At 70.9% G+C, this 230,686-nt stretch carries 197 protein-coding genes, 1 tRNA gene, 2 pseudogenes and 1 riboswitch (1 of these 201 running past the window's edge); of the genes and pseudogenes, 101 read left to right on the top strand and 99 right to left on the bottom strand.

Annotated features, from left to right (window positions below; all coding sequences use genetic code 11):
* Positions 1-297, top strand: partial view of a TIM barrel protein gene (locus ABZ855_RS07660; RefSeq protein WP_360802526.1) — the final stretch only. It extends 1,566 nt beyond the left edge of the window; the window shows 297 of its 1,863 coding nt (coding positions 1,567-1,863); its start codon lies beyond the left edge, outside the window; its stop codon occupies positions 295-297.
* Positions 298-319: 22 nt separating this feature from the next.
* Here the strand turns inward: ABZ855_RS07660 and ABZ855_RS07655 are convergent, their stop codons facing one another.
* The 8 genes from ABZ855_RS07655 to tkt all read right to left on the bottom strand — a co-directional run bounded on the left by ABZ855_RS07655 (position 320) and on the right by tkt (position 10,819).
* Positions 320-1,786, bottom strand: coding sequence for a membrane-associated oxidoreductase (locus tag ABZ855_RS07655; protein WP_360802523.1), 1,467 nt, complete (start codon positions 1,784-1,786; stop codon positions 320-322).
* Between the two features lie 116 nt (positions 1,787-1,902).
* On the bottom strand, positions 1,903-2,487 hold the full coding sequence (locus tag ABZ855_RS07650; RefSeq protein ID WP_360802520.1) for a histidine phosphatase family protein: 585 nt from the start codon (positions 2,485-2,487) through the stop codon (positions 1,903-1,905).
* Positions 2,488-2,493: 6 nt separating this feature from the next.
* Positions 2,494-3,372 carry a phosphogluconate dehydrogenase (NAD(+)-dependent, decarboxylating) gene (gene gnd, locus ABZ855_RS07645; protein ID WP_360802517.1) on the bottom strand — a complete coding sequence of 293 codons (879 nt, stop codon included), beginning with the start codon at positions 3,370-3,372 and terminating at the stop codon, positions 2,494-2,496.
* A gap of 1 nt (position 3,373) precedes the next feature.
* On the bottom strand, positions 3,374-5,035 hold the full coding sequence (gene pgi, locus ABZ855_RS07640; RefSeq protein WP_360802514.1) for a glucose-6-phosphate isomerase: 1,662 nt from the start codon (positions 5,033-5,035) through the stop codon (positions 3,374-3,376).
* Entirely contained in the window at positions 5,028-5,963 is a 936-nt protein-coding gene (gene opcA, locus ABZ855_RS07635; RefSeq protein WP_360802511.1) for a glucose-6-phosphate dehydrogenase assembly protein OpcA, read from the bottom strand. The genes pgi and opcA overlap by 8 nt, the downstream gene beginning before the upstream one ends.
* Positions 5,960-7,504, bottom strand: coding sequence for a glucose-6-phosphate dehydrogenase (zwf, locus tag ABZ855_RS07630; protein WP_360802644.1), 1,545 nt, complete (start codon positions 7,502-7,504; stop codon positions 5,960-5,962). Before zwf ends, opcA begins: the two co-directional genes overlap by 4 nt.
* 71 nt (positions 7,505-7,575) lie before the next feature.
* Positions 7,576-8,724: a transaldolase gene (gene tal / locus ABZ855_RS07625; RefSeq protein ID WP_360802508.1), complete on the bottom strand. Its 1,149-nt coding sequence runs from the start codon at positions 8,722-8,724 to the stop codon at positions 7,576-7,578.
* Positions 8,725-8,743: 19 nt separating this feature from the next.
* Complete coding sequence (gene tkt, locus ABZ855_RS07620) at positions 8,744-10,819, bottom strand: transketolase (protein WP_360802505.1); 2,076 nt, start codon at positions 10,817-10,819, stop codon at positions 8,744-8,746.
* Positions 10,820-10,965: 146 nt separating this feature from the next.
* Between tkt and ABZ855_RS07615 the strand changes: the two genes are divergently transcribed.
* Positions 10,966-11,964, top strand: coding sequence for an AraC family transcriptional regulator (locus ABZ855_RS07615; RefSeq protein ID WP_360802502.1), 999 nt, complete (start codon positions 10,966-10,968; stop codon positions 11,962-11,964).
* On the opposite strand, the gene ABZ855_RS07610 is transcribed toward ABZ855_RS07615, so the two are convergent.
* The 7 genes and pseudogenes from ABZ855_RS07610 to ABZ855_RS07580 all read right to left on the bottom strand — a co-directional run bounded on the left by ABZ855_RS07610 (position 11,948) and on the right by ABZ855_RS07580 (position 19,803).
* Positions 11,948-13,357, bottom strand: a complete 1,410-nt coding sequence (locus ABZ855_RS07610; RefSeq protein WP_360802500.1) for a glycoside hydrolase family 16 protein — start codon at positions 13,355-13,357, stop codon at positions 11,948-11,950. The two genes, ABZ855_RS07615 and ABZ855_RS07610, sit on opposite strands and share 17 nt — an antisense overlap.
* A 182-nt stretch (positions 13,358-13,539) precedes the next feature.
* Positions 13,540-13,902, bottom strand: a pseudogene (locus ABZ855_RS07605) (L,D-transpeptidase); the annotation flags it as partial.
* A gap of 256 nt (positions 13,903-14,158) precedes the next feature.
* Positions 14,159-15,409, bottom strand: a complete 1,251-nt coding sequence (locus ABZ855_RS07600; RefSeq protein ID WP_360802497.1) for a transposase — start codon at positions 15,407-15,409, stop codon at positions 14,159-14,161.
* A gap of 345 nt (positions 15,410-15,754) precedes the next feature.
* Positions 15,755-16,504, bottom strand: a complete 750-nt coding sequence (locus ABZ855_RS07595) for an IclR family transcriptional regulator (RefSeq protein ID WP_360802494.1) — start codon at positions 16,502-16,504, stop codon at positions 15,755-15,757.
* Positions 16,501-17,898, bottom strand: coding sequence for a prolyl oligopeptidase family serine peptidase (locus ABZ855_RS07590; RefSeq protein ID WP_360802491.1), 1,398 nt, complete (start codon positions 17,896-17,898; stop codon positions 16,501-16,503). Before ABZ855_RS07590 ends, ABZ855_RS07595 begins: the two co-directional genes overlap by 4 nt.
* Positions 17,895-19,265, bottom strand: a complete 1,371-nt coding sequence (locus tag ABZ855_RS07585; protein ID WP_360802488.1) for an MFS transporter — start codon at positions 19,263-19,265, stop codon at positions 17,895-17,897. Before ABZ855_RS07585 ends, ABZ855_RS07590 begins: the two co-directional genes overlap by 4 nt.
* 112 nt (positions 19,266-19,377) lie before the next feature.
* Complete coding sequence (locus ABZ855_RS07580; protein WP_319202259.1) at positions 19,378-19,803, bottom strand: MarR family transcriptional regulator; 426 nt, start codon at positions 19,801-19,803, stop codon at positions 19,378-19,380.
* Positions 19,804-20,013: 210 nt separating this feature from the next.
* On the opposite strand from ABZ855_RS07580, the gene ABZ855_RS07575 reads away from it, so the two are divergent.
* From ABZ855_RS07575 to ABZ855_RS07560, 4 genes are all read left to right on the top strand, one after another.
* Positions 20,014-20,931 (top strand): SDR family oxidoreductase, encoded by a 918-nt coding sequence (locus ABZ855_RS07575; RefSeq protein ID WP_319201125.1) that lies wholly within the window; start codon positions 20,014-20,016, stop codon positions 20,929-20,931.
* Positions 20,932-20,933: 2 nt separating this feature from the next.
* Positions 20,934-21,818 (top strand): amidohydrolase family protein, encoded by an 885-nt coding sequence (locus ABZ855_RS07570; protein ID WP_319201127.1) that lies wholly within the window; start codon positions 20,934-20,936, stop codon positions 21,816-21,818.
* 40 nt (positions 21,819-21,858) lie between these two features.
* On the top strand, positions 21,859-23,364 hold the full coding sequence (gene menE / locus ABZ855_RS07565) for an o-succinylbenzoate--CoA ligase (protein WP_360802483.1): 1,506 nt from the start codon (positions 21,859-21,861) through the stop codon (positions 23,362-23,364).
* A gap of 96 nt (positions 23,365-23,460) precedes the next feature.
* Complete coding sequence (locus tag ABZ855_RS07560; protein ID WP_360802480.1) at positions 23,461-23,916, top strand: MaoC family dehydratase; 456 nt, start codon at positions 23,461-23,463, stop codon at positions 23,914-23,916.
* Here ABZ855_RS07560 and ABZ855_RS07555 read toward each other — a convergent pair.
* From ABZ855_RS07555 to ABZ855_RS07520, 8 genes are all read right to left on the bottom strand, one after another.
* Positions 23,907-24,788, bottom strand: a complete 882-nt coding sequence (locus tag ABZ855_RS07555; protein ID WP_360802477.1) for a PaaX family transcriptional regulator C-terminal domain-containing protein — start codon at positions 24,786-24,788, stop codon at positions 23,907-23,909. The two genes, ABZ855_RS07560 and ABZ855_RS07555, sit on opposite strands and share 10 nt — an antisense overlap.
* Before the next feature lie 104 nt (positions 24,789-24,892).
* Entirely contained in the window at positions 24,893-26,566 is a 1,674-nt protein-coding gene (locus ABZ855_RS07550; protein ID WP_360802474.1) for a PHP domain-containing protein, read from the bottom strand.
* A gap of 93 nt (positions 26,567-26,659) precedes the next feature.
* Positions 26,660-28,519, bottom strand: coding sequence for a LamG-like jellyroll fold domain-containing protein (locus ABZ855_RS07545; RefSeq protein ID WP_360802471.1), 1,860 nt, complete (start codon positions 28,517-28,519; stop codon positions 26,660-26,662).
* A 56-nt stretch (positions 28,520-28,575) separates the two neighbouring features.
* On the bottom strand, positions 28,576-31,503 hold the full coding sequence (locus ABZ855_RS07540) for a glycoside hydrolase family 2 TIM barrel-domain containing protein (RefSeq protein WP_360802468.1): 2,928 nt from the start codon (positions 31,501-31,503) through the stop codon (positions 28,576-28,578).
* The gene (locus ABZ855_RS07535) at positions 31,500-32,339 is read right to left on the bottom strand and encodes a carbohydrate ABC transporter permease (RefSeq protein ID WP_360802465.1); all 840 of its coding nucleotides are present in this window, start codon (positions 32,337-32,339) and stop codon (positions 31,500-31,502) included. Before ABZ855_RS07535 ends, ABZ855_RS07540 begins: the two co-directional genes overlap by 4 nt.
* Before the next feature lie 14 nt (positions 32,340-32,353).
* Positions 32,354-33,307, bottom strand: coding sequence for a sugar ABC transporter permease (locus ABZ855_RS07530; RefSeq protein ID WP_360802462.1), 954 nt, complete (start codon positions 33,305-33,307; stop codon positions 32,354-32,356).
* On the bottom strand, positions 33,307-34,593 hold the full coding sequence (locus tag ABZ855_RS07525) for an extracellular solute-binding protein (RefSeq protein WP_360802459.1): 1,287 nt from the start codon (positions 34,591-34,593) through the stop codon (positions 33,307-33,309). Before ABZ855_RS07525 ends, ABZ855_RS07530 begins: the two co-directional genes overlap by 1 nt.
* A gap of 92 nt (positions 34,594-34,685) precedes the next feature.
* Entirely contained in the window at positions 34,686-35,690 is a 1,005-nt protein-coding gene (locus ABZ855_RS07520; RefSeq protein WP_360802456.1) for a carbohydrate kinase family protein, read from the bottom strand.
* A 127-nt stretch (positions 35,691-35,817) separates the two neighbouring features.
* Here ABZ855_RS07520 and ABZ855_RS07515 point away from each other — a divergent pair, with 127 nt between their 5' ends.
* From ABZ855_RS07515 to ABZ855_RS07505, 3 genes are all read left to right on the top strand, one after another.
* Entirely contained in the window at positions 35,818-36,582 is a 765-nt protein-coding gene (locus ABZ855_RS07515) for a DeoR/GlpR family DNA-binding transcription regulator (RefSeq protein ID WP_319202261.1), read from the top strand.
* Positions 36,579-37,916 carry a 6-phospho-beta-glucosidase gene (locus ABZ855_RS07510; protein ID WP_360802452.1) on the top strand — a complete coding sequence of 446 codons (1,338 nt, stop codon included), beginning with the start codon at positions 36,579-36,581 and terminating at the stop codon, positions 37,914-37,916. Before ABZ855_RS07515 ends, ABZ855_RS07510 begins: the two co-directional genes overlap by 4 nt.
* Before the next feature lie 66 nt (positions 37,917-37,982).
* Entirely contained in the window at positions 37,983-41,036 is a 3,054-nt protein-coding gene (locus ABZ855_RS07505; protein ID WP_360802449.1) for a glycoside hydrolase family 38 C-terminal domain-containing protein, read from the top strand.
* 105 nt (positions 41,037-41,141) lie between these two features.
* On the opposite strand, the gene ABZ855_RS07500 is transcribed toward ABZ855_RS07505, so the two are convergent.
* Both ABZ855_RS07500 and ABZ855_RS07495 read right to left on the bottom strand, forming a co-directional pair.
* Entirely contained in the window at positions 41,142-41,876 is a 735-nt protein-coding gene (locus ABZ855_RS07500; RefSeq protein ID WP_360802446.1) for a hypothetical protein, read from the bottom strand.
* Between the two features lie 164 nt (positions 41,877-42,040).
* Positions 42,041-43,198, bottom strand: a complete 1,158-nt coding sequence (locus ABZ855_RS07495; protein ID WP_360802443.1) for an ATP-grasp domain-containing protein — start codon at positions 43,196-43,198, stop codon at positions 42,041-42,043.
* Between the two features lie 365 nt (positions 43,199-43,563).
* On the opposite strand from ABZ855_RS07495, the gene ABZ855_RS07490 reads away from it, so the two are divergent.
* Both ABZ855_RS07490 and ABZ855_RS07485 read left to right on the top strand, forming a co-directional pair.
* A complete protein-coding gene (locus ABZ855_RS07490) occupies positions 43,564-44,472 on the top strand; it encodes a metallophosphoesterase (RefSeq protein WP_360802440.1) in 909 nt (302 codons plus the stop codon).
* Positions 44,420-45,163, top strand: coding sequence for a 4'-phosphopantetheinyl transferase superfamily protein (locus ABZ855_RS07485; protein WP_360802437.1), 744 nt, complete (start codon positions 44,420-44,422; stop codon positions 45,161-45,163). The genes ABZ855_RS07490 and ABZ855_RS07485 overlap by 53 nt, the downstream gene beginning before the upstream one ends.
* Here ABZ855_RS07485 and ABZ855_RS07480 read toward each other — a convergent pair.
* Positions 45,138-45,365: a hypothetical protein gene (locus tag ABZ855_RS07480; RefSeq protein ID WP_360802434.1), complete on the bottom strand. Its 228-nt coding sequence runs from the start codon at positions 45,363-45,365 to the stop codon at positions 45,138-45,140. The genes ABZ855_RS07485 and ABZ855_RS07480 overlap by 26 nt on opposite strands.
* A gap of 224 nt (positions 45,366-45,589) precedes the next feature.
* On the opposite strand from ABZ855_RS07480, the gene ABZ855_RS07475 reads away from it, so the two are divergent.
* Complete coding sequence (locus ABZ855_RS07475; protein ID WP_360802431.1) at positions 45,590-46,600, top strand: alpha/beta hydrolase; 1,011 nt, start codon at positions 45,590-45,592, stop codon at positions 46,598-46,600.
* 158 nt (positions 46,601-46,758) lie between these two features.
* Here ABZ855_RS07475 and ABZ855_RS07470 read toward each other — a convergent pair whose 3' ends face one another.
* The 3 genes from ABZ855_RS07470 to ABZ855_RS07460 are packed head-to-tail and all read right to left on the bottom strand — an operon-like array spanning position 46,759 to position 49,167.
* Positions 46,759-47,937, bottom strand: a complete 1,179-nt coding sequence (locus ABZ855_RS07470) for an MAB_1171c family putative transporter (RefSeq protein WP_360802428.1) — start codon at positions 47,935-47,937, stop codon at positions 46,759-46,761.
* Positions 47,938-47,950: 13 nt separating this feature from the next.
* Positions 47,951-48,478, bottom strand: coding sequence for a toxin-antitoxin system, toxin component (locus ABZ855_RS07465; protein WP_360802640.1), 528 nt, complete (start codon positions 48,476-48,478; stop codon positions 47,951-47,953).
* 32 nt (positions 48,479-48,510) lie between these two features.
* On the bottom strand, positions 48,511-49,167 hold the full coding sequence (locus tag ABZ855_RS07460; protein WP_360802425.1) for a helix-turn-helix transcriptional regulator: 657 nt from the start codon (positions 49,165-49,167) through the stop codon (positions 48,511-48,513).
* A 224-nt stretch (positions 49,168-49,391) separates the two neighbouring features.
* On the opposite strand from ABZ855_RS07460, the gene ABZ855_RS07455 reads away from it, so the two are divergent.
* The gene (locus tag ABZ855_RS07455) at positions 49,392-50,063 is read left to right on the top strand and encodes a hypothetical protein (RefSeq protein ID WP_360802422.1); all 672 of its coding nucleotides are present in this window, start codon (positions 49,392-49,394) and stop codon (positions 50,061-50,063) included.
* Between the two features lie 93 nt (positions 50,064-50,156).
* On the opposite strand, the gene ABZ855_RS07450 is transcribed toward ABZ855_RS07455, so the two are convergent.
* The 8 genes from ABZ855_RS07450 to ABZ855_RS07415 form a co-directional block, all read right to left on the bottom strand.
* The gene (locus ABZ855_RS07450) at positions 50,157-51,092 is read right to left on the bottom strand and encodes a PDR/VanB family oxidoreductase (protein ID WP_360802419.1); all 936 of its coding nucleotides are present in this window, start codon (positions 51,090-51,092) and stop codon (positions 50,157-50,159) included.
* Positions 51,089-51,277: a hypothetical protein gene (locus tag ABZ855_RS07445; protein WP_360802416.1), complete on the bottom strand. Its 189-nt coding sequence runs from the start codon at positions 51,275-51,277 to the stop codon at positions 51,089-51,091. The genes ABZ855_RS07450 and ABZ855_RS07445 overlap by 4 nt, the downstream gene beginning before the upstream one ends.
* Entirely contained in the window at positions 51,274-52,338 is a 1,065-nt protein-coding gene (locus ABZ855_RS07440; RefSeq protein ID WP_360802413.1) for an aromatic ring-hydroxylating dioxygenase subunit alpha, read from the bottom strand. The genes ABZ855_RS07445 and ABZ855_RS07440 overlap by 4 nt, the downstream gene beginning before the upstream one ends.
* A 403-nt stretch (positions 52,339-52,741) precedes the next feature.
* Positions 52,742-53,455 carry a hypothetical protein gene (locus ABZ855_RS07435; RefSeq protein WP_360802410.1) on the bottom strand — a complete coding sequence of 238 codons (714 nt, stop codon included), beginning with the start codon at positions 53,453-53,455 and terminating at the stop codon, positions 52,742-52,744.
* Between the two features lie 135 nt (positions 53,456-53,590).
* A complete protein-coding gene (locus ABZ855_RS07430) occupies positions 53,591-54,265 on the bottom strand; it encodes a hypothetical protein (RefSeq protein WP_360802407.1) in 675 nt (224 codons plus the stop codon).
* Positions 54,266-54,487: 222 nt separating this feature from the next.
* Positions 54,488-55,084, bottom strand: coding sequence for a YwqG family protein (locus ABZ855_RS07425; protein ID WP_360802405.1), 597 nt, complete (start codon positions 55,082-55,084; stop codon positions 54,488-54,490).
* Positions 55,085-55,102: 18 nt separating this feature from the next.
* On the bottom strand, positions 55,103-56,656 hold the full coding sequence (paaZ, locus tag ABZ855_RS07420) for a phenylacetic acid degradation bifunctional protein PaaZ (RefSeq protein ID WP_360802402.1): 1,554 nt from the start codon (positions 56,654-56,656) through the stop codon (positions 55,103-55,105).
* 44 nt (positions 56,657-56,700) lie between these two features.
* Positions 56,701-57,561, bottom strand: a complete 861-nt coding sequence (locus ABZ855_RS07415) for a VOC family protein (protein WP_360802399.1) — start codon at positions 57,559-57,561, stop codon at positions 56,701-56,703.
* Positions 57,562-57,642: 81 nt separating this feature from the next.
* Between ABZ855_RS07415 and ABZ855_RS07410 the strand changes: the two genes are divergently transcribed.
* From ABZ855_RS07410 to ABZ855_RS07360, 11 genes are all read left to right on the top strand, one after another.
* Positions 57,643-58,224 carry a carboxymuconolactone decarboxylase family protein gene (locus ABZ855_RS07410; RefSeq protein ID WP_360802396.1) on the top strand — a complete coding sequence of 194 codons (582 nt, stop codon included), beginning with the start codon at positions 57,643-57,645 and terminating at the stop codon, positions 58,222-58,224.
* Positions 58,221-59,069 carry a fumarylacetoacetate hydrolase family protein gene (locus tag ABZ855_RS07405; protein ID WP_360802393.1) on the top strand — a complete coding sequence of 283 codons (849 nt, stop codon included), beginning with the start codon at positions 58,221-58,223 and terminating at the stop codon, positions 59,067-59,069. Before ABZ855_RS07410 ends, ABZ855_RS07405 begins: the two co-directional genes overlap by 4 nt.
* 20 nt (positions 59,070-59,089) lie before the next feature.
* Positions 59,090-59,632: a MarR family transcriptional regulator gene (locus tag ABZ855_RS07400; RefSeq protein WP_360802390.1), complete on the top strand. Its 543-nt coding sequence runs from the start codon at positions 59,090-59,092 to the stop codon at positions 59,630-59,632.
* An 80-nt stretch (positions 59,633-59,712) separates the two neighbouring features.
* Positions 59,713-60,243: a cupin domain-containing protein gene (locus ABZ855_RS07395; RefSeq protein WP_360802387.1), complete on the top strand. Its 531-nt coding sequence runs from the start codon at positions 59,713-59,715 to the stop codon at positions 60,241-60,243.
* The gene (locus ABZ855_RS07390; protein WP_360802384.1) at positions 60,240-61,439 is read left to right on the top strand and encodes a cytochrome P450; all 1,200 of its coding nucleotides are present in this window, start codon (positions 60,240-60,242) and stop codon (positions 61,437-61,439) included. The genes ABZ855_RS07395 and ABZ855_RS07390 overlap by 4 nt, the downstream gene beginning before the upstream one ends.
* Before the next feature lie 23 nt (positions 61,440-61,462).
* Positions 61,463-61,786: a 2Fe-2S iron-sulfur cluster-binding protein gene (locus tag ABZ855_RS07385; RefSeq protein WP_360802381.1), complete on the top strand. Its 324-nt coding sequence runs from the start codon at positions 61,463-61,465 to the stop codon at positions 61,784-61,786.
* Positions 61,783-63,036, top strand: a complete 1,254-nt coding sequence (locus ABZ855_RS07380; protein ID WP_360802378.1) for an FAD-dependent oxidoreductase — start codon at positions 61,783-61,785, stop codon at positions 63,034-63,036. Before ABZ855_RS07385 ends, ABZ855_RS07380 begins: the two co-directional genes overlap by 4 nt.
* The gene (locus ABZ855_RS07375) at positions 63,033-64,484 is read left to right on the top strand and encodes an AMP-binding protein (protein WP_360802375.1); all 1,452 of its coding nucleotides are present in this window, start codon (positions 63,033-63,035) and stop codon (positions 64,482-64,484) included. The genes ABZ855_RS07380 and ABZ855_RS07375 overlap by 4 nt, the downstream gene beginning before the upstream one ends.
* An 82-nt stretch (positions 64,485-64,566) precedes the next feature.
* On the top strand, positions 64,567-65,685 hold the full coding sequence (locus ABZ855_RS07370) for an alcohol dehydrogenase catalytic domain-containing protein (RefSeq protein WP_360802372.1): 1,119 nt from the start codon (positions 64,567-64,569) through the stop codon (positions 65,683-65,685).
* Between the two features lie 91 nt (positions 65,686-65,776).
* Entirely contained in the window at positions 65,777-66,967 is a 1,191-nt protein-coding gene (locus tag ABZ855_RS07365; RefSeq protein WP_360802369.1) for an acyl-CoA dehydrogenase family protein, read from the top strand.
* Positions 66,964-68,592, top strand: coding sequence for a bifunctional 3-(3-hydroxy-phenyl)propionate/3-hydroxycinnamic acid hydroxylase (locus tag ABZ855_RS07360; protein WP_360802366.1), 1,629 nt, complete (start codon positions 66,964-66,966; stop codon positions 68,590-68,592). Before ABZ855_RS07365 ends, ABZ855_RS07360 begins: the two co-directional genes overlap by 4 nt.
* Positions 68,593-68,674: 82 nt before the next feature.
* Here ABZ855_RS07360 and ABZ855_RS07355 read toward each other — a convergent pair whose 3' ends face one another.
* The gene (locus ABZ855_RS07355) at positions 68,675-70,162 is read right to left on the bottom strand and encodes an APC family permease (RefSeq protein ID WP_360802363.1); all 1,488 of its coding nucleotides are present in this window, start codon (positions 70,160-70,162) and stop codon (positions 68,675-68,677) included.
* 82 nt (positions 70,163-70,244) lie between these two features.
* On the bottom strand, positions 70,245-71,900 hold the full coding sequence (locus ABZ855_RS07350) for an amidohydrolase (protein WP_360802360.1): 1,656 nt from the start codon (positions 71,898-71,900) through the stop codon (positions 70,245-70,247).
* A gap of 161 nt (positions 71,901-72,061) precedes the next feature.
* Between ABZ855_RS07350 and ABZ855_RS07345 the strand changes: the two genes are divergently transcribed.
* On the top strand, positions 72,062-72,673 hold the full coding sequence (locus ABZ855_RS07345; RefSeq protein ID WP_360802357.1) for a TetR/AcrR family transcriptional regulator: 612 nt from the start codon (positions 72,062-72,064) through the stop codon (positions 72,671-72,673).
* A gap of 55 nt (positions 72,674-72,728) precedes the next feature.
* Here ABZ855_RS07345 and ABZ855_RS07340 read toward each other — a convergent pair whose 3' ends face one another.
* The gene (locus ABZ855_RS07340; RefSeq protein WP_360802354.1) at positions 72,729-73,187 is read right to left on the bottom strand and encodes a hypothetical protein; all 459 of its coding nucleotides are present in this window, start codon (positions 73,185-73,187) and stop codon (positions 72,729-72,731) included.
* A gap of 82 nt (positions 73,188-73,269) precedes the next feature.
* Positions 73,270-74,160 (bottom strand): hypothetical protein, encoded by an 891-nt coding sequence (locus ABZ855_RS07335; protein WP_360802351.1) that lies wholly within the window; start codon positions 74,158-74,160, stop codon positions 73,270-73,272.
* 364 nt (positions 74,161-74,524) lie between these two features.
* Between ABZ855_RS07335 and ABZ855_RS07330 the strand changes: the two genes are divergently transcribed.
* The gene (locus ABZ855_RS07330; protein WP_360802349.1) at positions 74,525-75,661 is read left to right on the top strand and encodes a C40 family peptidase; all 1,137 of its coding nucleotides are present in this window, start codon (positions 74,525-74,527) and stop codon (positions 75,659-75,661) included.
* Positions 75,662-75,977: 316 nt separating this feature from the next.
* Here the strand turns inward: ABZ855_RS07330 and ABZ855_RS07325 are convergent, their stop codons facing one another.
* From ABZ855_RS07325 to modA, 4 genes are all read right to left on the bottom strand, one after another.
* On the bottom strand, positions 75,978-76,397 hold the full coding sequence (locus ABZ855_RS07325) for a TOBE domain-containing protein (protein WP_360802346.1): 420 nt from the start codon (positions 76,395-76,397) through the stop codon (positions 75,978-75,980).
* A gap of 91 nt (positions 76,398-76,488) precedes the next feature.
* The gene (locus ABZ855_RS07320) at positions 76,489-77,577 is read right to left on the bottom strand and encodes an ABC transporter ATP-binding protein (RefSeq protein WP_360802637.1); all 1,089 of its coding nucleotides are present in this window, start codon (positions 77,575-77,577) and stop codon (positions 76,489-76,491) included.
* 5 nt (positions 77,578-77,582) lie between these two features.
* Positions 77,583-78,503 carry a molybdate ABC transporter permease subunit gene (gene modB, locus ABZ855_RS07315; protein ID WP_360802343.1) on the bottom strand — a complete coding sequence of 307 codons (921 nt, stop codon included), beginning with the start codon at positions 78,501-78,503 and terminating at the stop codon, positions 77,583-77,585.
* Positions 78,500-79,318, bottom strand: a complete 819-nt coding sequence (modA, locus tag ABZ855_RS07310) for a molybdate ABC transporter substrate-binding protein (RefSeq protein WP_360802340.1) — start codon at positions 79,316-79,318, stop codon at positions 78,500-78,502. The genes modB and modA overlap by 4 nt, the downstream gene beginning before the upstream one ends.
* Positions 79,319-79,621: 303 nt before the next feature.
* Between modA and ABZ855_RS07305 the strand changes: the two genes are divergently transcribed.
* Positions 79,622-81,676, top strand: coding sequence for a phosphocholine-specific phospholipase C (locus ABZ855_RS07305; protein WP_360802337.1), 2,055 nt, complete (start codon positions 79,622-79,624; stop codon positions 81,674-81,676).
* A gap of 87 nt (positions 81,677-81,763) precedes the next feature.
* Positions 81,764-82,669, top strand: coding sequence for a phospholipid scramblase-related protein (locus ABZ855_RS07300; protein ID WP_360802334.1), 906 nt, complete (start codon positions 81,764-81,766; stop codon positions 82,667-82,669).
* 82 nt (positions 82,670-82,751) lie between these two features.
* Here ABZ855_RS07300 and ABZ855_RS07295 read toward each other — a convergent pair whose 3' ends face one another.
* Together ABZ855_RS07295 and ABZ855_RS07290 are read right to left on the bottom strand one after the other, a co-directional pair.
* Positions 82,752-83,786 carry a hypothetical protein gene (locus ABZ855_RS07295; RefSeq protein WP_360802331.1) on the bottom strand — a complete coding sequence of 345 codons (1,035 nt, stop codon included), beginning with the start codon at positions 83,784-83,786 and terminating at the stop codon, positions 82,752-82,754.
* Entirely contained in the window at positions 83,783-84,580 is a 798-nt protein-coding gene (locus ABZ855_RS07290; RefSeq protein WP_360802328.1) for a phosphatase PAP2 family protein, read from the bottom strand. Before ABZ855_RS07290 ends, ABZ855_RS07295 begins: the two co-directional genes overlap by 4 nt.
* Positions 84,581-84,794: 214 nt before the next feature.
* Between ABZ855_RS07290 and ABZ855_RS07285 the strand changes: the two genes are divergently transcribed.
* Positions 84,795-85,412 carry a TetR/AcrR family transcriptional regulator gene (locus tag ABZ855_RS07285; protein WP_360802325.1) on the top strand — a complete coding sequence of 206 codons (618 nt, stop codon included), beginning with the start codon at positions 84,795-84,797 and terminating at the stop codon, positions 85,410-85,412.
* 156 nt (positions 85,413-85,568) lie between these two features.
* Here the strand turns inward: ABZ855_RS07285 and ABZ855_RS07280 are convergent, their stop codons facing one another.
* Positions 85,569-86,561 (bottom strand): DUF2510 domain-containing protein, encoded by a 993-nt coding sequence (locus tag ABZ855_RS07280; protein ID WP_360802322.1) that lies wholly within the window; start codon positions 86,559-86,561, stop codon positions 85,569-85,571.
* A gap of 296 nt (positions 86,562-86,857) precedes the next feature.
* Between ABZ855_RS07280 and ABZ855_RS07275 the strand changes: the two genes are divergently transcribed.
* Positions 86,858-89,539 carry an AAA family ATPase gene (locus ABZ855_RS07275; protein ID WP_360802319.1) on the top strand — a complete coding sequence of 894 codons (2,682 nt, stop codon included), beginning with the start codon at positions 86,858-86,860 and terminating at the stop codon, positions 89,537-89,539.
* 70 nt (positions 89,540-89,609) lie between these two features.
* Here ABZ855_RS07275 and pcaD read toward each other — a convergent pair whose 3' ends face one another.
* Genes pcaD through ABZ855_RS07240 form a run of 7 tightly spaced genes read right to left on the bottom strand, consistent with a single transcriptional unit; the run spans position 89,610 to position 96,104 of the window.
* Positions 89,610-90,737 carry a 3-oxoadipate enol-lactonase gene (gene pcaD, locus ABZ855_RS07270; protein ID WP_360802316.1) on the bottom strand — a complete coding sequence of 376 codons (1,128 nt, stop codon included), beginning with the start codon at positions 90,735-90,737 and terminating at the stop codon, positions 89,610-89,612.
* The gene (gene pcaB / locus ABZ855_RS07265; RefSeq protein ID WP_360802313.1) at positions 90,734-92,107 is read right to left on the bottom strand and encodes a 3-carboxy-cis,cis-muconate cycloisomerase; all 1,374 of its coding nucleotides are present in this window, start codon (positions 92,105-92,107) and stop codon (positions 90,734-90,736) included. The genes pcaD and pcaB overlap by 4 nt, the downstream gene beginning before the upstream one ends.
* Before the next feature lie 10 nt (positions 92,108-92,117).
* Positions 92,118-92,708: a protocatechuate 3,4-dioxygenase subunit alpha gene (gene pcaG / locus ABZ855_RS07260; RefSeq protein ID WP_360802310.1), complete on the bottom strand. Its 591-nt coding sequence runs from the start codon at positions 92,706-92,708 to the stop codon at positions 92,118-92,120.
* Entirely contained in the window at positions 92,708-93,481 is a 774-nt protein-coding gene (pcaH, locus tag ABZ855_RS07255) for a protocatechuate 3,4-dioxygenase subunit beta (protein WP_360802307.1), read from the bottom strand. The genes pcaG and pcaH overlap by 1 nt, the downstream gene beginning before the upstream one ends.
* Positions 93,482-93,490: 9 nt before the next feature.
* Positions 93,491-94,693 (bottom strand): thiolase family protein, encoded by a 1,203-nt coding sequence (locus ABZ855_RS07250; protein ID WP_360802634.1) that lies wholly within the window; start codon positions 94,691-94,693, stop codon positions 93,491-93,493.
* An 8-nt stretch (positions 94,694-94,701) separates the two neighbouring features.
* Positions 94,702-95,349 (bottom strand): CoA transferase subunit B, encoded by a 648-nt coding sequence (locus ABZ855_RS07245; RefSeq protein ID WP_360802305.1) that lies wholly within the window; start codon positions 95,347-95,349, stop codon positions 94,702-94,704.
* A complete protein-coding gene (locus ABZ855_RS07240; RefSeq protein WP_360802302.1) occupies positions 95,349-96,104 on the bottom strand; it encodes a CoA transferase subunit A in 756 nt (251 codons plus the stop codon). Before ABZ855_RS07240 ends, ABZ855_RS07245 begins: the two co-directional genes overlap by 1 nt.
* A gap of 225 nt (positions 96,105-96,329) precedes the next feature.
* Between ABZ855_RS07240 and ABZ855_RS07235 the strand changes: the two genes are divergently transcribed.
* Positions 96,330-96,794: a MarR family transcriptional regulator gene (locus tag ABZ855_RS07235; RefSeq protein WP_360802298.1), complete on the top strand. Its 465-nt coding sequence runs from the start codon at positions 96,330-96,332 to the stop codon at positions 96,792-96,794.
* Positions 96,795-96,904: 110 nt separating this feature from the next.
* Positions 96,905-97,690, top strand: a complete 786-nt coding sequence (locus ABZ855_RS07230; RefSeq protein WP_360802295.1) for an IclR family transcriptional regulator — start codon at positions 96,905-96,907, stop codon at positions 97,688-97,690.
* A 324-nt stretch (positions 97,691-98,014) separates the two neighbouring features.
* Here ABZ855_RS07230 and ABZ855_RS07225 read toward each other — a convergent pair whose 3' ends face one another.
* Together ABZ855_RS07225 and ABZ855_RS07220 are read right to left on the bottom strand one after the other, a co-directional pair.
* The gene (locus ABZ855_RS07225) at positions 98,015-99,049 is read right to left on the bottom strand and encodes a DUF3048 domain-containing protein (protein WP_360802292.1); all 1,035 of its coding nucleotides are present in this window, start codon (positions 99,047-99,049) and stop codon (positions 98,015-98,017) included.
* A gap of 147 nt (positions 99,050-99,196) precedes the next feature.
* Positions 99,197-100,264: an ATP-dependent DNA ligase gene (locus ABZ855_RS07220; RefSeq protein WP_360802289.1), complete on the bottom strand. Its 1,068-nt coding sequence runs from the start codon at positions 100,262-100,264 to the stop codon at positions 99,197-99,199.
* A gap of 74 nt (positions 100,265-100,338) precedes the next feature.
* Between ABZ855_RS07220 and ligD the strand changes: the two genes are divergently transcribed.
* Positions 100,339-101,349: a non-homologous end-joining DNA ligase gene (ligD, locus tag ABZ855_RS07215; protein ID WP_360802286.1), complete on the top strand. Its 1,011-nt coding sequence runs from the start codon at positions 100,339-100,341 to the stop codon at positions 101,347-101,349.
* Between the two features lie 170 nt (positions 101,350-101,519).
* Here ligD and ABZ855_RS07210 read toward each other — a convergent pair whose 3' ends face one another.
* Both ABZ855_RS07210 and ABZ855_RS07205 read right to left on the bottom strand, forming a co-directional pair.
* A complete protein-coding gene (locus tag ABZ855_RS07210; protein ID WP_360802631.1) occupies positions 101,520-103,691 on the bottom strand; it encodes a family 16 glycoside hydrolase in 2,172 nt (723 codons plus the stop codon).
* A gap of 50 nt (positions 103,692-103,741) precedes the next feature.
* Positions 103,742-106,171 (bottom strand): ThuA domain-containing protein, encoded by a 2,430-nt coding sequence (locus ABZ855_RS07205; RefSeq protein WP_360802283.1) that lies wholly within the window; start codon positions 106,169-106,171, stop codon positions 103,742-103,744.
* A gap of 320 nt (positions 106,172-106,491) precedes the next feature.
* Here ABZ855_RS07205 and ABZ855_RS07200 point away from each other — a divergent pair, with 320 nt between their 5' ends.
* Together ABZ855_RS07200 and ABZ855_RS07195 are read left to right on the top strand one after the other, a co-directional pair.
* Positions 106,492-107,529, top strand: coding sequence for a multicopper oxidase domain-containing protein (locus tag ABZ855_RS07200; RefSeq protein WP_360802280.1), 1,038 nt, complete (start codon positions 106,492-106,494; stop codon positions 107,527-107,529).
* Positions 107,530-107,604: 75 nt separating this feature from the next.
* Positions 107,605-108,636 (top strand): LacI family DNA-binding transcriptional regulator, encoded by a 1,032-nt coding sequence (locus ABZ855_RS07195; protein ID WP_360802277.1) that lies wholly within the window; start codon positions 107,605-107,607, stop codon positions 108,634-108,636.
* 176 nt (positions 108,637-108,812) lie between these two features.
* Here ABZ855_RS07195 and ABZ855_RS07190 read toward each other — a convergent pair whose 3' ends face one another.
* Positions 108,813-109,607, bottom strand: coding sequence for a VOC family protein (locus ABZ855_RS07190; RefSeq protein ID WP_360802628.1), 795 nt, complete (start codon positions 109,605-109,607; stop codon positions 108,813-108,815).
* A gap of 246 nt (positions 109,608-109,853) precedes the next feature.
* On the opposite strand from ABZ855_RS07190, the gene ABZ855_RS07185 reads away from it, so the two are divergent.
* Entirely contained in the window at positions 109,854-110,108 is a 255-nt protein-coding gene (locus ABZ855_RS07185) for a WhiB family transcriptional regulator (protein ID WP_319201271.1), read from the top strand.
* A gap of 116 nt (positions 110,109-110,224) precedes the next feature.
* Here ABZ855_RS07185 and ABZ855_RS07180 read toward each other — a convergent pair whose 3' ends face one another.
* The 4 genes from ABZ855_RS07180 to ABZ855_RS07165 all read right to left on the bottom strand — a co-directional run bounded on the left by ABZ855_RS07180 (position 110,225) and on the right by ABZ855_RS07165 (position 114,621).
* A complete protein-coding gene (locus ABZ855_RS07180) occupies positions 110,225-111,202 on the bottom strand; it encodes an acyl-ACP desaturase (protein WP_360802273.1) in 978 nt (325 codons plus the stop codon).
* Between the two features lie 225 nt (positions 111,203-111,427).
* Positions 111,428-112,204, bottom strand: coding sequence for a dimethylargininase (gene ddaH / locus ABZ855_RS07175; protein ID WP_360802270.1), 777 nt, complete (start codon positions 112,202-112,204; stop codon positions 111,428-111,430).
* Between the two features lie 104 nt (positions 112,205-112,308).
* A complete protein-coding gene (locus tag ABZ855_RS07170; protein ID WP_360802267.1) occupies positions 112,309-113,925 on the bottom strand; it encodes an ABC-F family ATP-binding cassette domain-containing protein in 1,617 nt (538 codons plus the stop codon).
* 279 nt (positions 113,926-114,204) lie between these two features.
* Entirely contained in the window at positions 114,205-114,621 is a 417-nt protein-coding gene (locus ABZ855_RS07165; protein ID WP_319201279.1) for an SsgA family sporulation/cell division regulator, read from the bottom strand.
* Positions 114,622-114,779: 158 nt separating this feature from the next.
* Here ABZ855_RS07165 and ABZ855_RS07160 point away from each other — a divergent pair, with 158 nt between their 5' ends.
* The 4 genes from ABZ855_RS07160 (at position 114,780) to ABZ855_RS07145 (ending at position 117,291) form a co-directional block, all read left to right on the top strand.
* Positions 114,780-115,904: an oxidoreductase gene (locus tag ABZ855_RS07160; protein WP_360802263.1), complete on the top strand. Its 1,125-nt coding sequence runs from the start codon at positions 114,780-114,782 to the stop codon at positions 115,902-115,904.
* Between the two features lie 65 nt (positions 115,905-115,969).
* The gene (locus ABZ855_RS07155; RefSeq protein ID WP_360802260.1) at positions 115,970-116,296 is read left to right on the top strand and encodes a plasmid stabilization protein; all 327 of its coding nucleotides are present in this window, start codon (positions 115,970-115,972) and stop codon (positions 116,294-116,296) included.
* A gap of 46 nt (positions 116,297-116,342) precedes the next feature.
* On the top strand, positions 116,343-117,044 hold the full coding sequence (locus tag ABZ855_RS07150) for an endonuclease V (RefSeq protein ID WP_360802257.1): 702 nt from the start codon (positions 116,343-116,345) through the stop codon (positions 117,042-117,044).
* 100 nt (positions 117,045-117,144) lie between these two features.
* Complete coding sequence (locus tag ABZ855_RS07145; RefSeq protein WP_203690270.1) at positions 117,145-117,291, top strand: hypothetical protein; 147 nt, start codon at positions 117,145-117,147, stop codon at positions 117,289-117,291.
* Between the two features lie 22 nt (positions 117,292-117,313).
* Here the strand turns inward: ABZ855_RS07145 and ABZ855_RS07140 are convergent, their stop codons facing one another.
* Positions 117,314-118,501: a saccharopine dehydrogenase NADP-binding domain-containing protein gene (locus tag ABZ855_RS07140; RefSeq protein ID WP_360802253.1), complete on the bottom strand. Its 1,188-nt coding sequence runs from the start codon at positions 118,499-118,501 to the stop codon at positions 117,314-117,316.
* Between the two features lie 207 nt (positions 118,502-118,708).
* Here ABZ855_RS07140 and ABZ855_RS07135 point away from each other — a divergent pair, with 207 nt between their 5' ends.
* The 4 genes from ABZ855_RS07135 (at position 118,709) to ABZ855_RS07120 (ending at position 125,503) form a co-directional block, all read left to right on the top strand.
* Positions 118,709-119,848 carry a CaiB/BaiF CoA-transferase family protein gene (locus ABZ855_RS07135; protein WP_360802250.1) on the top strand — a complete coding sequence of 380 codons (1,140 nt, stop codon included), beginning with the start codon at positions 118,709-118,711 and terminating at the stop codon, positions 119,846-119,848.
* A 45-nt stretch (positions 119,849-119,893) separates the two neighbouring features.
* Positions 119,894-121,108, top strand: coding sequence for an acetyl-CoA C-acetyltransferase (locus tag ABZ855_RS07130; protein ID WP_360802247.1), 1,215 nt, complete (start codon positions 119,894-119,896; stop codon positions 121,106-121,108).
* A 76-nt stretch (positions 121,109-121,184) separates the two neighbouring features.
* A complete protein-coding gene (locus tag ABZ855_RS07125; RefSeq protein WP_360802244.1) occupies positions 121,185-123,368 on the top strand; it encodes a 3-hydroxyacyl-CoA dehydrogenase NAD-binding domain-containing protein in 2,184 nt (727 codons plus the stop codon).
* A 176-nt stretch (positions 123,369-123,544) separates the two neighbouring features.
* Positions 123,545-125,503 carry a Xaa-Pro dipeptidyl-peptidase gene (locus tag ABZ855_RS07120; RefSeq protein WP_360802241.1) on the top strand — a complete coding sequence of 653 codons (1,959 nt, stop codon included), beginning with the start codon at positions 123,545-123,547 and terminating at the stop codon, positions 125,501-125,503.
* 148 nt (positions 125,504-125,651) lie between these two features.
* Here the strand turns inward: ABZ855_RS07120 and ABZ855_RS07115 are convergent, their stop codons facing one another.
* Positions 125,652-126,572 carry an FAD-dependent oxidoreductase gene (locus ABZ855_RS07115; RefSeq protein ID WP_360802625.1) on the bottom strand — a complete coding sequence of 307 codons (921 nt, stop codon included), beginning with the start codon at positions 126,570-126,572 and terminating at the stop codon, positions 125,652-125,654.
* A gap of 90 nt (positions 126,573-126,662) precedes the next feature.
* Here ABZ855_RS07115 and ABZ855_RS07110 point away from each other — a divergent pair, with 90 nt between their 5' ends.
* Both ABZ855_RS07110 and ABZ855_RS07105 read left to right on the top strand, forming a co-directional pair.
* Positions 126,663-127,715, top strand: a complete 1,053-nt coding sequence (locus ABZ855_RS07110) for an oxidoreductase (RefSeq protein WP_360802238.1) — start codon at positions 126,663-126,665, stop codon at positions 127,713-127,715.
* A 48-nt stretch (positions 127,716-127,763) separates the two neighbouring features.
* Positions 127,764-129,407, top strand: a complete 1,644-nt coding sequence (locus ABZ855_RS07105) for an ABC-F family ATP-binding cassette domain-containing protein (protein ID WP_360802235.1) — start codon at positions 127,764-127,766, stop codon at positions 129,405-129,407.
* A 300-nt stretch (positions 129,408-129,707) separates the two neighbouring features.
* Here the strand turns inward: ABZ855_RS07105 and ABZ855_RS07100 are convergent, their stop codons facing one another.
* Positions 129,708-132,074, bottom strand: coding sequence for a Tex family protein (locus ABZ855_RS07100; protein WP_360802232.1), 2,367 nt, complete (start codon positions 132,072-132,074; stop codon positions 129,708-129,710).
* Positions 132,075-132,267: 193 nt separating this feature from the next.
* Here ABZ855_RS07100 and ABZ855_RS07095 point away from each other — a divergent pair, with 193 nt between their 5' ends.
* Positions 132,268-133,230, top strand: a complete 963-nt coding sequence (locus ABZ855_RS07095; protein WP_360802229.1) for a DJ-1/PfpI family protein — start codon at positions 132,268-132,270, stop codon at positions 133,228-133,230.
* 10 nt (positions 133,231-133,240) lie between these two features.
* Positions 133,241-133,876 carry a DJ-1/PfpI family protein gene (locus ABZ855_RS07090; RefSeq protein WP_360802226.1) on the top strand — a complete coding sequence of 212 codons (636 nt, stop codon included), beginning with the start codon at positions 133,241-133,243 and terminating at the stop codon, positions 133,874-133,876.
* Here ABZ855_RS07090 and ABZ855_RS07085 read toward each other — a convergent pair.
* A complete protein-coding gene (locus tag ABZ855_RS07085) occupies positions 133,863-134,639 on the bottom strand; it encodes an enoyl-CoA hydratase/isomerase family protein (protein WP_360802223.1) in 777 nt (258 codons plus the stop codon). The two genes, ABZ855_RS07090 and ABZ855_RS07085, sit on opposite strands and share 14 nt — an antisense overlap.
* 244 nt (positions 134,640-134,883) lie before the next feature.
* Here ABZ855_RS07085 and ABZ855_RS07080 point away from each other — a divergent pair, with 244 nt between their 5' ends.
* The gene (locus ABZ855_RS07080; protein WP_360802622.1) at positions 134,884-135,402 is read left to right on the top strand and encodes an ATP-binding protein; all 519 of its coding nucleotides are present in this window, start codon (positions 134,884-134,886) and stop codon (positions 135,400-135,402) included.
* A gap of 6 nt (positions 135,403-135,408) precedes the next feature.
* On the opposite strand, the gene idi is transcribed toward ABZ855_RS07080, so the two are convergent.
* Together idi and ABZ855_RS07070 are read right to left on the bottom strand one after the other, a co-directional pair.
* The gene (gene idi / locus ABZ855_RS07075; RefSeq protein WP_360802220.1) at positions 135,409-136,005 is read right to left on the bottom strand and encodes an isopentenyl-diphosphate Delta-isomerase; all 597 of its coding nucleotides are present in this window, start codon (positions 136,003-136,005) and stop codon (positions 135,409-135,411) included.
* A gap of 232 nt (positions 136,006-136,237) precedes the next feature.
* On the bottom strand, positions 136,238-137,176 hold the full coding sequence (locus ABZ855_RS07070) for a cation diffusion facilitator family transporter (RefSeq protein WP_360802217.1): 939 nt from the start codon (positions 137,174-137,176) through the stop codon (positions 136,238-136,240).
* A 400-nt stretch (positions 137,177-137,576) separates the two neighbouring features.
* On the opposite strand from ABZ855_RS07070, the gene ABZ855_RS07065 reads away from it, so the two are divergent.
* The 20 genes from ABZ855_RS07065 (at position 137,577) to ABZ855_RS06970 (ending at position 158,684) form a co-directional block, all read left to right on the top strand.
* Positions 137,577-139,412, top strand: a complete 1,836-nt coding sequence (locus ABZ855_RS07065; protein ID WP_360802214.1) for a DUF5941 domain-containing protein — start codon at positions 137,577-137,579, stop codon at positions 139,410-139,412.
* Complete coding sequence (locus tag ABZ855_RS07060) at positions 139,409-140,161, top strand: phosphocholine cytidylyltransferase family protein (RefSeq protein WP_360802211.1); 753 nt, start codon at positions 139,409-139,411, stop codon at positions 140,159-140,161. The genes ABZ855_RS07065 and ABZ855_RS07060 overlap by 4 nt, the downstream gene beginning before the upstream one ends.
* Positions 140,149-141,210 carry an iron-containing alcohol dehydrogenase family protein gene (locus tag ABZ855_RS07055; protein WP_360802208.1) on the top strand — a complete coding sequence of 354 codons (1,062 nt, stop codon included), beginning with the start codon at positions 140,149-140,151 and terminating at the stop codon, positions 141,208-141,210. Before ABZ855_RS07060 ends, ABZ855_RS07055 begins: the two co-directional genes overlap by 13 nt.
* A complete protein-coding gene (locus ABZ855_RS07050; protein ID WP_319201321.1) occupies positions 141,188-141,970 on the top strand; it encodes a CDP-alcohol phosphatidyltransferase family protein in 783 nt (260 codons plus the stop codon). Before ABZ855_RS07055 ends, ABZ855_RS07050 begins: the two co-directional genes overlap by 23 nt.
* Complete coding sequence (locus ABZ855_RS07045) at positions 141,967-142,851, top strand: glycosyltransferase (RefSeq protein ID WP_360802203.1); 885 nt, start codon at positions 141,967-141,969, stop codon at positions 142,849-142,851. Before ABZ855_RS07050 ends, ABZ855_RS07045 begins: the two co-directional genes overlap by 4 nt.
* Before the next feature lie 101 nt (positions 142,852-142,952).
* Positions 142,953-143,882: an ABC transporter permease gene (locus tag ABZ855_RS07040; protein WP_360802200.1), complete on the top strand. Its 930-nt coding sequence runs from the start codon at positions 142,953-142,955 to the stop codon at positions 143,880-143,882.
* Entirely contained in the window at positions 143,875-144,654 is a 780-nt protein-coding gene (locus ABZ855_RS07035; protein ID WP_360802197.1) for an ABC transporter ATP-binding protein, read from the top strand. The genes ABZ855_RS07040 and ABZ855_RS07035 overlap by 8 nt, the downstream gene beginning before the upstream one ends.
* A gap of 383 nt (positions 144,655-145,037) precedes the next feature.
* Positions 145,038-145,940 (top strand): squalene synthase HpnC, encoded by a 903-nt coding sequence (gene hpnC, locus ABZ855_RS07030; protein ID WP_360802194.1) that lies wholly within the window; start codon positions 145,038-145,040, stop codon positions 145,938-145,940.
* A complete protein-coding gene (gene hpnD, locus ABZ855_RS07025; RefSeq protein ID WP_360802191.1) occupies positions 145,937-146,887 on the top strand; it encodes a presqualene diphosphate synthase HpnD in 951 nt (316 codons plus the stop codon). Before hpnC ends, hpnD begins: the two co-directional genes overlap by 4 nt.
* A complete protein-coding gene (locus tag ABZ855_RS07020; protein ID WP_360802188.1) occupies positions 146,887-147,027 on the top strand; it encodes a DUF6380 family protein in 141 nt (46 codons plus the stop codon). Before hpnD ends, ABZ855_RS07020 begins: the two co-directional genes overlap by 1 nt.
* Positions 147,003-148,442, top strand: a complete 1,440-nt coding sequence (hpnE, locus tag ABZ855_RS07015; RefSeq protein ID WP_360802185.1) for a hydroxysqualene dehydroxylase HpnE — start codon at positions 147,003-147,005, stop codon at positions 148,440-148,442. Before ABZ855_RS07020 ends, hpnE begins: the two co-directional genes overlap by 25 nt.
* Before the next feature lie 62 nt (positions 148,443-148,504).
* A complete protein-coding gene (locus ABZ855_RS07010) occupies positions 148,505-149,572 on the top strand; it encodes a polyprenyl synthetase family protein (protein WP_360802182.1) in 1,068 nt (355 codons plus the stop codon).
* A gap of 114 nt (positions 149,573-149,686) precedes the next feature.
* Entirely contained in the window at positions 149,687-151,684 is a 1,998-nt protein-coding gene (shc, locus tag ABZ855_RS07005) for a squalene--hopene cyclase (RefSeq protein ID WP_360802179.1), read from the top strand.
* Positions 151,684-152,319: a 1-hydroxy-2-methyl-2-butenyl 4-diphosphate reductase gene (locus tag ABZ855_RS07000; protein ID WP_360802176.1), complete on the top strand. Its 636-nt coding sequence runs from the start codon at positions 151,684-151,686 to the stop codon at positions 152,317-152,319. Before shc ends, ABZ855_RS07000 begins: the two co-directional genes overlap by 1 nt.
* Before the next feature lie 4 nt (positions 152,320-152,323).
* Positions 152,324-153,346 carry an adenosyl-hopene transferase HpnH gene (gene hpnH / locus ABZ855_RS06995; RefSeq protein WP_360802173.1) on the top strand — a complete coding sequence of 341 codons (1,023 nt, stop codon included), beginning with the start codon at positions 152,324-152,326 and terminating at the stop codon, positions 153,344-153,346.
* A 4-nt stretch (positions 153,347-153,350) separates the two neighbouring features.
* On the top strand, positions 153,351-154,508 hold the full coding sequence (ispG, locus tag ABZ855_RS06990; protein ID WP_360802171.1) for a flavodoxin-dependent (E)-4-hydroxy-3-methylbut-2-enyl-diphosphate synthase: 1,158 nt from the start codon (positions 153,351-153,353) through the stop codon (positions 154,506-154,508).
* Between the two features lie 42 nt (positions 154,509-154,550).
* The gene (gene dxs, locus ABZ855_RS06985) at positions 154,551-156,473 is read left to right on the top strand and encodes a 1-deoxy-D-xylulose-5-phosphate synthase (protein ID WP_360802169.1); all 1,923 of its coding nucleotides are present in this window, start codon (positions 154,551-154,553) and stop codon (positions 156,471-156,473) included.
* Positions 156,470-157,879, top strand: a complete 1,410-nt coding sequence (locus ABZ855_RS06980) for an aspartate aminotransferase family protein (RefSeq protein ID WP_360802166.1) — start codon at positions 156,470-156,472, stop codon at positions 157,877-157,879. The genes dxs and ABZ855_RS06980 overlap by 4 nt, the downstream gene beginning before the upstream one ends.
* A 71-nt stretch (positions 157,880-157,950) precedes the next feature.
* Positions 157,951-158,565: an XRE family transcriptional regulator gene (locus tag ABZ855_RS06975; RefSeq protein ID WP_360802163.1), complete on the top strand. Its 615-nt coding sequence runs from the start codon at positions 157,951-157,953 to the stop codon at positions 158,563-158,565.
* Entirely contained in the window at positions 158,562-158,684 is a 123-nt protein-coding gene (locus ABZ855_RS06970) for a DUF6126 family protein (RefSeq protein ID WP_360802160.1), read from the top strand. Before ABZ855_RS06975 ends, ABZ855_RS06970 begins: the two co-directional genes overlap by 4 nt.
* A 22-nt stretch (positions 158,685-158,706) precedes the next feature.
* Here the strand turns inward: ABZ855_RS06970 and ABZ855_RS06965 are convergent, their stop codons facing one another.
* Positions 158,707-159,504 (bottom strand): tyrosine-protein phosphatase, encoded by a 798-nt coding sequence (locus ABZ855_RS06965; RefSeq protein WP_360802157.1) that lies wholly within the window; start codon positions 159,502-159,504, stop codon positions 158,707-158,709.
* A gap of 170 nt (positions 159,505-159,674) precedes the next feature.
* Here ABZ855_RS06965 and ABZ855_RS06960 point away from each other — a divergent pair, with 170 nt between their 5' ends.
* From ABZ855_RS06960 to ABZ855_RS06945, 4 genes are all read left to right on the top strand, one after another.
* Positions 159,675-161,774 (top strand): alpha-galactosidase, encoded by a 2,100-nt coding sequence (locus tag ABZ855_RS06960; protein WP_360802619.1) that lies wholly within the window; start codon positions 159,675-159,677, stop codon positions 161,772-161,774.
* A gap of 303 nt (positions 161,775-162,077) precedes the next feature.
* Positions 162,078-162,237, top strand: a riboswitch (cyclic di-AMP (ydaO/yuaA leader).
* Between the two features lie 3 nt (positions 162,238-162,240).
* Positions 162,241-163,203, top strand: coding sequence for a peptidoglycan DD-metalloendopeptidase family protein (locus tag ABZ855_RS06955; RefSeq protein WP_360802154.1), 963 nt, complete (start codon positions 162,241-162,243; stop codon positions 163,201-163,203).
* Between the two features lie 141 nt (positions 163,204-163,344).
* Positions 163,345-164,064, top strand: coding sequence for a DUF6250 domain-containing protein (locus ABZ855_RS06950; protein WP_360802151.1), 720 nt, complete (start codon positions 163,345-163,347; stop codon positions 164,062-164,064).
* Positions 164,065-164,186: 122 nt separating this feature from the next.
* Entirely contained in the window at positions 164,187-164,972 is a 786-nt protein-coding gene (locus tag ABZ855_RS06945) for an SGNH/GDSL hydrolase family protein (RefSeq protein ID WP_360802616.1), read from the top strand.
* 153 nt (positions 164,973-165,125) lie between these two features.
* Here the strand turns inward: ABZ855_RS06945 and ABZ855_RS06940 are convergent, their stop codons facing one another.
* Positions 165,126-165,740 carry a TetR/AcrR family transcriptional regulator gene (locus ABZ855_RS06940; RefSeq protein ID WP_360802148.1) on the bottom strand — a complete coding sequence of 205 codons (615 nt, stop codon included), beginning with the start codon at positions 165,738-165,740 and terminating at the stop codon, positions 165,126-165,128.
* Between the two features lie 119 nt (positions 165,741-165,859).
* The gene (locus tag ABZ855_RS06935) at positions 165,860-167,050 is read right to left on the bottom strand and encodes a Glu/Leu/Phe/Val dehydrogenase dimerization domain-containing protein (RefSeq protein WP_360802145.1); all 1,191 of its coding nucleotides are present in this window, start codon (positions 167,048-167,050) and stop codon (positions 165,860-165,862) included.
* Positions 167,051-167,272: 222 nt separating this feature from the next.
* Here ABZ855_RS06935 and ABZ855_RS06930 point away from each other — a divergent pair, with 222 nt between their 5' ends.
* The 5 genes from ABZ855_RS06930 (at position 167,273) to ABZ855_RS06910 (ending at position 172,592) form a co-directional block, all read left to right on the top strand.
* Entirely contained in the window at positions 167,273-168,460 is a 1,188-nt protein-coding gene (locus ABZ855_RS06930) for an MBL fold metallo-hydrolase (RefSeq protein ID WP_360802142.1), read from the top strand.
* Positions 168,461-168,623: 163 nt separating this feature from the next.
* Positions 168,624-168,845 carry a hypothetical protein gene (locus ABZ855_RS06925; protein WP_360802139.1) on the top strand — a complete coding sequence of 74 codons (222 nt, stop codon included), beginning with the start codon at positions 168,624-168,626 and terminating at the stop codon, positions 168,843-168,845.
* Positions 168,846-168,920: 75 nt separating this feature from the next.
* Complete coding sequence (locus ABZ855_RS06920) at positions 168,921-170,564, top strand: NAD-dependent malic enzyme (RefSeq protein ID WP_360802136.1); 1,644 nt, start codon at positions 168,921-168,923, stop codon at positions 170,562-170,564.
* Between the two features lie 116 nt (positions 170,565-170,680).
* A complete protein-coding gene (locus ABZ855_RS06915) occupies positions 170,681-171,391 on the top strand; it encodes a GntR family transcriptional regulator (RefSeq protein ID WP_360802133.1) in 711 nt (236 codons plus the stop codon).
* A 34-nt stretch (positions 171,392-171,425) separates the two neighbouring features.
* On the top strand, positions 171,426-172,592 hold the full coding sequence (locus ABZ855_RS06910) for an FAD-binding oxidoreductase (RefSeq protein ID WP_360802130.1): 1,167 nt from the start codon (positions 171,426-171,428) through the stop codon (positions 172,590-172,592).
* Positions 172,593-172,603: 11 nt separating this feature from the next.
* Here the strand turns inward: ABZ855_RS06910 and ABZ855_RS06905 are convergent, their stop codons facing one another.
* On the bottom strand, positions 172,604-173,467 hold the full coding sequence (locus tag ABZ855_RS06905) for a leishmanolysin-related zinc metalloendopeptidase (protein WP_360802127.1): 864 nt from the start codon (positions 173,465-173,467) through the stop codon (positions 172,604-172,606).
* A gap of 245 nt (positions 173,468-173,712) precedes the next feature.
* Between ABZ855_RS06905 and ABZ855_RS06900 the strand changes: the two genes are divergently transcribed.
* Positions 173,713-174,570, top strand: coding sequence for a caspase family protein (locus ABZ855_RS06900; protein ID WP_360802124.1), 858 nt, complete (start codon positions 173,713-173,715; stop codon positions 174,568-174,570).
* A 122-nt stretch (positions 174,571-174,692) separates the two neighbouring features.
* Here ABZ855_RS06900 and ABZ855_RS06895 read toward each other — a convergent pair whose 3' ends face one another.
* The 11 genes from ABZ855_RS06895 to ABZ855_RS06845 all read right to left on the bottom strand — a co-directional run bounded on the left by ABZ855_RS06895 (position 174,693) and on the right by ABZ855_RS06845 (position 187,254).
* The gene (locus ABZ855_RS06895; protein WP_360802121.1) at positions 174,693-175,379 is read right to left on the bottom strand and encodes a 2OG-Fe(II) oxygenase; all 687 of its coding nucleotides are present in this window, start codon (positions 175,377-175,379) and stop codon (positions 174,693-174,695) included.
* A gap of 163 nt (positions 175,380-175,542) precedes the next feature.
* The gene (locus tag ABZ855_RS06890) at positions 175,543-176,091 is read right to left on the bottom strand and encodes a methylated-DNA--[protein]-cysteine S-methyltransferase (protein ID WP_360802118.1); all 549 of its coding nucleotides are present in this window, start codon (positions 176,089-176,091) and stop codon (positions 175,543-175,545) included.
* A 60-nt stretch (positions 176,092-176,151) separates the two neighbouring features.
* Positions 176,152-176,955 (bottom strand): MGMT family protein, encoded by an 804-nt coding sequence (locus ABZ855_RS06885; protein WP_360802115.1) that lies wholly within the window; start codon positions 176,953-176,955, stop codon positions 176,152-176,154.
* Entirely contained in the window at positions 176,949-177,539 is a 591-nt protein-coding gene (locus ABZ855_RS06880; protein WP_360802111.1) for an RNA polymerase sigma factor, read from the bottom strand. The genes ABZ855_RS06885 and ABZ855_RS06880 overlap by 7 nt, the downstream gene beginning before the upstream one ends.
* A gap of 52 nt (positions 177,540-177,591) precedes the next feature.
* Positions 177,592-178,368 carry an AfsR/SARP family transcriptional regulator gene (locus ABZ855_RS06875; protein WP_360802108.1) on the bottom strand — a complete coding sequence of 259 codons (777 nt, stop codon included), beginning with the start codon at positions 178,366-178,368 and terminating at the stop codon, positions 177,592-177,594.
* A 236-nt stretch (positions 178,369-178,604) separates the two neighbouring features.
* Entirely contained in the window at positions 178,605-179,573 is a 969-nt protein-coding gene (locus ABZ855_RS06870; protein WP_360802105.1) for a PfkB family carbohydrate kinase, read from the bottom strand.
* A 267-nt stretch (positions 179,574-179,840) separates the two neighbouring features.
* On the bottom strand, positions 179,841-181,061 hold the full coding sequence (gene metK / locus ABZ855_RS06865; protein WP_360802102.1) for a methionine adenosyltransferase: 1,221 nt from the start codon (positions 181,059-181,061) through the stop codon (positions 179,841-179,843).
* A gap of 34 nt (positions 181,062-181,095) precedes the next feature.
* On the bottom strand, positions 181,096-182,505 hold the full coding sequence (locus ABZ855_RS06860) for a lyase family protein (protein ID WP_360802099.1): 1,410 nt from the start codon (positions 182,503-182,505) through the stop codon (positions 181,096-181,098).
* On the bottom strand, positions 182,502-184,472 hold the full coding sequence (locus ABZ855_RS06855; protein WP_360802097.1) for an FAD/NAD(P)-binding protein: 1,971 nt from the start codon (positions 184,470-184,472) through the stop codon (positions 182,502-182,504). Before ABZ855_RS06855 ends, ABZ855_RS06860 begins: the two co-directional genes overlap by 4 nt.
* Positions 184,473-184,489: 17 nt before the next feature.
* Positions 184,490-185,533 (bottom strand): methyltransferase, encoded by a 1,044-nt coding sequence (locus ABZ855_RS06850; protein WP_360802094.1) that lies wholly within the window; start codon positions 185,531-185,533, stop codon positions 184,490-184,492.
* Between the two features lie 2 nt (positions 185,534-185,535).
* Positions 185,536-187,254 carry a class I adenylate-forming enzyme family protein gene (locus tag ABZ855_RS06845; RefSeq protein WP_360802091.1) on the bottom strand — a complete coding sequence of 573 codons (1,719 nt, stop codon included), beginning with the start codon at positions 187,252-187,254 and terminating at the stop codon, positions 185,536-185,538.
* A 226-nt stretch (positions 187,255-187,480) separates the two neighbouring features.
* Between ABZ855_RS06845 and ABZ855_RS06840 the strand changes: the two genes are divergently transcribed.
* Positions 187,481-189,190 carry an FAD-dependent monooxygenase gene (locus tag ABZ855_RS06840; protein WP_360802088.1) on the top strand — a complete coding sequence of 570 codons (1,710 nt, stop codon included), beginning with the start codon at positions 187,481-187,483 and terminating at the stop codon, positions 189,188-189,190.
* A gap of 142 nt (positions 189,191-189,332) precedes the next feature.
* Positions 189,333-190,205 (top strand): AfsR/SARP family transcriptional regulator, encoded by an 873-nt coding sequence (locus ABZ855_RS06835; RefSeq protein WP_360802085.1) that lies wholly within the window; start codon positions 189,333-189,335, stop codon positions 190,203-190,205.
* Positions 190,206-190,385: 180 nt separating this feature from the next.
* Here the strand turns inward: ABZ855_RS06835 and ABZ855_RS06830 are convergent.
* The 3 genes and pseudogenes from ABZ855_RS06830 to ABZ855_RS06820 form a co-directional block, all read right to left on the bottom strand.
* Positions 190,386-191,627, bottom strand: a pseudogene (locus ABZ855_RS06830) (MFS transporter); the annotation flags it as partial.
* 779 nt (positions 191,628-192,406) lie between these two features.
* Positions 192,407-193,213, bottom strand: a complete 807-nt coding sequence (locus ABZ855_RS06825; RefSeq protein WP_319201405.1) for an SDR family oxidoreductase — start codon at positions 193,211-193,213, stop codon at positions 192,407-192,409.
* Between the two features lie 126 nt (positions 193,214-193,339).
* Positions 193,340-193,966, bottom strand: a complete 627-nt coding sequence (locus ABZ855_RS06820; protein ID WP_360802080.1) for a cupin domain-containing protein — start codon at positions 193,964-193,966, stop codon at positions 193,340-193,342.
* 225 nt (positions 193,967-194,191) lie between these two features.
* On the opposite strand from ABZ855_RS06820, the gene ABZ855_RS06815 reads away from it, so the two are divergent.
* The gene (locus ABZ855_RS06815; RefSeq protein ID WP_360802077.1) at positions 194,192-195,865 is read left to right on the top strand and encodes an FAD-binding oxidoreductase; all 1,674 of its coding nucleotides are present in this window, start codon (positions 194,192-194,194) and stop codon (positions 195,863-195,865) included.
* An 86-nt stretch (positions 195,866-195,951) separates the two neighbouring features.
* On the opposite strand, the gene ABZ855_RS06810 is transcribed toward ABZ855_RS06815, so the two are convergent.
* Positions 195,952-196,614, bottom strand: coding sequence for a class I SAM-dependent methyltransferase (locus ABZ855_RS06810; protein ID WP_360802074.1), 663 nt, complete (start codon positions 196,612-196,614; stop codon positions 195,952-195,954).
* A 200-nt stretch (positions 196,615-196,814) separates the two neighbouring features.
* Here ABZ855_RS06810 and ABZ855_RS06805 point away from each other — a divergent pair, with 200 nt between their 5' ends.
* The 3 genes from ABZ855_RS06805 to ABZ855_RS06795 are packed head-to-tail and all read left to right on the top strand — an operon-like array spanning position 196,815 to position 200,213.
* On the top strand, positions 196,815-197,384 hold the full coding sequence (locus tag ABZ855_RS06805; RefSeq protein ID WP_360802071.1) for a flavin reductase family protein: 570 nt from the start codon (positions 196,815-196,817) through the stop codon (positions 197,382-197,384).
* Positions 197,385-197,410: 26 nt separating this feature from the next.
* Positions 197,411-198,991 (top strand): 4-hydroxyphenylacetate 3-hydroxylase N-terminal domain-containing protein, encoded by a 1,581-nt coding sequence (locus tag ABZ855_RS06800; protein ID WP_360802068.1) that lies wholly within the window; start codon positions 197,411-197,413, stop codon positions 198,989-198,991.
* Between the two features lies 1 nt (position 198,992).
* Entirely contained in the window at positions 198,993-200,213 is a 1,221-nt protein-coding gene (locus ABZ855_RS06795; RefSeq protein WP_360802065.1) for an MFS transporter, read from the top strand.
* 298 nt (positions 200,214-200,511) lie between these two features.
* On the opposite strand, the gene ABZ855_RS06790 is transcribed toward ABZ855_RS06795, so the two are convergent.
* The 4 genes from ABZ855_RS06790 to ABZ855_RS06775 all read right to left on the bottom strand — a co-directional run bounded on the left by ABZ855_RS06790 (position 200,512) and on the right by ABZ855_RS06775 (position 204,857).
* Positions 200,512-201,441 carry an Ada metal-binding domain-containing protein gene (locus ABZ855_RS06790; RefSeq protein WP_360802062.1) on the bottom strand — a complete coding sequence of 310 codons (930 nt, stop codon included), beginning with the start codon at positions 201,439-201,441 and terminating at the stop codon, positions 200,512-200,514.
* 44 nt (positions 201,442-201,485) lie between these two features.
* Positions 201,486-202,874 (bottom strand): AMP-binding protein, encoded by a 1,389-nt coding sequence (locus ABZ855_RS06785; protein ID WP_360802059.1) that lies wholly within the window; start codon positions 202,872-202,874, stop codon positions 201,486-201,488.
* A 70-nt stretch (positions 202,875-202,944) separates the two neighbouring features.
* On the bottom strand, positions 202,945-204,054 hold the full coding sequence (locus ABZ855_RS06780; RefSeq protein ID WP_360802056.1) for a 3-dehydroquinate synthase II: 1,110 nt from the start codon (positions 204,052-204,054) through the stop codon (positions 202,945-202,947).
* Positions 204,051-204,857 (bottom strand): 2-amino-3,7-dideoxy-D-threo-hept-6-ulosonate synthase, encoded by an 807-nt coding sequence (locus tag ABZ855_RS06775; RefSeq protein ID WP_360802613.1) that lies wholly within the window; start codon positions 204,855-204,857, stop codon positions 204,051-204,053. Before ABZ855_RS06775 ends, ABZ855_RS06780 begins: the two co-directional genes overlap by 4 nt.
* 217 nt (positions 204,858-205,074) lie before the next feature.
* On the opposite strand from ABZ855_RS06775, the gene ABZ855_RS06770 reads away from it, so the two are divergent.
* Positions 205,075-206,727, top strand: coding sequence for an FAD-binding oxidoreductase (locus tag ABZ855_RS06770; protein WP_360802053.1), 1,653 nt, complete (start codon positions 205,075-205,077; stop codon positions 206,725-206,727).
* A gap of 105 nt (positions 206,728-206,832) precedes the next feature.
* Complete coding sequence (locus ABZ855_RS06765) at positions 206,833-208,341, top strand: FAD-dependent monooxygenase (RefSeq protein WP_360802050.1); 1,509 nt, start codon at positions 206,833-206,835, stop codon at positions 208,339-208,341.
* A 60-nt stretch (positions 208,342-208,401) separates the two neighbouring features.
* Here ABZ855_RS06765 and metF read toward each other — a convergent pair whose 3' ends face one another.
* Positions 208,402-209,301: a methylenetetrahydrofolate reductase [NAD(P)H] gene (gene metF / locus ABZ855_RS06760; protein ID WP_360802047.1), complete on the bottom strand. Its 900-nt coding sequence runs from the start codon at positions 209,299-209,301 to the stop codon at positions 208,402-208,404.
* Positions 209,298-210,281 carry a carbohydrate kinase family protein gene (locus ABZ855_RS06755; RefSeq protein ID WP_360802044.1) on the bottom strand — a complete coding sequence of 328 codons (984 nt, stop codon included), beginning with the start codon at positions 210,279-210,281 and terminating at the stop codon, positions 209,298-209,300. Before ABZ855_RS06755 ends, metF begins: the two co-directional genes overlap by 4 nt.
* Before the next feature lie 219 nt (positions 210,282-210,500).
* On the opposite strand from ABZ855_RS06755, the gene ABZ855_RS06750 reads away from it, so the two are divergent.
* From ABZ855_RS06750 to ABZ855_RS06720, 7 genes are all read left to right on the top strand, one after another.
* The gene (locus ABZ855_RS06750) at positions 210,501-210,803 is read left to right on the top strand and encodes an Ada metal-binding domain-containing protein (RefSeq protein ID WP_360802041.1); all 303 of its coding nucleotides are present in this window, start codon (positions 210,501-210,503) and stop codon (positions 210,801-210,803) included.
* Complete coding sequence (locus ABZ855_RS06745) at positions 210,800-211,330, top strand: hypothetical protein (protein ID WP_360802038.1); 531 nt, start codon at positions 210,800-210,802, stop codon at positions 211,328-211,330. The genes ABZ855_RS06750 and ABZ855_RS06745 overlap by 4 nt, the downstream gene beginning before the upstream one ends.
* A 504-nt stretch (positions 211,331-211,834) precedes the next feature.
* Positions 211,835-214,153: an ATP-binding protein gene (locus tag ABZ855_RS06740; protein WP_360802035.1), complete on the top strand. Its 2,319-nt coding sequence runs from the start codon at positions 211,835-211,837 to the stop codon at positions 214,151-214,153.
* Positions 214,154-214,245: 92 nt separating this feature from the next.
* Positions 214,246-214,680 carry a roadblock/LC7 domain-containing protein gene (locus ABZ855_RS06735; RefSeq protein ID WP_319201439.1) on the top strand — a complete coding sequence of 145 codons (435 nt, stop codon included), beginning with the start codon at positions 214,246-214,248 and terminating at the stop codon, positions 214,678-214,680.
* A gap of 2 nt (positions 214,681-214,682) precedes the next feature.
* The gene (locus ABZ855_RS06730) at positions 214,683-215,054 is read left to right on the top strand and encodes a DUF742 domain-containing protein (protein ID WP_319201441.1); all 372 of its coding nucleotides are present in this window, start codon (positions 214,683-214,685) and stop codon (positions 215,052-215,054) included.
* Positions 215,032-215,640: an ATP/GTP-binding protein gene (locus ABZ855_RS06725; RefSeq protein ID WP_360802030.1), complete on the top strand. Its 609-nt coding sequence runs from the start codon at positions 215,032-215,034 to the stop codon at positions 215,638-215,640. The genes ABZ855_RS06730 and ABZ855_RS06725 overlap by 23 nt, the downstream gene beginning before the upstream one ends.
* Positions 215,637-216,215, top strand: a complete 579-nt coding sequence (locus tag ABZ855_RS06720; RefSeq protein ID WP_360802027.1) for a GAF domain-containing protein — start codon at positions 215,637-215,639, stop codon at positions 216,213-216,215. The genes ABZ855_RS06725 and ABZ855_RS06720 overlap by 4 nt, the downstream gene beginning before the upstream one ends.
* Positions 216,216-216,224: 9 nt before the next feature.
* On the opposite strand, the gene ABZ855_RS06715 is transcribed toward ABZ855_RS06720, so the two are convergent.
* Complete coding sequence (locus ABZ855_RS06715; RefSeq protein ID WP_360802024.1) at positions 216,225-218,111, bottom strand: DUF2264 domain-containing protein; 1,887 nt, start codon at positions 218,109-218,111, stop codon at positions 216,225-216,227.
* Between the two features lie 221 nt (positions 218,112-218,332).
* Here ABZ855_RS06715 and tdh point away from each other — a divergent pair, with 221 nt between their 5' ends.
* From tdh to ABZ855_RS06695, 4 genes are all read left to right on the top strand, one after another.
* On the top strand, positions 218,333-219,361 hold the full coding sequence (gene tdh, locus ABZ855_RS06710; protein WP_360802021.1) for an L-threonine 3-dehydrogenase: 1,029 nt from the start codon (positions 218,333-218,335) through the stop codon (positions 219,359-219,361).
* A gap of 35 nt (positions 219,362-219,396) precedes the next feature.
* Complete coding sequence (locus tag ABZ855_RS06705; protein ID WP_360802018.1) at positions 219,397-220,635, top strand: glycine C-acetyltransferase; 1,239 nt, start codon at positions 219,397-219,399, stop codon at positions 220,633-220,635.
* A gap of 8 nt (positions 220,636-220,643) precedes the next feature.
* Positions 220,644-221,546 carry a LysR family transcriptional regulator gene (locus tag ABZ855_RS06700; protein ID WP_360802015.1) on the top strand — a complete coding sequence of 301 codons (903 nt, stop codon included), beginning with the start codon at positions 220,644-220,646 and terminating at the stop codon, positions 221,544-221,546.
* Between the two features lie 91 nt (positions 221,547-221,637).
* The gene (locus tag ABZ855_RS06695; RefSeq protein ID WP_360802012.1) at positions 221,638-221,997 is read left to right on the top strand and encodes an MmcQ/YjbR family DNA-binding protein; all 360 of its coding nucleotides are present in this window, start codon (positions 221,638-221,640) and stop codon (positions 221,995-221,997) included.
* 27 nt (positions 221,998-222,024) lie between these two features.
* On the opposite strand, the gene ABZ855_RS06690 is transcribed toward ABZ855_RS06695, so the two are convergent.
* Positions 222,025-222,921: a transketolase gene (locus tag ABZ855_RS06690; RefSeq protein ID WP_360802009.1), complete on the bottom strand. Its 897-nt coding sequence runs from the start codon at positions 222,919-222,921 to the stop codon at positions 222,025-222,027.
* Positions 222,922-223,015: 94 nt separating this feature from the next.
* A complete protein-coding gene (locus ABZ855_RS06685) occupies positions 223,016-223,747 on the bottom strand; it encodes a transketolase (RefSeq protein ID WP_360802006.1) in 732 nt (243 codons plus the stop codon).
* Positions 223,748-223,884: 137 nt separating this feature from the next.
* On the opposite strand from ABZ855_RS06685, the gene ABZ855_RS06680 reads away from it, so the two are divergent.
* Positions 223,885-223,958 (top strand) — tRNA-Pro (locus tag ABZ855_RS06680).
* A gap of 95 nt (positions 223,959-224,053) precedes the next feature.
* Here ABZ855_RS06680 and ABZ855_RS06675 read toward each other — a convergent pair.
* Positions 224,054-225,055, bottom strand: a complete 1,002-nt coding sequence (locus ABZ855_RS06675; protein WP_360802610.1) for a glycoside hydrolase family 43 protein — start codon at positions 225,053-225,055, stop codon at positions 224,054-224,056.
* Positions 225,056-225,236: 181 nt separating this feature from the next.
* Here ABZ855_RS06675 and ABZ855_RS06670 point away from each other — a divergent pair, with 181 nt between their 5' ends.
* Together ABZ855_RS06670 and ABZ855_RS06665 are read left to right on the top strand one after the other, a co-directional pair.
* A complete protein-coding gene (locus ABZ855_RS06670) occupies positions 225,237-227,135 on the top strand; it encodes an ABC transporter ATP-binding protein (protein WP_360802003.1) in 1,899 nt (632 codons plus the stop codon).
* A 99-nt stretch (positions 227,136-227,234) separates the two neighbouring features.
* Positions 227,235-230,609, top strand: a complete 3,375-nt coding sequence (locus ABZ855_RS06665; RefSeq protein WP_360802607.1) for a pyruvate carboxylase — start codon at positions 227,235-227,237, stop codon at positions 230,607-230,609.
* Positions 230,610-230,686 lie beyond the last annotated feature (77 nt).

Below are 230,686 nucleotides of genomic sequence, written 5' to 3'. Positions count from 1 at the left end.
GTGGCCGCCGCGCGGCGCTTCCGGGAGGTTGGTGGCAGGCTGTTGCCGATCCCGGCGAACTACTACGACGACCTGGCGGCCCGATTCGAGCTCGACGAGGGCGAGTTGGCGACCTATCGCGAGCTCGGCATCCTCTACGACCGTGACGCGCAGGGCGAGTTCAGGCACTGCTACACGCGTACCGTGGGTCGCGTCTTCTTCGAACTGGTCCAGCGCGACGGCGGCTACCAGGGCTACGGCGCCCAGAACGCCCCGGTACGGCTCGCCGCCCAGCACGCCCAACGCCCGCTTCGGTAAAGGGAGTGGCCGCCTCGCACAGTTACTGCCGGGCGACGCTCCTGCTCACCCCGGCGATGACGGTCGTCGCCAGGATCCAGCCGGTCAGGATGAGGGCGTACGAGAGGTACTGGTAGCCGTTCTCCGGTGCGAAAGACCCTTCCTGGCCGAAGGAGATCACCGGGAGGAGCAGGTCGAGGGTGTAGAAGACCGGGTTGAACTCCGGGGCCTCGTCCGCCTTGAGCGGGCTCGGGTGGTGCAGCGCGAACGCGATCGAGCCCGCCGCCAGCAGCGACAGCAGCCAGACGGCGGCACGCAGCGGGCGGAAACCGTAACCGACGGTGGTGTCCTGGAGGTGGCCCCAGGTCCGGCCGAGCCAGGGCAGGGTGGCCCGGTGCCGGCGCAGCTTGGCGAGCTGGACGCGGCGGGCCGCCCCCTCGTCGCCGGCGTGCCGGTAGGCGGCGGCCAACTGCTCGTAGGCGTAGGGGACATAGCCGTCGCCGTCGCGCTCCAGCAGGGGCAGGCGGTGGTGGGTCGGCTCATGCGGATTGAGGGCCGTGTAGGTGAGGTTGTTGAAGAGCACCTCGCCCGGCGCGACCTCCGACTCGAAGCCCAGTACGTCGATCCGGGAGCGCCGCAGATGCAGCCTGCCCTCGATGGGCGCGCACCGGTACAGCCACAACTCGCCGATGGTGCAACTGCTGGCCCGCAGAGCCGTACCGCCGGGGTTGGACAGCCGCGCCCGTGTGAAGTCGAGGGAGCCCGCGATACGCGAGCCGCGCAGGTCGATGCCCCCCTGGGTCCGCAGGTTCCGCGCCCGTACGTCGGCCCGCACCTCGATGGAGCGCGCGCACAGGGCATGTCCGCCGGGATTGCCCAGATCGGCGTCGTCGAGGGTGATCGACCCGCCCACCGAGGCACCGTCGAGCCGCATCTCGCCCCGCACCCGCAGCCCCGGTGCCGCGAACCCGTCGCCGAGGACGGCCTGATGGAGCTGGAGCACCGGCACGGACGGGTCGGACGTGGTGAGTTCGGCCCCGTCCAGGAACAGCGCGCCCGCTATCTCGGACCCGGCCAGCTTCACCGGCCCGCGCACCCGGCAGCCCGACATCCGCAGGGGCCCGTCGATCCGCGTACTGGCGAGACTGAGGGACGGGAGCACCGAGCCGCGCAGATTCAGCTGGCGCAGCCGGGAGCCGTAGAAGTCGGGAGACTCGTCGAAGTGGCAGTAGCGCAGATGGAGTGCGTGGTCCACCCCCGCGTACATGAGGTTCAGCTGACCGGTGACGCGGGCGCCCGACAACCTGAGCCTGGGGATCTCGCCGTCCTGCGGAGCCCTGAGCAGCAGAGCCCTGAGCACCGAGGCGCGTACGGTCCGCTCCGGACCCCAGTCTGCGCCGGTGGCCGGGTTGTCGGCCCCGGCCTCACCCTCGCGGAAGTCCACGGGCTCCCCCTTGGGGAAGGCCCGGCACACCCGTTCCTCGGCCGCCGTCAGATCGTTGATCTCCATCGGGGCGACTCTGACGCGCCTTCGCCGCACATGTCAATCGGGTCCGGGGACAACTCCCCGGACCCGATCACCACTTCAGTCGCCCGACCCCGGCATTGGACCCAACTCACAGCCCGCTAGCGGGAGTTCCACTCCGCCACCACCGGACGGTCGTGCTCCGTGGAGAGCGTGCTGACCGTGCCCGTGGCGAGCTGGAACAGCCGTCCTTCGACGGCCGGCAGCCCGAGGTAACGGGCCGTCAGCACGCGCAGGAAGTGCCCGTGAGCGACGAGGATGACGTCGCCTTCGTCGAGCGCGTCCCTGACGTGGGCCAGCACGCGGTCCGCGCGCCGGCCCACCTCCTCGGGCTGCTCGCCCGGGTGCCCGTCCGGACCGGGCGGCACCCCGTCCGTGAACAGGAACCAGTCGGGCCGGGTGCGCTGAATCTCGTGGGTCGTCACGCCCTCGTACCCGCCGTAGTCCCACTCGTGCAGGTCCGGGTCGGTCGACGCCCCGGACAGGCCCGCGAGTTCGGCGGTGCGGACCGCGCGGGTGAGCGGACTGGTCAGGACGCGTGCGAAGGTCCGTCCGGCGAGGAGCGGGACGAGGGACTTGGCCTGTTCCTCGCCGTGCGGGGTGAGGGGCAGGTCGGTCCAGCTGGTGTGCTGGCCCGACGCGCTCCACTCGGTCTCGCCGTGGCGGACCAGGAGAAGGTCACCCACGGCCTGCTACTCCTTGGACTCGACGGCGTGGCCGCCGAACTGATTGCGCAGCGCCGCGATCATCTTCATCTGCGGGGAGTCGTCCTGCCGGGACGCGAACCGCGCGAAGAGGGAGGCGGTGATCGCGGGCAGCGGCACCGAGTTGTCGACGGCCGCCTCGACCGTCCAGCGGCCCTCCCCGGAGTCCTGCGCGAACCCGCGCAGCCGCTCCAGGTGCTCGTCCTCGTCGAGGGCGTTGACCGCCAGGTCGAGGAGCCAGGAGCGGATGACCGTCCCGTCCTGCCAGGAGCGGAAGACCTCGCGCACGTCCGTGACGGAGTCGACCTTCTCCAGCAGCTCCCAGCCCTCGGCGTAGGCCTGCATCATGGCGTACTCGATGCCGTTGTGGACCATCTTCGAGAAGTGCCCGGCGCCCACCTTGCCCGCGTGGACATAGCCGTACGGGCCCTCCGGCTTCAGCGCCTCGAAGATGGGGTGGAGCCGCTCGACGTGCTCCTTGTCGCCGCCGACCATCAGGGCGTAGCCGTTCTGCAGCCCCCACACACCGCCGGAGACACCGGCGTCGACGAAGCCGATGCCCTTCGTGCCCAGTTCCTCGGCGTGCTTCTCGTCGTCCGTCCAGCGGGAGTTGCCGCCGTCGACGACGGTGTCACCCGACTCCAGGAGGCCGCCGAGCTCGTCGACGACGGACTGGGTGGCCGCGCCGGCCGGGACCATCACCCACACCACACGCGGCGCCTCGAGCTGCTCGACCAGCTCGGCGAGGCTGCCCACGTCGGAGACGTCGGGGTTGCGGTCGTAGCCGATGACGGTGTGGCCCGCGCGGCGGATGCGCTCGCGCATGTTGCCGCCCATCTTGCCGAGACCGATCAGACCAAGCTGCATGTCACTTCACTTCCTGAGCGTCACGAAGAGTGCGGTACGTGGCCACGAGGGCGGCGGTGGAAGAGTCGAGGCCGGGGACGTCCACGCCCGCGGTGAGCGCGGGTTCGACGCGCTTGGCGAGGACCTTGCCCAGCTCGACGCCCCACTGGTCGAACGAGTCGATGTTCCAGACGGCGCCCTGGACGAACACCTTGTGCTCGTACAGCGCGATCAACTGGCCGAGCACGGAGGGCGTCAGCTCGCGCGCGAGGACGGTGGTCGTCGGGTGGTTGCCCTGGAAGGTCTTGTGGGCGACGAGTTCCTCCGGCACGCCCTCCGCGCGCACCTCCTCCGGCGTCTTGCCGAAGGCCAGCGCCTGGGTCTGCGCGAAGAAGTTGGCCATCAACAGGTCGTGCTGGCCCTTGAGTTCGTCGCTCAGCTCGGCGACCGGTTCGGCGAAGCCGATGAAGTCCGCCGGGATGAGCTTGGTGCCCTGGTGGATCAACTGGTAGTAGGCGTGCTGCCCGTTGGTGCCGGGCGTGCCCCACACCACCGGCCCGGTCTCCCACTCGACCCGGTTGCCGTCACGGTCGACCGACTTGCCGTTGGACTCCATGTCCAGCTGCTGCAAGTAGGCGGTGAACTTGGAGAGGTAGTGGCTGTAGGGCAGTACGGCGTGCGACTGGGCGTCGAAGAAGTTCCCGTACCAGATGCCCAACAGGCCGAGCAGCAAAGGCGCGTTGGCCTCCGCCGGAGCCGTGCGGAAGTGCTCGTCGACCAGCGCGAACCCGTCCAGCATCTCCCGGAACCGCTCGGGGCCGATCGCGATCATCAGGGAGAGCCCGATCGCCGAGTCGTAGGAGTAGCGGCCACCGACCCAGTCCCAGAACTCGAACATGTTGTCCGTGTCGATGCCGAAGTCCGAAACCTTCCCGGAGTTCGTCGACAGTGCCACGAAGTGCTTGGCGACCGCCTTGTCGTCGCCGCCCAGCCCCGCCAGCAGCCACGACCGGGCCGAGGTCGCGTTGGTGATCGTCTCGATGGTGGTGAACGTCTTCGACGCGACGATGAACAGCGTCTCCGCCGGATCCAGGCCCCGCACGGCCTCGTGCAGGTCCGCACCGTCGACGTTCGACACGAACCGGAACGTCAACTCCCGTGCCGTGAAAGCCCGCAGAGCCTCGTACGCCATCGCGGGACCGAGGTCCGAGCCCCCGATGCCGATGTTGACGACGTTTTTGATGCGCCGCCCGGTGTGCCCGGTCCACTCGCCCGAGCGCACCTTGTCGGCGAAGGCCGCCATCCGGTCGAGGACCGCGTGCACGGCCGGTACGACGTTCTCGCCGTCGACCTCGATCACCGCGTCGCGAGGTGCCCGCAGCGCGGTGTGCAGCACCGCGCGGTCCTCGGTGATGTTGATCTTCTCGCCGCTGAACATGGCGTCCCGCAGCCCGAACACATCGGTGGCGGTGGCGAGTTCCTGGAGGAGGGCGAGCGTCTCGTCCGTGACCAGGTGCTTGGAGTAGTCGATGTGCAGGTCGCCGACCTTGACGACGTACCGCTCGGCGCGCCCGGGATCGGCGGCGAACAGCTCACGCAGGCTCGGCTCGAAGAGCGCGCCGGCGCGGTGGTCCTCCAGGGCGGTCCACTCGGGACGCAGAGTGAGCTTGGGGGAGTCAGACATGGCGGGGGGTCTCCTTGGTGCCGTCGCCGCGCAGGGCGACCGCGTACATCTCATCGGCGTCGAGGCGGCGCAGCTCCTCGGCGATCAGTTCGGAGGTGGCACGCACCTTCAGCGCGAGGGTGCGCGAGGGCTGGCCGGGCAGGCTGAGCGTGGCGAGCGGGCCCTCGGGGCGGTCGATGACGATCTCGCCCTTGTCGGTGCCGAGGCGGACGGCCGTGACGACCGGCCCCGCGGTGACGACCCGGTCCACCTTCACCGACAGCCGGGCGCCGAGCCAGCGGGCCAGCAGTTCGGCGCTCGGGTTCTCGGCCTCGCTCTCGACGGCCGCCGAGATGATCTTCGTACGGGCCTGGTCGAGGGCGGCTGCCAGCATCGAGCGCCACGGGGTGAGCCGCGTCCACGCCAGGTCGGTGTCGCCGGGCGCGTACGAGCGCACCCGGGCCTCCAGGGCGACGAGCGGCTTCTCGACCGCGTACATGTCGGTGATCCTGCGCTGTGCCAGCGCGCCCAGCGGGTCCTTGACGGGCACCTCGGGGGCGTCCACCGGCCACCACACGACGACCGGCGCGTCCGGCAGCAGCAGCGGCAGGACGACCGAGTCGGCGTGGTCGGACACCTCGCCGTACGTCCGCAGGATGACCGTCTCACCGGTCCCCGCGTCCGCGCCCACCCGTACCTCGGCGTCGAGGTGGGACTTGGTGCGGTCGCGCGGGCTGCGCGCGTGCCGCTTGATGACGACCAGGGTGCGCGCGGGGTGCTCGTGCGAGGCGTCCTCGGCCGCCTTGATCGAGTCGTAGGCGTTCTCCTCGTCCGTGACGATCACCATCGTCAGGACCATGCCCACGGCAGGGGTGCCGATGGCGCGCCGCCCCTGCACCAGCGCCTTGTTGATCTTGCTTGCCGTGGTGTCGGTGAGGTCGATTTTCATGGCCTGCGCCAGCTCCGTCCGTCTCGTGCGAGCATCTCGTCGGCTTCCTTGGGGCCCCAACTGCCCGAGGAGTACTGCGCGGGCCTGCCGTGCGTGCCCCAGTACTCCTCGATCGGGTCGAGGATCTTCCAGGACTCTTCCACTTCCTGGTGACGGGGGAACAGATTGGCGTCGCCGAGCAGGACGTCCAGGATGAGCCGTTCGTACGCCTCCGGGCTGGACTCCGTGAAGGACTCGCCGTAGGCGAAGTCCATCGTGACGTCCCTGATCTCCATCGAGGTACCCGGGACCTTGGAACCGAAGCGCACGGTCATGCCCTCGTCGGGCTGGACGCGGATGACGATCGCGTTCGCACCGAGTTCCTCGGTGGCCGTGGAGTCGAACGGGGAGTGCGGGGCGCGCTGGAAGACGACCGCGATCTCCGTGACGCGCCGCCCCAGCCGCTTGCCGGTCCGCAGATAGAAGGGGACGCCCGCCCAGCGGCGGTTGTCGACCTCCAGCCTGACGGCCGCGTACGTGTCGGTGCTGGACTGCGGGTCGATGCCCTCCTCCTCGAGGTAGCCGGGCACCTCCTCGCCGCCCTGCCAGCCCGCCGCGTACTGCCCGCGCACGGTGTGCTCGCCCAGGTCGTCGGGCAGCTTCACGGACTTGAGGACCTTCAGCTTCTCGGTCAGCAGCGACTCGGCGTCGAACGCGATCGGCTCCTCCATGGCCGTCAGGGCCATCAGCTGGAGAAGGTGGTTCTGGATCACGTCGCGCGCCGACCCGATGCCGTCGTAGTAGCCGGCCCGGCCGCCGATACCGATGTCCTCGGCCATCGTGATCTGGACGTGGTCGACATACGACCGGTTCCAGATGGGCTCGTACATCTGGTTGGCGAAGCGGAGCGCCAGGATGTTCTGGACGGTCTCCTTGCCGAGATAGTGGTCGATCCGGAAGACCTGCTCGGGGTCGAACACGTCGTGCAGCACCCGGTTCAGCTCACGCGCGCTCTTCAGGTTGTGCCCGAACGGCTTTTCGATGACCCCGCGTCGCCAGGACCCCTCCGGCGCGTTCGCCAGCCCGTGCTTCTTCAGCTGCTGGACGACCTTGGGGAAGAACTTCGGCGGTACGGAGAGGTAGAACGCGTAGTTGCCGCTCGTGCCCCGGGACGCGTCCAGCTCCTCGACGGCCGCGCGCAGCTGCTTGAACGCCGCGTCGTCGTCGAAGTCGCCGGGGATGAACCGCATGCCCTCGGCGAGCTGCTGCCAGACCTCTTCACGGAACTCCGTACGGGCGTGGTCGCGCACCGAGTCGTGGACGATCTGCGCGAAGTCCTCGTCCTCCCAGTCCCGGCGGGCGAACCCGACGAGCGAGAACCCCGGCGGGAGCAGACCCCGGTTGGCGAGGTCGTAGACGGCCGGCATCAGCTTCTTGCGGGACAGGTCCCCGGTCACCCCGAAGATGACCAGCCCGGACGGGCCCGCGATCAGCGGCAGACGCCGGTCGCCGGGATCGCGCAGCGGGTTGTCCCAGTCCGCGTCGGACACGGCGGTTTCCATTTCCCCCTCCGTCTCCGTCTCCGTCGCCGCCTCTGTCTGTGTCTCGGCCGGCGCGGTGGTGGTCTCCTCGCTCATTCCCCGTCAACTCCCTTGCTGTTCAGCGACTTGGTGACGGCGTCCAGCAGGTCGTTCCAGGCGGTCGCGAACTTGGTGACGCCCTCGTCCTCCAACAGGGTCACGACCTCGTCGTACGAGATCCCGAGCCGCTCGACGGCCGCGAGATCGGCGCGGGCCTGGGCGTAACCGCCGCTCACCGCGTCGCCGTGGATGTCGCCGTGGTCGGCGGTCGCGTTGAGAGTGGCCTCAGGCATCGTGTTGACGGTGCCGGGCGCGACCAGCTCGTCCACGTACAGGGTGTCCTTGTACGCGGGGTCCTTGACGCCGGTCGAGGCCCACAGCGGACGCTGCTTGTTGGCGTGGGCGCCGCCCAGGGCCGTCCAGCGCGCCCCACCGAAGACCTCTTCGTACGCCTCGTAGGCGAGCCGCGCGTTGGCCAGTGCCGCCCTGCCCTTGAGGGCGAGGGCCTCGTCCGTGCCGAGCACGGTCAGGCGCTTGTCGATCTCGGAGTCGACGCGGGAGACGAAGAAGGAGGCGACGGAGTGGATCGAGGCCAGGTCGATGCCCGCGGCCTGCGCCTTCTCCAGGCCGGCCAGATAGGCGGCCATGACCTCGCGGTAGCGCTCCAGCGAGAAGATCAGCGTGACGTTGACGCTGATCCCGAGGCCGATGACCTCGGTGATGGCGGGCAGGCCCGCCTTCGTCGCCGGGATCTTGATCATCACGTTGGGCCGGTCCACCAGCCAGGCGAGCTGCTTGGCCTCGGCGATCGTTGCGGCCGTCTCATGGGCGAGACGCGGGTCGACCTCGATCGACACCCGCCCGTCCCGGCCCGCCGTGGCGTCGTACACCGGGCGCAGGATGTCGGCGGCGGCCCGGACGTCGGCGGTGGTCATCATCCGTACGGCCTCGTCGACCGTGACGCCGCGCACGGCCAGGTCGGCGAGCTGCTCCTCGTAGCCCTCGCCGGAGCCGATGGCGGCCTGGAAGATCGACGGGTTGGTGGTCACGCCGACCACATGGTGTGTGTCGATGAGTTCGGCGAGGTTGCCGGAGGTGATCCGCCTCCGTGAAAGGTCGTCCAGCCAGATCGAGACGCCCTCGTCGGACAGGCGCTTGAGCGGTCCCGCGGTGATGGTCGTTTCGGTGGTCACTGTGATCATCTTCTTTCTGGCGTTCGGATCAACCGCGGGCTGCCGCGAGGGATTCCTTGGCGGCCGCGGCCACGTTCTCGGCGGTGAAGCCGTACTCGGCGAACAGGGTCTTGGCGTCGGCGGAGGCGCCGAAGTGCTCGAGGGAGACGATGCGTCCTGCGTCACCGACGTAGCGGTACCAGGTCAGACCGATGCCCGCCTCCACCGCCACGCGCGCCTTCACTGACGGCGGAAGGACGCTCGCCCGGTACTCGGCCGGCTGCTCCTCGAACCACTCCACGGACGGCATCGACACCACCCGCGTACCCACGCCCTCGGCCTCCAGCGCCTCGCGGGCGGCGACGGCGAGCTGGACCTCGGAGCCGGTGGCGATCAGGACGACGTCCGGGGTGCCGGTGGAGGCCTCCCGCAGGACGTAACCGCCCTTCGCGGCATCCTCGTTGCGGGCGTACGTCGGCACACCCTGCCGGGTGAGCGCCAGACCGTGCGGGGCCGGGTTCGTGGCGTGCCGCCTGAGGATCTCGGCCCAGGCGACGGCCGTCTCGTTGGCGTCGGCCGGGCGGACGATGTTCAGGCCCGGGATGGCGCGCAGGGAGGCCAGGTGTTCGACCGGCTGGTGCGTCGGGCCGTCCTCGCCGAGGCCGATGGAGTCGTGCGTCCAGACATAGGTCACCGGCAGCTGCATCAGCGCCGACAGCCGTACGGCGTTGCGCATGTAATCGGAGAACACCAGGAAGGTGCCGCCGTAGACACGGGTGTTGCCGTGCAGGGCGATGCCGTTCATCTCGGCGGCCATCGAGTGCTCGCGGATCCCGAAGTGGATCGTGCGGCCGTAAGGGTCGGCCTCAGGCAGCGGGTTGCCCTTCGGGAGGAAGGACGAGGTCTTGTCGATGGTCGTGTTGTTCGAGCCGGCCAGGTCGGCCGAGCCGCCCCACAGCTCGGGCAGGACCGGGCCCAGGGCCTGGAGCACCTTGCCGGACGCGGCACGCGTGGCGACTGACGTGCCCTCCTCGAACACCGGCAGCGCGTCCTCCCAGCCGTCGGGCAGCTGACCTGCCACGACCCGGTCGAACAGCTTGGCCCGCTCCGGCTGCGCGGTACGCCACTCGGCGAGCCGCTTGTCCCAGGCCGCGTGCGCCTCGGCGCCCCGGTCGAGGGCCTGGCGGGCGTGGGCGAGTACCTCGTCGGCGACCTCGAAGGTCTGCTCCGGGTCGAAGCCGAGGACGCGCTTGGTGGCCGCGATCTCGTCGGCGCCGAGGGCCGAGCCATGGGCCGCCTCGGTGTTCTGGGCGTTCGGCGCGGGCCAGGCGATGATCGTGCGCATCGCGATGATCGAGGGGCGCGTGGTCTCGGCCCGCGCCTGTTCGAGCGCCGTGTACAGCGCGCGAACGTCGATGTCGCCGCCGAGTTCGGGCTCGATCCGCTGTACGTGCCAGCCGTACGCCTCGTACCGCTTCAGCACGTCCTCGGAGAACGCCGTCGCCGTGTCGCCCTCGATGGAGATGTGGTTGTCGTCGTAGACGAAGACGAGGTTGCCGAGCTTCTGGTGGCCGGCCAGCGAGGACGCCTCGGCCGAGATGCCCTCCTCCAGGTCGCCGTCGGAGACGATCGCCCAGACCATGTGGTCGAAGGGTGAGGTGCCCTCGGGGGCCTCCGGGTCGAAGAGGCCGCGCTCGTAGCGGGCGGCCATCGCCATGCCGACCGCGTTGGCGACACCCTGGCCGAGCGGACCGGTGGTGGTCTCGACGCCGGCCGTGTGGCCGTACTCCGGATGGCCGGGCGTCTTCGAACCGTGGGTGCGGAACGCCTTGAGGTCGTCGAGCTCCAGCTCGTACCCGGACAGGAACAGCTGGGTGTAGAGCGTCAGAGAGGTGTGGCCGGGGGAGAGGACGAATCGGTCACGGCCCGTCCACTCGGGATCCGCGGGGTCGTGTCGCATCACCTTCTGAAAGATCGTGTACGCGGCCGGGGCCAGGCTCATCGCGGTGCCGGGGTGGCCGTTGCCGACCTTCTGTACGGCATCGGCCGCGAGTACGCGAGCCGTGTCGACGGCGCGCTGGTCGAGATCGGTCCACTGGAGGCTGTCGGATGTCTGCGTACTCATCTTCAAGAAGTCCTCGGTCGAGGTGGATGAACTGCTCGGACGCGTTCAAACTTAAAAGTCTGACTTTTACGGGGCCAGGTGCCTGTGTGTCACCCTGTGGTGAATGTGGGACACGGCGGCTCGGGTCGACGCGGCAAGAGAAGGACATGACGGACAGAACATCCCAAGGCGGCGTCCCGGGCGCGGGCCAAGACGGTGACGGCATCAGGACGTTTCCCTTCCCTGTCGATCTGAGCGTCCTCGGTGTGGGCATGCGGGTCGGCGCGATGTCACCCGACCGCACCTGGCACGAGGACGCCCCGCTGGAGCGCGTCCACCGCATCGACTTCCACATCGTGATGCTGTTCGACGACGGCCCGGTGACCCACATGGTCGACTTCGCCGAACACGAGGCGACAGCGGGCGACCTGCTGTGGATCCGCCCGGGTCAGGTCCATCGCTTCTCCCGCACCAGCGGGTACCACGGCACCGTCCTCACCATGCAACCCGGTTTCCTGCCCCGGGCCACGGTCGAGGAGACCGGTCTCTACCGCTACGACCTGCCCCCGCTGCTGCGCCCCGACGAACCCCAACTCGCGGGCCTGCGGGCGGCTCTGGCCCAGCTGGGCCGTGAGTACGAGGACACGGCCACGCTCCCGATCGGCCTGCACACCTCGGTACTGCGCCACTCGCTCACCGCGTTCCTGCTGCGGCTCTCCCATCTCGCCGCGAGTTCCGGGCGGGCGCCACGCGGACCGGCCGACACCACGTTCACCCTGTTCCGGGACGCGGTGGAGAAGGGCTTCGCCACCAACCACAGCGTCAGCGCGTACGCCGACGCCCTGGGTTACTCCCGCCGCACCCTCGTTCGCGCGGTGCGCGCGGCGACCGGTGAGACGCCCAAGGGCTTCATCGACAAGCGGGTGACCCTGGAGGCCAAGCGTCTGCTGGCGCACACGTCCCTGCCGATCGGGCGCGTGGGCGCGGCCGTCGGCTTTCCCGACGCGGCGAACTTCTCCAAGTTCTTCCAACTGCACACCGGGACCACGCCGGTGGCGTTCCGCGCCGAGCTGCGCGGAGAGCGCGGAGAACGCGGGGAGGGGCGGACCGGCCGGCCCGCCCCTCCCTCAATGCCCTACAACACCCCGGTCAGTGACCGAAGTTGAACCAGTTCACGTTCACGAAGTCCTGCGGCTGACCGCTGGTGAAGGTCAGATAGACGTCATGGGTGCCGGTGACGGAGCTGATGTTCGCCGGCACCGTCCGCCAGCTCTGCCAGCCACCGGTGTTGCCGATGGAGAAGCTGCCGATCGGGGTGGCCGTACGGCTGTCGAGGCGTACCTCGACCAGTCCGCTCACGCCCGACCCGGCACCGCTCGCGACCCTGCCGACGAACTGGGTCGCGGCCGACGAACCGAAGTTGACGTTCTGGTAGAGCGCCCAGTCGCCGTTCGCGAGCGAACCGATGTTCTGCCCGCCGCCGGTGTCGGTGGTGGTCTCCGTGCTGGTGCCCGACTGGCTGTTGTACGACTCGGCCTGCACGGCGCTGTACGCGTCCCGGGTGCCGGTCGGCGGAGGTGTGGTCGTGCCGCCGCCGGTGGTCGACTGGAGCACCTGCACATAGTCGACGACCATCGGACGCCCGGACACCGTGTTCGCGTCAGGACCGCCGCCGAACGCGTTGGGGAACGCGCCGCCCATCGCCACGTTCAGGATGATGAAGAAGCCGTGGTTCGTGGCGTTCGCCCAGGTCGTCGCGTCGACCTGGTTCGCGGTCACCGTGTGGTAGTTGGTGCCGTCGACGTAGAAGCGGATCGCCTCCGGGCTCACCGAACGGTCCCACTCCATACGGTAGGTGTGGAAACCGGCCTGGCAGGTCGTGCCGGCGCAGCTGGTGGTGCCGCCGATGCCGGTCGTCTCGTTGCAGGGGCCGCCCGGGCTCGAACCGCAGTGCATGGTGCCCCAGATGGTGTTGAGCCCCTGGGTGTTCTCCATGATGTCCAGCTCGCCGACGCTCGGCCAGTTCTGGTAGTTGCCCCGGTAGGGCGCCCCGAGCATCCAGAACGCGGGCCAGTAGCCGAGAGCGCCCGCGCCGGTGACGTTCGGCACCTGGAGGCGGGCCTCGACGCGCAGCTTGCCGCCGGCCGGGGGCTGGAAGTCGGTGCGGTTGGTCTCGATGCGGCCCGAGGTCCAGTTACCGGCGGAGTTGCGCACCGGGGTGATCCTGAGGTTGCCGCTGCCGTCGAGCGAGACGTTGCTCGTGCTGTTCGTCATCGTCTCGATCTCGCCGGTGCCCCAGTTGGCGGGGCCGCCGGGATACGAAGTCCCGGTCGCGTACTGCCAGTTGGTGGTGTTGACGCCGGTCCCGGCGGCGCCGTTGAAGTCGTCGAGGAAGACCTGCGTCCAGCCGGTGGGCGGCGTCGGCGCGTCCGCCTGGGCCACCGACACGGCGGCTGCCGCGAGGCTGAGGACGGCGCCGACGGCGACGAGCACGCGCCGGAGCGGGCCGCGACCGACGGGTGGGCCTGAAGTGAGCGAAGTGCCTGAAGTGTCCCTCATGGGTGCCTCTTCGGGTACGGAGTGGGGGTGCGCGGGTGCCTTCGAGAAAGCTTGAGAGCGCTCTCAAAGTGGGCCCAATGTGCTCCCGGTGACTCCGGCCGTCAAGAGGTGAAACCCGGAAATTCCTTCCGCCACAGGTGAGTTCACCCGATGAAGACATGAATGTGCTGACGGGACACGCCTCAGATCGCGCTGCCCGCCTTCCAGTCGGACCAGGACATGTTCCAGCCGTTGAGCCCGTTGGCCGGGTCGACCGTCACCTCGCCCGAGTTCTCGACGACGACCACGTCACCGATCATGGAGCCGTCGTAGAACTCGTAACCCGGCACGGTGGAGTCGTTCGCGCCCTTCGCGTCGTGCAGGCCGACACAGCCGTGGCTGGTGTTGCTGCTGCCGAACACCGAGGTCGGGGCCCAGTAGTTGCCGTGCACGAAGGTGCCGGAGGTGGTGAGACGCTGGGCGTGCGGGACGTCCGGGATGTCGTACTCGTCGCCGAGCCCGACCGTCGAGGACTCCATGAGTGCCGCCGGCGACCGTGACCTCGACGGGGGCGGTGAAGTCGGCGTGCCGCGTACCGTCGGCGGGGGTGACGGTGACGACGGCCTTCCTGGCCGCCTTCGTCGACGCGCTCGCGCCGGATGCCGTCTCCGAGGCGTTCGGGGAACCGCTGCAGCCGGTCAGCGCGGCGGCCGGGACGGCTCCGAGCGCGGTGAGGATCCGGCGTCGCGACCAGTTCGGCGACGGCCGACCGCCCTGTTCGGACGGGTCGGATATGTGCGCAACACCCACAGCACGCCTTTATCAACGACCCGGGACTAAACCCGGGCTTGCACAGCGGGCGCCACTGGTTGTGGTGCTGCGCTTGCGTCCGGTCCCGCCCTCGGGTGTCGGGGGTGGGTCTGGGGCGGTTGACGGCGCCCCGCGTCGCCACAACTCTTCCGCGCGTGCGCGGATGTTGCGGGAGCCGTTGCGGTCTGCGTGATCAACGAATCCGCAGGACCGGCACGCGAACCAGGCCTGGGAGACCCGGTTCGCTCTGTCGATGTGGCCGCACTCGGCGCAGGTGCGGGAGGTGTACGCCGGATCGACATACACCACCGGCACCCCGGCCCTCTTGGCCTTGTACGCGATGAACGACCCCAGCTGGGCGAAGGCCCAGGAGGAGTGGGTGGCCCGTTGGGGCTTGCGAAGCCGTACCCGTTCGTGGATGCCCGTCAGTTCTTCCAGGGCGATTCCGCGACCGGTGCGTTCTGCCTCGGCCACCACATGTTTCGCGATCTTGTGGTTGATGTCCTTCGTCCGCCGGGCCTCCTTGCGCCTGCGCTTCTTCAGGCGACGCTTGGCGGAGGGGGTGTTCTTCTTCTGCAGTTTGGTGCGCAGGGTGCGTTCGCGCAGCCGTCCCCGGTTGAGGGAACGTCCGGCAATGATCTGGCCGTCGGAGGTGGTGGCGATGTTCACGATTCCCAGGTCGATGCCGAGGAATCCGTCGGGATCGGTGTTCAGGGCCGCTTCGGGGATCTCGCAGGTGGCCTGCAGGAACCACATGCCGTCCCGCGCGACGAGGTCGGACTCGCCCTTGCGGTACAGGGTCAGGCGGGCCAGCTGTTCCGGGGAGGCGGTGAACGCCACCTGCTTCATCCGCCCGGACAGGGTCCAGAGGGAAACGGTCCGGGCGGTGAGCTGCCAGGACAGCATCCTGTCGTCATAGGGCTGCGCGCCCTCCGGGCGGAACGTGATCGGTTTCCCGGTGGCTCGCCGGTACCGCTTCGACCACGGCCTGCCCAGGTTCCCGGCCTTCAGGTTCGCCGCCAGCGTCCGGTAGGCGTCACACGTCTTCTTGATCACGTGCTGGGCCGCCTGAGAGCCGAGCCCCCACCTCTGCCTGACCTCGGCGTAGGTGTGCTCGCGCAGCGCGAAGTTCCGCTTCACATCCTTGACGAAGGCTACCTCCGACGCCCAGGACGCGGCCTCGTTGCAGGCGTGCAGGGTCGCCTCAAGCGCCGCCGCCTGTACGGGCGTCGGCAACAGCTTGACCTGCACCACCAGCTTCATGACACCCGAACCTACACACCCGCCCACACACACGGACGGCTCCGTACACCCGTCCCACCATTCAGTGACACACCGGCCGTACGTTCGATATCGCCCGGCTCCGCCGGACAGCCCTGCGGGCGCTCCGTGCCCGACCTCCCAGACACCGCGACGCTCCGCGTCGCCACCACACGATGCGATTCCTCCCAGGAGTAAACGCCTGGGGTTCCTCGCAAGAATGTCGCTGAACGACCAGGAAGTGATCGACGATGAGCGTGCATCGTGCATCTTCTGTATGGGTTTGGTCTTTGAAAAGGGCGCCCGCCGTCTGAGATTCCGGTAAGGACGCGCGACGCGGACTCAGTGCTACTGCTCCGGCTGCCACCCCAGCGCCCTGGAGATGCCCCGCGCCGCCAGCCGTACCGCCGGCACCAGCACCGGGACCTGGGCGTCGACGTACGGCACCACGACCGACACCGCGGCGGTCACCGTGCCGCCAGGACCGCGTACCGGGGCCGCCACCGAGAGGGCGTCGTCGGTGACCTGACGGCTGCTCACCGCGACGCCGGTGCGCCGGACTTCGGCCAGGACGCGGCGCAACTTGGCCGGGTCGGTGATCGTGTGCGGGGTGAAGGAGACCAACTGGCCCTCGCAGTAGTGGTTCTGGAGCTCCGGATCGCCGTGGGCGAGGAGGGCCAGGCCGACGCCGGTGGCGTGCAGGGGCCAGCGGGCGCCGACCCGGATGTGCACCCCGACCGCCGAACGGCCCGACAGCCACTCGATGTAGACGACCTCGCCGCCGTCCCGCACCGCCAACTGCACGTTCTCGTGCGTCGCTTCGTACAGGTCCTCCAGATACGGCAGCGCGATCTGCCGCAGTGCCAGCCCGCGCGGAGCGAGCGCCGCGACCTCCCACAGCCTGAGGCCGACGTGGTAGACGCCGGCCTCGTCCCGCTCCAGGGCGCCCCAGTCGGCGAGGGCGCCCACGAGACGGTGGGTGGTGGTGAGGGTCAGCCCGGCCCGCCGGCTGATGTCCGTGAGGGAGAGTGCCGGGTGCTCGTGGTCGAAGGCACTGAGCACGGACAGCAGCCGGTCGGGCGCGGAGCGGACGGTCATGGGCGGGCAGCTCCCGGAGGGGTCGAGGCGTGGTTGCGCGCCAGGTCGTAGGGGCGCGGGTACTGCGTCGGCCGGTAGGTCACGTAGCGGGACGGGGTCGCTGAATCCGCTTGCGCCGCGCGGGAGTTGAGGACGCTCGCGGAGGTGTCCCAGCGTCCCGTGTCCAGGCGGTGCTCCAAGGTGTGCAGGGCGGCGATCGTCTCCGGGGTGTTGAACGTGCAGTGGCCGGGGGCGTCGACATAGGCCTGGCTCAGCAGCTTGCCCGCGCCGGCCGCGTTGGCCGCCCGCCGGTAGGCGCTCTCCACCTGTACGGGGACCAGTCCGTCGCCGGTGGTGTGGATGTTCAGCTGGGGATCGGTGAGGCGGCCGGTGAACGAGCTGGTCCGGCTCATCCACTTCACGGCGGCGGGGTCGGCGCTGATCCGGGGGGCTTTGTTCAGCGTCTTCAGGTCGTCGCGCAAGGACAGTCCCGCCTTCTTGTACAGCTCGGTGACCTCCTTGTATACCGAGGACTCGCGCAGCATCCGGGTGTAGTCGACGCCCGTGTTCCAGGAGAAGTTGCCGCCGGCCCGGGATTCCGCCTCCTGGCGCCGGACGGAGGCGGGACTGAGGATCAGGCCGGTGACCGCCGCGTACTGGTTGGCCTGCTGGGTGTCCCAGTCGGTGGGCCCGGGGACGGGCTGTGCGGCGTCGCTGTAGCCGGGGATGTTGTGCAGCGCGGCGGCGAGCGCGATCCGGGCCCGGCCCTCCGGCGTCCGCTGGGCGTCGGTGACCTTCGCGGAGAGGGCGCTCGCGGCCGACTTGGCGGCGGCCTGGTCGGCGAATCCGGTGAGCTGGATGCCCGAGTCCGGGGCGAGGAGCGTACGCAGGGCGAAGACGGGGTCGAGAGTGCTGTTCCAGTTGGCCACCCCGCCCTGCACCAGACCGCACATCGACAGCGAGCCGTCGAAGCGGTCGGCGTGGCGTTCGGCCAGGGCTGTCGTCACGAGGCCACCGTAGGACCGGCCCCAGGCGATCGTGCGCCGGGCCTCGCCGAACCGCCGGGTGAACACGTCGAGCGTGGCCAGCTGGTCCGGTACGGCGTCGGTGACGGCCCATCCACTGGACGCGTACGACGATCCGATGAGCGCGTAACCGGCGTCGACGAGCCGCTGCTGGACGTCCGGAGTCGGCGCGTTCTGGGCCGGGTTGGGGTCCCCGACGGTGCGGTAGCCGTGGCTGAACAGCAGCACCGTCCCGTTCCAGTCGGCCGGCATGTCCATCAGATAGGTCGCGCCGGAGGGGAGGGTGCCCTCCACGCGCTCGGCGGGCGCGGCGGCCTGGGCGGACGGCGAGAGCGTGGTGAGGGTGGTGACTAAGGCCGCGGCGAGGAGGACGAGAGTGCGGGAGTTCACGGGCGGATCCCTTCGGGAGCGGGCTGCTGTTGCGGGAGGGGGACGGGGGTGTCGAGCGTGTCGGTGTGGGTCTCGGGCATCCGCCACACGGTGACCGCCGTGATCAGCGCGCCGCCGCACAGCAGCAGCGACACCGGCGTACTGCCGCCGCCGTTCGAGGCGAGCAGGCTGGTCGCGATCAGCGGCGAGAACCCGGCGCCGACCAGGGTCGCCGCCTGGTAGCCGAGCGAGGCGCCCGTGTAGCGCACCTTCGTGCCGAACATCTCGGAGAACAGGGCGCCCAGCGGCCCGTACATCGTGGACTGGGCGATGCCGTGACCGAGGACAAGGGCGAGGATCAGCAGTCCGGGCGAGCCGGAGTCGACCAGCCACAGCACGGGGAAGGCGAGCGCGGCCGAGGCGAGGGCACCGGCGAGGACCACCGGGCGGCGGCCGACGCGGTCGGTGAGCGCGGAGGCGGTGGGCAGGACGACCAGCGCCACGCAGGAGGCGATGGTCACGGCGGTGAGGACCTGCGAGCGGCTGTGACCGTTCTCGGTGGCGTAGGAGATCATGAAGCCGGTCAGCAGTGACTGGGCGGTGAAGGCGCCGATGCCCACACAGCAGGCGAGCAGCACCGGCTTCGGGCGGCGCAGCACCTCGAGCACCGGCGGCCTGGCGGAGGTCTCCCGCCTGCCCTCGGCGAACAGGGGGCTCTCCGCGACCCGCAGCCGGACGAACAGGCCGACGCCGAGCAGGACGAAGCTGAGCAGGAACGGTATGCGCCAGCCCCAGGAGCGGAACTGCTCGTCGGGCAGGGTGGAGACGAGGGTGACCACACCGGCGGAGAGCACGGAGCCGAGCGGGGCACCGAGCTGGGTGGCACTGGACCACAGGCCGCGCCGGGAACTCTGGGTACGTTCGGCGTGTTCGACGACCATGAGGGTCGCGCCGCCCCACTCGCCGCCGATCGCGAGGCCCTGGACGACCCGGAGGGCGACCAGCAGGACGGGGGCCCAGACGCCGATCGCGTCGTAGGTCGGCAGCAGCCCGATGAGGAAGCTGCCGCAGCCCATCAGGACCATCGTCAGCAGCATCATCGACTTGCGGCCGAGCCGGTCGCCGAAGTGGCCGAAGACGATGCCGCCGAGCGGCCGGGCGACATAGCCCGCGGCGAAGGTGCCGAAGGCGGCGATGGTGCCGACCGCGGGGTCCGCCTGGGGGAAGAACAGATCGCCGAAGACGAGCGCGGCGACCGTGCCGTACACGAGGAAGTCGTAGAACTCGACGGTGGTGCCGAGCAGTCCGGACAGGGCGACGCGGCGCAACTCCCTTGTGTCCGGGGGGAGTTGAGAGGTGGGGGTGGAGGGCGAGCGGGACGGCTGCACGGGAAGCTCCCTGATGCCGATGTCGTGGGGGACGTCACCGGCGGGGGAAACCGAACCGGTGCCCAGGTGAAGTTAGGCACCAATCAAGCGGCAGTCAAGATTCTGCCCAACATTAGTTGAGGCCGTCCTCCGTGAGTCGCTGGAGCAGGGTGTGCAGGGTTTCGCGTTCCGCCTGGTCGAGCGGGTCGAGGAGTTCGTTGGTCACGCGTCGGCCGGCCTCGTCGGTGTCGCGGAGGAAGGCGCGGCCGGCCGCCGTCACGACGACGATCCGGCTGCGGCGGTCGTCGGGGGAGGGGCGGCGTTCGACGAAGCCCAGCTTCTCCAGGTCGTCCACCAGGCCGACGATCGCGCTCGGGTCGTAGCCGAGCGAGGTGCTCAGTTCGCGCTGGAGCACGCCCGTGGAGGTGGCCAGGAAGCGGACTACGGCGTAGTGGCGCAGCCGGAGCCCCGACTCCTGCAGGAACGTGTTGAACAACTGGCCCGAGCGCAGGCCCAGCCGGTACAGCAGGTAGCCGGTGTCCGAGTGCAGGCCGCGCATCCAGGGCTCGTGGGCGTCGATCGGGGCGGGGTTGTGGACGTCCTGCTGGCGGGCGATGGCGGGCTCCCTCGTCGAGGCCCCGGGGCGGGGCCGTTCCATGTGCTGATTCCAGCATGACCCACGTGTCTGATGGCAACAACTATTGACGTCAACAATTATTGCTCTTAGCTTCGATCCAGCAGCGGATTCGTCTTGTGAAGGGACCCCCTCGTGTCCAGCATCGATCTGACCGGCAAGGTCGCCGTCGTCACCGGCAGTGGCCGTGGCCTCGGCCTCGCCTACGCGCACGCTCTCGCCGCCGCCGGCGCCTCCGTGGTCGTCAACGACGTCGACGAGAACGTGGCCGAGCAGGCCGTGAAGTCGATCACCGCGGCCGGCGGCACCGCCGTCGCCGAAGTGGTCCCGGTCGGTACGACCGAGGCCGCCGAGCGGCTCGTGAACCGCGCGGTGGAGGAGTTCGGCCGGCTCGACATCCTGGTCACCAACGCGGGCATCCTGCGCGACAAGGTGCTGTGGAAGATGTCCGACGACGACTTCGACGCGGTGATCACCACCCACCTCAAGGGCACCTTCACCTGCGCCCGCGCCGCCGCCGTACGCATGCGCGAGCAGGGCGAGGGCGGGACGCTGATCCTCGTCGGCTCGCCGGCCGGCCAGCGCGGCAACTTCGGCCAGACGAACTACTCCGCCGCCAAGGCCGGCATCGCCGCCTTCGCCCGCACCTGGTCGATGGAGCTGGGCCGCGCGAACATCACCGTCAACGCGATCGTGCCGGTGGCCGCCACCGCCATGACCGAGACGATCCCGGCCTTCGCCCCCTACGTCGAGGCGCTGAAGAACGGCGAGCCGTTCCCGGCGTTCCTGCGCAAGGGCGAGGGCTTCGGCACCCCCGAGGACTGCGCCGCCCTCGTCCCCTTCCTCGCCTCCGAGGCCGCCCGGGGCATCACCGGCCAGGCCATCGGCATCGGCGGCGACAAGGTGGCACTCTGGTCGCATCCGCAGGAGATAAAGGCCGCGTACGCCGACGGCGGCTGGACCCCCGAGACCCTGGCCGACGTCTGGCACACCTCGGTCGGCGCCGAGCTCCAGTCGGTGGGCGTCCCCGCCCCCAAGTTCCCGGAGGCGTAACCATGGCGAACCTCAATGTCGAGGAACTCGTCGCGATCGACGTCCACACCCACGCGGAGATCTCCTCCAAGGGCACCTCGTCCCTGGACGACGACCTCCACGACGCCTCGTCGGCCTACTTCAAGGTCGAGGGCAAGCGGAAGCCGACCCTGGAGGAGACCGCCGCGTACTACCGCGAGCGGAAGATGGCCGCCGTCATCTTCACGGTCGACGCCGAGTCCGCGACCGGCACCGAGCCCGTCCCGAACGAGGAGGTCGCCGAGGCCGCCGCGGCCAACCCGGACGTCCTGATCCCCTTCGCCTCCATCGACCCCTTCCGGGGCCGGGCGGGCGTCAAGCAGGCCCGTCGGCTGGTCGAGGAGTACGGGGTCAGGGGCTTCAAGTTCCACCCCAGCATCCAGGGCTTCTTCCCCAACGACCGCTCGGTGGCCTACGAGCTGTACGAGGTGATCGAGGAGACCGGCACGATCGCGCTCTTCCACACCGGCCAGACCGGCATCGGCGCCGGGGTCCCCGGCGGCGGCGGGATCAGGCTCAAGTACTCGAACCCGCTGCACATCGACGACGTGTCCGCGGACTTCCCGCATATGAAGATCATCCTGGCGCACCCCTCCTTCCCCTGGCAGGACGAGGCCCTCGCCGTCGCCACCCACAAGCCGGGCGTGCACATCGACCTGTCCGGCTGGTCGCCGAAGTACTTCCCGCCGCAGCTGGTGCAGTACGCCAACACGCTGCTCAAGGACAAGGTCCTCTTCGGCTCGGACTACCCGGTGCTCACCCCCGACCGCTGGCTCGCCGACTTCGAGAAGCTGCCGATCAAGGACGAGGTCCGGCCGAAGATCCTCAAGGAGAACGCGGCCCGGCTGCTCGGGCTCACCAAGCCCTGACTCCCCACTCATGTCTCGTAACTCGTAGAGGGGCGCAACGATGCGCAACGAGGGACTGGGGTCTTGGCCCGCCCGCCGGGCCCGCAAGACCCCCCAACGCACCGCCCTGATCCACGGCGACACCACCATCAGCTACGCACAGCTGTACGAGCGCACCATCCGTCTCGCCCACGCCCTGCGCGAGAGGGGTGTGCGCCGTGGCGACCGGATCGCCTATCTGGGCCCGAACCACCCCACCTACCTGGAGACACTGTTCGCGGCGGGCACGCTCGGCGCGGTCTTCGTACCGCTCAACACCCGCCTGGCCGGCCCGGAGATCGCCTACCAGCTCGCCGACTCCGGCACCAAGGCCCTCGTCTACAACCCCTCGCACGCCGGCCTGGTCGCCGGACTGCCGGGCAACACGGACGTACGCGCGTACGTCGAGGTCGGCACCGAGTACGAGGAGGCGCTCGCCGGTGCCTCCGCCGAGGCGATCGACGCGCCGGTGACCGCCGACGACACCTGCATCATCATGTACACCTCGGGCACCACGGGCCGCCCCAAGGGCGCCATGCTCACGCACGGCAACCTCACCTGGAACGCGCTCAACGTGCTCGTCGACCAGGACGTCATCACCGACGAACGCGCCCTGGTCTCCGCCCCGTTGTTCCACACGGCCGGGCTGAACATGCTCACCCTGCCGGTGCTGCTCAAGGGCGGTACCTGTGTCCTGGTCGAGGCCTTCACGCCGGACGACACCTTCGACCTGATCGAACGGCACGGGATCACCTTCATGTTCGGGGTGCCCACCATGTTCGACCAGGTGGCGAGACATCCGCGCTGGGCCGACGCCGACCTGTCCTCGCTGCGCATGCTCTCCTGCGGCGGCTCACCCGTGCCGACCCCGCTCATCGCCAGGTTCCAGGAGCGGGGACTCACCTTCCTCCAGGGCTACGGCATGACCGAGGCCTCGCCCGGCACCCTCTTCCTGGACGCCGAACACGCCATCAGCAAGGCCGGTTCGGCGGGTGTACCGCACTTCTTCAGCGATGTGCGGGTGGTACGGCCGGACCTGACACCGGTCGAGGTCGACGAACCCGGCGAGATCGTGGTCCGCGGACCGCACGTCATGCCGGGCTACTGGGGCCTGCCGGAGGAGACGGCCGCATCCTTCACGGACGGCTGGTTCCGCAGCGGGGACGCGGCCAGGGTCGACGAGGACGGCTATGTCTTCGTCGTCGACCGCATCAAGGACATGATCATCTCCGGTGGGGAGAACATCTACCCCGCCGAGATCGAGGACCTGCTCCTGGCCCACCCCGACATCGTCGAGTGCGCGGTCATCGGCGTCGCCGACGAGAAGTGGGGCGAGGTGCCGCGCGCGGTCGTCGTCCCCCGCGAGGGCGCGGCCCTGGACGCGGACGAGGTACTGGCCTCACTGTCCGGCCGCCTCGCCAAGTACAAGATCCCGAAGTCGGTCGTCGTAGCGGAAGAACTCCCCCGCACAGCCTCCGGCAAGCTCCTGAAGGCCCGAGTCCGCAAGGCCTTCGGCGCGGGGGCGTAGCCCGCGCCCCCATAGGGGCGCGGGGAACTGCGCGACAAGCCCCCACCGGCCCGCGGGCAAAAACACGTCAGCTCAACTCCCCTCTAAGGAAACGACATGAGCATCACCGTCAACGGCATCGACGAACTCAAGAAGCTCACCGGCAGCGACCTCGGCACCAGCGAGTGGATCGAGGTCACCCAGGAACGCATCAACACCTTCGCCGACGCCACCGGCGACCACCAGTGGATCCACGTCGACCCGGAGAAGGCCGCCGAGGGCCCCTTCGGCGCCCCCATCGCCCACGGCTACCTCACACTCTCCCTCTTCATCCCGCTCTTCACCGAGCTGCTGGACGTCCAGGGCGTCACCACGAAGGTCAACTACGGCCTGAACAAGGTGCGTTTCCCCTCGCCCGTGAAGGTCGGCTCGAAGATCCGCCTGGTCGGCAAGCTGGCCGACGTCGAGGACGTACCGGGCGGCGTGCAGATCACCGTGGACGGCACGATCGAGATCGAGGGCGCCCCGAAGCCCGCGGCGGTGCTGCAGAGCCTGTCGCGCTTCTACGCCTGATCCCTGTCCTCCGAGTCCCCGGCCCCGGCCCCGTCACTGTCCCCGTCCCCGCCGTTGCGGACGGGCACGAGGTCGAGAAGGCGTTCCGAGGCATCCTGGGCGAGCGGTGTGAGCCGCTCGTACACCGTCCGGAACGTCTTCTCGGCCTGTTCGGCGGGCCAGTCGTCGGGGAGGTGCTTGACCGGGAGACGCGGATCGCCGCGGATGATCCCCAGCCACTCGGCCTGGACCAGCAACCGCAGGGACAGGGACATGTCCGCCGCCGGCAGGTCGGTCTCCCAGGGCTGCCACCTCCGCGTGAACGCCTCGTAGCGCGCGGCCAGTTCGGTCAGTTCCCAGGTCTCCTCGATCATCGCGCCGAGGTCCATGCCCGCGTCGGCGTGCGCCCGGAACACCTTCACATGGGCGGACAGGCCGAGTTCGGTGACCAGAGCGGACACGTCGACCTCGCCCGGCGCGATCCACACGCCGTTGAACAGCGGCCCGAAACCGCTCCACGTCAACTGCGAGCGCAGGTCGTGCCGTTGGCGCTGCCAGGACTCGGGCAGCGAGAACCCGAGCAGGGTCCAGCTGCCGTCCCAGTGCCGGTTGACCGCGCCGGTGTGCCAGACGCGCCGCTCACCGTCCGCCAGTACGGCCGCCGACCGCTCGGTCAGCCCGAAGTACATCCGCCGGCCCTCGCGCTGGCGGCGCAGCAGACCCCGGGACACCATCCGGGTCAGTGTCGATCGGGTCGCGTGCTCGCCGACTCCGGCTCGCGCGAACACGTCGATGACACTGCCCGAGTACACACAGACGTCACGCCCGAGCACCTGGTCACCCAGGAACGTCAGCATCAGGGACTGCGGCCGCAGCGACTCCTCGGTGGTCACACGGCCACGGTACGCCCCGGGCGATCAGTACGTCAGCCCCTGCGCGAGCGTCCCCCCGGCAGGTCCAATGACCCGCCGGGGATACAGAGTTGACGCTTCGTCAGTCAGTGGCCCACGACATCGACGAACACCGGGTTCGAATAGAACCAGGTGTCGGCCCACGGGTCACCGTCGCCGGGCGCGTGCGGGATCGGACCGTGCGGGTCGACGGCGGCACCCAGGTAACCGGCGCCGTGCCGGTTGCCGTCGCTGCCGCGCAGACGGACGTAGAACGACTCGTCGCCCGCCGTCAGCGGCACCCGCAGGGTGTACGTCCCCGTGCGCCCCGTCACGTCCTTCGACTTCACGACCTTCGTGTCCGGCGCCTTCCAGGTGTCCCGGTCGGCGACCGGACCGCGCACCGCGCCCCGGATCACGTCGACGTGCGCCAACTCGGGCAGAATTCCCTGCGGGTTGAGACGCGAGGCGGTCGTCACGGTGATGTTCAGCGTGAGCTTCTCGCCCCTGCGGACCCGGAGCCGCCCGCCCAGCGTGACACCCCGGCCGAAGTCGCAGTCACGCGTCAGCCGCACGTCGAGCCCGTCCAGCAGATGGCCGTGGTCCAGCCAGACCCGGCCCGCGCGCATGCCCGCCATCACCGCGCGGTAGCCGTAACCCGTGACGCCCACGTGCGTGCGGCTGAACTGGCCGGGCCAGAAGTCGCTGCCGGGCTGCGGGGTGTCGGTGTTCACCGGGTCGGGCAGCTTGCCGGTGTTGTCGAAGTTCTGCCCGGCCGGCCAGTCGCCGTTCTTCCAGGTGTCGAAGACGATCCGGTGCGCGTCGGAGTTCGTGGTGATCGAGAACAGGCTGCCTTCTGCCAGCATCGAGTCCCACAGACCGCCGACCGTCGCGGTCGCCCAGTCGAAGCCGCCGTACGTCAGATACCCGTCCGCCGGATAGCCCTGCCAGGACTGCGCCGTCGGCTTGTTCTCGTACTCGCCGCGGATCGATGTGGCCCCGCGCCAGCCGGGGATGGCCGCGCCCTGGGCGCCGGGCGCGCCCTCCATGCCGATCATGATCTCGGGGGCCGCGTCCCGCCAGCCCCGCATCTCGTGCGGGGAGTCGATGCCCAGCCGCATCGGGTGGTTGGCGAGGACCAGCACGTCGTCGACGTACCCGGTGCGGCGCTGCTCGGCCAGCCACTTGATCGCCTTGACGGCGTGCGCCTCGTTTCGGGCGGTGTCCGCGGCACCCGCCGAACCCTCGGTGTAGCCGAGGAGCTTGCCGTCGTAGGCGCTCTCGAACCGCGTGAGCAGGTCCACCTCGTGCAGGCCGGGCGGCGAGAAGACCGTGCAGTGCTCGGCGCCCGGGATGTACCACTCCAGGCCCTGGAAGATCAGCTGACGCGGGTTCTCCGCCCGCGCCTTGAGGATCTCGGCGTGCTCCAGCGGGGCGCCGAACTGGGCGTGACCGAAGTTGGAGTGCTCGGTGAACACCATCCAGTCGAGGCCGAACTTCTCGCCTGCGGTGGCCAGTTGGGAGAACGTGTACTTGGCGTCGTGGCTGTACACGGTGTGGATGTGATGGTCGCCGACGAGGTAGGCGAGGCGCGGGTCGCTGCCGCCGAGCGGGCGCGGCCCGGAGGAGGCGGCGGCGGGCGTCGCCAGTGAACCGGCGGCGAAGGCGGCGCCGAACAGGCCCGCCCGGTGCAGGAGTTGACGGCGGGAGACGCCCTGGGCGTCGAGACCGGCGGGGGAGACATCGGGGTCGGCCCAGGCAGGCAGCTGTTGCTCTGACATGGTCTGTGGGTCCCTTGGGATCGGGTGGAAGCTGGAGAACTGTGCAGTTCAGGAGGCTTGGCGGAGCCCGACGGGGTGTGTCAGCGGTGTGTGTCAGTGGTTCATGAACGAGCTGACGGGCAGCGCCCGTTCGACGATCCGTACGTCGCCGAGGCGGCCGTGCAGGATCTGGTCGATCTTCCCGGCGTACTCGTAGCCGCCGAGCAGCCAGGGCAGGCCGACCGAGGTGATGCCGGTCGAGGTGGCCGTCGGGTTGCGGACGACCGGGCAGCCCTGGACGTACAGCGTGGTGTGCCTGCCGTCGTTGACGACGGCGAGGTGCCACCAGGTCTCCAGCGGTGTCTCCTGGCCCCAGTTGGTGGCGATGCCCTGCTGGTTGAGGGGCCGCATGGCCCACTGGGGCTCGCGGTCGTTGGAGAGGGAGAGGGTGGCGAGCGGCTCGTCCGGGTCGTCGCCCGTCTTGCCCGCGGCGCCGCCGGTGCCGGTACGGCTGACCACTCCGGCCCAGGCGTGGTGGTCGGGGTCCCAGTCGGCGGGCAGCCGGTAGAACGCCTCGATGGTGTAACCGGCCCTGAAAGTAGCCGAGTTGAGAGGCGCACCGTCGACCGTGCGCAGATAGGCGCCCTTCAGCGGCGACTTGAAGCCGTTGAAGTCGAGGCTGCCGTGGCCGGGCTGGTCCGGGTGGTGGTCGCCGGACCAGTTCAGCGTGCCGCCGCCGACCGACACCAGGGTGAGGTCGTTGCCGTGGCCCGACCGGTCGCGGACCGTGCCGGTGAGCGCGGCCCCGTCCTGCTGCCCGTCGAAGCGCCAGTAGGCCACCGTGCCCGGGATCACCATCTTCGACGCCGGGCGGGCGGGACGTGCGGGCACCGGGGCGAAGCCGGCGAAGCGCTCCGCGAAGTCGATGTCGACGGAGAACCGGTCGGCGTCACCGCTGAGTTCGATCTCCTGCCGCTCCAGCTCGTTGAGCCCCTTCGCGGCCCGGCCGAGGATCCACGGGGAGACCGTCTCCACGTCGATGGTGTTGCGGTCGAGGTCGAAACGGTAGAGGCGGATCATCGCCGCGCCGCCGAAGTACCGGTTCTGATAGTTCGTCAGATGCAGTTCGACGTCATGTCCCGCCGCGTTCTTGCGCGTCGCGCGCCCGGCGGGCCAGTAGTGCCCGTTGAGGGTGAGGAAGATCTGGTCGTGGTCGGCTATCAGCCGGTCCCACAGCTGCTGCCCGTAGTCCGACAGGGAGTCGTCCTCGACGACCAGTTCGTGCGTGGTGAGGATCACCGGCAGGGTCGGGTGCTTCGCCAGGACGTCCTTCGCCCACGCGTACCCCTGGTCGGACAGCCGCCAGTCCAGCGCGAGGACCAGCCACTCCCGGCCGCCGGCCTTGAACACGTGGAAGGTGTTGTAGCCGTCCGTGGAGGCCCCGCCGAAGGTCTTCTTCCCCTTGAACCGCTCCGGCCCGAACACGTCGAGGTACGGGGAGGCTCCGCGCTGGTCGGTGGTGGAGGACTTCACGTCGTGGTTGCCGGCGAGGACGCTGTAGCCGACGCCCCGCCGGTCGAGGAGCCGGAACGCCTCACCGATCGCGGCGATCTCCGGCGCGGCGCCGTTCTGGGTGAGGTCGCCCAGGTGGGACAGGAACACGATGTTCTCGTCCCGCCCGTGCTCCAGCAGATAGCGCAGGGACGCCTCGACGGGCGCCCTGTCGATGCTCGGCCCATCGAAGAGGTACTGGGTGTCCGGCATCACCGCGAGCGTGAACCGGCGGCTCTCGGTGTCGGGCCGCCACGACGATCGGGCCTTGTCCGTCAGGGCCTCGGCGGCCGTCGGCAGGGCGACGGTGGTGGTCGCCGCCGCCCCGATCAGCGCGGTCGCCCGCAGAAAACTACGCCGTCCGGCGCCCGCCTGGGGCGCTTCCAGGGCAGGCCCGTGCCCGGACCCGTGCGAGGTGCACACAACTGACTCCGTAAGAGGTTCTGTGAGGTGAGAGGGGCGATGGGGGTGTGGGGGAGTTACAGCGTGCGGAGAGTCCAGGCCCAGCGGTGGGTGCCCGGCTGCGGGAGGTAGGAGGGGAAGGTGTCGGGGCCGCACGACGCCGTGCCGAGCCCCCGGTGTGCCGCGTCGATGTGCACCACACAGCCGGGCCGTGGCGTCAGCTGGTCGTGATGCGTGGCGGCGGTCAGGTCCTCGGCACGGAACCGGGTCACGGAGACCTGGCGCGGCCGGTCCAGCACGACCGCGAGCCCGGTGGCGTCCGGCGCCGACAGCCTGAACTGTCGTACACCGTGCCGTCCGCCGCTCTCCTGCGGTCGCAGATAGGGGGTGAACAGGGAGTCCACGGGGGCCGAGTGATGCCCGACGGGCGCACCGGCGGCGCGGTCCGGATAGGACTCCCAGGGGCCCTGCCCGAACCACTCCAGCAGATCCAGCCCCGACACCGTCTCGAACACGGAACCGACGCGCGCCACATCGGCGTACGCGTCCGGCAGTTCGGCGCTCTCCTCGACGCGGATGCCGCCCCGGACCGGGGTGAAGACCTGCTCGTGGCGGATGACGCCCGCGTTCCCGGCGTACTCGGCGAGCACGGTCACGCTCCCGCCGTCGCGCCGCACGTCAACCGGCTTTCGTACGAGGGTGTCGAGGCCAATGGCCCGCCAGCGGGCCGCCATGCCGCCCAGCTCGTCGTTGTCGGTCGGGGCACGCCACAGGGAAAGCGTGGGCGCGGACGTCAGCAGCGGGTGGATCAGCAGTCCGTCCGCGTCGACCGTGACGCGCGGTCCCGCGACCGCCGCCTCCGAGGCGTCCGGCGCGGCCCGCAGCAGCAGTTGGGGCACGCACACCTCGGTGCCGCGCGGGGCCCACGGCTGGTCGTCGGCCGTCGTCACCCGCAGGGTCAGCCAGGCCTCGCCGCCGTCCTCCGGCAGCTCGATGGGCAGTGGCACGGCCGCCGTCTCACCAGGCCGCAGGTCGGGCAGTTCGGCGGGCACGGTGAGGGTACGGCCGTCCGCGAGCGTCAGTTCCCAGTTGGCCGCGAGCCAGTCCAGGCCCCGGAAGGACTGGTGGTTGGAGATCACCACGGGCCCCTCGTGCCGCAAGGCGTCGAGGCGCACCGGAGCCGCGATCTCCCGGTGCTCGTACATGACCGGCTTGGGCGTGCGGTCCGGGAAGACGACACCGTCGGCGATGAAGGCGCCGTCGTGGATCGTCTCGCCGAAGTCGCCGCCGTACGCCCAGCGCATGCCGGGGGCGGCGACACCGTTGTCATAGAGCCCGGCGCCCTCGCGCCCGACCGGTCTGCCGCTGTTCACGGACTGAAGGATTCCGTGGTCCCAGAACTCCCAGATGAACCCGCCCTGAAGTCCCGGCGTTGACTCGATGGCGGCCCAGTGGTCCGCGAGGGTGCCGTTGCTGTTGCCCATGGCGTGCGAGTACTCGCACTGGATCAGCGGCTTGGTCTGCTCGCCGGACAGGGCGTGCGCGACACAGTCCTCCAGCGCCGCGTACATCGGACACGCGATGTCGGAGGCGACCGCCGGATCGGCCCAGCCCAGCTTGGCCGCGCCCTCGTACTGCAGTGGCCGGGTCGGGTCGTGCCGGCGCAGCCAGCCCGCCGCCGCGTCGTGGTTCGCCCCGTAGTCGGACTCGTTGCCCAGCGACCAGATGATGACCGACGGGTGGTTCTTGTCCCGCAGGACCATCCGCGAGACCCGGTCCACGAAGGCGTTCAGATAGCGCGGGTCGTCCGCGATCTCGTGCGCGTGGTCGTGCGACTCGATGTCCGCCTCGTCGACCACGTAGAAACCGAGCTCGTCCGCGAGGTCGTACAGCGTCGGGTCGTTCGGATAGTGCGCGGTGCGGATCGCGTTGAACCCGAACCGCTTCAGCAGCTCCAGATCGGCGCGCATGTCGTCGTACGACACGGTCCGCCCGGTCAGCGGATGGAAGTCGTGCCGGTTGACGCCCCGGACGTAGATCCGCTCCCCGTTGACGAGGAGGTCCCGGCCGACGATCTCGACGTCCCGGAAACCGACGCGGTGCCGCGAGGTGTCGGCGACCGTTCCGTCGGCGCGGTGCAGCCGGACGGTCAGGTCGTACAGCTCGGGCGTCTCCGCGGTCCAGGTGCGTACGTCGGACAGCTGCGCGCCCAGCCGCGGTTCGCCGAGGAAGTCGGAGACGCGGTCGTCCTCGGCGTTGAGGCGGTCGAACTCGGCGTCCTGGACGAGGAGTTGACCGTCGATCTCACCGGTGACGTACCAGCCCCCGGGCAGCGCGCCGCACGCCTCCCGCACCCGGCAGTCGACCCGCAGCTCACCGGAGGCCGGCGCCCGCACGGTGACGTCCGCGAGGTGCAGTGAATCCGTCGCGTACAGGAGCACCGAGCGGGTGATGCCGCCGTGCCACCACTGGTCCTGGTCCTCGATGTGGGTGGCGTCGGACCACTTGACGACGGTCAGCCGCACGGTCGCCGAGGCGCCCGGCCACACGAGGTCGGAGAGGTCGAACTCCGCCGCCAGATGGGAGTCCTTGGAGATGCCCACCGGCCGCCCGTCGACATGCACGAGCAGCACGCTCTCGGCGGCACCGACCTGGAGCACGATCCGCCGGCCCGCCCACTCGGCCGGAACATCGAACTCGCGCTCGTACACGCCCGTCGGATTGGCGGCCGGTGAGGCGGGCGGGACGTCGGGCCACGGCATCCGCACGTTGGTGTACCAGGGCAGGTCGTCGGTGTCCTGGAGGGTCCAGGCCCCTGGGATCCGGGCCGTGGACCAGTCGTCGGCCACCTCGGCCGTGGGCCCCGGGAGCAGCTGGAAGCGCCAGTCGCCGTCCAGGGAGATCGCCCCGCCGCGCCGGTCGACGGCGTTCATGGGCAGCCGCCCCCAGGACGTCACCTCGGGGGACTCCCAGGGGCGCAGCGCCACCAGCGGATCGCTTGTCATCCGCGGACAGCCCCCTTCGCGAGGTCGCCGATGATCTGCTTGGCGCCGATCGCGAACACGATCAGCAGGGGGACGAGGGCGAGCAGCGCGCCGGTCATCACGATGCCGTAGTCGGTGGTGCCGTGGGTGCCGTTGAGCTGGGACAGCGCGACCTGGAGGGTCACGTTGTCGGGGTTGGTGAGGGAGATGAGGGGCCAGGCGAAGTCGTTCCACTGGCCCATGAAGGTGAAGATGCCGAGGAAGGCGAGACCGGGGCGGACCACCGGCAGCGCCACGTGCCAGTACTGGCGCAGGAAGTGCGCGCCGTCGAGCTTGGCGGCGTCGAGCAGCTCGTCGTGGATGGCCGTCTTCATGTACTGGCGCATCCAGAAGATGCCGAAGGCGTTGGCGGCGGCCGGCACGATCAGCGCGGTCATCGAGCCGATCCAGCCGATCTTCGCCATCACGACGAACTGCGGGATGACCGACAGCTGCGCCGGGACCATGAAGATCACCATGAGCAGCCCGAACAGCACCCCCTTGCCGGGGAACTCGAACTTGGCGAAGACGAAGGCGGCCAGCGAGTCGAAGAGCAGGACCAGGAAGGTCACCGAGGTCGCGACCAGCAGCGAGTTCCACATCGACCCGAAGAAGTCGATGGCGTCGAACAGATTGCGGACGTTCTCCAGGAAGTGCGTGCCGGGCAGCAGCTTCGGCGGGTACGAGAAGATCTCCGACGAACTGTGCGTCGACATGATCACGGCCCAGTAGAACGGGAAGGCCGAGATCAGCGTGCCGATGACGAGCGGCAGGTGCAGCGCGAGCCCTCTGCGGCGGGAGCCCTTGATGGATGCCATGATGCGCGCCCTTCCTAGTCGCCCCGGCGCTGCACGAGGCGCCAGTTGATGATCGAGAAGAGAACGACGACGAGGAAGATGCCCCACGCCACCGCGGCCCCGTACCCGAAGTCGTTGTTGTCGAAGGTCTGCTGGAAGAAGTAGAGGACCATCGTCTGGCCGGAGTGGCCAGGACCGCCCGCGAACGTCGAGTCGTTGGACGAGGTCTGGAGCAGGACCTGTGGTTCGGAGAAGCTCTGCAGACCCGTGACCGTCGAGACGACGAGCACGAACAGCAGGGTGGGCCGCAGCAGCGGGAGTGTGATCCGGAAGAACGTCTGGACCGGCCCGGCGCCGTCCATGCGCGCCGCCTCGTACAGCTCCCCCGGGATGGTCTGGAGCCCGGCGAGGAAGATGATCGCGTTGTAGCCGGTCCACTGCCAGGTCATCAGCGCCGCGATGGTGACCTTGATGCCCCACGGCGTGTTCAGCCAGGCCACCTGGTCGATGCCCACACCGTGCAGGACGGCGTTCACCACACCGTTGTTGGTGGAGAAGATCGAGCCGAAGACGATCGCGATGGCGACGACGGAGGTGACGTTCGGCAGGAAGTACGCGACGCGGTACCAGCTCTTGAAGCGGACCGCGGAGTTGAGCATCACGGCCGTGACCATCGCCAGCAGGATCATCGGGAAGGTGGCCAGCGCCCAGATGATGATCGTGTTGCCGATCGAGTTCCAGAAGTCGCTGTCGCTCAGCAGGTACTGGTACTGCGAGAGCCCGGCCCACTCCATCGAGCCCAGACCGTCCCAGCGGTGGAAGGACAGATAGAGCGAGAAGCCGACCGGGAACAGACCGAAGCCGAGGAAGATCAGATAGAAGGGGGAGATCGCCGCGTAGAGGTGCCAGTACTTGCGCCAGCCCTTCTTCGGGCCGGCGGGCGAGGGCCGCTGAGCGACAACGGGCGGGGTGCGCTCGATGACCGCCATCAGTAGCTCACCCCCAGGTGCTTCGCGATCCGACGGCACTTGCTCATGGCGTCACTCCAGGCCTTCTTCGGGTCCTTGCCGAGGACACCTACGTTCTTGATCTCGTCCTTGATGGGCGTCCCGAGCGCGATGTCGTACGGGCTGTTGTAGGCGACTACGATCTTCTGCGCCGCCGGACCGAAGACGTCGGTGGTGACCTGGCCGCCGAAGAAGGGATCGGCCTCCCGCAGCTGCTTGAGTTCGTACGAGGCCGGCGTGGAGGGGAAGAGGCCGGCGTCGACATAACCCTGGGCCTGGTTGGCCGCGTCGAGGATCCAGGTGATGATGCGGAACGCCTGCTCGGGCTCCCGGCACGCCTTGGTGATCGACAGGAACGAGCCGCCGTTGTTCGCAGGCCGCACCGGCATGTCGGCGATCCGCCACCTGCCCTTGGTCTTCGGCACACCGTTCTTGAGGTCGAAGGTCGCCCAGGAGGCGCCCAGCTGGCTGGGCAGCTTGCCGTCCTGCACGGCCGACAACTGGTCCGGGGTGCCGTTTACCAGGTCTGAGACGATCTTCCGCTGCTTGGCCTCCACGGCGAGCGCCCAGGCCCGGCGCACATGCTCCTGGTCGCCGATGAAGTGGCGGTCCTTGTCGACGTACCGCTTCGCGCCCTGCTGTACGACGTTCTCGAACACGGAGTTGACGTCGGTGAGCAACTGGGTGCCCGGCAGGCGCTTCTTGAGCTGCTCTCCCGCGTCGAAGAACGCCTCCCAGGTGGAGAGCTGCTTCGACACGTCGTCGGGCTCGTACGGCAGGCCTGCCTTGCGGAACACGTCGTACTGGTAGAAGTGCGCGACCGGCCCGCAGTCGATCGGGAAGCCGACCATCGTGCCGTCGTCGGCGATGCCCTGGTCCCATTTCCAGGGCAGGTACTGGCTCTTGTACTTATCCGCGCCCAGCGTCCGCAGATCGATGAACTGGTCCGCGTTCGGGAGGTAGGCGGCCATGTCCTCGCCCTTGAGCCCCGCGATGTCGGGGATGTGGGCCTGGCCGGTGATGGTGGTGATCAGCTTGGAGCGGTACTGGCCGCCGATCTGGATGGCCCGCAGGTCCACCGAGCTGTCGAAGCGGGCCTTGGCGTTCTTGACGACGGTGTCGCTCAGACCGCCGCTCCAGTACCAGAGGACCATCTCGCGCCCGGTGGAGCCGGTCGGAACGGCGCAGCCGCTCGCCAGGCCGCCGAGCGCGGTGGCGGCCGTACCGGCCAGTCCCGCGCGCAGCAGGCCTCTTCGTGAGAGCTGCACAGCTCCCACCGCCTTTCGGATCTGTTCGGTGCGTAAGTACGTAAAGTGCGTATATGTGTATGTCGGTAAGGGGTCGGGAAATGGGGGAAAGGTCAGGGTGTGACGGGTGCGAACCGCACCGGCGGCCCCGGATCGGCCGGCAGCCGGTCGGCCAGGAAGCCGTAGGCGCGCCGCAGTTCGGGGTCGTCGAGCGTGTGCCACCAGCGGTGGACGTGGTACCAGCCGGGCGCGGCCAGTGCCCCGCCGCGCTCCCGCACGGACAGGGAGGCGGCCAGTACGGCGAACCGCAGCCGTTCCTCCAGCGGCCAGCCGCCGAGGGAGGCCGCGACGAAGCTCGCGCCGAACACGTCACCGGCGCCCGTCGAGTCCACGACGTCCACGGGCAGGGCCGGTACCTCGGCGTACTCGCCCGTCGTCTGGTCGACGGCGACGGCGCCGTCACCGCCGCGGGTGACGACGGCCACCGGCACCAGCTCGCTGAGCGTGCCCAGCGCGGCGACCGCGGTGTCCGTACGCGTGTACGCCATCGCCTCGGTCTCATTGGGGAGGAAGGCGTGGCACAGGGCGAGCTGGTCGAGGAGGTCGGAGGACCACCGCTGGGTGGGGTCCCAGCCGACGTCCGCGTAGATCTGCGTGCCGTTCGCCGCCGCCTTGGCCAGCCATCGGTGGGGTTCGGCCTCGATGTGCACCAGGGCGGTGCGGGCGTCGGGCGGGTCGCCCAGCAGGGCGTCCTGGGAGTACGGGGGCGGCTGCCCGTGGGTGATCAGGGCGCGGTCGCCGTCGTAGGCGAGCGAGACGGTGACGGGGGTGTGCCAGCCGTCCGCGGTGCGCGAGAGCGAGAGGTCGACGCCCTCCTGGTCGGCGAGGACGGTCCGGCAGTGGGCGCTGTAGGCGTCGTCGCCGAAGACCGTGGCCAGCGAGGTCCGCAGACCGTACCGGGCTGCGGCCACCGCGAGGTTCGCGATCCCGCCCGGGCTGGTGCCCATCCCCGAGGTCCAGATCTCCTCGCCGGGCGTCGGGGGCTTGCCCAGACCGGTGAGGACGAGGTCGAAGAAGAGCAGCCCGGTCAGCAGCACATCGGGCCGATCGTCGTCCACGCGTGCATCCTCTCGTCAAAACTCGTCAATTTGATGACGGGAATCGTGCGCGCCTTCGGAAGATTTGGCAAGAGTCGAGCAGAAGCAAGCATAGAAATGATTGAAGATGACGAGTACTGTTCAGCACGTGCTGGCAGAAAGACGACATCAACTCATCCTGCGGGCCCTGCGCTCGGGCGGCCCCGCGGCCGTGACCGATCTCTCCGAGCAACTGGGCGTGAGCCCCGCCACCATCCGGCGTGACCTGGTCCGACTGGAGGAGGAGGGCCTGCTCACACGTGTACACGGCGGCGCCGTGGTCGAGGAGGGCGACCAGCCCTTCGCCGAGGTCGCCGAGGTGCGCGTCGCCGAGAAGGACGCGATAGCCGCCCGTGCCGCCTCCCTCGTCGAGGACGGCCAGTCCGTGCTGCTCGACATCGGCACCACCGCCTACCGGCTGGCCCGCCAGCTGCACGGCCGCCGGCTCACCGTGATCACCAGCAACCTGGTGGTCTTCGAGGAGCTGGTGGACGACGAGGGCATCGAACTGGTGCTGCTCGGCGGCATGGTCAGGCGCGAGTACCGCTCCCTGGTCGGCTTCCTCACCGAGGACAACCTGCGCCAGCTGCACGCCGACTGGCTCTTCCTCGGCACCAGCGGCATCCGGCCCGGCGGCCAGGTGATGGACACCACGGTCGTCGAGGTACCGGTCAAGCGCGCCATGATCAAGTCCGCCGACCGGGTCGTCCTGCTCGCCGACCGTGCCAAGTTCCCCGGCACGGGCATGGCGAGGGTCTGCGGCCCCGGGGAGCTGGACATGGTGGTGACGAACGCGCCGGTGGACCCGGCGACGCAGTCCTCCCTTCAGGAGGCCGGGGTGCAGGTCATCACGGCAGGAAAGGTGCAACCTTGAAGCTGACGATTCTGGGCGGCGGCGGATTCCGCGTGCCGCTCGTGTACGGGGCGCTCCTGGGCGACCACGCCGAGGGCCGGGTGACCCATGTCGTCCTGCACGACCTGGACGCGGGCCGCCTCTCGGCGGTCACCCGGGTCCTGGCCGAGCAGGCGGCCGGGGTGCCCGACGCCCCCGAGGTGAGCGCCACGACCGACCTCGACGAGGCGCTCACCGGCGCCGACTTCATCTTCTCCGCGATCCGCGTCGGCGGCCTCGAGGGCAGGGCGAACGACGAGCGGGTGGCGCTGGCCGAGGGCGTCCTCGGCCAGGAGACGGTCGGCGCGGGCGGTATCGCGTACGGTCTGCGCACGGTCCCGGTGGCCGAGGACATCGCGCGGCGCGTCGCACGGGTCGCCCCCGACGCCTGGGTCATCAACTTCACCAACCCGGCCGGTCTGGTCACCGAGGCCATGTCCCGCCACCTCGGCGACCGCGTCATCGGCATCTGCGACTCCCCGGTGGGCCTCGGCCGCCGCATCGCCCGGGTGCTCGGCGCGAACCCCGGCGAGGCGTGGATCGACTACGTCGGCCTCAACCACCTCGGCTGGGTACGCGGCCTGAGGATCAACGGCCGCGACGAACTCCCGCGGCTGCTCGCCGACCCCGACCTCCTCGGCTCCTTCGAGGAGGGCAAGCTCTTCGGCACCGACTGGCTGCAGTCCCTGGGCGCGGTCCCGAACGAGTATCTGCACTACTACTACTTCAACCGCGAGGCCGTACGGGCGTACAGCGCGGCCGAGAAGACCCGCGGCGCCTTCCTGCGCGACCAGCAGGCCGGCTTCTACGACGAGATGAAGAAGCCTGACGCCGCCGCCCTCACCGCCTGGGACCGCACCCGCGCCGAGCGCGAGGCGACCTACATGGCCGAGGCCCGCGAGACGGCGGGCGCGGGCGAACGCGACGCCGACGACCTGTCCGGGGGCTACGAGAAGGTCGCCCTCGCCCTGATGCGGGCCATCGCCCGCGACGAGCGCACCACGCTGATCCTCAACGTCCGCAACCGCAGGACGCTCTCGGTGCTCGACGCCGAGGCGGTCATCGAGGTGCCCTGCCTGGTCGACGCCAACGGCGCCCACCCCGTCACCGTCGACCCGCTGCCCGACCACGCCTCCGGCCTGGTCTGCTCGGTCAAGGCGGTCGAACGCGAGGTGCTCGCCGCCGCCGCGTCCGGCTCCCGTGCGACGGCGGTCAAGGCGTTCGCCCTGCACCCGCTCGTCGACTCCGTGAACGTGGCCCGCAGACTGGTGGACGGATACACCGCGGTCCACCCTGGCCTCGCGTACCTTAAGTAAGCGCTTTCCCGCTCGTATCGGATCTGTTCGTATCGGGTCTGCTCGTATCTGGTCTGGAGACTTCTCATGCACGACGAACGCCGGCGGATCGAGGAGCGCGTCCAGCGACTCCACGATCAGCGGATCAAGGCGGCGATCTACGCGGCCACGGTTCCCTTCGAGATCGAGGCCTGGCAGGCGCCGGGCGAGCCGGTCTCCTTCGAGGAGGCGGCGGCCGCGTCCTACGCGCCCTTCGCCATGGACACCCCCTGGGGCCCGCCCTGGGGCACCACCTGGTTCCGGATGCGCGGGCAGGTGCCCGCAGAGTGGGCCGGCCGGCGCGTCGAGGCGGTCATCGACCTCGGCTTCGTCGGCGACTGGCCCGGCAACCAGGCCGAGGCCCTGGTCCACCTCACCGACGGCACCCCGCTGAAGGCGGTCAACCCGCTCAACCAGTACGTGCCGATCGCCAACCCGGCCACGGGCGGCGAGGAGATCGACTACCTCGTCGAGGCGGCCTCCAACCCGGACATCCTCGCCGAGAACTTCTCCAGGATCACCCCCATGGGTGACGTCCTCACCGCCGGCGACAAGCCGATCTACACCTTCCGGCGCGCCGACCTCGCCGTCCTCGACGAGGAGGTCTTCCACCTCGACCTCGACGTCCAGGTACTGCGCGAACTGATGCTGGAGCTGGAGGACCACGACCCGCGCCGCCACGAGATCGCGCACGCCCTGGACCGCGCGCTCGACCTCCTCGACCTGGACGACGTGGCCGGATCGGCGGCGGCGGTACGAGCGGCCCTGGCGCCCGCGCTGGCCAAGCCGGCCAACGCCAGCGCCCACAAGGTCTCCGGTGTCGGTCACGCGCACATCGACTCGGCGTGGCTGTGGCCGATCCGCGAGACCAAGCGCAAGACGTCCCGCACGTTCTCCAACGTCACCTCGCTGGCCGACGAGTACGAGGACTTCATCTTCGCCTGCTCGCAGGCCCAGCAGTACGAGTGGGTGCGCGACAACTACCCCAAGGTGTGGGCCCGCATCCAGGAGTCGGTGAAGAAGGGCCAGTGGGCGCCGGTCGGCGGCATGTGGGTCGAGGCCGACGGCAACCTGCCCGGCGGTGAGGCGATGGCCCGCCAGCTCATCCACGGCAAGCGGTTCTTCATCGAGCACTTCGGCGTCGAGACCAAGGGCGTGTGGCTGCCGGACTCCTTCGGCTACACCGCGGCCTACCCGCAGCTCGCCAAGCTCGCCGGCAACGAGTGGTTCCTCACCCAGAAGATCTCCTGGAACCAGACCAACAAGTTCCCCCACCACACCTTCTGGTGGGAGGGCATCGACGGCACCCGGATCTTCACGCACTTCCCGCCCGTCGACACCTACAACGCCCGCTTCAGCGGCGAGGAGATGGCCCGCGCGTCCCGCAACTACCAGGAGAAGGGCGCCGCGACGCGTTCGCTGGCCCCCTTCGGCTGGGGCGACGGCGGCGGCGGCCCCACCCGCGAGATCATGGAACGGGCGCGCAGGCTGGCCGACCTGGAAGGTTCTGCGACGGTCGAGGTCGAGCACCCCGACGACTTCTTCGCCAAGGCCCGCGAGGAGTACCCGGACGCCCCGGTCTGGGTCGGCGAGCTGTACCTGGAGCTGCACCGGGCCACGTACACCTCCCAGGCCCGCACCAAGCAGGGCAACCGGCGCAGCGAACACCGGCTGCGCGAGGCCGAGTTGTGGGCGACCACGGCCGCGCTGCACGCGCCGGGCTACGTGTACCCGTACGAGCACCTGGACCGGCTCTGGAAGACGGTCCTGCTCCACCAGTTCCACGACATCCTGCCGGGCTCGTCCATCGCCTGGGTGCACCGCGAGGCCGAGGCCGAATACGCGCGTGTGGCCGAGGAGTTGGAGGCGCTCACCGCCGAGGCGGTCGCCGCGCTCGGCGGCGGCGAGTCCCGCGCGTTCAACACCAGCCCCTACGACCGGGCCGAGGTGGTCCGTACCTCGACGGGCGTCCCCATGTACGTGGAGGTCCCGGCGAGCGGCAGCGCCCCGCTGTCCGTCGCCGAGCCCCCGCAGCCGGTGACCATCGCCGCCGGACGGATCCTCGACAACGGGCTCGTACGGGTGGAGGTCGCCGAGGACGGCACGCTCGCCTCGGTCCGCGACCTGAGGGCGAACCGCGAGGTCCTCGCCGACAAGGGCAACCTGCTGCGTCTGCACACCGACCTCCCGAACTACTGGGACGCCTGGGACATCGACAAGCACTACCAGAACCGCTACACGGACCTGCTGGAGACGTCCTCCGTCACGGTGACCGAAGAGGACCCGCTCCTCGGCGCCATCCGCGTGGAGCGTGCCTTCGGCAAGGGGTCGAGGATCGTCCAGACGATCACCGTCCGGGCCGGCAGCCCCAGGATCGACTTCGAGACGGAGATCGACTGGCACGAGGCCGAGAAGATCCTCAAGGCGGCCTTCCCGGTGGACATCCGTGCGGCACACTCCAGTGCGGAGATCCAGTTCGGCCACGTCCAGCGGCCCACGCACACCAACACCAGCTGGGAGTCGGCCCGCTTCGAGGTCTCCGGCCACCGCTGGGTGCACCTCGCCGAGCCCGGCTACGGTGTCGCGGTCCTCAACGACTCGACGTACGGCCACGACGTCTCCCGCACGGTCCGCGAGGACGGCGGTACGACGACCACGGTCCGTCTGTCGCTGGTGCGCGCCCCGCGCATCCCCGACCCGGGCGCCGACCAGGGCAAGCACCGGTTCACGTACTCGCTGCTGCCCGGCGCGAGCATCGAGGACGCGGTGGCCGAGGGCTACTCCCTCAACCTGCCGCTGCGTGTCGCGGACGCGGCGGGTGCGCCGGAGCCGGTGGTGTGGGCGGACGGTGACGGGGTGACCATCGAGGCGGTGAAGCTGGCGGATGACGCGTCCGGCGATGTCGTCGTGCGGTTGTACGAGTCGCGCGGTGGCCGGGCCGAGGGTGTGGTGTGCACCGGGTTCCCGTTGGCGGGGGCGCAGATCACCGACCTGCTGGAGCGGCCGCTCTCCGAGGTGGCGGTGGAGGGTGATTCCGTCGCGGTGGCGTTGAGGCCGTTCGAGGTGTTGACGTTGCGGCTGGCCAGGGGCTCCGCCGGGTAGGCGGTTTTTTGGCTGCGGGGCGGTGGGGGCTGGTCGCGCAGTTCCCCGCGCCCCTATAGGGGCGCGTTTGGGGCGGGCCGTGTTTTTTGCGGCCCGCCCGTTTCGTTACCGGTAACCGTCCCTGTGATAGTCGTGGGTTCGTTCCTGCCGGGCGCTTCTGCGGGTCTGTACGAAGGTGGTGATCGGGGCTCGGAAGGCCAGGAGGGCCGTCAGGGCGATGGCGGCTCCGCCCCAGGTGACGATCGTGCTCAGCATGGCGTCTAGGCGGTGGTTCCAGGTTTCGCCGACGTGGAGGCGGACGGTGATCGGTGGGGTCAGGGTGGCCAGGGCGCGGTCCGAGTCGCCCTGGTAGGTGGTGACGGACAGGAGGAGTTCGTAGTCGCCCGGTTCGTTCGAGGACACGCTCCACCACCACTCGACGGCGTCCCCCGGCCTGACGATGACCTGTCGCGCCTCGACGTCGGTGAGAAGGGCGACCCGCACATCGGGGTCCGTGGCCGTCAGGGCGGCCCCTTCCACCCCGCCCACCGGGAACGAGCGGGTCTCGGTGAGCGTTTCGTCCAGCGTGCTCCGGCTCGCCGCTTCGTCGCTCAGAGCGGTGAGGTTGATCCGGAAGGTACGGGGTTCGCCCACCCCGGTCGAGAGCCGGGAACGGTACTCGAGGCGGCCCGCGAAGAGCTGGCCGCGGTCACTCGCCACGTCGGCCTGGAACGCGGCCTGGGTCCGGGAGGCGGGTGAGTCGCAGGCGCTGAGCGCGCCGACGGCCACGACGAGGAAGAGGCCGAGGGCGAGCAGCGGGCGTATGCCGCCACCGCCCCTAGCTCTGCCCGTGTCCCCCATGACTGTCTCCCGAAGACTCGGGCGGCCCCCGCGACCGCGCGCCGATGATTCTTCCCGATGCGGGGGCCTGGCGACGGCTCTTTTCCGGCCCCGGCGAGCGGGACCTCGGTCACCGGAGTGACGGGCCCCGCGCCGCCGGGAAAGCGGTCCGGCCGGCAGGGGTGTTACGCGGTGGCCGTCGCCGGCGCTCCCGTGGCGGCCTCCGCCGTCGCTCCCGTGACCGGCTCCTCGACGACCGCCGGTGCGGGTACGGCGGGCAGCGTGGACGTGGGCGTCGGGACCTCGTCCGCGGGCGCCGACACCGTACGCACCGGGCGCGGCGCGGAGATCACCGCGTAGTCCTGGCCGAGGAACGGCGGGACCAGGTCGCCCGGGTCCTCGCCGAGCGCCAACTGCACTGCCGCCCAAGGGGCGTTGATGCCGCACAGCGAGAGCTGGTGCAGACCGCCGGCCGGACGCGTGTTGACGTCCATCAGCACCGGCCGGTCCTCGTACATCCGGAACTGGATGTTGCTCAGGTGGTGCAGCCCGAAGCCCTCGGCGATGAGCCGCGCGGGCTCCAGCCAGGCCTCGTCGAGGGTGAAGCCACGGCGCCGGCCGTTCTTGGTGCGGCCGATCGCCATCCGGATGCGCGAGTCGGGGCCGGTGAGGCAGTCGACGGACACCTCCGGCTGCTCCAGACGGGGCATCACCAGCCAGTCGACGTCCTCGTCCGTGTTCCGCAGTACGTCGAGCACCATGTCCAACTGGACGTAGGGGGTGGGGAACCCGTTGAGGTGCGACATCGAGAAGGGGGCGCGCGTGATCACGCGGAAGCCCACCCCGCCCGCGCCCGCCGCCGGCTTGAAGCACGCCTTGTGCCCGGCGGCCTCCAACTGCTCGACGGCGACGAGGAGTTCGTCGGCGTTGCGCACCCGCCACCACGGTGGCACCGGAACCCCGACCGCCTCGACGGCCTGGTACGCGGTCGCCTTGTCCTGGAAGACGGCCACCGCCTCCGGCGTGGGCGCGAGCAGCTTGGTGCCGACGGCCTCGAAGTCCGCGCGGTGCTGGACGATCGCGTCCTGGTGCAGACGCGGCACGAACACGTCGATCTCACGGCGGTCGCACTGGTCGAGCGCGTACTCCACGTACGCGGCCGGGGACAGGCCCTCGGGCTCCATGGCGGCGGTGTCGGCGGCGGCCAGCACGGGGGAGTCGGCGTCGGCGTGGGTGGCGTGGATCTCCACCGCGCGGTCGCTGGGATTTCTCCGCAGCTGTTCCACGAAGAACACGTTCTCCGCGTACGTGCGGTTGAGCCAGACGCGTACGCGAGAGACCATGCAGGGCCACCTTTCAGGGTTCACGGGCGCGGCGAAGCAAGGCCGAGCCCGGCCAGGGGAGAGTTGGGAACACGACAAGCCGCCGGGTGCGAACCGGGTTTTTGGCGGAAGTGTTGAGGCGATCATAAGGCTCCGCGGACCCTGTTCCTGCTACGCGCGTGTTACGGAATTGACAGCAGTACCCCGTGTGTTGCCTTGTGCACCAACCGTGGTCCCCTGTAATGATCTTCGACCCGCCCGGTGAGCTGCGCCGAGCGGGTGAACGGAGGGCCGGAAGCCGTACTTGTCCGGCCGTCGGCGATGTGTTCTTGTGGGTCCGAACGGGCGCCCGCACGGGCGGAGTTCGGGATGCGGAAGGGGCTGGGGTGGAGACGACGGCCGACGGCGTCGGACAGCTGCTGGCGATCAGTGATCTGCACATCGGCTACCCGGAGAACCGCGCCCTGGTCGAACGAATGCGCCCGGAAACCGAGGACGACTGGCTCGTGGTCGCCGGCGACGTGTCGGAGAACGTGGCGGACATCCGCTGGGTCCTCGAGACCCTCGCCGGCCGGTTCCGCAAGGTGATCTGGGCGCCCGGCAACCACGAGCTGTGGACCCACCCCAAGGACCCGGTCACCCTGCGCGGCGTCGCCCGCTACGAGCACCTGGTCGGCCTGTGCCGTGAGCTGGGTGTGACGTCGCCCGAGGACCCGTACCCGGTGTGGGAGGGCCCCGGCGGCCCCGTGGTCGTCGCGCCGCTGTTCCTCCTCTACGACTACTCGTTCCTGCCGCGGGGCTGCGCCACCAAGGCGGAGGGGCTGGCGTACGCGCAGGGCACCGGCATCGTCTGCACCGACGAGTACCTGCTGCACCCCGACCCCTATCCCACCCGCGAGGCCTGGTGCCGGGCCCGGGTCGCCCACACCGAGCGGCGGCTCGCCGAACTGCCCGAGGACCTGCCGACGGTGCTCGTCAACCACTATCCGCTGGACCGGCACCCCATGGACGTGCTGTGGCACCCCGAGTTCGCCATGTGGTGCGGCACCACACTGACCGCCGACTGGCACCGCCGGTTCCGCGTCGCGACCATGGTCTACGGTCATCTGCACATCCCTCGGACCACCTGGCACGAGGGTGTTCGCTTCGAAGAAGTGTCGGTGGGCTACCCCCGCGAATGGCAGAAGCGACCGGGAGACCCGGGAAAGCTGCGCCGCATACTGCCGATGGAGGTCGGATCCGATGATCGAGGAGTTGCTTCCGGCCACGGTCGTGACCGTGGAAGCACACGGTGACGAGACGGCCGTAGGCGCGTACGGGGCGGGCCAGCCCGGGGGCGTGACGCTGTACCCCGAGGAGCAGGAGATCGTGGCCCGGGCGGTGCCCAAGCGCGTCCACGAGTTCACTCTCGTCCGCGCGTGTGCCCGCCGGGCCATGGAGAAGCTCGGCGTGCCGCCGCAGCCCGTGCTGCCCGGCGAACGGGGCGCCCCGCAGTGGCCGGCCGGCCTGGTCGGCAGCATGACCCACTGCGAGGACTACTGCGCCGCCGCACTGGTCCCGGCCACCGACCTGGCCTCGATCGGCATCGACGCCGAACCCCACGAGCCGCTGCCCGCGGGAGTCCTCAACTCCGTGTCCCTGCCCAGGGAACGGGCACACCTGCTCGCACTGGCGACGGACGGCGCGGGCGCGCCCGGGGGCCCCGCGCGAGGGGAACCCGTGTACTGGGACCGGCTGCTGTTCAGCGCCAAGGAGTCGGTCTACAAGGCGTGGTTCCCGCTGACCGGCGAGTGGCTGGACTTCACCGAGGCCGAGATCGACTTCACGGCCGCCTCCGGTCCCCATCCGCACGGCACCTTCCGGGCCCGTCTGCTGGTGCCCGGGCCGGTCCTCGACGGCCGGCGACTCGGCGGCTTCGACGGGCGCTGGACCGTACGGGGCGGCCTGCTGGCCACGGCGGTCAGTGTGCCGCACCAGCCTGTCTGAGCAACTCGAAGAACCTCTCCTCGTTGCCCGTCAGACCCGCCTGCGCCAGGGCCGCCTCCGCCTCCGCGAGCACGGCGGGCGGCACGACGGGTGGTCGGCGGCCGTCCGGTGATACGTCGAAGGCTGCGCGGACGGTGTGCAGCAGCCGCAAGTAGGCCTGGACGGCGGTGCGCTCACGGTCTGTCAGTACGGCGGTCGGCATCGGACGGCTCTCCCCATGTCGGCGTCATCTCGGTTCGGCTCTGCTCATCCCTGCGTCTCCAAGCTTGCCGCCCGCCACTGACAATCGCGGTTCCTCACACGTCGGTTCGCTCGCTTAGCGGAGGCGAAACCTCCTCGAAACGCCCTGTGGGAATGGGGTTCTACGCTCAGGGAAAGGGTTTTCGGCAACCCGGTCAGGGCACGGGGAGCGGGGAGGTGAGCGGTGTGACGGACATTCCACGTCACGGACCGGCGCGCGCCGTACGGCTGCGGTCGGTGGGCGACGGTGAGCTGGAGCTGCGGTACCGCGTCGTGCACGGATACCGCCGGGCCTTCCGGATGGCCGGTGAGGGCCCCGCGCTCGTCCTCATCCACGGCATCGGCGACTCCTCGGCGACCTGGGCCGAGCTGATCCCCGACCTCGCCCGCAGCCACACCGTGATCGCCCCCGACCTGCTCGGCCACGGCGCGTCCGACAAGCCGCGCGCCGACTACTCGGTGGCCGCCTACGCCAACGGGGTGCGCGACCTGCTCACCACGCTCGGCATCGAGTCCGCGACGCTCGTCGGACACTCGCTCGGCGGTGGGGTGGCGATGCAGTTCGCCTACCAGTTCCCCGAGCGCACCGAGCGGCTCATCCTGGTCAGCGCGGGCGGTGTGGGCCGCGAGGTCAATCCCGTGCTGCGGGCGGTCTCGCTGCCGGGCGCCCATCTCGCGCTGTCCGCGCTGCGGTTGCCCGGGATGCGGCTTCAAGTGGGCGTGGGGGTGCGGCTGATGAAGCTGCTGGGCACCGGTCTGGGGCAGGACGCCACCGAGTTGCTCACCCTCGTCGACGCACTGCCCGACGAGACCTCGCGCAACGCCTTCATCCGTACGCTGCGGGCGGTGGTCGACTGGCGGGGGCAGGTGGTGACGATGCTCGACCGGTGCTATCTCACTGAGGGCATGCCGACGATGTTGCTGTGGGGGGACCGGGACAGCGTGGTGCCTGTGCGGCACGCGTACCGCGCGCACGAGGCGATGCCGGGCAGTCGTCTGGAGGTGTTCGAGGGGGCGGGGCATTTTCCGTTCCACAGTGATCCGGCGCGGTTCGTGGCGCTGGTGGAGGAGTTCACCGGGGGGAGTTCGCCGGCGGCGTGGAGTCGGGAGCACTGGCGGGAGTTGCTGGTGGAGGGGTGTGCCGGGCGGGCGGCGGAGCAGGGGTTGCGTGAGGTGAGTGAGCGTAGTGCGACGTAGGTGGGTTCGGTTGTCGGGTGGGGTGCGGGTGCGTTGTGGCTTGTCGCGCAGTTCCCCGCGCCCCTGAAGGCGGTTGGGTCGCGCGCCTCTGAAAGCAGTTCCCGGCGCCCCTGAAGGCGGTTGGGCCGCGCGTCCCTGGAAGCAGTTGGCCGCGCCCCTTATGGGGTGCTTCTCTGCCGTATCTCGGCCACTACTGGGGATCTGCGTAGGGCGCGGGACATGGCGACCAGGTCTCGGGGGGCGCCGGCTGTTGGGGGTGGGGGGCTGGTCTCTGTTGTTGCCGCGGTGATGACCCTGCCCTCCGGGTCCGCCGCTCTGGCCCGTAACGCCGCTGTCACCATGGCCGCGTCCGCCTCGGCGCGGGCGCCGTCGGGGGAGGAGCCCGCGGCGCGGGCCGCGTCGTAGGCCCGGGTCCGCACGGCCTGGTCGAAGTACGGGTACAGGCTGAGCATGCCGTCGTGGATGTCGGACTCCCGCTGGGTGACCTGGAGTTCGGCCGGTGACCACCAGGCGATACGGACCGTCCGGTCGCCGTGCTCCGACAACGGGGCGAGCTCCCGCCACAGCGGGCTGAGGCGGCGGTACGTCGACCAGGCGCTCCACACGTCCCCGACGCGCTGGAAGGCCAGCGGGATGCAGAAGCCGGCCGCGGTGACGACCTCCGCGGCGGCGGCCATCGCGGGGGCGACATAGGTGCTCAGATAATCGAGGTCGACGCCGTTCCAGCGGGCGATGACAGCCGTCAGCTTGGTCGCCGCGAAGGCGATGTTGCAGAAGAAGCCGGCCACGATGACGAGCAGCCCCACCCGCAGCCAGCCGTGCACCTGCAGCGCCCACGGCCAGCACACCATGTTCATCGCGATGTTCGCGACGGTGAGCGCGACGAGGTACAGCACGATCATCTCGCGGATGAACGGCGTGTTGGCGTAGTGCGTGTCGAAGTCGCGCAGCCGCTGCTCGGGCGCGTCACCGAGGGCGAACAGCGCCGCCGTCGCCACGATCACCACCGCGTACCCGGCGATCCAGCGGCGCGAGGCACGCCGGGTGGCCTCGGGCGGGCCCCCGCGCCAGTTGATGATCAGCACCAGACACGAGGCGCTGAAGGCGCTCAGCAGGCAGTACACGAGCGGCGCCGAGATGTTCGGGACGGCGGTGACTCGGTTGACCCAGGAGATGGTCGGCGGGGCCGCGAAGAGGAACACCAGCACGGACAGCAGGAGCAGCGTGTACACCGACCGCAGCAACGGGTCGCGCCAGGCACGCAGTACCGCCCGGCCCTTGAGGAGCAGGACGATCACCATCGCGGCGGACGGAACGTAGTAGCTGGAGTCGTTCACGCCGGGCGCTCCCTCAGCTCTGCGGCCAGCGATAGCCCAGGGAGGCCTCGATGCGGCCCGCGAGCTGGTCCCGCCGTACCGGCCGGTGCGCCGAACCGGCGAGCCACGTACGGCACTTGCTGGCCAGCAGCAGGCCGAAGCTCTCGGCGTCCTGCTCGTCCGCGAGGTGGGAGCGGGTGCGGGCGGCGACCTTGCGGACCGTGGCCTGGAGGTCCGCGGAGTCACTGAGCAGCCGGGCGGCGACGGCGGCGCCCTCGACATGGTGGCCGCAGTGCCCGGCCTGCATGTGCCACAGCTCGTGGCCCAGGATCACCAACTGGTGGTCGGGCGCGGTGCGTTCCTCGACCACGATGAGGTCCTGGTCGGCCATGTCCAGCCACAGCCCGCTGGCCGTGCCGGGCGGGAAGGGTGCCGCGCGGAACAGGACGGGACGGCCGCGCCGCCTGCTCATGGCCGCGCACAGGGCGGCGTAGAGGTCGGCGGGTTCCGCGGGTGCCGGAAGCTGCAGCTCGGTCACCAACTCGCCGCACAGGCGGCGCATCTGCTTGCCGATGTTCACAGTCATCCCTCGGATCACGACTCCGGCCGCTTGACGCTCTCCAGAAGCATGTCCAGCCATTCGGCGACCTTGTCGCGATGCTGGTCGGAGGGCAGCTGCGCGGCCCGCCAGGCGATTCCTCGGACACCGTGGTCCTGCAACAGCCGCTCCAGCGGGTCGTCGACGGTCCTCGCCGCCTCGCGCTCACGGTCCGCGAGCTGCTGGAGGAGCTCCTGCTCGGAGGCTCTCAGGGCGCCCGCGAGTGCTTCGGGGTCCTCGGCGGTGAGGAATCCGGCGTGCACTCGGAAGAAGCGCTGGATGGCGTCGCAGTGCTCCATGGTGGGACGCCGGTCGCCGTTGATGAGGGCGCCCGCCTGCTGGCGGGACATTCCGGCGCCGTCGGCGATCTCCTGCTGGGTGTACTTACGGCCGTTCGGTTTGAGCCGGGTACGGCGCAGCAGGCCCAGCCGCTGAAGGAACCGGGCCTGGAGATCGGGTTCGCCGGCGCTCTGCCCGCTCAGCAGGGCCTTGACGACGCTCTCCGGGACACCGGAGGCGACGGAGAGCCGCCCGGTGTGGAAGACCTCGGCATGCGGTACGCCGAGCCGGTCCGCGAGGGCGGTGACACGGACCACGACCGCGGACAGCAGCACCGTCGCCGTGGCGCCCGGAACCTCGTAGCCATCCGTCACCGACAGGTCTCCTACGTCTTCTGCGTGTACGTCGTAGCTGTTGCTGTGAACTGCCCGGAGAGAGTAGCGGGTTGTTCGAACTCACATCCAGCTCTCGCCACATCTGTGGCCAGAATCAGCCGTCAACGGGCATGAAATGCCACGATAGTTGACACGAGTTATTGCGGGGCAGCAGGATCAGGGCGCCGCGTGAAGGCCGCATGAGCAAGAGGGGTGACCTCCCGATGGCATTTCAGGCAGGTGGGCAGCGGCCTGCGCCGCGACCCGTCCCCGAGAGTCCCGAGGCCCAGGCGTATCTGCTGGACTACGCCACACTTCTGGAGGCCGTGCCCTTTCCGTCGGTCGTCCTCGACCACCGGTGGGACGTGGTCCTCTGCAACGCCGCGTTCGAGACACTTTTCCGCGCGGTCGGACCGCATCCCACGGCCATGCCGGGCGACAATTTTCTCCGTTTCGTCCTCTTCCATCCCGACGCGGGCACGGTCCTCGGCGAGCACGAGTCGAGCTGGTGCCTGCCGATGCTCGCCCAGTTCGCCGCCGCCCTGGAACGACACGCCCAGGACCGCGGTCTCCAGTCCATCCGCCGGGACATCGCCCAGGACCCGCTCATGGAGGCGGCCTACCGGCAGGGCCTGCCGCACTGGATCCGCGCGGTCGGCGACGAGGCCGTCCAACACGACGGCGCCGTACGCCCGTTGCTGCACCCCGACCCGCGCTGGGGCGCCACCGCGTGCCGCATCGTGTGCGAGACCCCCGGCGTCCTCGAGAACGCGGGGTATACGAGGCTGACGCTGGTGCTCCGCGAGACGCGGCGCCCGGCGGACGTCCCCCGCGGAACACGCCGCCCACGGCGCTCGGCGAGCCACCTGAGCGTGGTGCCGGCCCCGGAGGCGTGAGCCGGACCTGGCCCCGGAACCGCCGGCGTTCAGGTCGCCGACGGCACCGGGGCCACCGCCACGTCAGTGTTGTGAGCCTGGAGGTCTGTATGCCTAGAGGTCGAGGACCAGCCGGGGGCCTCGGCACCGGGACACGCAGATGAGCATCGTCTCGCCCGCCTCCCGCTCCTCGTCCGAGAGCACCGAGTCCCGGTGGTCCGGGGTGCCTTCCAGGACGTCCGTCTCGCAGGTCCCGCAGGTGCCCTCGGTGCACGAGTAGAGGACCTCGACCCCGGCGGCGCGCACGGTGTCCAGCACGGACACGTCGACGGGCACGGTCAGGGTACGACCGCTGCGCTGCAGGACCACCTCGAACTCGCTGTCCTCACCGCCCTGTTGGGCCTTGGGCGTGAACCGCTCGACATGCAGCGCGCCGGCCGGGCAGACCGACTCCACGGCGTCGAGAAGGGCGCCCGGACCGCAGCAGTAGACGAGGGTGCCGTCCGTCAGCTGCCCGACCTCCGAGTCGAGGTCCAGGAGTCCCGTCTCGTCCTGCGGAGCGAACGTGACCTTGTCCCCGTAACGCCCCAACTCCTCGGTGAACGCCATGGAGTTGCGGGTGCGGCCGCCGTACAGCAGCGTCCACTCGGCGCCCGCTGCCTCGGCGGCGGCGAGCATCGGGAGGATCGGGGTGATGCCGATGCCCCCGGCGACGAAGCGGTAGCGGGGCGCCGGCTTGAGGGCGAAGTGGTTCCGTGGCCCCCGTACCCGTACCTTGTCGCCCAGCCCCAACTGCCCGTGCACATACGCCGATCCACCGCGTCCGTCCGGCTCACGGAGCACCGCGATGCGCCACTCCGACGAGTCGGCCGGGTCGCCGCACAGCGAGTACTGCCGCTCGAGGCCGGGCCCGAGCAGGACGTCGACATGGGCGCCCGGCTCCCAGCCCGGCAGCTCCTCGCCCAGCGGGTGCCGCAGGGTGAGCGCGAGCACCCCGTCCGCGGCGGACTCCCGCCGCTCGACGACGAGTTCGGCTTCGTACACGTTCATGAGCTGGTTCCCTGTGGCTGGTGTCCCTGTGGCTGGTGTCCCTGTGGGTGGGCGAGCATCCACTCCCACATCTCGATGGGGTCCTGCGAGCTGTGTTCCCGGCCGCAGTGACAGGTTCCGTGCAGGATGTCCGTGCCCGGCAGCCAGTCGATGCGATAGACCTCGCCTGTCGGGCTGCCGCTCACAGGACCTTCTCCACCGGCTTGTCGCCCTCCTCGACCAGCCGGGCGAGGATACGGCGGGCGGCGAGACCGCCGGTGTCGATGTTGATGCTCAGCTCCTGGTAGCCGGACCGCTCCGAACCCAGCGTCCGCTGCAGGAGGTTGAGCGCGTCGACGTCCTGCATGACCACGGTGTGGTTGTTGCCCCGCAGGAACTCGGTGACCTCGTCGTCGTCCGTGGCCCAGTCGCGCGAGACCATCCAGAAGTCGTACACCTTCCCGTCCGCCGACGGGGTGATGGCGTAGGTGATCTCGGTGTGGAAGCCGTTCGGGTCGCTGCCGTCGGCCTCGGGCAGGACACCCACGGGCGCGATCCGGCTGTGCAGCAGATACAGGCACGGCGCGTGGTACTCGATGTCCTGCCAGCGCGTGATCCGCCCGCTGATGCCGGTCGACTTGGCGTAGAACGGCGGGCACTCGGCGTCGTCCATGTGCCGGCTCACCCGTACGATGCCCGCGCCCTCGTCGACCTCCGTGGTGATCGGCGTCTCGGCGACCTCGGGGGTGCCGATGTAGCCGCCGTGGAGGTAGGTCTCGTGGGAGAGGTCGAGGAGGTTGTCGACGAGGAGTCCGTAGTCGGCGTCGATCGGCTCCATGCCCTTGACGGTGACCCAGCCGGGGGAGTCGAGGTGCCGGGCCCGCGGAATGGTGTCGGCGTCGGCGAGGGCCGGGTCGCCGATCCACACCCAGATCAGGGCGTCCTGCTCGACCACCGGGTAGGAGGCGACACGGGCGGTACGCGGGACGCGCTTCTGTCCGGGCACGTACACACACGTACCGGTCGTGTCGTAGGTGAAGCCGTGGTAGCCGCACACGATCCGGTCGCCGTCGAGACCGCTCTCGGACAAGGGGTAACGCCGGTGCACACAGCGGTCGGCGAGCGCGATGGGCGTTCCCTCGCCCTCGGTGCGGTAGAAGACGAGGGGCTCCCCGAGGATGGTCCGACCGAGCAGCTCCCGCCCCACCTCGTGGCTGTAGGCGGCGACGTACCACTGGTTCCGGGCGAAGGCGGTGGTGTGAGGCATGGGGGTTCCGTCCCTGTCGGCGGGGTGTCGTCGCCCCGCGTGCCGTGGTTGGGAACAGGTTCCTGATGGCTGCGGTGGCTGCGCAAGACGGCTTCCGTCAGGCGGAAGTGTCTCTACGAAAGAGCTGGTCAGGGCAGGCTGAGCCCGCTCTGGCGCAGAGACAGCGATGACGGCGCCGCTGCCCCGGGCAGCGGACCGGGTGACGGGCTTCGGTCCAGGACCGCACGCACCCTTCACGACCGGGCGGAGACGGTCGCCCTGTTCGAGCATCTGGCCCGGGGTCCTCCCGCGCAGGATCCGCAGGCCACCCGCGGTGAGTCGACTTGCTGGCCGCACGCACGATCCGCCGCTTCGGCGAACCGGCACCTGGACCACCACTCCGGTGCCGCGTGACCCGGCTCGATCAGCCCCCAGGGCGCCGCCGTGTCCGCACGCCGAACTCGGGCAGGACCGACCGTCCCACCCGCAGCGGCAGAGGATTGTGCAGCCTGGCCACATACCGCCGGTATGCCCGCGCCTCGGCCGAGGTGCCCTCGACGACGTCATGACGGTCGGGGAACATCGCACTTCCCGCGGTCAGTACCGCGTTCGCCCCGAACCTGTTGCCCTGCAGGCGGCCGGTCAGCAGCCGGCCCCGGGCCCAGGGAATCGGTTTGTTCCGGCCGGTTGTCACCGGGCCGCGGTTGACCTGGAACCAGACCTCACGGCGGTTGCCGAACAGCACGACACTCTCGCGGAGATCGCGCACGTCCGTGTACACGTCGAAGTCCCAGTCACCCGGAGCGCCCGCCAAGGCGTAGTGCGTACGGAAGTGGTGCAGGAACCGGGGCAGGTCGACGGCGGCGCCGAACGGAATCACCGCGTCGGCATAGGGCTCACCGGCGATGAAACAGATTCTGAACTCCAAGCCGTACAGCCGTCCGTGGACCTTCTTCCTGACGCGCAGCGAGAACGTGTCAGCGTCGTCGTACTTCCAGTGGTCCGCGGCGCGGACTCGCTGACTCAGGTGCCTGAACGACAGTGCCTCCCGGTCGACCAACAGGCCAGGGATCCGTTCGACCGAGCCATGCAGCAGGTAGAGGCACATCAGGTCCACCGGATGCGTGTCGTGCGCCATCCGCGTAAAAAGCTCCTCCACAAGACCATCCTCCTCAGCTCATGCCCGAACAGATGAACCGGCCGAGGTAGTGCAGAGCACCCATGTCCTGAGACGAGGAGAATCGGCCGCGCGAGAGGAAAACGTGCACGAGGTTCACTGGTCTGCCATGGGGGGTGAGGGCCGGCCGGGGCTCTCGGCGTGGAGCGCGGGGTCGAGCAGGTCGGGGGAGGGCTGGGCTGGGGTTTCGTCGTCGCTGTGGGCGGTCGCGGTGAGGAAGTCCGTCTCGAGGGGGGTCAGGTTCGCGATCAGGGTGTCGAGCGGGTGAGTGCCGACGAAGCGGGCTCGGGTGTGGGTGACGAGCATGATCGCCAGGGGCTCGTCGCGGGGCATCGGGAGGCCGGGGTCGATGTCGCCGCCCCAGTACATGACCGGCGCCTCGGTGCAGGGGTGCGCGAAGCGGCCCGCGCCGGCCAGCATCAGCAGGTGGGTCTGCGCGCTGGTGGCCTCGCCGTAGTAGTCGTACAGATAGGCCTCCAGTGCCTCGTCGCGGTGGCGGAGCAGGTCGCAGCCCTGGGCGGCGCGGGGGGTGAGCAGGTGCAGGGGGGTCTTGTCCCGGTCGGCGCGGATCCCGGCCACCGCCTGCGGGTAGTGGGCGGCGGTATCGGTCAGGTCCCAGTCAGGGGCGGCGCCGTCCATGGCCCAGCCCGCGTACATCGCGGACGGGTTCTCGATGATGTCGAGGCCCGGCAAGGGCGTGTGCAGCCACTCGTCGAAGCCGTCGCGTGACATCGGTATCCGTGTCGCCAGCATGAATGAACGAGCGCCCATGAAGTGCCTCCTCGGGACAACAGCGGCGGACCTGACCCCGGAATCCGCCGGCCAACCGGCCCGGAAAGCATCGGGTGCCTCGCACGATAGCCCCGCCCACCGACACCGTTTCGGGCCTGCACGCTTCCACGGCGAAACTCAGTATCAAGTGCCGTGGTTTCACGTAGCGGCCGCCGGCGGGAGGGACGCGGAACACCGCATGCGACCTTCCCGGTCCCGGCGTCAGCCCTGCACGGTGAGCCTGGCCTGGTCGAAGCGGAGGGCGGCGAGGTCCTCGGGGCGAATGAGCCAGTAGAGAGTGCCCTCGTCGCCCCACGCCGTCTTCGCGTCTCCGTCACTGTCGAACTGGGCGAGCAGGACCCAGCGTTCAGCTTCCTGGTCCAGGGTCCGGTCACCCCACGTGTGCGTGCCGCCGGGCGCCGCGTTCGCGATGTCGTACTCCACCGGACCCTGGACAGGCACGGCGTGGCCGCCGACCTGGTGACCGATCCGGGTGCGCAGGCGGGCGAAGGCACGGAGGAACGACTTGAGTTCAGCAGGCGTTTGGCGGGGGTGAGGCCAGGGCCGGGTGTCGCCGAGCAGGGCTTGCCGGGCCTGGGGCAGCCCCAGTTCGGGGGCGCTCTGCTCCGTGTCCGCGGTCAACTCCACCCGCGGGAACGCCGCCAACTCCGGGGGCGTGTCTCTCGGGAGGACGGGGGTGTTCTCGGGGACGTACAACACCCGGGCCCCGGCCCAGGTCTCGGGATCGTCAGCCGAGACGAAGACGTCTTCGTCGGCCTGACCGTCGAAAAGGAAGAAGAGCAGGGTCCCCTCCTGCAAGGGCCCGGCCGGGACGGACTACTGATCCTGGAACGCGGCGATCGTCCGGCGGGACGCCTGCAGCCCGGTGCGCTGCATCAGTTCCAGCGCGCCCCTGATGCCGGCCAGCTCCGAGCCGCCGCCGGCCCGTCCGGGCCCGCCGTGTCTGAGGGCGGGCAGCGGCGATCCGTGGCCGGTGGTCTGGTCCATGTTGGTCGAGTCGAGCAGGTGCAGTCGGCCGTGCCAGGGGGCCGCTTCGAGGGCGAAGGCGGTCGTCCAGGCGAGGTCGTCGCCGACCAGTGAGGCGACGAGGCTGCCCCGGCCGCGCGCCAGCAGGTCGCCGGCGTGAGCGGTGTCGCGGTACGCGAGGACGGTGGCGGCGGGGCCGAAGGGCTCGACCTCGTGGGGCGCGGCGGCGTCCGGGTCGGCGGAGATCAGCAGGGTGTCCAGGAAGGCGCCGCGCTCCGGGTCGGCGTCCACCACGCGCACCTTCTCCGGGTCGCCGTGGACGAAGCGCCCGGACGCCGCGATGGCCCGCACCGCCCGTCGTACGTCCTCGCGCTGGGCGAGGCTGACGACCGGGCCCATCCGTACGCCCTCCGACGCGGGGTTGCCGATGCTCACCCCGGCGAGCCGGGACGCGATCGCGTCGAGCGCGGCGCTCTCGTGCTCGCGGGGCACGAGGACCCGGCGGACGGCGGTGCACTTCTGGCCCGCCTTGACCGTCATCTCGGTGACGACCTCCCGTACGAACGCCTCGAACAGCGGTGAGGCCGGCGTGACGTCGGGGGCCAGCACGACGGCGTTGACGGAGTCGGCCTCGGCGTTGAAGCGGACGGAGCGGGCGACCAGGCCGGAGTGGGTGCGCAGGGTCTCGGCGGTGGCGGCGGAGCCGGTGAAGGAGAGGACGTCCTGCTCGCCGAGCAGGTCGAGCGCGGGGCGTACCGAGCCGGCGACCAGTTGCAGGGCCCCCGGTGGCAGGGCCTCGGAGTCGGTGATGATCCGGACCAGGCGTTCGGTGAGGTACGCGGTCGGGGTGGCCGGCTTCACCACGCTCGGCATGCCCGCCAGCACGGCCTGGGCCAGCTTCTCCAGGGGTGCCCAGACGGGGAAGTTGAAGGCGTTCACCTGGAGCATCAGCCCGGGGGAGGGGGTGACGAGGTGGACGCCCAGGAAGTCCTCGCCGCGGGCCAGGCGCTCGGGGGGACCTTCGACGAGGCAGGGGGCGTCCGGGAGTTCGGCGCGGGCCCGCGCCGCGTAGTCGCGCAGGACGCGGATGCCGCCGTCGACGTCGTAGCGGGCGTCGTTCAGGGTGGCTCCGGCGCGGGTGGAGAGGGCGTAGAGCTCCTCGCGGCGCGCGCGGACGGCGGCGGCGAGGGCCTCCAGGAGGTCGGCCCGCTGGTGGAAGGTGAGCGCGCGCAGCGCGGGCCCGCCGACTTCGCGGGCGTGGACGAAGGCACTGTCGAGGTCGAGGCCCCGGGCGGAGACGCGGCAGACGGTCTCGCCGGTGACGGCGTCGTGGACGTCGACCGCCGCCGGGTCATGGGCCGTAGGGGCGACCCAGGTGTCCTGCAGATGGCTTTCGAGAAGCATGGGATACGGCCGCTTTCGTCGAAGAGGGAAGAACTGAAGCCGCGTCACGGGACCGGGTGGTGGCCCCAGACGTCGGCCGTGTACGTACGGCTCACCCAGGTGTCCTCGTCGACCTGGACACCGCCCGCGCCGATCTCGATGCCGAACCCGGCGGGCGAGGTCATGTAGAACGAGAACATCCCGTCGTTGGCGTGCTTGCCGAGCGTGGCCATGAGCTTGACGTCGTGCTCGCGCGTGCGGTCGAGGGCCCGGCCGACCTCCTCCGGGCTGGTCACCTCGCACAGGATGTGATGGGTGCCCTCGTTCCGGTACGAGCGGACGAAGGCGACGCTGTGATGGCGGGGGTTGCAGCCCAGGAAGTAGAAGGTGCCCCAGGGGTAGTCGGCGGTGTCGCTGAGGCGGAAGCCGAGGACGTCGCGGTAGAAGTCCACCGCCTCCTGGACGTGCGGTGTCTTCATCACCACGTGTCCGAGCCCCTGGTCGCCGGTCACGAAGTCGACGCCGAGCGGTGAGACGAACTGGCTGGGAGCCAGTCGGCGCCCGCAGAACAGCTCGGTGCGGATCGCCGCCGGGCCGGTGAAGTGCACCATCCGGGTGACCTGGCGCTCCCGGCACTCCTCCTCGGTGCCCGCCGTCACATCGACGTCGGCCTCCTTCAGCCGCACGGTCAACTCGTCGATGGCGGCCGCGTCGCGGACCTCCCAGCCGATGACGGTGACACCGCCCACCGGCGCCTCCGTCAGCCACATACGGAACGGATGCTGGTCCATCCGCAGCCGGTGGCGTACGGGGTCGTCGGGCTCGCCGTTCTCGACGGCGAGCCCGATCACGTTGCGGGCGTACTCCGCCCACGCTGTCGGATCGGGCGTGCCGATCCCCACATACCCGAGGCTCTGGATCGTCATGATGAAGACCGTATTTGTTAGACCCTTGACGGTCAAGGTCCTGACGAATAAGTTGCCGTCATCGAGCCGAGGAGGACTCCGATGTCGGAGAAGCCCCGCCTGCTCCCCGTCGACGAGGCGGATCTGCAGGAGAAGACACTGGCGTCGCTGGCGCCCTACCGCGACCAGGACGGCCGGATCTACACGATCTGGGCGACCCTGGCCCACCACGAGGACGCGCTGCGCCGCTTCCTCGTCTTCGGCAACCACGTGCTGGGCAAGAACACCCTGCCGCTGAGGTCGCGGGAGCTGATGATCCTGCGGATCGCCGCCCGGGCCCAGGCGGCCTACGAGTGGGACCAGCACGTAAGGATCGCCCGCCGTGCGGGTCTCGCCGACGAGACGATCCTCGCCGCCGCCACCGGCGCCCGGGACGGCCTCGACGAGCTGGACCGGGTCCTGCTGGACGCCACCGACTCGCTCGTCGACCGCCAGGGTGTCGACGACGGGCTGTGGGACCGGCTGATCGCCCACCTGAGCACCGAACAGGTCATCGACGTCCTCTACACCGTCGGCCAGTACCTGACCGTCGCCACCGTCATCAACACCCTCGGCGTACGGGTGGAGGGCGAGCCCGCCCTGCCCCTGCCCGGACCCGCCGACCTGAAGGAAGTGCCCGTATGAAGCTCGCCAACCTCGCCGGCCGTCCCGTCGTCGTACGCGGGGACCGTGCCCTCGACATCGCCACCGCGAGCAAGGGTGCGATCGAGGCGCGACTGGAGGTGCTCGGCGACCTCTCCCTCCACGACGAGCTGCGCACCCTCGCCGAGCGCGCCGCGGAGACGGACTGGAAGGAGTTCGACCCGCGTGACCTCGGCCGGGTCGCCAAGCCGTACAAGGCGATCGGGGTGGCCCTCAACTACCGCGCGCACGCCGAGGAGTCGGGCCTCCCGGTCCCGGACGAGCCGTCGGTGTTCGCCAAGTTCGCCTCGTCGGTGGTCGGCCCGTACGACGCGATCGTGGTGGAGCCGCAGTACGACAAGGTCGACTTCGAGGCCGAACTGGTCGTCGTGATGGGCCGCACCGGCAAGAACATCCCGGAGGCCGAGGCCTGGTCGTACGTGGCCGGTGTCACCGCGGGCCAGGACATCAGCGACCGCAAGGAGCAGTGGCGCAAGCCGATCAACCAGTTCACGCTGCCCAAGTCGTACGACACCTTCAGCCCGATCGGCCCCTTCCTGGTGACCGTCGACGAGTTCGAGGACCCGGACGACATCGAGGTGGCCGGCTGGGTCGACGACCTGGAGGTGCAGCGGGGCCGCACCTCGGACCTGATCTTCCCGGTGCCCGCGCTGATCGCCTGGCTGTCGAAGCGGGTGACGTTCGAGCCCGGCGACCTGATCTTCACCGGGACCCCGGCCGGCTGCGGCGTGCGCCGCACTCCTCGGCTGTACCTGACCGAGGGCAAGGTGGTGCGGACCGAGGTCACGGGCGTGGGCACTATGGTCAATCCGGTCGTGGCGGGCTAGTCAGAGGGAGGGCGGAGATCGTGACCGACACCGTGGGTGAGACGGGGGCCGCCGGCGCGAGCCGGACCCGGGAGTTCTCGGAGCTGCTGCGCCACCACCATCGTGAGCTGGGCACGACCGATCCCCGGGACCTCGACGCGATCGAGATGGTCACCGATCTCACCCGCCTCGAGGCCCGGCTCACCAAGGACTTCGAGAAGCACGTCCACCGGCCGCTCGGCCTGACCTGGGCGGGCTTCCGGATCCTCAACGCCCTGTGGGTCTACGGCCCGCTCGGCCAGCAGGACATCGGCCGGTTCTCCGGGTCCAGCAGGGCCAGCATCTCCAGCGCCCTGGCGACGCTGGAGAGCCGGGGCCTGGTCAGCCGGGAGCGCGTCGAGTCCGACCGGCGCCAGCTGTTCGTGGAGCTCACCGAAGAGGGCCGCGAGACGCTGCGCAAGGCGATCGAGACCCAGACGAAGCGGGAGCGGGCGTGGACCTCCGTACTGCGCGACGACCAGCTCAGTGAACTGGTCCACCTGCTGCGCACGCTGGTCAACCAGGAGACTCCGACCGCGGAGTGACAGGGCCGCGGCGCCGAAAACCGTCAGGCCTTTTACCGTCAAGCATCTAACAATTGCTTGGTTTCTCAAGGGAGAGAATCATGGTCCGTCGTGTCGTCACCGGTGTCGATCCCAGTGGCAAGCCCGTGATCGCGAGCGACGGAGAGCCGCCCGTCACCCGCCAGTACGTCCACACCCCCGGCTTCGCCCGTTCCCTGGTGTGGAACACGACGGCTCCCGCCACCCCGTCGGCCGACCCGACGGAGTCCCTGAAGTCCTACATACCGGCACCCGGCGAGACCATCGCCCTGACCGTCACCTTCCCTCCCGCCAGTGTCTACGCCGACCCCGGCTGGGACCCCGCGGCGGCCGGCGCCGAACAGCTGGAGGGGACGCCGGGCCTGGCCGAGCTGTTCGAGATCGACAACCCGGGCATGCACACCACGCCCACCGTCGATTACGGCGTCGTCCTCAGCGGCGAGATCGTCCTCGACCTCGACGGCGGTGAGACCGCGGTGCTGAAGCCCGGCGACCTGGTCGTGCAGAACGGCACCCGGCACGCCTGGCGCAACCTCGGCACCGAGCCCGCCACGCTCTTCTTCGTCCTGATCGGCGCGGGCGGGAGGCCATGAGCGCCCCGGCGACGCCGGCGCCCGGCGCACCCGTCGTCGAACTCGACCTCGCCGAGCTGCGCCGCGACCCCTACCCGGCCTACGCCGAACTGCGCCGCACCGCGCCGCTGGCCTGGGTTCCCTCGGTCGGCCGCCATCTGCTGACCCGCTACGAGGACATCGTCCGCGCCGAGAAACTGCCCGAGGTCTTCAGCTCCCGCGAGGAGGGCTCGCTGCTGCTGCGCACCGTCGGGCCCAACCTGCTCCGTGAGGACGACCCCGTCCACCGGCGGCTGCGGGCCGCCGCCGAGCCGCCCACCCGCCCCCGCCAGGTCCGCGACCTGTGGGCGGCCTCCTTCGAGCGCACCGCGCACGAACTGCTCGACCGGCTCGAGGGCCGCGGCGAGGCCGATCTGATCGCCGACTTCGCCGAACCGCTCGCCGCCGCCAACCTGGCCCTGGTCCTGGGCCTGCGCACCGCGAGCGCCCATGACATCGCCGACTGGTCACGGGCGATGATGGCCGCCAACGGCAACTACGCCGACGAGCCCGGCATCTGGCTGCGCGCCGAGCGGGCGACCCGGGCCATCGAGGACGCGGTGGCCGAGGCGGTCGACGCCGTCAGGGACACTCCAGACGGCTCGGTGATCTCCTCCATGGTCCACGCCGCCGACCCGGTGTCGCGGGCCGAGATCCAGAACAACGTCAAGGTCGTCATCGGCGGAGGCGTCAACGAGCCGCGGGACGTCTTCGGCGTCGGGGCCTGGGCGCTGCTGCGACGACCCGAGGTGCTGGAGCGGGTGCTCAAGGACCCGGCGGTCTGGAAGCGGGTCTTCGAGGAGACGGCGCGGTGGATCTCACCGATCGGCATGTATCCGCGTCAGCTCGCCCAGGATTATGAGATCGCCGGTGTGAACCTGCCGGCCGGCAGCCGCGTGGCCCTCGTCATCGCCTCCGGCAACCGGGACGAGTCGGTCTTCGAGCGGGCCGACGAGTTCGACCCGGACCGTCCGCACCGCCCGCACCTCGCCTTCGGCGGCGGACCGCACTTCTGCATGGGCGCGTGGGTCGCGCGCCACGAGGTCAGCGCCATCGCCTGGCCCCTCGTCTTCAGCCGCCTCAAAGGACTCCGCCTCGCCGAGAACACCCCGGACCGTCTGGACGGCTGGGTGTTCCGCGGGCTCACCTCGCTGAACGTCACCTGGCAAACCCCCTGAGCCGTCCCCATCGGGAGGACCTCATGCCCACCGTCATCTTCCAGTTGCCCGACAGGACCGAACACAAGGTCACCGCGGAGTCCGGGACCGTGCTCATGCAGGCGGCGGTCGCGAACGGCGTTCAGGGCATCGTCGCCGAATGCGGCGGCAACGCCTCCTGCGCCACCTGTCACGTCTACGTCGCCACCGCCCAGTCCGAACTCGTCGGACCGCCGAACGAGGTCGAGGACGAGATGCTGGACTTCACCGCCGCCGAACGCCGGCCCACCAGCCGGCTCAGCTGCCAGATCCAGCTCACCGACACGCTCGACGGACTGGTCGTCGTCGTGCCGGAGGAGCAGGTATGACGAGCGCAGCGGCGGGTGTGGTGATCGTCGGCGGCGGCCAGGCCGGTTTCAGCGTCGCCTCGACACTGCGCGCCTCCGGTTACGACGCCCCGGTCACCGTTCTCGCCGCCGAGCCCCATCCGCCGTACCAGCGGCCGCCGTTGTCGAAGAAGGCCCACACCGAACCCCAGGACCTCCGGGTCGAGCTGGTACCCGAGTCCTTCTACCGGGACCGTGACATCGACCTGCGGCTCGGGGACGAGGCGGTCGCCCTCGACCTCGCCGCCCGCACCGCCCTCACCAGGACCGGCACGGCCGTCCCCTACGACCAGCTGGTGCTGGCGACGGGCGCACGCAACCGCCCGCTGCCCGTCCCCGGCGCCGATCTGCCCGGCGTGCACGCGCTGCGCTCCCTCGACGAGGCGCTGGAGATCGGCCGGGCGCTGACGACGGCCCGTGACGTCGTGGTCGTCGGCGGCGGTTTCATCGGTCTCGAACTGGCCCGGGTCGCCCTGTCCCGCGGTGCCCGCGTGACCGTGGTGGAACTGGCCCAACGGCTGCTCGGCCGAGCCGTGTCGGCGGAACTCGAACCGTGGCTGCGGCAACGGCACGAACGCGCCGGCCTCCGGATCCTCACCGGCACGGCCGTCCGGGCCCTGGAGGGCGCGGGACGGGTCGAGCAGGTCGTCACCGACCACGAGGTCCTGCCCGCCGACCTCGTCGTGTACGGCATCGGCGCGGTACCCCGCGACGAACTCGCCGGGCGGGCCGGACTGGCCGTGCGTGACGGGGTGCTGGTCGACGGGCAACTGCGCTCGGTGACAGACCCCCGTGTCTCCGCCGTCGGCGACTGCGCCCGGTGTCCGCATCCACAGGCGGACGGCCCGGTGCGGCTCGAGTCGGTGCAGAACGCCGTCGACCAGGGCGCGCTGGTCGCGCGCCGCATCGCGGGGTCCGCCGATACCGCCGGCCCGTACCGGAGCCTGCCGTGGTTCTGGAGCGACCAGGGGGACGTCAAGCTGCAGATCGCCGGGCTGCGTTCGAACGGTGACGAGGTGCGGGTGGTGCCCCGCGACACGGCCGAGCGGCTGGCCGCGTACGCCTTCCGCGACGGCCTGCTGGTGGCCGTGGAGACGCTGAACTGGCCCGCCGAGCATCTGGCCGCCCGCCGGATGCTGGAGCGGGGGACGCCGGTCTCGGCCGCCGACCTCGCGGAGACCACCCTCGGCGCCCTCGCCCGCGCCGGACGAACCGCGGAGGTGCGCAGATGACCGGCACATTCGGCGACCACCTCGTCACCGGCGCCGCCGACGCCGGTTCCCGCACCGCACTGGTCTTCGAGGACCGGACCTGGACCTACGCCGAACTCGACCTCGCCGTACGGCGCGTGATCGCCCGGCTCGACAAGTCCGGGGTGCGCAGGGGCGACCGGGTGGTGATGCAGGGGGCCGCGCGGCCCGAGGCGCTGATCACGCTGTTCGCGGTGACGCGGATGGGCGCGGTGCTCGTGCCGCTGCACCCGCAGGTGACCGGCGGTGAACTCGGGGTGGTGTGCGAGGAGACCGCACCGGCGGCGGTGGTCGCCGACGAGGGGTTCCCCGCGGGCCCGGGACTGCGACTGACCTGGCAGGAGCTGCACCCCGAGGACGCCGGACCCGAGGCCGTCCCCCAGGATCTCCCGTCCGGGTCCGACATCGCCGTCATCGCGTTCACCTCCGGCACCTCGGGCCGCCCCAAGGGCGTCGCACTGACCCACGACAACCTGCGCTGGAGCATGGCCGGCGGTCTGGCCCGGATGCCCTTCGGGGACAACGACACCGCGCTGATCTCCACCCCGCTGGCCCATGTCGCCGTACTGGGCGGACTTCCGCAGTGCGTCTGGGCACGGCGCGGCACGGTGATCCTGGCCCCCCGCTTCGAACCCGGTCTGTTCATCGACCTGGTCCGCGACCACCGCGTCACGTGCGCGTTCGCCGTACCGGCCATGTCCGCGCTGCTCGCCCGCCATCCCCGTTTCCGCGGCGGCGACCTGGACACCCTGCGCTGGATCCTGTCCGGAGGCTCACCGGCGCAGACCGCCACCCGCGAGCAGTTCCGGGCCCGCGGGATCGGTGTGGTCGACTCCTACGGCCTCACGGAGACCGCGGCCGGGGTGACCTACTCCGCGCCGGACGACCCGGCCGGTTCCACCGGATCGCCCGTCCCCGAGGCGGAGGTGACGGTCGTGGACGCGGCCGGAACGCCCGCCCCGGTGGGCGTACCTGGCGAGATCTGGGTGCGGGGCCCGTCCGTGGCCGCCGAGTACCGGACCGCCGCCGGGCCGGTGCCCGTGACCGACGACGAGGGCTGGTTCCGCACCGGGGACCGGGGACGGTTCGACACGGCCGGTCGGCTGGAGGTCGTCGGCCGGCTCAAGGACACCATCATCACCGGCGGCGAGAACGTCGACCCCGCCGAGGTGGAGAACGCGCTCGCCGACATCCCCGGCGTCGTCGAGGTCGCCGTCTCCGGGGCGCCCGACCCGGTCTGGGGCGAACTGGTGACCGCCTTCCTGGTCACCGACTCGGGCACACCCACCCTGGACGACCTGCGCGCCCACCTCGACGGCCGGCTCGCCAGGCACAAGTGGCCCCGGCGACTGTGCGTCGTACCGGCCCTGCCGCGCGGTGCCACCGGAAAGCTGCAGCGCGCGCGACTGACGACGCTGCTGGACGACTGACCCACCCTTCACAACCCCCGAGAAAAATCCCCGAGACCGTGCCGTCGGCGCCGTCTCTCCCTCCCGTACCCGAGGAGACGCCATGAGTGCGACCATGCGAGCCGCGCGGATGCACAAGGTCGGCGAGCCGATGAGGATCGAGGAACTGCCCGTTCCCGAACCCGGCCCCGGCGATGTCCGCGTGGCCGTGCACGCCGTCAACATCGTTCCGAACCTCGCCAACATCCTGAACATGTGGACCACCTGGTTCCCGGACAGCCCCCTGCCGACCCTGCCGGCGATCTTCGGTCTCGACCCGGCGGGAGTGGTGGAGTCCGTCGGCGCGGGCGTCCAGGCGTTCAAGCCGGGCGACCGGGTGTACGTCAACCCGGGCCGCTCCTGCGGCTCGTGCCGGTCGTGCCGCGACAACGACTCGATCAACTGCGCCAGTTACGCGTTCGCCGGATACTTCGGCTTCTCGCCGACGGCGATCGACCTGCTGGACCGCTACCAGGGTGGCCTGGCCGAGTACATGGTGGCTCCGGCGTACTCCCTGGTGAAGCTGCCGGACACACTGTCCTTCGAGGCGGCCGCCCGCTTCGGCTACCTCGGCACCATGTACTCCGCGCTCCGCAAAGCCGGGGCCGGACCGGGCAGAACCGTCCTGGTCAACGGCATCAGCGGCACCCTCGGCATCGGCGCGGCCCTCCTCGCGCCCGCCCTGGGCCTCACCCACGTCTACGGCACCGGCCGCGACAAGGGCCTGCTCGACCAGGTCGGCAAGCTCGCCGACGGACGCCTGCGCCTGCACTCGCTGGAGGACGGCCCGCTGGACGACTGGATCCGTGCCGAGACCGACGGCCACGGCGCCGACATCTACATCGACGCGCTCGGCCCCGGCGCACCGCACGAGACGTTCCTGGCCGGCATGCGGGCGCTGGCACGCGGCGGCATCGCGGTGAACATCGGCGCGGTCGCCGGGGATCTGCCCGTCGACGTCCACCGGATGATGGACCAGCAGTTGCGGCTGGTCGGCTCGGCCTGGTTCACCTCGGGCGAGGGCCAGGTGATGGCCGACATGGCCGGGGCGGGTCTGCTCGACCTCGGCCCGCTGGAGCACCAGGTCTTCCCGCTGGAACGGGTCAACGAGGCCATCGGCGGCATAGCGCGACGCAACGGCGGCTTCAGCAACTTCGTCATCAGCCCGACGCTCTCCGCCTGACCGGCCGAGCCGGAGGCCGCCGGTTCCTCCCCTGACCGGCGGCCTCCTCTTCCTCCCCACCCTCCTTCCTGCCTGCTTCTGGAGACACCCGATGCACGCTCAGCACGCGCCCCGCCAGGCCGACCCCCTCGACCTCCTGGAACTCGACACCCTGCTCACCCACGACGAGCGCGCCGTCCGCGACACGGTCCGCACCTTCTGCGACCGGCGTCTGGAGCCGCACATCGCCGAGTGGTTCGAGCAGGGTGCCATCGACGACATCCGCGGCCTGACGAAGGAACTCGGCGAACTCGGCCTGCTGGGCATGCACTTGGACGGCTACGGCTGCGCCGGGATGAGCGCGGTCGACTACGGCCTGGCCTGTCTGGAACTGGAGGCCACCGACTCCGGGCTGCGCTCCCTGGTCTCCGTGCAGGGCTCGCTGGTCATGTTCGCGATCCATGCCTTCGGCTCGGAGGACCAGAAGGACGAGTGGCTGCCGAAGCTGGCCGCCGGCACCGCCATCGGCTGCTTCGGCCTCACCGAGCCGGACTCCGGCTCCGACCCGGGCAGCATGCGTACCGCCGCCCGCCGTGAGGGCGACGACTGGGTCCTCGACGGGCGCAAGATGTGGATCACCAACGGCTCGGTCGCGGACGTCGCGGTCGTCTGGGCCCGCACCGACGACGGCGTACGCGGCTTCGTCGTCCCCACCGACACCCCCGGCTTCTCGGCCCCCGCCATCAAGCACAAGATGTCGCTGCGGGCCTCGGTGACGAGTGAACTCGTGCTGGACTCCGTACGGTTGCCGTCGACGGCCGTCCTGCCGGAGGTACGGGGCCTGCGCGGTCCTCTGTCCTGCCTCAACGAGGCCCGTTACGGCATCGCGTGGGGCGCGATGGGCGCCGCCCGGTCGGCTTTCCGGGCCGCGCTGGCCTACGCCGGTGACCGCGTCCAGTTCGGCCGCCCGATCAGCTCCTTCCAGCTGACGCAGGCCAAACTCACCGACATGTCCCTGGAGTTGGCGAAGGGCACCCTGCTCGCCCTCCACCTGGGCCGCGCCAAGGACGACCGGGGTCTGCGCCCCGAGCAGGTCAGCTACGGCAAGCTCAACAACACCCGTGCCGCGCTGGAGATCTGCCGCACCGCGCGGACCGTACTGGGCGCCAACGGCATCTCGCTGGAGTACCCGGTGATGAGGCACGCCAACAACCTGGAGTCGATCCTCACCTACGAGGGCACCGTCGAGATGCACACCCTCATGATCGGCCAGGCGCTGACCGGACAGGCGGCCTTCCGGTGACCGACGCGTTCGACGCCGATGTGGTGGTCGTGGGCCTCGGACCGGTGGGCGCCACCGCCGCCAACCTCGCCCATGACCTGGGGCTACGCGTCGTCGCCGTCGACCGGGCGACAGAGATCGAGCCCCGGCCGCGTGCCATCGGCTTCGACCAGGAGGCCATGCGGGTCTTCGCCGGGCTCGGTCTGGCCGACACCATCGCGCCGCATGTGATGCCCTACCGGCCCTCCGAATACCACAACGCCGAGGGGCGGGTCATCCGACGCATCGGCACCGCGCCACCGCCCCATCCGCTCGGCTGGGCGCCCAACTACGTCTTCCTCCAGCCGCGGCTGGAAGGCGCGCTGCGACAACGCCTGGAGCAGTGCGCGGGAGTCGAGATCCTCCTCGGCACGGAGGCGACGGACATACGGCCCGACGACGGCGGCGTCAGCGTCGCGACGACCGATCTCTCGGGGAGACACCGGACCCTGCGGGCCCGGTACGTCCTGGCCTGCGACGGCGGCGCCAGTCCCCTGCGAGCCGCGCTGGGCCTGGGCATGCGCGACCTGGAATTCGACGAACCCTGGCTGGTGGTGGACGTCCTGCTGCGCTCCGGCGCCGGCCAGGACCTTCCCCGGACCAACATCCAGTACTGCGAGACGGCACGCCCGAGCACGTTCGTCGTGGGCCCCGGCAACCTGCGCCGCTGGGAGTTCATGATCAACCCGGGCGAGGACCCGGAGGAGGTGTCCCGGGAGGAGTTCGTCCGGGGGCTGCTCTCCCGCTGGCTCGACGCGGGGGAGTACGACCTGTGGCGGGCGTCCAGTTACCGGTTCCACGCGCTGGTCCTTCGCCAGTGGCGCGCCGGGCGGGTGTTCTTCCTGGGCGACGCCGCCCATATGACCCCGCCGTTTCTCGCGCAGGGTATGTGCCAGGGGATCCGCGACGCCTCCAACCTGGTGTGGAAGCTGGCGCTCCAGCTGCGGGGCGTCGCCGAGGAGCCGCTGCTGGACACCTACCAGCGGGAACGGGAGCCGCATGTGCGGCAGGTGACGCTGGCCGCCAAGGAGCTGGGCCGGATCATCTGCGAACGGGACGAGGCCGTCGCCGCGGCACGCGACGCCGAACTGCTCGGCGAACTGGCGGCACGGCCCGAGGGAATCGTCCGGCAGTCCCTCATCCCGGGCCTGACGGCGGGATTCCTCGCTCCCGTGGGCTCCCCGGCGAGGGGCGACCTGCTGCCGCAGCCCAGGGTCACGGACGTCCGAGGACAGGAGGGTCTGCTCGACACGTTCACCGGCAGCACCTTCCGGCTGGTGGTCCGGCACGACGTGGACGCCTCGGCGGCCGAGCGGGCGCTGTCCGTCCATCGGGCGGCCGGTGGATTTCCGCTGCGGCTGGTCCGTATGACCACGGGCGGCACGCCGACGCGGCCGGACGAGTACCTGGAGACAGGGCCGCTCCTCGACGACTGGATGCGACAGCGGTCGTGCGCGGCCGTCCTCGCCCGCCCGGACCACTACGTCTTCGGCGGCGCCCGGAGCGCGGAGGACATCGCGAGCCTGCTGGACAGCGCGGACCGGCAGTTGCGTCCCTGGGCCCACCACCTGGCCGAGCCTCCCGCGCGGCAACGAGGTGTGGCGTGACGGACGTCCGGTGACCGCTCGTACGGGGCGGTCCCCCGGGTGCCGTCCTCGGACCAGCACCCGGGGGACCGCCGCGCGCGTGTCAGGCGGCGTCGACGTCGGTGGTGGCCAGCTTGGCGTAGACGTCCGGCCGGGTGCGGCGGATGTGGGCGGCGAGGGCGACGCCGGCCAGGAACACCGCCGGGGTGAGCGCGACCAGCGACCAGTTGACGGCCGGGCCTGCGCCGGTGAACAGGTCGAGGCGCTTGCAGACCAGCACGGTGACCGCGGTGAGGAGGACACCGGCCGCGGCGGGCGCGAGGAGGGTACGCAGAGGTCCCTCGCCGTGCTCGGCGGAGTTGCGGCGGAAGAAGGCGACCACTGCGAAGGCCGCCAGTGCCTGCAGGACGAGGATGCCGACCACCCCGGGAGTGTTCACCCACAGGAAGAACTTGGTGTAGGGGTCGACGCCGATCACGGCGAAGACGGCGACGACCACGACCGCCAGGACGCTCTGGGCGATGCCGGCCACCCACGGCGAGCCGTGCCTGGGGTGCACGCGGCCCAGCGCCGAGGGGGCGACCTTCTCGACGGACAGGGCGTAGACGTACCGGGTGATGGCGTTGTGGAAGGCGAGCAGGGCGGCGAGCACGCTGGTGACGATCAGGACGCGCTGGACGTCGGTCGCCCAGCCGCCCACGTACTGGGTCATGGCGGTGAAGAACATCTCCGCCGGGTTCTTCGCGGCGACGCCGACGGCCTGGTCACTGCCGAACGCCTGCACGATGATCCAGCTGATGAAGGCGTAGAAGAGGCCGAGGAAGCCGATCGCGAGGTAGGTGGCGCGGGGCACGGTGCGGTCGGGGTGACGGGCCTCCTCGCGGTAGATGGCGGTGGCCTCGAAGCCGATGAACGCGGCGACGGCCAGACCGAGCGGTCCGCTCATCCCGGAGACGAAGACGTTCGAGGGGGCGAAGGAGTCGAAGGTCAGCCCGCTCGCGCCGCCCTTGACCAGGACCGCGCCGGCGAGCAGCACCAGGATCGCGGTCTCCGCGATCAGCAGGGCGGCCAGGACCTTGGCACCGAGGTTGATGGACCTGAAGCCCAGGAACCAGACGACGGCGATCCCGGCGAACGCGTACACCGGCCAGGGCAGGTCGACGCCGAGAAGGTCGTTCGCCGTGGTGGAGGCGAAGAAGCCGAAGGCGCCGAACATGCCGATCTGGAGCGAGTTGTACGAGAACACCGCGAGGAACGCCGCTCCCAGCCCCGCCGGACGGCCGAGCCCTCGCGCGATGTACGAGTAGAAGGCACCGGCGTTGCGGATGTACGGCGTCATCGCCGTGAACCCGACCGCGAAGAGGACCAGCACCACGCCGACGGCGAGATAGGCGACCGGGGCGCCGATGCCGCCGAAGAGGATGGCGAGGGGAGCCACGCCGGCCATCACCGTGAGCGGGGCGGCCGCGGCGACGACGAAGAAGACGATGTCGGCGACGCCGAGGCTGCCGCGCTGGAGGTGAGGGCTCTGGTCCGTCCCCCCGGCCGGTGGTGGCTGGTGGGGAGCGGTGGGAACGAGGGGCTCGGTCATGGAGGTCTCCGCGTGGTGTGGGTGAGCGTGGAGCGAGCGGTACGGCAGGGAGACGTGGACCGGTCGTGACGACGACGTGGGTCTATCGTCTCCCGGCCCGCGTGCCGTGGGGAGTGGGGGCGTCGTGGGTACGCCGGCCGGCGAGCCAGGTGCCCAGGACAGGGAGGTGCGCGAGGTCCCCGGGGGCGGTCCCGGCCGGATCGGCGGCGAGATGCACCAGGTCGGCGCGCATTCCGGGACGCAACGCGCCCCATTCCTGCTCCTCGAACGCCTGGTGGGCGCATCCCGCGGAGTAGGCGGCGAGAGCGGTGTCGATGTCTATCCGCTCCTTGGGGAGCCAGCCGCCCTCGGGAATCCCCTCGGGTGTCTGGCGGGTGACCGCGGTGGCGATGCCCCGCAGTGGTTCATGGGCGGTGACCGGCCAGTCGCTGCCGAACGAGAGCCGGGCGCCGGAGCCGAGCAGGGCGGCGATCTGGTACTGCCGCCCGCCTCGTTCCGGGCCGATCCTCGGGAGCGTCAGCTCGGTCATCAGGGGGTCCGGCTGGGCCCACAGCGGCTGGAGGTTGGCGATCACGCCGAGGGCGGCGAACCGGGCCAGGTCGGCGGGGTCGATCAGCTGGGCGTGCGCGATGACCGGACGGCGGTCGCGGGCGCCGTTGGCGCGGGTGGCGGCCTCGATCGCGTCCAGGGCGGCCCGGACACCGCCGTCGCCGATGGCGTGGAGGTGCGCGCGGAAGCCGAGCGCGTCGACGGCGGTGACGGCCTCGGCGAGTTCCTGGGGCGCCCAGTTGGCGATGCCGTGCGAGTGGGGGCAGTCGGTGTAGGGCTCGAGGAGGGCGGCGGTGCCGGCCTCGATGACACCGTCGGCGAAGAACTTCACGCTCCGCGCGGTCAGCAGCCCGGGAGCGGAGCTCTCCACCTTCTCCCGGTCCGCCGCGAACCGCAGGACGCGCTCGCGCCAGCCGTCGGGTTGCAGGACGAAGGCGAGATCGGCGCGGAGGGGAAGCCCCGGCCCGGTGGTCGCCGCGGTGACCCAGACGTCGGCGTGGTGCGGTTCGACCCAGGCATCCTGGACCCAGGTCACGCCGGCCGCGGCGAACCGGGCTGCGGCTTCGCGCAGCGCCGCCACCTGTGCCTCGTGGGACGCCGTGGGAACGAGGTCGAGCACCGGGCCGAGGGCGCCGAACTCGCGCAGGGTGCCCAGCGGCTCGGTGGATCCTTCCCGGCGCAGGATCTCCCCGCCCGCCGGGTCCGGGGTGTCGGCGGTGTAACCGGCCCGGCGCAGGGCCTCGCTGTTCACCCAGGCGGTGTGGTGGTCCATGGTGCGCAGGACAACGGGACGGTCGGGTACGGCCGCGTCCAGCCACCGGGCGTCGAACCGGCCGTCGGGGGCGAGCCACGGGTCGAAGCCGTCACCGGTGATCCACTCCGTCTCCGGGTGTCCGGCGGCCCAGCCCCGTACGACGTCGACGATCTCCTCGACGCTTCCACGGTCCCGGACCGGCACCCCGGCCAGACCCAGTCCGCCCATCACGGGGTGCACATGTCCGTCGCCGAACGCCGGCAACAGGGCCCCGCCGGCCAGGTCGACGACGGTGGTACGCGGTCCCCGGGCGGCCATCGCTTGTGCGCCGAGCGCGGTGATCCGGCCGCCGGTGACGGCGAGGGCGTCGTGGACGGGGTCGTCGAAGGCCCCGGTCCGGACGGTCCCTCCGGTGAAGACGATGTCGGCGTGCATGGCGTGTGGCGGTGCCTTTCCTTCGGCCGACCACCTAACTGAAAGGTGTTCGGTTTCCGGTAATGTAGGCGCCGTCCGGGCGACTGGGAAGAGTTTTACTGAATGCCATTCGGTAACGTCTGGGTTACGGCAAGCGAAGACAATTTCTCCGAGGAGCCACCGTGGGACGGCCGCGCACACCCCTGCTGGACCGCCGGCGCATCGGTGCCGCCGCACTGCGCCTGGCCGACGAGAAGGGCGCCCTCTCCATCCCGGCCCTGGCCAAAGCCCTGGGTGTCGCCCCGTCCGCGCTCTACCACCACGTCGCCGGCCGCGACGAGATCATCTCGCTGATGCGCGAGGAACTCGCCCTGACGACCGGGGACGACCAGGACTGGTCACAGCCCTGGGAGAAGGCCCTGGAGGGCTGGGCCCGCTCCTATCTCGCCGCCTTCGCCGCCCACCCCGGGGCGGTACCCCTGCTCGCCACCGCTCCGCTGGCCGAGCCGTTCATGCACGCGATGTACGAGAAGGTCGCCGAGCTGCTCCTGGGCGCGGGTTTCGCCACGCACGAGGTCATGCCGCTGATCACCGCGCTGGAGAGCTTCGTTCTCGGCTCCGCCCTCGACCTGGTGGCGCCGCCCGTGATGGTCTCCGACGTCGCCCGCGACACGACTCCGCACCTCGGCGCCGTACTCGACGCGACCCCCACCGACCGCAGCCGCGCCACCCTGGCCTTCGACCTCGGGCTGCGCGCCCTGCTCACCGGGTTCCGCGACCTGCTCCGTCAATGACGAGCGCCTCGGTGCGCCCGGGGGGGTGGGCGGACCGAGGCGTGCTCGTCGGATCTCAGTGCTGGCTGCAGTAGTTGACCCAGCGGTGCGAGGAGATGTTGTTGTTGACGCTCGCCCCGAATCCCTCCAGGCCCTCGCCGTAGGTGAAGTGGTAGCGGTTGGTGGTGGTGTCCCTCCAGCGGTCGCCCTGGGAGATGCACGCGTGCGCGCCACCGCCGCCCGGAGCGGTGTAGAGGTCGACCGCGTCGTTGCCGCCCTCGTAGCCGTTGTTCCAGATGTCGGAGGTCAGGTTGCGGCAGAGGCCCCAGTTGTCGGAGTTGCCCTCCCACTTGCACTCCCGGCCGCCGCCGTTCGGCTGGGTGAAGACGTGGAGGAACCCGTCCGCGGAGACGAGTTGGGCGGACCGCGTCCCCTGGGATCCGGCGTCCAGCGCGTTGGCGCCGGAGAGCGGGGAGAAAAGGGTGACGACGGCGGCGGCCGAGGCCGCGAGGGTGACGAGACGCTTGATGGACATGGCAATCCTCGTTTTCGTTGTGAGCGGGATGGTGCGACCACGGCTCGGGGCCGTGGGGGTCTGTGGGGGAGCGGACCGCGCTTCAGTCGCCGCGTGCGACGATCGCGCGGGCCCGGGGCAGCGCCTCGCGCTTGAGGCGCGCGAGATCGGCCGACTCCCTGGGGTGGCGGCGCCGCAACTCGTCGCGGTACTCGGTGTCCAGGGCCTTCGCCACGGACGACAGGCCGCTGGAGAGGGCGCAGCGCGCCTCCGCCGAGGCGAGCCGGACCTCCTTGGCGCGCGGCCAGGGAGTTGACGGCTGGGTGGCGGCGGCACGGGTCTGCCCGGGGACGGTGTAGGTGTACCCCTGACCGCGCATGCAGCGCGCCCACGGTTCGGCGGCCGCCTTGTAGCGCTTGTCGTTCATCACCAGACCGATGCGCGTGTCGGCCAGGCTGTCGGCGACCCGGGTGGCCCGGAACCAGGCCTGGAGGTCGGAGTACAACTGCCGTTGGGCGGTGGACTGGCAGCCCTGGTCGCTGTGGGTGATCTCCATGCCGTTGGGCAGCCGGACCGAAAGCCCTTCCGGCCGCGCCCCGTTGATGGCGGCCACCAGGACGGCCCTGGTCTTCGCCGGCTTGGAACGGAAGTACCGCTGGTTGGGGTTGCTCCGGGCCCTGGCGTCGTCGGCGAGCCGAAGGTCGGTGCCGTAGCCGTGGGCCTTCGCCCATGCCAAGTCGTCGACGACGTAGGGGAACCGGGTCGAGAGGTTCTCGGGATCGGGCGGCTCGACCCAGTACTTGTGGCCCTGCTTCTCCATGCACTCCTTGATGAGGAGCTGTTCGGCGAGCTGGAGCGTCTCGCGCGGCGTGCCCTCGACCCTGCGCGGGCCGGCGTCGGCGGCAGCGGGGGCCGACGCGGTGTCGCCCGCACAGCCGGTCGCCGTCGTGGCCAGCAGGCCCGCGGTCAGCAGGGCCAAGGTCCAGCGGTGCATCGGTGCCTCCCGGGGCTCTCTCGAACGAACGTGTTGCTTTCGAGCCGTTGACGCGTCGTGGAGCGCGTCCGTATGCCCTCTGACCGAAGAATCTTTCGCTGCCCCCGGCGGTCATACGACGACGCCGTGAGAGCCGTCTGCAGAGTCTGATGAGCCTGATGAGCTTCATGCAGGCGATTTGCAGCGCATTTGCAGAGGGGTCCGCGACGCTCTGCGTGTGACCGAGACCAGCACGCTCTCGGGCGCTGGATTCCCGCCTCAGGCCCGTGCCGCTCCCCCCACGGGGGTGGGGAAGCGGCACGGATGTCCATCACCGCTGTCTCCGGTCCGTCCGGTGACGTCACCCATGAGAAGGAAGAGTTCCTTGAAGATCAGCAGCACGCGCCGCCGGACCAGCGCCGCGTTCTTGGGGGCCTCGGTCCTCGCCCTGTCCGCGTTCCTCTCCGCTCCGGCCCACGCGGCGCCGGCCGCCACCTGTGGTGTCCTCGCTCAGGGTGCCTCCGCCACCGCGCAGGCCGCCGTGAACGCCGCCTGTTCGCAGATCGGCGTCTGGTACAGCTGGGGCGGCGGGCACGGAGCCACGCCGGGCGCCAGTTACGGCTTCTACGACGGCTCGGACCCCGACAGCCTCCACGACGGCGAGCGCAAGGGCTTCGACTGCTCAGGCCTGGTGCGCTACGCGTACGCGCAGGCCACCGGCAAGGACCTGCTCAACGGCACGGCCGACGACCAGTTCCACAGCTCACAGGCCTCGGCCCGCTTCTCCGCCGCGCAGGGCAGCGCCCCACTGCTGCCGGGGGACCTCATGTTCTGGGGCAGGGGACACATCCATCACGTCGCCATCTACCTGGGCGGCGGGCAGCTGGTCGAGGCGTTCGAGTCGGGCACCCACATCCGGGTCGCGCCCGTGCGCACCGGCGGCGACTACGCGGGCGCGATCCGGATCAACGGGTCGGGCACCCCCACCCCGCCGCCCGCGAACGGCGGCACGACCTTCGAGACCTGGGGCACGGGAGTACGGACCCACCGCACCCCGAGCGTGCGCGGTGCGGTGGTGGACACCTTCGCCGGACCGACCCAGGTGTCCGTCCAGTGCCAGCAGCACGCCGAGAGCGTCACCGCCGAGGGCTACACCAACGACATCTGGTCCAAACTGGCCGACGGTTCCTGGCTGACGAACATCTACATCAAGGGCCCGGCGTCGCTGCCCGGCATTCCGGACTGCGGCGGCAGCAGCACCCCGCCGCCGGCGAACGGCAGCAAGCCGTTCCAGACCTGGGGCACCGGGGTCCGTACGCACAGCGAGCCGAACGTCAACGCCGGTGTGGTCGACTACTTCGCGCAGCCCACCACGGTCAACGTGGTCTGCCAGGCGCACGCCCAGGAAGTGACGGCCGACGGCTACACCAACGACGCCTGGTCCAAGCTGACGAACGGCTCCTGGATGACGAACATCTACATCAAGGGAGCGGCCTGGCTGCCGGGCGTACCGACCTGCTGACACCGGGGCATGCCGTCGCGGGCCGCCGGAGGGGCCGGCCTCCGGCGGCCTCGGGCGAAGGTGGGTGAGAACGCGACCGCCCGGGGCCACCGAGCCGACGGTGGTGGCGGTGGCGACGTGAGCCGTGCTGGACCCGCCCGGCCGACTGGTCGCGGGGCGACCGATGACCGGACCCCCGTCTTGCCGCGTCCCGGCACGACGAGCACCACAGCCTGCCTGCGGCAGCGCCAGCGGTGCGCGGCCTGCGCTGGAAACCTCCTGGGGTCGCGGGCCGCGGCCGCCGAGCGACCACTTCATCCTCGGCGGCACGCGACGCTCACCCCGTCGCGAGGGAGATCTCGGTCGACTTGATCAGGGCGACGACCGGTGAACCGGCCGCCAGGCCCAGGTCGTTCACGGCGTCCGTGGTGATTGCGGCCGTGAGTGAACCGCCCGCGACGGTGACCTTGACGGACGCCATGGCGACGCCGGTGGTGAGGTCGGCGACCGTACCGGGGAGCTGGTTGCGGATGGAGACGCCCTCGACGACGGCCGTGGCGAGGGAGACCTCCGTCGACTTGACCAGGGCGCGCACGGCGGTGCCCGCGGTCAGGCCGAGATCCCTGACGGAGTCCCGGGTGATCGCGGCGGTGATCTCCTGGCCACCGTCGAGGCGGACCTTGACGGTGGCCATGACCTCTCCGGTGGTGACGGCGATGACGGTGCCGGGGATCTGGTTGCGGATGCTCAGACTCATGGCGGGTACGCCTCACAGGGAAGAAGGTGCGGAATGTGCGCTTTTGCTCTGCGTGGGGCTCACGCTAACCGGGCCGGGGGCCGGGTCCCGGTCAGGCCGGGTACGCGTGGGTCTGTGTCGCCTTGACGGTCGCCCAGACCTCGGCACCCGGATGCAGATCGAGTTCGGCCGCGGCGATGGTGGTGAGGTCGGCGGCGAGGGGGAGTTCGCCGGTGAGGTTCGCACGGATCTGGTCACCGTGGGTCTCCAGTCCGGCCACCTCGCAGCGCCACAGGTTACGGGCGCTGGAGCCGGTGGGCCGGTGGCGGTGCAGGGTCACGGCGCCGGGCGGGAAGGCGACGAAGACCGGGCCGGTGAGATCCTCGGTGGTGGTGATCGCCGGCCCGGTGTCCAGCGTGACGGTGTGGCCCTGGGCCCGGCCCGGGTAGAGGTTGACGCCGACCAGTTGGGCGATGTAGTCGGTGCGCGGCCGGCGCGCGATGTCCTGCGGCGGCCCCTCCTGCACGACCCGGCCGTGTTCGACGACCACCAGCCGGTCCGCGAGCACCATCGCGTCCAGCGGGTCGTGCGTGACCAGGACGGCCACGGCCTCGAAGTCGGCCAGGTGGCGCCGGAGTTGGGCGCGGACTTCGAGGCGGGTACGGGCGTCCAGCGCGGCCAGCGGTTCGTCGAGGAGCAGCAGCCGGGGCCGGGTCGCCAGGGCGCGGGCGAGCGCGACGCGCTGGGCCTGGCCGCCGGAGAGCCTGCGCGGTTTGGCGCCGGCCTGGTCGGCGAGCCCCATCCGCTCCAGCCACTCGGCGGCCGTCGCCCGGGCCTCCGCCTTGCTCGCCCCCCGGCAGCGCGGACCGAAGGCGACGTTGTCCAGGGCGGTGAGATGGGGAAAGAGCAGGTAGTCCTGGAAGACGACACCGACCGGGCGGGACTCGGGCGGCGTACGCTCCAACTCCACCCCGTCCAGTCGCAGATGGCCGTCGTCGAGCGGGGTGAGCCCCGCCAGGGCGCGCAACGCGGTGGTCTTGCCGGCGCCGTTGGGCCCTAGCAGCGCCACGACATCGCCGGGCGCCGCCGTCAGCCGGACGTCGAGCCGGAAGGAGCCCCGGTCGACGACGACCCGGGCGTCGAGCCCCCCGTCGGACGCGCTGTCCGAACCGGGGGCGAGGCGGGACTTCGTATCGTCCATGGAGGTCATGACGGGGTCATCCAACGGTCGCGCAGCCCGGCCAGGACCGCGATCGAGACGGCGAGCAGGACCAGGCTCAGGGCGATGGCGGCGGCCGGGTCGCTCTGCAGGGCCAGATACACCGCCAGGGGCATCGTCTGCGTACGGCCCGGAAAGTTGCCCGCGAAGGTGATCGTCGCCCCGAACTCGCCCAGCGCCCGGGCCCAGGCCAGGACCGCGCCGGCCGCGACCCCGGGGGCGATGAGCGGCAGGGTGACCCGGCGGAACGCGGTGAAGCGGGAGGCGCCCAGCGTCGTGGCGGCCTCCTCGTAGCGCGGGTCGGCGGCGCGGAGTGTGCCCTCGACGCTGATGACCAGGAACGGCATCGCGACGAACGCCTCCGCGACCACCACGCCGGCCGTGGTGAACGGCAGCGTGATCCCGAACCACGAGTCCAGCCACTGCCCGACGACCCCGTTGCGCCCGAGGGCGAGCAGCAGCGCCACACCCCCGACGACCGGCGGCAGCACCAGCGGCAGCGTCACCAGCGCCCGTACGAGACCGCGGCCGCGGAACTCGGCGCGGGCCAGCAGCCAGGCGAGCGGGACGCCCAGCACCACACTCACCGCCGTCGCGGCGGTGGCGCAGAACAGGGACAGCCGCAGGGCCTGCCACACCTCGGGGCTGGTCAGCTGATCGGGCAGAGTGCTCCAGGGCGTCCGTACCAGCAACGCGATCAGCGGCAGGAGAAGGAACGCCAGACCCACGAGCGCGGGAACAAGGAGCGGAACCGGCACGGCCGACCGACGGCCCCGGGCCCGGCCCTTGCCCGGCTCCCGGCCCTTGCCCGGGCCCCGGTCCCGGGACCCGCCTCGGACACGCCCGCGCCGCGGTCCGCCATCGGTCAGGGTGTCGGCCGCGGCGCGGGCGTCGTCGGGTTCGGTCACGGCTCGAGGAATCCCGCCCCGGTCAGAACCTGCCGGCCCGCGGCGGACCGGACCAGCTCGATGAACGCCTTCGCGGTGTCCGCGTGCGGCGCGTCCTTGAGCAGGACGATCGGATAGTCGTTGATGGCCTGGGCCGACTCGGGGAACTCCACACCCTCCACTTTGTCACCTGCCGCGTTGACATCGGTCCGGTAGACGACGGAGGCGTCGGCCTCCTTCAGCTCGACCTTGGTCAGGGCGCTCTTGACGTCCTGCTCGTACGACACGGGCGTGAGCTTCAGGCCGCTCGCGTCGAGGGCCTTCTGCGCGGCGGCACCGCACGGCACCTCCTTGTCGCAGAGGACGACCTTCAGGCCGGACCTGGTGAGGTCCTTGAGAGAGGCGATCTTGTCGGGGTTGCCCGGCAGGGTGGCGATCTCCAGCTGGTTGCGGACGAAGGTGACCGGGGTCCCGGCGGCGTCCTTCGCGTCGGTGACGATCTTCATCGTCTTGGGGCTGGCGGAGGCGAACACATCGGCCGGGGCGCCGCCGGTGATGCTCGCGGCGAGGGAGTCGCTGCCGCCGAAGCTGAAGGTGACCTTCGTACCGGGGTACTTCTTCTCGAACGTCCTGCCCAACGTCGTGAAGCTCTCCTTGAGGGACGCGGCGGCGAACACGGTCACCGTGCCGGACAGCTTCGGCGCGGCGGACCCCGAGGAGTCCGGCTTCGCCGACGAGTCGTCGGAGGAGGCGCAGGCGCTCACCGCCAGCAGCGTGGCGACGCTCACGCCGGCCACCTGCAGGGTCCGGCGGGTCCGGCGAGCGGAACGGGTCATCACGGGGCTACTCCCTCGGCTTCTCACGGCAGGCACACGCCGATACTACTGCCGCAAATGCGAGGTGCAGGAATTCGGTGGCATCGCATGATCCAGGAAGATTTCCAAATCACCTGGCATGTGCGGTCGGTATGGCGGAGGTCACCCGTTGCTCTCCTCCTCGTCCCGTCGGTTCAAGTTCTGTTCAACACACCTTGCGTACTCCCGACTTTCACACCAGCGTCATCAGGCACTTCCCTGTCGTTTGGTGCCCTTGCGACACTCCAACCGCGCGTATCCCCCAGGACGAGAGGTCACCCCGTCATGTCCGAAGTCAATCGGCGCCGCTTCCTCCAACTCGCGGGCGCGACCACGGCGTTCACCGCTCTCTCCAGCAGCATCGAGCGCGCCGCCGCCCTCCCCGCGCACCACCGCACCGGGACGATCGAGGATGTCGAGCACATCGTCGTCCTGATGCAGGAGAACCGGTCCTTCGACCACTACTTCGGTTCACTGCGCGGTGTCCGGGGCTTCGGGGACCCGCATCCGGTCAGCCAGGTGAACGGCAAGTCGGTGTGGCACCAGTCGGACGGCACCAAGGACGTACTGCCCTTCCGGCCGGACGCCGACGACCTGGGACTGGCCTTCATCCAGGACCTCCCGCACGGCTGGAGCGACGGGCACGTCGCCTTCAACAACGGCAAGTACGACAAGTGGATCCAGGCCAAGTCGTCGACGACGATGGCCTATCTGAACCGCCAGGACATCCCGTTCCACTACGCGCTGGCCGACTCCTTCACCATCTGCGACGCGTACCACTGCTCGTTCATCGGCTCCACCGACCCGAACCGCTACTACATGTGGACGGGCTACACGGGCAACGACGGCAAGGGCGGCGGCCCCGTCCTCGGCAACGACGAGGAGGGGTACGGCTGGACGACGTACCCGGAGCGCCTCGAGAAGGCGGGCGTGTCCTGGAAGATCTACCAGGACGTCGGCGACGGGCTCGACGCGGCCGGCTCCTGGGGCTGGATCGAGGACGCCTACCGGGGCAACTACGGCGACAACTCGCTCCTCTACTTCAACCAGTACCGCGACGCGAAGCCCGGCGACCCCCTCTACGACAAGGCCCGCACCGGCACCGACGCCCGCAAGGGCGAGGGCTTCTTCGACCAGCTCAAGGCGGACGTGGCAGGGGGCAGGCTGCCGCAGGTCTCCTGGATCGTCGCCCCCGAGGCCTTCACCGAGCACCCCAACTGGCCCGCGAACTACGGCGCCTGGTACATCTCCCAGGTCCTGGACGCGCTCACCTCCGACCCCGAGGTGTGGGCGAAGACGGCCCTGTTCATCACGTATGACGAGAACGACGGGTTCTTCGACCACCTCGTGCCGCCGTTCCCGCCGCAGTCGGCCGCGCAGGGCAAGTCGACGGTCGACGTCGGCCCCGATCTCTTCAAGGGCGACAGCAGTCACGCGGCCGGTACCTACGGACTCGGGCAGCGGGTGCCGATGCTGGTCGTCTCGCCCTGGAGCAAGGGCGGGTTCGTCTGCTCGGAGACCCTCGACCACACGTCGATCATCCGGTTCATGGAGAGCCGGTTCGGCGTGCACGAGCCCAACATCTCGCCCTGGCGGCGCGCGGTCTGCGGCGATCTGACGGCCGCCTTCGACTTCTCCCACAAGGACACCAGGCCGGTCGCCCTCCCCGACACCGACGGCTACCTGCCTCCGGACAAGGGCCGCCACCCCGACTACGTCCCGGTCCCGCCGGCCCACCCGGTCCTGCCCCGGCAGGAGCGCGGCCTGCGTCCGGCCCGCCCGCTCAAGTACGCGCCCCACGTGGACGGTTCGGCCGACCTCGCGGCCGGGAAGTTCACGCTCTCCTTCGCCTCCGGCGCCCACGCCGGCGCCGCGTTCCTGGTCACCTCCGGCAACCGCACCGACGGCCCGTGGGCGTACACCACCGAAGCCGGCAAGACCGTCTCCGACACCTGGAACTCGGCGTACTCGAAGGACGCCTACGACCTGACGGTGCACGGCCCGAACGGCTTCCTGCGCGTCTTCAAGGGGCGCGGCAAGGGCCCCGCCGGACCCGAGGTGACCGCCCGCCACACCGGCGACGACCTCGAGCTGACCCTCACCAACAAGGGCTCCAGGACAGTGGAGTTGAAGCTGAGCAGCGGGTACGGGGGACACGCGCGGACGATCTCGGTGCGGGCCGGCGCGACCGTGCGGCACCGGGTGGACCTGGGGGCGAGCAAGCGGTGGTACGACCTGACCGTCACCTCGGTGTCGGACGCGTCCTTCCTGCGCCGGTTCGCCGGGCACGTGGAGAACGGCCGGGCGGGTGTGAGCGATCCGGCGATCGTGACCTGCTGAGAGTCCGTATCGGGGGAGCGGGTGGGAGCCGGGGCGCCTTGACCGGGACATGGTTGTCACGCAGCCATGCCACGGTAGTGTGCCCCGGTGACCACGCAATCGAACATACCTGCAGGTTGGTACGCGGATCCGAATGGAGCGCCCCAGACGCTCCGATACTGGGACGGTTCCCAGTGGACCGAGCACACCAACACCGACCAGCAGCAGGCGCAGCAGCCCCCGGCCCAGCAGCAGCCGCAGGCGGCGCCGGTGCAGCCCGCGCAGCCGGCCCAGCAGGGATTCGGCGGGCCCCAGAAGGGGTTCGGGCCGACGCAGCCGGCCGCCGCCGGTGACCCGCGTGTGCAGCGGCAGGTGCAGCAGCAGGCCGGGGTCGCGGCGGGCGGGGCCGGCGGTGGCACGTTGTTCAGCGAGCCGGTGCTGGTGGTGAACCAGAAGGCCAAGCTGATCGAGCTGACCAACGAGTACAAGGTCATGGACCAGCACGGCCGGGATCTCGGATCGGTGGTCCAGGTCGGCCAGAGCGTGCTGAAGAAGATCCTTCGCTTTGTCTCCAGCCTCGACCAGTTCATGACGCACAAGCTGGAGATCCGGGACGTCCACGGGCAGCCGGTGCTGTTGCTGACGCGTCCCCGCAAGTTCCTGAAGTCCCGGGTGATCGTGCAGCGTCCGGACGGTTCGCCGGTTGGTGAGATCGTCCAGCAGAACATGATCGGGAAGATCAACTTCGCGATCAACGCGGGTGGTCAGCAGGTCGGCGCGATCAAGGCGGAGAACTGGCGGGCCTGGAACTTCGCGATCGTCGACCACGCGGAGAACGAGGTCGCCCGTATCACCAAGACCTGGGAAGGTCTGGCGAAGACGATGTTCACGACCTCGGACAACTACGTCCTGCAGATCCACTACCAGCTGCCCGAGCCCCTGCTGAGCCTCGTGGTGGCGACGGCGCTGACCGTCGACACGGCGCTGAAGCAGGATTCACGGGGTCTGGGCTGACGGGTCGGTTCACAGCCGACGCTTCGGTTCACAGAGCGCGACCGAGGCCCCTGTTCACGGGTGTTCACAGGGGCCGCTCGGTTCACAGCGAGGTGAGGTGCCCCGGCTCCGAAGGCCGCCGGGGCAGCAGCGACGGTTCGACGGGCGCCGAATGGGCCTCCAGCGCCAGCACCGACGCCACCGGATGCTCCTCGTCGTCCAGTACTGAGGCGCCTGTTGAGACGTTGGCCGAAGCCGGGGACGGAATCACGACCCGCTCCGGAGCCGCCGGGACGGAAGCCCGAGCCGGAACCGGCTCCGGCGTCGACCGCGACAGCGCCACCACACCCCACCCCGCGAGCCCCGCGCCCGCCAGCGCCAGCAGCAGACCCGCTGCCGCGCCCTGGAGCCGCTCGCCGAGCAGCGCCAGGCCGATCACCGCCGCGGAAACCGGGTTCGCCAGCGTCACCAGGGCCAGCGGACCGCCGAGGCCACCCCGGTAGGCGGTCTGGGACAGGATCAGACCGCCCGCCGCGAACGCCGCGACCAGCAGCGCCACCCCGATCACCTGCCAGCCGGGGAGCGAGTCCGAGCCGGCCGTCGCCGCGACCGTGACGGTCTGGGTGAGCGCCGAGGCCACCCCGGACGCGATGCCGGACGCGCTCGCGTGCCGCAGTCCGGGCCGGGCGCCGGGCCGGGCCAGCACCCCGATCACCAGCATCGTCGTACCCGCGACCGCCAGGGCCTGGGGGAGACTCAGCACGTCCTCGGGCGCCGGACCGGACGCCGTGACCAGGATCGCCGCCAGGCCGAGCAGCGTCAGCGCGGTACCGCGCCACTCCACCGCGCTGACCCGCCGGCCGGCGACCCGCGCGCCCAACGGCACCGCGGCGACCAGCGTGAGTGCGCCCAGCGGCTGCACCACCGTGAGCGGACCGTATTTGAGGGCGACCACGTGCAGCAGCGCGCCCGCCGCGTTGAGCAGCACCGAGCCCCACCAGGCGCCGGTCGCGATCAGGTGTCGTAGCCCCGCCTCGGAGTTGCGGGAGGCGAGCCGTTCCTGCGCGACGGCGGCGGAGGCGTAGGCGACGGCGGAGAAGAGGGAGAGGACGACGGCGGCGAGCGTGGCGGCGTTCATCGGCCCGCTCCCACGAGGACGGGCTCTTCGGCCGGAGCGAGGGGGCTGCTCTCGCGCGCGGTCGTCTCGGTGCGGTGCGGCAGGTGGACGACCGCGAGAGCGATGCCCAGCAGCGCGGAGGCCACGATCGCGTCGAGCCAGTAGTGGTTCGCCGTACCGACGATCACCAGCAGCGTCACCAGCGGATGCAGCAGCCACAGCCAGCGCAGGCGGGAGCGGGTGGCGACGACCAGGCCGATCGCCACCATCAGGGCCCAGCCGAAGTGCAGTGAGGGCATCGCCGCGAACTGATTGGACAGGGTGTCCGCCTCGGGCGAGGCGCCGTAGACCGTCGGTCCGAACACCTGGCCGGTGTCGATGAGGCCGGCCTCGGCCAGCAGCCGGGGCGGGGCGAGCGGGAAGGTGAGATGGATCACCAGGGCCGCCCCGGTGACCAGGGCGAGGACCCGACGGGCCCAGACGTAGTGGGTGGGGCGCCGAAGGTAGAGCCAGACCAGGAAGGCGACGGTGGCGGGGAAGTGCACGGTCGCGTAGTAGGTGTTCGCGAGATGGATCGCGGTGTCGCTGTGCACCAGCGCCGACTGCACGGCGCCCTCGCCGGGGAGGTGCAGGGCGCGCTCCCAGTCCCAGACGCGGTGCGCGTTCTGGAAGGCCTCGGCGGTGTGCCCGGTCGCCAGCTGCCGGCCGAGTTTGTAGACGAGGAACAATCCCGCGACCAGCAGGAGTTCACGGACGAGCGGCGGCCGGCGTATTCCGGCGGGCTCCGTCTCGGCGGCCTCGGTGCGGGCTTCCATCTCCCGACCCCTTCGGTAGTGCTTATGGGCGAGAACTCGTCTCCAGGGGCGGTCCGCTCATCGATACGTTGGTGTACCGATACGAGAGTGTACCGATACGGATCCGTACCGGTACACTGGCGTATCGATGGACTTACGACACACTGAAAACGGGAATAAGCCACCGGACTGCCCGACACGAACGGCAGGACCGACCAGGAAGAGGAGTGCGGACATGACGTCGCAGGCAGCGGAGGGACCGCCGGAACCGGGCGTCGCCTCGCGCCGCTCCAAGATCACGCCGGAGCGTGAGCAGGAGTACTTCGACGCCGTGCTCCGCCAGATCCGCGAGTGCGGCTACGAGGCGCTGACCATGGAGGGCGTGGCCGCCAGTGCCCGCTGCAGCAAGTCGACGCTCTACCGGCAGTGGAAGACGAAGCCGCAGTTCGTGGCCGCGGCGCTGCGCGCCAGCAGAGGCGCCCGCTGCGCCGACGTCGACACGGGAACCCTCGCCGGGGACCTGCGCGCGGCGGCCCGGGCGGCCGGCGAGTGGTCCGGGCACGCGACCCAGCTGATGCAGGCCCTCGGGCATGCCGCCATGCAGGACCCGGAGCTCCAGGTGGCGCTGCGCGAGGCGCTCGTCGAACCCGAGGTCGGCGCGTTCGGCGCGATGATCCGCCGCGCGGTCGAGCGGGGCGAGGTGCCGGCCGACCATCCGGCGCTGGAGTACGTACCGGCGCAGATCATGGGTGTCCTGCGCGTGCGTCCGATGCTGGAGGGGCGGTACGCCGACCCGGACTACCTCGTCAAATTCGTGGACGCCGCGGTGCTGCCCGCACTCGGCGTCACCTGAGACGCAGGCCGCCGTCCGTGGCATCCACCGGACGGTGACCTGTCCGCGTCGACCCGTGGGGACGGGGGCGGCGCGCACCCCCCGGCCGGGTGGGGTTCCTCTTGAGCGGAGAGGCGCTCCACCCGGCCGATCCACTGCCGGGGGACCGGCCGCGGATCAGACGTCCTGCCCGCTGCCGCCCACCGACGAGACCTTGATGCCCGCGGTGATCTCGTCGATCAGCGACTCCTTCTGGTCGGCGTCGATACCGAAGCGGACGACCACGATCTGGCGGGGGTTGGACGGCGCGGGGAAGGCCAGCGACTCGACGATGCCGTCCGCTCCCTTGCTCGTGACCGCCTTCCACCGGACCAGATAGCCCTTCTGCCCGGCCACGGTGACCGCCTTGGTGGCCAGGACGTCGTGCGAGGTGATCTTCCCGTAGGTCGTACCGCCGTACGACTCCTCGGCGTTGGCCTCGATGTCCGCCTTGGCGACCGCCTCGGGCGTGCTGCCCGGGGTGCCCAGCGCCAGCGCGGGCGCCGAGTACGCCCCGCCCTTCGTGCACGTCTTCGTCGTGTCGCCCGGGCACTTGTACGAGCTGTCGGACGTCACCTGCCCGCCCACGGTGATCGACTGGCCGTACCAGCCGTCGGGAATCGGGATGCTGATCCCGTTGGTCGAGTCGGGTACGGAACCGCTGTCGATCCTCGGACTCTCCGAGGGCTCGGTCCGCTGCGGATCCGGCGTCCGCCCGCCAGGGCCGCCTCCGGTGCCGCCGTCGGGACCGCCCTGACCGCCGCCGTTCTGGCCGCCGGGCCCGCCCCGGCCGCCGTTTCCGCCCTGCCCGCCGGGTACCTGTGAGCTCACATTGCTGCCGCCGTCGTCCTTGGTGAGCGCGTACACACCGCCGCCTATGCCGGCGAGGACGGCAATCGCCACCGCGACGGCTATGCCCGTGCGCAGCCCGCGCCGGGTGCCCGTCGGCGGGTGGTCCGGATACGCCGGATACCCGCCGGTGGCCAGCACCGGTGGACCCCAGGCGGCGGCCGAGCCCTCGGGACGGGTCTGTTCCGTCCATGCCTTGCCGTCCCACCAGCGCTCGGTGGCGGGGCCGTCACTTGTCTGCCCGGGGTCGGGATACCAGCCGGGTGGAGTCTCCTGCGTCATGCCCCCACCGTATGAGGCTCGTGTGAAAGGCGGATGAGAGGACCGCCCTTTCCGCCGGGAACGGCGTGGAAAGGCGGTCCGAGATGCCGAGATAACGGGATACGGGCCTTCGGAACCCCGCCACCGACGACTGGCGCCGACTCTCACCAGGGCAGCCGGCGGGTCCGTCGCGTCGCCCTGCCGCCCGCCCTGTCACTCGTCCCGGCGGAGTCTGCGCCGACCCCCCTCCGCAGCGACAGCCGGACGGCTACTCTCAGGTTCTGTACGTCGTTCAGGCGACTTGGGGAGGTAGCGGGATGACGGAGGAACGGCCCGGGACGGCCGGCTCTGCCGCCCTGTGGGAGCGCGAGACACAGGTCGCCGCCGTCGAACAGGCGATCGACGCGTTGTGTGTCGACAACTCCTCCTCGGGCACTCTGCTGCTCTTCACCGGCGAGGCGGGCCTCGGCAAGACCGCGCTGATGGCCCACACCAGGCGCGTCGCCGAACGGCGCAACTGCACGGTGTGGTCGGTGCGCGGCGGCGAGACCCTCAGGTCCGTCCCCTTCAACGTCGTACGCCAGTTACTGCAACCCGCCCTGCTCTCGCTGATGCCGGAGGAGGCCCGCGAATACCTGGGCGACTGGTACGACATCGCGGGTCCCGCCCTCGGCATCACCGAACCCGGCGAGCGCCAGGCCGACCCGCAGGGCGTGTGCGACGGCCTGGTGGCGGCCGTACGACGGCTCGCCAAGCGCGACTGGCCGCTCGTCCTGCTCATCGACGACGCCCACTGGGCCGACCATGAGACCCTGCGCTGGCTGGCCGCGTTCGCCGAGCGGCTCGACGACCTGTCCGTCCTGGTCGTCGTCGCGCACCGGCCCGACGAGGCCACCGGCGCCCGCGCCGAGTACCTGGAGGCGATCGCCCGGTCGGCCGCTCCCGTCGAAGCCCTCGACGCCCTGACTCCCGCGGCCTCCGCCGGTCTCACCCGCGCCACCCTCGGCCCGCACGCCGACGCCCCGTTCTGCCGCGAGGTGTGGGCCGTCACCGGCGGCAACCCGTACGAGACCGTCGAACTCCTGGCCAAGGTCCAGGGTGCCGGACTCGCCCCGGTCGAGGCCTCCTGCGGCGAACTGCGCGCACTGAACCACTCGGCGCGCGGCGGCGGCCTCGTCGCCCGCCTCCAGGAACTGGGCGTCTCGGCAACCCGGTTCGCGCAGGCGGCGGCCATTCTCGGTACGGGCATCACCGTGGACCTCGTGGCACGGCTGGCCACCCTCGGCCCCAACGAGGCCTACCGCTGCGCCAACCTGCTCTGCGCCGAACGCATCCTCACCGAACCGGATCTGACGTCCGGTCAGGCAACCGACAGCGAGCTGGAGTTCGTCCACCCGCTGATCGCCACCGCCGTCTACGACTCCATTCCGGACAGCATGCGCACCGCCATGCACGGCATCGCCGCGCAGGTCGTCACCGAGTCCGGGAAGGGCGCCGCCGCGGCCTCCCGCCACCTCCTCCATGTCTACCCGGACGACGACGAGGAACTCGTCGACCAGCTGCGCGAGGCAGCCCGCGAGCACCAGGCGGTCGGCGCGCCGGACGCGGCCCGCCGCTGTCTGGAGCGCGCCCTGCTGGAGCCGCCCCGCCCCGAGAGCCATGCCCATGTGCTCTACGAACTGGGCTGCGCCACCCTCCTCACCGCGCCCGCCACCACCATCGGACACCTCCAGACGGCGCTCGCGATGCCCGGCCTCGAGGGCAACAAGCGCGTCGACGCGGTCGTCAGGCTCTCCCAGGCCCTGCTGCACAACGACCAGTTGGAGGCGGCCGTCCGCACGGTCGAGACGGAGGCCGCCCGGCACGAGCCGGGCCCGGCCCGGATGCGGCTGCAGGCCGTGCACTTCATGTGGGAGGGCATCTACGGCGGCGACGTGCCCGTGCCGGGCCGCTCCGAGCGCCTCGCCGCCCTCGCCCGCCCCTGCACGGGCCGGGACAACTCCGAGCGCGCGCTGCTCATCCTGCGCGGCTTCGACGCCATGACGCACGGCGAGAACGCCGAGGAGGTCGTGGAGGTGTGCGACCGCGCCCTCGTCAACGGCCGCCTCGCACCCGGACTCGGCTGGACCGACCCCGAGTGGGGCCTCGAACTGCTGATGATGCTGGCCTGCGCGTATGTGTACACCGACCGCCTCGACCGCGCCGAGTCCCTCTTCATGGACGCCCTGCGCGCCTACGAGACGGCTGGCTGGAGCGGCGGCCACCTCTCCCTCGCCCATGCCTACGTCGGTCTGGGCCACCGCAGGCGGGGACGCCTCAGAGAGGCCGAGACGTCGTTGCGCGAGTCCCTGCGGCTCGCCGAACGAGTAGGGCGCGGCCTGCCCCTGTACTGGTCGGCGATCTGCAACCTCGTCGACACGCTCCTCGCCCGCGGCCATGTGGAGGAGGCCTGGTCGGTCGCCGAGCAGTACGGCTTCGCCCCGCCCTACCCGTCCACCATCGTGCTGCCCGAACCCCGCGCCGTACGCGGCAGGCTGCTCATCGCGGTCGGCCGCACCAAGGAGGGCATCAACGAGTTGGAGGCCGCGGAGAAGGCGGCGACCGCGCGGGGCTTCCACAACCCGGTGCTCGCCACCTGGGCCGTCGACCTCGCCCGCGCCCTGGCCACGGAGGACCCGCTGCGGGCCGCGGTGCTGGCCACCGACGCCCGCCGGCACGCCGAGCGCTTCGGCACGGACACCGCCATCGGCGAGGCCCTTCGCTGCGCCGCGTCCCTGGAGACGGGCCAGCGCGCGGTACGCCTGGCGGCCCAGGCGGTCGCCTACCTGGAGGCGTCACCCTGCCAGTACGAACACGCGGCGGCCCGCGTCGAGTACGGCATCGCCGCCCGCTCCACCGCCGAGATCCAGCGGGGCCTGACGCTGGCCAAGTCGTGTGGCGCGGACGGCCTGGTCGCCCAGGCACGGGAGGTCCTGGACAACGGCCGCGGACTGCGCTGACCCACGGGGTGCCCGGCAGAGGCGGTCACACCCGGAGCAACTCCTCCGTGGCCCTCTCCGGGCGCCCAGGTCACCCCTGTGCGCCGTCCTCCTCCGCCAGCACGCGCTGCGCCGCCGCGAACGCCGAGTTGGCCGCGGGAACCCCGCAGTACACGGCCGTCTGGAGCAGCACCGCGCCGATCTCCTCAGGGGTGAGCCCGTTGCGGCGGGCCGCGCGGACGTGCATCGCCAGCTCGTCGTAGTGACCGTGCGCGACCAGGGCGGTGAGCGTGATCATGCTGCGCTCGCGCCGGGTGAGCGTCGGGTCTGTCCAGATCTCGCCCCACGCGTAGCGCGAGATGAAGTCCTGGAAGCGGGCCGTGAAGGGCGTCTGCCGCTCCTGCGCCCGGTCCACGTGCGCGTCGCCGAGTACCTGCCGGCGTACCTCCATGCCCCGCCGGGGCGCCGCCCCGAAGTGCGGGCGCAGCGCGGCCAGTACGGCCTCCGGGCACTGCGCGACCGCCAGATGCGAGGCGCCCGGCAGTTCGACGAGCGTGGCACCCGGCACGGCGTCCGCGATCTCCCGCAGATGGGCCGGGGGTGTGGCCGGGTCCTGCCGCCCGGCGACCAGCAGCGTGGGTACGTCGATCTCGGCCAGCCGGTCGCGCAGGTCGAAGGCGCCCAGCGCGTCGCAGCAGGCGGCGTACGCCTCCGGATCGGCGTTCCGGTGGTCGGCGACCAGCTCCGGCACCGTGAACCCGGGTGTGAACCAGCGTGCGTCGGCGCTCTTCGCGAGCTCCGTCAGCCCCTCGCTCCGCACCAGGGCGGCCCGCTCCTCCCACGGCTTGCTGCCGTTGAAGTGGGCCGAGGAGCACAGGACGGCCAGTGACGACACCCGCTCCGGGTGGTGGACGGCCAGATGCAGACCCACCGCACCGCCCAACGACACGCCCGCGTAGGCGAACCGGTCGATCCCGAGGGAGTCGGCGAGCGCCAGCACGAGCGCGGCCAGATCCCCGACCGTGGCGCCCGGCCCGATCAGCCCGGGCGCCGACCCCCCGTGCCCGGGCAGGTCCCAGCGGACCACCCGGTGACTGACGGACAGCTCGGGGGCCACCTTGTCCCAGAGGGCGTACGACGTGCCGAGCGAGGGTCCGAGGATCAGCGGGGGAGCGGTGGCGGAGCCCTCGACGCGGTGGTGCGGCAGCTTGTCGGTCACGGTCGCTCCAGAGCGCGGTCGGTGAGGATGTCGGCGGAACCGGTGTAACGGGCGGGGTCGGTCAGGTCGTCGAGCGGAAGGTCCTTCAACTCCGGCTCCTCGGCGAGGAGTTCGAGGAGCGGTCGTCCCTCGGTGTAGGTGCGGGCGGCCACTTGGGTGAGCAGGGCCTTCGCGCGGCCCCGGCCAAGGACCGGGGCGAGCTCGGCGGCCAGTCGCTCGGAGACGATCAACCCATGGGTGAGGGCCAGGTGCTGCCGCATCACGTCCGGATGCACCCGCAGCCCTTCCATCAACTCCACGGCATCCCGGGCGGCACCCCCGACGACCCGGAGCAGCTCCCTGAGCGGCTCCCACTCGGCGTGCCAGGCACCGGCCGGCCGCTCGTCCTCGGCGACCAGGGCCCCGTACAGCGTGGCCGCGAGCTGCGGTGCGCGCCGGGCCGCGGCGGCGATCAGCGTCGACCGTACGGGATTCGCCTTGTGCGGCATCGCCGAGGACCCTCCGCCGCTGCCCTCGGAGACCTCGGCGATCTCGGTACGGGCCAGCGTCAGCACATCGGCGGCGAGCTTCCCTAGGGCGCCGGCCGTGAACGCGAGCGCCCCGGCGAGATCGGCGATCGGGGTGCGCAGGGTGTGCCAGGGCAACACCGGTTCGGCGAGGCCGAGTTCACGGGAGTAGGCGGCGACCAGGGCACGGGTGTCCACCGGTGCGTCGCCCGCGCCGAACACGGTGAACGCGGCCAAGGTGCCCGCCGCGCCCCCGAGTTGGGCGGGAAGGCTGTCGCGCACGGTCGTCACCCGGTCCCGTGCGTCGAGCACCAGCGAACGCCAGCCCGCCGCTTTCAGACCGAACGTCGTCGGTACGGCGTGCTGGGTGAGCGTACGGCCAGGCATCGCGGTGTCGCGGTGGTCGGACGCCAGCCGGGCCAGAGCCCGTGCGGTGCCGTCGAGGTCGGCGAGGACCAGGTCCAGGGTGCGGGCGGCGACCAGCATCGTCGCCGTGTCCAGGATGTCCTGGCTGGTCGCACCCCGGTGGACGTACGGCCCGTACTCCGTGCCGACCTCCGCCGTCAGGTCCGCGACCAGCGGGATCACGGGGTTGCCGCCTGCCCGGGCGCGCAGTGCGATCGACCGCACGTCGAAGGCGGAGGCCCGCCGGGCGGCCGTGTCGACCGCCGTGGCCGCCGCCACGGGCGCGAGGCCCAGCCCGGCCTGCGCCCGGGTCAGCGCGGCCTCCGCGTCGAGCAGCGCCCGCAGATACGCGGTGTCGCTCGTCGCGCCGGCCGCCGGGGAACCGGCCCACCCGGGGGAGAGCAGGCCGGTGTCGGCGCCGGACTCGGCATCGGTGTCGGCATCGGCAGGTGGTGTCACTCGAACTCCGTCACTCGAATTCCAGAAAGACCGTTTCGCCCTCGCCCTGAAGGCGGATGTCGAAACGGTACGTGCGCCGCTCGCCCTCGGCGGCGACCAGCGTGGCGCGCCGCTCGGCCGGCAGGGAGTCGAGCAGCGGATCGGCGCCGTCCGCCAGATACGCACGCGTGTACAGGTGGGTCAGCAGCCCGCGCGCGAACACACACACGCTGATGTACGGCAGGCCGGTGTTGCCCGGCGGCAGTGTGTACAGCGCGTAGTGCCCGTCGGCGTCCGTGGCGACCCGCCCGAAGCCGGTGAAGTCGGTGCCGTTGCGGCCCAGGAAACCGCCCGTCACCGGGTCGCGGCGCAGCGAACCGGGGGCGCCGGCGAGGGAGCCGTCGGGCGCCGCCTGCCAGAACTCCAGCAGCGCGTCGGGGATCGGGTCGCCCTCGCCGTCCAGGACGTATCCGTGGAGGGTGATCGTTTCCGGGTGGCCCTTGGGCGCGACCTGCTCGCCCTCGGGGAAGGGCAGGGCGTAGCCGTAGAAGGGGCCCACGGTGTGGGAGGGGGTGGGGAGAAGGTTCTCCGGGGTCACGGGAGAGGCAGGGGAGACGCTCATCAGTCGCGGCCTTCTTCGATCCAGGTGGCGGAGGGACCGTCGAGCACGATGTCCCACTCGTAGCCGAGGGAGAACTCGGGCTGGGACAGGTCGTGGTTGTACTCGGCGACCAGACGGTTGCGCGCGGCCTCGTCGGTCACCGAGCGCAGGATCGGGTCGTAGCGGAACAGCGGGTCGTTCGGGAAGTACATCTGGGTCACGAGCCGCTGGGTGAACGCGGTGCCGAACACCGAGAAGTGGATGTGCGCGGGCCGCCAGGCGTTGGTGTGGTTGCGCCACGGGTACGCGCCCGGCTTGATCGTGGTGAACCTGTACCGGCCCTGATCATCCGTCAGGACCCGTCCCACACCGGTGAAGTTGGGGTCGAGCGGCGCAGGGTGCTGGTCCCGCAGATGCGCGTACCGGCCGGAGGCGTTGGCCTGCCACAACTCGATCAGCTGGCCGCGTACGGGCCGTCCGCTCCGGTCGAGGAGCCGTCCGGAGACGGTGATGCGCTCGCCGAGCGGCTCGCCCTGGTGCTGGACGGTGAGGTCGCTGTCGATGTCGGTGATGTCGGTGACCCCGAACACCGGCCCCGACAGCTCGACCGTCTCCGGGTCCCCGCCGTTCACCGCGACCAGCGGCTGCTTCGGATGCCGCAGCACCGAACTGCGGTAGGGGGCGTAGTCGCGCGGCGGATGGTTCTGTACGGGGGCGCCTTCGGCGACCGCCTTGTCATAGGCGTCCTGGAGGTCGCTGACCTCGACGTCGATGTCCGACTGGGTGAGAGCCATGGGGAGTTCCTAGCGTTCGAGGACGAGGGCGAGGCCCTGGCCCACGCCGATGCAGAGGGTGGCGACACCGATTCCCGTGCCCTTGCGGGCCAGTTGGTGGGCCACGGTCCCGGCGAGGCGGGCACCGGAGGCGCCGAGCGGATGCCCGAGGGCGATCGCCCCGCCCTGCGGGTTGAGTACCTGCGGGTCGAACTCGGGCCATTCGGCGACGCAGCCGAGGACCTGGGCGGCGAACGCCTCGTTCAGCTCGAGAGTCGACAGATCGTCAAATCCCTTGCCTGCCTTGGCAAGCGCGCGGTTGACGGCCTCTACGGGTGCGAGACCGAAGTAGTCAGGGTCGATGGCCGAGACGCCGGTCGCCGAGACCCGGGCGAGGGGTTCGCGGCCGGTGGCCTTCAACCCCTCCTCGTCGACCAGGAGGAGGGCGGCGGCGCCGTCGTTGAGCGGCGAGGCGTTGCCCGCCGTGACCGTGCCGCCCTCCGTGCGGAACGACGGCTTGAGCCTGGCCATCGCCGCGAGCGAGGCGTCGGCGCGCACGCTCTCGTCGGCGGCGAAGGCGACCGGGTCACCCTTGCGCTGGGGGACCGGCACGGGGGCGAGTTCGGCGTCGAACAGGCCCGCCTGCTGCGCCGCGGCGGCCTTCTGGTGGCTGGCGAGGGCGAACTCGTCCTGCTGCTCGCGGGTGATCTTGTGCTTGTCGGCGATGCGTTCGGCGGACTCGCCCAGCGGGATGGTCCAGCGCGGGTCCATACCGGGGTTGGTCATGCGCCAGCCGAGCGTGGTCGAGTACAGCTCGGTGTGCCCGGCGGGGAACGGCCGGTCGTTCTTGGGCAGCACGTAGGGGGCGCGGGTCATGGACTCGACACCGCCCGCGAGCGCGATGGAGGCGTCGCCCACGGCGATGGCACGGGCGGCCTGGATCACCGCTTCCAGACCGGACGCGCACAGCCGGTTGACGGTGACGCCGGGGACCGTGGTGGGCAGCCCGGCGAGGAGGCCCGCCATCCGGGCGACGTTGCGGTTGTCCTCGCCCGCCCCGTTGGCGTTGCCGAAGTAGACGTCCTCGATGCGGGAGGGGTCCAGGTCGGGGGTGCGGGCGAGGAGTTCACGGATGGCGTGGGCGGCCAGGTCGTCCGGGCGGACACCGGCGAGGCCGCCGTTGTAGCGGCCGATCGGGGTCCGGACGGCGTCGACGACGTAGACGTCCTTCAGGCTGCTGCTCACGACTGGATCTCCTCGGGGACGCGGACCTTCGCGGCGGTCTTCGCCACGATCTCCTCCACGGTGACGCCCGGCGCGGTCTCGACGAGCGTCAGCCCGTCGCCGTTGACATCGAGAACACCCAGGTCGGTGATGATCCGGTTCACACAGGCTTTTCCGGTGAGCGGCAGTTCACACTGCTCCAGGATCTTCGGGGAGCCGTCCTTCGCGGTGTGCGTCATGACCACGATCACCGTACGGGCCCCGTGCACGAGGTCCATCGCACCGCCGATCCCGGTGATCAGCTTCCCCGGGATGGCCCAGTTCGCCAGGTCGCCCCCGGCGGACACCTGCATCGCGCCCAGCACGGCGACATCGATGTGGCCGCCCCGGATCATCCCGAAGGACAGCGCCGAGTCGAAGAAGGAGGCGCCGGGCAGGACGGTCACCGTCTCCTTGCCCGCGTTGATCAGATCCGGGTCGACCTGGTCCTCGGTCGGGTAGGGGCCGGTGCCCAGGATGCCGTTCTCCGACTCCAGGATCACCTCGACGTCGGCGGGGAGGTAGTTCGGGATCAGCGTCGGCAGACCGATGCCCAGGTTCACGTACTGCCCGTCGCGCAGCTCACGCGCGGCCCGGGCGGCCATCTCTTCCCTGTTCCAGGCCATCAGCTGCTCACCGTCCGCTGCTCGATCCGCTTGTCGGCCGCCTGCTCGGGCGTCAGTGCGATCACCCGCTGCACGAAGATGCCCGGCAAATGCACCGCGTCCGGGTCGATCTCGCCGGGCTCGACCAGCTCCTCGACCTCGGCGACCGTGATCCGGCCGGCCATGGCCGCGAGGGGGTTGAAGTTCCGGGTGGCCTTGTTGAAGACGAGGTTGCCGTGCCGGTCACCCTTGGCGGCCCTGACCAGCGCGAAGTCGGTGCGGATACCGCGCTCCAGCACATACTCCGTGCCGTCGAACTCCCGTACCTCCTTCGGCGGCGATGCCAGCGCGACGCCGCCGGAACCGTCGTACCGCCAGGGCAGTCCGCCCTCCGCGACCTGGGTGCCGACGCCGGCGGGCGTGTAGAAGGCGGGGATGCCGGCGCCGCCGGCGCGCAGCCGCTCGGCGAGCGTGCCCTGCGGGATCAGCTCGACCTCCAGCTCACCGGCCAGGTACTGGCGGGCGAACTCCTTGTTCGCGCCGATGTACGAACCGGTGACGCGGGCGATACGGCCCGCCGCGAGCAGCACCGCGAGGCCGGACTCCATGGCCCCGCAGTTGTTGGACACCACCGACAGGCCCGAGACCGCGCGCTCGTACAGGGCCTGGATCAGCACGTTCGGCACACCGCTGAGCCCGAAACCGCCCACCGCGAGCGACGCGCCGTCCGGCACATCGGCCACCGCCTCCAGGGCTGTGGCGACCACCTTGTCCATCCGTGAAGCCCCATCTCTTCCGAGCGCAATTACTCAGGGCACTGAGTATTTCAGCAAGGTTTCCCTCACGCTGCCACTCACCGGCCGGGTCGTCAAGAGTCGGGAGAAAAAGCCAGGTGGAGGCATTGTGCACGGGCGGGAGACAGCTGGGAGCCGGAACTGTATCGTCAGTACACCAACGAAATTCCTTGCTTGCTTGGAAGACGACGACCCCCAGGAGCGGACATGGCCGCGGTGGACCTCTCCACCCACCCCGGGCACCTCGCCCGGCGACTGCAGCAGGCCCACTACCTGCTGTGGAACACGATGGTCTCCGAGGAGATCACCTCGCCGCAGTTCGCCGTACTGAACGCGCTGGTCGCCGAACCGGGCCTGGACCAGCGCACGGTCGGGGAGCGGGTGGGGCTCGACCGGTCCACGGTCGCCGAGGTCGTCAGCAGGCTCGGGCGCCGGGCCCTCATCGACAAGGTGCGCGACCCGGAGGACGGCCGTCGCTCCCTGCTGCGCCCTACGGAGGACGGGGTGCGCACCCACCGCAAGCTGACCGTGCGCACGGCCCGGATGAACCAGGTTTTCCTGGCCCCGCTCTCCGCCGACGAGCAGACCGTGTTCCTCGACCTCATCCAGCGGGTCTCCGACGCGGCGGAAGGGCTGCGCAACCCGGCGGAACCGCTCGCCTCCCCGCGCTGACCTCGCCTCCGCGGTCGGCCAGGTCCGCTCAGCGGACCTCGAGCGGATACCGTGCGGGGACGAGACCGTCGCCCGGGCCGGGGCCGGTCGGGAGCCGAGGAGGGGCAGGCATGGCAGCCGGAGGATCCGCGGGAGGGGCCGCGGGAGAGTCCGAACCCGCGGGGATGCGTACCGTCCAACGGGCCATCGACGTACTCGGGCTCTTCGACGAGGTCCGGCCCGCGCTGTCCCTCCGCGAGATCGTCAGCGCCTCGGGCCTGCCGAAGACCACCGCGCTGCGCCTGCTCCAGACCTTGCGGATCAACGGACTGCTCTGGGTCGACGAGCACGGCCGCTACCTGGCCGGCCCCACCCTGTTGCGCTGGTCCCGGCTCGCCGAACAGGCCTGGCGCCTGCCGGCCCCCGCCCGGGCGCTGCTGCGTGACCTCGCCGCCGAGCACAAGGAGACGGTGCACTTGTATGTGCGCCGCGACATCCACCGGGTCTGCATCGCCCAGGAGGAGGGCCCGCAGGCGCTGCGCCAGGTCGTACGGGTGGGCGACGAACTCCCGCTGTGGGCGGGCGGCGTGGCCAAGGCGCTGCTGCTGGACGCCCCGGACCCGCTGCTCCTGCGGATCGCGGAAACCTCGCCGCACGGGCCCGGACACCTGGCGACCCTCAGAACCTGGATCGAGGAGGCCCGCGCCCACGGGTACGCCGTGAGCCACGGCGAGCGCGAGGAGGGCCTGTCGGCGGTGGCCGTACCGGTACGGGGGAGAAGCGGGGCGGTGCTGGCCGCACTGTCGTTCGGCGGCCCGAGCACGAGGTTCACACCGGAACGGGTGACCCGCTTCGCGGCGGCACTGCTCGGCGCGGCGGAGAAGCTGTCACGGGCGGGCCTGCCGTTCGAGCCGTGAGGGGCGCTCCGCTGGGGGCGCGGGGTTCGGTCGCCGGGGACTGTGGTGGGGGTTCCGGTGTTGGTTGGGCCAGGTGGGCGGGGCTACCGGTTCGAGGCTCGGAGAGGTGCCACGCCGGGTGGGTAGGTGCTGCGTCGGGGTGCGCGCTTCGGTAACCGGGGCCCGGTGTCGGTGGTCGCGTCACGTGGGTCGAGCCGCAGGATTTGTGGCCCGGTGTCCTTGGCGAGGTCAGCGGGCCGGGAGTCGGTGCCGCCGGGGCGGTGCGGGGCCGCGGCGGGACGGCAACCGGGTGTTTCTCGCGCAGGGGCAGGCGGGCCGTACTGGTCACGCCTTCGCGAACACCACCCACACCTGGCCCTTCGCGAAGTTCACCGGCGTGCCGTTCGTCGTCGTGAAGTCCGTGCCGTCCGTGGCCGCCCCGCGTCGCCACTTCACGTCGTACGTCCGTCCGTCGCGCAGGACCTGGGCCCGGCCCGAGCCCACGGACTCGGTGTACGGGGTGTTGTTGCCGAGGACGTCGTGGAAACGCGACTCGCGCACCTTCACGTACTGCACGACGACCGTCGCGGCGGCGATCCGGTCGTCGTCGGTCGTGACGCTCGGGGTGCCGTCCATCGACACCAGCCAGCCGTGTCGCTCCGCGGACCAGGTGAACGTGAAGCGCGCCGACGGGAAGTGGACCGTGCGCGATTTCTCCGGCGTCCCGCCCTCGGGCGCGGCGCCGTAACGGAAGCCGGTCGTCAGCGCGTCCGCGCCCGGCGCGGCGGCGATCAGCCGCTGTGGCCGCAGGAACAGATTGTGCGGCGCCGCCCTGTCCCGGCCCCGGAAGTACGCACCGGAGGCCGCCGACTCCGGCGACTCGGCGTTCAGCCGCGCCCGGTCGATCAACGGCAGCAGCTTGCTCTGGGCCCCGGAGAAGGCGAGCGTCGGCTCGTCGAACTGACTCAGCAACTCCAGATCGGACTCACGTGCGCTGCGCACCGGCCCGATGGCCGGCGGCAGCCGGGTCGCGTAGACCGCCATCAGCCGGCTCAGCCCGCCCTCGACCTGCTCGGCGTACACGATGTCCGCAGCCTCCAGACCCGTCGGGGGGCGGGCTGCCGGGACGTTGTCGATCTTCACGGCGAGGACAGGGCCCACGTCCTTGCTCTTGGGCGTCGGCGATGTCGGCTGGTCGGGTTCCTGGCTTCGGCTCTGGGTCTGGCTGCCCCGCCCGTCGTCGGAGGGGCGGTCGTCCGATGTGCAGCCGGCCATCAGTGAGGCCGACACGGCGGCGGCGGCCACCAGCGCCGCCGTCACCGTTCCAGGGCGCCGCGTCCGCGTCGTTCGCGTCCGGGTCGTTCGCGTCAGCTGTCGCATGTCCACCGTCGCCACCACATCCGTGTCTATGATTGTGCGCTTATCGGTTGATAGGTGGCCATACCCGATAGTTCCTGATCGCGCACGGTGGTGGGGCCGAACGGCTCACGGGGGACGCCCCCGAGATGGTCCTCAGCCCCGAGGCCCCTACGGGCCGCCGAGGATCTCCGCCAGGTCGTACCTCACCGGCTCCTCCAACTGGTCGTACGTGCAGCTGTCGGCCGTACGGTCCGGGCGCCAGCGGCGGAAACGGGCCGTGTGTCTGAAGCGCGCGCCGTTCTCCATGTGGTCGTACGCCACCTCGGCCACCAGTTCGGGCCGCAGCGGGATCCACGAGAAGTCCTTCTTCGCCGACCACCGGCTCGGCGCCCCCGGCAGCCGCGCGGCCTCATGCGCGGTCTCGTCGGTCCAGGCGGCCCACGGATGCTCGCCCACGTCCGCCAGCCGGAGCGGCTCCAGCTCCTCGACGAGTTCGGCCCGCCGCTTCATCGGAAACGCCGCGCTCACCCCGACGTGCTGCAGGACACCCCGGGCGTCGTACAGCCCGAGGAGCAGCGAGCCCACGACCGGACCGCTCTTGTGCAGCCGGTACCCGGCCACCACGACATCCGCCGTCCGCTCGTGCTTGACCTTGAACATCACCCGCTCGTCCGGCCGGTAGCGCAGGGTGAGCGGCTTGGCGATGACGCCGTCGAGGCCGGCCCCCTCGTACTGGTCGAACCACTGCCGCGCCACCTCGATGTCGGTGGTCGCCGGCGCCACATGCACGGGCGGGGTCACACCTGACAACGCCCTGGTGAGCAGCGCGCGCCGGTCGGCCAGTGGAACGCCGAGCAGCGACTCGTCGCCCAGCGCCAGCAGGTCGAACACGACGAACGAGGCCGGATTCCGCTCGGCCAGCGTCCGTACCCGCGACTCGGCGGGATGGATGCGCTCGGTCAGCGCGTCGAAGTCGAGGCGCCCGCCGAGCGCGATCACGATCTCCCCGTCCACCACGCACCGCTCGGGCAACCGCTCCCGCAGGGCCGTCACCAGCTCGGGAAAGTACCTGGTCAGCGATTTGGTGGTACGGCTGGTGACCTCGACCTCGGCCCCGTCGCGGAACGCGATCGCCCGGAACCCGTCCCACTTCGCCTCGTACTGCATGTTCACGGGGATCTGCGCGACGGACTTGGCGAGCATCGGCTTCACGGGGGGCATGACCGGGAGATCCATGGTTCGATTCTGCGCGCGCCCGACCGTAATCGCCCGGTGTGCGAGCTTTGGGCGGTACGCCTACCGTGGCTCGCATGGGCGAAGCGGTGGAGCTGGAAGCGTTCGGGCGGACGGTGCGGCTGTCCAGCCCGGACAAGGTCTTCTTTCCCGAGCGTGGCTTCACCAAGCTCGACCTCGCTCAGTACTACCTCGCCGTCGGCCCCGGCATCCTGCGCGCGCTGCGTGACCGGCCCACCACCCTGGAACGCTATCCGGAGGGGGTGACCGGCGAGAACTTCTTCCAGAAGCGGGCGCCCAAGAACATGCCCGACTGGATTCCGACCGCCCACATCACCTTCCCCAGCGGTCGCAGCGCCGACGAGATGTGCCCGACCGAGGTCGCCGCCGTGCTGTGGGCCGCCCAGTTCGGCACCCTCACCTTCCATCCCTGGCCGGTACGCCGCGCCGATGTCGACCGCCCCGACGAACTGCGCCTGGACCTCGACCCGCAACCCGGCACCGACTACGACGACGCGGTGCGCGCAGCGCACGAACTACGCGCCGTGCTCGACGAGTTCGGGGGGCTGCGCGGCTGGCCCAAGACCTCCGGCGGACGGGGTCTGCATGTCTTCGTGCCGATCGAACCCCGGTGGACGTTCACCCAGGTGCGCCGGGCGGCGATCGCCGCCGGACGGGAGCTGGAGCGGCGGATGCCGGAGCAGGTGACGACCAGGTGGTGGAAGGAGGAGAGGGGGCAGCGGATCTTCGTGGACTACAACCAGACCGCTCGCGACCGGACCATCGCCTCCGCCTACTCCGTACGGCCCCGGCCGCACGCCCCGGTCTCGGCCCCCCTGACGTGGGACGAGGTCGGTGACGCGCGGCCGCTCGACTTCGACCTCGCGACCATGCCCGGCCGGTTCGCCGAACTGGGCGACGTCCACGCCGACATGGACGACCACGCCTTCTCCCTCGACGCCCTGCTCGAACTCGCCCGCCGCGACGAACACGAGCACGGACTCGGTGACCTGCCGTATCCCCCGGAGTACCCGAAGATGCCGGGCGAGCCCAAGCGCGTGCAGCCGAGCAGGGCCCGTAAGGACTGACCTGATGACGGCAGCCGACGGCAGCCGACGACTCCGGCGCGCCACCACACGGGGTGGTGACGCGCCGGACGCCATAGGGGCGCGGGGAACTGCGCGATCAGCCACCACGAACCCGCGGCCGAAACGCAACCCCTACTGCCAAGCCCCGCCGGGCCATGGCATCGTCCGTCTCACAGTTCCTTGATGCGGATGTCCCGGTAGGAGACCACATCGGTCGTGCCGTGCACCTGGAGGCCGATGTACCCGGACGCGAACCGCCGCCCGTCCGTGCCCGGGTCGTCCGAGCGCGGCGGGGCGAAGTCCTGGCCCCCGGTGTTGTCGAACTCGTTGATCAGCACGCCGTTGCGGTACACCGAGTAGTGCTGGTCGACCACCCGGATCTCGTAGTCGTTCCAGGTGCCCTTCTGGGTGACGCCGGCTCCGGCGAGACCCACCCGGTCGAAGCCGTAGACCGAGCCCGTCTTGTACATGTCGCCGTCGGGCCGGTCGAGCACCTGCACCTCGTGCCCGTACTTGATGGCGACCCACTCCGGCCGGGACTCCTCCGGGTGACCGTGGACCCACGGGAAACGCACGAACACACCGGAGTTGGCGTTGCCCGTGCCCGGTGCGTCGTCCCGCCACTGCAGCTTCAGCGAAAAGTCGCCGTACTTGCGCTCCGGGAACCACAGCATGCCCATCCCCGCGACCGTCGTGCTGCTGGTGATCGACCCGTCGCCGTTCGGCGCGAACGAACCACCGCCCACCTGCTGCCACTTGGCGAGGGACGCGGGCGTACCGTCGAGGATCGTGCGGTAGCCCTCGGTCTGCCCCGGCCTGCCGATACCGGAGGCGCGGGCCGCCTCCTCGATCGCCGCGTCCTCACGCTCGTCGACGGCGCCGTCCTTGAACAGCCCGTCGAGGACGGTCCGTACGTGCTTGAGGAACAGGGCGTGGGACGTCCACTCCCGCTCGTCCTCGATCAACTCACCTATCCGGCACCGGTTGTTGGTGACCCGGTTGACCACCCCGGAGTCGACCGTGCCCACGATCACCGTCAACCGCTCGTCGTACTCGGGGCAGTTGGGCGCCGGAACCCCGCCGCCCGCCACGACCGTGAGACTCACCGAGCGCGCCTCGCTGGTGTTGCCCGCCTTGTCGCTCGCCCGGTAGGTCACCGAGTGAGCGCCCGCCCGGTCCACGACCACCGGCGCGGTGTACGCCAGATAGGGGCCGCCGTCGAGCGAGTACTCGACCGTGGCGACCCCCGAGCCACCGTGGTCCGTCGCGCTGACGGTCACCCTGGCGCTGTTGACGTAGGCGCCGTTCGCGTTCCGGGTGCCCTCGACGGTCACCCCGGTCACCGGCGGGACCGTGTCCTCGGCGGGCTGCGCCACGACGGTGAACGCGACGCTCTTCTCGGCGGAGACATTGCCCGCCTTGTCGGTGGCACGGTAGCGGACACTGTGACTGCCGACCTGATGCACCATCACCGGGCCGGTGTACGGCTGCCAACTCCCGCTGTTCACCGCGTACTCGACCGTGTTGATCCCGGAACCGGTGTCCGACGCGGAGACGGTGACCGTCGCCATGTCGAGATACGCCCCGGCCGCGTTCCGCTCACCGGTGACGGTCGCCGAGGTCTCCGGCGGCGCCTTGTCGTCCGTAGGCGGCGCGACCACCGTGAACGCGACGCTCTTCTCGGCGGCCGCGTTGCCCGCCCTGTCGAACGCCCGGTAACGCACCGAATGGCTGCCGACCTGGTCGATCACGACCGGTGCGGTGTACGGCTGCCAGGCGCCCTCCGCGCCGATCGCGTACTCGACCCGGTCGACGCCGGAACCCTCGTCACTCGCGCCGATCGCCACACTCGCCGAACCGACGTACTCACCCTGCGAGTTCCGCGCACCGGTGACCGTCGCCGAGGTCACCGGGGCCGTGGTGTCCGAGCCGCCGCCCTCCGTCACCACGAGGATGCCCTGCATCTGGCCGTGGCCCGGAATCGTGCAGTAGTAGCGGTAGCGGCCCGGGGTGAGCGTGACCTCGGCGGTGTGCCGGCCGCCCTGGTCGTCGTTCGGGTTGGCGAGGATGTTGAGCGGGACGTCGTTGTTGTACTCCGGGTCGGAGACGTCGAAGGTCAACGTGTGCGGCATTCCCATGGTGTTGCCGGTCGCCGCACTGTTCTCGAAGACGATCGTCGTCGCGCCCGCCACCGCCGTGGCCGGCACGGAGGCGTACTTGGTGATGTCGTCGCCCGCGGTCCAGGTGAGCACCTGGGCAGCGGCGGCATCGGTGGCGGTCGGCATGGCGGCCGCCTCGCCCGCGGGGCGTGCCCCCGCCGTCGAGGTCAGCCCGAGGACCATCAACAGCGATGCCAGCACCGCCGTCCAGAGCCTGCTGCGTCGTCTGCGCACTACTCCGCTCCCCTCGCGAGGTCGCCGACCGCGGGCGTCGGGCCGCCGCCGGTGTAAGTGACCCGCCACAGCGCCGACTTGGCGTCCGAGGTGAAGAAACCCCGGCCGTAGTCGAGGACATAGAGCGAGCCGTCGGGACCGAACTTCCAGTCCATGAGGTTCTTGATGCCGTCGTTGCCGATCGGCACGATCTTCTTCAACGACTCGGAGTGGATGGGCAGTCCGCCGTCGCCGTGCGTCTTCGGGTCGGTGACTACCGCGTTGCGCGGCTGGTCGGCGTCGTAGAAGTCACCCACGAACCACTTGCCGTCCCAGTAGGCCGGCCACTTGGTCGTGCTCGCGCTCGCCGCGTCGTAGCGGTACACCGGACCGTTCATCGCGGCCTGGCCGCCGCCCTTGAGCCACGGCAGCAGATACGTGCTCTCCGCCTGCTTGTACGACGGGACGCCGCTCGCGTCGCGCGGGAAGTCAGGGGCGCCGCCCTGGGGCGAGTACCAGATGTTGTTGCCGGTGACGGGCGGCAGATTGACCAGACCGTCGTTGTTGGGCGACTCGTTCTTCGGGTGGTCGCAGTCGTACCAGCCCAGAGGCTTGGAAGGATCGGGCAGATTGCGGTCACGGTAGGGCTGCTTGTTGCCCATGCAGTACGGCCAACCCCGGTTGCCCGCCCCGGTGATGACGGCGAACGTGTCGTACTTCGCCGGACCCCAGGTCGTCGAGGGCGTGCTCGCGTCCGGCCCGACCCAGCCCGCGTACAGGGTGTCGGTCGCCTTGTCGACGGAGATGCGGGCCGGGTTCCTGACCCCCATCACATAGATCTCACCGCGTGTCTTCCCGCCGCCCTCGGCGGTCTCCCGGCCCGTGAAGAGGTTGCCCTCGGGAAGCGTGTACGTCCCGTCGGCTTCCGGATGGATGCGCAGGATCTTCCCGTTGAGGTTGTTGGTGTTGCCGGCCGTGCGCCGGGCGTCGGCGAACGACACGCCCCTGTACGCCGGTTGGGGGTTGTTGCCGGAGTAACCCTCGCTGAAACCACTGGAGTTGTTGTCACCGGTGGCGATGTACAGATTCCCCTTGGAGTCCCAGGCCATCCCGCCGCCCGAGTGACAGCAACTGTGGATCTGCACCGGCCACTTGAGCAGCACCTTCTCGCTGTTCAGGTCGAGCCGGTTGGTGGCCGGGTCGAGGGTGAAACGGGAGACGTACCTTTCGGCCATTCTGGTGTCGCGGTTGATCCGCGCATGGGGCGTGTAGTGGAGGTACACCCAGCCGTTGCGTTCGAAGGACGGATCGAGCTCGATGCCGAGCAGTCCCTCCTCGACCTTGATCAGCTCGTCCCCGCCGCCCTTGTTGCCGAAGACGGTCAACTCGCCCGCCAGAGTGACCTTCTTGGTCCGCGGGTCGTAGATGTGGATCTGTCCCTTGCCCTTGCCGATGGCCGGGTTGTTCCAGTCGGTGACCACCGGCTGGGAGGAGTCGGCGCCGCCCCGCCCGATGTAGAACACCCGCCCGTCGGGCGCGGTCACCAGCCCGTGCGGTTCACCGATCTGGTCGCTCTGACCCGGCTGGTTCGGCTGGGTCAACCGCTCCGCCCGGTAACTGGAGTTGATGGTGGCCTTGCAGTCGGCCTGCGCCAGCCGGGTCGTCCACAGCAGCGCACCGCGCAGATGGCTGCGGAAGTCCGTCTCGTCGTACGACGACGCCGTACCGCCCATGCCCGTGTAGAAGGACCGGCCGCCGTCGTAGTCACGGCACCAACTCACCGGGTGATCCCACCCGTTGGCGCTCGCCCCGGGCTTGTACGTCGACTCGCGCACCCGGGCCACGGTGTGGACGTCGCCGGAGGGGTTCTTCACCCAGTTCAGCCACTGGTCCGGCCGCTTCCACTGCGTAGGCAGCTCCCTGGTGGCCGGATGGCGACGGTCGCCCACCTCAACGGTCGCGCGCTGTACGGCGGTTGGGCTGGTGGCAGCGGGCCGGGCGCCCACCAAGCCGGTGAACCAGTCGGAGAACGGTTCCGCGCGGGCCGCGTCATGGATGCCGACGAAACCGCCGCCGGCCTCCATATAGGTCTCCAGCCCGGCTTCCTCCTCGGGGTCGAGGACGTCACCGCCGCCGGTGAGGAAGACGATCGCGTTGTAGGTCCCGAGCCGGGGCCCGTCCGTGAACACGGAGGCGTCGTCGGTCGCCTCGACGTCGAAGCGCTGTGCCGCCGGGCCGGACAGGCCGATCCGCTCGATCGCCTCGATCCCGGCGTTGACGACCGGAGACTCGTCCCCGGCGGCGGCCGAACCGTGGAAGACGAGGACACGTACACCGCTGCCGCCCGGCGGCGACGTGACGGACATCGTTGTCGCGGACGGGTCGGGAGCCGGCCGCGCGCTGGCGGCGGGGCCCGACAGCAGTCCGGCGGTGACGACTCCGGCGGCCACGGTGGCCGCCCAGGCCCGCCTCCGTCCCCTTGCGCCGCTTTCTCTGCTTCTCGCGCTCAACTTCCGTAATTGCGTGGATTCCTGATGCTTGGATTCCTGATGCGATGTGAACCGCATGTGGTCACCGACCCCTCTTCGGTCACAGCAAACGCAAAGGAAGCTAGACCCCTTTGGGTGGCTCGCCAAGAGGTATGACCGGGATCGCACGAACTTTGTCCTGAGTGTGGATAAACCGGTGCCGGGCCGCTACCGTCTCACCGGTTCCTCTCGTTCCCGCTGCGCATCTTCCGTACCAGCCGTACCAGGGTGGGGAGTTCGACATGGACAGACGTGACTTCAACCGACGGGTGCTGCTCGGGGGCGCCGCCGTGGCGACATCGTTGTCGGTCACCCCGGAGGCCGGCGGCGCGACCGCCGCACTCGCGAAGACCGCTCCGGCCGGCGGCGAGGTGCGCCACCTCCAGCTGTACGCCGAGCGGCTCGCCGACGGGCAGATGGGCTACGGCTTCGCGCGGGGCACGGCGTCGGTTCCCGGCCCGCTCATCGAGCTGAACGAGGGCGACACGGCGCACATCACCCTGGAGAACACGACGGACGTGGCGGTGAGCCTGCACGTTCACGGCATGGACTACGAGATCTCCAGCGACGGCACGAAACTGAGTCACAGCGAGGTCGAACCGGGCGGCAGCCGCACCTACACCTGGCGCACACACGCCCCGGGCCGCCGTACGGACGGGACCTGGCGGGCCGGGAGTGCCGGCTACTGGCACTACCACGATCATGTCGTCGGCACCGAACACGGCACCGGGGGCATCCGCAAGGGTCTCTACGGCCCGGTGATCGTCCGGCGCAAGGGGGACATCCTCCCGGACACCACGCACACGATCGTCTTCAACGACATGACGATCAACAACAGGCCGGGCCATCAGAGCCCGAACTTCGAGGCCACGGTGGGCGATCGCGTCGAGTTCGTGATGATTACGCACGGCGAGTACTACCACACCTTCCATATGCACGGTCACCGCTGGGCGGACAACCGCACCGGCCTGCTCACCGGCCCCGACGACCCGAGCCAGGTCGTCGACAACAAGATCGTGGGCCCGGCGGACTCCTTCGGTTTCCAGGTGATCGCGGGGGAGGGGGTGGGAGCGGGCGCGTGGATGTACCACTGCCATGTACAGAGCCACTCGGACATGGGGATGGCGGGCCTGTTCCTGGTACGGAGGACGGACGGGACGATCCCCGGATACGAGCCGCACGGCGGGAGTGGGGCGGGGGCGCTGCATGAGTCCCAGCAGTTCCAGCAGCCCCAACAGCCCCAACAGTCACAAAAGTCGCAGTCGTCGCACCACCACTGACGGGGCCCGAGAGCGCTCTCATCCCGTACGGGCCGGGACTATCCTGATCGGCAACCGCCGATGAGGAGCCCTCAAGTGACCGAGACCGCGTCGCGACCCACCCTGGAGGCCGTGGCCGCGCGGGCGGGGGTCTCCCGGGCCACCGCCTCACGCGTGGTGAACGGTGGGGACGGCGTGCGCGAGCCCCTCGTCGAAAGGGTCAGGCAGGCCGTCGAGGAACTCGGGTACGTGCCCAACCAGGCGGCGCGCTCCCTGGTGACCAGACGGCACGACGCCGTCGCCGTCGTCATCGCCGAACCGGAGACCAGGGTCTTCGCCGACCCCTTCTTCGCCCTCCAACTCCGGGGAATCAGCAAGGAGTTGACCGCCCACGACTCCCAGCTCGTGCTGCTGCTCACCGAGGGGCGCGACGACCACTCCCGCGTCGGCCGGTATCTCGCCGGTGGGCACGTCGACGGCGCGCTCGTCTTCTCCCTCCACCTCGACGATCCGTTGCCCGGCCTGGTCCAGCGCGCCGGCGTTCCCACCGTGTTCGGCGGCCGGCCCGGCTGGAGCGACGGCACCCGCGACGCCGTGTACGTCGACAGCGACAACCGGGGTGGCGCTCGCACCGCCGTACGGCATCTCGTCTCCCTCGGGCGGACGCGGATCGCGCACATCACCGGCCCCCTCGACCAGACCTCGGCCGCCGACCGGCGCGACGGGTTCCGGGACGTCATGCCCGACGCGGACCCACGGCTGATCGTCGAGAGCGACTTCACCCCGGCGGGCGGGGAACGCGCGATGCGGGAACTCCTCGACTGGTGCCCGGACCTCGACGCCGTGTTCGCCGCCAACGACCTGACCGCCTCGGGTGCCCTGCGCGTCCTGCGCGAACGCGGACGGCGCGTGCCCGAGGACGTCGCCGTGGTCGGCTTCGACGACATGCTGCCGGTCGCCGAACAGACCGACCCGCCGCTCACCACGGTCCGCCAGGACATCGAGGAGATGGGCAGGCTGATGGCACGTCTGTTGCTGGGCGTGGTCGACCCTGCGGTCGCCCCCGCGGGCGGTGCGCCGGCCACCGTGGTCCTGCCGACCACGTTGGTCCGGCGCGCCTCGGCGTAGCGCTGTGCTGCGCGGGGCCTGGCGGGGTGGACGTTGCTTGCCCGCGGGCCGGTGGGGGCTGGTCGCGCAGTTCCCCGCGCCCCTGAGGAACGGGCCACGCGCCCCTTGCGGGGCGCGTGGCCCGTTCCTCGCGTCGGCGCGGCCCCACGTCCCCTTCGGGGCATCGATGGCGTCCCTTACATCTGCCTCGGTGCGCTCTTGATCACCGCGAAGCGGGCCCCGTACGGGTCGGTGAGGCGGGCGATGCGGCCGACGCTCTCCACGTCCGTGGCCGGCATCCTCACCCGGCCGCCGAGTTCCTGGGCCTTGGCGACCGTCGCGTCGGTGTCGGGGACCTCGAAGTAGGGAAGCCAGTGCGGAGTCGTCTCGACGACGCCCGCCGGGTCCTCGTCCACGTCGACGATCCCGCCGAACATCCCGTCCTCCCCTGCACCCGCCGGGTTCACGCACGTGTACGACCCGCCGGGGAACGACACCCCCGAGGTCTCCAGGCCCAGCACCGCGCTGTAGAACGCGGCGACCTTGGGGACGTCGGTCGTGTACAGCTCGACCCAGCACAGGGAGCCGGGTTCGCCCGCGACCTCCAGGCCCTTGATCCGGCCGGGCTGCCAGAGGTTGAGGGCCGCGCCGGTGGTGTCGGTGAGGACGGCCATCCGGCCCGCGTCCATGACGTCCATGGGCGGCGCCGGGACGGCGCCCCCGGCCTGCTCGGCGGCCTTGACGGTGGCGTCGACGTCCGGGGTCTGGAAGGACACGTTCCAGGACGGCGGGCCCTGCTCCTCGCCGTTCTGCATGCCACCCGCGACGGTCCGCCCGTCGAGCTGGAAGAAGCCGTACCCGCCGGCCTCGGGGCCCGCCGACTGGAAGTCCCAGCCGAAGAGCGCGCGGTAGAAGGAGATGGCACCCTCGATGTCGGGGGTGCCGAGATCGATCCAGTTCGGGGCGCCGGTCACGAAACGGGTGGTGAGCATCATTGCCCTCCTCAGTGGGCCCCGCCCTCTGCGGGGGACCCTCGACTGCTCTGCCGAGTCTTGCACCGCCCACTGACAATCGCCGCCGGAGTCCGCGCGCCGCCGTGCGTTCACGCGTCCGGCGGGAGCATCATCGGGCGGACCGGCAGCCTCCGAGCCGCCCGGGCCGTTCGTCGGCCGCCCCCCGTACCCCGCGTTGATCGGACGTTGAGCGAACGTTTTTCACCGCCCGGCACGATCTCACCCATGCACTACGAGACGATCACCCCGATGGACAGCGCCTGGCAGGCGCAGGCCCTCTGCGCGGAGACCGGGGCCGACTTCTTCTTCCCCGAGCCGGGCAGCTCGGTGCGCGAGGCGAAGCGCATCTGCGGGATGTGCGAGATGCGCCCGGCCTGCCTGGAGTACGCGCTCAGCAACGACGAACGGTTCGGCGTCTGGGGCGGCCTCTCCGAGAAGGAGCGGCTCAATCTCCGACGCACCTCGCACACCTCCCACTGACCTCTGCCGAAAACACCGCGCCGCCACCTCGTGGCGCCGACGTCCAGGACGCGGCGCCGGCCGAGGTGACGGCGTACGAGTGAGTGGTGTTCGAGTGAGCGGTCTCGCCGGGCGGGTCAGCCCGCCGCGCGCGCCGCCATGCGGGCCTTGCGGGCCGCGAGCTTCTCGTCGAACTTGGACGCCTCCGCGTCCAGGCCGCCCATGAACATGCCCAGTTCCTCCTGGGCCTGGAGACCCTCACCGCTGAGGTCGCTCATCTCCATGACCTTCAGATGCCGCAGCACGGGCTGCAGCACGTCGTCGTGGTGGATGCGCATGTTGTAGACCTCGCCGATCGCCATCTGCGCGGCGGCCCGCTCGAAGCCGGGCATGCCGTGACCGGGCATGCGGAAGTTGACGATCACGTCCCGGACGGCCTGCATGGTCAGGTCGGGCGCCAGCTCGAAGGCGGCCTTCAGCAGGTTCCGGTAGAAGACCATGTGCAGGTTCTCGTCGGTCGCGATGCGGGCCAGCATGCGGTCGCAGACCGGGTCGCCCGACTGGTGGCCGGTGTTGCGGTGCGAGACACGCGTGGCCAGCTCCTGGAAGGCGACGTACGCCACCGAGTGCAGCATCGAGTGCCGGTTGTCCGACTCGAAGCCCTCGGCCATGTGCTGCATCCGGAACGCCTCGAGCTTGTCCGGGTCGACGGCGCGGGAGGTGAGCAGGTAGTCACGCATCACGATGCCGTGCCGGCCCTCCTCCGCCGTCCAGCGGTGCACCCAGGTGCCCCAGGCGCCGTCGCGGCCGAACAGGCTGGCGATCTCGTGGTGGTAGCTGGGGAGGTTGTCCTCCGTGAGGAGGTTGACGACCAGGGCGATCCGGCCGAGCTCGGTGACCTTGGACTGCTCCTTGTCCCAGGCCTCGCCGTCCTCGAAGATGCCGGGGAAGTTGCGGCCGTCGCTCCACGGCACGTACTCGTGCGGCATCCAGTCCTTGGCGACCTTCAGATGCCGGTTGAGTTCGGTCTCGACCACTTCTTCCAGTGCGTACAGCAGCCGGGCGTCGGTCCAGGCGCCGGACGGGCTGCCGAGGTGCGGAGAAGTGATCGTCATGAATGCTCCAGAAAGACGTTGCGAGCGGTATGCGGTGAGCGGACTGCCTAAACCCGAGGGTCAACCTACGGCATCGTAGGCTACGTTTCCGTAGGTTACGCGAGCGTAGGTTAAGTGCGTTGTAAAGATCGCTGATCAGCGGGTACGTACCAGGGGTGCGTACCAGGACGCGATGACGTTCCGGACGCGCAGGTCGGGGGCCGAACGGGTGCCCCGACCGCCCGGTCAGACGTACAACTCCCGCAGCCGCACCGAGAGGCACGTCACACAGCCCTCGAGTTTCTCGAACTCGCTGATGTCCACGAGCACCGGCTCATGACCGAGATCGGCGAGCAGTTCGGCAGTCTTCGGCGCGCTCGCCGCCATCAGCAGCTTCCCGCCGCCCAGCAGCACCACATGCGCCCCCGACTCCTCCGGCACCGGCAGGAAACGCGGGAAGAGGGAGGGGGAGTCCACCAGCGGAGCGTGCCCGATGACCGTCCCGTCGGGCAGCGCGGTGACCGCCGACTTCAGATGCAGCACGCTGCTCACCGGTACGGCCACGATCCGGGCCCCGAGCGGCTCGAACACGGCCCTGAGCTGCTGCACCCCGGCGGCGTTCGTGCGCCCGCCCCGCCCGACGTAGATCGTGTCGCCGACCTTGAGGACGTCACCGCCCTCCAGGGTGCCCGGCTCCCAGACCCAGTTCACCGAACACCCGAGCCGGGCCACCGCCTCCTCGACCCCGCCGGTCTCACCGCGCCGGGACTCGGCGCCGGGCCGCGCGATCAGCGCGACGTTGCGGTAGACGACCACCGCGTCCTCGACGAACACCGAGTCCGGGCAGTCGTCCGCCGGATCGACCTCGAGGGTCTCCCAGCCGTGTGTGCGCAGGGCTTCCGCGTACGCCTCCCACTGCCGGCCGGCGAGGTCGGTGTCGATCTCCTCGCGCTCGATGTGCGTGACGAGGCCCTCGGCCAGGCGCGGGCTGGGGCGGCGTATGAGCGCCTTCTTGCTGGGCACGAGTGGGACTCCGTATCGGAAGGGGGTGTCCGCGCCATCATGCACGCGGGCGTGTGCGGACAAAAGCCCCGGTGGTCAGACCGGGGCCCGCGCCCCCTGGACGATCACCCCACCTCCTCCGGTGAGATTTCCTTCAACTCCCCGTCCAGCAGCAGCCACCGGGTGATCCCGATCGACTCGAGGAAGGGCAGGTCGTGGCTGGCCACGATCAGCGCGCCCTCGTAGGAGTCCAGGGCTGTGGTCAGCTGTCGGGCGCTGGCCATGTCCAGGTTGTTGGTCGGCTCGTCCAGCATCAGCAGCTGGGGTGCGGGCTCGGCCAGCATCAGGGCGGCCAGGGCGGCGCGGAAACGCTCGCCGCCCGACAGTGTCGCCGCCTGCTGGTCGGCACGCGCCCCCCGGAACAGGAAGCGGGCCAGCCGCGCACGCACCCGGTTGTTGGTGGCGCCGGGCGAGAACCTGGCCACGTTCTCGGCGACCGTGAGCGCGTCGTCGAGGACATCGAGCCGCTGGGGCAGGAAACGCAGCGGTACGTGCGCGTGTGCCTCCCCGGAGACCGGTGCCAGCTCCCCGGCGATCGTCCGCAGCAGGGTCGTCTTGCCCGCCCCGTTGCGCCCGATCAGCGCGACCCGCTCCGGCCCCCGCAGATCGAAGGAGCCGGCGCTCGCGCCGTACGCCAACTCCAGGTCCAGGAGCGTGAGTACGGTCCGGCCCGGCGGTACGGCCGTGTACGGCAGGTCGACGCGGATCTCGTCGTCGTCCCGTACGGCCTCCACGGCGTCGTCGAGCCGTTCCTTCGCGTCGGCGAGCCGCTCCTCGTGCATGATGCGGTGCTTGCCGGCCGACTCCTGGGCGGATCGTTTGCGCGCCCCCATGACGATCTTCGGCTCGCGCTTCTGCTCGAACATCTTCTGTCCGTACTTCTTGCGGCGGGCCAACTTGACCTGTGCGTCGACCAGTTCGCGCTTCTGCTTCTTCAGGTCGGCCTCGGCCACCCGCACCATCCGCTCGGCCGCCTCCTGTTCGGTGGCGAGCGCCTCCTCGTACGCCGAGAAGTTGCCGCCGTACCAGGTGACCTCTCCGGAGCGCAGGTCGGCGATCTGGTCGACCAGGTCCAGGAGTTCGCGGTCGTGGCTGACCACGATCAGCACCCCGGACCAGGAGGAGACGGCCGTGTACAGGCGGCGGCGCGCGTACAGGTCCAGGTTGTTGGTCGGCTCGTCGAGCAGGAGTACGTCCGGGCGGTCGAGGAGCAGCGCGGCGAGCCGCAGGAGGACCGCCTCGCCGCCCGAGACCTCGCCGACCGTGCGGTCCAACTCGATGTGGCCGAGCCCGAGTTCGCCGAGTGTGACCAGGGCGCGTTCCTCCACGTCCCAGTCGTCGCCGATCGTCTCGAAGTGCTTCTCGGCCACGTCGCCCGCCTCGATGGCGTGCAGCGCGGCCCGGCGGGCGGCGATGCCGAGGACCTCGTCGACCCGCAGCGCGGTGTCGAGGGTGACGGTCTGCGGGAGGTAGCCGACGTCGCCCGCGACCCGGACGATGCCGTCCACCGGCGGCAGTTGACCGGCGATCAGCTTCAACAGCGTGGATTTGCCTGATCCGTTGACGCCGACGAGCCCGGTGCGGCCGGGGCCGAACGCGGCGTCGAGGCCGTCGAAGACAGTGGTGCCGTCGGGCCAGGCGAAGGACAGGGAGGTGACGGCGATGGAAGTGGTGGCTGACATGTGGCCTCGCGGTTGCTTGATTCGATGGGGGCAATCGCGTGTCGAGACACCGACGGGGCGGCGGGAGAATCCTGGTGGCACGAGAAAGGCCCTGCTCCGGACGGAGGCACGGACGGCTCGAACACCGAGGTCGCACGCTGCGCGGACACACCACAGGAGGGTGTGCGGCGCGGTGTCTCAGGACCTCAGTAGAGCAACGTCCTTCTCCATTCGACGGCAACAGGACCGCTGCAAGCGTAGGAAGAGGCGTTTCAGGCTGTCAAAGCATTTAAGGGTGCTTCACAGGGCGTCGCGCATCAGCTCCGCGAGGTCGCGGTCCAGGTCCGTCTGGAGGTGCTCCAGGCCGACCGGCACCAGTTCCGTGGTGGCCGCGAGGAAGCTCCGCAGCTCGCCCGAGCGGACATGCACGACCGCGGTGCCCTCGGGGGCGTGGAACTCCAGGACCGTGCGGTCGTACCCGTACGGCCGCACGCGCACGTCCCCGTGACCCCGCGCTTCCAGCATGCCGTCCGCGAGGAGCTCGCGGGCGAAGGTCCAGCGGACCTCCACGCCCTCCAGGGTGGCCGGTGCGGGGAAGGTCATCCGGACGGCGAACGGGTCGCTCCGGTCGTAGGTGAGGGTCGCGGGAATGCTCGTCATCCGCGGTGCGGCGGCGACGAGACGGGCCTCTACGAGCTGCTCGATGACGGTGGACAACGCCTTGCTCCCTTGTGACGGTTGGCCGGACTCCTGGTGGAACGGTCCGCACACTGAGAGAGACGCTGGAATGAGTCAAACAGTGCACCTCGATTTCGAGTGACCTCTGTCACCGAGTTCATTCCCTGCTACCTTCGCCCGCCATGAGGATCAAGGGGATGCAGCGACAGAACAGCCGTACGACTCGGGCGAGGCGAAGGGCGACGGCGGGCGCGTGCGTCGCGGCGCTCGCCGCTGTGGCCGCCGGACTGGCCGCACCCGCGCAGGCGTACGAGGGGACGGGCGCCGTTCCCGGGCCCGGACACCGCACTCCGCACTGGGCGCCGAAGGACAGCGGCGCCCCCGATGTCCGCTTCCGCGGACTGTCCGCCGTCAGCCGGAGCACCGCCTGGCTCGCCGGCACCCAGGGCACCGTACTGCGCACCACCGACGGCGGAACGACCTGGCGAAACGTCTCTCCGCCCGGCGCGGCCGAGCTCCAGTTCAGGGACATCGAGGCCTTCGACGTCCGCCGGGCCGTGGTCCTGGCCATCGGCGAGGGCGAGGCGTCCCGCGTCTACCGCACCGAGGACGGCGGCCGGACCTGGACCGAGTCCTTCCGCAACACCGACGCCAGGGCCTTCTATGACTGCCTCACCTTCTTCGACAGCCGCCACGGCCTCGCGATGAGTGACCCGGTGGACGGAAAGTTCCGCATCCTCTCCACCAGCGACGGCGGACGCTCCTGGGAGGTGCTGCCCAGCGCGGGCATGCCCGCCGCACTGGAGGGCGAGGCGGGCTTCGCGGCGAGCGGACAGTGCCTGGTCAGCTCGGGGCCCCGTGATGTGTGGCTGGCCACGGGCGGGGGCGCACGCGCGCGCGTGCTGCACTCCGCCGACCGCGGGCTCACCTGGCGGGCCAGCGATTCACCGATACCGGCGGGCGACCCGGCCCGAGGTGTCTTCGCGCTCGCCTTCCGCGACCGCACGCACGGACTGGCCGTCGGCGGCGACTACCGCGCCGACCAGGCCTCACCGCGGGCGGGCGCGCGCACCACGGACGGCGGCCGCACCTGGACGACGGCAGCCGCCTCCCCGCCCGCCTACCGCTCCGGCGTCGCCTGGCTCCCGTACAGCCGCACGGCCGCGCTCGCGGTCGGCCCGACCGGCACCGACCTCACCACGGACGCGGGCCGCACCTGGAAGACCGTCGACACGGGCTCGTACGACACCGTGGACTGCACCCCCGACCTCGGCTGCTGGGCCGCCGGAGAGAAGGGGCGCGTGGCACGGCTCGAATCCTGAGGCCTGGGTACCCGTTCACCGACACCAGCCCGAGAGGACAGCGCGAGCGAAGGAAGTGAACGTCCATGCCACGCGGTGCGAGCCCCAAGCGGGAACGTCAGTACGAGCACATCAAGGAAAGTGCCCGGGACCGCGGCGAGAGCGAGAAGCGCGCCGAGGAGATCGCCGCGCGGACCGTCAACAAGGAACGCGCCCGGTCCGGCGAGTCCAAGACCGCCAGCCGTACGTCGACCCAGGACATGTCGTCCAGCAAACGCGGGGGTCAGCGCTCCCACCAGGGCGCCCAGGGGCCGACGTACGACCAGCTCTACGAGGAGGCCAAGAAGCGGAATGTGCAGGGCCGTTCGGACATGAACAAGGCACAGCTGCAGAGGGCACTCGGCAACAAGTGACCTGCGGTGGGACGCCGGCGGGCCGGCCCGTACGCTCGTCGTCACCATGGAGACGAAGACGACGACCGTGCCCGTACCGGCGGCCTGGCCCACGACCGAGGAGCGGGCCCGCGCGGTCCAGGACGAACTGCGGCTGCGGGTCGTCCTGGACGAGCCGGGCCCGCCGCCCGGGACGGGGCACGTCACCGGCGTCGACGTCGCCTACGACGACGAGCGGGACCTGGTGGTGGCCGCCGCCGTCGTCCTGGACGCGGCGAGCCACGACGTCGTCGCCGAGGCCACGGCCGTCGGGCGGGTCTCCTTCCCGTACGTGCCCGGCCTCCTCGCGTTCCGCGAGATCCCGGCCGTCATGGCCGCCCTGGAAGCCCTGGCCGTCCCGCCGGGGCTCGTCGTCTGCGACGGCTACGGCCTGGCCCATCCGCGCCGCTTCGGCCTCGCCAGCCACCTCGGCGTCCTCACCGGCCTGCCCACGATCGGTGTGGCGAAGAACCCGTTCACCTTCGCCTACGAGGAGCCGGGCACCCCGCGCGGCTCGGCGTCCCCGCTGCTGGCGGGCGCGGAGGAGGTCGGCCGTGCCCTGCGCACCCGGGACGCGGTCAAACCGGTGTTCGTCTCGGTCGGCCATCGCACCACCCTCGACACGGCCTGCGCCCACACCCTGGCGCTCACCCCGCACTACCGCCTCCCGGAGACGACCCGGCGGGCGGACGCCCTGTGCAGACGGGCCCTGAAGGAAGCGACCGCCTGAGGGGACCGCAGGGCCGGCGGGTCTCAAGTGATCATCTGAGTATGTGTTCTGAGTACCCGTACGGATGTCGGCGGACCCGAGCTGTCGGCAGGCTGTGTCCATGACCACGCACCGCGCCCCGAAGCCCGTCGCCAGCCCCGCCCAGCCCGTCGAGCGCGCCGTCACGGCCGCGCTGATCGTCGCCGTACTGGCGGGACTCGCCTGGATCGTCGGCATGATCTACACGGTCACGGGCTGGGCCCAGTAGACCTCCCCACCGCCTCCGCCGGTCACTTGCCGGCAGCCACCCGGAACGTGATGCCCACGTTGCGCAGACGTTCGATCAGGGCGTCGCCCATCGCCACGGCGGTGGTCACCTGCCCGGCCGTCGCCGGGAGGTCGTCGAAGGCCAGGCAGAGCGCCGACTCGGCGAACATCTTCGCCGTCTCGTCGTAGCCGGGGTCGCCGCCCGCGACCTCCGTGAAGACCCGCTGTCCGCCGCCCTCGCCCACGAACCGCACCGAGAACCAGCTCTTCGCGCGCCGCTCCGCGCTCGGCCCGTCGCCCGGCCGCAGCCGACCGGACAGCCAGCGCCGCGCGGGCGGCAGTTGGGCCGCCGCGAACACCGCGCCGACCGCGGCGACCCCGCCCACCGCGAAGGGCAGCCGCCGTACCGCCGCGTAATGGCGGTAACGGAAGTCGGGGCCGTACCGTTCCAGTGCCCGCGCCGAACGCACCACGATCTGCGGGTCGATGGTGGGCAGCGGCAGCGCCCAGGCGCCGACCTCCCCGGCGAACCGGGGCGGACCCGCCGGCGCGGTCGCCCGGCGGCCCAGCAGCCGGGGCTCATGGCGCCGCCGGTCGCGTGCGGCGGCCAGCATCCGCGGTCCCCTGGAGAACTGGTTGAGCGCCGAGGCGAAGGTGCCGCCCGAGACCATCGCCTCGCTGCGCACGAACCCGTCCACGGTCAGCGGCACCCCCTCGGGCAACTGGGCGACCGTGAAGTACGCGCCCAGGTCGTGCGGGATCGAGTCGAAACCGCAGGCGTGCACCAGGCGGGCGCCCGTCTCCCGCGCGCGCGTGTCGTGCCGGACGTACATCAGGTCGACGAACTCGGGCTCCCCGCTGAGATCGAGGTAGTCGGTGCCACTGTCCGCGCAGGCGGCGACCAGTTCCTCGCCGTACGTCAGATAGGGGCCCACCGTCGTGGCCAGCACGCGCGTGCGGCCGGCGAGCGTGCGCAGCGAGGCGGGATCCGACACGTCAGCCACCAGCACGTCCACCTCGGCGCCCTTCCCGACGCCCGCCAGGCGCTCGCGCAGCCGCTCCAGTCTGTCCGGGTTCCGGCCGGCGATCGCCCAGCGCAGACCTTCGGGCGCGTGCGCGGCGAGGTGGTCGGCGGTGAGCGCACCGACGAAGCCGGTGGCTCCGAACAGCACGATGTCGTACGGACGTTCCAGCTTGTTCGGCCTGCTCATGACACCCCTCGTTGTGCGTCCCGCGCCGTTGTCGGTGGTCGAGGCTAGCGTGAGGGGGAACGGAGTCGCGCGGCCGGTCGTTCTACGGAACGAGCGGCTTGTCCAAGCGCTTGCTTAATTAGTGCCCGGTGAAACCTTGTGCGGAGTGAAAGGCATTCCTAGCATCGCTGGAGTCACGTCGGTTGTGTCACGGGAGGTGGGGGCTCGATGTCAGTGGCGGGGACGACGGGCAGCGGCGGCCCGCTCACCGGAGTGCGCGTGGTCGAGCTGGCGGGCATCGGCCCTGGACCGTTCGCCGCCATGCTCCTCGCCGACCTGGGCGCCGACGTCGTCCGGGTGGACCGCCCCGGCGGCACCGGACTCGCCGTCGACCCCGAGTACGACGTGACCAACCGCAACAAACGGTCGGTGATCGTCGACCTGAAGGCAGCCGACGGTCCCGCCCGCGTCCTCGACCTGGCCGCCCGGGCCGACATCCTGGTCGAGGGCTACCGCCCCGGGGTCGCCGAGCGCCTCGGCATCGGACCCGAGACCTGCCACGCCCGCAACCCGAGGCTCGTCTACGGCCGTATGACGGGCTGGGGCCAGGAGGGCCCGCTGGCCCGCCGCGCCGGGCACGACATCGCCTACCTCGCCCCGACCGGCACCCTCGGCCTGATCGGCGCCCCGGATCAGCCGCCGCCCGCCCCGGCCAACCTCCTCGGCGACTACGCGGGCGGCTCCCTCTACCTCGTCGTCGGCGTCCTCGCCGCGCTCCACCACGCGCGCGCGACAGGCACCGGCCAGGTCGTGGACGCCGCGATCGTCGACGGCGCCGCCCATCTCGCCACGATGCTCCACGGCATGCTCGCGGCGGGCCGCTGGCAGGACCGGCGCGGCGCGAACCTCCTCGACGGGGGCTGTCCGTACTACGGGACCTACGAGACCGCCGACGGCGGCTATATGGCGGTCGGCGCGCTGGAACCCCAGTTCTACGCCGAGTTCCTCGACCTGCTCGGCATCCCGGACCACGCCGGCTCCCGCAAGGACATCACCCGCTGGAACGACCTGCGCGAGGCCGTCACCGCCCGCTTCAGAACTCGTACGCGGGACGAGTGGGCGGCCGTCTTCGAGGGTTCCGACGCCTGTGTGGCGCCCGTCCTCTCGCTGCGCGAGGCCCCGCACCACCCGCACCTCGCCGCCCGCGGCACCTTCACCGACCACGGCGGCATCACCCAGCCCGCCCCCGTGCCCCGCTTCTCCGTCACCCACACGTCCATCCACAGCGGCCCCGCCCAGCCCGGTTTTGACACGGCGGCCGTGGCGCGCGACTGGGACGTGCCCCGACTCCTGCAGGATGGCGACTGACCTCGGTCGACGCCCGCTCGCCCACCCTCCCCGAAAGGCCCACCAGTGAGCACCGAAGCGTATGTGTACGACGCGATCCGCACCCCGCGCGGGCGTGGCAAGGCGAACGGAGCCCTGCACGGCACGAAGCCCGTCGACCTCGTCGTGGGCCTCATCCACGAGATCAGGAACCGCTTCCCGGACCTCGACCCGGCCGCGATCGACGACGTCGTGCTGGGCGTCGTAGGACCGGTCGGCGACCAGGGGTCCGACATCGCGCGCGTCGCCGCGGTCGTCGCCGGACTGCCCGACACGGTGGCCGGCGTCCAGGAGAACCGCTTCTGTGCGTCGGGCCTCGAGGCCGTCAACATGGCCGCCGCCAAGGTGCGTTCGGGCTGGGAGGACCTGGTCCTCGCGGGCGGAGTCGAGTCGATGTCACGGGTGCCGATGGCCTCCGACGGCGGCGCCTGGTTCAACGACCCGATGACCAACCTCGCCGTCAACTTCGTGCCGCAGGGCATCGGCGCCGACCTCATCGCCACCATCGAGGGCTTCTCGCGGCGCGACGTCGACGAGTACGCGGCCCTGTCCCAGGAGCGGGCGGCGACCGCGTGGAAGGCGGGCCGCTTCGAGAAGTCCGTCGTCCCGGTGAAGGACCGCAGCGGTCTCGTCGTCCTCGACCACGACGAACACCTGCGTCCCGGCACCACGGCCGACTCCCTGGCCCGTCTGAAGCCGTCGTTCGCGGACATCGGCGACCTGGGCGGCTTCGACGCCGTGGCCCTCCAGACGTACCACTGGGTCGAGAAGATCGACCACGTCCACCACGCGGGCAACTCCTCCGGCATCGTGGACGGCGCCTCACTGGTCGCGGTCGGCTCCAAGGAGGTCGGCGAGCGCTACGGGCTGCGTCCGCGCGCGCGGATCGTCTCCGCCGCCGTGTCCGGCTCCGAGCCCACCATCATGCTCACCGGCCCGGCGCCCGCCACCCGCAAGGCGCTCGCCAAGGCCGGGCTGACCATCGACGACATCGACCTCGTCGAGATCAACGAGGCGTTCGCGGCCGTCGTCCTGCGCTTCGCCCGCGACATGGGCCTGTCCCTCGACAAGATCAACGTCAACGGCGGTGCCATCGCGCTCGGCCACCCGCTGGGCGCCACCGGCGCGATGATCCTCGGCACCCTGATCGACGAACTGGAGCGCCAGGACAAGCGCTACGGCCTCGCCACCCTGTGCGTGGGCGGCGGCATGGGCATCGCGACGATCGTCGAGCGGATCTGAACCCCCGGCGGAAACAGCTGAATCAGCGGGATCAGCGGCATCCAGAGACTTCTGAGCTTCTACGGAGACCCTCGTCATGACACAGAGCACCACCATCCGCTGGGAACAGGACCGCACCGGTCTCGTCACCCTCGTCCTCGACGACCCGGACCAGTCCGCGAACACCATGAACCAGGCGTTCCGCGACTCCCTCGCGGTGGTCACCGACCGCCTGGAGGCCGAGAAGGACACGATCCGCGGCATCATCATCACCTCCGCCAAGAAGACGTTCTTCGCCGGCGGCGACCTGCGCGACCTGATCCGGGTCACCCCCGACACCGCCCAGCAGCTGTTCGACGGCGGCCTCGCCATCAAGCGCGACCTGCGCCGCATCGAGACCCTGGGCAAGCCGGTGGTCGCGGCGATGAACGGCGCAGCCCTGGGCGGCGGTTACGAGATCGCGCTGGCCTGCCACCACCGGGTCGCACTCGACGCCCCGGGTTCGAAGATCGGCTGTCCCGAGGTCACCCTCGGCCTTCTCCCCGGAGGCGGCGGAGTCGTCCGTACGGTACGCATGCTGGGCATCGCCGACGCGCTCCTGAAGGTCCTGCTGCAGGGCACCCAGTACAGCCCGCAGCGGGCCCTGCAGAACGGCCTGATCAACGAAGTGGCCGCCACCCAGGACGAGTTGATGGCCAAGGCCCGCGCCTTCATCGACGCCAACCCCGAGTCGCACCAGCCCTGGGACAAGCCCGGCTACCGCATCCCGGGCGGCACCCCCGCCAACCCCAAGTTCGCGGCGAACCTGCCCGCCTTCCCCGCCAACCTGCGCAAGCAGACCAACGGCGCGCCCTACCCGGCCCCGCGCGGCATCCTCGCCGCCGCCGTCGAGGGCGCCCAGGTCGACTTCGAGACAGCGCAGGTCATCGAGGCCCGCTACTTCGTGGAACTGGCCGCCGGACAGACCTCGAAGAACATGATCCAGGCGTTCTTCTTCGACCTCCAGGCCGTCAACTCGGGCGCCAACCGCCCCAAGGGCGTCGAGCCGCGCCCGGTACGCAGGGTGGCGGTCCTCGGCGCCGGGATGATGGGCGCCGGCATCGCCTACTCGTGCGCCCGCGCGGGCATCGACGTCGTCCTCAAGGACGTGACGGCCGAAGCGGCGGCCAAGGGCAAGAACTACTCCGAGAAGCTGTGCGCGAAGGCCGTCTCCCGGGGCCGTTCCACCCAGGAGAAGGCGGACGCGCTCCTCGCCCGCATCACCCCGACCGCCGACCCGCAGGACGTGGCCGGCTGCGACGCGGTCATCGAGGCGGTCTTCGAGGACACCGCCCTGAAGCACAAGGTGTTCCAGGAGATCGAGCACCTCGTCGCCCCGGACGCGCTGCTGTGCTCCAACACCTCCACGCTGCCCATCACCGCCCTCGCCGAGGGCGTCGAACGCCAGGGCGACTTCGTCGGACTGCACTTCTTCTCGCCGGTCGACAAGATGCCGCTCGTCGAGATCATCAAGGGCGAGCGGACCGGGGACGAGGCGCTGGCCCGTGCCTTCGACCTGGTCCGCCAGATCAGGAAGACCCCGATCGTCGTCAACGACTCGCGCGGCTTCTTCACCTCGCGGGTCATCGGGCACTTCATCAACGAGGGCGTCGCGATGGTCGGCGAGGGCATCGAGCCCGCGTCGATCGAACAGGCGGCGGCGCAGGCCGGTTACCCCGCGAAGGTGCTGTCCCTCATGGACGAACTGACGCTGACCCTGCCGCGCAAGATCCGGGCCGAGTCCAAGCGGGCGGTGGAGGAGGCGGGCGGCACCTGGGTCACGCATCCCGCGGAGGCCGTGATCGACCGCATGGTGGACGAGTTCGGCCGTACCGGCCGCAGCGGGGGCGGCGGTTTCTACGAGTACGGGGAGGACGGCAGCCGGACGGGTCTGTGGCCGGGGCTGCGCGAGCACTTCGGGCGGGCGGGCGCCGAGGGGGTGCGGATCCCCTTCGTGGACATGCAGGAACGCATGCTGTTCTCGGAGGCCCTGGACACGGTGAGGCTGCTGGAGGAGGGCGTGCTGACGTCCGTCGCCGACGCCAACATCGGCTCGATCTTCGGGATCGGCTTCCCCGGCTGGACGGGCGGGGTCCTGCAGTACATCAACGGCTACGAGGGCGGCCTGCCCGGTTTCGTCGCCCGGGCGCGGGAGTTGGCGGAGCGGTACGGGGAGCGGTTCGCTCCGCCGGCGCTGCTGGTGGAGAAGGCGGCGAGGGGGGAGGGATTCGGGGACGGGTAGGTTGCGTCCCCGGCCCCGGTCTGGGGGCTGTCGCCCCCAGGCCCCCGCTCCGGCCCTGAACGGGCCTTGTCCTCAAACGCCGGACGGGCTGAAGATGCCGGCCGGCGCCCTCACCCCCTGCTGGCCTCCCAGTTGCCCTCTTCTGTACGGGAGTTGGCGCGGGTACCGTCCGGCGCATGCCAAAACGCACGCGCCTCACAGCCTGGAGAACGCTCGCGACAGCGGCCACCGCCGCTCTCATGGCCGCCCTGCTCACCCCGGCCGTCGCCCACAGCGCCCCACGGGAGAGCAAGCCCGTCTACTCGTACGACAACGCCATCCGCGAGGCCGTCTGGGTGGACACCGGACTCGACGGCGACAGCGACGGGAAGACCGACCGCGTCGCCGTCGACATCGTCCGGCCCCGCGAACCCGCCGCGCAGGGCCGCAAGATACCCGTGATCATGGACGCCAGTCCCTACTACTCCTGCTGCGGACGCGGCAACGAGAGCCAGCGCAAGACGTACGACGCGAGCGGCAACGTCGTCCAGATGCCGCTGTTCTACGACAACTACTTCGTCCCGCGCGGCTACGCCTTCGTCGGCGTCGACCTGGCCGGCACCAACCGTTCCGACGGCTGCGTCGACGTCGGCGGACGCTCCGACATCCAGTCCGCGAAGGCCGTCGTCGACTGGCTCAACGGCCGCGCCAAGGGCTACACGAGCCGCACCGGCACCGACCGCGCCAAGGCGACCTGGACCAACGGCAGAACCGGCATGATCGGCAAGAGCTACGACGGCACCATCGCCAACGGAGTCGCCGCCACCGGCGTCAAGGGACTGAGGACGATCGTCCCGATCAGCGCCATCTCCTCCTGGTACGACTACTACTTCGCCCAGGGCGCCCCCCTCTACGACTCCGGCCCCGACTGGCTGTCCGACTACGTCGAGAGCCCGGCCGCCCGCGCCAAGTGCGCCGCCGTACAGCGGAAGATCGTCGACGGAGCCCCGCGCAGCGGCGACTGGACGTCCTTCTGGACCGAGCGCGACTACGCGAAGGACGCCCGGAAGGTCAGGGCGAGCGTCTTCGTCATCCATGGCCAGCAGGACCTCAACGTCCGCCCCAAGCACTTCGGCCAGTGGTGGGACGCCCTCGCGAAGCGCGGCGTCGAGCGCAAGATCTGGCTCTCCCAGACCGGCCACGTCGACCCCTTCGACTTCCGCCGCGCCGCCTGGGCCGACACCCTGCACCGCTGGTTCGACCACGAACTCCTCGGCTACGACAACGGCATCGACGACGAGCCCATGGCGGACATCGAACGCCACCCCGACCAGTGGGTCACCTCGGCCGTCTGGCCGCCCCGCACCACGCACCCGGTGACCCTGCGCCCCGGCACCGGCGCACAGCCCGGCGTGGGCACCCTGGGCCTGCGGGGGCAGTCCGGCACAGCGACGTTCACCGACGACCCGAGACTGAGCGAGACCGACTGGTCGGCGCAGATCGACACCCCGACACCCAGTAAGACCGGCTTCGTCACCAAGCCACTCACCACGTCCCTGCGCGTGTCCGGCTCGTCCACCGTGACCGTGACGGCCACCCCGAGCACCTCGACGGCCCATCTGACCGCCGTCCTGGTCGACCTCGGCCCCGACACCATCCGCGACTACGCCGACGCGGCCGAGGGCATCACCACGCTCACCGACCGCACCTGCTGGGGCCCGAGCACCACCGGCGACAGCTCGTGCTTCCGCTCGACGCGGGCGAAGACGACCGCCGTCGACTACACGATCTTCAGCCGGGGCTGGGCCGACCTGGGCAACCACGCCTCGGCCGGCAAGGGTGCCCCGCTCACCCCGGGCAAGCCGTACCGGATCACCCTCGACTTGCACGCGAGCGACCACGTCGTCCCGGCGGGCCACCGTCTCGCCCTGATCGTCGCGGGCACCGACAAGGACCTCATCGACCCTCCGTCGACCACCCCGACCCTGACGCTGGACCTGTCCCGTACGACGGCCAGGGTCCCCTTCGTCGGCGGCACGCCCGCGTTCGCCCGGGCCACGACAGGCACGGTCGCGGCCACCCCGACCCCGACCTCACCCCTCCTCGACGGAGTCCAGGCCACACGCACCGCCCACCGCATCCCGTCACCCGCATGACACCGCCCGCCACCAGGTAACGGCCGGGGAGACGATCACCGACTGCTGAACGGGCCGGGGCCGACAGGCCCCGCCCCGTTCAGGGGCGCGGGGAACTGCGCGACCAGCCCCCACCGACCCGCAGTAAAAAACCGTCAGCCCAGCCCCCTTAACCCCCGACAAGCCGCGCAGCGAATCCCGCACAGCCCCATGCGACCGTGATCCCCGCACCCCCGTGCCCATAGTTGTGCACCAACACCCGCCCCCCGGCAACGGGTTCCCGCTCCAGCCGCACCGCCCGACGGGTGGGCCGCAACCCGACCCGATGACCCAGCACCCGCGCCCCCGCGATCTCCGGCCGCACCTCCGCACACCGCCGCAGAATCTCCTCGGCCACCGCCGGATCGGGCACGAGCGACCACTCGTCCTCGTCGGCCGTTCCCCCGCAGATCAAGCCGCCCGGCTGCGGAAAGAAGTACGTGGTCCTCGCATCGCCGTGCCCCGCCGCCGTGAACCACGTCGTGATCCCCGGGTTCTCCACGACGACCAGCTGTCCCCGCACGGGCCGTACCGCCGGATCGGGTACGAGGTCACGCGCACCGAGCCCCGTGCAGTTGACGACGGCGTCCACCGCGTCGGACTCGACGGCCTCGGCGAGATCGCTGACGGACCGTTCCTCCACCACGCCACCCGCCGCGAGGAACCGTTCCCGCAGCCACCCCAGATGCACCGGCATGTCGATCAACGGCAGCAGAGCTCGCAGCCCCTCACCCGTCTCCCGCAGCTCCGGTACCCGCCCGGCCCACGACCCCAGCTCGTCCAGCCGCAGCCCGGCCTGTACACCCTCGACCATGCGTACGCCCGTCTCCCCGGGCCGCTCAGCCAACTCCTGGTAGACGGACAGCGACGTGAGCGCCCATTCCCCGGCGGACGCCTCCGGCTCGATCCGGTACGGCCACCACAGCGCGCCCGCAACCGCCGAGGTGGTCCGCTCGGCGGGCTCCCGCGTCCACACCCGGACCCGCCGGCCGCGCTCGGCCAGCACCACCGCCGTCGTGAGGCCGATGACCCCGCCGCCGACCACGATCACTTCACCACTCCCACGCGTCTTCACCCGGGGACCGTAGCGGAATATGTCATGCCGTGCTCAGATCGGTCCCGGTCTGGGGATACTCACAACATGTCTGCCGAGTACGCCACTTTCGGCCTGGCACCGGCGATGCGTGCCGGTGGAGTCCTCGCCAACGGTGACTACCAAGTCCACCGGGACTTCCTCGACTTCATCGTCGACGGGCGCCCCCTCCTCTACCAGCTGTCCGACCTCGACGCGGTCTCCCCCCTCGCGTCCGACATCCCGCCCGCGATCTTCACCGCCCAGGTCCGCGCCCTGCTCCTGGAGACGGACGCTCCCCTGGAGGGCGGCCGGTACATCATCTACGGCTGTCCCGAGTGCGCCGACCTGGCGTGCGGCGCCGTGACGGCGGCCATCGAGCGGGACGGCGACGACTACGTGTGGCGGGACTTCGCCTGGCAGACGGACCCCCATGCCGACCTGGAGCTCAACGGCTACCACGGCATCGGGCCCTTCCGCTTCACCGGCGCCGAGTACCGGAACGCGCTCGGCTCCCTCCTCGACACCGCGGGGAACGCCGGAGCGCCGGGCTCGGCGGAACCCGGCGCGGCCCGGCGCCGGGTGCTGCTGATCGGCGCCCGCGTCGCCGTCCTCGCCAAGCTCGCCGCCGCGCTGCGCACCATCGGCATCGGCGCGGACATCACCCGGGACGCCACGGACGTGCCGGCCGACGAACTGCGGGGCTACGGTGCGGTCGCCTTCGGCCGGGCGATCGAGGAGACGGAACGTGCCGCCGTACGCCACTCCTTCGAACGCGCGGGCGTCGAAGTGGCGTACGTCGACGGTCTCGCCCCGATCGTCCCGCTCCTCGTCGCCCAGATCGAACACGCCCTCGACCGCAGCCCGCTGGAACGGCGCCGGCTCACCGGTCTGGTCGCCGCCGGGGGAGAGGCGGGCATAGAGGTCACCTCCACCTGCCGCGTCCACCTCACCGCGTACCGCCTTGACCGGCTGTACCGCGCCCACGCCCTCGAGGTCTTCGACGGCATCCTCGAACCCGGCCGGCACCGCATCCCCCTGGAGGCGAAGGCGGTCAAGGGGGAGTCGTTCATCGTGGCGCGTACGTCGGGAACCGTGCTGGTGGAGCCGATGGCCCGGTGAAATCCCGGACGCGACGGCCCGCCGACGGCAGCTAGGATCGGCCTCCTGATGACTGCCACCCTCGTCGCCAAGAACCTCGCCGCCGGCCACGGCGACCGCTCCCTGTTCTCCGGGCTCGACCTCGTCGTCGCGCCCGGGGACGTGATCGGGCTCGTCGGTGCCAACGGCGCGGGCAAGTCCACGCTGCTCAGGATGCTCGCCGGGCTGCTCCAGCCCGAGCAGGGCGAACTGCGTCTCTCCCCGCCGACCGCGAGCGTCGGCCATCTCCCGCAGGAGCCGGAACGCCGGGAGGGCGAGACCGTCCGCGAGTTCCTCGCGCGCCGCACGGGCGTGGCCGAGGCCCAGCGGGTCATGGACGAGGCGACCCAGGCGCTGGTGGACGGAGCGCCGGGCGCGGACGACGCGTACTCGGTGAGCCTGGAGCGCTGGCTCGACCTCGGCGGCGCCGACCTGGACGAACGGGCGGAGGAGGTCGCCGACTCCCTGGCCCTCACCGTCGACCTGGACCAGCCGATGACGTCCCTGTCGGGCGGCCAGGCGGCAAGGGCGGGTCTCGCCTCCCTGCTCCTTTCCCGCTACGACGTCTTCCTCCTCGACGAGCCGACGAACGACCTGGACCTCGACGGCCTCGAGCGCCTGGAACGCTTCGTCAAGGGCCTGCGCGCGGGCACCCTCGTCGTCAGCCACGACCGCGAGTTCCTCACCCGCACGGTCACCAAGGTCCTCGAACTCGACCTCGCCCAGCAGCAGATCAAGCTCTACGGCGGCGGCTACGAGGCCTATCTGGAGGAGCGGGACGTCGCCCGCAGGCACGCCCGCGACGACTACGAGGAGTACGCCGACAAGCGTGCCGCGCTCCAGGACCGGGCCCAGATGCAGCGCGGCTGGATGGACAAGGGCGTCAAGAACGCCCGGCGCAAGGCGAACAACGACAACGACAAGATCGGCCGCAAGTTCCGCAGCGAGGCCAGTGAGAAGCAGGCCGCGAAGGCCCGCCAGACCCAGCGCATGATCGAACGCCTGGACGTGGTCGAGGAGCCGCGCAAGGAGTGGGAACTGCGCATGGAGATCGCGGCGGCGCCGCGCTCCGGCTCGGTCGTCGCGACCCTGCGGGACGCGGAGGTGCGCCGCGCGGGCTTCACGCTCGGCCCGGTGACCGTACAGATCGACTGGGCCGACCGGATCGCGGTCACGGGCGCGAACGGTGCAGGGAAGTCGACGCTTCTGGCCGCGCTGCTCGGCCGGGTCCCGCTGGACGCGGGCCATGCCACGCTCGGCTCGGGTGTGGTGGTCGGGGAGGTGGACCAGGCCCGCAAGCTGTTCCTCGGCTCCGAGTCGCTGCTGGACGCGTTCTGTGCGGCGGTTCCCGACACGGAGCCGGCGGAGGTGCGCACGCTCCTGGCCAAGTTCGGCCTGAAGGCGGACCACGTCCTACGCCCGGCGGCGACGCTGTCCCCGGGCGAGCGCACGAGGTCGGCCCTGGCGCTCCTCCAGGGCCGGGGCGTGAACCTCCTGGTCCTGGACGAGCCGACCAACCACCTCGACCTCCCGGCCATCGAACAGTTGGAACAGGCCCTCGACTCCTACGAGGGCACGCTGCTCCTGGTCACCCACGACCGCAGGATGCTGGACGCGGTGAGGGTGACTCGCCGCTTCGAGGTGGCGTCCGGCAAGCTGACAGAACTCACGTAGCGGCTCGGCTGCGGCCCGGTGGGGCCTGGTCGCGCAGTTCCCCGCGCCCCTAAAAGCCCGCCCAGCCTGCGGGCGGGCATGCGTGCTCGCGCGGCTGCGGCCCGGTGGGGGCTGGCCGCGCAGTTCCCCGCGCCCCTGGGACGGCGCTGCGCGCCCGTCCAACCCGCCCAGCCTGCGGGCATGCGTGCCGCCAGGGGCGGCACGGGTGGGCGCAGGCGGCACCCCGTCAGCGCCGGGCTGCGCGACCCACCCGGCCCCACGCCGGGTGCCCTCTCGACAAAGGGCACCCGGCACCCAGCCTCACCTTCGCTTGGGATCCACCAACCCCGCCTTCCGCAACGCGTCAGCCATCGCACTGTTCCCCGGCGCAGGCGCCCCCTGCCGAGCCCCTCCGCCCCCCTGCCGCTGCTGCCGAGGCTGAGGCGGCCGCCCGCCCCGCTGAGGCCGCCCCCCACCCTGCTGCTCCCCGGAAGGCACCGCCTCGTCGTCCAACCGCAGCGTCAGTGAGATCCGCTTCCGGGGAATGTCGACCTCGAGCACCTTCACCTTGACGATGTCACCGGACTTCACCACGTCATGCGGGTCCTTGACGAACGTCTTCGACATCGCCGACACATGCACCAGCCCGTCCTGGTGGACACCGACATCCACGAACGCCCCGAAGGCGGCCACGTTCGTGACAACCCCCTCCAGCACCATCCCGGAGGCCAGGTCGCCGATCTTCTCGACCCCGTCCTTGAACGTGGCCGTCTTGAAGGCGGGCCGCGGGTCGCGCCCGGGCTTCTCCAGCTCGCGCAGAATGTCCGTGACCGTCGGCAGACCGAACTTCTCGTCGACGAAGTCATCGGGCCGCAGCGACCGCAGCACCGCCGTGTTCCCGACCAGCGACGCCACCCCGCCCCCCGCCGACTTCACCATCCGCCGCACCACTGGATACGCCTCCGGGTGCACACTGGACGCGTCGAGCGGATCGTCCCCGCCCCGGATCCGCAGGAACCCCGCACACTGCTCGTACGCCTTCGGCCCGAGCCGCGCGACCCCCTTCAGCTGGGCCCGTGAGGTGAACGGCCCGTTCGCGTCGCGATGGGCCACGATGTTCTCCGCGAGCCCGGAGGAGATACCGGAGACCCGCGCCAGCAGCGGCGTGGACGCGGTGTTGACGTCGACACCGACCCCGTTCACACAGTCCTCGACCACCGCGTCCAGCGACCGCGACAGCTTCACCTCGGACAGATCGTGCTGGTACTGCCCGACCCCGATCGACTTCGGGTCGATCTTCACCAGCTCGGCCAGCGGGTCCTGCAGCCGCCGGGCGATCGACACCGCCCCGCGCAGCGACACGTCCATGCCCGGCAGCTCCTGCGAGGCGAACGCCGACGCCGAGTACACCGAGGCGCCCGCTTCGGACACCATCACCTTGGTGAGGTTCAACTCCGGGTGCTTGGTGATGAGTTCACCGGCGAGCTTGTCCGTCTCGCGCGACGCCGTACCGTTGCCGATCGCGATGAGGTCGACCGAGTGCGCCTTGGCGAGCCGGGCCAGTTTGGCCAGCGCCTCGTCCCACTTGTTCGCCGGGACGTGGGGATAAATCACGTCCGTGGCGACGACCTTGCCCGTCGCGTCCACGACGGCCACCTTCACGCCCGTACGGAACCCGGGGTCCAGTCCCAGCGTCGCGCGCGTGCCGGCCGGGGCGGCGAGGAGCAGGTCGCGCAGGTTCGCCGCGAACACGTTGACCGCCTCGTCCTCGGCGGCCGTACGCAGCCGCAGCCGCAGGTCGATGCCGAGGTGCACCAGGATCCGGGTCCGCCAGGCCCAACGCACGGTGTCCTTCAGCCACTTGTCGCCGGGACGGCCCCGCTCGGCGATCCCGAAACGGTGGGCGATGATCCCCTCGTACGAGGACGGGCCCTCCGTCGGCTCCTCCGGCTCCAGGACCAGGTCGAGGACGTCCTCCTTCTCGCCGCGCAGCATCGCGAGGACGCGGTGCGAGGGCAGCGCGGTGAAGGGCTCGGCGAAGTCGAAGTAGTCGGCGAACTTGGCGCCCGCCTCCTCCTTGCCCTCCTTCACCTTCGCGGCCAGCCGCCCGCGCACCCACATGCGCTCGCGCACCTCGCCGATCAGGTCCGCGTCCTCCGAGAACCGTTCGGTCAGGATCGCGCGGGCGCCGTCCAGCGCGGCCTGCGGGTCGGCGACGCCCTTGTCGGCGTCGACGAAGGCCGCCGCCGCGGCGAGCGGGTCGACGGACGGGTCCCCGAGCAGCCCCTCGGCCAGCGGCTCCAGACCGGCCTCGCGCGCGATCTGCGCCTTCGTCCGCCGCTTCGGCTTGAACGGCAGGTAGATGTCCTCCAGGCGCGCCTTCGTCTCGGCCCCGCGGAGCTGCGCCTCGACCTCGGGCGTCAGCTTGCCCTGCTCGCGCACCGACTCGAGGATCGCGGTCCGCCGCTCCTCCAGCTCCCGCAGATAGCGCAGCCGCTCCTCCAACGTGCGCAGCTGCGCATCGTCGAGCATCTCGGTCGCTTCCTTGCGGTAGCGGGCGATGAAGGGCACTGTCGAACCCCCGTCGAGCAGCTCGACGGCGGCCCTCACCTGCCGCTCCCGTACGCCGAGTTCCTCGGCGATCCTGCCTTCGATGGACCCTACTTCGATGGACCCGGGTGTCGTCACGATCCCGTACCGCCTTCTCCACTGAGGTTGCGCGGCAATTGTGGCAGGTGGCACCGACAACCGGGGATCAGGGCGCCACGCGGCACGCGAGTCCCCAGCCATGACCCCGGCCCGCGCAGTCGCACGGGGGATGGCAGGAAAGGTGGGGAAATCGGCATTGCGGCCATCGGGCGCACCCGCCAAGAATCGGGGTATGGCACAGCGAACCGTCCTCGTCGTCCTCTTCGACGGCGTCCAGAGTCTCGATGTCACCGGCCCCGTCGAGGTGCTGGCCCAGGCCTCCGCCCGGCACCCGGGCGGCTACCGCATCCGTACGGCCTCGCTGACGGGCGAGCCGGTGCGCACCTCCAGCGGCCTCACCCTCGTACCGGACGGGACGCTCGCCGAGGCACCCGCATCGCACACCCTCCTGGTCCCGGGCGGCCCGGGCTCCCGCGCCGCCGACCCGCGCCTGGTCGAGTGGCTGCGCCTGCAGGGGCCGCACCCCGAGCGACTGGTGTCCGTCTGCACGGGCGCGATACTGCTCGCCGCCGCCGGTCTCCTGGACGGCCTCCGTGCGACCACCCACTGGGCGTACTGCGACAGGCTCGCCCGCGACCACCCCGCCGTCGAGGTCGACCCCGAGCCCATCTACGTACGCGACGGCCGGGTGGCGACCTCCGCCGGTGTCACCGCCGGAATCGACCTCGCCCTCGCGCTCGTGGAGGAGGATCTCGGCCGCGACACCGCGCTCGCCGTCGCCCGTCATCTGGTCGTCTTCCTGCGCCGGCCGGGCAACCAGGCCCAGTTCAGCGCCCAGCTCTCCGCGCAGACCGCCCGGCGTGAGCCGCTGCGCGAGGTCCAGCACTGGATCACCGAACACCCGGACGACGATCTGAGTGTCGAGTCCCTCGCCGCCCGCGCCCGGCTCTCGCCCCGCCACTTCGCCCGCGCCTTCCGCACCGAGACCGGCACGACCCCCGGCCGGTACGTCGACCGGGTGCGCCTGGAACACGCCCGCCGCCTCCTGGAGGACACCTCCGACGGCATCGAGCGAATCTCGCGCGCCAGCGGCTACGGCACCCCGGAGGCCATGCGCCGCGCCTTCGTCAGAAGCCTCGGCACGGCCCCGGCCGAGTACCGCCGCCGTTTCGACCCCGCACCCACCATTCGCTGAAAGGCACGCCATGCAGATCGCCCTGCTGCTCTACGACCGCTTCACCGCGCTCGACGCGGTCGGCCCGTACGAGATCCTCAGCCGGCTCCCGGGCGCGGAGACCGTCTTCGTCGCCGAGGAGACCGGGCCCGTCCGCGACGACTTCGGCACGCTCGCGCTCACCGCCGACCGCACCCTGGCCGACGTACCGCGCCCCGGCATCGTGGTCGTCCCCGGCGGGCCGGGCCAGTCCGCGCAGATGGACAACGAGGCCCTGCTCGGCTGGCTGCGCTCCGCCGACGCCACCAGCACCTGGACGACGTCCGTGTGCACCGGCTCCCTGCTCCTGGCCGGCGCCGGACTCCTCGACGGGCGCCGCGCGACCTCGCACTGGCTGGCCCTGGGTGAGCTGGCGAAGTACGGCGCCGAACCCACGGGGGAGCGGGTCGTGACCGACGGCAAGTACGTCACGTCCGCCGGGGTCTCCTCCGGCATCGACATGGCCCTCACCCTGACCGGCCGGATCGCGGGCGACGAGCACGCCCAGGCCGTACAGCTCGCGACGGAGTACGACCCGCAGCCGCCCTACGACGCCGGCGCCCCGCACAAGGCACCCGCACGCCTGGTCGAACGGCTCCGGTCCCGCAGCAGGTTCAGCGCGGCGTAGGCGCGGATGTGGGCGCCGTCGGTCCGGTCCAGGAGAAGGCCGGCGGACGGCGTTCCAGGAACGCGGCGACGCCCTCGGCGGCCTCGTCGCTCTCGCGCGCCTGTCCGGCCCAGTACGCGTCCCGGTCGGTGCGACCGTCCGCGAACTCCTTCGCCGCGGACTGCGTGAGCCGTGAGCGGGAGGCGAGGACACGGGCGAACTCCGCCACCCGCTTGTCGAGTTCACCCGCCGGCAGCACCTCGTCGAGGAAGCCGGTGCGCAGCGCCCGCTCCGCGTCGATCAACTCGCCCGAGAACAGCAGGTACTTGGTGGTGGCCGGTCCCACCAGGGCCGCCAGTCGCCGGGTGGACGACGCCGCGTACACCAGGCCGAGCTTCGCCGGAGTCACCCCGAAGACCGACCCCTCCTCGGCGAACCGCAGATCGCAGGCGGCCGCGAGCTGTGCCCCGCCGCCCACACAGTGGCCGCGGATCGCCGCCAGCACCGGCTTGGGAAAGGCCGCCAGGGCGTCCTCCGCCAGTACCGCCAGCCGCTGCGCCTCCTCCGGCGAGCCCTTGAGCGTCGAGATGTCGGCGCCCGCGCAGAAGGTCCCGCCCGCTCCGGTGAGCACCAGGACGCGGACGTCCGGATCGGTGGCCAGGGTGGCGAGCAGCGGCGGCAGCGCGCGCCACATGTCGGCCGTCATGGCGTTGCGCTTGGCCGGGTGGCGGATGACGACGGTGGCGATCCCGTCGGCGGCACTGTGGGTCAGCTGCGGCTCCATGCGCCGGATCGTAGCCGCCGGTGCCGGGCGGCCGAACGGCGGCGGTACCAAACCCGTACAACCCGAATAGTTCACGAAGTCGGCACCGCCCGGGCAGCTTCGGTCGCAGATGCCCTCGTGTCGCACGTCATCCGCCAGAAGCGCTCGAAACATGCTGACTTCTGTTCAGTTCTCCGCCGGGGGCCCACCCCTTACCAACACTCGTCGTGTGGTGACAATCGAGCGCGAGGGCGGCGACCGAACGATGGACGACCATGGGCGAGAGTCCGACTCACGCCCAGCGGACGACGGCGTACCCGACGGTCCACCCCTGGAGCACAGACCCCCCGATCCGCTGCCCTACGAAGGGGTGTGGAGGTTCACCGCGCCCGCTGTCGACGCCTCCGTCCCGCAGGCGCGGCACGCCGTCCGGGACCTGCTGTACCGGCAGCGGGTGCCCGCCTCCCCGGATCTGGTGCACGGGCTCCTGCTGATCGTCTCGGAGCTTGCGACGAACGCCGTCCGGCACGCGGCGGTCCTGTCGCCGACGCTCGCCGTGGAGGTCGCTGTGGGCGCCGAGTGGGTGCGGGTGTCGGTGGAGGACAACCACCCCTACCGCCCCACCGCCCTGGAGGCCGACCACGGCCGGACCGGAGGACGCGGTCTGCTCCTGGTCCGCGAGATCGCCAGGGAGGCGGGCGGGGTGTGCGACATCGAGCACACCGCGAGCGGCGGCAAGGTCGTCTGGGCGGCCCTGCCGCTCAGGCCCACGCAGCTGCCGTAGCGGCTGTCACCAGCCGGCCGACGGGCCCGTCAGCTCCCGGACCGCCGGGCGCGCGGCGTCCAGCACGGTCATGAACCAGGCCGAGAACGGGTCCTTCGCATGCCGCTCGGCCAGCTCGGCCGGGGTCACATAGGCCGTGTCGCCGACCTCCTCCGGGTCCGGCGCGAGCGTCGACTGCGCCATCCCGACGAACAGATGGTTGTACTCCTGCTCCACCAGGCCCGACTCCGGGTCGGGATGGTTGTAACGGACCGTGCCCGCCTCCGCCAGCAGCGACGGGGAGACACCCAGCTCCTCGTACGTCCGCCGGGCCGCCGCCGCGAAGGGCGCCTCACCGGGATAGGGGTGGCCGCAGCAGGTGTTGGACCAGACGCCGGGGGAGTGGTACTTGCCCAGCGCGCGCTGCTGAAGGAGCAGCCGGCCCTGCTCGTCGAAGAGGAAGACGGAGAACGCCCGGTGCAGCAGACCCGGTGGCTGGTGGGCGGAGAGCTTCTCGGCGGTGCCGATCGTCGTGCCGTTCTCGTCGACCAGCTCGAGCAAGATCGCTTCTGCGGTGCCGTTCGACGAACTCTTGTGCGTCGCGGTGGCAGGTGTGATCGGCATACCCATCCTTCGCCTCGGTCTTCGAGCCCCAAGTCTGCCGTACGAATCCGGCACTCCCGGCACTTCGCGGCGTCCCCCGCATGTCCGGCGCGAAAGCGTGTCGACAGTGACCGGAAAGTCCATCGTGCCCCCGTTCGACTGCCGGGGAACCGCCGTTGAGGGGGGCTTGAAGAAGAGGACGCGGACGCGCGCCGGACGGCTGCGTTCCGCCGCCGACGCGTGCCGGCCGGGCTCAGAGGCAGAGCTTCGACTCGTGCTCCGCGTGCCCGCCGGGCTCCAGCTGGAAGGTGCAGTGCTCCACGTCGAAGTGGTCGCCCAGACAGCCCTGGAGCTCGTGCAGCATCTTCTCGTGCCCGATCCCGCTCAGCACCTCCGAGCTGACGACCACATGGGCCGACAGCACCGGCATCCCGGAGGTGATCGTCCAGGCGTGCAGATCGTGGACGTCCTCCACGCCGGGCAGCGCCACTATGTGGGCCCGTACCTCCGCCATGTCGACGCCCCGGGGAGCCGCCTCGAGGAGGACGTCCAGGGTCTCGCGCAGCAGCTTCCAGGTACGCGGAACGATCATCAGACCGATGATCACCGAGGCGATGGGGTCGGCCCGCTGCCACCCCGTCGCCATGATGACCACCGCGGAGATCAGCACCGCCAGGGAACCCAGCGCGTCCGCGGCGACCTCCAGGAAGGCGCCCCGCACGTTCAGGCTCTCCTTCTGGCCGCGCATCAGCATCGTCAGCGAGATCATGTTCGCGACCAGGCCGATGAGACCGAAGACGACGGTCGTCCCGCCCTCGGTCTCGGCGGGCGTGACGAACCGCTGGATCGCCTCGTACAGGACGTATCCGCCGACGCCGAGCAGCAGCAGACAGTTCGCGAGCGCGGCGAGGATCTCGGCACGGGCGTACCCGAAGGTGCGGTTGCCGGTGGGCGGACGGTTCGCGAAGTGGATCGCGAGCAGCGCCATGCCGAGACCCAGCGCGTCCGTCGCCATGTGCGCCGCGTCCGCGATGAGCGCGAGCGAATCGGCGACGATCCCGCCGACGAGTTCGACGACCATGACGGTGAGCGTGATGGCCAGCGCGAAACGCAGCCGCCCGCGGTACGCCGCTGCCGCCGTACCCGTGGTCGGCGCGCCGTGCGCGTGTCCGTGATCGTGCCCAGCCCCCATGGAAGCCGCCTCCTGGTGTTCGTGCCGAGTCCCGTCCCGGGATCAGTGAACTACGGGTGGGGGGTATGTGGCAACGCGGCACTGAACACCGTTGTCATGTGCCCTGACCTGCGAAAACGAAACGCAGGTCAGGGGGTGCGGAGATCACCGCCGATCGACGGGAGGGGACGGCGTGAACCGGGCCACCGTTTGTGCGCCGAGTGCCGGGTCGCCCATGACGACCGGGCGGACGCGCCTGTCGGCCGGGCCGGGATCGGCCCCCGAACAGCCGGTGAACACAGTCATGGCCCTATCCGATAACCTCTGCCGACATGCTGCCCGGCCACCGTGGGTCAGGGTTTCCCCCACCAACATGTACAGGACCGGCGTGCGCGCGTCGGTGTCCAGGGAGTGAGTTCGGTTGCCGACCGCCATCCTCACGGGTCAGCCGGTTCCCGGGTCGTCGATCGAGGCCGACCTGCGGTCCCTCGGCTTCGACGTGCGGAGCGCGACCGACGTCGCCGAGACCGAGACCCTCGTCGCCGAGTCGCCCTGCGACGAGCGGATCGCCGTCGTGGACGCCCGCTTCGTCGGCCACCTCCACGCGCTGCGCCTCGGCCTCACCGACCCCCGCTTCCCGCTCGCCGCGGTACCGGGCGCCGTGACGGCACAGCCCGGCGCCGGCCGTACCGGGCTGACCCGGGTACTGGCCCGGGAGATCTCCGCGAGCGGCGACGCCCCCACGACGCGCCGCCCAGCGGCCCCCGCTGTCACGGACAACCTCGCCGACCGCATCGCCCACGCCCTGGACGCGGACGGTGTCGCCGTGCACCGCCCCGAGCTGGGCAGCCTGACCGCCGCCGTCCCCGCCGACCCCGGGGCCCGCGAGGAGGCGCGGCAGGCCGTCGCCGCCGTCGACGACGAGGCCGTACGCCTGAAGTCGGCCGTGAAGTCCCGCGACGGCTTCTTCACCACGTTCTGCGTGAGCCCGTACTCCCGCTACCTGGCCCGCTGGTGCGCCCGCCGGGGCCTCACCCCGAACCAGGTCACCACCGCCTCGCTGCTCACCGCGCTGATCGCGGCCGGCTGCGCCGCCACCGGCACCCGCGGCGGTTTCGTCACGGCGGGCGTGCTTCTCCTGGTCTCCTTCGTCCTGGACTGCACGGACGGCCAGCTCGCCCGCTACTCCCTCCAGTACTCGACGCTCGGCGCCTGGCTGGACGCCACCTTCGACCGCGCCAAGGAGTACGCGTTCTACGCGGGCCTCGCCCTCGGGGCCTCGCGCGGGGGCGGCAGTGACGACGTGTGGGCGCTGGCACTCGGCGCGATGATCCTGCAGACCTGCCGGCACGTCGTCGACTTCGCCTTCAACGAGGCCAACCACGACGCGACGACGAACACCAGTCCCACCGCCGCCCTCTCCGACCGGCTCGACGGCGTCGGCTGGACGATCTGGGTACGGCGGATGATCGTCCTGCCGATCGGCGAGCGCTGGGCCCTGATCGCCGTCCTCACCGCGTTCACCACGCCCCGGACCACCTTCACCGTCCTGCTGATCGGCTGCGGCTTCGCCGCGACGTACACCACGGCGGGCCGCGTCCTGCGCTCACTCACCCGAAAGGCCCAGCGAACGGAACGCGCGACGCGAGCACTGGCGGACCTCGCGGACAGCGGGCCCCTCGCGGAGCTGCTGGCCCGTACCGCACGCGGCACGGCGAGCTCCGCCCCGGTCACGGTGGCTCTGTCCGGCGCGGTCCTTGTGCTGTGCTCGGCCCTGCTGTGGGGCGCCGGATGGCAGACCGTGGTCTGTTGCGTCGGTTACGTCCTCACGTCGGCCATCGCCGTCCTCCGGCCCCTCGACGGCGCCCTCGACTGGCTCGTCCCACCGCTCTTCCGGGCCGCCGAATACGGCACAGTCCTCATCCTCGCGGGCAAAGCGGAGGCAAACGGAGCACTCCCCGCGGCTTTCGGCCTCGTGGCCGCCGTCGCCTACCATCACTACGACACGGTGTACCGCATCCGTGGCAACGCCGGAGCGCCCCCGCGCTGGCTGGTACGGGCGTGCGGAGGGCACGAGGGCCGGACACTGTTGGTCGTCGTACTGGCCGCGCTGCTCAGTGCCTCGCAGTTCGTGGTCGCGCTCACGGTCCTCGCCGTGGTCGTGGCCCTGCTGGTGCTCGCCGAGAGCATCCGCTACTGGGTGGCCGCCCACCAGGGCGGCGCGCCCGCCGTACACGACGAAGGAGTACCCGCATGATCGGCCTCGTGCTGGCGGCCGGCGCCGGACGGCGTCTGCGCCCCTACACCGACAGCCTCCCCAAGGCTCTCGTGCCGGTCGGCCCCGCGGGCGACGAGGACGGACCCACGGTCCTCGACCTCACCCTCGCCAACTTCGCCGAGATCGGCCTCACCGAGGCCGCGATCATCGTCGGCTACCGCAAGGAGGCCGTGTACGAGCGGCAGCGGGCCCTTGAGGAGAAGTACGGGCTGAAGCTCACCCTCATCGACAACGACCGCGCCGAGGAATGGAACAACGCCTACTCCCTCTGGTGCGGCCGGGACGCCCTGGCCGACGGGGTGATCCTCGCCAACGGCGACACCGTGCACCCCGTCTCCGTCGAGCGGACCCTGCTCGCCGCGCGCGGTGACGGAAAGCGGATCATCCTGGCCCTCGACACCGTGAAGGATCTCGCGGACGAGGAGATGAAGGTGGTCGTGGACCCCGAGAAGGGCGTGCGGAGGATCACCAAGCTGATGGACCCGGCCGAGGCCACCGGCGAGTACATCGGCGTCACCCTCATCGAGGGCGCCGCCGCGGCCGAACTGGCCGACGCCCTGAAGACCGTGTGGGAGACCGACCCCCAGCAGTTCTACGAGCACGGCTACCAGGAACTGGTCGACCGGGATTTCCGGATCGACGTGGCGCCCATCGGCGAGGTGCCCTGGGTCGAGATAGACAACCACGAGGATCTCGCCCGAGGACGGGAGATCGCGTGCCGGTACTGACGAGGCTGATCCCCTCGCCGGTCGTCGTCGACATCCGCCGCGGGGCCCTGGACGACCTGGCGGACGTGCTGTTCGACCAGCGCATCTCGCACTCCGGGAAGATCGCCGTCGCGATCAGCGGCGGTTCCGGCGCGAAACTGCGCGCCCGGCTCGCCCCGGCGCTGCCCGGCGCGAGCTGGTACGAGGTCGACGGCGGCACCATCGACGACGCGATCCGGCTGGCCGACGCCATCAAGTCGGGCCACTACGACGCCGTGGTCGGCCTCGGCGGCGGCCGGATCATCGACTGCGCCAAGTTCGCCGCCGCCCGCGTCGGCCTGCCCCTGGTCGCCGTCGCCACCAACCTCGCGCACGACGGCCTGTGCTCCCCGGTGGCCACCCTCGACAACGACGCGGGGCGTGGCTCGTACGGCGTACCCAACCCGATCGCCGTCGTCATCGACCTCGACGTGATCCGTGAGGCACCGGCGCGGTTCGTGCGCTCCGGGATCGGCGACGCCATGTCGAACATCTCCGCGGTCGCCGACTGGGAGCTGGCGGGCCAGGTCAACGGGGAGAAGATCGACGGCCTCGCCGCCGCGATGGCCCGCCAGGCGGGCGAGGCCGTGCTGCGCCACCCCGGCGGGGTCGGCGACAACGCCTTCCTCCAGGTGCTGGCCGAGGCACTGGTCCTCACCGGCATCGCCATGTCAGTGTCCGGCGACTCCCGCCCGTCCTCCGGCGCCTGCCACGAGATCAACCACGCCTTCGACCTGCTGTACCCCAAGCGGGCCGCGAGCCACGGCGAACAGTGCGGCCTCGGCGCCGCCTTCGCCATGTATTTGCGGGGCGCGCCCGAGGAGGCGGCCTACATGGCCGAGGTACTGCGCCGGCACGGGCTGCCGGTGCTGCCGGAGGAGATCGGCTTCACCACGGACGAGTTCGTACGGGTCGTCGAGTACGCCCCGCAGACAAGACCCGGTCGCTACACGATCCTGGAACACCTCGACCTCACGAACGACCAGATCAAGGACACGTACGCGGACTATGTCAAGGCCATCGGTAGCTGAACTACGCCCTGTCGTCCACCCCGAAGGGGTGAAGGACCGGCGCAGCGGCGAGCACTGGGCGGGACGCCTCTACATGCGCGAGGTGTCCCTGCGGGTCGACCCGTACCTGGTGAACACCAGGATCACGCCCAACCAGCTCACGTACCTGATGGTTGTCGCGGGCGGTCTGGCGGGCGCGGCCCTCCTGGTGCCGGGCCTCACCGGGGCGGTCCTGGCCGTCGTACTGATGCAGCTGTACCTGCTCCTCGACTGCGTCGACGGCGAGATCGCCCGCTGGCGCAACCAGACCTCGATCACCGGCGTGTACCTCGACCGCATCGGCCACTACCTGTCCGAGGCCGCGCTGCTGATCGGCTTCGGGCTGCGCGGCGCCGACCTGTGGGACGGCTCCGGGAGTCCCGAGTGGCTGTGGGCGTTCCTCGGCACGCTGGCCGCCCTCGGCGCGATCCTGATCAAGGCGGAGACCGACCTGGTGGACGTGGCGCGCGCCCGCAGCGGCCTGCCCGCCGCGAAGGACGAGCTGTCGGTGCCGCGCTCCGAGGGGCTCGCCATGGCCCGCAAGGCAGCCGCCGCCCTGAAGTTCCACCGGCTGATCGGCGGCATCGAGGCGAGTCTGTTCATCTTCGTCGTGGCGGTCCTCGACCTGTTCGGCGGCGACCTGTTCTGGACCCGTCTGGGCATCGCGGTACTGGCCGGCATCGCGATCCTGCAGACCCTGCTGCACCTGGTGTCCATCCTCGCGTCGAGCAGGCTGCGGTGAGTACCGGGATGCGGGTCGGCGCGGTCATCATCACCATGGGCAACCGCCCCGACGAACTGCGCGCCCTCGTCGACTCGATCGCCAAACAGGAGGGCGACCCGGTCCAGGTCGTCGTGGTCGGCAACGGCTCGCCCGTCCCGGACCTCCCCGAGGGCGTACGCGGTGTCGAGCTGCCCGAGAACCTCGGCATCCCCGGCGGACGCAACGTCGGCATCGAGGCGTTCGGCCCGGCCGGCGGCGACGTCGACATCCTGATGTTCCTGGACGACGACGGCCTCCTCGGCCACCAGGACACCGCCGAACTGTGCCGCGAGGCCTTCACCGCCGACCCCGAACTCGGCATCATCAGCTTCCGCATCGCCGACCCCGACACCGGCCTCACCCAGCGCCGCCATGTGCCCCGCCCGGGCACCACGGACCCGATGCGCAGCTCCCGCGTCACCAGTTTCCTCGGCGGCGCCGTCGCGATCCGTACCCAGGTCTTCGCCCAAGTGGGCATCCTCCCCGAGGAGTTCTTCTACGCCCACGAGGAGACCGACCTGGCCTGGCGGGCCCTCGACGCGGGCTGGATGATCGACTACCGGGCCGACATGCTGCTCTACCACCCCGCGACCGCGCCCTCCCGGCACGCGGTCTACCACCGCATGGTCGCCCGCAACCGGGTCTGGCTGGCCCGCCGCAACCTGCCGGCCCCCCTGGTACCCGTGTATCTGGGAGACTGGCTGCTGCTCACACTCCTCCGCAGACCCTCCCGCCCGGCGCTCAGAGCCTGGTGGGGCGGGTTCAAGGAGGGCCTGACCACCCCGTGCGGACCCCGCCGGCCCATCCGGTGGCGTACGGTGTGGCGGCTGACCCGACTGGGCCGCCCCCCAGTGATCTGACAAGCTCTCCCTGAGAGCTCCCGCGGGCCGACCGCCTTCCGGTCAACGGCCCGCGCTCTGCCCCGTTCAGCTGCGCATATTGAAGACGAAAGTTTCCATTTGTGAGTGAGACAAAGCATGACGGCGGTGTCGCGGTGAGCGACCGACCGTCACCCGACGACGGCCTCTCCGCGGCCAAGCTCGCCGCGAAGTACGGACTCGCCGTGAGCGGCGCCCGTCCGCGACTCGTCGAGTACGTCCGCCAGCTCTGGGGACGGCGTCATTTCATCCTCGCCTTCTCGCAGGCGAAACTGACCGCCCAGTACAGTCAGGCCAAGCTCGGCCAGCTGTGGCAGGTGGCCACACCGCTGCTGAACGCGGCCGTGTACTTCTTCATCTTCGGTGTGATCCTCGAGGCCGACCGGGGCATGCCCAGCGACGTGTACATCCCGTTCCTCGTCACGGGCGTCTTCGTGTTCACCTTCACGCAGAGCTCGGTGATGGCGGGCGTACGCGCGATCTCCGGCAACCTCGGCCTGGTGCGTGCCCTGCACTTCCCGCGCGCCGCCCTGCCGGTCTCCTTCGCGCTGCAGCAGCTCCAGCAACTGCTCTTCTCGATGATCGTGCTGTTCGTGGTGTCGATCGGCTTCGGCAGCTACCCCACGTTGTCCTGGCTGCTGATCGTGCCGGCGCTGGCTCTCCAGTTCCTCTTCAACACCGGACTCGCGCTGATCATGGCCCGCTGGGGCTCGGCGACCCCGGACCTCGCGCAACTGATGCCGTTCGTGATGCGTACGTGGATGTACGCGTCCGGCGTGATGTTCTCCATCCCGGTCGTGCTGGCCGACAAGCCCCAGTGGCTCGCCGACGTCCTGCAGTGGAACCCGGCCGCCATCTACATGGACCTGATGCGCTTCGCGCTCATCGAGGGCTACGGCTCGGAGAACCTGCCGCCGCACGTCTGGGCGGTCGCGGGCGGCTGGGCCGCGCTGCTCGCCCTCGGCGGATTCGTGTACTTCTGGAAGGCGGAGGAGAGGTACGGCCGTGGCTGACCCGATTCCCGGGGACAGGATCCCCACTGTCATCGCGGACGAACTCCACATCGTGTACCGCGTCAACGGCGCCAAGACCGGCAAGGGCAGCGCCACCGCCGCCCTCAGCCGCATCGTCAGACGCGGCGAGTCACCGGGCGTACGCAAGGTCCACGCCGTACGGGGTGTCTCCTTCGTCTCCTACCGCGGTGAGGCCATCGGCCTGATCGGCTCCAACGGGTCGGGCAAGTCGACCCTGCTGCGCGCCATCGCCGGTCTGCTGCCCGCCGAGAAGGGCCATGTCTACACGGACGGCCAGCCCTCCCTCCTCGGTGTCAACGCCGCCCTGATGAACGACCTCACGGGCGAACGGAACGTCATATTGGGCGGCCTCGCGATGGGCATGTCCCGCGAGGAGATCAAGGACCGCTACCAGCAGATCGTCGACTTCTCGGGCATCAACGAGAAGGGCGACTTCATCACGCTGCCGATGCGCACCTACTCCTCCGGGATGGCGGCCCGGCTGCGGTTCTCCATCGCCGCCGCCAAGGACCACGACGTCCTGATGATCGACGAGGCCCTGGCGACCGGCGACCGGTCCTTCCAGAAGCGCTCCGAGGAACGCATCCGGGAACTGCGCAAGCACGCCGGCACGGTGTTCCTCGTCAGCCACAACAACAAGTCCATCCGCGACACCTGCGACCGCGTCCTGTGGCTGGAACGCGGCGAACTGCGCATGGACGGGCCGACGGACGAGGTGCTCAAGGAGTACGAGAAGTTCACCGGCCGGTAGCCGACGGCTTCACCGGTGATCAGCCGGACGAATCAGGGCCCCGCCGGAACTGTTCCGGCGGGGCCCCGCGTCTGCAAAGAAAACGTCAACTCCGGCTCGCCATGGGAATCTTGACGCCAATCGGTGTCTTGTTGTGATGCGCGGGACACCCCGACGGACCATGGCGCGTTGTACAACGTAAGCTGTACCAGTGCTGAATCGCGGCAAGTAGGGCGATAACACGCGACACCCGTCATCCGAAACCGCCGTGTGGACGGCTGAGCGGCGTGTCCGAAATAGTGCCTATTGGGTCCGCAGTGTAGAACGGGAGATGTGACGGCGATGGCTACGGAAACTCCCCAGCACCCCACAGCATGCGCCGTCCTCGCCCCGGGCAGTGAACGGTGACGACAACCGGCCACCAGCGCACCGGCGATCCGGAGCGCGGCACGCTCGACAAGGCCGCGGACGAGAACTTTCCCGTCGCGCCCTTCTTCCTGCCCAGGGCCTGGCGCACCGACCTCATGGCCGTCTACGGCTTCGCCCGCCTCGTCGACGACATCGGCGACGGCGACCTCGCCCCCGGCGGCGCCGACGCCCGGCTGCTCGGCGTCGCCCCCGAGGACGCCGACGACCGGCTCGTCCTCCTCGACGCCTTCGAGGCCGACCTGCGCCGGGTCTTCGACGGCACCCCGCGCCACCCGCTGCTGCGCCGCCTCCGGCCGACCGTGCGCCGCCGAGCCCTCACGCCCGAGCCCTTCCTCGGCCTGATCGCCGCCAACCGCCAGGACCAGCTGGTCAAGCGGTACGAGACCTACGACGATCTCCTCGCCTACTGCGAGCTGTCCGCCAACCCCGTCGGCCGTCTGGTCCTCGCCGTCACCGGCACCGCGACGCCCGAGCGGATCCGGCTCTCCGACGCCGTGTGCACGGCCCTCCAGATCGTCGAGCACCTCCAGGACGTCGCCGAGGACCTCGGCCGCGACCGGATCTATCTGCCCGCCCAGGACATGAAGCGCTTCCACGTCCAGGAGCCGGATCTCGCCGCCCCCACCGCGGGCGCCTCGGTGCGCGCACTGATCGCATACGAAGCCGAACGCGCACTGAACCTGCTGAATGAAGGCACCCCTCTCGTGGGTAGCGTCCACGGCAGGCTGAAGCTGCTGCTCGCGGGTTTCGTGGCGGGAGGAAAGGCGGCGGTCCGAGCGATCGCCGCCGCCGAATACGACGTACTTCCCGGCCCGCCCAAGCCCGGCAGGATCCAGTTGCTGCGCGAGGTGGGCACAACCCTGCGAGGAAAGGGGTGATCCGGAGCGTGGAGTCGGAACCACACGTGTCCGCACCGGTACTCGCCGCCTACAGCTACTGCGAGACCGTCACCGGGCAGCAGGCCCGCAACTTCGCGTACGGCATCAGGCTGCTGCCGACGTCGAAGCGGCGTGCGATGTCCGCCCTGTACGCGTTCTCACGGCGCGTCGACGACATCGGTGACGGCACGCTGGCCCCCGAGGTCAAGGCCGCACGGCTGGAGGACACCAGAGCCCTGCTCACCCGGGTGCGTGAGGGCGCCGTCGACGAGGACGACACCGATCCCGTCGCGGTCGCCCTCAGTCATGCGGGGACCCACTTCCCGATCCCGCTCGGCGGCCTCGACGAACTCATCGACGGCGTCGTGATGGACGTCCGCGGTGAGACGTACGAGACCTGGGACGACCTCAAGGTCTACTGCCGTTGCGTCGCCGGGGCCATCGGGCGGCTCTCCCTCGGGGTGTTCGGTACCGAACGAGGCGCGCGCGGGGCGGAACGCGCCCCCGAGTACGCCGATACGCTGGGGCTCGCACTCCAGCTCACCAACATCCTCCGGGACATCCGTGAGGACGCCGAGGACGGGCGGACCTATCTGCCCGCCGACGACCTCGCCAAGTTCGGCTGCCAGGCCGGGTTCAGCGGATCGACGCCGCCGGAGGGCTCCGACTTCGCGGGCCTCGTCCACTTCGAAGTGCGGCGCGCCCGCGCCCTGTTCGCCGAGGGCTACCGGCTGCTGCCCATGCTCGACCGGCGCAGCGGCGCCTGTGTCGCCGCCATGGCCGGCATCTACCGGCGCCTCCTCGACCGTATCGAGCGGGAGCCGGAGGCCGTTCTGCGCGGCCGGGTCTCGCTGCCCGGACGCGAGAAGGCGTACGTCGCGGTGCGCGGCCTGTCCGGTCTGGACGCCCGGCATGTGTCCCGGCGAATGGTCAGGAGGCGCACCTGATGGACAATTCGGTCCAAGGTGCCGCTGCCGCGGCGAAGCGGCGCGCAACCCTCCGGCCGGGGACCGCGTCCCTGATGTCGACGGCCCGCCGTGCGGCGTTCATCGTGCGCGCCGGGTGCACAGGGGGGAGTACGCGATGAGCGAGGGCACGCAGCCGGGGGAACGTCCGGGCCACCACGGTGAGAAGACCGCGGTGGTGGTCGGCGGCGGACTGGCGGGCATCACCGCGGCGCTCTCGCTCGCCGACGCCGGAGTCCGCGTCACACTCCTCGAAGGCAGACCGCGGCTCGGCGGGCTCGCCTTCTCCTTCCAGCGCGACGGCCTCACCGTCGACAACGGCCAGCACGTGTACCTGCGTTGCTGCACCGCGTATCGCTGGTTCCTCGACCGCGTCGACGGCGCGGCGCTCGCTCCGGTGCAGGCCCGGCTGGACGTACCGGTCGTCGACCTGGCGAAGCCTGCCGGGCGGCGCCTGGGGAGAATCCGGCGTGACGCGCTGCCCGTACCGCTGCATCTCGGGCGCAGCCTGGCCACCTATCCGCATCTCTCGCTCACCGAGCGCGCCAGAGTGGGGCGTGCCGCACTCGCGCTCAAGGCACTGGACCTCGCGGACCCCGCGCTGGACGAGCGGGACTTCGGCAGCTGGCTGGCCGCGCACGGTCAGTCGGAGCGTGCCGTCGAGGCACTGTGGGACCTCGTGGGGGTCGCCACCCTCAACGCGGTGGCCGGGGACTCGTCCCTGGGGCTCGCCGCGATGGTGTTCAAGACCGGTCTGCTGTCCGACCCGGGCGCGGCCGACATCGGCTGGGCGCGTGTCCCGCTGGGCGAACTGCACGACACTCTGGCCCGCAAGGCGCTCGACTCCGCGGGCGTGCGTACCGAGATCCGTACACGCGTCACCTCCGTCCGACACCACGAGAACGGCCGTTGGAGCGTCCAGGTTCCCGGCGAGACCCTCGACGCGGACGTCGTCGTGCTCGCCGTCCCCCAGCGCGAGGCGCACGATCTCCTGCCGCAGGGCGCGCTCGACGCCCCCGAACGGCTGCTGGAGATCGGCACCGCACCGATTCTCAACGTGCACGTGGTCTACGACCGCAAGGTGCTGAACACGCCGTTCCTCACCGCGCTCGGCAGCCCGGTCCAGTGGGTCTTCGACCGGACCGAGGCGTCCGGGCTCGAAGGTGACGGCCAGTATCTGGCGCTGTCGCAGTCCGCCGCGCACGACGAGATCGACGAGCCCGTGGCGGCGCTGCGCGAGCGGTATCTGCCCGAGCTGGAAAGGCTGTTGCCCCGCGCACGGGGCGCCGGAGTACGGGACTTCTTCGTCACCCGGGAGCGGACGGCCACGTTCGCCCCCACCCCCGGCGTCGGGCGGCTGCGGCCCGGCGCCCGTACCAAAACCCCCGGCCTGTACCTGGCCGGCTCGTGGACCGCCACCGGGTGGCCCGCGACCATGGAGAGTGCGGTCCGCAGCGGAGTCAGTGCGGCGGGCGCCGCGCTGAGCACCCTGGGCCGGCCCCGGCACCACCTCTTCGACATGGAGGAGGCAGCCTGATGCTCGATCATCAGCCCGCGGCAGGTTCCCGCACCCCCAGCACCAGAACAAGAGGAGAGACTGTGCCCACTGTGCCCCCGGCTCCGAAGGCCGCCGACGCGGTGGACGTGACCGCGCTCCTGGAGCGCGGCCGGACCCTGGCCACTCCGGTACTGCGGGCGGCGATCAACCGTCTCGCGGCGCCCATGGACACCGTCTCCGCCTACCACTTCGGCTGGATCGACGCCCAGGGCAGGCCCGCCGAGGGGGACGGCGGCAAGGCCGTACGCCCCGCGCTCGCCGTGCTGTCCGCCGAGGTCACCGGCGCCGAACCCGAGGTCGGCATCCCCGGCGCGGTCGCCGTCGAGCTGGTGCACAACTTCTCCCTGCTGCACGACGACCTGATGGACGGTGACGAACAGCGCCGCCACCGCGACACCGTCTGGAAGGTGCACGGCCCCGCCCAGGCCATCCTGGTCGGCGACGCCCTGTTCGCGCTGGCCAACGAGATCCTCCTGGAACTCGGCACGGTCGAGGCGGGCCGCGCCACCCGCCGCCTCACCACCGCGACCCGCGCCCTCATCGACGGCCAGGCCCAGGACATCTCCTACGAGCACCGCGACCGCGTCAGCGTCGAGGAGTGCCTGGAGATGGAGGGCAACAAGACCGGCGCCCTGCTCGCCTGCGCCAGCTCCATCGGCGCGGTCCTCGGCGGCGCGGACGACCACACCGCCGACACCCTCGAGAAGTACGGCTACCACCTCGGCCTGGCCTTCCAGGCCGTCGACGACCTCCTCGGCATCTGGGGCGACCCGGTGGCCACCGGCAAGCAGACCTGGAGCGATCTGCGCCAGCGCAAGAAGTCCCTGCCCGTCGTCGCCGCCCTCGCGGCGAGCGGCCCGGCCGCCGAGCGGCTCGGCGAACTCCTCGCCGCCGACGCGAAGAGCAGCGACTTCGAGAACTTCTCCGAGGAGGAGTTCGCCGTCCGTGCCGCCCTGATCGAAGAGGCCGGCGGCCGGGAGTGGACCGCCGAGGAGGCGCGCCGGCAGCACACCGTCGCCGTCGACGCACTGAGCGCCATCGACATGCCCGACCGGGTGCGTGCGCAGTTCACGGCACTCGCCGACTTCGTCGTCGTACGAAAGAGATGATCACTATCGGTCGAATAAGCCTCGCGTAGTCGCCGGCCGGCGTCGCGTTCAGTGGCGCACCGGCCGACGGCGGACCCAATCAGCAGAGACATGCCACTGCACGAAGGGGAAGCCATGACAGCGACGACCGACGGAAGCACCGGGGCCCTGCCGCCCCGCGCTGCCTCGGCCAGCGAAACCGTAACCGCCACCAATGCCCCAGTGACGGCAGGGGTTCAGGATGCCGCCGCGCACGCCATGAGGCGTGCCACCGATCACCTGCTCGCGCGACAGGACGCCCAGGGCTGGTGGAAGGGCGACCTCGAGACCAACGTCACGATGGACGCCGAGGACCTGCTGCTCCGTCAGTTCCTGGGCATCCGCGACGAACACACCACCCAGGCAGCCGCGTTGTTCATCCGCGGCGAGCAGCGCGCAGACGGCACCTGGGCCACCTTCCACGGCGGACCCGCCGAACTCTCCGCCACCATCGAGGCGTACGTCGCCCTGCGGCTGGCCGGAGACGAACCCGAAGCGCCGCACATGGCGAAGGCGTCCGCCTGGATCCGCGACCGGGGAGGCATCGCGGCCGCCCGGGTCTTCACCCGGATCTGGCTGGCCCTGTTCGGCTGGTGGAAGTGGGACGACCTCCCCGAACTCCCGCCGGAACTCATCTACTTCCCGAAGTGGATGCCGCTCAACATCTACGACTTCGGCTGCTGGGCCCGGCAGACCATCGTGCCGCTCACCATCGTCAGCGCGAAGCGCCCGGTCCGCCCGGCGCCCTTTCCGCTCGACGAGCTGCACACCGACCCCGACCTGCCGAACCCGGGCAAGTCCCTCGCACCCCTGGCCAGTTGGGACGGTGCCTTCCAGCGGCTCGACCGGGTCCTGCACGGCTACCGCAAGGTGGCGTTGCGCCGCCTGCGCCGGGCGGCCATGAACGCCGCAGCCCGCTGGATCATCGAACGCCAGGAGAACGACGGTTGCTGGGGAGGCATCCAGCCGCCCGCCGTCTACTCGGTGATCGCCCTGCACCTGCTCGGCTACGACCTCGAACACCCGGTCATGCGGGCCGGGTTGCAGTCCCTGGACCGTTTCACGGTGTGGCGCGAGGACGGGGCCCGGATGATCGAGGCCTGCCAGTCGCCGGTGTGGGACACCTGCCTCGCCGTCATCGCCCTCGCCGACGCGGGCCTGCCCGCCGACCATCCCCAACTGGTCAAGGCCGCCGACTGGATGCTGGGCGAGCAGGTGGTCCGGCCCGGCGACTGGTCCGTACGCAGGCCCGAACTGCCGCCGGGAGGCTGGGCGTTCGAGTTCCACAACGACAACTACCCCGACATCGACGACACCGCCGAGGTCGTCCTCGCCCTCCGCCGGGTCCGCCACCACGATCCGGAGCGGGTCGAGAAGGCCATCGGACGCGGGGTCCGCTGGAACCTCGGGATGCAGTCGAAGAACGGCGCCTGGGGGGCCTTCGACGTCGACAACACCAGTTCGCTCCCCAACAAGCTGCCGTTCTGCGACTTCGGCGAGGTCATCGACCCGCCGTCCGCCGATGTCACCGCCCATGTCGTCGAGATGCTCGCCGTCGAGGGCATGTCCCACGATCCGCGCACCCGGCGCGGCATCGAGTGGCTGCTGGCCGAACAGGAGCCGAACGGTGCGTGGTTCGGCCGCTGGGGCGTCAACTACGTCTACGGCACCGGGTCGGTGGTGCCCGCACTGACCGCCGCCGGTCTGACCCCCACGCACCCCGCCATCCGGCGGGCGGTGGGCTGGCTGGAGAAGGTCCAGAACGACGACGGCGGCTGGGGCGAGGACCTGCGCTCCTACCACGACAGCGCGGGCTGGAGCGGCCGGGGCGCCTCGACCCCCTCCCAGACGGCCTGGGCACTGCTCGCCCTCCTGGCCGCCGGGGAGCGCGACTCCAAGGCCGTCGAACGCGGTGTCGCGTGGCTGGCCGCGACCCAGCTGCCGGACGGCTCCTGGGACGAGCCGTACTTCACCGGCACCGGCTTCCCCTGGGACTTCTCGATCAACTACCACCTCTACCGCCAGGTCTTCCCGCTCACCGCGCTCGGCCGGTACGTCCACGGAGAGCCCTTCGCCGACGCGAAGGGGAGCTGATGGACAGCCAGCCCGGGCCGGCCCCGCTGCTGATCGCCTGCGCGCTCGGCATCGAGCGGCTCGCCCTGCGCCGGGGCGCACGCGGCACGGGACCCGTCACCGTGCTGCGTACGGGAATGGGGCCCCAGGCCGCGGAGGCGGCCGTCACCCGGGCCCTCACCGACCCGGTGCTGCGCGACGCGGCGGTCCTGGCGACCGGCTTCTGCGCGGGACTCGCACCCGGTATGCACCCCGGTGACCTGGTGGTCGCCGAGGAGACCCGGGACCCGCGCGGCGCCACCCCCTGCGTCGGCACCGAACTGCTCGTCAAGGAACTGGTGCGCGCGGTACCCGGGCGCACCGTCCACACCGGACCACTCACCGGCTCCGATCATGTCGTACGCGGTCACGAACGGTCGGAACTGCTCGCGACCGGCGCGATCGCGGTCGACATGGAGTCGGCGGCCACGCTCCTCAGCGCCGTGCGCACGGGCGCGCGCCCCGTTGCGGCCGTACGGGTGGTCGTGGACGCTCCAGAACATGAACTCGTCCGGATCGGCACGCTTCGCGGTGGAATATCGGCCTTCCGCGTTCTTCGTTCGGTCCTTCCCGCTTTTGTCGAATGGCACCGTTCCTTGCTGCTCCCCAGGAGGTAAGCAGATGGCCATGCCGCTCCGCCAGACCATCAAGGTCGCTACGTATTTGGCCGAACAGAAAATCCGCAGGCGGGACAAGTTCCCGCTGATCGTCGAACTCGAGCCGCTCTACGCCTGCAACCTCAAGTGCGAGGGCTGCGGGAAGATCCAGCATCCGGCCGGTGTGCTCAAGCAGCGCATGCCGGTTGCCCAGGCCGTCGGGGCGGTGCTCGAGTCCGGGGCCCCGATGGTGTCCATCGCGGGCGGCGAGCCCCTGATGCACCCTCATATCGACGAGATCGTGCGGCAGTTGGTGGCGAAGAAGAAGTACGTCTTCCTCTGCACCAACGCCATGCTGCTGCGCAAGAAGATGGACAAGTTCACGCCTTCGCCGTTCTTCGCGTTCGCCGTGCACATCGACGGTCTGCGGGAGCGGCATGACGAGTCCGTCGCGAAGGAGGGGGTGTTCGACGAGGCCGTGGCCGCCATCAAGGAGGCCAAGCGGCGCGGATTCCGGGTCACCACCAACTCGACCTTCTTCAACACCGACACCCCGCAGACCATCATCGAGGTGCTCAACTTCCTCAACGACGAGCTGCAGGTCGACGAGATGATGATCTCGCCCGCCTACGCCTATGAGAAGGCACCCGACCAGGAGCACTTCCTCGGCGTCGAGCAGACCCGCGAGCTGTTCAAGAAGGCCTTCGGGGGCGGCAACCGGCGGCGCTGGCGGCTCAACCACTCCCCGCTCTTCCTGGACTTCCTGGAGGGCAAGGTCGACTTCCCGTGCACGGCGTGGGCGATCCCCAACTATTCGCTGTTCGGCTGGCAGAAGCCCTGCTACCTGATGAGCGACGGGTACGTGACCACGTACAAGGAGCTCATCGAGAAGACCGACTGGGACTCCTACGGCCGCGGCAAGGACGACCGGTGTGCCAACTGCATGGCGCACTGCGGCTATGAGCCGACGGCTGTCATGGCCACCATGGGGTCCCTGAAGGAGTCCCTGCGCGCCATGCGCGAGACCGTCGCCGGAAACAGGGAGTGACGTCGTGACCGCCGTCTCCTTGGGCGTTCCAGAGGTACCGGTCCGTCCGATCGCCGAGCGCCGGGTCTCCCGGCGCATCGAGGTCGGACCGGTGGCGGTCGGGGGCGGGGCCCCGGTGTCGGTGCAGTCGATGACGACGACGCGTACGTCGGACATCGGCGCCACGCTCCAGCAGATCGCCGAACTCACCGCGTCCGGCTGCCAGATCGTCCGCGTCGCGTGCCCCACGCAGGACGACGCGGACGCGCTCGCGACCATCGCGCGCAAGTCGCAGATCCCGGTGATCGCGGACATCCACTTCCAGCCGAAGTACGTGTTCGCCGCGATCGAGGCCGGCTGCGCCGCCGTGCGGGTGAACCCGGGCAACATCAAGCAGTTCGACGACCAGGTGAAGGAGATCGCGCGGGCCGCGAAGGACCACGGCACGCCGATCCGGATCGGGGTCAACGCCGGTTCGCTCGACAAGCGGCTGCTCCAGAAGTACGGGAAGGCGACCCCGGAGGCGCTCGTGGAGTCGGCGCTGTGGGAGGCGTCGCTGTTCGAGGAGCACGACTTCCGGGACATCAAGATCTCGGTCAAGCACAACGACCCGGTGATCATGGTCAACGCCTACCGGCTGCTCGCCGAACGATGCGACTATCCGCTGCACCTGGGTGTGACCGAGGCGGGTCCCGCCTTTCAGGGGACCATCAAGTCGGCGGTCGCCTTCGGGGCGTTGCTGAGCGAGGGCATCGGCGACACCATCCGGGTCTCGCTGTCCGCGCCGCCGGTCGAGGAGGTCAAGGTCGGCATCCAGATCCTGGAGTCGCTGAACCTGCGGCAACGGCGGCTGGAGATCGTGTCCTGTCCGTCGTGCGGGCGTGCCCAGGTCGACGTCTACAAGCTCGCCGACCAGGTCACGGCAGGCCTCGAGGGCATGGAGGTGCCGTTGCGCGTCGCGGTCATGGGCTGCGTGGTGAACGGCCCCGGCGAGGCGCGGGAGGCCGACCTCGGGGTCGCCTCCGGCAACGGCAAGGGCCAGATCTTCGTGAAGGGCGAGGTCATCAAGACCGTGCCCGAGTCGAAGATCGTGGAGACCCTGATCGAGGAGGCGATGAAGATCGCCGAACAGATGGAGCAGGACGGCGTCGCGTCGGGGGAACCGGCGGTCACCGTGAGCTGAACAGCACGGGCTGACGAGTACGGAAGAAGAGGGGGCCCGAGCGTGACGATTCTGGAGAACATCCGGGGACCACGCGACCTGAAGGCGCTGTCCGAGGCGGAACTCGGCGAACTGTCGGACGAGATACGGGAGTTCCTGGTGCACGCGGTCGCCAGGACCGGCGGCCATCTCGGGCCCAATTTGGGGGTGGTGGAACTCTCCATCGCCCTCCACCGGGTCTTCGAGTCACCGGTCGACCGCATCCTGTGGGACACCGGCCACCAGAGCTACGTACACAAGCTTCTGACGGGGCGTCAGGACTTCTCCAAGCTGCGCGGCAAGGGCGGCCTCTCCGGCTATCCCTCGCGTGAGGAGTCCGAGCACGACGTCATCGAGAACAGCCACGCGTCCACCGCGCTCGGCTGGGCCGACGGGCTCGCCAAGGCCCGCCAGGTGCAGGGCGAGAAGGGGCATGTCGTCGCGGTCATAGGCGACGGCGCGCTCACCGGCGGGATGGCCTGGGAGGCGCTCAACAACATCGCGGCCGCCAAGGACCGGCCGCTGATCATCGTCGTCAACGACAACGAACGCTCCTACTCGCCGACCATCGGGGGCCTCGCCAACCATCTCGCGACCCTGCGGACGACGGACAGCTACGAGCAGGTGCTGGCCTGGGGCAAGGACGTACTGCTGCGCACCCCCCTCATCGGCAGCACCCTCTACGAGTCGCTGCACGGCGCGAAGAAGGGGTTCAAGGACGCGTTCAATCCGCAGGGCATGTTCGAGGACCTGGGGCTGAAGTACGTCGGGCCTATCGACGGGCACGACATCGGGGCGGTGGAGTCCGCGCTGCGGCGCGCGAAGCGCTTCCACGGGCCCGTGCTCGTGCACTGCCTGACGGAGAAGGGACGCGGTTACGAGCCGGCCCGCTCGCACAAGGAGGACCACTTCCACACCGTCGGGGTGATGGACCCGCTCACCTGCGAGCCGCTCGCGCCGTCCAACGGGCCTTCCTGGACCTCGGTGTTCGGCGACGAGATCGTCAAGATCGGGGAGGAGCGGGACGACGTCGTCGCGATCACCGCGGCCATGCTGCATCCGGTGGGCCTCGGCAGGTTCGCCGAGCGGTTCCCCGACCGGGTGTGGGACGTCGGGATCGCCGAACAGCACGCGGCCGTGTCGGCGGCGGGCCTCGCGACGGGCGGACTGCATCCGGTCGTCGCCGTGTACGCCACCTTCCTCAACCGGGCCTTCGACCAGCTGCTGATGGACGTGGCGCTGCACCGGTGCGGAGTGACGTTCGTGCTGGACCGCGCCGGGGTCACCGGAGTCGACGGAGCCTCGCACAACGGAATGTGGGACCTGTCCATCCTCCAGGTCGTGCCCGGCCTGAGGATCGCCGCACCGCGCGACGCCGACCAACTCCGCGCCCAACTGCGGGAAGCGGTCGCCGTCGATGACGCGCCCACGCTGATCCGCTTCCCCAAGGAGTCGGTGGGCCCCGCGATCGAGGCGGTCGGCCATGTGGGCGGGATGCATGTGCTGCACCGCTCCGAGGAGACCGCCGACGTACTGCTGGTGGCCGTCGGGGTGATGGCTCCGGTGTGCCTGCAGGCCGCCGACCTGCTGGCGGCGCGCGGCATCAACTGCACGGTCGTCGACCCGCGTTGGGTCAAGCCCGTCGATCCCGCGCTGCCCGGCCTGGCCGCCGAACACCGCATGGTGGCCGTAGTCGAGGACAACAGCCGCGCTTCGGGGGTCGGCGCCGCGGTCGCGCTGGCGCTCGGCGATGCCGAAGTCGACGTACCCGTACGGAGGTTCGGCATCCCGGAGCAGTTCCTCGCGCACGCCAAGCGCGGCGAGGTGCTCGCCGACATCGGCCTCACGCCCGTCGAGATCGCCGGACGGATCAGCGCCGGGCTGGCCGCCAGGGAAGAGCTGTCCCAGGGGAAGTCCAAGGGGAAGGCCAAGGAGAAACAGGAATGACAACCGCTGAACCCGGTTCCCCGTCGGGGGAGTTCGACCTCGGCACGCTGCTGGCCGAGCGCGGCGCCGAGCGCTACGAGCTGCACACCAGACATCTCAACCACCAGCTCCCGCGCATGCTGCACACCATCGGCTTCGACAAGGTCTACGAGCGGGCCGAGGGCGCGTACTTCTGGGACGCCGACGGCAACGACTACCTCGATATGCTCGCCGGGTTCGGGGTGATGGGCCTCGGCCGCCATCACCCCGTCGTCCGCAAGGCGCTGCACGACGTCCTGGACGCCTCTCTCGCCGACCTCACCCGCTTCGACTGCCCGCCGCTGCCCGGGCTGCTCGCCGAGCGGCTCCTCACCCACAGCCCGCATCTGGACCGGGTGTTCTTCGGCAACAGCGGCACCGAGGCGGTTGAGACCGCGCTCAAGTTCGCCCGGTACGCCACCGGAAAGCCGCGCGTCCTGTACTGCGGGCACGCCTTCCACGGCCTGACCACCGGGTCCCTGTCCGTCAACGGCGAGGACGGCTTCCGCGACGGCTTCGCCCCGCTGCTGCCCGACACCGCCGTGCCCCTCGGTGATCTCGACGCCCTGGCACGGGAGTTGAAGAAAGGCGACGTGGCCGCCCTGATCGTCGAGCCGATCCAGGGCAAGGGTGTGCACGCAGCACCCCCCGGATATCTGCGCGCGGCCCAGGAGTTGCTGCACCGGCACAAGGCGCTGCTCATCGCCGACGAGGTGCAGACGGGTCTCGGGCGGACCGGGGACTTCTACGCCTACCAGCACGAGGAGGGGGTCGAGCCGGACCTGGTGTGCGTGGCGAAGGCGCTGTCCGGTGGCTATGTGCCGGTGGGCGCCACGATCGGCAAGGAGTGGATCTTCAAGAAGGTCTACTCGTCGATCGACCGCGTCCTTGTGCACTCGGCCAGCTTCGGGGGCAACGCCCAGGCCATGGCGGCGGGCCTCGCCGTGCTGTCGGTCATGGAGAACGAGCAGATCGTCGCGGGCGCCCGGGCGACCGGGGAGCTGCTGAGGTCCCGGTTGGCGGCACTGGTCGACAAGTACGAGCTGCTGGCCGACGTACGCGGCCGGGGGCTGATGATCGGCATCGAGTTCGGGAAGCCCAAGTCGCTGAAGCTGCGCGGTCGTTGGACGATGCTCCAGGCCGCACGCAAGGGGCTGTTCGCGCAGATGGTCGTCGTGCCGCTGCTGCAGCGGCACAGGATCCTGACGCAGGTCTCCGGCGACCATCTGGAGGTGATCAAGCTGATTCCGCCGCTGGTCGTGGGGGAGCGGGAGGTGGACCGGTTCGTGGACGCCTTCACCGCCGTGATGGACGACGCGCACGGCGGGAGCGGGCTGATGTGGGACTTCGGGAAGACCCTGGTCAAGCAGGCGGTGGCGAACAGGTAGGAGGGTCGCGCGTCTTTTGCCTCTGAGGCAAGGAATTTGCCTCAGAGGTAAACGTGCGGCTGAATGGGGGCATGAGCCTCCCCGAAGAGGGCGGGCCGGTCGAGGACCTGCCCGTCGTCGCACCACAGCTGCGGGCGCTGCGCCGTCGGGCCTCCCTCACCCTGGAGGCCGCGGCCCGGGCCGCCGGGCTGTCGCCCGCCCACCTCTCCCGCCTGGAGACCGGACAACGCCAGCCCTCCCTGCCGATGCTGCTCGGGCTCGCGCGTATCTACGGTACGACGGTTTCGGAGCTGCTCGGTGAGACCGTCGCCGACCGGGACGCCATCGTGCGCGCCGCCGACATGGAGCCGACGGCCGCGGGCGGCTGGTCGTACTGGCAGGCCGGCGCTTCCGGACGGGGAATGCAGGCCCTGCGTGTCCATGTGCCGCACGGCGCCCAGGGCGACATCGTGCGCGTCCACCCCGGCGAGGAGTGGCTGTACGTCCTCAAGGGCCGGTTGCGGCTGAGCCTCGGCGACGCCGCGCATGTCCTCGAGCCCGGCGACAGCGCGCATTTCGACTCGCTGACCCCGCACCGCCTCGCCGCCGACGGCCGCGCCGGCACCGACCTGCTCTTCGTCCACACCCTGCTGCAGAGCCCCACCACGGCCCTCTGCCTCGGCCCGACCACCGGAGTCACGTCATGAAGGACATGGAAGAGCGGTTCCCCCGGGCCCTGTGGGTCCGGCTGATCATCTACATCGCGGTCGGACATCTCTTCGCCGGCTTCATCTACCTGCTGTTCGAGGTGGGCACGAAACAGTAGAGGCCGGCGGTGGGCAACCGGTTCAGTCGAGGAACCGCTCGCGCAGCCGCTCCCGCGTTTCCGGAGTGACACCCAGGCCCTGCTCCAGGTAGGCGTCGACACTGCCCCAGGTCTCCTCGACCGTCCGGATGGCCGAGGTCAGATACTCCGGGCGGGTGCCGAAGAGCGGGTTGAGCAGCTCCAGTACCTCGGGGCTGTAGGCCTTGGCGGCGGCGCCGTTGCGGCGCACCTTGTAGCGCCGGTGCAGCGCGTCCGACTCCATGTAGTCGGCGACGATGGCATCGCGCTCCACCCCGACGGCGAGCAGCGTCACCGCGATGGACAGGCCCGCCCGGTCCTTGCCCGCCGCACAGTGCATCAGGGCCGGGACACTGTCCTCGGCCAGCGCGTGCAGCAACCGGGAGTGCTCGGCCGTGCGGTCCCTGATGATCTCGCGGTAGGAGTCGATCATCCGCTGCTCGCCCTTGCCGTCGGCCAGGAGGCTGCGCAGTTCGTCGAGATCGCCGTCCCGGACCATCTTCCAGAACTCCGCCCCGTGCGCCGGGTCGGACAGCGGGATGTTCACGTTGCGCACGCCCGGCAGCTCGACGTCAGGGCCCTCCAGCTTGATGTCCGCCGAGTTGCGGAAGTCGAAGATCGTGTGCAGCCCCAGGGAGCCGAGAAACAGCGCGTCCTCGTCGGTCGCGTGGGCGAGATGACCACTGCGGAACAGCCGTCCGGGCGCCACCCGCCGACCGTCGACGGTGGGCAGTCCGCCCACGTCACGGAAGTTTCGTACGCCGCCCAGCTCGGGCTCGGTCGACGGGACCTGCTGCGTCACGAGTGCTCCCCTCCCACACCGCCCCGCGGACGCTGCTCGTCGACGGGCGCGCTTCGACGATACGACACGGGTGAGCAGGCCCAGGAGTTTTCCACAGGCGTTGCCGTCGGACGCCGTGGCCCTGATGATGTTGATGCTTGAGCGCGCCTGTTCGAATCTGTGGGGACATGATGCTGGAAATTGCCGACACCGGTCGTACGTGGCTTCTCTCGGGGCCCACGAGCAGTTACGCCGTCCATCTCACCGAGGACGACGAACTGCTGCATCTGCACTGGGGCCCGCGGATCGCCCTCGCCGACGCGGAGGCGCTCGCCGTGCGGCCGCTGCCGGACTACTGGCCCTTCGAGTCCCCGCTCGACGGCCGTGAGGAGTACCCGGTCGAGGGCGGCCCCCGCTTCGTACGGCCCGCGCTGTCCGTGCGGACCGAGGAGCGCCGGGGCACCGAATGGCGGTTCGAGGCGTACGAGACCGAGACCGAGACCGGCGCCGACGGGGACGAACTGCGGCTGCGATTCCGCGATGCCGGGCTGGCGATCACGCTGCACTACCGGATGCGCCACGACGTGATCGAGCGCTGGGTGACCCTCACCCACGACGCGACCGACGCGACCGGCCCGCTGGAGCTGCTGCGCGCCGACTCCGCCACCTGGACGCTCCCCGACCGCGAGGGCTGGCGCCTCTCCCAGCTGCACGGACGCTGGGCCGCCGAGTCCCGGCTGGTGAGGACCGAGCTCACCTACGGTGAGAAGGTCATCGGCAGCCGGCGTGGCCACACCGGGCACCAGCATCTGCCCTGGGTGGCGCTCGACACCGACGCGACCGAGGAACGCGGCGAGGTCTACGCCTGCGCGCTCGGCTGGTCGGGGTCGTGGCGGATCGCCGTCGCCCAGCTGCCCGACGCGCGCGTGCAGGTCACCGGGGGCGCCGGATACGACGACTCGGGCCTGCTGCGCCTGGCGGCGGGCGAGTCCTTCACCACGCCCGTCTTCGCGGGGCTGTGGACCGACTCCGGGCACGGTGGGGCGAGCCGGGCGTGGCACGCGTACCAGCGCGCGTTCGTCGTACCGGGCGCGGACCAGGACCGGCCCGTGCTCTACAACTCGTGGGAGGCCACCGAGTTCGACATCTCCGAGGAGCAGCAGGGGACACTGGCCCGGCGGGCCGCCGCGATCGGCGTCGAGCTGTTCGTCGTGGACGACGGCTGGTTCGGCGCCCGCACCAGCGACCGGGCCGGCCTCGGCGACTGGACGCCTAACCCGGACCGCTTCCCGTCGGGGCTGAGGCCGCTGGCCGAGTACGTGCACGCCTTGGGGATGCAGTTCGGCATCTGGGTCGAGCCCGAGATGGTCAACCCGGACAGCGACCTGTACCGCGCGCACCCCGACTGGGTGCAGTTCCAGCAGGGACGCAGGCGGACGGAGTTCCGCAACCAGCTCGTACTGAACCTTGCCCGCGAGGATGTCCGGGAGTACCTGTGGGAGCAGCTCGACGCGATGCTCTCCAGCGCCCCGATCGACTATGTGAAGTGGGACTTCAACCGCTGCTTCAGCGACGCCGGCTGGCCCGGTGAGGACTACCCGCAGCGTCTGTGGGTCGACCATGTGCACGGGCTGTACGCCCTCCTCGACCGGCTGCGGGCGGCCCATCCCGACGTCGCCTTCGAGTCCTGCTCGGGCGGCGGCGGCAGGATCGACCTCGGTGTCCTCGCCCGTACGGACCAGGTGTGGACCTCCGACAACACCGACCCGCTGGACCGACTCGCCATCCAGGAGGGCTTCAGCCAGATCCATCCGGCGCGGGTCATGGCCGCCTGGGTCACGGACAGCCCGAACACCCAGCTGAACGGCCGGGTCAGCTCATTGCGGTTCCGGTTCGTGAGTGCGATGGCCGGGGTGCTCGGCGTCGGCGGTGACCTCACGACGTGGACGGAGGAGGAGCTGGCCGAGGCCGGGGAGTGGGTGGGGCTCTACAAGGAGATCCGGCCCGTCGTGCAGCGCGGCGACCTCTACCGGCTGCGGCGCCCGGCCGGCGGGCTGAGCGCGGTGCAGTACATGCTCGGGGACGAGACCGTCGTCCTCGCCTGGCTCCAGGCGCAGCACCACGGCGAGCCGGTACCGGCGCTGCGGCTCCGCGGGCTCGACCCCTCGGCGGTCTACGAATGCCGTGAAACGGGTGAAATCCACCGAGGTGCGGTGTTGTTGCACCACGGCCTGCGAACCGGACTCAAGGGTGACCTCGATGCGGCAGTTTTCCGCTTGCGTCGCATCTGATGCTTCTGTCCGTTATGGCGTATTGATTCCAACTCGCTTGGGAATGCGGGTTCCTGTGAATCGGGCGAGTGAGCAGCGTCATATTCGTGACCGTGTGTCGCCGTCATGTGCACGTAATTTCGGCGGCTTTTAAGGGTGTTCACACGACGGAAAGATCGATAATTCACGGATCGTGACCGGGAATTCTGGGGTGGATCACAGAAAACCCGTACACAGGGAACCCCAGGCTTGTTTCCGTGCGTCTTGGTCGCTTACGTTCGCCACCCATCCGGACGGACGCCCAATCCTGCCGCCGCCCGGATCCCGTCTCGACCACCCGACCACGGCAGGAGCGGGGGACCCACAGGTAGAACGCCTGCTCCGGTCTCCGGAACAGGCTTGGGGTCAAGTCACGTCCAGGCGTGGCCGGACATCTCCAGTCCGCACCCGACAGCTCACCTCGCAGGCGACGGAGAAGGAATTCGCCATGCCCGCGAAGGGTAAGCACCGCCGTCCGAAGTCCCAGCGCTTCACCCGCTCGATAGCCGTCGCCGGAACCGGCGGAGCGGCTCTCGCTCTTCCGCTGCTGGGAGCCACCGGCGCCCACGCGGTCACGGCGGAGTCCGCGACTCAGTCCGTGTCGTCCCTTTCGGTGACGGCCAAATCCATTGCGGCCGAGGCGGTTTCCGCGAAGTCGCAAAAGGCCGCGAAGAAGTCCCGGACCTATTCCGTCCGGGCCGGCGACTACCTCGCGAAGATCGCCCAGGAGCAGGGCGTCGCCGGCGGCTGGAAGAAGCTCTACTCGGACAACCGCACCGCCATCGGCGCCGACCCGAGCCTGATCCACCCCGGTCTGAAGCTGACGATCGGCAGGAAGGCCGCGTCGACCTCGTCGCCCGCCTCGAACTCGGGCTCTGCGGAAGCGTCCTTGAGCTCCCCCAAGTCCACACAGGCAGAGGCCACCCGGCCGGCCGCCGAGAGCGCGACGGCCGCGAACTCGACGGCGGCCGAGGCCACCGGTACCGGTACCGGCAGCTCCAGCGGCTTCAACCTCCCCGTGGCCGGTGCCACCATCGGCACCGGGTACCACGTGGCGGGCAGCATGTGGTCCAGCGGTTACCACACGGGCGTCGACTTCGTCGTCCCGACCGGCACCTCCCTCAAGGCTGTCGGCGCCGGCACGGTCGTCTCCGCCGGCTGGGGCGGCGCTTACGGCAACCAGGTCGTCATCAAGCTCGCCGACGGCTACTACGCGCAGTACGGCCACCTCTCCCAGCTCTCCGTCTCGGCCGGTCAGTCCGTGACCGCGGGCCAGCAGATCGGCCTGTCCGGGGCGACCGGCAACGTCACCGGACCGCATCTGCACTTCGAGATCCGCACCACCCCGGACTACGGCTCCGACGTGGACCCGGTCGCTTACCTCCGCTCGAAGGGCGTCGCCGTCGGCTGACGAACGTTCGCGGCGAGGACAGCCGTCGAAGGCCGGACCCGTTTCCCGGGTCCGGCCTTCGACGCGTTCACGCGCGCGTGTGCGGGTGTGATAGTCAACTCCCTATCCGTGCAAGCGCTTTCTGCCTCAAGGAGCCGCCTCGTGACGACCACCCGCAGAGCCTTCGGAGCCCTCGCCGCAGGCGCGGCTCTCACCGCGCTCGCCCCGGCAACAAGCGCCAGTGCCGCCACGTGCGGACGCCTCCTCGCCCATGACGACTTCCGCCGAGGCCTCGGCCAGTGGGCCGTCGAACTCCAGGACGGCGGCAGCGTCACGGCGGCCCGAGGCATCCTGGAGGTCGACGTGCCGAGCGGCGCCACCATCTGGTTCAAGCGCAGGCTGCGGGGCCCGTACCTCATCGAGTACACGGCGACACCGGTCTCGGCGGGCGGGGTGAACGACCGGGTCTCGGATCTGAACAACTTCTGGAACGCCGTCGACGTCCGCTCCCCGGACGACCTCTTCGCCACCCCGCGCGGCGGCGCCCTCGCCGAGTACGACTACCTCAAGACCTATTACGTCGGCTACGGCGCCAACACCAACACCACGACCCGGCTGCGCCGTTACGTCGGCGAGGCCGGTGTGCGCCCCCTGATCCACGATTACACGGAGCCGCTCCTGGTCCCGAACGCACCGCACCGGGTGCGGATCGTCTCGGCCGGCTCGACGGTCCAATGGTGGAACAACGGGCGGCTCGTCTTCGACTACCGCGACCCGGAGCCGTACACGGCTGGGCACTTCGCGTTCCGCACGACGTGGAGCCACTTCCGGATCTCCGGCTTCAGCGTCCGTGAGCTGCGTCTTCCCATTATTCCGGGTTGACCAATACTTGACGAGTGGCTTATCTCACCGCCAGTCAAGTCCTTCCTACGGTCGCGTAGCTCACATCGGAAGGTGAATCATGCTCTGTTGTGGCAGACGATTCGAAGAATGACAGCAGAGCGGTGATCGGGTCGTACGTGGCGGTGGGGGACAGCTTCACCGAAGGCGTCGGCGACCCCGGCCCGGACGGGGCCTTCGTCGGCTGGGCCGACCGGTTCGCGGTACTGCTCGCGGACCGGTGCCCGGAGGGCGACTTCGACTACACGAACCTCGCGGTACGCGGCAGGCTGCTCGACCAGATCGTGGCCGAGCAGCTTCCGCAGGCCAGGGAACAGGCGCCGGACCTGGTCTCCTTCTGCGCGGGCGGCAACGACATCATCCGGCCCGGCAGCGACCCGGACGAGGTCGCCGAGCGCTTCGAACGAGCGGTGATCGGCCTCACCTCGGCGGTCGGCACGGTCATGGTGACGACCGGCTTCGACACCCGCAACGTCCCGGTGCTGAAGCACATGCGCGGCAAGATCGCCACGTACAACGGACATCTGCGGGCCATCGCCGACCGGTACAACTGTCCCGTGCTCGACCTGTGGTCCCTCAAGACCATCCAGGACCGCAGGGCCTGGGACGGCGACCGGCTGCATCTGTCGCCGGAGGGGCACACGCGCGTGGCGCTGCGCGCCGGGCAGGTCCTCGGCCTGGACATCCCCGCCGACCCCGACCAGCCGTGGCCCGTACTGCCGCCGCGCGGCACGCTGGAGATCCGCCGGGACGACGTCCACTGGGCCCGCGAGTACCTGGTCCCGTGGATCGGGCGGCGCCTGCGGGGCGAGTCGTCGGGGGACTACGTGACGGCGAAGGGGCATCTGTCGCCGGACGACATCAAGAGCCGCATCGACCGGGTCGCGTGAGCGCTTCCGTCTTTGAGCGCGGTTCTCAGCGCGGTTTGCAGCACGGTTTTCAGCGCCGGGCGGGCACCTCCAGCCCGTCCGGCGCTTGAGGACGAGGCCGTCCAGGCCGAAGGGGGGTCTGGGGGCGCAGCCCTCGGCGGACGACCACATCACTCACCTGGACCCGCTCAACGCCCCCCGCTCCAACCCCAGTTCCCCAGCCAGCGCAGCGTCCACCCACTGCTCGGCCCGCGCCCGCGACACCCCGTCGTACGCCGTCATCTGGACGGCCAGCCCGTCCAGCAGCGCCGTGAGCCGCAGCGCCGTGCCGGTGGGGTCGGGGCACTCGAACTCGCCCGCGGTCACCCCCTCCGCGATGACCTCGGTGATCGCGGCCTTCCAGCGCCGGTCCAGGTCACCGGCGACCTCCCGCAGCGCGGGATCGCGCAGGGACACCGCCCACCCCTCGATCCACAGCCGCCAGCCCTTGGCCTGGCCGGTCGGCGCGTACCAGCGCACGGCGGACCGCAGCCGGCGCAGCGCCGGGGACCGGCGTCCGAGCAGCTTGCCAAGGTGGGTGAGATCGGCCTCGGCCGCGTACCGGAAAGCGGCGGCGACCAGCTTCTCCTTGGTCGAGAAGTGGTACAGCACCAGCGCGTTGCTCACCCCGAGCACGGCGGCCACGTCGGCGATCCGCACCGCCGCCACGCCCCGCGCCTCGATCTGCTCGACGGCGGCCCGCAGCAGCTCCTCGCGCCGCTCGGCCACGCTCAACCGCACCCTTGCCACCCGGCCACACTAATCCGCCGCCGGACACGATGTCGGGCCAGGTCCGGCAATGCCCGTAAATCCACGCCCATACGGCTGGTTCACGGGACAGCGGCCCTCCGCCGGACACCGCCACGCCGCTACCGGTACCAGCCGAACCGCTCCGCGATCACCGGCAGCCGGTCCCCGACGATCGCGTGCGCCGCCGCACGCGGAGTCGTCCCGTCGGTCTCCGCGCGCGCGAGCACCTGGTCGATCAGGACGCGCATCGACCGCCGGGTGTACGCGAACGCCTCCTCGGGGTCGGCGCCGATGTCCCCGAACAGCGTCCACCACCACCAGGCGTTCGTCCCGGAGTTGACGACCACGTCCGGCAGTACGACGATGCCGCGCGCGGCGAGCAGCTCCTCGGCCTCCGGCAGCACGGGCATGTTGGCGGCCTCGACGATCCAACGCGCGGTGATCTCCCGCTGGTTGCCCGCGTCGACGGCGTACGAGACCGCCGCCGGCACCAGCACCTCCGCCGCCACGGACAGCCAGGCCTCACCCGGCAGCTCGCGGTCGTCGGGGCGCAGCACCGCGCGGTCCACCGTGCCGTAGGTGTCCCGGGCCGCGAGCAGCGCCTCGACGTCGAGTCCAGCGGGGTTGGCGATCGTGCCCTTGATGTCGGCGACCGCCACCACCGTGAGTCCCGCGCGCGTGAGGAAGCGTGCCGTGGCCCCGCCCATCGTGCCGAGCCCCTGTACGGCGACCCGGGTCCCGGCGTACGGCACCCGGGCCCGGTCGAGCGCCGCGAGCACGGATTCCGCGACCCCGCAGCCGCCCACCAGCTCGTCGAGGCCGATCCCGTCCACCTCGACCGCGAACGCGTCCGCGAGCCGCTTCCGGGCCGCGATCCCGTCGTCCAGCAGCGGATAGACCGCCTGGATCGACGACACGAGCCCGGCCTCGGCCGCGGCCCGGTCGACGAGATCCTGGGTGAGGCCCAGGTCCTCGCCGGTGGTCCAGACACTCTCGACGTACGGTCGCATCGCGCGCAGGTAGCGAACCAGCACGCCGTACGCCGCGGGGTCCCGGGGATCGCAGTCGATGCCGCCCTTGGCGCCGCCCAGGGGGATGTAGCGGCCGTCGGGGTTGTAGTGCAGGGCCTCTTTCATGGTCATGCCACGGGCCAGTCCGGTGACCTCGTCCAGGGTGCAGCCCTCGCGCATCCGCAGGCCGCCGCTGGACACGCCCCGCACCAGTCTGTCCACGACGAGGAAGCCCTGGCGGCCGGTGAGGTGATCGGTCCAGGTGAGGGAGAGCAGGGGAGCGCCCTGATGGGTTGCCATGCGGGCAATATACTGACTCGCCGTTCAGTTGGGCCCTGGGTGCGCACACGTTGGGTATGCGTCCGGCCGCGTCGGGTAGCCGCCCGGCGGCCGCTCGGCCTCGTCCGCCGTGCGGAAACCCAGGTTTTTCCTCGACGAGACCCGGCCGGTACACAGGCGGCGCCGGAGTGTCGGACGGGGCGACCATAATGGAATGTCTGACCGACTCCACCTGGAGGTACCGTGACCGGATTTCCCTCTCCGAGCTCCGGGCTGCGCGCCCTGCGGCCCGAGGCCTTCGGCGCGGAACCGAGTGGGGAGCGCCTGGCGCGGATCCACAGATCGCCGCACTTCGCGGACGGTGTCTTCAAGAATCCGGCGGGTACGCCGAGGCCCGAGGGCGGCGCCGTGATCGAGTTCGCCAAGGCCTCGCTGCGGAAGGAGGACCGACTCCGGCGCGTCCCGGCGGGGACGGTCCCGGTGCACGCCACGACGCTCGCGGACCTCGCCAAGCCCCCGGTCAGCGGTCTCAGGGTGACCTGGATGGGCCACTCCAGCGTGCTCACCGAGATCGACGGCCGGCGAGTGCTCTTCGACCCGGTCTGGGGCGAGCGCTGTTCGCCGTTCTCCTTCGCCGGGCCCAAGCGGCTGCATCCGGTGCCCCTGCCGCTGGAGGCGCTCGGCCCGGTCGACGTCGTCGTCATCTCGCACGACCACTACGACCACCTGGACATGCCCACGATCAAGGCGCTGGCCGGCACGGACACGCTGTTCGCGGTGCCGCTGGGAGTCGGTGGCCACCTCGAGCGCTGGGGTGTCTCGGCCGACCGGCTGCGTGAGCTGGACTGGCACGAGGCCACGAAGGTCGGCGGCCTCACCCTGACCGCGACCCCGGCCCGCCACTTCTGCGGCCGCGGTGTGCGCAGCGCCCAGCACACCCTGTGGGCCTCCTGGGTCGTCGCCGGTGAGGAGCACCGCGTCTACCACAGCGGCGACACCGGGTACTTCGAGGGCTTCCGGGACATCGGCGCCGACCACGGCCCGTTCGACGTCACGATGATCCAGATCGGGGCCTACAGCGAGTTCTGGCCCGACATCCACATGACCCCGGAGGAGGGCATGCGCGCCCACCTCGACCTCCAGGGCGGCGCGGCGCACGGCGTGCTGCTGCCGATCCACTGGGGCACCTTCAATCTGGCCGCGCACGCCTGGGCGGAGCCGGGCGAGTGGACGAAGGACGCCGCGGAGGACGCGGGGCAGGCGGTGGCGACGCCACGGCCCGGTGAACCGTTCGAACCGGCTGGGAAGCTGCCCGTCGATGCGTGGTGGCGTGGGGTGTCCGGTCCCATCGCACACCCCTGGCGCCACCCGAAGGGCGCGACCGCCGCGCCGGCGGTCAAGGACGAACTCGACCTGGCGGGCGAGGTCTGACCCGGGACGGGTGACGGCGGATCGGGCGCGGATGTCGGGTGACCTGCCGCGTCAGGAGCGGGAGCGTGTGGTGAGGGGCCGTCGTCGGGAACCTCGAGGTCTTCGCCGTGACAGCCGACGGCACCCTCTGGCGCGCCTGCCTGTGTGAACGTGTAGGCCGAGAGTGCCGCTGCGCGGCGACGCGTGGGCCCGGAAGCTCGCCGTCGACTGGACGGCCGACGCGCCGAACGCCTGCCGCCCGGACCGGGGCAGCGAGGGATACGTCCTGCGCCTGCGGCCGTCGGCGTGCCGGGACGCGGGCGACCTCACCGGGGCCCTGGAGCCGGCCCGTAGCGCCGCCGAGCTCAGCGACGAGGATGTCGACGAATGCTTCCGCGTCCCGTAAAGGGTGACCGTTCCTTTCCGATGCCTTGCCCAGTGTTGGCGTGAGGGTCGTGGCGGGCGGGGCAGGCGAGAAGGCATGACAGTGAACGATTCCCATCAGAACACCGGACTCCTGAACGACCCCCTGTGGAACAAGGGGACCGCCTTCAGCGCGGCGGAGCGGGCAGAACTCGGGCTCGACGGGCTGTTGCCGCCGGCCGTGGAGACGCTGGACGACCAGGCCGACAGGGCGTACGCGGCCTTCCTCGGCTATGACAAGCCACTGAACCGGCACATCTACCTGCGCCAGCTTCAGGACACCAACGAGGTGCTGTTCCACCGGCTGGTCACCCGCCATCTCGAGGAGATGCTGCCAGTCGTCTACACACCGACCGTCGGCGATGCGTGCCGCCGCTTCAGCGAGATCTACCGCCGCCCACGCGGCCTGTTCCTGTCGTACGAGGACCGTCACCGCTTCCGCGAGATCCTGCGCAACCGCCCGCACGACGACGTGGACGTCATCGTCGTCACCGACGGCCAGCGCATCCTGGGCCTCGGCGACCAGGGTGTGGGCGGCATGGGCATCCCGATCGGCAAGCTCAGTCTCTACACGGCGATCGGCGGCATCCACCCCGCTCGTACGCTGCCGATCCTGCTGGACGCGGGGACGGACAACGAGGAGTTGCTGAGCGACCCGCACTACCTGGGCCGCCGCGAGCGCCGGGTGACCGGGGCCGAGTACGACGAACTGGTGGAAGCCCTGGTGGCGGCTGTGGAGGCCGAACTGCCGGGGACACTGCTGCAGTGGGAGGACTTCGCGACCGCGCACGCCCGGCCGATCCTCACCCGCTACCAGGATCGGCTGCTGACCTTCAACGACGACATCCAGGGCACCGCCGCCGTCGCGCTCGGCGCACTGACCACGGCGACGCGGGTGACGGGGACCCGGCTCGCCGACCACCGGATCGTGATCCTCGGCGCGGGCTCCGCCGCGGTCGGCGTCGCCGACATGATCCGCAGCGCACTGGTCGACGACGGTGTGCCGGAGAAGGAGGCCGCTTCCCGGTTCTGGTTCGTGGACGTGGACGGGCTACTGACCGGCTCCCGCGAGGATCTGACCGACGAACAGCGGATCTACGCCCGCGACGACGAACAGGAGCCGTACGGTCTGGCCGAGGTGGTGGACCGGGTCGAGCCGACCGTGCTGATCGGACTGTCCACCGTGCACGGCGCCTTCACGGAGCAGATCGTGCGGCGGATGGCGGCATCCTGCGACCGCCCGGTGATCTTCCCGCTGTCCAACCCGACCTCCCATGCCGAGGCCGATCCGGCGGACCTGGTGCGCTGGACGGACGGCAGGGTGCTGGTGGCCACGGGCTCCCCTTTCCCGCCCGTGACGGTCGGGAGCCGTGAGGTGCCGGTCGCGCAGGCGAACAACGTGTATGTGTTCCCGGCGATCGGCCTGGCGGTCACAGCGAGCCGGGCCACGCGCGTCACGGACCGGATGATGGTGGCAGCGGCCCGCGCGGTCGGGGACTGCGCGGCCCGTTACGCCCCTGACGACGGTGACGCTCCCGCGCCCCTGCTGCCGCCGCTACGGGACATGCGGGACGCGGTCCGGGAGATCGCGCTGGCCGCGGCGACGGCGGCGGTGCAGGACGGCGTCGCCCCCAAGGCCACGCGGGAGGAAATGCGCGCGGCGGTCGAGGCCGCGCAATGGAACCCCGAGTACGCACAGTGACGCGCTGCTGAGACGCCGGGCGGTACTCGCCCGCTGATCCCGCGGCGGGCGGCCGACCGACGCGGAGTTCATCCGACTCTATTGACCGGTCAATTGATGGATTGTACGGTCTAGCCATGGCCGTGCCGCTCTATGTACAGATCAGGCGAGAGTTCGAAGCGAAGATCCTGTCCGGGGCCCTCCCGGCCGGCTCGCGTCTGCCGAGTGAGATGGATGTCTCCGCCGAGTACGACGTCAGTCGTGCCACGGCCCAACGGGTCCTCAACGACCTGGCCGAGGCAGGGCTGGCGATCCGCCGACGGCGCCATGGCTCGTTCGTGGCGGACGTGACGCGGCAGATCAATCTGCTGAACTTCGTTACTCCCTCGGCAGCCGCGAAGGGCACGCCGGGCAGGCATGAAGTGGTCTCCGCGCGGATCGTCAGGGCCGCCGACGCCGTCCTGACCCTCCCCGGCGCCTCCGCCGACACGGCCGTGGTGGAACTGGTCCGCCGCAAACTGGACGTACGCGAGCAGCCGCAGTCGATCGAGCGGCACGTCGTGCTCTTCGCGGCCGCCCCCGACCTGCTGAACGAGAACCTCGAAGACCTCGTCACCCTTCCGTATCTGCAGCGCAGAGGAGTGTCGGTCGACTCGATCCGGCTCTACCTCGACCCGGTGGCCCTCGACGAGCACGACGCCGCATTGCTGCACAGCGAGACCGGGACACCCGCGCTGATGAGGCGCAGGGAGTTGCGTGCCGACGGCAGCGCCGTCGAGGTGGTGACGACCCTCGTCCGTCCGGGAACCGCCGAGTTCTTCCTGGAGCTTCCCGTCCCCGCCATGTGAGCAGCGTGCCGCTGCCGGAAAGGATGCGCACACCATGAAGGTCGTCATCGTGGGTGCCGGTGTGTTGGGCGTGAGCGTCGCGAGACAGCTTGCCCTCGCCGGCCAGGACGTACTCCTGCTCGACCAGAAGGGAGCCGGCACCGGCACGACCGCGACCACCTTCGCCTGGACCAACTCCAGCCGGAAACCCGACCCGGACTACCACCGGCTGAACCTCGCGGGGATGGAGGAGCACGCCAGGCTCGCCGGGCAACTGCGCGGCGCACCGGCGTACTTCCCCAGCGGAGCGCTGCAGTGGGCGGACACCGCGAACGAGCAGCGGCTCGCCGACAACGTGGAACGACTGCGGGCACTCGGCTACCCCGCGCGCTGGGTCACCTCCGACGAAGCGGCACGGACCGCGGGCGGCCTCCGCATCCCGGCGACCATCACGTCCATCGCCCACTTTCCCAGCGAGGGATACGTTCTGCCGGACCGTTTCGTGAACAACCTGCTGGCGGACGCCGAGCAGCACGGAGCCAGGCTCGCGATCGGCGAGGTCGTGGCCATCGACGACGGGCCTGAGCGCGTGTCCGTCACCCTGGCCGGAGGCGAGGAACACACGGGCGACCGCGTCGTCCTGGCGGCAGGCCGCTGGACAGAACGGCTCGCCGCACGGGCCGGGATCGACGTTCCCATGGTGACGGACGCCGGTCGCGGAGCGCAGACCGTCGGCCTGCTCGGATACGCCAGGTCACCACGACTCGACCTGCGCTGCGTGATCCACGGCCCAGGCCTCAACCTCCGACCCGAGGCCGACGGGCGTACCGTCCTGCAGGCCCTCGATCTGAACGCCCACGTCGATCCGGCAGACCCGCCGTCCGAAGACGGGGACATCGCACGCACCCTCGCCCGACGGTTCCGCGCACTGCTGCCCGATCCCGGCCGAGCACCGGAGATCGACCTGCGCGTCGGCTTGCGGTCACTGCCCGCGGACGGCCACACCGTCGCCGGCTATGCCTCCGCGCGGTCCCGCGTCTACTGCCTTGTCTCGCACAGCGGCATCACCCTGGCGCCGATTCTGGGACGCCTGGTCGCGGCCGAGATCACCAGCGATCAGGAGCAGGACCTCCTCGGAGCTTTCCGGCCCACACGATTCAGCGGCGTACGGCGCTCGGACGTCGAGGTGGATCAGCACGCCACCGGTCTGGGCGAGCAGTAGCCGACAGGCCCTCAGGGTGTGGTGGCAGGGAGTTGGGTGGGGACGGCGGGCAGCATCATGCCGTCGCCGAGTGGCGCGGTGTGGGGCAGGAGGCCACCGGACCGGGCGATCTGGAGCAGGTCCGGAAGCGCGTACGGTTCGGCGCCGTCGAGGTCCACCTGGTAGCCGAGGTCGCCGAGGCTCGCCGCGGTCATCCGGCTGAGGGGGTTGTCGCTGCCCGAGATGAACGGCGACATGAGTTCGTTGACGAACACCGCTTCCCGCCAGTGGCTGTCCCTGGTGCCCGGCCCGCCGAAGTTGGCGACCGGTACCGGTACCGGCTGGGCCTCCGAGACCAGCGTGGCGAACTCGGCCTGGGCGCGGGGGCCGGTGAAGGTGGGGTTCTGGCCACCGGCTCCGCTGAGGAGGCCGAGGGGCTTCCACAGGGTCCCGATGCCCAGTACGTGGCCCATCTCGTGGGTGATGACGTCGACGAGGGTGCCGTCCGTCTCCATCTTCGCGAGATCGGCGGAGTCGAACCTCATGACGCCCTTCGCGGGAAGCTGCGCCCCGAACTGGGCATTGCCGTCACGGAAGTCGGTGGGCCCCGCCATGCCGAGTATGCCGCCGGGGCCGTCGATCGTGACGCCTTCCGCCTCGATCAGGAGGTCGTCGATGATGTCGTCGCCGACGACTGCGGTGTCCAGGTCTCCGATGATGACCTTCGCCCAGCGATCGGCGGCCGCCGCGAAGGCGTCCTGCTGATGTGCCGTCAGCCCGCCGAGGAAGCGGACTTCGATCGTGAACGGCGACGTGGTGTTGGCGATTTCCCTGGCGCGTTGGGAGTCGGCCACAGCTCGATACGTATGGAAGGTGCCAGTGGTGACTTTGCTCATCACGGATCTCCTTGTTTCGCATCCGCTGAGAGTCGTCCCCTTCTCCCAGGCTAGGCCGAACGGAGTGCCGGCGCCTGTCGGGTCCTCGCCTGCCTCCACGCGCTTATTGGGGCAACTTTGTGCAGCCTCGTTGAAAAGGCGCCAGATGGGGCAAAGCTGGATACCGTTGGATCCAATGGGTGTACAGCCCAGGCTTGGGGGATCCACTCCGGACGCTTCCCGTCCGCAGGGAAGGAGGCCCACCCATGGCCAACGGCATATCGCTCCACATCGGGCTCAACCGCGTCGACCCCGCCAAGTACGGCGGGTGGGACGGCAAGCTCCTCGCGTGCGAGAACGACGCCCGCGACATGGAACAGATCGCCAGGAACGCCGGCTTCGACAACCGCACGATGCTGCTCACGGCAGACGCCACGGTCGACAACGTGACCGCCGAACTCCGCCAGGCGGCCAGGGTTCTGACCCCCGGCGACATCCTGCTCCTCACCTACTCGGGTCACGGCGGTCAGGTGCCGGACAAGAACGGGCCCGAGGACGAGCCCGACCGTCTCGACGAGACCCTGGTCTTCTACGACCGCGAGTTCATCGACGACGAGCTGTACAACGAGTTCGGGGCGTTCGCCGAAGGGGTGCGCATCTCCGCCTACTTCGACTGCTGCCACAGCGAGACGGCCGTCAAGGCGATGCGGAGGCTCCTCACCCCGGACGCGATGGAGGAGCAGTACCAGACTCGCGACCCCGACCACATCGAGGTCACCTCCCGGGTCATGCCCCCGGAGACACAGCGCGAGACGTACGCGAGGGACAAGACCCTCTACGACACGATCCAGCAGAACCTGGATCCGAAGGACACCGTCGAACTGGCGGCCAGCGTTCTGCTCATCTCCGCCTGCGCGGACAATCAGCTCGCCGCCGACGGCTGGGAGAACGGGCTGTTCACCGGCACACTCCGCGAAGTCTGGGGCGAAGGGAAGTTCACCGGCGGACACAAGTCATTCCAACGTGAAATCCTCCGCAGGATGCCACCCAACCAGAGTCCTGGCCTCTTCGTGACCGGCAGCGCCAACAATGAGTTCCTGCAGCAGCGGCCCTTCACCGTTTGAGGGACATCGTCGAGTTCGGGGCGAAATTGGTGGTAATCCCCGCGGATCCCCGCGGGGAGAATTCTCACTCCTTCAACGAAAAGGTGCTGCACCGGTATGTGAATTTCCTCGACGTCGCCGGGTCACGGGGCGTCGTGGAAGATCACGCCGAGGACGTGCCGTTGGCCGTCATGGACCGCGCTCACTCCATGGCGCAGCATGAAGCGGCTCCAGCCCCGCGCCGACGGGACCGGACGGTCGTGCACCGCGAAGATCAGCCCCTGCCCCTGGCCCGGCCGCTTCACCACCGGACGGGACTGGGCGCGCGGACGCTGCTCGACGAAGACGCTCTCACCACCGGTGAAGTCGATGTCGGGACGGTCCAGCATCACGGCCACCTGCAGGGGGAACGTCAGCTCGCCGTAGACGTCCTGGTGCATGCAGTTGTAGTCGCCCGGTCCGTAGCGCAACAGCAGAGGCGTGGGCCGCAGCTGCCCGGCCGCAGCGCACTCCGCCGCCAGTTCGGAGTGGGTCCGCGGGAACCGGGGCCCGTCCACGCGCTCCGCCCACTGGTTGGCGATCCGGGCCAGCGGTGGATACAGCCGCCTGCGCAGGGCGGTCACCACCGGAGGCAGCGGGGCGGCGAAATAGCGGTAGTGGCCACTGCCGAAGCGGTGGCGGCTCATGTCGACCGTGCTCCGGAACAGGTCGTCCCGGTCGAACAGCGCGCGCATCTCCTCGCAGTCACCCGGAGACAGCAGGGGCGGGGTGACGGCGACGCCCTCGGCGTCAAGCGCGGTGGTCAGCGCGGGCCAGTCCAGGGCGTCCACGGCGGGCAGCTCGATCGTGTCGTCGATGCCGGCGTCGGTCGCGGTGGGGACGCGCTCGTGCTCCAGTCCCGGCAGGTGAGGGGTGTGATAGCTGGTCAGTGTCGGCTCCGCGGTCGTGGACGGAGGCGGGCGCCGGAGACGGGGGCCTCCGGCGCCCGCCGGTTCAGAGGGAGGCCGAGGCCGCCGTGCGGCCGGACTCCAGGTCGAGCAGGAACTGCTTGGCCGCGATACCTCCCGCGTAGCCGGTCATACGACCGCCCGAGCCGACGACCCGGTGGCAGGGCAGGACCACGCACAGGGGGTTCGCACCGAGTGCGGTGCCCACGGCCCGCGCGGCCCGCGGCCGTCCGAGCGCTGCGGCCAGCTCGGCGTAGGTGCCGGTCGCCCCGTACGGAAGGATTCCGTCCAGCCGTTCGACGGTCGTGCGGCTGAACGGTGTGGCCAGGCGAAGGTCCATCGGCACGGTGAACGAGCGGCTGCGGCCTGCCAGGAACGCGTCCAGCTGGCGGCCCGCCTCCTCGATGATCCGCAGCTGGGCGGGGGTGGCGCCGTCGGCGTCCACGACGGTGAGGCCACCTCGGGTGACGCGGGCCACCGCCTGCTCGCGCTCGTCGAAGGCACACAGCACCAGCGCGTCGTCGGTGGCCGCGAGAGTAAGGGTGCCCAGCGGGGTGTCGCGCGTGGCGAGTGCCGCGGTGAGTGGGGTGTGCATCAGGGAACCTCTCTGTGGTGCTCTGTGGTGCTCTGTAATGAAGTGTGGCGCCCCGCCGGGTCAGATGGTGATCGGCCGGCAGCTCTTGCAGGCCCGGTAACCCGCCTCGCGGGCGTCCTGCGCGGTGCGGAAGTGCACCCGGTGCCCAGGAGTGATGCGGCGGGCGTGGGCGCAGGTCGGGTGGCAGTAGATGAAGGTGGTGTCGCTGCCGAGGAACACCGCGCCGGCCCGGGACAGCTCCGTCACCCGGGTCATGTCGATGTGCTCGGCCCGGCGCAGGGCCTCGCCGGCCTTGGGCAGGTAGGCGGCGTCGCAGGGCGATCCGTTGTCGTGCGTGACGCGGTGGCAGGGAATGAGCACGGCGACGGGGTTGGCCGCCAGCGCGCGCAGGATGTCGGAGGCCGAGGGCGGACTCTCGGTGCCGGCCTCGCGGGCGATCCAGCTGAGTGGACGCAGCTGCCCCGCGGGGATGTTCCGTACTGCCTCCAGGACCGCGCGCTGCTCCTCCGGCAGACCGGACAGGTCGATCGCCAGCCGGTGGGCCCGGCCCGTACGCAGTGCGGGGACGATCCCGGGCCACGGCTTGCTGCCCGGGATCGCCGAGCGGCCGGTGCGTGCGCGGTGCAGTTCCTCGAACGCGGTGGCGGTCAGTCCTGCCGAGTCCAGGCAGGCACCGGTCACGGCCTGTGGGCTCGCGGCCACGAACAGACCGCCCGCGGCTGTGTCGACGCGTACGTAACTGTCGTAGTGGTCCTCGGAGATGCCCACTCGGCGCAGCACGCGCAGCGCGAAGTCCGCCGGTGCCGCTGATGCGAGATCCGGCAGTCGGCGCGTGAGGTCGTCGCCGTTGCTTCCGTTCACCATGTCACCTCCTTCAGCGCCGTCGGCTCCGATGCGAGCAGTCGCCGCAGGCCGGCCAGCCCGCGCGAGACCTGCGCCTTGGCGGTGCCGACCGCACAGCCCTGCACCTCGGCCACCTCTGTGTAGCTCATCCCCATGACATGGTGAAGCACGACCGGTATCCGATGGTGCTCGGGTAACGACGACAGTGCCGTGACCAGGCGCGACCGGTCCTCCGTTGTCACCGCGCGCTCCGCCGGACCGGGGCTGTGGTCCGGCCAGACGTCCATGGTCTCCTCCACGGGCAGTCCGGCCGTGACCGGACGCCGACTGCGTGTTCGGACGTGATTGCGCCACACGTTCGCCGCGATGGTCATCAGCCACGCCCGGGGGCGCAGCTCACGGCGCCGCGCGGGGGCGTATCCCCGCAGGGCCGTGTAGGCGCGCAGGAACGTGTCCTGTCCCAGGTCGTCCGCCTCGGCGAGGGAGCCGGAGACCCGGTACAGGAACGCGTGCACCGCCCCGGCGTGAACCCGGACCAGCTCGGTGAAGCCGGCTTCGAGGTGCGCCGCCAGAAGATCGGTCAGCTGCTCTGCCTTGTCGTCCATCACTGATATCAACACCGTCCAGGGGCAGGGTGTTGCAGCCGGGCGGGAGCGGTCATCGACGGACGACCGGAACGTCCAGTGCCGAGCTGCCGGCCAGGACCGCGTGATGCAGGCGCTGCATCCGGGGGACGGGCTCGATCCCCAGGGAGTCGCCGAGCTCCCGGCGCAGGCCGTGGAAGACGTCACTGGCACGTTTGCGCTCGCCGGAGCGGTACAACGCCACCATCAGCTGGGCGTGCACATTCTCGTGGGTGGGGTGGCGCGTGGCCAGATCGCTCAACTCGTCGATCAGCTCACGATGCTTGCCGAGCGCCAGATCGGCCTCTATGCGCTGTTCCAGGACCCCTTGCCGGGTCTCGGTCAGTTCCGCCAGGTGGGGTGAGCTGAGGGGGCCCGTACAGACGTCGGACAGTGCGGGTCCGCGCCATTGCGCGAGGGCCAGGGTGAATCTCCGCGAGGCCGTGCGGTGGTCCCCGGCGGCGGCTGCCAGACGCCCCTGCCGGGTCAGCTCCGTGAACCGGGATCGGTCGAAATCGGTTGTTTCGAGGGCGAGTTGATAGCCCTGGTTCTTGGTCAGGAGCAGATGCCTGCGGTCTCGGCGGGGGCCGCGCAGGGACTGTCGTATGTGGAGCACATACGTCTGGAGCGTGGACATCGCGCTCTTGGGGGGCGTCGAACTCCACAACTCGGTGATGCAGTCGCTGGCCCGCACCATCTGCGGCGTGTGCAACATCAGGAATGCGAGGAGTTGGCGGGGTTTCGGTGCGCTGGGTACCAGATTTACTCCAGTGTCGGACAATAAGAGGGGGCCGAGAATACCCGAGTTCATGAAGAGTTCCTATCCCCGTGAATGTTGTAACACTTCGAACTGGCATTCTATTTTCGCAAATAAGGCTAGGAGGGCGCCGCATCGGTGTCAACGGAAAAGGAGCGATAAGGAATCAGGTCGACCGCCCGGTTCTTTCGCAGCGAAATCCAGAAGGGCCCGTGGCGGGCTGTCAGCCGCTCTGACCTGTCGTCCATCACTGAGACAAACACCGTCCGGGTGCAGGGTGTTGCAGCCGTTCAGGAAGGCAGTCTGGCGGCTATTTGATCCGCGGCTTCCGGGCCGTAGGCGCAACGGATGCGGGCTGTCAGCCGCTCCCGCACCAGCGGGTAGCCCTGGGCCTCGGGCGACTCGAGCGCGGCTGCCGCCAGAGCGCACCCGAGCTGTGCCCCGCGCTCCGCACGCCACCCCCAGACGGCACCCGCCAGAAAGCCGGCGCGGAACGCCTCGGCGGTCCCCGACGGATCGCCCTCCCGCACCGCGCACACCCCCTCGACACCGGCCGTGGGGCGCCCGCGCCGCATGACGGCCACTCCACGCAGCCCGCGGGTCACCACCCAGGTACCCACCCTGCCGAGCAGTTCCGCCTCGCCCCACCCGGTGAGGTCGCGCAGCAGCGGCACGTCGAACTCGTCCGTGAAGGCGTACCGGGCCCCGTCGACGAGTCTGCGGGCCTGCCGGCCGGTGAGGAGGGACAGCCGGTCGCCGGGGTCGGCCGCGAAGGGGATGCCGAGCCGTCTGCACTCCTCGGTGTGCCGCACCATGGCCTCGACGTCCCCCGCCGCCACGACGACGAGGTCCAGCCCGCCGATACGGCGCGCGGCCGGCAGCAGGGTGATGTGCCGGGACTCCGTCTGCGCGCCGTCGTAGGACAGCCTGAGGCGGCCGTCCTCGGCGTCCCTGATCTCCACCGCCCGCGCCGTGTCCAGTTCCTCGCTGACGCGAACGAGTTCGAGGTCCACGCCGTACGAGAGCAGGGAGCGGCCGTAGTCGGCGAAGTCCCGGCCGACCGCCCCGGCCAGCAGCGGTCGCAGGGCCAGACGTCCCAGTCCCGCGGCGATGTTGGCGCCCGCCCCGCCGCGGCGCACCCGCAGGGTCTCGGCCCGCACGGCGGCGGCGCCCCGGTCCATCGCCGTGCCGTCGGTGAGCCGGCCTGCGACGGTCAGCACCTGGTCGGTCGCGATGGCGCCGGTCACGGCTATGCGCATGCTGATCAACTCCTAGGGCCTGTCGTCAAATTCCCGTCGTCCGCCCGAAGGGCGGGCCTCGCGGCGGCAGGTGCGTGCTCTCGGCGTGCCGGGCACAGGCCCTCGTACTGGTTGTACGTGGGTCTGTGCCCGGTGCGGCGAGAGTGGGTGCATGTCGTCGCGAGGCAGGCGGGAATTTGACGACAGGCCCTAGGGAGCCAGGACCCGTCAGAGGCGACGACGCGGCCCCGGACCACAACGGTCCGGGGCCGCAAATCGGGTGGACGGTTACCGTCCGGCGGCCCGCCGCAGTGCGTCCACGCGGTCGGTGCGCTCCCAGGTGAAGTCGGGCAGTTCGCGGCCGAAGTGGCCGTAGGCGGCGGTCTGGGCGTATACCGGGCGCAGCAGGTCCAGGTCGCGGATGATGGCCGCCGGCCGGAGGTCGAAGACGGCCGTCACGGCCTTCTCGATGGCGGCCTGCGGGACGGTGGCGGTGCCGAAGGTCTCCACGAACAGGCCGACCGGCTCGGCCTTGCCGATGGCGTAGGCGACCTGGACCTCGCAGCGGGCGGCCAGCCCCGCCGCGACGACGTTCTTGGCGACCCAGCGCATCGCGTAGGCGGCGGAGCGGTCGACCTTGGAGGGGTCCTTGCCGGAGAAGGCGCCGCCGCCGTGGCGGGCCATGCCGCCGTACGTGTCGATGATGATCTTGCGGCCGGTCAGGCCGGCGTCGCCCATGGGCCCGCCGATCTCGAACCGCCCGGTGGGGTTGACCAGCAGGCGGTAGCCCTCCGTCTCCAGCTTCACGCCCTCATGGGCCAGCTCCTCCAGGACGTGCTCCACGACGTGTTCGCGCACATCGGGGGTCAGCAGCGAGTCCAGGTCGATGTCACCGGCATGCTGGGAGGAGACGACGACGGTGTCGAGGCGCTTGGGCTTGCTGCCCAGGTACTCGACGGTGACCTGGGTCTTGCCGTCCGGGCGCAGATACGGCACGGTCCCGTCGCGCCGCACCTCCGACAGGCGCCGCGACAGGCGGTGGGCCAGCTGGATGGGCAGCGGCATGAGAGTGGGGGTCTCGTCGCAGGCGTAACCGAACATCAGACCCTGGTCGCCGGCACCCTGCAGGGCCAGCCGGTCCTCCTGGGCCGATGGGGCGCCGTCGGCCCGCTGTTCGTAGGCGGTGTCGACGCCCTGGGCGATGTCGGGGGACTGCGCCCCGATGGAGACGGACACGCCGCAGGAGACGCCGTCGAAGCCCTTGGCGGAGGAGTCGTAGCCGATCTCCAGTACTGCTTGGCGGACGAGGGCGGGGATGTCGGCGTACGCGCTGGTGGTCACCTCGCCCGCGACATGGACCTGACCGGTGGTGATCAGGGTCTCCACCGCGACGCGGGCCGTGGGGTCCTGGGCGAGGAGGGCGTCGAGGATCGTGTCGCTGATCCGGTCGGCGATCTTGTCGGGATGGCCTTCGGTGACCGATTCCGAGGTGAAGAGCCGGGCAGACATGAGAACTCCAGGGGTCGGTACGGCGGGGCGTGCGTCAGGATGTGCGGTGACGTTCCAGGGCGTGGTCCACCAGGGAGGCGGCCGCGCCCGTGTACGTGGCGGGATCGAGCAGCTCCGCCAGTTCCCCCGGGCCCAGTGAGGGCCCGATCCGGGGGTGTTCGGCGAGGACGTCGGCCAGCGGCCGTCCGGTGCGCGCGGCCGTCCCGGCCGACTCGGACAGCAGCCGCTTCGCCGTGGCCTTGCCGAGCCTGGGCGCCAGGACCGCGGCGATTCGCTCGGAGGACATCAGCGCGCCGGTCGCGGCCGCGTTGGCCCGCATCCGCTCCTCGTGGACGACGAGCCCCTCGCACAGCTCGACGGCGGTGTGCGAGGCGCCGCCCGCCAGCCGCAGGCACTCCCGCAGCAGCAGCCACTCGGCGTGCCAGACACCGCCCGAGCGCTCGTCCTCGGTCACCAGGCACTGCGTCAGCGCACCCGCCAGCGCGGGTACCTGGAGCGCGGCCGAACGGATCAGGGTGGCCAGCACCGGATTGCGTTTGTGGGGCATGGCCGAGGACGCACCGCGCCCGGCCACGGGCGGCTCGGCGACCTCACCGACCTCGGTACGGCCCATCGACTGCACGTCCACGGCGATCTTCCCCAGCGCCCCGGTCACGAAGGCCAGGGCCGCGGCCGCGTCGGCGATGGGGGAGCGCAGCGCGTGCCAGGGCAGCGGGGACGCGGCCAGCCCGGTCTCGGCCGCGAACGCCTTCGACAGCGCCGCCGCGTACGCGGCGGGGTCCGCGGCCGGCGCGCCGTCCACGACCGAGTACTCCAGATAGCCGGCCAGGGTGCCGGCCGCCCCACCGAGCGAGACGGGCAGTCCGCCGTCGAGCAGCCGGTCCACGCGGCCGGCCGCCTCGCGCACCAGCAGTCCCCAGCCGGCCGCCTTCAGCCCGAAGGTGGTCGGAACGGCGTGCAGGGTGAGTGTCCGCCCGGCCATCAGCGTGTCCCGGTGCCGTGCCGCCAGCCGGTCCAGTGCCGCCGCGGTGCGCAGCAGATCGGCGTGGACCAGGCGCAGCGCCCGCTCGCAGACCAGCATGGCGCCGGTGTCGAAGATGTCCTGACTGGTCGAACCGCGGTGCACGTACTCGGCGGCCTCCGGGTCCTGATCGGCGACGGCCGCGGTCAGGTCGCGGACCAGGCCCACCACCGGGTTGGCGCTCTCCCGCGCCGCGACGGCGAGCCGGCGCAGGTCGAACCACTCCGCGCGGGCGGCACTGGTGATCACCGCGGCGGCCCGCGCCGGCAGCGTGCCGAGCCCGGCCTGGGCGCGGGCCAGCGCCGCCTCCGCGTCCAGCATCGCCTGGAGCCAGGCCTCGTCGCCGACCGCCCGCTCCACCGGGGTGCCCGCCCGCACCGGGGAGAGCAGGCCGGCATCCGGTCCCGCCGGGTGCGCCGTCATGCCGGTGCCTCCGTCAGCGTCCTGCCCGAGCGCCGCCGGGAGGCGCCCGCGCGGGCGGGGGCGAGGGCCAGGGCTGCCCGCGCGATGGCATCGGAGTCGCCCAGGGTCACCGAGTTCACGCCGGGCCTGATGCCGGCCGCCGTGACCCAGTGCACCGCCTCCGTCGGCACTCCGTACGCGAAGCGCCGCGGATGCCCACGGCCGTACGCGTCGACCAGGTGGTACGGGCGCTCGGTGACCTCCAGCCCGCCCGTCTCGTAACTCGTGCCGCACGCACCGGGGATGCGGAACGGACGGCACTGCCCGGTGGACAGCATCGCGCGCAGCAGCGGATCGCTGGTCCGGCGCAGGTCGGGTTCCGGCAGGCGCGCCTCGACCAGCACCCTGGCGCGCACGGGGGCGCCCCCCACCGTGTCCGACTCGGCGACGAACGCTCCCGCCGTGCCGTCGACGCGCACCCGCATGCCCGGCCCGATCAGGTCCAGGACGCCCGCCTCGAGCAGCGCGATCAGCTCCTCGATGCGTGAGAAGGGCGGGCCGATCGACAGGAAGGCGTTGAGCGGGGTGTACCAGCCCTCCACCTCGTCCCGGTAGGAGTTTCCGTCCAGCCCGCCGTGGTCGAGGGCGAGCCGCACCTCGTTGCGCAGATCGCGCAGCACGTCCAGAGCCGCCTTGAGCGGCCCGCTCACATTGCCCGCACGCGCCTCGCGCACGTCCTGGCGCAGATGCTCCAGCATCCAGCGGCGGAACTCCGCCCGGTCGGCGAACTCCCCGTCGCCGTGCGGCCGGAAGATCCGGTCCCAGTCCCACCGCTCGTCGTGTGCGATGCGGTACGCGTCGAGCAACTCGTCGGTGTGCACAGGACCTTCGGGCAGGGCGACGAACCGCTCGACGAACTCCTCCCGTTCGGCCTCCCGGCCCCGGGCGGTCAGCAGCGCCGCGTAGTAGACGCTCTCCACCTCCCTGGCGATCAGGGGCCACAGGTCGGTGCCGAAGTACACGCGCTCACCGTCCACCGCGCGTTCCCGCAGCGCCGCGACGACCTTCTCGGTCAGCAGGCGCGGCTCGTGACGGCCGTGCGCGCCCTTCTCGTTGGCGCCGCGCGCGTGGTACGGGATGCCGCGCCGGGAACCCGCGACGATGCGCGGCTCCCGGCCGGAGGGACGGTAGACGAGTCGTTCGCCGACGCGGTCGAAGCGGCCACCGCGCCCCACGGTGAGCAGCGCCATGTGGTCGAAGAAGTTCAGGCCGAGCCCGCGCAGCAGCACGGTCTCGCCGGACCGTACGTCCGACAGGTCCAGGTCGGCCGGGTTGGCCGGCAGGACGTGCAGCAGCCCGTGGGCCCGCGCGCGCCGCGAGAGCTGCCGCTGCGCGGAGGAGACGTCGGTCGGCACATGGCCCTGGGAGAGCACGACCGCGTCGAGGCCGTCGAGTATCCGCCCGTCGGACAGGACGACCTGCTGCGCACCGTCCTCGGGCCGCTCCCGCAGGGCGACGGCCCTGGCCCGATGGACCCGCACCCGTACGTGCGGCGGGGCGCCGGACACCAGCCGGACGAAGACGTCCTCCAGGTAACGGCCGTAGAAGGCACGGGACGGGTAGTCGTCCGGGCCGAGCCGGCGCGCCTCGGCGAGGACGGCCTCGTCGTGGAGCGTCGCCCCGGCGGACCCGTCACCGAGCGCGCGGGCCCACGCGTACAGACTGGGGCCCGGCTCGACGGGGCCGTCCATCTCCACGCTGGCGTCGGTGAACACAGTCACCTGGGAGGCGACGGTGTTCATCAGCAGCACACGCGACTGGCCGGTGCGCCACACCCGCCCGGCTCCGGGACTGTAGGGGTCGACGACGTGCACGGTGACCGCCCGGTGGGCGGGTGCGGAGCGTTCGTTGGCGCACAGCCGCTCCAGTACCGACAGACCGCGCGGTCCCGCACCGACGAGGCACAGGCAGAGATCACCGCTGGGCATAGGTGTACTCCATGGGATCAGGGGAGGGCGGGGGCGGAGGGGGTGCCTCCTGCCGGTGTGGCGACCAGCAGACTCGTCTCGAGGGCGAGGGAGTGCACGCTTTCCAGACGCAGGCCCGCGGCGCCCAGGACCGAGCGGTAACCGTCGAGGGTGCGCTCGCGGCCACCCGCGGCCATCAGCAGATGCATGTCCCACAGCAGCGGCAGCACGGACGCCGTGCCGTCGGTGGCGACGACCCTCTCCAGCACCAGCAGGCGGCCGGTGTCCGCCATGGCCGCGCGGATGTTGGCGAGGAGCGTCACACATCGTTCGTCGTCCCAGTCCTGCAGCACCCGGGACAGCAGGTACACGTCGTTGCCCGCCGGGACCTTGTCGAAGACGTCGCCCGCGATCGTCTCGTAGCGGTGGGCGCCGACGGTGGCGCTCAGGTGCCGTTCGGCCACCGGCAGCATGTGCGGCAGGTCGAAGACGGTCCCCGTCAGGTGCGGATGGGCCCGGAGGACCGCCGACAGCAGCAGGCCGCTGCCGCCCGCCACGTCGACCACCGTGTGCGCCCGCGTGAAGTCGAAGGCCGCCGCGGCCTCGGGGAAGAACACGTTGCCGGCGTTCATGGCGCGCAGGAACCGCGGCCCGGCGTCGGGTACATCGCGAAGGTACGCGTGCAGCGAGATGCCGAAGGCGTGCTCGAAGCCGGAGGCTCCGGTGCGGATCGCGGGCACCACCGCACCCCAGGCGCGGTGGAACTCCTCCCCGTACAGCAACACCATGTCGCGCATGGACTGTTCGCCGCCGGCGACGAGAAGTGCGCCCACGTCGGTGAGCCCGTAACCCTCCTCCTCGTCGCCGGTGAACACGCCCAGCGCCGCGAGCAGCCGCAGCAGTCGCGCGAGGCCGTCCTCGCTGGCGCCCGTGTGATCGGCCAGCTCCGGGACCGTGGCGTGTCCGGCGGCGATGTGGTCGGGCAGGGACAGGGCGGCCGCCGCGTGCAGGGCCTGCGCCCGCCACGTGCCGGTGATCAGATCCACCACCTGACGCGCGGCCGTCGTCTCGCTCCGGGGCATGATCAGACCTTCCGTGCCGGAGCGGACACGGCGAGCGCGGGGTCGCCGGCGCGGGACAGGGCGGCGCGCAGGCGTTCGCGCAGCAGCCGCTTGAGGACCTTGCCCGTGACACCCACGGGGAGTTCGGAGCGGTCGGCGGCCAGCAGCAGCCCGCCGAGCGGTGCCAGGCCCTCACGGGCCAGGGCCGCGTCGCACGTCGCGAGCAGCCGGGCCGCGTCGCGCCGGGTGCCGTCGGCGAACAGCACGACCGCCAGGGGACGGGAGTGACGAGGGGAACCGGGATCGTCGACCGCGACGACCGCCGTGTCCAGCGCCTGCGTGGCGTTGAGGACGACCTCCTCCATCGGCAGGCTGTGCACCGGACCGTCGACGGTGTGGATCACGTCGGGGGTGCGGTCGAGGTGGTACCAGCTGCCGTCGCTGTCGCGCCGCATGATGTCGCCGGTGAGGAAGTACCCGTTGACCGTCGATTCCTCGGTCAGGTCCGGCTCGTCCAGATAGCCGGCGGTGATGCTGGGGGTCCGCACACCGAGCCGGCCGGCCTGCCCGTCGGGCAGTTCACGGCCCTGCTCGTCGAGCACCGCGGCCTTGCGCACCACCTTGGCGGGCAGTCCGATGTGACGTGCGTACCGGGTCGTCTCCGGCGTGTAGGCCTGCTTGAACAGCACCATGCCCATCTCCGACGAACCGAGTCCGTCCAGGTAGCGCGAGCCGTTCAGTGCCTTGCCGTTCTCGTCGCGTCGGCCCAGGGCGATCAGCGGGCGGATGTGCCGCTCGTGCGAGGCGTCGCCCATGCCGTGCCATGTGTGGATGTGCCGGGCGGCCTCGGGGCCGATCTCCTCGGTGGGTATCTCGGCCAGGGTGAGCGGGAAGGCCAGCACGGTGGTGGGGTGGAACAGGTTGACCGCCCGGGCCACGGCCTCGCCGCTCGCGTCGTCCAGGATCAGCGTCGGTATGCCGAGCAGGATCGCCAGACTGAGGTAGCTGATGCCCGCCGAGTGGCTGTGCGGCAGTGCCGTCAGCAGCCGGTCGGAGCGCAGCGAGGGGAAGGACCACAGCCGTTCCCGCTTGCCGGCGAAGAACGAACCGTGGTGGAACACCGGGGCCTTGGGCCGGCCGGTGGTGCCCGACGAGTGGGAGATCATGATCAGGTCGTCGTAGGCGTGCCGGTGCGGGAAGCCGGGCATCGGCCGGGGCGGCAGAGGAGCGGTGACGGCGAGCGAGGCCATGTCCCCGAGCTCGGGTGTGGCCTTCCCGGGCGCGTCCGACTCCCAGGCGTCCGTGAGGCCCTTGAGCAGGTCGGCGTCGCCCACCAGCACCGTGGTCCGGGTGCGCAGGAAGTACTCGGCGGCCGTCGCCGGGGCCATCCTGGGATTGCAGTGCACGGCGGCGGCACCGAGCGACGTGATGGCGATGTGGTGGATCAGGCCGAGCAGCCCGTCGCGGGTGTGCAGACCCACGTGCGCCCCGGGCCCCACTCCCCGGCCGCGGTACCAGTGCGCGTAGCGGATCGCGGCGACGCGCACGTCGTTCAGGGACATCGCCCTGGGCTCGTCCGTCGCCCAGGTGGGGGAGGACACATCGGGGTGGAACAGCAGCGGACGGTCCCGGTCACGGGCCACGCGCCAGGCGTGCCAGAAGAAGTTCCCCGCCCCCAGATCCCGGTCCGCGTGGAGGCGCAGGCGTTGCGCCGCAGACCTGTGTGTGCCGAACAGGAACATAGGAATACCTCACACTCCGCAGTGATGCGCCGAATTCTTCGGTCACCGGTGAGACATCGCGGCCCGTGATACCCCAGCGGCTCGGTAAAGGTTCGTGGTGGAGTCTCCAGCCGCCTTCTAAAGGGCCGATGGAAAGCCGCCCCGGTCGACGATCTTGCTTCGTTCTTCAGAGCGGGTTGAAACGATCGCATCGGTTCGATCAAGAGAAGGCTGGAGGCCGCTTCGGATGGACGTCCCGCTGACAACCCCGGTCGCCGTGGTCGGCGGCGGTCCGGTCGGATTGATGCTCGCGCTGTTGCTGGACCGCCAGGGCGTACCCTGCGTCGTCCTCAACTCCCAACCGGACGTGCCCGATCAGCCGCGCGGCAGCACCCACAACGCGCGGACCATGGAGCACTACCGCACGCTGGGACTGGCCGGGCGGATCCGCGGACTCGGTCTGCCCGCCGGTCACTCGGCCGGCATCTCCTTCTTCACCCGCTACAACGCGCCCGAACTGGCCCTGCTGCCCTGGCCGGGCAGCGGCGAGGTGCTGCGCCGACGGGCCACGGCCGACCGCACGGACCCGTCCCCCGAACCGATGCACCGGGCGAACCAGATGTACGTCGAGCGGCTGCTGCTCGACCACGCCCGCACCCGGCCGCGCATCACCCTGCGGTACGGCTGGACGGTCACCGCCCTGCACGAGAACGCGGAGCACGTCGACGTCGTCGCCGAACACGACGGCGCCCAAAGCGTGTTCAGGGCGGCGTTCGTCGCGGGCTGCGACGGCGGGCACAGCCTGGTCCGGCGCCACCTCGGCATCCGCTACGAGGGCGAGGGCACCCTCGACCAGGACATCCTCGGGCGCCGCTCCACCGCCGCCCATCTGCGGGTGCCCACGCTGTACCGGGACTTCCTGCGCGGCCGCGGCGCGTGGAGCAACTGGGTGGTCAACGCGGACCTCGCGCTGAACCTGATCGCGCTCAACGGCGTGGACGAGTTCTTCCTGCTCACCAGCTCCGTCGACCCGGACACCGCGACCGACGAGGAACTGGTGCGGCTGGTGCGGCGGGCGGCGGGAGAACCCCTGCCGGTCGAGGTGCTCAGCCACCGGCCCTGGACCGCGGGCGCGGCGCTGGTCGCCGAGTCGTTCGGCACGGGCCGCATCCGGCTCGCCGGTGACGCCGCGCACCTGTTCACGCCCAACGGCGGCTTCGGCATGAACACCGGGGTCGACGACGCCGCCAACCTCGCCTGGAAACTCGCGGCGGCCGTACGGGGCTGGGCGGGCCCGCATCTCCTCGACACATACGGCATCGAGCGCCGGTCGATCGCCCTGCGCAACACCTCGGCGGCCCGGACCCTCGGCCAGGGACTCGGCGCCGTCGACCGGCCCGCCTGGCTGGAAAGGGATTCCGCCGCCGGCGAGGCCGCCCGGGCCAGGACCGGAGCACAACTCGCCGAGTACGGGACGCGCACCCTGGACACCCTCGGGGTGCAGCTGGGCGCCCGCTACGACGGCTCACCGATCGTCGCCGGGGACGGGTCCGGACCGGTGCCCGACTCCTTCGCCGCGTACACGCCCTCAGCCGTGCCGGGCGGCCGCGCCCCCCACCTGTGGCTCGACGACCGCCGCACGGACGGCAGTTCGCTGTTCGACCGCTTCGGCCCCGGATTCACGTTGCTGCGGCTCGGCCCGCGTCCGCCGCGGACCGGACGGATCGAGGCCGCGGCCCGGGCCGGGGGAGTGCCGCTGCGGACCCTGACGCTCGACGATCCGCTCGTACGCGAGCGGTACGAGCGTGATCTGGTGCTGATCCGCCCCGACCAGTACGTCGCCTGGCGGGCCGACCGGGAGCCCGGCGACCCCGGCGCGCTCCTGGCGCTGGTCACCGGGGGCCCGCACGAGACGGTGGCGGAACGGCCGCCGGCCACGGCCCACGGGCGGTGGTAGCCGAGCGCAATCCGGGTCCCGCTGCCGGACCGGCAGAACCTGAGTGACGTAGAATCCGCGCGCGGATCGCGACATTTTGACCGGGTGTTCCACAGGGACGACCTCCTGCTGGGCATGCCCGGGCGACGATGGGGGAGTCACCATGGAATTTCGCGTTCTCGGCCCTCTGAATGTGTACAACGACGAAGACCGCCTCAGAACCCCGACCGCGCCGAAACAACGGCAACTGATGTCGCTCCTCGCGCTCAACGCGAACCACGTCGTGTCCGTGGCGCAGATCGTCGAGGAGATATGGGAGTACCGGCCGCCGTCGAGCGCGGTCGCGGCGGTGCACACCTATGTCATGCAGTTGCGCCGCTCCCTGGACGGGGCCCGGCGCGGCCCGGGCCGCGGCCCCGGCCGGCTGCAGACCCGCGACCAGGGGTACGTGCTGAAGCTGAGCCCCGGTGAACTGGATCTGGACCGCTACGAGCAGCAGGTGCGGGCCGCGCGTGCCACGCTGGAGGCGGGCGAGTACGCCGACGCCGCCGGGCAGTTGCGCGCCGCCGAGATGATGTGGACCGGGCCGATACTCGTCGACGTGCCCACCGGTCCGCTGCTCAGGGCCGCCATCGAAGTCGTCGAGCGCGACCGGCTCGACGCCGTTCCCCAGCGCCTGGGCGCCGAGCTGCGCCTCGGGCGGCACCACGAGATCCTCGGCGAACTCACCGCGCTGGTGCACCAGTACGGTACGCACGAGGACCTCGTCGCCCACCTCATGCTCGCCCTGTACCGGTCGGGCCGGCAGGCCGACGCGCTGATGGCCTACCACCGGCTTCGGGCCCGGTTACGGGAGGAACTCGGCACCAAGCCGTCGGCGCGACTGCAACGCCTGCACACCCACATGCTCTCCGGGCACCCGCGACTGGAGCCCCCCTCCGGCCCGTGCTCCCGGCAGTCGCTCAACCTGCTGGCCGAGCGAACCGTGTCCGCCCCGCGTGGCCCGGGCCGCGACGACGGGCTGGTCAGGGTCTGACATCCGGGTGGCCGGCGCGAGACCGGCCGGGGCGTCGGGGCGCCGGCCGGGCAGCCAGACCAGGGCGCCCACCAGCGCCGGCCCCATCAGCAGGGCCGCCACCCCGAACGCCTGTCCCGCCCCGGCGGCCACCCCCGCGCCACGGCCGCACAGCGCCACCGCGAGTACGGTGCCGAGCGCGGTCCCCAACTGCCCCGCGCACTGCACCAGTCCCGCCGCCAGCCCGGCGCCGGCGCCCCGGAACCGGGTCAGCGCCACGACCTCGCACGACATCCAGATCAGCGGCAGGCCCGCGCCGGCCAGGACCAGCCCCGGCAGCATGCCCGAGACGTACCCCAAGGTGTGCGAGCGCGCGGCCAGTGTCCACAGGCCGGCCCCCAGCAGCAGACACCCGAGCACGCACGGCAGGCGGGCGCCGTACCGGGTGAGCAGTGCGCTGCAGGCCCGGCCCACGACGAAGATGCCCCCGACCATCGGTAGCAGGGCGGCTCCGGCGGCCGGCGCACCGAATCCGTAGGTGTCGCGCAGCAGCATGCCGCCGAGGAAGGCGACAGGCGCGGCGGCCGTCGACACGAGCAGGATGCCGGCCGCACCGCACACCAGGTTCCGGTCGCGGAGCAGGGAGGGGGGCAACAGCGGGTGGGGACAGGTGCGTTGCCGGTGGACGAAGACGGCTGCCAGCGCCGACGCGCCGAGCGCGGCGTACGCCGTGTACCCGTCCGTGCCGTGAGCGGCCAGCCGCACCAGCGCGTACACGGCCGCGAGCAGAGCGCCGGTCAGCGCGGCGGCCCCGGCGAGGTCGAGGGGGACACCGCGGGTGCGGGGCGGGTCGGGCAGCGGAGTGCGACGGGCCACCACCAGGGCGACAGCGATCACGGGGACGTTGAGCCAGAACGCCCAGCGCCAGTCGAGGCTGCCGACCACGAGACCGCCGCACAGCACACCGGCCACCGCACCGACGCCGCCGGCGCCCGCCCACAGCGCCAGGGCCCGAGCGCGCTGCTCCGGTGCGGCCGCCGTCACCAGCAGCGACATCGCGGCGGGCACGAGCACGGCGGCCGCCAGCGCCTGCCCGGCGCGGGCGGCGACGAGAAGAGGGCCGCTGGTCGCCGCGCCGCACAGGGCCGAGGTCACGGCGAAGGCGCCCATGCCGTGCAGGAAGAGACGCCGGGCGCCGGCCAGGTCCGCCAGCCGGCCGCCCAGCAGCTGGAGCCCGCCCATCAGCAGCACGTATATGTCGGTCACCCATTGCACGGCGTGGAGTGACATCGACAGGTCGCGCCGGATGTCGCTGAGGGCGAGCGTCACGATGCCCGTGTCGGCGTTGGCGAGCAGAGGTGCGAGGACGGCCAGCGCGAGCACCCGGCGGTCCAGTGGGGGCGCCGCGCCTTCGCGCGTGCGGGCAGGGGCGGACAAGGCCATGACGATTCCCGGGAGTTGGCGCCGATGCCGTCGCGCGGCCCCCACAGCGGGGCGGGCGGGAAGGAGCAGCCCGTGGCCTGCCGTTCGGATCGGCGCGGATCAGGAAGCGGGTCCTGGTGCGGGCCGGCACGGGACGCGGGCGAAGGCCCACCGGAGCGGTGGCGGCCGGCGGCGACGCGGCAGGCATGCGTGCGGGGCACGTCGGCCCGGCGATCCGAACGAGTGGCCTCGGAGCCGCGAGACGACACGGCGGGGCAGGACAAGGCAGGGGAGAGAAAGGAGAGGCGGACGAGGTCCGCCGTGCAGGGCATGCGCTGGGCGGGGCCCTACGGAGGCCCGGGGTGGGACGCGGGGCGCCGCGGGCTCCGGCCGAGGAAAGGTGGTGGAGCTCAGGAGATCAGTGGCGGGCGGGCACCCGGCTTGCCCGGTGCGCGCCGGCGGGTGAGGTGTCGTACCTGACGATGACGGCGGGCCGGGGCCTGTTCGCGGCGGAGGTCAGATCGAGGGGGGCGCCACCGCGGACGGCACGGCCGGGGCGGCGGTGCCGTCCGGGGCCCGGGTCCGGGAGGAGACGGAACTCCGGCGGGCCTCCGGTGGGGCAGCGGCGGGTCACACAGGGGGCGACAGCCGCGGAAAACGCTGCCGGCGGCGCCGACGGCCCGTCCGTACCGGGTCGACGCACGCCGCCGACGGGCGTCCTGCGTCCTACGCCCGGCCGCCGTGCGGCGGCCGGGCACGTGCGGAGGGACCGGAACTCGCCGGACCTCCGCGCGGGGTGCTCAGAGCTCCTTGAGGAGCCCGCCGTCCACGACGAACTCGGCACCCGTGGTGCTGCCGGAGCGCGGCGACGCCAGCAGCACGACGGCGTCGGCCACCTCCTGCGGCTCCACGAAGCGGCCCGTCGCCAGGTTCAGCATCTCCGGAACGACGCTGTTGATGACGTTGTCCTTGTCGGTGCCGGCCTGCGAGGCGATCATGTCGGCGACGCCGCCCTCGTCCGTCCACCACGGCGTCTTCACCACACCGGGCGAGACCGTGTTCACGCGGATGCCCTGCGGCCCGAACTCGCCCGAGAGCACCTTGGTGATGTTGCTCAGGGCGGCCTTCGCGGCGCCGTAGTCGACGTTGATCGGCGAGGGCTGCCGGGCGTTGCCGGAGGAGATGTTCACGATCGCGCCGCCGCCGCGCTCCAGCAGGTGCGGGATGGCGGCACGGATGGCACGTACGGCCGAGAACAGGTTGAACTCGAACATGGCACGCCACTCCTCGTCGGAGGCGTGCAGGAACGAGCCGCGCGGCAGGGTCACACCGGGCGGCGGGCCGCCGGCGTTGTTCACCAGGATGTCGAGCCCGCCGAACTGCTCCACGGCGCGGGCGACGACCTGGGCCGGCGCGTCCTCGTCCATGAAGTCCGCCGAGACGTGGACGAGGTTCGGGCCGGCCAGGGCGTCCAGCTCCGGGGTGCTCTTGCGGGACGTGGCCACGACCTTGGCGCCCTCTTCGAGGAGCGTGCTGACGATGGCCAGGCCGATGCCCTTGGACGCGCCGGTCACGACGGCGACCCGGCCGGAAAGCTGCAGATCCATAAGGTTCCTTCTCAATGGTCGGCCCCGCCCTGAGGTGGGGGAGGAGCGCGGTGCGATGTGCTCTCGACAAGGGAAACCCCGCCGTGCCCGAAGGTGTTGCAGGCACTTTTCACCGGATCCGCGGAGTCAGCGGTGCCAGCGCATGACCTCCTCCGGGAGGTCCTCCAACTCGGCGATCTCGGACGGCTTGCGGTCCATGTACCGCGGGTCGCACCCCTGGTGTCCCAGCAGCCGGGCGACCGGGGCCAGCACGGTGAACAGGGCGCGCTGCAGCGCCCACGGGGGCGAGGTGAACCGCACCACGTCGCCGAACTCCAGTGTGGTCACCGCCTGTTGGAGCAACTTCGGCATGCCCTCGGGCGTGGTCTTGCCGTCCTGTGCGAGGCCGAACAGCTGGCGCAGCACCAACTGCTCGAAGCGGTCGCTGTTGTTGCGCACCTCGCAGATGTGGAAGGCCTGTTCGCCGCTGCAGTTCCACCAGCGGTGCTTGATGCCGGGCTGGATGAGCACGCTCTGCCCCGGCTTGTCGAGGGTCACCTGGCGCCCGCCGATCAGGAAGGCGACCTTGCCCCGCACCAGCGTGAAGCGTTCCTCGCTCACCGGGTGCAGATGCTCGCCCGACACGGCGCCGCCGGGCTCGGAGTACACGTCCATCACGGTGCGCGCCCCGCCCGTGTGCGAGGACGGCGTTCTGATCACTACCCGCTCCCTGCACCGCGGGTTCTCGTACACCTCACCGATGTTGACCGTCACCGGCCCGCCTCCTTTTCACCATGGCGAATTCAGCCTGCAATTCGATGGTGGCGAGCGGTGGGCCGTCCGACACTCCCCATCTTGCGGTCGTATCCCGGAATCAGCCGTTCAGGGATTCGACCGCAAGATCCGGAGTGTTTTCCGCGATGGCTGATTCGTACTGTCGCGGCGCAGTCGAAGCGCGTGAAGCGGGCGCCGAAAATGGCGAGAACGGGAGACGTTAAAGTGCGCGACAACAATGGGATGGGCCGTAGGCGGTTCTTCACGACCGCCGCGGCGCTGGGCGGTACGGCCGCCGTGGGCGGAGCCCTGGCCGGGCAGGCGGCGGCAGCGGGGGAGGAGGCCGCCGCCGTCACGTTCGCCCCGGTGACGGTGACACCGGCGGACGCCCAGTACGGCGAGCTGGTGCACGGCATGAACAACCGCTACGTCGGCAACCCGGAGGCCGTCCAGATCGTGGACGACGTCTCCCAGGTGGCGGGCGTGGTGCAGGCGGCCGTCACCGCGGGCAAGCGGCTGACCGTTCGCTCCGGCGGGCACTGCCTGGAGGACTTCGTCTTCAACCCCGAGGTCCAGGTGGTGCTCGATCTGTCACAGCTCAACCAGGTGTACTACGACGCCGGGCGGCGCGCGTTCGCCGTCGAGACGGGCGCCCAGCTCCTGGACGTCTACACCCTGCTGTACCAGGTGTACGGCGTCACCGTGCCCGGCGGGATCTGCTACTCCGTCGCGGCCGGCGGCCACGTCAGCGGCGGTGGCTGGGGCCTGCTCTGCCGCCAGCTCGGCCTGATCATCGACTACCTGTGCGCCGTCGAGGTCGTCGTGGTCGGCGCCGACGGCAAGGTGCGCACCGTCGTGGCGACCAACGATCCCAGCGACCCCCACCATGAGCTGTGGTGGGCCCACGCGGGCGGTGGCGGCGGCAACTTCGGCGTGGTCACGCGCTACTGGTTCCGCACACCCGGCGCCACCGGCAACGACCCGAAGAAGCTGCTGCCCCAGCCGCCCCGCGAGGTGTACCTGGTCGCGCAGGCCTGGCCGTGGGAGAGCATGACGGAGGCGAAGTTCGCCCGCCTGACACAGAACTACGCGCGTTGGTTCACCGCGCACAGCGCCCCGCGAAGCCCCGAACTGGCCTTGGCCAGTTTCCTCGTGCTGACCCACAAGTCCGCAGGCCAGATAGCCATGGTCACCCAGGTCGACGCCACCGCCCCCAACGCCCGCCGGCTGCTCGACGGCTATCTCGCCGCGATCGGCGACGGCGTCGACGTGCCGACGGCGGCCGTCACCCGCCAGTTCGCCGAGTTCGGCCCAATGGCCGCCTACGCCCAGCCTCGCAAGCTGCCGTGGCTGGAGGCCACCCGCTACCTGGGCACCACCAACAGCAACCTCACCGACCCGACCTACCGGCAGGAGTACAAGTCCGCGTACATGCGCGCGGAGTTCCCCGACCGCCAGCTCGCGGCGCTGTACAAGCACCTGACGCGCGAGGACGTCACCCTGCCCGGCGCATCCATCACCCTCAGCTCCTACGGCGGCGAGGTCAACCGGCTCGCGCCGTCGGCCACCGGCTACCCGCACCGCGAGTCGTTCTTCAAGCTGATGTGGATGTCCCTGTGGAACGACCCGGCCGAGGACGCCGCGTACATCGCCTGGAACCGGCAGTGCTACGCGGAGGTCTACGCCGACACCGGCGGTGTGCCCGTGCCCAACGACGTCACCGACGGCTGCTATGTCAACTACCCGGACAACGACTTGAACGACCCGAAGTACAACACGTCGTCGACGCCCTGGTACTCGCTCTACTACAAGGGTAACTACCCGCGTTTGCAGCAGGTGAAGAAGAAGTACGACCCGACGAACTTCTTCCGCCACGCCCAGTCCGTCCGCCTTCCGTGACTCACGCGTGACCCACACGTGACCCACGCGTGAAGGCCGCCCCCGGAGCCTCCGGGGGCGGCCTTCACACGTACGCGGTGCGGAACTCAGCGCTTGACGGCGAACGTCAGGCCGTCCGCGTAGGGGATCACGCTCAGCTCCACCCGCTCGTCCTGGCGCAGCCGCGGGTTGAAGTCGCGCAGCGCCCGCGTCTCGGAGTCCTGGGCGGACTCGTCGAGCAGGGCGCCGTGCCACAGCACGTTGTCGACCACGACGAGGCCGCCGGGGCGCAGCAGTTGGAGGGCGTACTCGTAGTACGCCGTGTAGTTCTCCTTGTCCGCGTCGATGAACACGAAGTCGAAGGTGCCGGCGGAGTCCTCCTCCTTCAGCAGTCGCTCGAGGGAGGCCCGGGCGTCGCCGATACGCAGGTCGACCTTTTCCGCGACGCCTGCCCGCTTGCAGTAGTCGAGCGCCATGGCGCCCCACTCCTCGTTGATGTCCAGCCCCACCACCCGGCCGTCGGCGGGCAGCGCGAGCGCCGTCGACAGCAGGCTGTAGCCGGTGAACACGCCGACCTCGAGAGCCCGCCGGGCCCCGGTCGCCTTCAACAGGGTCCGCATGAACTGGCCCTGCTCCGGCGAGATCTGCATCAGGTGCAGCGGCAGCTGCGAGGTCTCCTCGCGCAGCTCGCGCAACAGGTCGGGCTCGCGCAGCGAGACATCGGCGACGTAGTCCTGGAGTGCGTCGGTCAACTCGACCTGGAGTCTCATGATTGGCCACCTCGTGTCGGGTATTCGAATCCGAGAAGGAATTACAGGCGCCGGCCCACACCGGTGTCAATCATTTCCGGCCTCCTGGATATTGCGCAGAAATGCCGCCGGTCCTCTCGATCGATACTTCAGCGGCCACCGGCACAATGCCCCTGAGAGAGCGCCTGATTCGAGGGCTCATTTCTTTTCGAGGAGTGCCGATGGGCGACATGCAACGCCGCTTTCGCGACTGCCTCGCCCGGTTCGCCACGGGTGTCACCGTGGTCACCGTCGAACATGGCGGCGGCGGCGTGCACGGTGCCACGGTGGGCTCGTTCACCTCCGTCTCCCTCGACCCCCCGCTGGTGATGGTGTCCCTGGACCGGCGCAGCCGGATGTGCGACCTGCTCACGGGCGCTTCGTCGTTCGGCGTGAACATCCTCGCCGCACACCAGCAGGACCTGGCCCTGCACTTCGCGGGCCGGCCGCTGCCCGCGGACACCCCCGTGTCCTGGGACCCCGATGCGACGGGGCCGCGCCTGGCCGACTGCGCCGCCCACCTCGACTGCGAGCCCTGGGCGGCGTACGACGGCGGCGACCACGTGCTGCACATCGGGCGGGTACGGGACTTCTCGACCTGGGACGCGGAGCCGCTGGTCTTCCACGGCGGGGTCTTCCGCCTCCTGGACACCGCCCCCGGCCACCACGCGTGGGCGGGCACCCTCGACGGACCGGCGGACGGCGCCTGGTCGTCGGGAACCGCGGCGCTCCACTCCTCGCTGGGTCACTGACCGCCACGACCGGACAAGGACACACCATGACGCTGCAGCAGGGCGAGGCCTCCGCCTCCGCACCGGCTCCCCGCACCACCCGCCCCCTGACCGGCGACGAGTACCTGGAGAGCCTGCGCGACGACCGCGAGGTGTACATCTACGGCGAACGCGTCGACGATGTCACCAAGCACCCGGCGTTCGCCAACCCCGCCCGGATGACGGCCCGTCTGTACGACGCCCTGCACGATCCGGACCGCCGCGACGTGCTGACGACGCGCACAGACACCGGGAGCGACGGGTACACCCACAAGTTCTTCCGCACCCCGCGCAGCGTCCAGGACGTCGTCGAGGACCGTGAGGCGATCGCCGAGTGGGCCCGCCTCACCTACGGGTGGATGGGCCGCAGCCCGGACTACAAGGCGGCCTTCCTCGGCACGCTCGGTGCCAACTCCGACTACTACGCGCCGTTCCAGGACAACGCGCGGCGCTGGTACCGCGAGTCCCAGGAGAAGGTGCTGTTCTGGAACCACGCGATCATCCACCCGCCGGTCGACCGGCACCGCCCGTCCGAAGAGGTCAAGGACGTCTTCGTGCACGTGGAGAAGGAGACCGACGCCGGCCTCGTGGTCAGCGGCGCCAAGGTCGTGGCCACCGGCTCGGCCATCACGCACTACAACTTCATCTCGCACTACGGACTGCCGCTCAAGGAGAAGGAGTTCGCGCTGGTCGCGACCATCCCGATGGGCGCGCCCGGTCTGAAACTGATCTGCCGTCCCTCCTACGCGGCGACGGCCGCCGTCATGGGCAGCCCCTTCGACTACCCGCTCTCCTCCCGCCTCGACGAGAACGACACCATCTTCGTCCTCGACAAGGTCCTCATCCCCTGGGAGAACGTCTTCCTCTACGGCGACGTCGACCAGGTCAACGGGTTCGCCCCGAAGTCCGGCTTCATCCCGCGCCTGACCTTCCACGGCTGCATCCGCCTCGCCGTGAAGATCGACTTCATCGCCGGGCTGCTGGCCAAGGCCGTCGAGATGACCGGCACCAAGGACTTCCGCGGAATCCAGGCGCGGATCGGCGAGGTGCTCGCCTGGCGCAACATGTTCTGGGCCCTGACCGACGCCGCCGCCCGCAACCCCGAGGAGTGGAAGGACGGGGCCCTGCTGCCGCGCCTCGAGTACGGCATGGCGTACCGCTGGTTCATGACCCTCGGCTACCCGCGCATCAAGGAGATCATCGAGCAGGACGTCGCGAGCGGCCTGATCTACGTCAACTCCAGCGCCGAGGACTTCAAGAACCCCGAGGTGCGGCCCTACCTCGACAAGTACGTGCGCGGCTCCAACGGCTACGACGCCGTCAGCCGCGTCAAGCTGATGAAGCTGCTGTGGGACGCGGTCGGCACGGAGTTCGGCGGTCGCCACGAGTTGTACGAGCGCAACTACTCCGGCAACCACGAGTCGGTGCGCAGCGACATCTACATGACCCAGCTGGAGACCGGCCAGCTCGACGCCTACAAGGGATTCGCCGAGCAGTGCCTCCAGGAGTACGACCTCGACGGGTGGACGGTCCCCGACCTCGACTCGTTCCACGGCCTGCGCGGAGCCAGGAAGAACTTCTGGCACTGACATGACCTCCGTCCCCTCCCCGGTGCGGCGGCGACCGGGCCCGGCCCTCGCCGCCCTCTTCCTGGCCGCGTTCGTCATGGGCAGCGCCGAGCTCGTCGTCGTCGGTCTGCTGAAGCTGGTCGCCGGGGACCTCGCCGTGTCCGTGGACACGGCGGGCACCCTGGTCACCGCGTACGCGCTGGGCATCTGCGTCGGCGGTCCGCTGCTGACGGCGCTCACCATCCGGATCCGGCGCCGCACCCTGGTGTGGACGTCCCTGGCCGGCTACGTCGCCGGCAACCTGCTGGCCGCCCTGGCCCCGGGCTTCGGCACGCTGCTCGTGGCCAGGGCCGTCACCGGCGCACTGCAGGGCCTGTTCCTCGGAACGGCGTTCACGGTGGCCGCCGCCCTGGTGCCGCCCGAGCGGACCGGGCGCGCGATCTCCGTGGTCTTCGGAGGCATCGCCGTCTCCACCGCGCTCGGCGTTCCGCTCGGCACCCTGGCGGCACAGCACCTCGGCTGGCGCGCGGCGTTCACGGCCATCGTGGTCCTCGGCGCGCTGGCGCTGCTGGCGTCGGTGGTGTGCGTCCCGCCGGTCGCCGGCCCGGACACCGGCGGCCTGTGGGCGCAGGCCGGCCACGCGCTCGCACCCCGGGTGCTGGCCGTGCTCGGCGTCGGTTTCCTGCTGCTGGGAGGCCAGTTCGCGGCGTTCACCTACATCACGCCGTTCCTGGAGGACGTCACGGGGGTGTCCGGCGTCTGGCTGACCGTGTTCCTCTTCGCCTACGGGGCCGCGACGGCCGCCGGTACGTTCCTGGGCGGCTGGGCCGCGGACCGGGACGCCGCGCGCACACTCGTCGCGGCGAACCTCGCCCTGGTCCTGGCGCTGGCGGTCCTGCACGTCGGCGGCGCCTCCCGGGTCCTGGTGGCCTGCGCCCTCGTGCTGTGGGGAGTGGTCGGGTTCGGCCTGGTCCCCTCACTGCAGTACCGGGTCGGGCTGTTGGCCGGCCCCGGGCGCGACCTCGCCTCGACGCTGCCCGCGTCCGCGGTCAACGCGGGCATCGCGGTGGGGGCGGTGACCGGTGGCGCGGCCGTCTCGCACGGGAGTGCGGCGGACGCGGTACTCACCGGCCTGCTGGTGTGCACGACGGCGCTACCGGCAACCTGGGCGTCCGCCCGCCTGCGCCCGGCGCCGCAACCGCGCCCGCCGGCCGCCGCGCAAGAACAACGCTCGAGGCGCTGAGCGCTGTTCTGACCCGGCCGCCACCGCGCGTGATCGCGGTCGGCCGCGCGGCGCGACGCGGCAACCGCGTGCACGCCGGCCGCCTTACCCGCTCGGGACGGGGGCCGGCGCCATCGTGCGCGGAAGTACCGACCCGGTTTTCGGCCTGGTGGAGCGGTGTTCGCAGCGCAGGTCGGGTTACCCGCTCGGGACGGGGGTCTTCGGCGCCCGGCCGACGGCAGCGTGGCGGTGTCCTGCACGACCCGGCGTGGCGGAGCGGGGCTCGCAGGGGTGGGCGCTCCCGGAAAGTCTGCTGCGCCTACCCGTGAACGCGTACGGCGAGTGCCGGCGGGACCGTTCGTCGTACCCGCACGCTGAGGGCTGAGCGTCTTATCCGCAGGGGGAGTTCCCTGGCCAGCTGCGGGGGCTCCGCCTCGCTCACGGCCGCGGCGACGGCGGCGGCGAAGTCGTCGTCCGCGCGCACGAGCCGGGCGTGCTGGAACGTAGCGTGGAGCTGATGCAGCAGAGCCGGGGCCTCGTCCCCCGTCAGCACCCCGCACACGCCCCTGTCCGTCGCGGCGACGAGCACCGGCCCCAGCGACGAACCCGTCACCGTGTACCGGATGTCCGTCCCGTCGCCGCCCGCGCGGTACGCCTTCGGTGTCATGCCGAGGATCTCCGTCGCCGCCGCGTAGAAGTGGCCGCCGGAGTTGAACCCCGAGCTGTACATGGCGTCGGCGACGGTCCCGGACAGCGGCAGCGCCTCGCGTACCCGGCGGGCGCGCGCCGCCGCCAGATAGGCGTGCGGTGTGATGCCGGTGAACGACTTGAACAGGCGGTGGAAGTGGAAGCGGCTGTAACCGACCTCGCGGGCCAGCTCGTTCAGGCTCGGCGGCAGCGGCGCCTCGTCGATGATCCGGCAGGCCCGGGCGACCGCCTCGGCCGCGGCGGCGTGCCGGTGGGAGTCGTCGGGGCAGCAACGGCGGCAAGGGCGGTATCCCTCGGCGCGGGCATCCTCGGGGGCCGGGAAGAACCGGACGTTCTCGCGTCGGGCCAGTTTCACCGTGCACGAGGGGCGGCTGTACACGCCGGTGGTGACCACCACGTAGCAGAAGTGGCCGTCCGCGCGGGCGTCGCGGTCCCGTACGGCCTGCCAGCGTGCCTCGTCACAGTCGTACGGCGTTGCGGCGGTCGACGTCGTCACCGTCATGCTCCGTGCCTTCCACTCGTCCTGGAGGTCGTTTCCCATGGCATTCCGGCGTCGGCGGCGGCAGCCCCTGGCCGCCGCGGTACTCACCAGCTGATACAGCGGCACGCACCACCGGGCGGATGCGTTCTGTGACGGCGCAGGACGCCTCGGTCCCGCACGGCCTTGCCGTTGGCGGTACGGGGCAGCTCCCGCAGCAGGTGGTAACGGTCCGGCGCCGGCGCCCCGTCGAGGAACCGGCGGCACCAGGAGCGCAACTCGTCGCCGTCCAGTTCCGCGCTGCTCGCGACGTGCGCCTCGATCGGGCCGACCCCGAGGACCACCGCGTCCGTGATGTGCCGGTGGGCCCGCAGCACCGACTCGATGCGCAACAGGTCGACCGAGGCGTCCCCGACACCCTGGACCCTTCCGCGCAGCCGCAGAGCACCGGTATCGGGATCACGCGTGACCAGGTCACGGGTGGACATCCAGCCGCCTGTCCAGGGCGTGTCGTCGTACAGGTACGGAGACTCGGGGACGTGCACCTCCAGCACGCCGCCGACGACCCGGGTACGGCTGCCGGGTACCGGAACGCCTACGCCCGCCGGACCGAAGCGGCCGGTGAGGTCGGCGGCGACGATGCCCGTCTCGGTCGTGCCGTAGGCCTGGCCGACGAGCACCCCGTGTCGGTGGCGGAACACAGCGGGGATCTCGGGCGCCAGCGCGTCACCGCTCGACACGGCCAGCCGGAGGTGCGGCAGCTCGCCGGGCGCGGCCCGCGCCAGCCGGCGGAAGTGGTGCGGATTGCCCAGCACCACATGCGCGTCGGCCGCCGCCCGCACGGTCGCCTCCGCCGTACGGGCGACCGGCATCACCACGGTCGCCCCCACCGCGAGGGAGTGCAGCACCCCGCCGATCAGCCCGAAGGAGTGCGTGAGCGGCTCCAGCACGGACACCCGCTCGCCGTGGCGCGGCATGCCCTCGACGGCGGCGAGCCGGTCCAACTCCTCCAGCAGCGACTGCGGGCTCCTGCCGACCGCCTTGGGGCGCCCGGTGGTTCCCGACGAGAACTGCACGAGGCAGTGTCCGCTCTCGCTCGGACCGCCGCCGGCGTGGCGCCGCACCAGCACCTCGCACTCGTCGACGAAGTCATGGGGCCGCCCGCGGTTCTCGCCGAGCCACACCGAGAACTGCGTCCGCCGCGGCCCGGGCGGGACATCCCGCGACCGGCGGCCGGCCGGTGTCCTCCCCAGCACCACCTGGGCGCCGAGCGACCACAGCGCGAAGAGTGTCCACAGGTGCGTGAAACTCGCGTTGCCGTACAGGGTGACCGTGCTCCCCGCCCGGATGCCGTACTGCTCCAGCACATCGGCCAGCCAGGCCGTCTCGCGGCGCAGTCCGCCGAACGAGACCTCGCGGCCTGCGGCACGTGCCCACACCATGTCGTCGGCGTGGCGGCCGAGCAGTTCGGCACACCACCAGGACCTTCCCGTCATCGCCTCCACCGGACTCCTCGCCCCGGCGCCGGGGGCCGCCGCGGCGAGGGCGGCCCCGGACGCCTGTCGCCTACTTCTCTACGCAGAACTCGCCGACCGGCCAGCCCACATGGCGCTTGTCGGTGGCCACGTGACCCAGCAGCTGGTCGCCCTTCTTCAGCTCCGTCACGTTCAGCACCGCCGCACCGGGACCGAGCACCCGCACGTGCCAGTCGTCCTGCACGATCAGGCTGACCTCGACCCCCTCCGGGGAGACGGCCTTGATGCCGAGCAGCGGACGGGACTCCAGCTTGATACGGCCCACCACGATCCGGCGGGTGCGGCCGTCGGCGCCGACGGCGAGCACCGGACTGCCGGCCTTGAGCTCGCTCAGGTAGTTGGTGCGGTTGTCCGCCCCGAACACATAGCTGTGCAGCGCACCCGCGTTGATCCGGAACGGGCGGGTCGGCATGTACGGCAGCGGGTGCGTCTCGCTCACGCACAGCACGAAGCCGTGCGCGTAGGAGCCGACCAGCATGCCCTCGTCCTTCTCGAAGTGCGTGCACGTGTCGATGCAGACCCGGTCGCCGAGGCCGAGGTGCTCGATCGACTCGACCGTGAGCGTCTGCAGCTGCAGGTCCGGAGTCTTCACCCGCAACATCTCCACCAGCGCGAAGACGTCGTTGGCGGAGCGCGGGGCCACCAGGACGCCCTCGGAGCCCTTCTCCAGGACGTCGACGATGATCTGCGCCTCCTCGATGTCGGCGGCCTGGCAGATCAGCTGTCCCGGCGAGGCGTCGGCCGCGGCGATCACGATCTCCAGCGGGATCTTGGTCGGGTCCTTGAACTCCACCACGGTGAAGGGGAGTTCACGTGCGGCATCGCAGGCGAGCTTCAGGGTGGGGTCGTCGACGACGTTCACCCATGCGGCCGTGTCCTTCTCGCCGCCGCGGTGCAGGTTCTCCAGCGCGCCGAGACTGTCGATGTCGACGACCTCGCGCAGCACGATCAGGTCCTCCGGGGCGCCCTCACCGACGCGCGCGCCCGGTGCGAGGACACGTTTGACGGTGTTCGGCAGCAGGGCGAGGCGCTCCGGGTCGCTGTCGACGATGCCGTCGACCCGCGCGTGGATCGCGGCGTCAACGACCGCCTCGCGGTGTTCGGCGGGCACGGTCCGGAGGTCGATCCAGGCAAACTTCACAACACACCTGCCATCTCGGTCTGCGGCGCGGGCTCGGACGTGAGCTCGCGGTGATGAATGATTGAGGCCAGTTCCCGGACCGCCTTCTCGGGCGACGGGCTGGTGAACACCCGCCGTCCGACGGCGAGTCCGGCACAACCCAGGTCCATGGCGGTGACCGCGAACTCGTACAGGCTGCGGTCGGTGGCGCCGCCGCCCGCCACCACCACCGGCAGCGGCGAGGAGGCGATCACCTCCGCCATGCGCTCCGGCGGGGCGGCGAGCACCGTCTTGACGATGTCGACGCCCAGGTCCGCGGCGATGTTCACCACATGGGCGACGAGTGTCGGGTCGGTCGGATCGGTCACACGGGGGCCGCGCGGATAGATCATCGCCATGAGCGGCATGCCGAAGCGCTCGCAGGCCGCGGCCACGGCGCCGAGGTCGGCGAGCTGCTCCGCCTCGGTGTCGGAGCCGATGTTCACGTGCACGCTGACCGCGTCCGCGCCCAGCCGGACCGCCTCCTCCACGTCACCGACCAGCACCTTGGCGTTGACGTCGGGTCCGTGCGCGGTGCTCGCGCTCAGGTGCACCACGAGGGAGCACCGTGTGAGCAGCGCCGGCGCGATCATGCGCGCCCGGCCCTTGTGGACGACGACACCGTCGGCGCCGCCGTCCGCGATGGACCGAACCAGGTCGCCGAAGTCGGCGGCGGTCGCGACGGGCCCGTCGGACACGGAGTGATCCAGCGGCACAAACAGGAACCGGCCGTCTCCCGGCCGGGACAATCGCGCGAGGCGCACCGATTTACCGGTGAGCGGCATGCTCGACATGACACCCCTCCTCGTTCCTGGTCACAGGGTTCGGATGGGATTCCGCTGCGGGTCCCGGGCTGAACCTTCGCAGTGGCCTCTGAAGAATCGAGCCAGGTGCCCCGGGCCGAGCACGCCGCAAGATGCGGAGTGCCGCGAGGCCGGCGGGCTGCCTAGCGTCGCCTGCATCCGCGTGTGATCCGCACGCGACAGCGGGAGGGGAAGCCCCATGACGCACAACCGACAGCAGGTCAGCAGACGGGGGGTGCTCGCGGCGAGCGCCGCGATCGGCGGCGGCGTGCTGCTGCCCGCCGAACAGGCGGTGGCCGCGCCGCAGGAGCTGGTGACCGTCACCCCGGGCGACGCGCGCTACCCGGACCTCGTCCGGGGCTGGAACCAGCGCTACGTCGGCCGGCCCGAGGCGGTCTACGTTCCGCGCTCGACCGCTCAGGTCGCCACCGCCGTCCGGCAGGCGGTCCAGGCCGGCAAACGGCTCACGGTGCGCAGCGGCGGACACTGCTGGGAGGACTTCGTCTTCAGCCCCGACGTCCAGGCGGTCATCGACATGTCGGCGATGCGGGACGTGGACTTCGACCCGGCCATGAACGCCTTCATGGTGCAGCCGGGCGCCCAGCTCCTCGACGTCTACGAGCGCCTGTACCGCACCTGGGGCGTCATCGTGCCGGCCGGCATGTGCTTCCAGGTCGGGGCGGGCGGCCACGTCAGCGGCGGCGGCTGGGGACTGCTGTGCCGCCGGCTCGGCCTGGTGGTGGACCACCTGTACGCGGTCGAGGTCGTCGTGGTGAACGCCGACAACACCGTGCGCACCGTCGTCGCCACCCGCGAGGCCAACGATCCGAACCGGGACCTGTGGTGGGCCCACACGGGCGGGGGCGGCGGCAACTTCGGCGTCGTCACCCGCTACTGGTTCCGCAGTCCCGGAGCGAGCGGCACGGACCCGGCCCGGCTGCTGCCGGCGCCGCCCCCGGAGGTCCTGGTCAGCGCCGTCTCCTGGCAGTGGGCCGACCTCGACGAGCGGTCCTTCACACGGCTGGTCAGCAACTACGCGGACTGGCACGTACGGCACGCGGCCCCCGACGACCCGACGACCGCCGTGTGCAGCCTGCTCTCCCTCAACCACGTCTCGAACGGAGCCGTGGGCCTGATCACGCACGTCGACGCGAGCGTGCCCGGCGCTGCCCGGCTGCACGACCAGTTTCTCGCGGCCGTCAGCGAGGGCGTCACCGCCGCGTACGGACCGGTCACCACGCGGATGGGCGAGCTGACCGCGCTGCCCGACCTGGCCACCCCTCGCCGCCTCCCCTGGCTGCAGGCGGCCCGCTACCTCGGCACGGCCAACCCCACCACCAACGACCCGACCCAGAAGAGCGACTTCAAGTCGGCCTACATGAAGGCCGGTTTCCCCCAGCGCCAGCTTGCCGCGCTGTACCGCCACCTCACCCGCACGGACATCGGCAACCCCACCGGCTCGGTCATGCTCAGCTCCTTCGCCGGCCAGGTCTCGGCCGTCGCCCAGGACGCCACGGCGAGCGCCCACCGCGACGCCGCGTACAAGCTGGCCTGGATGATCTGGTGGGACGACCCGGCCGAGGAGAAGGACTGCGTGCGCTGGCTGCGCGAGTTCTACACCGACATGTACGCCGACACCGGCGGCGTCCCGGTCCCCGGCGCGGTCACCGACGGCTGCTACGTCAACTACCCCGACGCCGACCTCGGCTCGCCGGAGTTCAACCGCTCGGGCACGCCCTGGCACGACCTGTACTACAAGGGCAACTACCGGCGTCTGCAGCGCGTCAAGCAGGCGTACGACCCCGGCAACGTCTTCCGGCACCGGCAGTCGGTGCGGCTGCCGGGCAGCTGAGCCCGCGCCCGCCGGTGCAACCCGTCGGCGCGGGCCGGTGTTCCTCCTGACGTACAGCATCCGAACGGATGCCCACAGTGCCCGTCCAGCGACGCAGGAGCCCCGATGCCGAACAGCCCAGCCGTGGACACCCAGGTCGCTGTCGTCGGCGGCGGACCCGTCGGCATGCTGCTCGCCCGGGAACTGGCCCTGCTGGGCGTGCGCGTCACCGTCCTGGAGAAACTGTCCGCGCCGACCGGTGAGTCGAAGGCGGGGACGCTGCACGCCCGTACCGCGCAGACCCTGCACCGGCGCGGACTCCTCGAAGCCGTGCAGCCCGGACCGCCTGCCCCGCCGGTGGGCCTCGGACCCGTGCCGTTCCACTTCTCCGGCATGTTCGACCTCGACCTGAGCCGTGTCGTCACCGAGGGCCCCGTGATGGTGGGCAGCCCGCAGGCATGGGCGCAGGAGGTGTTCGCGGCCGACGCCGAGCGACTCGGCGCGCGCATCAGGCGCGACCGCGAACTCGTCGGCCTCGACCAGGAAGCGGACGCGGTACGGCTGACCGTACGCGACTCCCGGGGCGCCACCCATACCGTGCGCGCCTCCTGGGTGGTCGGCGCCGACGGCGCCCGCAGCGCCGTGCGCGGACTGACCGGCATCCCGTTCACCGGCACGCCCGCCGGCGTCGGCGCCCTGATCGGGGAGGTCCGCCTCCTGGACCCGGCGCGGGCGCCGCACGGCTGGCAGCGCAACTCGCGGGGCTGGACCCTGGTCTGGCTCAACCTGTACGGACGCAGCCGGGTGTGCACGTACGACTTCCGCGGCCCGCACCCGGACCGGCAGGCGCCCGTGACCCTGGACGAGTTCCGGGCGGAGGTGGAGCGGATCGCGGGCCATCCGGTGCCGATGGACTCACCGAACGGGCTCACTCGCTTCAGCGACGCCGCCCTGCAGGCCGAGCACTACCGCGTCGGCAGGGTCCTGCTGGCCGGCGACGCGGCGCACGTGCACTTCCCGGCCGGCGGCCAGGGCGTCAACCTGGGCCTGCAGGACGCCGTCAACCTGGGCTGGAAACTCGCCGCCGAGGTGCACGGCTGGGCGCCGCCCGGACTGCTCGACACCTACGAGATCGAGCGCGCGCCCGTCGCCGAGGCGGTCCTGGAGAACGTGCGCGCCCAGGTGGCCCTGATGGACCCCGACCCCCGCATGGACTCGCTGCGGACCCTGTTCGCCCGGATGATGCACTTCGACGACGTCAACCAGTACCTCGGCGGCATGATCAGCGGTGTCGACGTCTACTACGACACCAGCGGTCCCGGCGACCCGCTGGCCGGCCGCTTCGCCCCCGACGTGCTGCTGAAGACCGGCGACTCGGTCACCAGCCTCGCCGAACTCCTGCACAGCGCGCGGCCGTTGTTGCTGCTGCTGACCGACTCGGAGGACTTGCGCGGCGCCGCCGAGCCCTGGCGCTCCCGGGTGAACGTGGTGACGGCGACGGCGGCCGAGCAGATCGGCACCGACGCCCTGCTGGTGCGGCCCGACGGATACATCGCGTGGTCGGCCGTGGGTGACGCCGGGGACGCCGAAGCGCTGGCCGGGACGCTGGGTTGCTGGTTCGGGGACCCCGCGTAGACGGCGGGGCGCCCGCTCGGTGGTGGCACACGACCCTCTCGTCGAGGTGTCGGGCGGTACTCAGCTGACAGACACGCTCCTCGCGATGTGCGTCGACAGCACCTCGCGATGGATGTCGAGGGCCGCGGTGGACTTGTTGAGCGTGATGTAGTGCAGACCGGGCGCGCCCTCGGCGAGGAGACGTCCGGCCATGACAGTGGCGTGCTCCACGCCGATCCGGTGGCCCTCGGCCGCGTCGTGGCGGGCGCTCTCGAGCCGGTGGGCGAGGTCCTCGGGGAAAGTCGCGTGGGACAGTTCGGCGAAGCGGCGGATCTGCCGGACGTCGGTGGCCGGCATGATCTCCGGGATGATCGGGATGTCGCAGCCGGCCGCGGCCACCCGGTCGCGCAACCGCAGGTAGTCCTCCACGCGGAAGAACATCTGGGTGACGGCGTAGTCGGCGCCCGCCCGGCACTTGGCGACGAAGTGCCGGATGTCGCTGTCCCAGTCAGGCGAGCGCGGGTGCATCTCGGGGAAGGCCGCCACACCGATGGTGAAGTCACCGAGTGAGCGGACGAGTTCGACCAGTTCCCGGGCGTGGGTGAAACCGGCGGGGTGCGGCGTCCAGGGGCCGTTCGGATCGCCGGGCGGATCACCCCGCAGCACCAGCACGTCCCTGATCCCCGCGTCGGCGTACTGGCCGATGATGTGCCGCAGTTCGGCCACCGAGTGCCCTACGGCCGTCAGGTGGGCGACGGGCCGCAGGGTGGTCTCGGCGGCGATGCGCCGGGTGACCTCGACGGTCCGCTCACGCGACGATCCGCCGGCGCCGTAGGTGACGGACACGAAGGTGGGCGAGAGGGCCTCGACGCGGCGGACGGAGTTCCACAGGGCGCGCTCGCCCTGGTCGGTCCTGGGCGGGAAGAACTCGAACGAGAACGAGGGAACCGCCCCCGCCGGCTTGCCGAACAGCCCGCTCATGACAGCCCCGCCAGGCGCGGCTCCATCTCACGGGCCGCGTCGTGCCCGTACGTACGCTCGACCCGGTCGGTCAGCTCCACCGCGAGCAGCTTGTACTCCTGTGTGCCGACCGTTTCCAGGACGATCGACGCCAGCGCACAGCCCAGCCGCGCCGCCCGTTCCTCGGGCCAGTCCCAGCTCAGGCCGGCGAGAAAGCCGGAGCGGAACGCGTCCCCGACCCCGGTGGGGTCGGCGATTCTCGCGGTGTGGACGGCGGGCACGTCCAGCCGGGGCTGACCGCACCGCGCCAAGGAGACGCCGTCCGCGCCCCGGGTGGTGATCCATGTACCGACACGCCCGAGGATGTGCCGTTCGCTCCATCCGGTTCGCTCCCGCAGCAGGGCGGACTCGTACTCGTTGGTGAAGAGCAGGTGCGCGCCGTCCACGAGGCGACGGGCCTGGGTGTCGTCCAGGCGGGCGAGCTGCTGCGAGGGATCGGCGGCCAGGCGGGTGCCGGCTCGCCGGGCGGTCTCGGTGTGGCGCAGCATCGCCTCCGGGGCGTCGGCGCCGACGAGCACCAGGTCGAAGCCGCCGCAGCGGGCCGCGGCCGCGGCGAGGTCGATCTTCGGGGCGTCCGCCATGGCGCCGGCGTAGAAGGTGGCGATCTGGTTCTGCGCCTCGTCCGTCGTGCACACGAACCGGGCGGTGTGCAGTGTCTCGCTGATCCTGACGGAGTCCGTGTCCACGCCGGCGGCCCGCAGCCAGGCCCCGTACTCGGCGAAGTCGACGCCCGCGGCGCCGATCAGACGCGGGGTCAGTCCGAGCCGCGCGAGTCCGAAGGCGATGTTGGCGGCGACACCGCCGCGCCGCACGTCCAGCCGGTCGACGAGGAAGGAGAGGGACACCTGTTCCAGTCGGTCGGCGATCAGTTGGTCGGTGAACCGACCGGGGAAGGACATCAGATGGTCGGTGGCTATCGAGCCGGTCACGGCGATTCGCACGACGGTCTCTCCTTGAACCCGGGGTCGAAGGGCACGGCCCGACCCGGCGGCCGAGTCGCGTGGGACGCCGCGGCCGGGTCCCGGCAGTGTGGGACTGCCCAGCAGGAAAGACTGCCGCGCGCCGCTGAAGCGCCGGTCGAAGTCACCCGCCCGCCCGTCGCGGGGCGGACGTCCTGATACCGCTGGTACGACCGCCCCGGGATGATGCACAGTGCCTTCGTGGACAGACGACGGCTGGACGACACGGCCCCCGCGGCGGCGCATCGCGGCTACACGGTGATCGACAGCGAGGGGAGGCCGTACCGCAGCGACGTGGCCGGGCGGTTCGGCGGCTACCGGCGCGGACGGATCTACGGACGGCTGGACTGCCCCTCCGCTCTGCGGCACATCGCCCGCGGGAACTACGTACGCCACCGGGTGTTCTTCGCGGACGAGGCGACCGCCGTCGCCGCGGGATACCGGCCGTGCGCGGTCTGCCTTCCCGAACGCCACCGGGCGTGGCGCACAGGGGAGTCGTCATGAACGAGCGCTCTCCCCGGCTGCTGCCGGCGGCCCTCTCCGACTACGCGCCCTGGCCCGCGGTCCGGCCGCACACCGGCCGCGAACTCGCGCGGCTGCTCGCGCTGCTGGAAGGCGGTGGGTTCCGCGGAGGTGGTGTCGCGCTGGGGCACGGCCGGGACGCCGCGTCCAGGGACGCCGCCGCGGCGTTCGCCGACGCCTGGCAGGGGAGCGGTGGATGGCTGGCCGAGGTGGTCGACTGGCCGGAGGACGCCGCGTCCTGGCTGCGCCAGGCTCGCCGGCTGACCCGTGCCGAGCCGGACGCCTGGGTGGTGGCCGCGGGGTCGGTCGGCTGGGCCCAGATGAGCCGCCGGTTGCGGCACAGCACCGTGTGGGACCCGCGCCGCACGTTCGGCTTCGCGTCCGCTGGCGATTCGCGGCTGGCGACCGCCGCGGGTTCGGGGGTACTGGACGGCATGCGCGGCGCGACGGCGGACGGCAGGGTGTGGATGATCCGCCGGGGCTGGCTGGTGGAGTCCGACGACGAATGACCTCGCACGGCCGTTGTCACTCGTACGGCTGATGTGGAGGACCCCCGGACCGACACGGCCGGTGACATTCAGGGGGATGCTGCCGGCGGCAGCGGAGAGCCCGCGGTGGGCTTCGTGGGCTGACCGCGACCGGCGAAAACGGACGACGAACGGACAGCCGTACGGACGGCGGGGGCCGGGGAGCAGGGGGCTCCCCGGCCCCCGCCGTCTGTTTGTGCACGGTTCTGACCAGCTCTGATCGGTTGGGCGGAGGAAGGGAACGGGCGTCCGAAAGGCTTATCGGTCTGCCGTGCGAGGTCTCATACCAGAGCGGGACGTCGCGTGGGGGAGTTTGTCAACTGCCCACCGCACCTGATGCGTTGCCGACTACTGTGAGTGGCCGCCGGGCGACACAGGGCCGTTTTTTTCGGCTCCCGACCGGCACCGCGATGGCACACGCCCGAGTCGCGCAGACGCGCGACATCCAGGTCCCGAAGGTCCCGACGCACCAGTACGAGGACGAAGATGTCTCACCTCCGAGCACCGGCCCCCCGCGCAGACCGCCGTGAGGGCGGACGGCACGGTCGGCCGGTCGCCCGTACCGTCCCCTCACTGCCCGAGACCCACATACGGCCCCAGCTGGTGCGGCTCGCCGTACTGCCGCCGCTCGCGGTCGCCCTCAGCGCCTGCGCGGCCGTCCTGTTCCTCGTCCGCTCCAGCGGGGTGCGCCCCAGCCTCACCCTGTTCGCCGTGCTCGCCGGGGCGGTCGGCGTGGCCCTCGGCGGTATCGTGATCGCCCTGGTCGCCGCCGACCGCACCGCCAGATCCGTGGGAGAACGGGTCGGCGCCCTGCGTCAGACCAGCGCCCGCAGCGAAGCGGAGCTGCGGGCCCTGGTCGAGGCGTTGCGCAGGGGCGACGCCCCGCCCGCCCGCAGGCCGCGCGGTGAACCGGCGGCCGACGCCGACGACTTCGAGCTTCTCGGCGCCGACCTCGCCCGCGCACACGACGGCGCCGTCACCGCCGTCGTCCAGGCCTCGCAGCTCTCCAGCCAGGCGGGCAGCGAACAGAAGGTCGAGGTCTTCGTCAACCTCGCCCGGCGCCTTCAGTCGCTCGTGCACCGCGAGATCTCCATCCTCGACGAGCTGGAACACGAGATCGAGGACCCCGACCTGCTCAAGGGCCTCTTCCACGTCGACCACCTCGCCACCCGCATCCGCCGGCACGCCGAGAACCTCGCCGTCCTCGGCGGTGCCGTCTCCCGCCGGCAGTGGAGTAACCCGGTCTCCATGACCGAGGTACTGCGCTCGGCGATCGCGGAGGTCGAGCAGTACTCGCGCGTCAAGCTCGTGCCCCCGATCGACGGCACCCTGCGCGGACACGCCGTCGCGGACGTCATCCACCTGCTCGCCGAACTCGTCGAGAACGCCACCCTGTTCTCCGCGCCGCACACCCAGGTGCTGCTGCGCGCCAACCTCGTGACCTCGGGGCTCGCCGTCGAGGTCGAGGACCGCGGCCTCGGCATGCCCGTGGACGAGCAGCACAAGATGAACGCCCTGCTCACGGACCCCGACCAGGTCAATGTCGCCAGCCTGCTCCAGGACGGCCGCATCGGGCTCTTCGTGGTCTCCCAGCTCGCCCGCCGGCACGGCATCCACGTCCGCCTGCAGACCAACATCTACGGCGGAGTGCAGGCCGTACTCGTCGTGCCGCAGGGGCTGTTGGGCACCGCCGCGGGACAGGGCGCCCCCGTGCCCGTACCGCAGCCGCGCCCCCAGGCGACGCCTCAGCCCAGGACGCAGACTCAGACCCAGGAGACCGGGGGCATGCGGAAGGTGGCCGAGCCGCCCCGGCAGCGGCCGTCGGCCGCCGGCCGCGAAGGACGGCCCCCGGCGCCCGACACACAGCCCGGCGGCCCGACGAGCCGCCGGCCGGAGGCGCCCGTACGTCCCGCCGCACCGGCGCCGCTGCCCGTACGCGGGGCGCACCTCGAGCGGCCCAACCCCGCGGAGGCGATGCCCGGCATCCGCCCCGACGACCGGCGGACCGTCGCGGACCACACGAGCACGCCACCCACTCCCCGCAACAACAGCGCCGTGCGCGGCACCATGGGCAAGCCCCAACTGCCCCGCCGCCGCGCGCAGGAACACATCGCGCCCCAACTGCGCGGCGGCCCGGCGGCTCCGCGTCCGGAGAGCGAACAGGTGGTCGAACACGATCCAGGCCTCATGGCCGCCTTCCAGCGAGGCATCGGACTCGCTGAGGCCCGCCAACTGGAAGCGGACTACACGGACCCGGCGGTGGCGGCGATGGAACGGGAGTACGAGGCACGGTACGGGGAGCGGACGCGCGCGGAAGCCCCCTCCGGGCAACCGGCGTCCCTGCAGCCGCCTTACGCGGAGCCCGCGTACCCGGCCGACTCGAATGAGCGGGCGCGCGCGGAAGCGGCCTCCGGGCGACCGCCGTCCCTGCAGCCGTCTTACGTGGAGTCCGCGTACTCGGCCGACTCGGGTGAGCGGGCGCGCGCGGAAGCGGCCTCCGGGCGGCCGGCGTCCTCGCAGCCCGTGTACCCGGCCGATCCGGGAGCCGTGCCCCTGGAACCCGTGTCCATGGAACGGGTGTCGCCGAGGGCCGCCGTGCCCGGACTGGCCCCGGCGGCTCCGGACGCGAGCCGTACGGATGCCGCCGCGGGCCACCGGGACTCCGTGGACGCCGTTGACGGCAGCGGCTTCATGGCCGTACCGCCCTCGGACACCTCCCCCATACCCGAGGCGCACCGGCTGCGCGCGCCCGGACACGACCTGGACCTCACTGCCCGGCACGACGGGAGCGCACCGGCCGGATGACCATCCCCCACAGCACCGTCCCCCGCACCACAAGTCCTGCCCCCACCCCCAGCGCTCCCGCAGACCTTCGTACCCCAAGGAGTCGATCCACCATGGCGAGCGATGTGCCGACCGGCCAGGTATCCGACCTCGACTGGCTGATGAGCGGCCTCGTCCAGCGCGTACCGCACACCACGAGCGCGGTACTCCTGTCCTGCGACGGACTCGTCAAGTCCGTGCACGGACTCGACCCGGACAGCGCCGACCACATGGCCGCCCTGGCCTCCGGTCTCTACTCCCTCGGACGCAGCGCGGGCGTCCGGTTCGGGGACGGCGGTGAGGTCCGGCAGGTCGTCGTCGAACTCGACTCGACCCTGCTGTTCGTCACCACCGCGGGCTCCGGCACCTGTCTCGCCGTGCTCGCGGGCCGGGAGGCCGATGCCGCGGTGCTCGGGTACGAGATGGCGATGCTGGTCAAGAGCGTCCGCCCGTATCTGATGACCGCGCCCCGGCAGTCCGCCGTCGAACCGTCGGCGATGAGGCCTTGAGCGTGACGGCGGCCGGCGACGGGCCCTGGCTCGACGACGCGGCCGGACGGCTCGTGCGCCCCTACACCGTCAGCAACGGCCGGACCCGGCCGTCCACCGCCCTCGACCTGATGTCCCAGGTGATGGCCACCGGGGCCACCCCTCTCGGCTACCTCGGCCCCGAACACGCGACCGCGCTCGACCTGTGCCGGGTGCCCGTGTCGGTCGCCGAGATGGCCGCCCATCTGAAGCTGCCCGCGGCGGTCACCAAGGTGCTGCTCTCCGACCTCGTCGACTGCGGGGCGCTCACCACCAAACCGCCCGAGTTCTACCACAACCCCACTGACCGGTCTCTTCTGGAGGCAGTGCTCGATGGACTACGACGACAGCTCTGATCCCTTTCCCACCGCCTTGAAGATCCTGGTGGCGGGAGGGTTCGGAGTCGGCAAGACGACCCTGGTCGGCGCGGTGAGCGAGATCGCGCCGCTCAGTACCGAGGAACTGCTCACCACGGTGAGTGCCTCGACCGACAGTCTCGAAGGCATCGAGAACAAGGTCGAGACCACCGTGGCGATGGACTTCGGCCGCATCACCCTGGACCCGCAACACGTCCTCTATCTGTTCGGCACGCCCGGACAGGAGCGATTCTGGTTCATGTGGGACGAGCTCTCCGAGGGCGCGCTCGGCGCGGTGATCCTCGCCGACACCCGGCGCCTGGAGGACTGCTTCGCGGCCGTCGACTTCTTCGAACAGCGCGGCCTCGGCTTCATCGTGGCGATCAACGAGTTCGACGGCTCGTACCGCTACGACCCCGAGGAGGTGCGCGCCGCGATCGACCTGGACCCCGACATCCCGATCGTGCGCTGCGACGCCCGTATCTCCAGTTCGGGCGTGCAGACCCTGCTCACTCTCGTACGGCATCTGCTCGCCCACGCGCCCGCGCCCGCAGCCGGCGCCCACAGTGAGGGAGCCCGCCCATGAGCTACGACCCGCCACGCCCGGCCGGTCGTCTGCTGCTGACTCCCGAGGACAGCGAGGCCCCCGCCCGCACCCGGCGGTTGCACGGCCTCGGCCTCGGGGAACGGCCCGAGCCGGCCCTCGACGCCTTCGCGGACCGGCTCGCTGAGCTGGTGGGCACGCCGTACGCGATGGTCAACTTCATCGGTGAGGAGCGGCAGTTCTTCGCCGGACTCCATGTCCCCGGCGCTGCCGACACCGCGGGCCGTCGCGCGGCCGGTGCCGACTCCGACGAGGTGAAGCCGTGTGTGGGCCGGCGGCTGCCGCGCGACCACGGGTTCTGCCCCCATGTGGTGGTCCGGCGCAAGGCGCTGGTCCTGGAGGACGTCCGGGACTATCCGCGGTTCGCGGGCAACCCCGTCGTCGACGAGTTCGGCATCCACTCCTATCTGGGCGCGCCGCTCATCGACAGCACGGGCATGGCGCTGGGCACGGTGTGTGTCGCCGCCTTCGAGCCGCGCCCGTGGGGGAAGGCGGGCCTGGAGACCATCAAGGCGATGGCGGCGGAACTGGTGGGGCGACTCGCGCCGGGAGGGTGACCCGGTGGATCACACGGAGACCGTCTCGCCGTCCGGGAACATGATCAGGGCGCGGCCCTCCTCCGTCACCGCGCAGGACACCGCCTCCCGCAGGGCCTGCGGATGCACGGTGTCCCGGGTCAGCGCGACCAGGGTCACGAACAGCCTGGTCGCTCCCGGGGATTCGGCCGCGCGCTGGAGGTAGGGCGTCGCCGAGTGCGGCCCGAAGGCGTTCGCGTCGACCTCGCGGGCCACGCCCGTCGCGTCGTCCCAGCCGTGCAGGCCTACGACCACGCTGGTCAGCCCGGAGCCGGTACGGGTCAGGGCCCAGCCGTCACCCCGCTCGGCCTTGGGCAGGGCGGTGTCGGCCACCGCGTACCCGCCCTCGCGGACCGCCGCGTCGGCCGGCGCCTGGACCCGGTGCACGCGGATCTCCCAGGTACCGTGCAGCAGGCTCGTCGACTCGACCCGGAACTCCCCTTCGAAACCCGGGAGTTCGGCTTCGCACCGGGAGGCCGCGACCCGCCCCGAGCAGTGCAGCGGAAGGATTCTGCGCCGACGCGACGCCGTGCCGTCGGGGGCGAGGAGCGCCAGGTGACCGTCCACGTTCCGCTCCCAGGCCACCGAGCCCGTCTCCGGCGCGGTGGCCGTCGAGTAGCCGAACTTGGCGTAGTGCGGATCGTCGTCGGCGGGCCCCTCCATCGGATTGCGATCACTGCCGTGGTTGACGAGGCGCACGATGCCGTCGTGCCGGGTGCCGTGCAGCAGCCACCCCGGCCCCGGCAGCGCCGTGTACTGGTCCGACTCCTCGACGGGCAGCGGGCGTTCGTGCGCGGTCCACACCGCGTGCTCCGGCGGGAGCAGCAACCCCAGGAAGGCCATGCTCGACCAGTACGGCGATCCGGGCCCCGAGTACGCCTGGGTCGCCGGCAGGAACGTGCCGTACCAGCCCAGCGGCTGCAGCCCGCGCTCGTCGGGCACCCCGCGCTCCACGAAGTGCGCCACCGCGCCCGAGGCCAGCCGGCGGGTCAGCCCCGGCGCCAGGGGAGTGCACTCCGCCAGCGCGCCCAGCCAGACGGGGGCCGTCGCGGCGAAACGGTACGTCAGGTTGCGGCCCTGGTGGACGGGGGCGCCGTCCGCGCCGAAGAAGTGGGGGTAGGAGGCGAGGAACTGGGCGAGCCGACGCCGGTGGACCCGGCCGCGGCCGCCGTCCTCGCCGCCCGTCATCCGGGCCCAGAGCAGCGGATAGATGTGCAGTGCCCAGCCCACGTGGTGGTCGAAGGTGCGGCCGTCGCCGTCGCTGTACCAGCCGCCGCCGACATACCAGTCGTCCATCCGGTCGAGTCCGCCGTCGATGTCCTCCTGGCGGTGCGGCGCGCCCACGGAGGCCAGGAACTGCTCGGCGACCACCTGGCACAGCCGCCCGCTGTCGTCCCGGGTGCGGCGGCCGACGAAACCCCACAGCCAGTCGACGATCCGCTCCTGGACGTCCACGTCGAGCCGGTCCCAGAGCCACGGGCGGGTCTCGTGCAGCCCGATGGCGATCGAGGCCGCCTCGGTCATCGGCTGGGAACAGTCGGTGAGTTCGGGCCAGGCCTCGCCGCTGTCACGGTCCGTGCCCGTTGTCAGACCCCGCGCGTAGCGTTCCACGAGACGGGGATCGGCCTCGCCCGCCGCTCCCGCGATCCGGAAGGAGGCCAGCAGGAACGACCTCGCGAAGCCCTCGAGTCCGTCCGCCACCACGCCGGCGGAGGAGCTGCGGCCGGGCAGCCGGTACTGCGCGAGACCCGGCGTCGCGTAGGGGACCAGCGCCGCCAACTGCCGGTCTGCGAGCGTCTCCCAGTGTGCCCGGGTCCAGCCGGTGAACAGCGACAGGACCCGGTCGTTGGGCGGGAGCGCCAAATGCGGTGCGGGCATGACGGGTTCCTGACTCCTTCGACGGGCCCCGGCGGGGTCTCACATGGGGATTCGCGTGATTCTCAGAAGGGATACGGCTGATGGTTCCGGTCGGATCAACACGTGAAGGAAAGCTGCGGCGGAGCTTAAGAAATCCTCGATGGACCGGCGAGCCGTCGTACGGCAGATTTCTTCTCGCGTTCATGCCCTGCCACGGGCCCTCACCCACAGGAGCCGCTGCCTTGAAAGCGCTGGTCAAGAAGAAGGCGGAGCCCGGGCTGTGGCTCGCGGACGTACCGGAACCGGCCGTCGGCCACGGTGACGTGCTGATCAAGGTGCTCAGGACCGGGATCTGCGGCACCGACCTGCACATCCGCGCCTGGGACGGCTGGGCGCGACAGGCGGTCCGGACACCACTGATCGTCGGGCACGAGTTCGTCGGCGAGGTCGTCGGGGTCGGCCGCGATGTCACCGACATCGGAGTCGGCGACCGGGTCAGCGGCGAGGGTCACCTCGTGTGCGGCCGGTGCCGCAACTGTCTCGCCGGGCGCCGTCATCTGTGCCGGGCCACCGTGGGACTCGGGGTCGGCCGGGACGGTGCCTTCGCCGAGTACGTCAGCCTGCCTGCCGCCAATGTGTGGGTGCACCGCGTGCCCGTCGACCTCGACGTGGCGGCGATCTTCGACCCGTTCGGCAACGCCGTGCACACCGCGCTGTCCTTCCCGCTGGTGGGTGAGGACGTCCTGATCACCGGGGCCGGCCCGATCGGACTGATGGCGGTCGCGGTGGCCCGGCACGCGGGGGCGCGGAACGTCGTCGTCACCGACGTCAGCGAGGAGCGGCTCGAACTGGCGCGCAAGATCGGCGCGAGCCTGGCGCTGAACGTCTCCGGCGCGACCGTCGCCGACGGACAGCGCGCCCTCGGGCTGCGCGAGGGCTTCGACATCGGCCTGGAGATGTCCGGCCGCCCCGAGGCCCTGCGCGACATGATCGCCAACATGACGCACGGCGGCCGGATCGCGATGCTCGGCCTGCCGTCCGAGGAGTTCCCGGTCGACTGGTCCCGGATCGTCACCTCCATGATCACGATCAAGGGCATCTACGGCCGTGAGATGTTCGAGACCTGGTACGCGATGTCCGTACTGCTGGAGGGCGGCCTCGACCTCGCCCCGGTCATCACAGGCCGCTACGACCACCGCGACCACGAGACCGCGTTCGCGGACGCGGCGAGCGGCCGGGGCGGCAAGGTCATCCTCGACTGGACCACGTAACACGTCAGTCCCTCACAGCCTCAGGAGCCCCTGTCATGTTCGACTCCGTGCGCGACGACCTGCGCGCCACCCTCGACGACATCCGCGCCGCCGGTCTGCACAAGCCGGAGCGTGTCATCGGCACCCCGCAGTCCGCGACCGTCTCCGTGACCGCGGGCGGGCGCCCCGGCGAGGTGCTCAACTTCTGCGCCAACAACTACCTCGGCCTCGCCGACCACCCCGAGGTCGTCACCGCGGCCCACGAGGCGCTCGACCGCTGGGGCTACGGCATGGCCTCCGTACGGTTCATCTGCGGAACGCAGGAGGTGCACAAGGAGCTGGAGGCCCGGCTGTCGGCCTTCCTCGGGCAGGAGGACACGATCCTCTACTCCTCCTGCTTCGACGCCAACGGAGGTGTCTTCGAGACCCTCCTCGACGCCCAGGACGCGGTGATCTCCGACGCCCTCAACCACGCCTCGATCATCGACGGCATCCGCTTGTCCAAGGCCCGCCGCTTCCGGTACGCCAACCGCGACATGGCCGATCTGGAACGGCAGTTGAAGGAGGCCGCGGAGGGCGGCGCGCGCCGGAAGCTGATCGTCACCGACGGTGTGTTCTCCATGGACGGCTATGTGGCCCCGCTGCGCGAGATCTGCGACCTCGCCGACCGCCACGGCGCGATGGTCATGGTCGACGACTCGCACGCCGTCGGTTTCGTCGGCCCCGGTGGCCGGGGCACTCCCGAACTGCACGGCGTCATGGACCGCGTGGACATCCTCACCGGCACGCTGGGCAAGGCACTGGGCGGCGCGTCCGGCGGTTATGTGGCCGCGCGCGCCGAGATCGTCGCCCTTCTGCGGCAGCGCTCACGGCCGTACCTGTTCTCGAACACGCTCGCCCCGGTGATCGCCGCCGCGTCGCTGAAGGTGCTCGACCTGCTGGAGTCCGCGGACGATCTGCGCAAGCGGCTCGCTGAGAACACCGCCCGATTCCGCCACCGGATGAGCGAGAGCGGCTTTGACATCCTCCCCGGCGATCACCCCATCGTGCCCGTCATGATCGGGGACGCCACGAGGGCCGGTCGGCTGGCGGAGCACCTGCTGGAGCGCGGCGTGTATGTGATCGCCTTCTCGTACCCGGTCGTGCCGCAGGGGCAGGCCCGGATCCGTGTCCAGTTGTCGGCGGCGCACTCGAGCCAGGACGTCAACCGTGCCGTCGACGCCTTCCACGCGGCCTCGGAGGATCTGGTGGCTGATCGGAGGGCCCGGGCACACCGTTCTGGACCTACGGGATAATCGATCGCATGATCGAAGCGCGGCGGCTCCACATCCTGCGTGCGGTGGCCGACCATCGCACGGTGACGGCGGCTGCCGCCGCGCTGTACCTCACCCCCTCCGCCGTCTCCCAGCAGCTCACAGCCCTGGAACAGGAGACCGGCCGCCGACTCGTCGAGCGCGGCGCCAAGGGCGTACGGCTGACCCCGGCCGGCGAGATCCTGCTCGCGCACACCCACCTGGTCCTGGCCCAGCTGGAGCGGGCCGAGGCCGAGCTGGCCGCGTACGACAAGGGCGCCGCCGGCACGGTCACCGTCGCGGCCTTCGCGACCGGCATCGCGCTGGTCGTCGCGCCCGCCCTGGCCCGCCTCGCCGACACCGCCCCCGGAATCCGGCTCCGCGTCCAGGACGCCGAGGGTGACGCCAGTCTGCCGATGGTGCTGGACCGGCAGGTCGACGTCGCGGTGGCCGTCGAGTACCGGGGAGCGCCGCCCGCCGACGATCCCCGTCTCACCCACGTGCCCCTCTACGCCGAGCCCTTCGACGCGGTCGTCCCGGTCACTCACCGTCTCGCCGACGCCCGCGAGGTGCCGCTCGCGGAACTGGCCAAGGACTCGTGGATCGGGCCCTACCCCGGCAATCCCTGCCATGAGGTGGTGGTCCTGGCCTGCGAGAACGCCGGTTTCCGGCCTCGCCTCGAACACTCCTCCGACGACTTCCGCGCGGTCGTGGCCCTCGCCTCTGCCGACGCCGGCGTGGCCCTCGTACCGCGTTCGGCGCTTCGGGGCATGGATCTGACGGGTGTGGTCGTGTGTCCGGTCGACGGGGTCGCCCCCACCCGGAGGGTCTTCGCGGCCGTCCGCAGGGGAGCGGAGGAACACCCGCTGATCCGCCCGGTGTTGGACGCGCTCGGCACGGCCGCCCAGGCGTAGGCACACCCCTTCGCGCAGGGGGTCGAGCACTCCGCCGTCGATCGTGGATCATCGCGGGTGGATGTCAGTGGCATTGGCTACGGTGCGTTGTATGCCGGAAGCCGAAGACGTACGCCGTATCTCCCTCTCCCTGCCGGACACGACGGAGAAGATCGCCTGGAGCATGCCCACGTTCCGGGTCGCCGGGAAGATGTTCGCCACGCTGCCCGAAGACGAGACGTCCATCGCCGTGCGCTGCCCGAAGGACGAGCGCGACGAACTCGTGCTGGCCGAGCCGGAGAAGTTCTGGATCGCCGATCACGAGGCGGGCTTCGCCTGGGTGAGAGTGCGCCTGGCCGCTCTGGAGGACGAGGGCGAACTGCGCGACATCCTCGCCGACTCCTGGCGCCAGGCCGCCCCGCCCCGACTGATCGACGCCTACCCGCAGTTGGGGATGCCGAATGCCGGCTGAACCTGAACTGAAAAGAAAACGGCACGCTCAGGACACGAACCCCTGGATCCGCTCGCGGAGCGTCCGTGCGTCGAGCCCGTGCGCGGCCACGTGCTCCTCGACGTCCCCGTAACGGCGGAGCTCGCGACGGCCCACGCCGAGGCCCAGCACCCGGTGCGGCACATCGTGGAGCGCGTCGTTCACGACGGCCGTCGACGTGCCCGCGAGATACGGCTCGACGAGGACGACGTCCGTGCCCGCCGTCTCCGTGGCCCGGCGCAGCGCGGCCGTGTCGAAGGGCCGTACGGTCGTCGCGTACAGGACGGTGACGTCGAGCCCCTCCGTGGCGTCGAGGACCGCGTCGAGTATCGGCCCGACGGCGATCACGACCCCGGAGCGGCCCTCGCGAACAGTGAGGAACCGTTCGCCGTCGACCGGGAGCCCCTCCCTGTTCGACTGCGTGGAGAGGCGTACGTACACCCTGTCGTCCCCTGCGGCCACGGCGTGCCGCAGTAGCGTCTCGGCCTCGTCGGGGTGTCCCGGCACATGGACGGTCCAGCCGTCCAGGGTGTCGAGAAGGGCCACGTCACCGGGCGCCATGTGCGTGAAGCCGCCCGCGGGCCAGTCGAAGGAGGCGGCGGCGCTCACGAGCACCGCGCCGACGTCCTGATGCCCGAGGTCGAGCTTGACCTGCTCGAAGGGGCGCTCGACGAGGAAGCTCGCGAACGTGTGCATGACGGGACGCAGACCGGTGAGCGCCAGGCCGGCGCCCGTACCGATGAGCAGCTGCTCACGGATGCCCACGTTGATCACCCGGTCGGGATGCCGGGCCTGGGCCTGGGTGAACTGGGCCGTGCCGATCTCGGCGAGTACGACGGCGACACGTGGATCCTCGTCGAGCAGCCGGGAGAGGACGGGGGCGAAACGGTCACGCATGGTGTCCATGGGGGAGTGAATCCCTTCAAGTCTGGGAGGGCGGTGAGGGTGGTGAGGTCGGTGCGGGTGGGCGGGCCGGTTCGGTCGTGTCTGCCCCGCCGGGTCAGTCGGATTTCGGTTCGACCCGCGCCACGACCGCGTGCGGGAGACCCGGGTGGGGTGCGGTGAAGGCGCTGTACAGGGCCTCGTGATCACGGCCGTCCACCGTCGCCGTGGACCAGCCGGCGGCCTCGAAACGGGCGGCGATGCCACCTGGCCTGGCGTGACTGGCGGACGCGTTGTCGACGACGACCGTGTGGAGGCGCTCTAGGCCGGCGGGACCGGCGAAGGCGATCGCCTCGTGGTTGCTGCCCTCGTCCAGTTCGGCGTCGCCGACCAGCACCCACACCGCGGGCCCGTCCAGCCCCTGCGCGCGCAGCCCCAGCGCCGTACCGACCGCGATCGGCAGACCGTGCCCGAGCGAACCGCTGCCGATCTCCACCCCCGGCACGAGCACCCGGTCGGGGTGGTGGCCGAGCGGCGAGTCGTACGAGCCGAACCCCGGCAGCCGGTCCACGGACAGGAAGCCCTTGGCGGCGAGTACCGCGTAGTACGCCATGGGCCCGTGCCCCTTGGACAGCAGGAACCGGTCGCGCCCGGGGTCCGCCATCCCGTCCGGGACGACCCGCAGGACCCGGTCGTAGAGCACCCAGAGGACGTCCAGCGTGGAGGTCGCCGCCGGGCCGTGCTTCTCGTCGCCGGTCATCAGCCCCATGAGGCCGGTCAGCTCGTCGTATGCGTACGTGCGTGTGCCGTGTGTCCGGTTCGGGTCGACATGCGTGGCTGTTGTCGTCATGAGGACGATCGTGCTACCTCAAGCAAACTTGAGGTCAAGCGGCGGCCGGCCGGATAAACAGGTGCGCGACCATCGACCCGAGTGCGGTATTGTTTCCATGCGCGTTCGGCCAGGGGAAACCCCAGGTCAGACAGCATCGGGACGTGGCGCAGCTTGGTAGCGCACTTGACTGGGGGTCAAGGGGTCGCAGGTTCAAATCCTGTCGTCCCGACTTGTGAAAGTCGGAGGTCGGAGGCCGTTTTCCCAGCGATGGGGAGACGGCCTTCGGCGTTTCCGCACAGGTTCCCGTGCCGCCCTAGGGCTCTGTCAGCCGCCGCCGTCGAGGTCGGCGCGTCGGCGGAGTATCCGCAGCTCGTCGCCGAGGACCTCCATCTCGTACAGCTTGCCCCGCGCGTTGTCGAAGGGGCGGTGGACGATCATCATCAGCCGGCCGTCGAACGTGTGGAAGAGCATGCCGTGACCGCTGTCCTCGCGGACCAGCGGCCGGTGCTGCCGCCACGGCCCGGTGAGGTCGCCGGACTTCGAGGTGGCGTAGGTCTGCACATAGCCGCCGCTGAGGTTCCCGTCCCGGCCGACGACGTTCTTCTCGTAGGTCGACCACAGCATGAGCAGGGACCCGTCAGGGGTGCGGTGCAATTGCGGACCGTCCGTGACATAGGGCGGGAGCTGGTTCGGCAGACCTGCCGGGAGTTCCTCGGACAGCCAGAACGCGTCCGAACCCTTGAACAGGAAGACGGGATCCCCGATCGTCCGGGACAGGTCCGGGGCCAGCCGGATCGCTTCCATGGTGCCGTCGATCGTCTGCAGCCACTCGTGCGCGTACACCATCCACGGCTGCCCGGACGGGTCCACATAGAGCGTGCCGTCGAGGGTCATCAGGTTCTCGGGCGGAGTGGGGCGTGAGGCGTCGACGACTGTGAACGGGCCCAGCAGCGACGAGGAGACGGCCGTGATCGTGCCCCGCATGTAGGCCGGGACCTGGAACGGCGTACCCCATTGGTTGGGCGGAGGCACCGGAAGCGGTCTGTTCTCGTTGTGCAGCGTGGTGAACAGGTAGTACCTGCCGTCCCATTCGTGCACCTCCGGTGCCCACGCGCCGTCGGTCGCCCATATCCCCGGCTGCTCGGCGGTCAGGAAGACCACGACGGGCCGCGTCCAGTCGCGCAGGTCACGGCTGCGGTAGACCATCGTGCCGGTGCCGTCCACGCCCGACACGGACGGGTTGTTGGACGTGTAGAGGTGGTAGACGCGGGTGTGCGGGTCGGCTACGACGAACGGATCGTGCAGCGGCATGTCGGGAAGCCGCATCGGCCCGGTGTCGGAGTCAGCCACCGCCGAAGGATACGACGCGCTCTGACGGCAGGCGGGTGGCCGGGAAAAAACGCTTGGACCGCGCGGGCGGCGACGCGGGACAATTCGACCGCTGAAGCATGTGCGTGTTCTCAAGCACCTGCGTGGCGGGGCTGCGGTACGACAACACAGGGCTGGTATGGGATCGCCTGAATCACGCGAGCTTTCACCGGGCAAGGGATCGGTGCTCCTCGCGCTTCGCTATTACGGACGGGAGTTGGCCAGGCTCCGGCGGCTGACGGTACCCGCGATGCTGCTCCCGGCGCTGGGCAACATCGGTATCAACTACATCGCGCCGCTGGTCGTCGCCAAGCTCGTCGGGCGCATCGCCGGGGACGACTCCATCAGCGTCGGCTCGGCGCTTCCCTATGTACTGGGCTTCGCCGGTGTTCTGCTGCTCGCCGAAGTGCTGTGGCGGGTGGGCCTGCACTGTCTGAACCGGGTCGACGCCCGAGGTATCGAGCATCTGTACGTGATCGGCATGGACGAACTGTTCGCCAAGGACGCCGCGTTCTTCCACGACAACTTCGCGGGGTCGCTGACCAAGCGGGTGCTGAGCTTCGCCTCCCGGTTCGAGGAGTTCGTCGACACGCTGACGTTCCAGGTCATCGGCTCTCTGGTGCCACTGGTGTTCGGATCGGTGGTGCTGTGGCGTTACGAACCGCTGCTCGTCGTCGGTCTGTTGACGATGATCGCGCTGACGGGGGTGTGCGTGGTGCCCCTGATCCGGCGCCGCCAGACGCTCGTCGCCAAGCGGGAGGAGGCGATCGCCCGGGTGTCGGGCCATGTCGCCGACAGCCTGATGAACATGGACACGGTCCGCGCGTTCGCCGCCGAGGAACGCGAGGCCGCCGAGCACCGGTCACGGGTCGCGGTGTCGCGGCGGCTCACGCTGAGGTCGTGGGACTACGGGAACCTGCGCATCGACACGCTGGTGGCGCCGCTGTCCGTGCTGACCAACGCCCTGGGCCTGCTGCTGGCGGTCACCCTCGCCGGGGGCGGGCTCGGCGTAGAGGCGGTCGTGGTCGCGTTCACGTACTACTCGAACGCCACCCGGATCATGTTCGAGTTCAACCAGATCTACCGCCGTCTTGAGAGCTCGATGACGGAGGCCGCGCAGTTCACCGAACTGCTGCTGACGAAACCGACCGTGCTCGACCCCACGTCACCGGAGGAACTGGGCTCCCGGGCCGCCGACGTCCGCTTCGAGAACGTCACCTTCGCCCACGCGGGCGCGGATCCGCTCTTCCAGGAACTCGACCTGGCGGTGCCCAGCGGGGCGAAGATCGGTCTCGTCGGCCGCTCCGGCGGAGGCAAGACCACGCTCAGCCGGCTGCTGCTGCGGATGACGGACATCGACGCGGGCCGGATCCTGATCGGCGGCCAGGACATCAGCCGGCTGCGCCAGACGGACCTGCGCAGCCTGATCGCCTACGTCCCGCAGGACCCGGCGATGTTCCACCGCACCCTGCGGGACAACATCGCGTTCGCCCGGCCCGACGCCACCGACGCCGAGATCCGCCGAGCGGCCGAGGCCGCGCACGTCACCGAGTTCGCCGACGCCCTGCCGGACGGCTTCGACACCATGGTGGGCGAGCGCGGAGTCAAACTGTCCGGCGGACAACGCCAGCGGGTCGCACTCGCCAGGGCCATCCTGCGCGACGCGCCGATCCTGCTGCTCGACGAGGCCACCAGCGCCCTCGACTCCGAGAGCGAGCTCCTCGTACAGGAGGCGTTGTGGCGGCTGATGGAGGGGCGGACGGCACTGGTGGTGGCGCACAGGCTGAGCACGGTCGCCACCATGGACCGACTCGTGGTCCTCGACCGCGGCCGGATCATCGAGCAGGGCACGCACCAGGAACTGCTCGCCACGGACGGCGCCTACGCGAAGCTGTGGCAGCACCAGTCGGGAGGCTTCCTCGACGATGCCCTGGACGACGCCCCGGACGACGCCCTCGACGCGAGCGTCGACAACTGCGACGACAAGCGCGTGGATGAGTCCCTTGGCGACAGCCCCGAGCGGGCAGACCTGCGCTGAACGCGCTACCGGTGGGTATGAGTGGCCCGGTTCACATGGCGTGAGCCGGGCCGTACCGACACCATGGTGCGCGTCACCGGCAGGCTGAAGGGATCCAGGATGTTCCGCAAGGTGCTGGTCGCCAACCGTGGTGAGATCGCGATTCGGGCATTTCGTGCCAGCTATGAGCTGGGCGCGAGGACCGTGGCCGTCTTCCCGCACGAGGACCGCAATTCACTGCACCGGTTGAAGGCAGACGAAGCCTATGAGATCGGCCTTCCCGGACACCCGGTGCGCGCCTACCTCTCCGTCGAGGAGATCGTCCGCGCCGCACAGCGGGCCGGCGCCGACGCGGTCTACCCGGGCTACGGGTTCCTTTCCGAGAACCCCGATCTGGCGCGCGCCTGCGAGGAGGCCGGCATCTCCTTCGTCGGACCGAGCGCCGACACGCTGGAGCTGACCGGCAACAAGGCACGTGCGGTGGCCGCCGCCCGCGCGGCCGGCGTACCGGTGCTGGGCTCCTCCGCCCCCTCCACCGACGTGGACGAACTCGTCCGCGCCGCCGAGGAGGTCGGCTTCCCGGTGTTCGTCAAGGCCGTCGCCGGCGGTGGCGGGCGCGGAATGCGGCGGGTCGAGGACCCCGCCCAGCTGCGGGAGTCCATCGAGGCGGCGTCCCGGGAGGCGGCCTCCGCGTTCGGTGACTCCACGGTCTTCCTGGAGAAGGCCGTCGTGGAACCCCGCCACATCGAGGTGCAGATCCTCGCCGACGGCCAGGGCAATGTCATCCACCTCTTCGAGCGCGACTGTTCGGTGCAGCGACGCCACCAGAAGGTGATCGAGCTGGCCCCCGCGCCGAACCTCGACCCGCAGCTGCGCGACCGGATCTGCGCCGACGCCGTGCGCTTCGCCCGGGAGATCGGCTACCGCAACGCGGGCACAGTGGAGTTCCTGCTCGACCGCGAGGGCAACCACGTCTTCATCGAGATGAACCCGCGCATCCAGGTCGAGCACACGGTGACCGAGGAGGTCACCGACGTCGACCTCGTGCAGTCGCAACTGCGCATCGCCTCCGGCGAGACGCTCGCCGACCTGGGACTCTCGCAGGAGACCGTCACCCTGCACGGGGCGGCGCTGCAGTGCCGTATCACCACCGAGGACCCGGCCAACGGCTTCCGCCCCGACACCGGAAGGATCAGCGCCTACCGCTCACCGGGCGGCTCGGGCATCCGGCTCGACGGCGGCACCACCCACGCCGGTACGGAGATCAGCGCGCACTTCGACTCGATGCTGGTCAAACTCACCTGCCGGGGACGCGACTTCGGGACCGCGATCAGCCGCGCCCGGCGTGCCGTGGCCGAGTTCAGGATCCGTGGCGTCGCCACCAACATCCCGTTCCTGCAGGCCGTGCTCGACGACGCGGACTTCCGGGCCGGCCGGGTCACGACCTCGTTCATCGAGCGGCGCCCGCATCTGCTCACGGCACGGCACTCCGCCGACCGCGGCACCAAGCTGCTCACCTACCTCGCCGACGTCACCGTGAACAAGCCGCACGGCGAACGGCCCGAGCTGATCGACCCGGTCGGCAAGATCCCGCCCTTGCCGGACGGCGAACCGCCCGCGGGCTCCCGGCAGCGGCTCGTCGAACTGGGCCCCGAGGGCTTCGCCCGGTGGCTGCGCGCGTCACCGACCATCGGCGTCACCGACACGACGTTCCGCGACGCGCACCAGTCGCTGCTGGCCACCCGGGTGCGCACCAAGGACATGCTCGCCGTCGCCCCCGTGGTCGCGCGGACCCTGCCCGAGCTGCTCTCCCTGGAGTGCTGGGGCGGCGCCACCTACGACGTCGCGCTCCGCTTCCTCGCCGAGGACCCCTGGGACCGCCTGGCCGCGTTCCGTGAGGCCGTACCGAACATCTGTCTGCAGATGCTGCTGCGTGGCCGCAACACCGTGGGCTACACCCCGTACCCGACCGAGGTGACCGACGCCTTCGTCCAGGAGGCCGCGGCCACCGGCATCGACATCTTCCGCATCTTCGACGCGCTGAACGACGTGGGCCAGATGCGGCCCGCCATCGACGCTGTCCGGGAGACGGGCACGGCGATCGCCGAGGTCGCCCTCTGCTACACCTCCGACCTCTCTGATCCGTCCGAGCGGCTGTACACCCTCGACTACTACCTCCGCCTCGCCGAGCAGATCGTCGACGCGGGCGCCCATGTCCTGGCCGTCAAGGACATGGCGGGCCTGCTGCGCGCCCCGGCGGCCGCGACCCTCGTATCGGCGCTGCGCCGGGAGTTCGACCTGCCGGTGCATCTGCACACCCACGACACCGCTGGCGGCCAGCTCGCCACCTACCTCGCCGCGATCCAGGCCGGGGCGGACGCCGTGGACGGCGCTGTGGCGTCGATGGCGGGCACCACCTCGCAGCCGTCGCTGTCGGGCATCGTCGCCGCGACCGACTACTCCGAGCGGTCCACCGGGCTGAGCCTGCAGGCCGTGGGCGACCTGGAGCCGTACTGGGAGAGCGTCCGCAGGATCTACGCACCGTTCGAGGCGGGCCTCGCCTCGCCGACCGGGCGCATCTACCACCACGAGATCCCCGGCGGCCAGCTGTCCAACCTGCGCACCCAGGCGGTCGCGCTGGGCCTCGGCGACCGCTTCGAGGCGATCGAGGCGATGTACGCCGCCGCCGACCGCATCCTCGGCCGGCTGGTGAAGGTCACCCCTTCGTCGAAGGTGGTCGGCGACCTCGCGCTCCATCTGGTGGGCGCCGATGTCTCCCCGGCCGACTTCGAGGCCACCCCGAACAGGTTCGACATCCCCGACTCGGTCATCGGCTTCCTGCGCGGCGAGCTGGGCAACCCGCCCGGCGGCTGGCCGGAGCCGTTCCGCACGAAGGCGCTGGAGGGCCGTGCCGCGCCCAGGCCCATGACGGAACTGACCGCCGACGACCGTACCGGGCTGGCGAAGGACCGGCGCGCAACGCTCAACCGGCTGCTGTTCCCCGGGCCGACGCGCGAGTTCGAGACGCACCGTCAGAACTACGGCGACACCAGCGTGCTGGACAGCAAGGACTTCTTCTACGGGCTGCGGCCGGGCAAGGAGTACGCCGTCGACCTCGAGCCGGGCGTGCGGCTGCTCATCGAACTGGAGGCCGTGGGCGAGGCCGACGAACGCGGTATGCGTACGGTGATGTCGACCCTCAACGGCCAACTGCGGCCCATCCAGGTGCGCGACACCGCCGTGTCCTCCGACATCCCGGCGACCGAGAAGGCGGACCGGGCCAACCCCGGGCACGTCGCCGCACCGTTCGCCGGAGTGGTGACCCTCGCCGTCGCCGAGGGGGACGAGGTCGCGGTCGGCGCCACGGTCGCCACCATCGAGGCGATGAAGATGGAGGCCGCGGTCACCGCGTCGAAGGCCGGGAGGGTGACGAGGCTGGCCATCAACAGGATCCAGCAGGTGGAAGGCGGCGATCTGCTCGTCGAGATCGCCTGAACCTCGAGAAAGGGCCGGTGGACCACCACCGGCCCTTTCTCGTGCGCGAAAAACTTGGGTCGGCCTGCCGTTCCCGG

Origin of the sequence: Streptomyces sp. NPDC047042 (genome assembly GCF_040644035.1) — a bacterium.
Lineage (GTDB): Bacteria > Actinomycetota > Actinomycetes > Streptomycetales > Streptomycetaceae > Streptomyces.
The sequence above is the reverse complement of the archived record's forward strand: the minus strand, read 5'-3'. Positions and strand labels throughout refer to the sequence as shown.

Coding starts and splice junctions, on each gene's coding strand:
- ABZ855_RS07365 (WP_360802369.1), top strand. CDS start 65,777: ATGCACGCTCAGCACGCGCCCCGCCAGGCCGACCCCCTCGACCTCCTG.
- ABZ855_RS07355 (WP_360802363.1), bottom strand. CDS start 70,162: ATGACCGAGCCCCTCGTTCCCACCGCTCCCCACCAGCCACCACCGGCC.
- ABZ855_RS06835 (WP_360802085.1), top strand. CDS start 189,333: ATGGAATTTCGCGTTCTCGGCCCTCTGAATGTGTACAACGACGAAGAC.
- ABZ855_RS07450 (WP_360802419.1), bottom strand. CDS start 51,092: ATGAACGTGTACGAAGCCGAACTCGTCGTCGAGCGGCGGGAGTCCGCC.
- pcaG (WP_360802310.1), bottom strand. CDS start 92,708: ATGAGCGTCTCCCCTGCCTCTCCCGTGACCCCGGAGAACCTTCTCCCC.
- ABZ855_RS06810 (WP_360802074.1), bottom strand. CDS start 196,614: ATGAGACTCCAGGTCGAGTTGACCGACGCACTCCAGGACTACGTCGCC.
- ABZ855_RS07600 (WP_360802497.1), bottom strand. CDS start 15,409: ATGAAGCTGGTGGTGCAGGTCAAGCTGTTGCCGACGCCCGTACAGGCG.
- ABZ855_RS07380 (WP_360802378.1), top strand. CDS start 61,783: ATGACGAGCGCAGCGGCGGGTGTGGTGATCGTCGGCGGCGGCCAGGCC.
- ABZ855_RS07235 (WP_360802298.1), top strand. CDS start 96,330: ATGGCCGCGGTGGACCTCTCCACCCACCCCGGGCACCTCGCCCGGCGA.
- ABZ855_RS07480 (WP_360802434.1), bottom strand. CDS start 45,365: ATGCCGACCGCCGTACTGACAGACCGTGAGCGCACCGCCGTCCAGGCC.
- ABZ855_RS07240 (WP_360802302.1), bottom strand. CDS start 96,104: ATGGACAAGGTGGTCGCCACAGCCCTGGAGGCGGTGGCCGATGTGCCG.
- ABZ855_RS07145 (WP_203690270.1), top strand. CDS start 117,145: ATGACCACGCACCGCGCCCCGAAGCCCGTCGCCAGCCCCGCCCAGCCC.
- ABZ855_RS07080 (WP_360802622.1), top strand. CDS start 134,884: ATGGACGACCATGGGCGAGAGTCCGACTCACGCCCAGCGGACGACGGC.
- ABZ855_RS07000 (WP_360802176.1), top strand. CDS start 151,684: ATGGACAGCCAGCCCGGGCCGGCCCCGCTGCTGATCGCCTGCGCGCTC.
- gnd (WP_360802517.1), bottom strand. CDS start 3,372: ATGCAGCTTGGTCTGATCGGTCTCGGCAAGATGGGCGGCAACATGCGC.
- ABZ855_RS06805 (WP_360802071.1), top strand. CDS start 196,815: ATGGGCGACATGCAACGCCGCTTTCGCGACTGCCTCGCCCGGTTCGCC.
- ABZ855_RS07140 (WP_360802253.1), bottom strand. CDS start 118,501: ATGAGCAGGCCGAACAAGCTGGAACGTCCGTACGACATCGTGCTGTTC.
- ABZ855_RS06685 (WP_360802006.1), bottom strand. CDS start 223,747: ATGACGACAACAGCCACGCATGTCGACCCGAACCGGACACACGGCACA.
- ABZ855_RS06770 (WP_360802053.1), top strand. CDS start 205,075: ATGACGCACAACCGACAGCAGGTCAGCAGACGGGGGGTGCTCGCGGCG.
- ABZ855_RS07570 (WP_319201127.1), top strand. CDS start 20,934: ATGGCGAACCTCAATGTCGAGGAACTCGTCGCGATCGACGTCCACACC.
- ABZ855_RS07290 (WP_360802328.1), bottom strand. CDS start 84,580: ATGGAAGCCCGCACCGAGGCCGCCGAGACGGAGCCCGCCGGAATACGC.
- ABZ855_RS07170 (WP_360802267.1), bottom strand. CDS start 113,925: ATGTCAGCCACCACTTCCATCGCCGTCACCTCCCTGTCCTTCGCCTGG.
- ABZ855_RS06890 (WP_360802118.1), bottom strand. CDS start 176,091: ATGCACACCCCACTCACCGCGGCACTCGCCACGCGCGACACCCCGCTG.
- ABZ855_RS07485 (WP_360802437.1), top strand. CDS start 44,420: ATGATCGAGGAGTTGCTTCCGGCCACGGTCGTGACCGTGGAAGCACAC.
- ABZ855_RS06825 (WP_319201405.1), bottom strand. CDS start 193,213: ATGGATCTGCAGCTTTCCGGCCGGGTCGCCGTCGTGACCGGCGCGTCC.
- ABZ855_RS07160 (WP_360802263.1), top strand. CDS start 114,780: ATGCAGCGACAGAACAGCCGTACGACTCGGGCGAGGCGAAGGGCGACG.
- ABZ855_RS07225 (WP_360802292.1), bottom strand. CDS start 99,049: ATGCGACAGCTGACGCGAACGACCCGGACGCGAACGACGCGGACGCGG.
- ABZ855_RS06905 (WP_360802127.1), bottom strand. CDS start 173,467: ATGAGCAAAGTCACCACTGGCACCTTCCATACGTATCGAGCTGTGGCC.
- hpnH (WP_360802173.1), top strand. CDS start 152,324: ATGGCCATGCCGCTCCGCCAGACCATCAAGGTCGCTACGTATTTGGCC.
- ABZ855_RS06885 (WP_360802115.1), bottom strand. CDS start 176,955: ATGGTGAACGGAAGCAACGGCGACGACCTCACGCGCCGACTGCCGGAT.
- ABZ855_RS07560 (WP_360802480.1), top strand. CDS start 23,461: ATGAGCATCACCGTCAACGGCATCGACGAACTCAAGAAGCTCACCGGC.
- ABZ855_RS06790 (WP_360802062.1), bottom strand. CDS start 201,441: ATGGGAAACGACCTCCAGGACGAGTGGAAGGCACGGAGCATGACGGTG.
- ABZ855_RS07105 (WP_360802235.1), top strand. CDS start 127,764: ATGACTGCCACCCTCGTCGCCAAGAACCTCGCCGCCGGCCACGGCGAC.
- ABZ855_RS06665 (WP_360802607.1), top strand. CDS start 227,235: ATGTTCCGCAAGGTGCTGGTCGCCAACCGTGGTGAGATCGCGATTCGG.
- ABZ855_RS07210 (WP_360802631.1), bottom strand. CDS start 103,691: ATGGTCCTCGGGCTGACCTCGACGGCGGGGGCACGCCCCGCGGGCGAG.
- ABZ855_RS07500 (WP_360802446.1), bottom strand. CDS start 41,876: ATGGGGGACACGGGCAGAGCTAGGGGCGGTGGCGGCATACGCCCGCTG.
- ligD (WP_360802286.1), top strand. CDS start 100,339: ATGGGCGAAGCGGTGGAGCTGGAAGCGTTCGGGCGGACGGTGCGGCTG.
- ABZ855_RS06740 (WP_360802035.1), top strand. CDS start 211,835: ATGTCTCACCTCCGAGCACCGGCCCCCCGCGCAGACCGCCGTGAGGGC.
- ABZ855_RS07495 (WP_360802443.1), bottom strand. CDS start 43,198: ATGGTCTCTCGCGTACGCGTCTGGCTCAACCGCACGTACGCGGAGAAC.
- ABZ855_RS07070 (WP_360802217.1), bottom strand. CDS start 137,176: ATGGGGGCTGGGCACGATCACGGACACGCGCACGGCGCGCCGACCACG.
- zwf (WP_360802644.1), bottom strand. CDS start 7,504: ATGGAAACCGCCGTGTCCGACGCGGACTGGGACAACCCGCTGCGCGAT.
- ABZ855_RS07405 (WP_360802393.1), top strand. CDS start 58,221: ATGAAGCTCGCCAACCTCGCCGGCCGTCCCGTCGTCGTACGCGGGGAC.
- ABZ855_RS06715 (WP_360802024.1), bottom strand. CDS start 218,111: ATGCCCGCACCGCATTTGGCGCTCCCGCCCAACGACCGGGTCCTGTCG.
- ABZ855_RS06695 (WP_360802012.1), top strand. CDS start 221,638: ATGCCGGAAGCCGAAGACGTACGCCGTATCTCCCTCTCCCTGCCGGAC.
- ABZ855_RS06795 (WP_360802065.1), top strand. CDS start 198,993: ATGACCTCCGTCCCCTCCCCGGTGCGGCGGCGACCGGGCCCGGCCCTC.
- shc (WP_360802179.1), top strand. CDS start 149,687: ATGACAGCGACGACCGACGGAAGCACCGGGGCCCTGCCGCCCCGCGCT.
- ABZ855_RS06935 (WP_360802145.1), bottom strand. CDS start 167,050: ATGGCAACCCATCAGGGCGCTCCCCTGCTCTCCCTCACCTGGACCGAT.
- ABZ855_RS07580 (WP_319202259.1), bottom strand. CDS start 19,803: ATGCGCGGCCTGCACTCGGACACCGGCTACCTGCTGTACCGGCTGGGC.
- ABZ855_RS06800 (WP_360802068.1), top strand. CDS start 197,411: ATGACGCTGCAGCAGGGCGAGGCCTCCGCCTCCGCACCGGCTCCCCGC.
- ABZ855_RS07595 (WP_360802494.1), bottom strand. CDS start 16,504: ATGACCGTCCGCTCCGCGCCCGACCGGCTGCTGTCCGTGCTCAGTGCC.
- ABZ855_RS07110 (WP_360802238.1), top strand. CDS start 126,663: ATGTCTGCCGAGTACGCCACTTTCGGCCTGGCACCGGCGATGCGTGCC.
- ABZ855_RS07320 (WP_360802637.1), bottom strand. CDS start 77,577: ATGGACGATACGAAGTCCCGCCTCGCCCCCGGTTCGGACAGCGCGTCC.
- metK (WP_360802102.1), bottom strand. CDS start 181,061: ATGTCTGCCCGGCTCTTCACCTCGGAATCGGTCACCGAAGGCCATCCC.
- pcaH (WP_360802307.1), bottom strand. CDS start 93,481: ATGGCTCTCACCCAGTCGGACATCGACGTCGAGGTCAGCGACCTCCAG.
- menE (WP_360802483.1), top strand. CDS start 21,859: ATGCGCAACGAGGGACTGGGGTCTTGGCCCGCCCGCCGGGCCCGCAAG.
- ABZ855_RS07245 (WP_360802305.1), bottom strand. CDS start 95,349: ATGGCCTGGAACAGGGAAGAGATGGCCGCCCGGGCCGCGCGTGAGCTG.
- ABZ855_RS07375 (WP_360802375.1), top strand. CDS start 63,033: ATGACCGGCACATTCGGCGACCACCTCGTCACCGGCGCCGCCGACGCC.
- ABZ855_RS07095 (WP_360802229.1), top strand. CDS start 132,268: ATGGCACAGCGAACCGTCCTCGTCGTCCTCTTCGACGGCGTCCAGAGT.
- ABZ855_RS07305 (WP_360802337.1), top strand. CDS start 79,622: ATGTCCGAAGTCAATCGGCGCCGCTTCCTCCAACTCGCGGGCGCGACC.
- ABZ855_RS07280 (WP_360802322.1), bottom strand. CDS start 86,561: ATGACGCAGGAGACTCCACCCGGCTGGTATCCCGACCCCGGGCAGACA.
- ABZ855_RS07410 (WP_360802396.1), top strand. CDS start 57,643: ATGTCGGAGAAGCCCCGCCTGCTCCCCGTCGACGAGGCGGATCTGCAG.
- ABZ855_RS07465 (WP_360802640.1), bottom strand. CDS start 48,478: ATGCGCCGCCTGTGCGGCGAGTTGGTGACCGAGCTGCAGCTTCCGGCA.
- ABZ855_RS07390 (WP_360802384.1), top strand. CDS start 60,240: ATGAGCGCCCCGGCGACGCCGGCGCCCGGCGCACCCGTCGTCGAACTC.
- ABZ855_RS06975 (WP_360802163.1), top strand. CDS start 157,951: ATGAGCCTCCCCGAAGAGGGCGGGCCGGTCGAGGACCTGCCCGTCGTC.
- pgi (WP_360802514.1), bottom strand. CDS start 5,035: ATGTCTGACTCCCCCAAGCTCACTCTGCGTCCCGAGTGGACCGCCCTG.
- ABZ855_RS07200 (WP_360802280.1), top strand. CDS start 106,492: ATGGACAGACGTGACTTCAACCGACGGGTGCTGCTCGGGGGCGCCGCC.
- ABZ855_RS07150 (WP_360802257.1), top strand. CDS start 116,343: ATGGAGACGAAGACGACGACCGTGCCCGTACCGGCGGCCTGGCCCACG.
- paaZ (WP_360802402.1), bottom strand. CDS start 56,656: ATGCTTCTCGAAAGCCATCTGCAGGACACCTGGGTCGCCCCTACGGCC.
- ABZ855_RS07275 (WP_360802319.1), top strand. CDS start 86,858: ATGACGGAGGAACGGCCCGGGACGGCCGGCTCTGCCGCCCTGTGGGAG.
- ABZ855_RS07370 (WP_360802372.1), top strand. CDS start 64,567: ATGAGTGCGACCATGCGAGCCGCGCGGATGCACAAGGTCGGCGAGCCG.
- ABZ855_RS06960 (WP_360802619.1), top strand. CDS start 159,675: ATGCTGGAAATTGCCGACACCGGTCGTACGTGGCTTCTCTCGGGGCCC.
- ABZ855_RS06860 (WP_360802099.1), bottom strand. CDS start 182,505: ATGACGGCGCACCCGGCGGGACCGGATGCCGGCCTGCTCTCCCCGGTG.
- ABZ855_RS07050 (WP_319201321.1), top strand. CDS start 141,188: ATGTCAAGGCCATCGGTAGCTGAACTACGCCCTGTCGTCCACCCCGAA.
- ABZ855_RS07090 (WP_360802226.1), top strand. CDS start 133,241: ATGCAGATCGCCCTGCTGCTCTACGACCGCTTCACCGCGCTCGACGCG.
- ABZ855_RS06690 (WP_360802009.1), bottom strand. CDS start 222,921: ATGGACACCATGCGTGACCGTTTCGCCCCCGTCCTCTCCCGGCTGCTC.
- ABZ855_RS06670 (WP_360802003.1), top strand. CDS start 225,237: ATGGGATCGCCTGAATCACGCGAGCTTTCACCGGGCAAGGGATCGGTG.
- ABZ855_RS07325 (WP_360802346.1), bottom strand. CDS start 76,397: ATGAGTCTGAGCATCCGCAACCAGATCCCCGGCACCGTCATCGCCGTC.
- ABZ855_RS07505 (WP_360802449.1), top strand. CDS start 37,983: ATGCACGACGAACGCCGGCGGATCGAGGAGCGCGTCCAGCGACTCCAC.
- ABZ855_RS07120 (WP_360802241.1), top strand. CDS start 123,545: ATGCCAAAACGCACGCGCCTCACAGCCTGGAGAACGCTCGCGACAGCG.
- ABZ855_RS06870 (WP_360802105.1), bottom strand. CDS start 179,573: ATGCGCATAGCCGTGACCGGCGCCATCGCGACCGACCAGGTGCTGACC.
- ABZ855_RS07435 (WP_360802410.1), bottom strand. CDS start 53,455: ATGGCGCACGACACGCATCCGGTGGACCTGATGTGCCTCTACCTGCTG.
- ABZ855_RS07335 (WP_360802351.1), bottom strand. CDS start 74,160: ATGCACCGCTGGACCTTGGCCCTGCTGACCGCGGGCCTGCTGGCCACG.
- ABZ855_RS06980 (WP_360802166.1), top strand. CDS start 156,470: ATGACAACCGCTGAACCCGGTTCCCCGTCGGGGGAGTTCGACCTCGGC.
- ABZ855_RS07135 (WP_360802250.1), top strand. CDS start 118,709: ATGTCAGTGGCGGGGACGACGGGCAGCGGCGGCCCGCTCACCGGAGTG.
- ABZ855_RS07530 (WP_360802462.1), bottom strand. CDS start 33,307: ATGGCGGTCATCGAGCGCACCCCGCCCGTTGTCGCTCAGCGGCCCTCG.
- ABZ855_RS07395 (WP_360802387.1), top strand. CDS start 59,713: ATGGTCCGTCGTGTCGTCACCGGTGTCGATCCCAGTGGCAAGCCCGTG.
- ABZ855_RS06855 (WP_360802097.1), bottom strand. CDS start 184,472: ATGCCCAGCGGTGATCTCTGCCTGTGCCTCGTCGGTGCGGGACCGCGC.
- ABZ855_RS07125 (WP_360802244.1), top strand. CDS start 121,185: ATGACACAGAGCACCACCATCCGCTGGGAACAGGACCGCACCGGTCTC.
- ABZ855_RS07350 (WP_360802360.1), bottom strand. CDS start 71,900: ATGCACGCCGACATCGTCTTCACCGGAGGGACCGTCCGGACCGGGGCC.
- ABZ855_RS07550 (WP_360802474.1), bottom strand. CDS start 26,566: ATGTCAGAGCAACAGCTGCCTGCCTGGGCCGACCCCGATGTCTCCCCC.
- ABZ855_RS07385 (WP_360802381.1), top strand. CDS start 61,463: ATGCCCACCGTCATCTTCCAGTTGCCCGACAGGACCGAACACAAGGTC.
- ABZ855_RS06785 (WP_360802059.1), bottom strand. CDS start 202,874: ATGACGGGAAGGTCCTGGTGGTGTGCCGAACTGCTCGGCCGCCACGCC.
- ABZ855_RS06705 (WP_360802018.1), top strand. CDS start 219,397: ATGTTCGACTCCGTGCGCGACGACCTGCGCGCCACCCTCGACGACATC.
- ABZ855_RS06725 (WP_360802030.1), top strand. CDS start 215,032: ATGGACTACGACGACAGCTCTGATCCCTTTCCCACCGCCTTGAAGATC.
- modA (WP_360802340.1), bottom strand. CDS start 79,318: ATGACCCGTTCCGCTCGCCGGACCCGCCGGACCCTGCAGGTGGCCGGC.
- ABZ855_RS06700 (WP_360802015.1), top strand. CDS start 220,644: ATGATCGAAGCGCGGCGGCTCCACATCCTGCGTGCGGTGGCCGACCAT.
- ABZ855_RS07060 (WP_360802211.1), top strand. CDS start 139,409: ATGATCGGCCTCGTGCTGGCGGCCGGCGCCGGACGGCGTCTGCGCCCC.
- ABZ855_RS06955 (WP_360802154.1), top strand. CDS start 162,241: ATGCCCGCGAAGGGTAAGCACCGCCGTCCGAAGTCCCAGCGCTTCACC.
- opcA (WP_360802511.1), bottom strand. CDS start 5,963: ATGAAAATCGACCTCACCGACACCACGGCAAGCAAGATCAACAAGGCG.
- ABZ855_RS07295 (WP_360802331.1), bottom strand. CDS start 83,786: ATGAACGCCGCCACGCTCGCCGCCGTCGTCCTCTCCCTCTTCTCCGCC.
- ABZ855_RS07540 (WP_360802468.1), bottom strand. CDS start 31,503: ATGACAAGCGATCCGCTGGTGGCGCTGCGCCCCTGGGAGTCCCCCGAG.
- idi (WP_360802220.1), bottom strand. CDS start 136,005: ATGCCGATCACACCTGCCACCGCGACGCACAAGAGTTCGTCGAACGGC.
- ABZ855_RS06880 (WP_360802111.1), bottom strand. CDS start 177,539: ATGGACGACAAGGCAGAGCAGCTGACCGATCTTCTGGCGGCGCACCTC.
- ABZ855_RS06745 (WP_360802038.1), top strand. CDS start 210,800: ATGAACGAGCGCTCTCCCCGGCTGCTGCCGGCGGCCCTCTCCGACTAC.
- ABZ855_RS07185 (WP_319201271.1), top strand. CDS start 109,854: ATGCACTACGAGACGATCACCCCGATGGACAGCGCCTGGCAGGCGCAG.
- ABZ855_RS07535 (WP_360802465.1), bottom strand. CDS start 32,339: ATGGCATCCATCAAGGGCTCCCGCCGCAGAGGGCTCGCGCTGCACCTG.
- ABZ855_RS07455 (WP_360802422.1), top strand. CDS start 49,392: ATGGCATTTCAGGCAGGTGGGCAGCGGCCTGCGCCGCGACCCGTCCCC.
- ABZ855_RS07655 (WP_360802523.1), bottom strand. CDS start 1,786: ATGGAGATCAACGATCTGACGGCGGCCGAGGAACGGGTGTGCCGGGCC.
- ABZ855_RS06970 (WP_360802160.1), top strand. CDS start 158,562: ATGAAGGACATGGAAGAGCGGTTCCCCCGGGCCCTGTGGGTCCGGCTG.
- ABZ855_RS07230 (WP_360802295.1), top strand. CDS start 96,905: ATGGCAGCCGGAGGATCCGCGGGAGGGGCCGCGGGAGAGTCCGAACCC.
- metF (WP_360802047.1), bottom strand. CDS start 209,301: ATGAGCGGGCTGTTCGGCAAGCCGGCGGGGGCGGTTCCCTCGTTCTCG.
- tkt (WP_360802505.1), bottom strand. CDS start 10,819: ATGAGTACGCAGACATCCGACAGCCTCCAGTGGACCGATCTCGACCAG.
- ABZ855_RS07340 (WP_360802354.1), bottom strand. CDS start 73,187: ATGTCCATCAAGCGTCTCGTCACCCTCGCGGCCTCGGCCGCCGCCGTC.
- ABZ855_RS07180 (WP_360802273.1), bottom strand. CDS start 111,202: ATGACGATCACTTCTCCGCACCTCGGCAGCCCGTCCGGCGCCTGGACC.
- ABZ855_RS07085 (WP_360802223.1), bottom strand. CDS start 134,639: ATGGAGCCGCAGCTGACCCACAGTGCCGCCGACGGGATCGCCACCGTC.
- ABZ855_RS06775 (WP_360802613.1), bottom strand. CDS start 204,857: ATGCCGCTCACCGGTAAATCGGTGCGCCTCGCGCGATTGTCCCGGCCG.
- ABZ855_RS06720 (WP_360802027.1), top strand. CDS start 215,637: ATGAGCTACGACCCGCCACGCCCGGCCGGTCGTCTGCTGCTGACTCCC.
- ABZ855_RS07220 (WP_360802289.1), bottom strand. CDS start 100,264: ATGGATCTCCCGGTCATGCCCCCCGTGAAGCCGATGCTCGCCAAGTCC.
- ABZ855_RS06915 (WP_360802133.1), top strand. CDS start 170,681: ATGGCCGTGCCGCTCTATGTACAGATCAGGCGAGAGTTCGAAGCGAAG.
- ABZ855_RS07415 (WP_360802399.1), bottom strand. CDS start 57,561: ATGACGATCCAGAGCCTCGGGTATGTGGGGATCGGCACGCCCGATCCG.
- ABZ855_RS07190 (WP_360802628.1), bottom strand. CDS start 109,607: ATGCTCACCACCCGTTTCGTGACCGGCGCCCCGAACTGGATCGATCTC.
- ABZ855_RS06875 (WP_360802108.1), bottom strand. CDS start 178,368: ATGAACTCGGGTATTCTCGGCCCCCTCTTATTGTCCGACACTGGAGTA.
- ABZ855_RS06675 (WP_360802610.1), bottom strand. CDS start 225,055: ATGCGGCTTCCCGACATGCCGCTGCACGATCCGTTCGTCGTAGCCGAC.
- ABZ855_RS06900 (WP_360802124.1), top strand. CDS start 173,713: ATGGCCAACGGCATATCGCTCCACATCGGGCTCAACCGCGTCGACCCC.
- ABZ855_RS07430 (WP_360802407.1), bottom strand. CDS start 54,265: ATGGGCGCTCGTTCATTCATGCTGGCGACACGGATACCGATGTCACGC.
- ABZ855_RS07610 (WP_360802500.1), bottom strand. CDS start 13,357: ATGAGGGACACTTCAGGCACTTCGCTCACTTCAGGCCCACCCGTCGGT.
- ABZ855_RS06845 (WP_360802091.1), bottom strand. CDS start 187,254: ATGTTCCTGTTCGGCACACACAGGTCTGCGGCGCAACGCCTGCGCCTC.
- ABZ855_RS06920 (WP_360802136.1), top strand. CDS start 168,921: ATGACAGTGAACGATTCCCATCAGAACACCGGACTCCTGAACGACCCC.
- ABZ855_RS06735 (WP_319201439.1), top strand. CDS start 214,246: ATGGCGAGCGATGTGCCGACCGGCCAGGTATCCGACCTCGACTGGCTG.
- ABZ855_RS07615 (WP_360802502.1), top strand. CDS start 10,966: ATGACGGACAGAACATCCCAAGGCGGCGTCCCGGGCGCGGGCCAAGAC.
- ABZ855_RS06910 (WP_360802130.1), top strand. CDS start 171,426: ATGAAGGTCGTCATCGTGGGTGCCGGTGTGTTGGGCGTGAGCGTCGCG.
- ABZ855_RS06840 (WP_360802088.1), top strand. CDS start 187,481: ATGGACGTCCCGCTGACAACCCCGGTCGCCGTGGTCGGCGGCGGTCCG.
- ABZ855_RS06765 (WP_360802050.1), top strand. CDS start 206,833: ATGCCGAACAGCCCAGCCGTGGACACCCAGGTCGCTGTCGTCGGCGGC.
- ABZ855_RS07155 (WP_360802260.1), top strand. CDS start 115,970: ATGCCACGCGGTGCGAGCCCCAAGCGGGAACGTCAGTACGAGCACATC.
- ABZ855_RS07440 (WP_360802413.1), bottom strand. CDS start 52,338: ATGCCTCACACCACCGCCTTCGCCCGGAACCAGTGGTACGTCGCCGCC.
- ABZ855_RS07020 (WP_360802188.1), top strand. CDS start 146,887: ATGGACAATTCGGTCCAAGGTGCCGCTGCCGCGGCGAAGCGGCGCGCA.
- ABZ855_RS07285 (WP_360802325.1), top strand. CDS start 84,795: ATGACGTCGCAGGCAGCGGAGGGACCGCCGGAACCGGGCGTCGCCTCG.
- tal (WP_360802508.1), bottom strand. CDS start 8,724: ATGATCACAGTGACCACCGAAACGACCATCACCGCGGGACCGCTCAAG.
- ABZ855_RS06850 (WP_360802094.1), bottom strand. CDS start 185,533: ATGCCCCGGAGCGAGACGACGGCCGCGCGTCAGGTGGTGGATCTGATC.